This is a genomic window from Burkholderia sp. MSMB1835, assembly GCF_001526365.1.
GTDB lineage: Bacteria > Pseudomonadota > Gammaproteobacteria > Burkholderiales > Burkholderiaceae > Burkholderia.
Genome location: NZ_LOYP01000055.1, coordinates 1 through 208,281, shown reverse-complemented (window position 1 = coordinate 208,281; position 208,281 = coordinate 1). Strand labels below are relative to the sequence as shown.

Genomic DNA, 208,281 nt, shown 5'->3' with positions numbered 1-208,281 from the left:
ACATCAAGGACCCGACGCAGAACATCGTGTGGGTCACGCCCGAAGGCGGCGGCGGGCCGAATTACCCGAACATGTAAGCTGCCGGAGCGCACCGCCACGAGCGGCGCGTTTCGTTTGGTCACCACACACCGCCGCAAACGAAACGGGGCGCTGCATCACGCAGCGCCCCGCTTGCATTCATCGTTCGACGGTCGAGACGGCGCGTGCTGCGCCCCGCCCGCTCGTATCAGGTCGCGCTGCCGGCGATCTTCGGCGTCGGCGTCTCGACGTCGCCGCACTGCGCGCGGTGACGCAGCGCATGGTCGATCAGCACCAGCGCGAGCATCGATTCGGCGATCGGCGTCGCACGAATGCCAACGCACGGATCGTGGCGACCGAAGGTTTCGACCGTCGCCTCTTCACCGCTCTTCGTGATCGAGCGGCGCGGCGTGCGGATGCTCGACGTCGGCTTGATCGCGATCGACACGGTGATGTCCTGCCCCGTCGAAATCCCGCCGAGCACGCCGCCCGCGTGGTTGCCGACGAAGCCGGCCGGCGTCAGTTCGTCGCCGTGCACCGAGCCGCGCTGCGCGACGCTGTCGAAGCCCGCGCCGATCTCGACGCCCTTCACCGCGTTGATGCTCATCATCGCCTTCGCGATATCGGCATCGAGCCGGTCGAACACCGGTTCGCCCCAGCCGACCGGCACGCCCGACGCGACGACGTCGATGCGCGCGCCGATCGAATCGCCATCCTTGCGCAGCGCGTCCATGTACGCCTCGAGCTCCGGCACGACCGCCGCGTTCGGCGAGAAAAACGGGTTCTCGTGCACGTGCGACCAGTCGACGAACGGCACGTCGATTTCGCCGAGGCCGCTCATGTAGCCGCGCACCTCGACCCCGAAGCGCTCGCGCAGCCACTTCTTCGCGACCGCGCCGGCGCCGACGATCGGCGCGGTCAGGCGCGCGGACGAGCGGCCGCCGCCGCGGTAGTCGCGGATGCCGTATTTCTGCCAGTAGGTGTAGTCGGCGTGGCCGGGACGGAACGTCTCGACGATGTTGCCGTAATCCTTGCTGCGCTGGTCGGTGTTGCGGATCAGCAGCGCGATCGGCGTGCCGGTCGTCACGCCTTCGAACACGCCGGACAGGATCTCGACCTCGTCGGCCTCCTGCCGTTGCGTCACGTGCCGCGACGTGCCCGGCTTGCGGCGATCGAGCTCGACCTGGATGTCGGCTTCGGTCAGCCCCATCCCCGGCGGGCAGCCGTCGATCACGCAGCCGATCGCGGGACCGTGCGATTCGCCGAAGGTCGTGACAGTGAAAAGCGTGCCGAGGGTATTGCCGGACATGATGGAACCGCCCAAAGAGAAATGGGCAAACCGATGCGCTGCCGGGGCCGCAGGCAGGTCGATCGTTTGCCGGTCGAGAAAAGAGTAAACCGCTATTATGCCAGCCGTCCCGGACCCGCGGGCCGCCTGAGTGCCGGCCACGCGCAGGCTGCGTGCATGCGCGGCCCACGAAAGCGCGCCCGGACGCCCGCTCCAGCCTGGCCGCAGCCGAATGCCCGCGCGTTGCCGGTCGGGCGCCCGCCTACTTCCGCGCGCCGCGCAGCTCCGTCACCGCTGCCTGCAACGCCTCGGGCGTCGCCACCGACGCCGGGACCGGCTCGCCGACCGCCAGCGTCAGCCGGCTCATCACGCCGCGCTTGATGGGACGCGGCATCCGCGCATCGGTATGCCGCGAAAAATAGCTGCCCCACAGCCCGCGCAGTGCCATCGGGATCACCGGCGCCGGCGTGCGGTTCAGGATCTCGGTGATGCCGTGGTGGAACGTGTTGATGTCGCCCGTCTTCGTCAGCTTGCCCTCGGGGAAGATGCACACCAGTTCGCCGTCCTTCAGCGCGGCCTCGCACAGGTCGTACGCGCGCGCGAGCATCGCGGGGTCCTCGTGACGCGGCGCGATCGGGATCGCCTTCGCATGCCGGAATACCCAGCTCGCGAAACGCGTCTTGAAGATCCGGTGATCCATCACGAAACGAATCGGGCGCGGACTCGCGGCGGCCAGCACGAGCGCGTCGACGTAGCTGACGTGGTTGCACACGAGTACCGCAGCCCCTTCCGCCGGAATCCGCTCCGCGTGCACGAGGCGGATCCGGTAGAAGGTATGCACGAGCACCCACGCGACGAAGCGCAGCAGGAACTCGGGCACGAGCAGGTAGATATACGTCGCGACGACCACGTTCAGCAGCGCGGTGACGAGGAACAGTCCGGGAATGTCGACGCCCGCCTTGGTCAACCCCATCGCCATCACGGCCGACAGGATCATGAACAGCGCGTTCAGGATGTTGTTCGCGGCGATGATCCGCGCGCGGTGGGTCGGCGCGCTGCGGCTCTGGATCAGCGCGTACAGCGGCACGCTGTAGAAGCCGCCGAACATCGCCAGCAGGAACAGGTCGGCCAGGATGCGCCAGTGGCGCGCACCGGCCAGGAATTCGCCGACCGACAGCAGATGGCCGGGCGACGGCAGCGCGTGGCTCGCGAAATACAGCTCGATCGCGAACACGCTGATGCCGATCGAGCCGAGCGGCACGAGGCCGATCTCGACGCGCCGCTGCGACAGCCGCTCGCACAGCAGCGAACCGAGGCCGATGCCGACCGAGAACGTCGCGAGCAGGATCGTGACGACGTCGGGGCTCGCGGACAGCACGTCCTTCGCGAAATTGAAGAACGACGTGAGGAACGTCGCGCCGACGAACCACAGCCACGAGATGCCGAGCAGGCTCAGGAACACCGTGCGGTTCTGGCGCGCGAGGCCGAGGTTGCGCCAGGTCTCGCTGACCGGGTTCCAGTTGATCACGAGGTCGGGCTGTGGCGCGGGCGTCGACGGCACGCGCTGCGCGACGAGCCGTCCGGCCAGCGCGATGACGACGACGCTCACCGCGAGCACGCGCTCGCCGCTGCCTTCGATGCCGGCCGCCGCGCCGCCGATGATCGTGCCGATCAGGATCGCGATGAACGTGCCCATCTCGACGAGACCGTTGCCGCCGACCAGCTCGTGTTCGCCGAGATGCTGCGGCAGGTACGAATACTTGACGGGCCCGAACAGCGTCGAGTGCATCCCCATCATGAACGTGCACAGATACAGCAGCGTCGCGCTGTGCGTGACGAAGCCAGCCGCGCCGACCACCATCAGCACGATCTCGAAGGACTTCACGAAGCGCGTGAGGGTCGCCTTGTCGTATTTGTCGGCGATCTGGCCGGACGTCGCCGAGAACAGCACGAACGGCAAAATGAAGATCGCGGAAATCAGGAACGCGGCCGTCTTCGCATCGACGCCGGAGAACCGCGCGGTGTGATACGTGACGAGCGACGTGAAGCCGATCTTGAAGACGTTGTCGTTCAGCGCGCCGAGGAACTGGGTCGTGAAGAACGGCGCGAAACGACGCTCGCGCAGCAGGTCGAACTGCGATGCGTGCGCGCGCCGTTCGTCGCGCCGCCCGGAAGTGGCTTGCGTGTGATCGCTCATGCGGAATACGCGCGCATCGTCTGGGCGAAGCTGCGCGGGCCTCGTGTTGTTGTCGTTGAAAAAAAGGCGGCGCAGGACAAACCTGCGCCGCCGCATGCCGGATGGCGGCGCCCATGCATCGAGGTGCCGGGCGCGGCAGGGTTCACGGCTTGTGCGCTTCGGCTTCCGATTCCGGCCAGTCGCGGATGTACGCCTTCAGCATCCGGTTCTCGAAGCTCTGCGCCTCGACGACCGTCTTCGCGACGTCGTAGAACGAAATGACGCCCATCAGCACCTTCTTGTCGAGCACCGGCATGTAGCGTGCGTGACGCTCGAGCATCATCCGGCGCACTTCGTTGACGTCCGTTTCCGGCGTGCACGTGAGCGGCTCGTCCATCACCTTGCGCACCTGCACGTCGCCGATCGCGCCGCCGTTCACGTGCAGACGCAGGATAATCTCGCGAAACGTCAGCATCCCGACGAGATCGCCGTACTCCATCACGACGAGCGAACCGATGTCGTGTTCGGCCATCGTATCGACCGCTTCGCGCAGCGGCTTATCGGGCGTCACCGTAAACAGCGTGTTGCCCTTCACTTTCAGAATATCGCTGACGCGCATCGTAGTCCCCTCATGCTTGAATGCAAAATCTCTTTCGATCCTATCGGAAAGCCTGTCAAAAGGAAAGCACGGGCCGGCGCGGCGGGCCGCCGCCGCTTGCGGACCCGGGCCGCCGGCCGCACAATGACCTCATGAACGGCGGCCCGAGGAGACGGCCATGGCGCATACGCATACGGAGCAATTCGCCAGCTTCGCTGACTTCTACCCGTATTACCTGAATGAGCACCAGAACCTGACGTCGCGGCGGCTGCACTTCATCGGCTCGCTCGGCGTGATCGGCTGCGTCGCGATGGCGGTCGCGACCGGCTACTGGCTGTGGCTGCCCGCGGCGATCGTCTGCGGCTACGGGTTCGCGTGGGTCGGACACTTCTTCTTCGAGAAGAACCGCCCGGCCACGTTCCGGCACCCCGTCTACAGCCTGATGGGCGACTGGGTGATGTTCAAGGACATCTGCACCGGCAAGATCCCGCTGTAACCGCCGGGCCCCGCCGTCAGGCAGGCCGCGGCGGCCGCGCGTGCGGATCGGCCACGCCCGACGCCGCACCGGCGCCCCCGGCCGGCTCCGCGCCCGCGAGCCGGTGCGCGGCGATCAGCGACGCGAGCGTCACGTCGAACCGGTCGCTCGACAGCACCGCGAGCAGCGCCGCGCCGTCGACGTGGCTGCGGCGCCGCTGGAGCTGGTAGGTCAGCTCCGTGCGATCGATCACCAGCACGTCGAACAGCTGCGCGAGCGTCAACTGTTCCGGGTTCGCGAGCAGGATGTAGCGCGGCGTGGCCTCGCCGTCGCCGTCGAGCCGCGCCACCCATTCCCGCTCCTCCATCGTCGTCAGCAGCCGCTGCGCGGTTTCCATGTCGCAGCGCAGCATCGTCGCGAGCCGGATCGCCGTGTGGCCGCGCTTGCCGGCCGCACGCGCGTCGGCCAGCCGCGCGAGCAGCTCGAGCGCGTCGAGCAGGTCGCTGCCCGGATAGTGGATGCGGTGGAACTGGCCGACACGAATCGCGGGCAGCGCCGACGCGACCATCGCGCCGAGCAGCGCGATGAACCAGCTCAAATACACCCACAGCAGGAACACCGGCAGCGCCGCGAACGCGCCATAGACGGCCGTATAGGTCGGAATGCGCCGGACGTAGTAGCCGAAACCGCGCTTCGCGAGTTCGAACGCGATGGCCGCGAACAGGCCGCCGATCACCGCGTCGCGCCATGCGACCGCGCAGTTCGGCAGGTACACGTACAGCAGCGTGAACGCGAGCACCGTCAACGGCAGCGACGCAAGCGCGAGCAGCCACTCGACGATCGACGTGGACGGCCCCGCGCCGGTGAACGCGAGCGACTGCGTGAACAGGTACGACGAGATCGACAGGCTCACGCCGAACAGCAACGGCCCGAGCGTGATCAGCGCCCAATACGCGAGCACGCGCTGCGCGAACGGCCTGGGCTTGCGTACGCGCCAGATCAGGTTGAACGCCGATTCGATCGTCATCATGGTCATCACCGACGTGACGACGAGCACGATCAGGCCGGCCGTCGTCAGCCCCTTGGCCTTCGACGCGAACTGGTTCAGGTACTTGAAGATCTGGATGTTGAACTGCGCGGGCATCAGGTGATCCGCGAGGAACCCCTGCAGCGAGATCTGGAACGACGCGAACATCGGGAACGCGGTGAACAACGCGAACGCGACCGTCAGCAGCGGCACGAGCGACAGCATCGTCGTGAAGGTCAGGCTGCCCGCCACTTGCGGGATGCGATCCTCGGCGCTGCGCCGGGCCGCGAACTGCGCGAGGCGCTTGATGGTGACGAGATCGACGCTCAACTTCGGCAAACGGCTTCTCCTTCTTGATGCTGCGCGCGTCACGGCGCGCCGCCGCGCTGCGCGACGGCTTCAGCCCCTATAATAGCCGCTCGATTCCAGCAGGGGCCGACTGCACCGGGCACGCGCGCGGCCGCATGCGGCCCCGTCGCCCATGAAAGACATCCTCGTCCTCTATTACAGCCGTCACGGCGCCACGCGCGATCTCGCGCTCGCGATCGCGAACGGCATCGACAGCGTGCCGGGCATGCAGGCCCGCATCCGCACCGTGCCGCCCGTGTCGGCCGTCTGCGAAGCCACCGCCCCCGACATCCCGGCCGACGGCCCGCCGTACGCGGAACTGCGCGACCTCGAGGAATGCGCGGGCCTCGCGCTCGGCTCGCCCACCCGCTTCGGCAACATGGCCGCGTCCCTCAAGTATTTCCTCGACGGCACGACGCCGCAATGGCTGTCGGGCGCGCTGACCGGCAAGCCCGCGAGCGTGTTCACGTCGACGGGCAGCCTGCACGGCGGCCAGGAATCGACGCTGCTGTCGATGATGCTGCCGCTGCTGCATCACGGGATGATGATCGTCGGGATCCCGTACACCGAATCCGCCCTCAGCACGACGCGTACGGGCGGCACGCCGTACGGCGCGTCGCACGTCGCGCAGCACGACCGCGCGGCGTCCGGCGGGCTGTCGGCGGACGAGAAGGCGCTCGCGGCCGCGCTCGGCGTACGGCTCGCGCGCGCCGCCGCAGCGCTCGCCGGCGCCCGGGCCGCCGAGGCGGCATGAGCGCCCCCGCCCGCCCCGCCGTCGCGTCCCGGCCGCGCCATGCGCGGGCCGCCGCCGCGTGTCTCGTCGCGCTGATCGCGCTGTCGCTCGCGTGGGAGCTGTGGCTCGCGCCGTTGCGCCCCGGCGGCTCCGCGCTGATGCTCAAGGCCGTGCCGCTCGCGCTCGCGCTGCCCGGCGTCTGGCGGCGTAACATCTATACGATGCAGTGGGCGAGCATGCTGATCCTCGTCTATCTTGCAGAAGGCATCGTGCGCGGCATGTCCGATCGCGGGCTGTCCGCGACGCTCGGCTGGTGCGAGACCGCGCTTGCCGTCGGCTTCTTCGTGGCGGCGCTGGCTTACGTCGCGCCGTTCAAGCGCGCGGCGAAAAAGCCGCGCGCCACGTCCTGACCCTTACGCGACAAGGTGATGATGTCCTCCGAAGCTTTCGTTTCCGCGTGCCGCGACGCGATCGGCGCCGACCACGTGCTGACCGATCCGCACGATACCGATCCGTTCCTGACCGACTGGCGCCGCCGCTACAAGGGCGCGGCATGCGCGGTGCTGAAACCCGCGAACACGGCCGAAGTCGCCGCGCTCGTGAAGCTCGCCAACGCGCACGGCGTCGCGCTCGTGCCGCAAGGCGGCAATACGGGCCTCGCCGGCGGCGCGACGCCCGATGCGAGCGGCAGCCAGGCCGTGCTGAGCGTCGCGCGCCTGAACCGCGTGCGCGCACTCGATCCGCACAACAACACGATCACCGTCGAAGCCGGCGTGATCCTCGCCGACGTGCAGGCACGCGCCCGCGAAGGCGGCCGGCTGTTCGCGCTGAGCCTCGCGGCGGAAGGCAGCTGCACGATCGGCGGCAACCTGTCGACCAATGCGGGCGGCACCGCGGTGCTGCGCTACGGCAATGCGCGCGAGCTGTGCCTCGGGCTCGAGGTCGTGACGCCGCAGGGCGAGATCTGGGACGGGCTGCGCGGACTGCGCAAGGACAACACGGGCTACGACCTGCGCGACCTGTTCATCGGCGCCGAAGGCACGCTCGGCATCATCACGGCGGCGGTGATGAAGCTGCATCCGCTGCCGGCGGCCCAGGTCACGGCGCTGGCCGCGCTCGAATCGCCGCATGCGGCGCTCGATTTCCTCGCGCTGGCGCAGCGGGCGGCCGGGCCGCTGTTGACCGGCTTCGAGCTGATGTCGGATTTCTGCATGCAGCTGGTCGGCAAGCACTATCCGCAACTGCGTTACCCGTTCGCGCAGACCCATGCGCAAACGGTGCTGCTGGAGCTGTCCGACAACGAAAGCGAAGCGCATGCGCGCGCGCTGTTCGAGAAGCTGATGGAAGAAGCGTTCGAGGCCGGGCTCGTGGTCGACGCGGTGGTCGCGGAGAACCTCGCGCAATCGCGTGCGTTCTGGGACCTGCGCGAGCACATCCCGCTCGCGCAGGCCGACGAAGGGCTCAACATCAAGCACGACATCGCGGTGCCGATCTCGTCGATCGCCCGCTTCATCGACGAGACCGACGCGGCGATCCAGCAAGCCGCGCCGGGCGCGCGCATGGTGACGTTCGGCCACCTCGGCGACGGCAACCTGCACTACAACGTGCAGATGCCCGAAGGCGGCGATGCGAAGGCGTTCCTCGCCGCGTTCCAGGCGCCGATCAACCGGATCGTCTACGACAACGTGCACCGCCACCACGGCACGATCAGCGCGGAGCACGGCATCGGCCAGTTGAAGATCGACGACGCGCAGCGCTACAAGTCGCCGGTCGAAACGACGCTGATGCGCACGCTGAAGACCGCGCTCGATCCGCGCGGCCTGATGAATCCCGGCAAGGTCCTGCGCTGAAGCCGCCTGCTCCGGAGCGAATCCCGTGAAAGTCCGCGTCCTGTCCGACCTGCATCTCGAAAGCAACCTGCCCGACGCGATCCCGCATGCAGACGCCGATCTCGTCGTGCTGGCCGGCGACATCCACAATCACGCGGAGGGCCTGCGCTGGGCCGCCGAAACGTTCGATCCGGCGGTACCGGTGATCTACGTGCCGGGCAACCACGAGTACTACGACGGGGAATTCGGCGCGCTGGAGACGGCGATGCGCGACGCGGCGCACGCGCTCGACAACGTGCATTACCTGAACAATGGCGTCTACGTCGATCCTGCCCAACGCTTCCGCGTGCTGGGCACGACGCTCTGGACCGATTTTTCGCTGTTCGGCCGGGACGAAGCCAGCGTCGCGCGCGCGACCGACGCCGGCCTGCGCGTGATGCTCGATTTCAAGGGATTGATCCAGGTGACCTGGCCGCACGACGCGGCGGTGCATACGACGGCAGAGGCGCCGGAACGGGATTTCGCGCCGGCCGACGCGATCGCGCTGCACCGGCAAGGCCGTGCATGGCTGGAAGCGCAGCTGGCGGCGCCATTCGCGGGCAGGACGATCGTCGTCACCCATCATGCGCCGCACCGCCGCTCGCTGGCGGAACGCTATGCGGAAGATCTGGCGTCGGCGGGGTTCGTCACGGACATGGCCGAACTGGTGCGGCCGCCGGTGGATCTGTGGCTGCACGGCCACACGCATACGTCATTCGACTACGTTGCGGACGGCGGCACGCGCGTGGTGTGCAATCCGCGCGGCTACCTTCACCGGCGCACCGGCGAATGGGAAAACCCCGCGTTCGCGTGGGACAAGGTCGTCGAACTCGACTGAGCGCCGGCCGGGCGGCCGCATGGCGCGGCCTTCCCGACCTGAGGCGCGACGACAGGCTCGATCAGCGGCCGGGGCGGCGCGGCTGGCGCACGCGGACCGGCACGGGCTTCATCTGCGCCTTCGCCTTCATCGCACGCAGCAGGTCGCGGGTCGCCGCCGCGGCGGCAGCCGCGCCCAGCAGGACGCCAAGGCCGATCATCAGGTGCGTATCCATCGCTACTCCGGTGTGGTGTATCTCGTTAATTCCAACAGTATCAAACTGTCTGACACACGTTCGTAAAAAAATGTTGCGTGAAGGACAAATCTCGTCAGATTGCGGTCGACTGCGCGGTCATGTCGCACGTGTGTACTGTTCGAGCGCGGCTTCGTCGGCTTCGAGTGTGAGCGGCAATTCTTCGCGCAGGAAATCGACCCAGGTCCGGATTTTCGCGTCGAGGTACTGGCGCGACGGATACAGCGCGTAGATGTTCATCAAGTGCGACCGGTACTCGGGCATCACGCGCACGATGTGCCCGCTGCGCAACCAGCCGATCGCCGAATAGACCGGCAACCCGCCGACGCCCATCCCCTCCCCCACGGCCACCGCGAGCGCCTCGGCCACGTTCACGCGAAATGGCGGCGCCGCGATCGGCACGACCTCGTCGCCGTTCGGCCCCGTCAGCGCCCATTCGTCGAAGTGAAACCCCGTCGCGATCATCCCGAGGCACACGTGCCGGGCGAGATCGGCCGGCCGCTGCGGCACGCCGTGCGACTCGACGTAGCCCGGCGATGCACACACGACGCTATAGCTCTCGCCAAGCCGCTGCGACACGAGCCCCGAATCGGGCAGATCGCGGCCGACGACGATCGCGACGTCGTACCCCTCGTCGAGCAGGTCGGGCATGCGCTGCGCGAGCGTCAGCTCGACGTGCACGTCCGGGTAGCGCTCGCGGTAGCGCGCGATGGCCGGCACCAGATAGTGCTGGCCGAGGCTCGTGAAGCAATGGACCTTCAGCTTGCCGGACGGGCGCGCATGCGCGTCGCCCGCCTCGGCTTCGGCCTGGTCGACGTACGCGAGGATCTGTTCGCAGCGTTGCAGATAACGCTCGCCGGCTTCGGTCAGCGCGATCCGGCGCGTCGTGCGGTTCAGGAGACGCGTGCGCAGGTGTGCCTCGAGATCCGAGACCGCGCGCGACGCGTAGGCGGTGGTCGAATTCATCTGCTGGGCGGCCGCGGTAAAGCTGCCCGCGTCGACCACGCGGACGAATACCCGCATGTTTTGTAGCGTATCCATCCTGTTACCCCTGTGAATCCGGAGGGATTGTTGCACAGGGCCCAACAAATATTATCTCAAGATTCGTAAAAATGACTTGCACCGTTGTCCGTATATTCAGGAATCGCTGAAAAATATAATCGCTTCCGACTCATCTATATCCGAAAGGGAGAAAATCGTGCAGTCTCCGGCGACAAAAGGGACGCTCGCACTGGCGGTTCTTGCAGTCTCATTAATAATGGCCGGTTGCGCGAGCATGGGCGACAACACAACCCAGTCCACCCGTATCGACGCGAACGCGCTCGATGCCGGCGCGGCGATCCGCGCGGCCGACCGCGACGCGGGCTGGCCCGCCGCGGACTGGTGGCGCGCGTACCGCGATCCGCAGCTCGATGCGTGGATCGCCGCCGCCCAGGCCGGCAACCCGACCCTCGCGGCCGCCGAGGCCCGCGTGCGCGAAGCGCAGGCGATGGCGCGCGTCGCGCGTTCGGCCGAACTGCCGCAAATCAACGGCAACCTGTCGCTGATGCGCGAGCACTGGCCGGACAACGTGTACTACGGCCCGGGCCCGCTCGCGAACGCCGACACCTGGAACAACACCGGCACGCTCGGCCTGTCGTACCACCTCGATCTGTGGGGCAAGGACAAGAACGCGACCGAGCGCGCGCTCGACACCGCGCACGCGAGCGCCGCCGACGCACGGGCGGCGAAGCTCGAACTCGAGGTCAACGTCGTACGCGCGTATGTCGGCCTGTCGATGAACTACGCGCTGCTCGATCTCGCGCACGAAACCTTCGAACGCCAGCGCGCGCTCGCCGATCTCGCACGCAAGCGGCTGCAGGCCGGCCTCGGCACGCAGCTCGACGTGAGCCAGGCGGAATCGACGCTGCCCGACTACGAGCGCCAGATCGACAGCTACGAAGAAGCGATCCAGCTCGCGCGCCACCAGCTCGCCGCCCTTGCCGGCAAGGGCCCGGGCGCAGGCGACACCATCAAGCGGCCGCAGCTTGCGCTCGATGCGCCGGCCGGCCTGCCGTCGGCGCTGCCGGCCGACCTGCTCGGCCGCCGCCCCGACGTCGTCGCGGCGCGCTGGACGGTCGACGCGCAGGCGCGCGGCATCGACGTCGCGAAAGCGTCGTTCTACCCGAACATCGACCTGCTCGCGACGGTCGGCGGCTTCGGCGTGACCGCGCCGTTCACCGACTTCCTGCGCGCGATGAACGGCGGCTGGACGGCCGGCCCCGCGCTGTCGCTGCCGATCTTCGAAGGCGGCCGGCTGCGCGCGCAGCTCGGCGCCGCGAATGCCGGCTACGACCAGGCGGTCGAGCGCTACAACCAGACGATCGTCGGCGCGCTCAAGGACATCGCCGATCAGGTCGTGCGGATCCGCTCGCTCGATACGCAGAAGAAGGACGCCGCGCGGTCGGTGGCGGCCAACGATCGCAGCTATCGACTGTCGCGCGAAGGCTTCCGCCGCGGGCTGACCGATTACGTGAACGTGCTGGTCGCGCAGCAGCAACTGCTGCGCGCGCAGGAAACGGCCGCCCGCATCGACGCGGAACGCCTCGCCACGCACGCGCAGTTGATGGCCGCGCTCGGCGGCGGGATCGAGACGGGCAAGGACGTTCCGGCGGACGACCACCCCGCCGACGGCGCTAGCCCGTCGGGCACGGCGCCCGCGGCGGCGGTTGCCCGGCCCGCGGAAGTCGCCGCCGCCGGCACGTCCGGGACGCCCCGGACGTCCGCCGTGCCGGCCGCACGGTAACGCGGAGCGCGCGCCATGTCAGCCTCCTCTCCCGCTTCCACGCCCGCCGGCGGTCCGCTCGCGGCCTGGTACGCCGCGTTCGGCGACTGGGCCCGCACCGACGGCGCCGCCTGGCTCTATCTGTTCAAGGCGCTGCTCGCCGCGTTCATCGCGACCGGCGTGTCGATGCGGCTCGACCTGCCCGCGCCGAAAACGGCGATGACGACGGTGTTCATCGTGATGCAGCCGCAAAGCGGCGCGGTGCTCGCAAAAAGCTTCTACCGCGTCGCCGGCACGATCTTCGGACTGATCGCGACGCTCACCTTCGTCGGGCTGTTCCCGCAGCAGCCGCAACTGTTCCTGCTGGCGGTCGCGCTGTGGGTCGCGCTATGCACGGCCGGCGCCGCGCGCAACCGCAACTTCCGCAGCTACGGCTTCCTGCTGGCCGGCTACACGACCGCGCTGATCGGGCTGCCCGCGTCGCAGCACCCGGACGGCGCGTTCATGAGCGCGATGACACGGGTGGCCGAAATCATGGTCGGGATCGTGTCGGCCGGCGTGGTCAGCGCGCTCGTGTTTCCGCAGACCACCGGCGAGCAGATGCGCACGACGGTGCGCAAGCGCTTCGGCAGCTTCGTCGACTACGTCGCGGCGGCGCTGTCGGGCCAGCTCGACCGCGCGCATATCGAAACCATCCATACGCGCTTCGTCGCCGACGTGGTCGGGTTCGAGGCCGCGCGCAGCATGGCCGTGTTCGAGGATCCGGACACGCGGATGCGCAGCGGCCGCCTCGCGCGGCTGAACAGCGAGTTCATGAGCGCGTCGAGCCGGTTCCATGCGCTGCACCAGTTGATGAACCGGCTGCATGCGGCCGGCGCGCAGGCCGCGATCGACGCGATCGAGCCGTACTTCCGCGAGATCGCACCGCTGCTGCTGACGCCCGCCGGCGAACCGGTGCGCACGTCGGCGGATGCGGGCCACGCGGCCGCGCAACTGCTCGCGTGGCGCGACGCGCTGCCGCGCCGCATCCGCGCGACGCGCGCCGCGCTCGAAACGCAGCCGGACTTTCCGCTGCTCGACTTCGACACGGCCGCCGAACTGCTGTACCGCTTCATCACCGACCTGCACGAGTACGCGGCCACCTATGCGTCGCTGTCGACCGCGACGCACGAGCGCGAACGCTGGATCGAGCGCTACGAGCCGCGCACCAATGCGACGGCGATGGTGATCGCGGCGATTCGCACCGCGACCGTGATCCTCGTGCTCGGCTGGTTCTGGATCGAGACCGCGTGGCCGAGCGGCGTGACGATGACGCTGACGGCCGCGGCCACCTGCGCGCTCGCGTCGTCGACGCCGCGCCCGACCGCGATGTCCGCGCAGATGGGCATGGGCACGGCGCTCGCCGTCTGCACGGGCTTCCTGCTGACGTTCGGCATCTATCCGCACATCGACGGCTTTGCGCTGCTGTGCGTCGCGCTCGCGCCGCTGCTCGCGATCGGCATCTTCATGACGCTGAAGCCGAAGCTCGCCGGCTACGGAATGGGCTACCTGATCTTCTTCAGCTTCCTCGCCGGCCCGGACAACATCACGCACTACGATCCGACCGGTTTCATGAACGATTCGCTCGCGCTCGTGCTGTCGATGCTGGTGTCGGCGATCGCGTTCGCGGTGCTGTTCCCGCCCACCGCGCCGTGGCTCAAGAAGCGGCTGTTCGCGGACCTGCGCCACCAGGCCGTCGCGGCCGGCCACGCGCGGCTCGCGGGCTTGCGCACGCGCTTCGAGAGCGGCGCGCGCGACCTGATGTACCAGGCGCACACGCTGTCGGCCGACCAGCCCGACGTGCAGCGCGACGCGCTGCGCTGGATGTTCGCGGTGCTCGAAACCGGCAACGCGACGATCGACCTGCGTCACGAGCTCGCGACGCTGCCGTCCGAGCCGCGCTATGCACCCGCGATGCCGTGGCGGCGCGCGATCGAGACGATGCGCACCGCGCTGTCGGCGCTGTTCTCGAAGCCGAGCGCCGCGCGTTTCGATGCGACGCTCGCCGCGACCAACGCGGCGATCGACGCGACCCGGCAAACGCTCGATGCGTTCGAGCCGTCGCGTGACGAGCGCCACCGGCTGCAGCGCATCCTGAGCCATCTGCATTTCGTACGGACTGCGCTGCTCGACCCGGAATCGCCGCTCGAGCCGCTCAACCGCAACCGCCCCGTGCGTCCTCAACCCGGAGCCTCGTCATGATGCCGCGTGAAATCGCCATTCTCGATGCCTACATGCCCACGGTGGTGCTGATGTTCGCGCTCGGCGCGATCGCGACCTGGGCCGTCGATCGCTTGCTCGCCTATACGGGCCTCTACCGTCTCGTCTGGCACCCGTCGCTGTTCCGGGCCTGCCTTCTCGTCTGCATTTGCGGCGGACTGAGTCTTGCCGTTTACCGTTGATTCGAACCATCATGATGCTCAGAAAACTCCTCGGCTTCGTCGCGACCGCCGTCATCCTTCTCGTCGCGATCCTGATCGGGCGCTCGCTGTGGGTGCACTACATGGACGATCCCTGGACGCGCGACGGACGTGTGCGCGCCGAGATCGTCAACGTCGCGCCGGACGTGTCGGGCGCGATCGTCGAACTGCCGGTGCATGACAACCAGTTGGTGAAGAAAGGCGACCTGATCATGCAGATCGACCCGTCGCACTACCGGATCGCGGTCGAGCAGGCGCAGGCGGCGGTGGCCGCCCGTCGCGCGGAACTGCAGATGCGCCGCGACGACGCGGCCCGCCGCGCGGACCTCGACGCGCTCGTCGTGTCGAAGGAAAACCGCGAGAACGCGGTGCACAGCGCGTCGAGCGCCGATGCGCAGTACCAGCAGGCCGTCGCCGCGCTCGATGCCGCGAAGCTCAACCTCGAACGCACGCGCGTCGTCGCGCCGGTCGACGGCTACATCACGAACCTGCAGACGTTCAAGGGCAACTATGCGGTGGCCGGCCAGGCGAAGCTCGCGATCGTCGACAGCCACTCGTTCTGGGTCTACGGCTACTTCGAGGAAACCAAGCTGCCGCGCGTGAAGATCGGGGCGCCGGCCGAAATGCGGCTGATGAGCGGCGGCGTGATGAAGGGCCACGTCGAGAGCATCTCGCGCGGCATCTACGATCGCGACAACCCGCAAAGCCGCGACCTCGTCGCGGACGTGAATCCGACCTTCAACTGGGTGCGCCTCGCGCAGCGCGTGCCGGTGCGCATCCGGATCGACGAAGTGCCGGCCGACGTGGTGCTGTCGGCGGGCACGACCTGCACGGTCATCATCGATCCGGATCGGCGGAAGAAGTCGTAATCGCCCGGGCGCGCCGCGCGCTTACGCCGCGATACGGAAACGCCCGACCAACGCCTTCAACGCCTGCGCCTGCTCGTCGAGCGCGTTTGCGGCAGCGGCCGCCTGTTCGACGAGCGCCGCGTTCTGCTGGGTGCCGGCGTCCATCTGCGTGACCGCGCGGCCGATCTCGTCGATCCCCGCGCTCTGCTCGTCCGACGCCGCCGAGATCTCGCCGATGATGTCGGTCACGCGCTTGACCGCGCGTACCACGTCACCCATCGTGCGGCCCGCGTCGTGCGCGAGCGCCGCGCCGTTCGCCACGCGCTCGACCGACGCGCCGATCAGTTCCCGAATCTCCTTGGCCGCCATCGCCGAGCGCTGCGCGAGCAGCCGCACCTCGCCCGCGACCACCGAGAAGCCGCGCCCCTGCTCGCCGGCGCGTGCGGCCTCGACCGCCGCGTTCAACGCGAGAATGTTGGTCTGGAATGCGATCCCCTCGATCGTGCCGATGATGTCGCGAATGTTCTTCGCGCTGTCGTCGATCTCGCTCATCGTCGCGACCACGCGCCCGACCACCTCCCCGCCCGTCTCCGCGACCGCGGACGCATTGGCCGCGAGCGTGCTCGCCTGCCGCGCGTTCTCGGCGTTCTGCCGCACGGTCGACGTAAGCTGCTCCATGCTGGCCGCGGTGCGCTCGAGCGCGACGGCCTGCTGTTCGGTACGCCGCGACAGGTCGAGGTTGCCGGTCGAGATTTCGCCGGACGCGGCCGCGATCGCCTCGGCGCTCACCGCGATCTCGCCCACGGTGGCCGCGAGCCCCGTCTGCATCTCGGCCAGCGCGCGCACCATGCTGTCGCGGTCGTGGCGGCCGAGCGTGATCGGCCGCGTCAGGTCGCCGCGCGCGATGTCCGCGGCAATCTCCTTCGCGTGCGCGGGCTCGCCGCCGAGCTGCGACGCGAGGCGCCGCACGACGCGCTCGGCGATCGCGACGGCCAGCACGATCAGCGCGGCCGTCATCGCCGCGATCATCGCGAACGACGACGAAAAAATGGTCGCGGACGCATCGAGCGTCGCCTTCGACTTTTCGCCGCGCGTCTTCACGAGTTCGGCGACGAGCTTTTCGAGCTTGCCGGTTTCGACCAGCAGCGACACGTCCTGCGTGCCGACCTGCCAGTTCATCTGCGACAGGTCGAGCGGCTGCGCCCGCACGAGCGTGACGAAATCGCGCAGATGCGCGCTCCACGTGCCGACCGCCGTCGAGAATGCGTGCAGCCGCGCCGAATCGCCGGCATCGGCCGGATCCGCATAGCGCTGCAGCGTGCCGAGCGCCTGGCCGATCGACGCGAGCCCCGCACTCACGTCGGCGCCGAGTTCGTCGCGCTCCTTCGCGGTGGTCGCGGTCAGCAGCATCTTCTGCGCGCGGCTCGCGCGCAGCACCTCGGCGCGGACTTCCTCGGCCGCACGGCTCGCGACGTGCCCCTGCTCGTAGACCGACGCGATCGACGCGTTCAGGCGGCTGATCTGCCACAGCGAAAACATGCCGATCGCGAGCGTGCCGACCAGCAGGATCGCGAATGCGGCGCGCAACGTCGCCTTGACGGTCCACGGCCGGCGCGCGCGACGCGCCGCGTGTGCGCGCCGAGCGGCGCGACCGGCGGCGACGTCGGGTGCGGCGGCGGCTGCACCGGGCTGTGGATGCAAAGATGCTGCTTTCATCGATCTACCCCGTATTGATCACGCTGCCGGAAAGGTCGGTCCCGGCGTTCCCGCGACGGCTGGCCATGCCGCGCGTCCTGCCCCCTGCCCGGCGGGTAGCCGGCGCCGGGCGCGGCGCGCCTGTTGTCATTGGGTCGTTCTACGGCCGCCACCGCCGTTTCTTGAGTCCGGTAAAACACCACCCGGCCCCGGCGCGCCGCCGCTGACGGGCCGACACGCCGCCAGCGTTATACCCGTTCAAAAAAGTACGCACCGGCCGATCCGTCACATGAATGTCCGATTCGCGACAAAACTTGGCCTGACATTCTCGATACGCCACATTACACTTCTTTGACGCAGCAACGATCCAGAACGCGCCGATCCCCAACAGAGCGCGCCAGCCACCTCAACTCGTTCAGCTCTCATGGAAACCAGCCTCGACTCCGGCGCCACCGGCGCAGCCGCCGCCCAGCCGTCCGCCCCGCCCGTCGCCCGCACCGTCTATCCGGTGCTCGGCGCGATCAGCTTCTCGCACATGCTCAACGACATGATCCAGTCGTTGATCCTCGCGATCTACCCGATGCTCAAGAGCCAGTTCGCGCTGTCGTTCGCGCAGATCGGCCTGATCACGCTCACCTACCAGATCACCGCGTCGCTGCTGCAGCCGCTCGTCGGCCTCTATACCGACAAGCGTCCGAAGCCGTATTCGCTGCCGGTCGGCATGGGCTTCACGCTCGCGGGGCTGCTGCTGATGTCGGCGGCGTCGAATTTCCCGATGCTGCTGGTGGCCGCCGCGCTCGTCGGCTGCGGCTCGTCGGTGTTCCACCCCGAATCGTCGCGGGTCGCGCGGATGGCGTCGGGCGGCCAGCACGGGCTCGCGCAGTCGGTGTTCCAGGTGGGCGGCAATGCAGGCTCGGCGCTCGGGCCGCTGCTCGCCGCGCTCGTGATCATTCCGCACGGCCAGCACAGCATCGCGTGGTTCTCGGCGGCCGCGCTCGTCGCGATGATCGTGCTCACGCAGATCGGCCACTGGTACAAGAAGCATCCGTCGATGAAGAAGAAGGCCGCGTCGGCCGGCCACCCGACGCTGTCGCGCGGCCGCGTGATGGGCGCGATCGGCGTGCTGGTGCTGCTCGTGTTCTCGAAGTACTTCTACCTCGCGAGCATCAACAGTTATTTCACGTTCTATCTGATCGACAAGTTCCACCTGTCGGTGCAGGCCGCGCAGATCCACCTGTTCGTGTTCCTCGCGGCGGTGGCGGCCGGCACGCTGATCGGCGGGCCGGTCGGCGACCGGATCGGCCGCAAGTACGTGATCTGGGTGTCGATCCTCGGCGTCGCGCCGTTCACGATGCTGCTGCCGTACGCGAACCTGTTCTGGACGAGCGTGCTGACCGTGATCATCGGCGTCGTGCTGGCGTCGGCGTTCGCCGCGATCCTCGTCTATGCGACGGAGCTGATGCCCGGCAAGGTCGGGATGGTCGCGGGCCTGTTCTTCGGCTTCGCGTTCGGCCTGGGCGGCGTCGGCGCGGCCGTGCTCGGCCAGCTCGCGGACGCGACGAGCATCCCGTTCGTCTACAAGGTGTGCTCGTTCCTGCCGCTGATCGGCGTGCTGACGGTGTTCCTGCCGAACCTCGAAAGCAGCCGGCGCAAGAAGGCATGACGAACGACAGGCCGCGGCGTGCAAGCCGCGGCCTGTCGAATGGTACGAACGGCGGATTCGACGGCGGCTTCAGGCCGCCGTCGTCGCATGCAGCGTCAGGAAACGCTCGAGAATGCCGGACGAATAGCTGCTCGCGATCGCCGACAGGAAGTGCGAGAACGACTGCGTCGCGTGGTCGTCGGCCGTGTCGGAGATCGTGCGCACGAGCGCGAACGGCACGTCGTGTTCCGCGCATACCTGCGCGATCGCCGCGCCTTCCATCTCGACCGCGAGCGCGTCCGGCAGCGCGTCGCGCAGCGCGACGACTTCCCGCTCGCTCGACACGAAGCGGTCGCCGCTGATGATCAACCCGCCGTGTAGCGTCGCGCCGGCCAGCCCGAAGCGCTCGGCGAACTGCGCGCCCTCTTCTTCGACGAACAGCGCGCATGCGGCCTTCAGGCGCGCCGTCAGCGCCGCGTCGGTCGCGAAGCGCGTGATGCCGAGCAGCGGTACCTCGTAGCGCGGAAACAGCGGCGACGCGTCGAGATCGTGCTGCAGCAGCGTATCGGCCACGACGACGTCGCCGACCCGTACCGTGCGCGACACGCCGCCCGCGACGCCGGTGAACACGACGCCCGACACGCCGAACACGTGGATCAGCGCGCTGACCGTCGCGGCGGCCGCGACCTTGCCGACCCGCGCGAGCGTGACGACGCAGGCCGCACCGTGCACGGTGCCGACGTGATAATCGCGGCGGCCGAGCGTGACCGTCTTCATCGCGCCGTCGGCGCGCATCGCGGCGATCAGGTCGCCGAGTTCCTCGGGCAGCGCGGCCAGAATGCCGAGCGGCCGCGCGGCAGGCGTAACGGCCATGTCGACGCCCATCATTCCACCGCCTGCAGTTTCGCGACCGCGAGCGCGAGCCATTTCTCGCCGTGGCGCTTGAACTTCACCTGCGCCTTCGCATCGGTGCCGTTGCCTTCGAGCGCGGTCACCGTGCCTTCGCCGAATTTCGTATGGAACACCTGCTGGCCGACCCGGAAGCCGGCGTCGGCCGCGCGCTGCTTGTCCGCGAACGCCGGCAGCGGCGCGGACACGGCCGCATCGACGATCTGCTCGCGACTGCCGCCGCCCGGCCGCGCGAACCAGTCGCGCCCGTAACCGGCATTGTCCGACCGGCCGCCCCAACGCGACCCGGCCTCGACCTTCGGCGTCAACCACTTCAGCACGTGCTCCGGCAGTTCGTCGAAGAAGCGCGAGCGCACGTTGTAGCGGGTCTGGCCGTGCAGCATCCGGCTTTGCGCGAACGACAGGTAGAGCCGCTCCTTCGCGCGCGTGATCGCGACGTACATCAGCCGGCGCTCTTCCTCGAGGCCGTCCGATTCGAGCACGCTGTTCTCGTGCGGGAACAGCCCCTCCTCGAGCCCCGTGATGAACACGGCCGAGAACTCGAGCCCCTTCGCCGCGTGCACCGTCATCAGTTGCACGGCGTCCTGGCCGGCCTGCGCCTGGTTGTCGCCGGCCTCCAGCGACGCGTGCGACAGAAAGCCCGCGAGCGGCGTCATCGTATCGGGATTCTGCGCGGGGTCGGCGGGCGACGCCGGATCGAGCACGTCGAGCGCCGGATCGTCCGTCGCGGCGCTCAGCTCGGGCGCCGCGATCGCGCCCGCGCGCAGCGGGATCGAGCGGGCCGGCGTGTCGAGCCCGTAGCCTTCCTCGGCGATGAACGCGGTGGCCGCGTTCACGAGTTCCTGCAGGTTCTCGAGGCGATCCTGGCCTTCGCGCTCGCCTTGGTAGAAATCGGCGAGGCCGCTCGCGCGCACGATGTGCTCGACGGTGTCGGGCAGGTTCATGTGCTGCGTGTCGGCGCGCATCTTCGCGATCAGGTTCGCGAACCCGCCGAGGCTCGTGCCGGCCTTGCCGGTCACGTACGGAATCGCGGCGGCCATCGAGCAGCCGTACAGGCGCGCGGCGTCGGCCAGTTGCTCGACCGAGCGCGCGCCGATCCCGCGGGTCGGAAAATTGACGACGCGCGCGAATGCCGTGTCGTCGTTCGGGTTGTCGATCAGGCGCAGGTAGGCGAGCGCGTGCTTCACTTCCTGCCGCTCGAAAAAGCGCAGGCCGCCGTACACGCGGTACGGAATGCCCGACGACATCAGCGTGTGCTCGATCGAGCGCGACTGCGCGTTGCTGCGGTACAGGACGGCCACTTCGCTGCGCGCCATCCCGGTGTTGATCAGCGAACGGATCTCCTCGACGATCCAGCCGGCCTCCTGCGAATCGGTGCTGGCTTCGTACACGCGCACGGGCTCGCCGTGGCCGGCATCGGTGCGCAGGTTCTTGCCGAGGCGGTGCGCGTTGTTCGAGATCAGCTGGTTCGCCGCGTCGAGGATGTTGCCGTGCGACCGGTAGTTCTGCTCGAGCTTGATCAGGTTGCGCACGCGGAATTCGTCTTCGAAGTCGCGCATGTTGCCGACGTTCGCGCCGCGGAATGCGTAGATCGACTGGTCGTCGTCGCCGACCGCGAAGATCGCGTTCTCGCCGCCGGCGAGCATCTTGAGCCACGCGTACTGCAGCTTGTTGGTGTCCTGGAACTCGTCGACGAGGATGTGCCGGAAGCGCGCCTGATAGTGCGCGCGTAGCGGCGCGTTGTACGCGAGCAGCTCGTAGCAGCGCAGCAGCAGCTCGGGGAAATCGACGACGCCTTCGCGCTGGCACTGCTGGTCGTACGCCTGGTACAGCTCGACGAACTTGCGGTTGAAGTTGTCGGTCGCGTCGACCTTGTCCGGGCGCAGCCCCTGCTCCTTCGCGTTGTTGATGAAGTACTGGACGTTCTTCGGCGGGTACTTTTCGTCGTCGACGTTCGCCGCCTTCATCAGCCGCTTGATCGCGGACAGCTGGTCGGCCGTGTCGAGGATCTGGAAGGTCTGCGGCAGGCCGGCATCGCGCCAGTGCGTGCGCAGCATCCGGTTGCACAGGCCGTGGAACGTGCCGATCCACATCCCGCGCGTGTCGATCGGCATCATCGCCGACAGGCGCGCCATCATCTCGCGCGCGGCCTTGTTCGTGAAGGTGACGGCGAGCACGGTGGGCGGCGACGCATAGCCCTGCTGGATCAGCCAGGCGATACGCGTGATCAGCACGCGGGTCTTGCCGCTGCCCGCCCCTGCGAGGATCAGCGCCGGTTCGTTCGGCAACGTGACGGCGGCGAGTTGTTCGGGGTTCAGATTGGCGAGCAGATCGGGCATGGAGCGGCAGCTGACGGGCGAGAAAAATGCGGACCCGCCATTATAAGTCGGCCGCGCGATACCGTTTCCGATCCGTTCGGCCGCCCGTCGCACGCGCAGTGCGGGCACGTTGCGGCCGCGCCCCGACCGGCCCGCGCCGGCTGCGCGATGGCTGGCCGATGGGCATCCATTTATAATTGTCAGATTCGGCATCCAATTCACGCATTTTTCGGCAGATTTCCAACATGAGCGACAACACGCTTGCGAAGAGCTTCGAGCCCCATACCATCGAGTCCCAATGGGGGCCGGAGTGGGAAAAACGCGGCTATGCCGCCCCGGCATTCGATCCGTCCCGTCCCGATTTCGCGATCCAGTTGCCGCCGCCGAACGTGACGGGCACGCTGCACATGGGCCACGCGTTCAACCAGACGATCATGGACGGCCTCGCGCGCTACCACCGGATGCTCGGCGAGAACACGCTGTGGGTGCCCGGCACCGACCACGCGGGCATCGCCACCCAGATCGTCGTCGAACGCCAGCTCGACGCGCAGGGCGTGTCGCGCCACGACCTCGGCCGCGAGAAGTTCGTCGAGCGCGTGTGGGAATGGAAGCAGCAATCCGGTTCGACGATCACCGGCCAGGTCCGCCGCCTCGGCGCGTCGACCGACTGGTCGCGCGAATATTTCACGATGGACGACAAGATGTCGGCCGCCGTACGCGACGTGTTCGTCACGCTCTACGAACAGGGCCTGATCTACCGCGGCAAGCGCCTCGTCAACTGGGATCCGGTGCTGCTCACCGCGGTGTCGGATCTCGAAGTCGCGAGCGAAGAGGAAAACGGCCACCTGTGGCACATCCGCTACCCGCTCGTCGACGGTTCGGGCTCGCTCACGGTCGCCACCACGCGCCCCGAGACGATGCTCGGCGACGTCGCCGTGATGGTGCACCCGGAAGACGAGCGCTACGCGCACCTGATCGGCAAGCGCGTGACGCTGCCGCTGACGGGCCGCGAGATCCCGGTGATCGCCGACGACTACGTCGATCGCGAGTTCGGCACCGGCGTCGTGAAGGTCACGCCCGCGCACGATTTCAACGACTACCAGGTCGGCCTGCGCCATAATCTCGCGCCGATCGAGATCCTGACGCTCGACGCGAAGATCAACGACAACGGCCCCGAGCAGTATCGCGGCCTCGACCGCTTCGACGCGCGCAAGGCAATCGTGGCCGACCTCGACGCGCAGGGCTTCCTCGACTCCGTGAAGCCGCACAAGCTGATGGTGCCGCGCGGCGACCGCACGGGCGTCGTGATCGAGCCGATGCTGACCGACCAGTGGTTTGTCGCGATGACGAAGCCGGCGCCGGAAGGCACGTTCAATCCGGGCAAGTCGATCACCGAGACGTCGCTCGACGTGGTGCGCGACGGCCGGATCAAGTTCGTGCCGGAGAACTGGACGACCACCTACTACCAGTGGCTCGAGAACATCCAGGACTGGTGTATTTCGCGCCAGCTGTGGTGGGGCCACCAGATTCCGGCGTGGTACGGCGAGAACGGCGAGGTGTTCGTCGCGCGCAACGAGGAAGACGCGCGCGCGCAGGCCGCCGCAAAGGGCTACACCGGCGCGCTCAAGCGCGACGAGGACGTGCTCGACACGTGGTTCTCGTCGGCGCTCGTGCCGTTCTCGTCGCTCGGCTGGCCGAACGAAACGCCCGAACTGCAGCACTTCCTGCCATCGTCGGTGCTCGTCACCGGCTTCGACATCATCTTCTTCTGGGTCGCCCGGATGGTGATGATGACCACGCACTTCACGGGCAAGGTGCCGTTCCATACCGTCTACGTGCACGGCCTCGTGCGCGACGCGGAAGGCCAGAAGATGTCGAAGAGCAAGGGCAACACGCTCGACCCGATCGACATCGTCGACGGCATCGACCTCGAAACGCTGGTCGCGAAGCGCACGACGGGCCTGATGAACCCGAAGCAGGCGGCGACGATCGAGAAGAAGACGCGCAAGGAATTCCCGGACGGCATCCCCGCGTTCGGCACCGACGCGCTGCGCTTCACGATGGCGTCGATGGCGACGCTCGGCCGTAACGTGAACTTCGACCTCGCGCGCTGCGAAGGCTATCGCAACTTCTGCAACAAGCTGTGGAACGCGACGCGCTTCGTGCTGATGAACTGCGAAGGCCACGACTGCGGCAACGACAAGCCGGAAGTGTGCGGCGCGGGCGACTGCGGCCCCGGCGGCTATCTCGACTTCTCGGCGGCCGACCGCTGGATCGTGTCGCTGCTGCAGCGCACCGAAGCCGACATCGCGAAGGGTTTCGCCGACTACCGCTTCGACAACATCGCGACCAGCATCTACAAGTTCGTGTGGGACGAGTACTGCGACTGGTATCTCGAACTCGCGAAGGTCCAGATCCAGAACGGCACGCCGGAACAGCAGCGCGCGACGCGCCGCACGCTGCTGCGCGTGCTGGAAACGGTGCTGCGCCTCGCGCACCCGATCATCCCGTTCATCACCGAAGCGCTCTGGCAGAAGGTCGCGCCGCTCGCCGGCCGCTATCCGCAAGGCAAGGCCGAGGGCGAAGCGTCGCTGATGACGCAGGCGTATCCGGTCGCGAACCTGCAGAAGATCGACGAGGCGTCCGAGCAGTGGGCGGCCGACCTGAAGGCGATCGTCGACGCATGCCGCAACCTGCGCGGCGAGATGAACCTGTCGCCGGCCACCAAGGTGCCGCTGCTGGCCGCCGGCGACGCCGAGCGCCTGCGCTCGTTCGCGCCGTACGTGCAGGCGCTCGCGCGCCTGTCGGAAGTGCAGATCCTCGCGGACGAAGCGGCGCTCGACCAGCAAGCGCACGGCGCGCCGATCGCGATCGTCGGCCCGAACAAGCTGGTGCTGAAGGTGGAAATCGACGTCGCGGCCGAACGCGAGCGCCTGTCGAAGGAAATCACGCGCCTGACGGGCGAGATCGCGAAATGCAACGCGAAGCTCGGCAACGAGGCTTTCGTCGCGAAAGCGCCGCCGGCCGTGGTCGAACAGGAGCAGAAACGCGTCGCGGAATTCCAGAGCACGCTCGAAAAACTGCGCGCGCAACTCGATCGGTTGCCTGCGTAACAAACGGTAAGGTCGTTTGCGTTCACTATAATGCGAACGTGAACATAGACCGTCTGACAAGTCGATTACAGGAATAAAGGTTCGATCATGTTGAAAGTCACCAAGGCGGTATTCCCCGTTGCCGGTCTCGGCACGCGGTTCCTGCCGGCAACGAAGGCGAGCCCGAAGGAAATGCTGCCGGTCGTCGACAAGCCGCTGATCCAGTACGCGGTCGAGGAAGCGATCGCCGCGGGCATCACCGAGATGATCTTCGTGACCGGGCGCAGCAAGCGCGCGATCGAGGATCACTTCGACAAGTCGTACGAAGTCGAGGCCGAACTCGAGGCGCGCGGCAAGGAAAAGCTGCTCGAACTCGTGCGCAGCATCAAGCCGAGCCATGTCGACTGCTTCTACGTGCGCCAGCCGGAAGCGCTCGGCCTCGGCCACGCGGTGCTGTGCGCGGAAAAGCTCGTCGCCGACAATCCGTTCGCGGTGATCCTCGCCGACGACCTGCTCGACGGCAATCCGCCGGTGATGAAGCAGATGGTCGACGTGTTCGACCACTATCACAGCTCGGTGATCGGCGTCGAAGAGATCCCGCCGTCGGAGACGAAGTCGTACGGGATCGTCGACGGCAAGGAATGGGAAGAGTCGATCGTCAAGATGTCGGCGATCGTCGAGAAGCCGGCGCCGGAAGTCGCGCCGTCGAACCTCGGCGTGGTCGGCCGCTACATCCTGAAGCCGCGGATCTTCGAGCACCTGCGCGCGCTCAAGCCCGGCGCGGGCGGCGAACTGCAGCTCACCGACGCGATCCAGGCGCTGCTCGCCGACGAACAGGTGCTGGCCTACAAGTACCAGGGCACGCGCTACGACTGCGGCAGCAAGCTCGGCTACCTGAAGGCGACGGTCGAATTCGCGCTGCGCCACCCGGAAGTCGGTGCGGAATTCGATACGTACCTGCGCACGCGCGACGGCGCCCAACCCGCCGTCTGAACGCGGCAAGGGCGCGCCCCCGACGGACTCGCCCTTACCTCCCGGCCACCGCTCAGCGCGCGTCGGCCGGCTTCACCGAGACGACGCCCGGCATCCCGCCCGCGTCGTCTTTTTTCGTCTTGACCAGCCAGCCGCCGCCGTCACCGAACGGCAGCTTCGCCAGCGCGCTCCTGACGAGCGCCGGGGCGGCCTGCTGCGTACCCGGATCGCGGTCGCGCAGCGACGCCGACACGCGATAGACGTCGGCGCCCGATTGCGCATCGACGAAACGCAGCGTCAGCACGTGACGGTAAACCTTGCCCGCGAACGGCAGCGCGAACGGCGCCGGCCCGTCGACCGTCACGCATGCGCTGCTGGCCGCGCCGCACAGGTCGGCGCTCGCCGCGACCGCCGCCGGCTGCGTCGCATACGCGATCGACAGCCGGTAACGCGCGTCCTTGAGCGGCTGCGCATCGAAGCCGCGGCGCGCGAGTTCGTCGCGTACGAGCGACTCGATCTGCCGGTACTCGGCGTCGTCCCGCTGCGCGGCCGTCCGCACGAAATCGTAGCCGTGCGCGCCGGATGCAAATGCATTCGGCTGCCCGACCGCGCTCACGCCGCTCGTCACGCCGGCGCAACCCGTCAACAGCGACGCCGCCAGCGCGGTCGCTGCCCATTGCTTTCTCATGGCTTTCCCCAAATGCCTGCCGCCGCGCCCGGCCCTGTCAGGCGGACGGCTCGTCGATCGCGGGCAGCGACACCGTCACCGCGGTGCCGACACCCACTTCGCTGTCGACCGACACGCTGCCCCCATGGCGCGTGACGACCGTCTTCACGAACGCCATGCCGAGCCCGGAACCCGGGATGTCGGGCCGCTCGCCGGCATGGAATCGCTTGAAACGCTCGAACAGATGCCGCTGATCTTCCGGCGCAATGCCGTACCCCTGATCGCGAATCGTACAGAACATCCGCTTCGATGCGTGCTCGACCGTCAGCGTACACGTGATCACCGTGTCGGACGGACTGTATTTGACCGCATTGTTCAACAGGTTCACGAACGCGCGCGTGATCAGCGAGCGATCCGCGCGCACCCAGCACATGTCGGCGCCCACGTCGGACTCGACGCGAATGTGCTTGGCCTGCGCCTGCGGCCACACCTCGTCGCTCGCATCGATCAGCACGTCGACGAGGCTCGTCACCTCGAGCTGGTACGCCTGCGACTCGGCGCGCGCCAGTTGCACGAACTCGTCGGCGAGCGACAGCGCGCGGTGCGCATAGCGCTCGATCCGCGCGAGCAGGCCGCGCATCGCGTCGCTCTCGACGCGATCGCGCTCGATCTCGACCAGCGCCAGGATCGACGACTGCGGCGAACGCATGTCGTGCGACAGCAGGTGCAGCGCCTCCTCGCGATGCCGTTCGGCCGCATGCAGGTCGGTCACGTCGACGAGGCCGGCGATCCAGCCCGTCACGCGCCCTTGCGCGTTCGTACATGCCGCGTAGCGTAGCAGATGGTCGAGCCCGTCGCGATCGCGCACCTCGATGCCGCGCGCCATCGCGTCGTGCTCGGCCTCGAGCGTCGGGTCGAGCGCGGCCGGCCAGCGCTCGCGGATCGCCGCGTCGTGCTCGGCGTTGCCGTCGACGGTCTTCATGAACGTCAGCTCGCCGAGCGCGGTGCGCAGCGGCCGCCCTTCCGGCAACGGCAGCGAGAGCCGCGACCCGTAGCGTTTCGCCGCGTGGTTCGCGATCAGCACGGTGCCGGCGAGGTCGGTCACGAAGATCGGCTCGGGCATGCTGTCGAGGCTGTCCCACACGAAGCGCTTCATGTCCTGCACGCGCTGCGCGGCCTGCGCCATCAGCGCCATCTGCCGCTCGAGCACGTCGCCGCCGACGCTGCGCGTGCGCGGCGCCTCGGGCAACAGGTGCGGCTCGTCGGCAAGCCGCTGCAGCTCGCGGCGCAGGTACGACATCGTCATTTCCAGCCGCCGCCAGTTCCAGATCGGGTAGACGGCGATCAACCCGAAGATCGCGGGCGCCGGCGTCAGCCAGATGCGCGCCTCGAACAGCAGCGCCATGCTCGCGATCACGGCCAGCGCGGCAAGGCTCAGCGTCAGCAGCAGCGCGCGCCACGGCGACAGCATCAGGAAGCCGCCCAGCAACACGGCGAGCGGCAGCAGCGACGCGACGAACAATCCCGTGCGCGACGCGGGCGAGATCGCGCTGCCGGTCGCCAGCATGTCGAGCACGTTCGCATGGATATACACGCCGGCCAGCGGGCCGAACTCGCCGGACACCGGCGTCGCGAAGCGATCGTACAGCCCCGAGGCCGTCACGCCGACGACGACGATCTTGCCGCGCAGCGCGTCGGGCTTCACGCGCCCTTCGAGCACGTCGTCGAACGACAGCGTCGGATACGCGGGCGTATTGCGGCTGAACGGAATCAGGTAGCGGCCGTCGCCGGCCGCATCGCGCGACAGGTCGTGCGCGTTCGCGCCGGGCATGCCGCCGACCGGGTGCAGCCGGCCGGCCTGGATCGCGCGGTAGACGGGCACCATCAGTTGCGGCCAGCGCACGCGGCCGTCGCTTTCGAACAGCGCGACGCTGCGCACGATGCCGTCGCGATCGACTTCGAGATTGATATGGCCGAGCCCCGTCGCGCGCGCGGCGAGCGCGGCGACAGGCGGATCGACCGATCGCGTGCCGTCCGGCTGCTCGGGGCTCAACAGCACCGGCAGGAAGGTCGGCACGCGGCTCATCGCGTCCGCGAACGTGCGATCCTCGGACGACGGCTCGGTAAACAGCACGTCGTAGACGACGGCGGCCGGCTGCGCGCGCGCGAGCGTGTCGAGCAACCGCGCATGCACGTCGCGCGGCCACGGCCAGCGGCCGAGCGCGGACACGCTCTGGTTGTCGATGTCGACCACCACCACGTCGGGCGACAGCGGCAGGCTGCGCAGCATCAGCAGCCGGTCGTAGATCAACCCGTCGACGCTCGACGACAGGCGGCCGAGCGCGCACGCGAGGATCACCGCGATCCCGAGGCAGCCGATCGCGATCCACTCGATCAGGAAGCGGCGGCCGAGCCGCCGCCGCGGAGAAACGGAGTCGGGTTTCATGCGCCGCGGGTCAGCGCGACAACGTGAACGCGCTGACCGGACTGGTCTTCTCGTAGAACTTGCCGCCTTCGAATTCCTCGACGGTCACGGCCCAGAAGTAGTCGCCCGCCGGCAGGTGCGCGACGGTGATCTGGCGCGCGTGCAGGCCGACCTGGTCGACGACCGGCGCGCTCAGGTCCTTCGAACGCGACAGCACGAACCGGTAACGCGCATTCTTGCCCGACCCGTTCGGCGACCAGCGGAACTCGTAACCGCCCGCGCCCTGCGACGCGCTCGCGTCGAGCCCCATCACGCGGCGTTCGAACGCATAGGTGCGCGGCTGCCCCTCGAGGCCGTTCGCATCGATCGCGGCGATCCGCACGAAGTAATTCCCGTTCGGCACGTCGCGGAACACCGCGTGCGGCGAATCGGTACGCGTTTCGCGGAACAGGTCGAGCAGCCCCGCGTCGTGCGCGAGCTGCACGCGATACGCATGCGCCTGCGCGAGCGGCGTGACGTCGAAGGCGACGTCGGGCTCGTCCTGCACCTTGTCGGGATGCGCGAGCGTGGGCGCGCCCAGCAGTTCGACGGGTGCGCCGACCGCGCCGGACGACGTCGCGACGCTGCCGAAGTTCGCATGCACGAGCGTCGCGCCGGCCGGCTGCCGGCCGCCCGCGACGCCGACGGTGCCGTCGAGCACTTCGACGCGCGTCGACGCGGTGCCGGCCGCGTCGTAGTTCACGCGAAAGCGCGTGCCGCGCACGCCGGCGACGACCGACGGCGAGCGGATCTGGAAGCGATCGTCGCGCTTCTTCAGGTGGGTGACTTCGCTGTCGACCGAGCCGCGCGTGAGTTCGAACTCGCGATCGAGCGTGCCGGTCAGCACCGTGCGACGCAGCGACTTCAGCTCGAGCTGGCTGTCGGGCGGCAGGCTCATGTGCGTGCCGTCGGCCAGCTCGATCGTCACGAAGCCGTTCGGGCCGGTGCGCACGCGGTCGCCCTCGGCGAGCGTCGCATCGTTCGCGAGCGGCGCGAACGGGGTGCCGGACGTGGCGCCCGACGTGCGCTCGGCCGTGCCCTGCACCGCGATCACGCGGGCGGTGAGCTTTTCCTTGCGCAGCCGCGCGACCGGCAGCTTCAGCGCGACGCCGGGCTGCAGGCGCTTCGGCGCCGGCACGCCGTTGATCTGCTGGAGCAGTTGCCAGTCGTCCGCGCCCTGCAGGTAGCGCGTGGCGACGTCGTACAGCGTGTCGCCCGCCTGCGTGCGATAGACGACCATCTTGCCCGCGGCGGCGGGCGGCTGCGCCGCGGCCTGCTGCGCGGCGAACGCGAACGCGACCGCGCAGGCCGCGCGCAGTGCCGCCGTGCACAGACCCGCCGTACGCTGCGTGATTCGCGCGGTCACTCCGGTTCCCCCTGGCCGACCCGTTCGAGCCGGTAGCCGTACCCGTAGATCGGCGCGAGACGGTAGCCGTTTTCGGGCCGCAGGCCGAGCTTCGTGCGCAGCATCGAAATATGCGTATCCATCGTGCGCGACGGAATGTCGGTCGCCTGCTTCCACACGAGGTCGAGAATGTGCGCGCGCGACAGCGGCCGATCGAGATGCTGGAACAGCAGCAGCGCGAGCTCGAATTCCTTTTGCGTGAGGCTCACGGCCTTGTCGCCGACGTACGCCTGCTTCAGGTTCACGTCGAAACGGAACTGATCGAATTCGCGGACGGTCGCCTCGGCGTTGACCGGATACGCGCGGCGCAGCAGCGAGCCGATGCGCGCGCGCAGGATCGGGCCCGACACGGGCTTGACCACGTAATCGTCGGCGCCGGCGTTGAGGATCTGCGTGATCCCCGCCTCGTCGTCGCGGCTCGTCATGAAGATGATCGGCAGGCTGTGCTCGGTCTGGTTGGCGCGCACCCACTTGAGCACTTCCTCGCCGGACATGTCGGGCACGTTCCAGTCGAGCACCAGCAGATCGAACGTCTCGCGCTGCAGGCGCTTCTTCAGGGCCTTGCCTTCCTTGAACGCATAGCACGTGTGGCCGACGGCCGTCAGCGTTTGACTGACGAAATCCGTCTGGGCCGGATCGTCATCCAGTACAGCAATTCTCATAGCACCCCGCAAATCGAAGTCGATCCGTCCATTCGGCTCCCGCGCCTGCCCCGGCCGCGCAGCCTGCGCGCGACGCCGGATACCGGCCGGCGAGCCGTCGTTCGCCGCTCGCGCCTCCTGCGCAAATTGGCGACCCCGGCCAAATATCTCAAAAACGGGGCACGGACGAACCGGCGATTTCATCATAGTAGTATGAAATTCGCCAAGAAATTGCGCGGACTATCGCCCTTTCTTCGAATAATCCTTTCTGCTGCGCAACCGGACGCCTATTCGGCGCCCGCGATGCCGGCCACCGGCTCGGCAAAATCGTCTGTCGGCACGCGCGGCGACGGCCGTTGCGCGAGCATCCGCTGCAACTGGTCGCGCACGCGCTCCCATGCGCCGGCCGCATAGTCGGGCTGGCCTGCCGCCCATGCCTGCGCCAGATCGAACACGCGTTCGATCGTCGCACCGCAGTAGGTCGGGCCCGCGCCGTCGTCGCGCGCGGCATCGCGCAGCCGCTCGTCGAGCCACTCGGCCAGCCACGGCATCTCGGCCGCGGCCGAATCCGCGTAGGCTTCCAGCGCGGCACGCGCGTGGCGGTCCTGTTGCGGATCGAGCTCGATCCGGTTCAATTCCGAGGTGCGCACGGGCGCAATGCTTTCCGCTCCGGACGGACTTCGAAGGGTCCCTGGTCTGAAGGACATGTCCTCTCCCCGTTGTACGACGGTAGCGTCAGGCATGGCCCCCGAGCCCGCCGTGCGACGTACCGTGGCCGGCGCCTCCGCTGGGAGCGGACGACCGGCCGCGTCAGTATACGCAGCCGGTCACGCAACGAGGTTTAAGAATTGTCAGAGAGGCGCGGAACCGGCCGGTCAAGGGCGGCCGGCCAGGTGCGGCGGGCTAAGCGGGCCGGCTAGCGGGTCGGCAAAGCGCGGTCAGCCAGGCGCGGCGGCCGGGAGCATGGCGCGGCGGGACGTCCGATGCGCGCCTTCAGCGGCGACGCATCAGGAACACGAAGGTCTTGTCCTGGGTCGTCGATTCGACGATCTCGTTGCCCGTCTGCTTCGCGAACGCGGCGAAATCGCGCTGCGAGCCCGGATCGGTCGCGAGCACCTTGAGGATCTGCCCGCTTTCCATATCGGCAAGCGCTTTCTTGGCACGCAGGATCGGCAACGGGCAATTGAGCCCGCGCGCGTCCACTTCCTTGTGAATCTGCATCGGCTGTCGACCTTCGAATGACGCGCCCACACGGCGCGGAGGGAAGCCGCGATTTTACCGCAGCGCCGCCGCGCCTGCCCGGCCCGCCCACGGCCCGGCGCCCGCCGCCGCCCGGCTCACGCGCCGGAGAAGCCGCCCGCGAGCCGCTCGCGCAGGTGCCGCACGAGCGCGCGCACCGCGCTCGGCACGACCGGGCTGTACGGGCGGATCGCGAAAATGTGGTCGCCGAACGCGCCCGACGGCCGCCAGCCGTCGAGCAGCGCGACGAGCCGGCCGGCGTCGAGATCGCGCCGCGCGCTGAAATCGGGCAGCAGCGCGATGCCGAGCCCGCCGAGCGCGGCCTCGCGCATCGCCTCGCTGTTGTTCGCCGCGAAACTGCCGCGCACCGGCACGCTCACGCGCTGGCGCCGGCGGCCGTCCGGCTCGAAGCTCCACGCGGCCGGCTCGTGCTCGCGCAGGTAGCACAGGCAGCTGTGATCGACGAGTTCGCTCGGGTGGCGCGGCTCGCCGCGCGTGTCGAGATAGTCGCGGCTCGCGACCAGCAGCGAACGCGTGTCGCACAGCTTCCACGCGACATGGGTCTGCGGCGCCGTGGTCGTATGGCGGATCGCGAGATCGAAGCCCTCCTGCGTCAGCGAATGCAGCCGGTCGGACAGGTCGAGCTCGATCTGTACGCCCGGATGCTGGCGCAGAAAATCGGGCAGGTGCGGCACGATCTGCTGGCGCCCGAGCGCGACCGGCACCGTCAGGCGGAGCAGCCCGCGCGGCTCGCCGGCGAGATCCTTCACCCGTGCGAAATGCTGGCCGATCGACTCGAACGCGTCGCGCGTGCTGTCGACGAGCGTCTGGCCCGCATCGGTGAGCCGCACGCTGCGCGTGGTGCGCCGCACGAGCGGCACGCCGGCCGCCTTTTCGAGATCGGCGATGCGCTGGCTCATCGCGGCCTTGCTGATGCCGAGCCGCTGCGCGGCAGCCGTGAAACTGCCCGCCGCGGCCAGCACCGTCAGCGAATGGATGTGCGGCCAGAGCGCCTGGACATTTTGCTGATTCATCCGCCGATTATTCAGAATTCTGAACAGTGAATCAAGCTGCGCGGCCTTCTCCCGCCCCGCCGCTTTGCCTAGACTAGGTTCCGTTCACCCCCATTCCCATCCGCAGGAGACACGCATGACCACGGTTCCCGCCTATACGTCCGACGCCGACGTCGGCCACTACATCGACGGCGCGCCCGTCGCCGGCCGCAGCGGCCGTTTCCAGGACGTCTTCAATCCGGCGCTCGGCCGCGCGGTGCGCCGCGTCGCGCTCGCGGGCGACGACGAAGTGCAGCGCGCCGTCGCGTCCGCCCGTGCGGCGTTCCCGGCCTGGGCCGACACGCCGCCGATCCGCCGCGCGCGCGTGCTGCACCGCTTCCTGCAACTGATGAACGAGCACCGCGACACGCTCGCGGCGATCATCACGGCCGAGCACGGCAAGGTGTTCTCGGATGCGCAGGGCGAAGTCGCGCGCGGCATCGACATCATCGAATTCGCATGCGGCGTGCCGCAACTGCTGAAGGGCGATTTCACCGACCAGGTCAGCACCGGCATCGACAACTGGACGATGCGCCAGCCGCTCGGCGTCGTCGCGGGCATCACGCCGTTCAACTTCCCGTGCATGGTGCCGTGCTGGATGTTCCCGGTCGCGCTCGCGACGGGCAACACGTTCGTGCTGAAGCCGAGCGAGCGCGACCCGTCGGCCGCGCTGTTCATCGCCGATCTGCTCACGCAGGCCGGCCTGCCCGCCGGCGTGTTCAACGTCATCCAGGGCGACAAGGGCGCGGTCGATGCCCTCCTCGACCACCCGGACGTGCAGGCCGTCAGCTTCGTCGGCTCGACGCCGATCGCAGCCTACGTGCAGCAGCGCGCGGTGCAGTCGGGCAAGCGCGTACAAGCGCTCGGCGGCGCGAAGAACCACCTCGTCGTGATGCCCGACGCGAACATCGAGCAGGCCGTCGACGCGCTGATCGGCGCCGCATACGGCTCCGCGGGCGAGCGCTGCATGGCGATCAGCATCGCGGTGCTGGTCGGCGACGTGGCCGACAAGATCGTGCCGGCGGTCGCCGAGCGCGCACGCAAGCTGGTGATCGGCGACGGGATGTCGCCGGAAGTCGAGATGGGGCCGATCGTCACCGGCGACGCGCTCAAGCGCATCGAAGGCTATATCGAGCAAGGCGTGAGCGAAGGCGCGCAACTGGTGGTCGACGGTCGCGGGCTGCGCGTGCCGGGCCGCGAAGCCGGCTTCTTCACCGGCGGCACGCTGTTCGATCACGTGCGCCCGGACATGCGGATCTACAAGGAAGAGATCTTCGGGCCGGTGCTCGGCTGCGTGCGCGTGAAGGACTTCGGCGAAGCGGTCGACCTGATCAACGCGCACGAGTTCGGCAACGGCGTGTCGTGCTTCACGAGCGACGGCGGCATCGCGCGCGAATTCGCGCGGCGCATCCAGGTCGGCATGGTCGGCATCAACGTGCCGATTCCGGTGCCGATGGCCTGGCACGGCTTCGGCGGCTGGAAGAAGAGCCTGTTCGGCGACATGCACGCGTACGGCGAGGAAGGCGTGCGCTTCTACACGCGCCAGAAGTCGGTGATGCAGCGCTGGTCGTCGAGCATCGGCAAGGGCGCCGAATTCGCGATGCCGACCGCGAAGTAAGCCGGCCGGCGCGCCGTCCGCCGATCCGTTCGGCGGGTAGCGCACCGGCAGTCGCGATCAACCGGCTTTCGTGCCGTGCGCGCCGTCGGCGGTCGGCATATAGGACAACTCGAGCCGGTACGCGAGCGCGACGAACAGGCTCTGCGCGAGGCCCATCGTCGCGGTCAGCGCACGAAAGCCGAACGTCGCGCTGTCCTGCACCATCAGCGTCACTTCCGCCTCCCGCGCGAGCGGGCTCATCCGGCTGTCGGTGATCGCGATCAGCCGCGCGCCGCGCTGCGCGGCCTGCTGCGCGACCTGCACGGTCTCGTCCGCATACGGCATGAACGAAATCGCGATCATCACGTCGCCGTCGCGCACCGACCGGATCTGGCCGAGATGCATGCTGCCGAGCGCGCTGAACAGGCCGATCCGCTTGTCGGTGTGCTGCAGCGCATAGTCGAGATACACGGCGATCGGAAACGCGCGCCGCGACCCGGCGATCCAGATCGCCTGCGTATCGGCGAGCAAATCCACGGCCTGCGCGAGCGCCTGCGAATCAAGCGTCTGCCGCAACTGCTGCATCCCGGCAATGCTGCCCTTGATGAATTCGTCGGCGATCTGTTCGGGCTGCAGGCTCGACGAGCCGGCTTCGATCACGTCGCGCAGCCGCAGGTTGTACGCACGCCCCGGCGCGATCTGCTGCGCGAGCCCCTCGCGGAACAGCCGCTGCATCTCGGAGAACCCGGAGAAGCCGAAGTGCTTCGCGAAGCGCACGACGGCCGACGGCTGGACGCCGCATGCCTCCGCGAGCGACTGGATGCCTTCCAGCCCAAGCTGGTCCCGATGCGTTTCCACGTGACGCGCAATCACCTTCAGGCGATTGCTGAGACCGTCGTACTCCTGCGTCAGATGCTGCAGGAACTGCTCGACGGTGGCGGGAGGTTTCTCGGATGAACTCATCGGATAGCGCGAAGTTGACGGCCCCGATGCGCGCGCCGCCTGCGGGTGCGCCCGGGACTCACCTATGGACATGCATGAAGGGCGAATTTAATCACGTTTGCGGCACGGCCTGCGCCGCGCGCTCGCTCCCACGCGCTCGATCATCACCTGCACACGCTCCACGGCCGGAATGGAAACGATTGTCCAACGCCGTCGACGGGCCGTAAAGATTAGGGCGTCTACCGACGCCGATACACACGGCAACGCCAGGGGCCGCCGGTCGACGCCACGCGTCGGCCGCGGCTGGCTCAACGATAGTCGACCCACACGCCGCCCGCATCGGCCGAACGCACGCAATTCTCGACCCAGCGCACGCCTTCGACACCCGCATGGACGTCCGGAAAGCGGATCTGCTTCAACGTCTGCGCGTCGCCGCGATCGGCCGCGTCCATCGCGAGCGCGAAGCGCGCGTACAGGTTCGACCACGCGTCGAACAGCCCTTCCGGATGCCCGGCGCCGATGCGGTCTTCGCGCGTCGCGTTCGGGTGCAGGTACGGCATCCCGCGATCGAGCACCTGCGCGGGCTGCCCCTGGATCTCGTAGCGCAACTGGTTCGGATGTTCGTCCCACCATTCGACGCTCGCCTTCGACCCGATCACGCGCACCTTCTGCCCGTGCATCGAGCCGGCGTTCACCGCGCTCGACCACACGTAGCCGATCGCACCCGTGTCGTATTCCATGATCGTGAACGCGTTGTCCTCGAGCGGTGCGCGGCTCTTCACGAAGCTCTGCCGCGAACACATCAGCCGTTTGATCTTCAGGTCCGGCGCCATCACTTCGGAGATGTACAGCGGGTGCGTGCCGATATCGCCGAGCACGTAGCTCGGCCCCGCGAACTTCGGGTCGACGCGCCAGCGCGCGGCCGCGCTCGCGGCTTCGACGCCGTCGCTGTGAAAGCCGTGCGCGAACTGCATCTGCACGATGCGGATGTCGCCGAGATCGCCGCGCGCGATCATTTCGCGCGCCTGCTCGATCATCTGGTGTCCCGAATAGCCGTACGCGACGCCGACGATGCGGTTCTTCTCGACCGACAGCCGCTGCAGCGCCTCGGCCTCCTCGGTCGTGAAGCACAGCGGCTTCTCGCACACGACGTGCAGCCCCGCGTTCAGCGCCGCGCGGCAAATTTCGAAGTGCGTGTTGTTCGGCGTCGCGATCGACACCGCGCGGATGCCGTCGGCACGCTTCGCCTCGGCGTCGAACATCGTCCGGTAGTCGGGATAGCAGCGGTCCGCGGCGACGCCGAGCTTCACGCCGAACTGCCGCCCGCGCTCGGCATCGATGTCGAACGCGCCGGCAACCAGCTGGAAGCTGCCGTCACGCAACGCGGCCGACCGGTGGCTGTAGCCGATCTGGCTGCCGAGCCCGCCGCCGACCATGCCCCAGCGAATCGAATGTCCGAGCAGAATCTGTCCGTCGATCATGATTGTCGTGTTCCTGTCCGTGTTCAGTGTTCAGAGTGTGTGCAAAGGGTCGGGCCGACGGCCGATCACGCGAACCCGGCCGCTGCGAGAAACGCGCGGCTCGCCGCGACGTCGCGCAGGCTCGTGCCGGCATTGCGCGGATCGCGCTCCTGTTCGATCGTGATATAGCCCGCATAGCCGATGTCGTCGAGCGCGCGGCGAATCGCGCGGTAGTCGAGCACGCCGTTGCCGATCGGGCACATCACGCCGCGCGCGCACGCCGCGAAAAATGCGATGTGCTCGCGCATCACCGTGTCGTACACGGTGGCGTCGATATCCTTGAAATGCACGTAGTCGAGCCGGGCCGCGTGGCGGTGCAGCCAGGTCTCGGGATCCATCCCCGAGTAGTACAGGTGGCCCGTGTCGAGACAGAGGCCCGCCGTCTCGGCCGGAATATCGGCCACGATCCGGTCGATCTCGTCCGCGAACTCGATGTAGCCGCCCGCATGCGGATGGATCACCGCGCGCACGCCGAATTCGTCGCGCGCGAGCGTCGCGATCTGCCGGATATGGTCCACCATCCGCGCCCAGCGCTCGTCGGACAGCCGCGGCGCGCGATCGCCGTGACCGGCCGCATAGTCGCGCTCCTCGTGACCCCAGTCCATCACGACCAGGTACGGCGCCGCGTAGCGCTGGCCGTCCTGCGTCGGCAGCTTCGGCAGCCGCGTGATCAGCGCGCAGATGTCGCGCGTCTGGCGCAGCAGGTTCGGCAGGTTCTCCGGCGACACCAGGTCGTCGAAAATCGTGCCGGCGGTGATGCTCAGGCGCTGCCGTTCGAGCTCCGCGCTCACCACGTCGAGCTCGAGCGGGATATAGCCGTACGGGCCGAGTTCGATGCCCGAATAGCCGGCCTGTGCGGCTTCGGCGAGCACGTGCCGCCACGGCGGCAGGTGCGGATTCTTCACGTCGTCGACGCCCCAGCAGCACGGCGCGCAGCCAATCTTCATCGTCATGTCGGTCAGTCCATCAGGAAAGCGGCGCGCGGCCTCGAGCGCGGCCACGCGGCACGATGTCAACGTGTCCGGCACGTTCAGCCGCGATAGAACGCCGGGCGTTCGGCCATCGCGATCGGCTCGACCGCGCCGCTCTTCTGCGCGCGCACGCACGCATCGGCCGCGACCGCCGCCGCATAGCCGTCCCACGCGGACGGGCCGGTCAGCGCGCCCTGCCGCACGCCGTCGACGAACGCCTGCAGCTCGACGTCGTACGACGCGATGAAGCGCTCCTTCCAGTCGGTCATGATCTCGACCGACTGCCGCGCCGCATGCTTGAGCCCGACCGCAGGCGGATTGGGCAGCTTCGCGATGCCGTTCTCGCCGACCACCTCGCACTGGATGTCGTAGCCGTACTGGCAGTTCACGAAAATCTCGACGTCGATGCGCACGCCGGTCGCGGTTTCGAGCAGCACGATCTGCGGATCGGCGAGATGCGCGCTCGCGTGGCGCGTCTTCTTCGGGTAGACGACCTGCGCGCTCGTATAGTCCTCGCCGAGCAGCCAGCGCAGCACGTCGAGCTCGTGGATCAGCGTGTCGGTGATCGCCATGTCGGTCGTATAGCGCTCGCCGACCGACTGGTTGCGATGCGCGCAATGCAGCATCAGCGGCGCGCCGATCTCGCCGCTGTCGATCACGCGCTTGAGCGCACGATAGCCTTCGTCGTACGGACGCATGAAGCCGACCTGCACGAGCCGCTTGCCGTGCGCGATCTCGGCCTCGACGATGCGCATGCAGCCGTCGGCCGTCACCGCGAGCGGCTTCTCGCAGAACACCGGCTTGCCGTGCGCGATCGCGTCGAGCACGAACGCTTCGTGCGTCGGCCCCCACGACGTGACGAGCACGGCCTGCACGTCGGCGGCCGCGACCACGTCGTGGCCGTCGCCGTAGATTTCCGCGTCGAGCCCGTACTTCGTCACCGCATCGCGCGCCTGCTGCGGGTCGATGTCGTTGACGGCCACCACGCATGCGCCGGACAGCGTACGCGTCAGCCTGCGGATATGGTCCTGGCCGATCGCGCCGCAGCCAATCACGCCGATTTGCAAGGTCATGCAGGTGTCTCCAGTGGTTCGTTCATCAGCGGCGCGGCCCGTGCCGCGCCGGTCAGCAATGGTGCCCAAACAGCTCAGCGCGCGGCCGCCCGCTCGAAATGGCGATCGACGTAGCGCTGGATCGTGTCGCGCATGTAGCGCGACGACGCTTCCGCGCGGTCCTCCCACGCGAACACGCACGACGACATCACGCCGTCGAAGCCGGCCGCGCCGAGCGCGCCGAAAAACACGTCCCAGTCGATCTCGCCCTGCCCGATGTCGAGATGCTGGTGCACGCGGATCTGGTTCGAGCCCGGCGGGTTCACGATGTAGCGCAACTGACTGCTCTTGCGGTGATCGAACGTGTCGGCCACGCGCACGTGCGCGAGAATCGGTGCGGCGGCCGCGATCATCGCGGCCATGTCGTCGCCGTAGTAGAACGTGTGCGGCGCGATGTACGACAGCTTCAGCGACGGCGAGCCGATGTTCGTGACGATGTCGATCGCCGGCTGCAACTGCTCGATCCAGTCTTCCGGATGCGGCTCGACCGACAGCACGATGCGTTCGCGCTCGAGGATCGGCAGCAGCGCGTCCATCGAGCGAAACCACGCGGCTTCGCACAACTCCTTCGGGTTCGCGCCGGGCCGCTCGCCGACCGAACGCTCCGGCGACGCGCCGCGCCCGAACTCGGACACCATCAGCGGGCACTCCATCTCCACTGCGACCTCGATCGCCTTCTGCCAGCACCGCACGGCCCATTGCCGCTCGTCCTCGAACGGGCTCGCCCAGCGGTACATCGGCTGCAGCGACGCGAGACCGACGCCGCTCGCGCGCATCGCCTGTCGGAACGCGGACATGCGCTCGCGCGTCGCGCGCGGCATCACCCACCAGTCGAGAAAGTCGCTGCGCGGCGACAGCTCGATCTGGTCGTAGCCGAGCTCGGCGACCGCGTGCGGCAGCCGGTCGAGCGGCAGGTGGCGAATCATGTAGGGATCCAGAGCGATCTTCATCTTCTTCCCGGAAGGTTGCGTGGTGTCGGCCGCGTCGGAATCGGTCAGCGGCGCGACTTCTTGTTGCGGTACTGGTCGGCGATCACGGCCGCGACGATGATCGCGCCCTTGACCATCTCCTGGTAATACGCGTCGATGCGGATGAACGTGAAGCCCGACGTCATCACGCCGAGGATCAGCACGCCGATCACGGTGCCCGTCACGCGCCCGAGGCCGCCCGACAGCGACGTGCCGCCGATCACGACGGCCGCGATCGCATCGAGCTCGTACATCACGCCCATGCCGGACTGGCCGGAGATCGCGCGCGCGGCCGTCACGGTGCCGGCGATCCCGCTCAGGAGGCCCGCGATCGCATAGACGAAGATCAGGTGACGCGTCACGTTGATGCCCGATACGACGGCCGCGTGGCGGTTCGCGCCGATCGCATAGGTGTACTTGCCGAAGCGCGTGTAGCGCAGCACGACGTGGAAGATCGCGGCGATCACGAGAAAGACGATCACCGGGTTCGCGCCCGCGCCGATCGCCGCGAACGAGTCGGTCAGCATCGACACCGGCATCCCGTTGGTGAACCACTTCGCGAAGCCGCGCGCGGCAACCATCGTGCCGAGCGTCGCGATGAACGGCGGGATGCCCGTCATCGCGATCAGCGTGCCGTTCAGCAGGCCGACCAGCAGCCCGACGCACACGCCGGCCAGCACCGGCCAGATCACCGGCAGATCGGTGAGATGCGGAAACACCGCGCGCGGGAAGTCGGACACCTGCGCGAGGCTCGCCGACACGACGGCGGCCGCCGCGACCACCGACCCCGACGAGAGATCGATCCCGCTGGTGATGATCACGAGGTTCACGCCGACCGCGATGATGCCGATCACGGCCATCTGCAGCACGATGATCTCGAGCCGCTCGGCATTGAACAGAAAGCTCTGGCCGACGACGATCCAGCCGAGAATCTCGAAGAACAGGCTGATGCCGACCAGCACGAGGAAGATGCTCAGTTCGGGCGGCCACTTCGTATGCCGCGACTTGAGTGTCATGGTCTGCGCATCCGCGACCGGGTTCAGGTTGCCCATTTCAGTTGTCTCCAATCTTGTTTCGGCTCAGCGCGACGCGAGATCCATGATGCGGACCTGGTCGGCGTCCTTGCGATCGACGATTCCGGTCATGCGCCCTTCGTGCATCACCATCACGCGATCGCTCATCCCCAGCACTTCCGGCATTTCCGACGAGATCATCAGCACCGCGACGCCCTTGCCGGCCAGCGCGCTGACGAGCCGATGGATCTCGGCCTTCGCGCCGACGTCGATGCCGCGCGTCGGTTCGTCGAGGATCAGGATGCGCGGCTGCGTGAGCAGCCAGCGGCCGATCAGCACCTTCTGCTGGTTGCCGCCCGACAGGTTCTGGATTTCCTCGTGCAGCCCGGGCGACTTCACGCGCAGCATCCGGCTCATTTCCTCGCAGTCGCGCTTCAACTGCGCCTGCTGCACGAAATTGAACTTCACGTAGCGGCGGCTGAGCACCGCCGCTTCCATGTTCGCGAGCAGGTCGAGATTCAGGAAGCAGCCGGAGTCCTTGCGGTCCTCGGTGAGGAACGCCATCCCGTGCTTCATCGCCTGCGCGGGCGTCGAAATACGCACCGGCTTGCCGTCGATGCGGATCTCGCCCGACGTGGCCGGCACGACGCCGAACAGCGCCTCCGCGACGTTCGAGCGCCCCGAGCCGACGAGGCCCGCGACGCCGAGAATCTCGCCCGCGCGCAGCTCGAAGCTCACGTCGCGGAACACGCCGTCGACGCAGAGATCCTTCACCGACAGCACGACGTCGCCGATCGGCACCGCTTCCTTCGGAAACATCTGCGTGATCTCGCGCCCGACCATCATGCGGATGATGTCGTCGCGCGTGACGTCGCTCGACGCATGCGTGCCGATGTACTTGCCGTCGCGGAACACCGAGAACTCGTCGGCGATCTCGAACAGCTCGTTCATCTTGTGCGTGATGTAGACGATGCCCTTGCCCTGCTCGCGCAGCTGGCGAATGATCCGGAACAGGTGCGCGACTTCCTTTTCGGTCAGCGCGGAGGTCGGCTCGTCCATGATCAGCACGTCCGAGTCGAACGACACGGCCTTCGCGATCTCGACCATCTGGCGGCTCGCGACCGACAGCGTGCGCACGTCGGTTTCCGGATCGATGTCGATCGACAGCCGCTCGAACAGCGCGGCCGTGCGGCGGCGCAGCTCGGCGTGATCGATCAGGCCGAAGCGGTTCTTCGGTTCGCGGCGGATCCAGATGTTTTCCGCGACCGTCATGTACGGCATCAGGTTGAGCTCCTGATGGATCATCGCGATGCCGCGGTCGAGCGCATCGAGCGGGCCGTTCAGCACCACCGGTTCGCCGTTGATCAGGATTTCGCCCTGGTCGGGCGTGTAGACGCCGGCGATGATCTTCATCAGCGTGGACTTGCCGGCGCCGTTCTCGCCCATCAGCGCATGAACGGTGCCGCGGCGCACGCGGAACTGCACGCCGTCGAGCGCGACGACGCCGGGAAAGGACTTGCCGACGCCGCGCACCTCGAGCACGCAGTCGGCCGTGGAAGGAGGCGGCGAGCCGGACGAGCCGGCCGCCCCGGACGAAGCGGCCGGCGCGTCGCCGCCGGCCATCGGGCGCGCGATCCTGGCTGTAAACATGGACGTTCCTCGACAAGTCGCGCGCGAACCCGGCCGTGCCGGGCCCGCGCAGTTCAACGGGACAACCGGTCAGTGCTTCGCGTACTGGTTCATGTTGTCGGGCGTCACGAGTTCGAACGGCACGTTCACGTAGCGATCGACCGGCTGCTTCTTCGCAAGCTTGAGCGCCGCGGCCACCGCCTGCGCGCCCTGCCCGGTCGCGTTCTGGTAGACCGACACCTTCAACTCGCCGGCCTTCATCGCCGCGAGGCCGTCCGGCGTCGCGTCGATGCCCGCGACGACCGTTTTCGGCGTCAGCTTGCGCGCGGCCTTCAGTGCATTGATCGCGCCGATCGCCATTTCGTCGTTGTTCGACACGATCGCGTCGAACTTGGTCCCGGAGCTCAGCCAGTTCATCGTGATGTCCTGGCCCTGCGTGCGGCTCCACTTGCCTTCGCGCTTGTCGACGATCTTCATGCCCGCGCACTCCTTCGTCGCGATCACGTCCTCGATGTCCTTGGTGCGGGCGCGCGCCGATTCGTTGGACAGCTCGCCCATCAGCACGAGGATGTCGCCCTTGCCGCCGAGCAGCTTGCACACCTGGCGCGCCTGCAGCGTGCCCGACTGCTTCTCGTCGGAGGCGACGACCGCGACGCCGGCCGGCAGCTTGTCGAAATCGACCGGCTTGCGGTTCACGTAGACGAGCGGGATCTTCGCCGCGGTCACCATCTTCGTGATCTTCGGCGTCGCGTCGGTATCGACGGCGTTCACGATGATCGCGTCGACTTTCTGCGCGATCATGTTCTGGACCTGGCTCAACTGCTTGCCGACGTCATTGCCGCCGTCCTCGATCTGCACCGTCGCGCCGTCCTTCTTCGCCGAATCGGCGATGCTGTTGCGCAGGATGGTCAGGAACGTGTCGTCGAACGATGCCATCGTCACGCCGATCTTCTCGGCATGCGCGAGCGGCGCAGCCAGGATCGCGGCGGCCGCGACGGCCATCAGCTTGGTCTTCATGATCAATCTGTCTCCTCATCTCCGGGGGGCGGAAGACGGCGCATTGCGCGCCGCCGGGCCGAGTCCGATCGGATCCGATCGGGACTGAAGCATCCGGATGAAACTGTAGATCACTTCCTCGAAAATTTGGAAATTTATTTCTACGTGATTTCACCTAGGGAACTGGATTTCCAAAAAGTCTAGACTGCGTCCGTAGCCCGAATCCCGGCGGCAGGCAGTCTCGCGTCGTGCGGCACATGCCGCGGACAGCCGCCGCCGGATCGGTCCCCTAATCTGCCGGCAGCGCCGAACGCCGGCCGCGAGCGTGACACGTGATATGAGCCTGCTGAACTTTCCGAGTGACCGCCCCATCGATCTCGCCTGCCTCGGCCGCGTGGCCGTGGATCTCTATGCGCAGCAGTACGGCAGCCGCCTCGAAGACGCGCGCAGCTTCCAGATGTATCTCGGCGGCTCGTCGGGCAACGTCGCGTTCGGCGTCGCGCGGCTCGGGCTGAAGACCGCGATGATTTCGCGCGTCGGCGACGAGCAGATGGGCCGTTTCCTGCGCGAGACGCTCGAGCGCGAAGGCTGCGACACGAGCCAGTTGCAGACCGATCGCGAGCGCCTCACCGCGCTGGTGCTGCTCGGGCTGAAGGATCGCGATACGTTCCCGCTGCTGTTCGTGCGCGAGAACTGCGCGGACATGGCCGTGCGCGCCGACGAGATCAGCGAGGACTTCATCGCCGGTTGCCGCGCGCTGGCGATCACCGGCACGCATCTGTCGACGCCGGGCACGCGCGAGGCGTCGCTGACCGCGCTCGGTTACGCGCGCCGCCACGGCGCGGTGCGCATCCTCGACATCGACTACCGGCCGGTGCTGTGGGGGCTGACCGCGCGCGGCGCCGGCGAGAACCGTTACGTCCCCGACGCGCAGGTGACGCGGCAACTGCAGCAGGTGCTCGACGAATTCGATCTGCTGGTCGGCACCGAGGAGGAATTCCTGATCGCGGGCGGCGTGCCGCACGACCTGATCTCATCGTTGCGGGCGGTGCGCGCGATCACGAACGCGACGCTGGTCGTCAAGCGCGGCGCGCTCGGCTGCTGCGTGATCGAAGGCGACGTTCCTGCGCGCATCGACGCCGCGCCGACCTTCGTCGGCGAACGCGTCGAGGTGCTCAACGTGCTCGGCGCGGGCGACGCGTTCCTGTCGGGCCTGCTGTCGGGGCTGCTGCGCGGGCGCGACTGGGCCGAATCGACGCGCATCGCGAACGCATGCGGCGCGATCGTCGTGTCGCGCCACGCGTGCTCGGCCGCGATGCCGACGCCGGCCGAACTCGCGCACTGGTTCGGCGGCAGCCGCAATCCGGCGGTCGATGCCGACCGCACGCTCGCGCACCTGCATCGCGTGACGGTGCCGCGCCGCGAATGGGACGACCTGTGCGTGATGGCGTTCGACCATCGCAGCCAGTTCTACGAACTCGCGGTGCAGGCCGGCGCGGATGAGGCGCGAATCAGCACGTTGAAGCGCCTGCTCGTGCGCGCGGTCGAACAGGTCGAGCGCGACCGCGGCATCGCCGGCCACGTCGGCGTGCTGATCGACGGCGGCGCGTACGGTCGCGACGCGCTCGCGTCGGCCACCGGGCGCGGCTGGTGGGTCGGCCGGCCGGTCGAGCTGCCGGGCTCGCGGCCGCTGCGGTTCGACGAGACGCGTTCGGTCGGCTCGTCGCTCACGCACTGGCCGACCGAACAGGTCGTGAAGTGCCTCGTTCACTATCACCCCGACGACCCCGTCGACCTGCGCGTCGAGCAGGAGCAGCGCGTGCTCGAACTGTGGGAAGCCACGCGCGCGAGCGGCAACGAGCTGCTGCTGGAAATGATTCCGCCGCGCGCGGTCACGCCGGCCGGCACCGAGGACGACGCGGTGCTGCGCACGGTCGCGCGCTTCTACAACCTCGGCGTGAAGCCCGAATGGTGGAAGCTCACGCCGCTCACCGCCGACGGCTGGGCACGGCTCGCCGCGCTGATCGCCGAGCGCGACCCGCACTGCCGCGGCGCGGTGATTCTCGGGCTGAACCAGCCGCTGCAATACCTCGTCGACAGCTTCCGCTCGGCGACCGACCCGATCGTCAAGGGCTTCATGGTCGGGCGCACGCTGTGGGCCGATGCGTCGCTGAACTGGTTCGCGGGCCGGATCGACGATCAGGCGCTGATCGACGAAGTGGCCGGCAACTTCGCGCAACTGGTCGACGCGTGGCTGGGCCGCCGGGCCGCCGCGCGCGCCGCCGCAGCCTGATGCCCGTGTTCGCGACGACCACCCGACTTCTCTCTATCGACCGACGATGACCACCACCGTAAGACTGACCGTCAGCCAGGCGCTCGTGCGTTACCTGGCCGCCCTGCGCGCCGAAGTCGTCCAGCCCGACGGCCGCACCGAGATCCTGCCGTACTGCGGCGGCGTGTTCGCGATCTTCGGCCACGGCAACGTGGCCGGGCTCGGCGAAGCGCTGCATGCCGAGAAGGACCGGCTGCCGACGTTTCGCGCGCACAACGAGCAAGGGATGGCCAATGCGGCCGTCGCGTTCGCGAAAGCGAATTTCCGCCAGCGAATGATGGCCGCGACGTCGAGCATCGGCCCCGGCGCGACCAACATGCTCACGTCCGCCGCGCTCGCGCACGTCGGCCGCTTGCCGCTGCTGCTGCTGCCCGGCGACGTATTCGTGTCGCGGCTACCCGACCCGGTGCTGCAGCAGGTCGAGGATTTCGAACAGGGCGACGTCAGCGCGAACGACTGCTTCCGGCCCGTGACGCGCTACTTCGACCGCATCGTGTCGCCCGAGCAACTGCTCGTCGCGCTGCCGCGCGCGATCCAGGTGATGACCGATCCCGCGCAGTGCGGCCCCGTGTGCCTCGCGCTGCCGCAGGACGTCCAGACCTTCGCGTACGACTGGCCCGAGGATTTCTTCGCGCCGCCGGTGATCCGGATGCGCCGGCCGCCGGCCGACCCGCTCGAACTCGCCGACGCGCTCGACGTGCTGAAGGCCGCGAAGAAGCCGCTGATCGTCGCCGGCGGCGGCGTGCTGTACAGCCAGGCGTGGGACGCGCTGCGCACGTTCGCCGACACGCACGGCGTGCCGGTGGCCGAATCGCAGGCCGGCAAGGGCAGTCTCGCGTGGGACCACCCGCTGAACCTCGGATCGATCGGCGTGACGGGCTCCCCCGCCGCGAATCGCGCGGCCGCGCAGGCCGACGTCGTGTTCGCGGTCGGCACGCGGCTGCAGGACTTCACGACCGGCTCGCACGCGCTCTACGGCGACGCAACGTTGTTGAGCCTGAACGTGCAGCCGTTCGACGCGGGTAAGAAGCGCGGCCGGCAACTGGTTGCCGATGCGCGTACGGGCCTCGGCCAGTTGTCGGCCGCGCTGGCCGGCTGGCGCGCCGACGCGGCGTGGACGGCCGCGAACCGCGACCAGGCCGCCGCATGGAACGCGCGCGTGACGGCGCTGACCACCCAGATGCCGACCGACACGCTGCCGTACGACGCGGAAGTGATCGGCGCGGTGCGCGACTCCGCGGCCGACGCCGGGCGCGACAGCGCGCGCGACGACCTCGTCGTCTGCGCGGCCGGCACGCTGCCCGCCGAACTGCACAAGCTGTGGCGCAGCGGCGTGCCGGGCAACTACCACATGGACTATGCGTATTCGTGCATGGGCTACGAAGTCGCGGGCGGCCTCGGCGCGAAGCTTGCACGACCGGAGCGCGAAGTGATCGTGATCGTCGGCGACGGCTCGTACATGATGCTCAACGCGGAGCTCGCGACCTCCGTGATGCTCGGCCGCAAGATCATCGTCGTGATCCTCGACAACCGCGGCTACGGCTGCATCGAGCGGTTGCAGCTCAACTGCGGCGGCGCGAGCTTCAACAACATGCTCGACGACTGCGTGCCCGAAGGCGGCGAACGTTCGACGATCGACTTCGCGATGCATGCGCGCGCAATGGGCGCGCAAGCCGTGCACGTGCGCGACGTCGGCGAGCTGCGCCGCGAAATGAAACGCGCACGGGCGGCGACGAAGAGCCAGGTGCTCGTGATCGACACCACGCACCGTCGCACCACCGACGACGGCGGCGCGTGGTGGGAAGTCGCGGTGCCGCAGGTCTCCGCACGCGCCGATGTCGAACGCGCGCACCAGGCGTATCTCGACGCGAAAACCCGGCAGCGGCGCTGATCGCGCACGCTGCGCCACGAACACGCCCCGCCCCCATCATCCGAATCGAATCGAGGAAGCAAGACATGAGCTGGAACGTCCGCATCGGCATCAACCCCCTGTCGTGGATGAACGACGATCTGCCGTCGCTCGGCGGCGAGACGCCGCTCGAGACGGCGCTGAAGGAAGGCGCCGAAATCGGCTATGCGGGCTTCGAGCTCGGCAACAAGTTTCCGAAGACGGGCCCCGAACTGAAGGCGAAGCTCGCCGAATTCGGGCTCGTGTGCGTGTCGGGCTGGTATTCGGGCTTCCTCGCGGAAGTCGCGCCGGGCATGACCGACGCCGATGCCGTCGCGGCGGAGATCGCGCGCTGCCGCGCGCACATGACGAAGCTGCAATTCAACGACGTGACGGTCGTCGTGTACGGCGAATGCGCGGGCACGATCCAGGGCAGCATCGACACGCCGGTCGCGAAGCGCCCGCGTTTCGTCGACGACGAAGCGTGGCGGCGCTACGCGGCGCGCCTCGACGCGTTCGGCGCGCATCTGCTCGACACCTACGGGATCCGGCTCGCCTACCATCACCACATGGGCGCGTACGTCGAGTCGCCGGACGACGTCGACCGGCTGATGGCGCTGACCGATCCCGCGAAGGTGTTTCTGCTGTTCGACACCGGCCACGCGTATTTCGGCGGCGCGGCCGACCCGGTCGCGCTGCTGAAGAAGCACGTGTCGCGCGTGGCGCACGTGCATTGCAAGGACGTGCGGCCGCGGGTCGTCAACCAGGCGCGCAACGACGGCTGGAGCTTCCTGAACGGCGTGATCAACGGCACCTTCACGGTGCCGGGCGACGGCGCACTCGACTACGACGCGACGCTGCGCACGCTGAAGGATGCCGGCTACGAGGGCTGGCTCGTCGTCGAGGCCGAGCAGGATCCGGCCGTCGCGCCGAGCTATGCGTATGCGAAGAAGGGCTACGAATCGCTGCGCGCGATCGTCGACCGGTTGAGCGCGTGAGCCCGCGCGCAAGCGCCCGAGCATTCGCGTCCTACCCTATTGCGGAGACCCACTTCATGACGATTTCTCCCCTGCTGGTCAAGGCATCCGCCGACCGCGAAATCTGCAACGTCACGCCCGAATCGGCCGGCTGGAAGCACGTCGGCTTTCGCGCGCTGCGCCTGAAGGCCGGCGATACCGAAACGGTCGACACGGGTACGCGCGAGCTGTGCGTCGTCGTGCTGACGGGTACGGTGCGCGCCGAAGTCGACGGCGAAACCCACGATGCGCTCGGCAAGCGCGACAGCGTGTTCGAGGAAGTGTCTCCGGATGCACTGTACGTGCCGGGCGGCAAAACCGTCACGCTGGTCGCGACGCGCGATGCGGAAGTCGCGCTGTGCACCGCGCCGTACGCGAGCGGCGACAAGCCCGTGCGGCGCCTCGACGGCGAACGGATGCGCCGCTCGGTGCGCGGGCAAGGCACCAACACGCGCTACGTCTGCGACATCCTGATGGGCGACAACCCGGCCGCCGAGCGTCTCCTCGTCGTCGAAGTCGTCACGCCGGCCAGCCATTCGAGCAGCTATCCGCCGCACAAGCACGACCGCGACGCGGCGCCCGACGAAACCTCGCTCGAGGAAACCTACTATCACCGGATCGATCCGCCGCAGGGTTTCGCGTTCCAGCGCGTGTACACCGACGACCGCAGCCTCGACGAGGCGTGTGCGGTCGAGAACCACGACGTCGTGATGGTGCCGCGCGGCTACCACCCGGTCGTGGCTCCTCACGGCTACAACCTGTACTACCTGAACGTGATGGCCGGACCGAGCCGCGCGTGGGCGTTCAAGAACGACCCCGCGCACGAGTGGATGCTCGATGCGGCGCCGAAACGCTGACGTGCCGAAGCGCCGAAGCACTGAACGGAACACGGGCCCACGCGGCCCGTGACGATGCGACGCCCGGCACGCGTATCGAGCCGGCAACGCTACGGAGCCCGCCATGGTGACGTCCCCCTTTCGCCTCGAACCCCACGCCGTCGACGACGATGCGTCGACCCCGGCGCTGCCGCACTTCGATGCGGCCGTCGCGCGCCGCATGGGAGAAATCGCGGTCAACCTCGCGTCGCGACGCGGGCTGCCGATCGCGGTCGGCATCGTCGGCGAGCAGACGCTGCTGTTCTACTGTGCGCTCGACGGCAGCGGCGCGCACGACGGCGATGCGATCCGCCGCCGGCAGAACACGGTCCTGCGTTTCGGCCAGAGTTCGCTCGCGGTCGGCGCGCGCTTTCGGCGTGCCGGCTGGTCGCTGCGGTCGCAGGGCCTGTCGGACGACGACTACGCGCTCGACGGCGGCGGCGTGCCGTTGCGGGTCGCCGGCGCCGGCATCGTCGGCGCGATGGCGATCGCGGGCCTCGGCGCCGAACGCGATCACGCGCTCGTCGTCGAATGCTTGCGATGGCACGTCGGCGCGAATGCGCGGGCGATGAGCGCGTAGCGGCGCGAACGGCGCTCCTGCCCCGTTCGCGCGATACCGCCGACGCTCAGTTCAACCCGCCGCTCACGACGAGGTGCTCGCCGGTCATCCAGCGTGCATCGTCCGAGGCGAGGAACACGGCGACCGACGCGATGTCGTTCGGCTCGCCGAGGCGGCCGAGCGGCGTCTGGCCGCGCACCTGCGCTTCGAGATCGGAACCGATGATGCCCGCGCTGTGCGTGCCTTCGGTCACGATCATCCCCGGGTTGATCGCGTTCACGCGGATCTTGCGCGGGCCGAGTTCGAGCGCGAGCACGCCGGTGATCGCGTCGACCGCACCCTTCGTGCCGCTGTACACGGCGCTCGCGGGCGGCGTGATGCTGGTCACGACCGAGCTGATGTTGATGATGCTCGCGCCTTCGCCGAGATGCTTGACCGCCGCCTGCGTGGTCAGCAGCACGCCGAACACGTTCGTGTCGAACTGCCGGCGGTAGTGTTCCTCGGTGATCGCTTCGATCGGCGCGAATTCGTACACGCCGGAGTTGTTGACGAGCACGTCGAGACGGCCATACGTTTCGATCGCGGTATCGACGATGCGTTGCGCGTCGGCGGCCTTCGACACGTCGCCGCCGACCGCGACCGCGCGGCCGCCCGCTTCCGCGATCGCGCTCACGACCGCATCCGCGCCTGCCTTGCTGCTCGCGTAATTGACGACGACCGCTGCACCTTCGTCGGCCAGTGCCTTCGCGATTGCCGCGCCGATGCCCTTCGATGCGCCCGTGACGATCGCTACCTTGCCTGTGAGCTTGCTCATGATTTCATTCCTCAGTCCGAAGACGTTCGATGGATGGTGCCGGTTGCCGCGACGATGCGTCGATGCGTTGCGATGGCGACCGGCCTGACTGGCAATGTACGGTGCGGCACCGCGACGATAAAGCGGCTCGACGCGAATTGACTGGCGGAGTTTGCCGAACAATCGACTGGATGCCGTCAGCCGGCGCTCAGCCACGCGCGCGCGACCTCGCCGCCCAGCCCGTCGAGCCCGCCGTCGTAGACGATCCGTCCGCGCCCCATTACCGCCGCGCGCCGCGCGAGCCGCGGCGCGAGCTGCAGCCGCTGCTCGATCAGCACGATCGACACGCCGTCGGCCTGCAGCGCGGCGAGGCACGCGCCGACTTCGTCGACCGCGAGCGGCGCGAGCCCTTCGGCCGGCTCGTCGACGATCAGCACGCGCGGCCGGCCGGCGAGTGCGCGCACCAGCGCGAGCACCTGCTGCTCGCCGCCCGACAGCCGCCCGGCTTTCACGTCCGCGCGCGCGGCCAGCAGCGGAAACCGCTCGAACAGGCGGTCGAGCGCCGCGCGTTCGGCGGCGCCGCTCGCGCCGCGCAAACCGAGCCGCAGGTTGTCGCGCACGGTCAGCAGCGGAAATACGTCGCGGCTTTCGGCCACGTAAGCGACGCCGCGCCGCGCGATCTCGAACGTGCGCGCGCCCGCGCATTCGGCGCCGGCGATGCGCACCGAGCCGGCCGTGCGCACGAGCCCCATCACGGCCTTCGCGAGCGTCGAGCGCCCCGAGCCGTTGCGGCCGAGCAGCGCGAGCGTCTCGCCCGGCGCGAGCGCGAGATCGACGCCGTCGAGCACGGGCTGCACCCCGTACCACGCACGCAGGCCGCGAATCTCGAGCACGGCGCTCATGCCGCGCCCTCGCCCAGATAGGCGGCCCGCACGCGCGGATCGGCGCGGATCGCGTCGGGCGCGCCGGTCGCGACCACCGTGCCGCGCACGAGCACCGTGATGCGTTCGGCGAAACCGAACACCGCGTCCATGTCGTGCTCGATCATCAGCACGGTGCGGCCCTGCGTCGTCGCGCGGATCAGCGCGATCATCCGCGCCGCCTGCGCGCGGCTCATGCCGGCCGTGGGCTCGTCGAGCAGCAGCGTACGCGCGCCGCTCGCGAGCGCGATCCCGAGATCGAGCGCGCGCTGCTCCGCATAGCTCAGCTCGGCGGCCGGCATGTCGCGCCGCGCATCGAGGCCGATGTCGTGCAGCACGCGCGCCGCCGCGCGATCGATCGACGCCGATTCGCGCAGCCGGTTCCACCAGCGCCGCCGTTCGGCGGGCGCATGCAGCGCCGCGCAGCGCAGGTTGTCGAACACCGTCAGGCGCGCGAACGCGCTCGTCTGCTGGAAACTGCGGCCGATGCCGAGGCGGCTCGCGACGACCGGCCCGCGCCCGCGCAGCTCGACGCCGTGCAGCACGACGCGCCCGCGCGTGGGCCGCGTCGCCCCGGCGATCACGCCGAACAGCGTCGATTTGCCCGCGCCGTTCGGCCCGATCAGCGCGTGGCGCTCGCCGGCCGCGATGCTCAGGTCGACCCCGTCGAGCACGGTCTGCGCGCCGAAGCGCTGCACGACGCCGTGAAGCGCGATCGCGTTGCCGTTCATCGCCCGTCCTCCCGCGTGGCCACCGCCGCGTCATGCCCGAGCCGCGCGCGCCAGCGCCACAGCAGCGTGCCGATGCCGGCCGCCGAGCACGCGACGGCCCAGCCGGCCGGCGTATCGGCGTCGATGTTCCACGCGCCGAACGCGAAGCCCGTGCCGTCGTCCTGCGCGAAGCGCCATGCATAGCCGAGCTCGGCCGCGCAGACGATCGCGATGCCCCAGAACGCGCACGCACCGACGGCGCACAGCACGCGCCACCGCTCGACGGCCGGCGCGCCGCGCCGCAGCGCAGGCGCGAACGCCCGCGCAATGCCCGCGATCCCGCCGGGCGCGGCGACGACGATCGCGACGAACAGCACGCCGAGATACAGCGCCCACGCGCGCGACACGCCCGCGACGACGATACTCAGCGCGGTCAGCACGGCCGCGCCGGCCGCCGGCCCGAAGAAGGCGCCGGTGCCGCCGATCACCGCGGCGATCAACACGGTCGCCGAGCGCGCCATCGACACGCTGTCGGGCGTCGCGATCTCGACGTCGATCAGCGTCAGCGTGCCGGCGATGCCGGCGAAGAACGATGCGCAGGTGACCATCGCGAGCCGCACGCGGCGCGGATCGGTGCCGAGCGCGGCGACGCGCGCCGGGTTGTCGCGCACCGCGTTCGCGAGCCGCGCGAGCGGCGTGCGCGTCAGCGCATGCATCGCCCACGCCGACACGACGCACCACGCGGCGATCAACGCATACGCGTGCGCCGGCGCGCCGAAATGCGCGTTGCCCCACGGCGCACCGCTCGCACGGTCGATCGGCACCCCGCCGAGGCCGCCGAACCACGCGGGCACGCTCCACGCGGCGGCCGCCACGCATTCGCCGAGGCCGAGCGTGATCATCGCGAACGCGGTGCCGGAACGGCGCGTCGCCAGCAGCCCGGCGACGAACCCGAAGCCCGCGCCGGCCACGCCGCCGACGAGCGGCAACAGCGGCAGCGGGCCGCCGATATGGTTGAACCAGTGGGCGGCCGCGAACGCGCCGAGGCCCGCGAATGCCGCATGCCCGAACGACAGCAGCCCGGTCGTGCCGAGCTGCAGGTTGTACGACAGCGCGAGCACGACGAGCGCGGCCGTCTGCGCGAGATAGCCGAGCACCGCGCCATGCGGCCACAGCCATGCGGGCAGCGCGACGCACGCGGCGAACAGCGCCCAGCGCACGCATCCGGCCAGTGCGCGGCTACGCATCGGCACGCTCGCCGAACAGCCCGCGCGGCCGCGCGACCAGGACCGCGACGAGCAGCAGGTACGGCACCAGCGGCGCCAGTTGCGCGATCGACACGGTGGCCACGCTGTCGGGCAGCGCGATGCCCGTCCATGCCGCGAGGTCGCGCAGCGACGTGTCGCTCGCGGCCGCGAAGGTCTGCGCGAAGCCGACCGCGAGCGACGCGACGAACGCGCCGCCGAGCGAGCCGAGCCCGCCGATCACGACCACCGCGAACACGACCGATCCGACGGTTTCGGCCAGCGCGGGCTCGATCACCGCGAGCGGCGCGCCGATCACGCCGGCCAGCGCCGCGAGCGCGGTCCCCGCACCGAACAGCGCCGTCATCACGCGCGGCACGTCGTAGCCGAGCGCCTCGACGGCCGCGCGATGCGTGAGCGCCGCGCGCACGACGAGCCCGAGGCGCGACGCGCGCAGCAGCCCGCCGAGCGCGACCAGCATCGTCGCGGACATCGCCATCATGAACAGCCGGTAACGCGGCAACGCGAGACCGAACACGGTCACGGGCGCGCCGTCGAACAGCGGCGGCACGGGCGCCGGCAGCGGCGCGAGACCCCATGCGAGTTTCGTGCCCTCGCCGATCAGGTACGCGAGACCGAAGGTCAACAGCAGTTCGCTCGTATGGCCGCGCGCCTGCACGCGGCGCAGCAGCGCGCGTTCGCAGCCGGCGCCGAGCAGCCCGACGGCCAGCGGCGCGAACACGAGCGCGGGCCAGAAGCCCGCGGAGGCCGCGATGCCGTAGCCGACATACGCGCCGAGCATGTAGAAGCTCGCATGGGCGAAGTTGAGCACGCCCTGCACGCTGAAGATCAGCGTGAGGCCGGCCGACAGCATGAACAGCAGCAAGCCGTAGCTGAGGCCGTTGAAGGCCTGGAGCGCGAACGCGTGCACCGCGTATCGTCAGGCGGCGAGCGGTTCGAGCGCGGCGCGCAGTGCATCGGGCAGCGGCACCGGGCGACGCGTGCCGCGATCGACGTACACGTGCACGAAATGCCCCTGTGCGGCGGGCGCCGCATCGCCTCGGGCGAACAGCCCGACTTCATAGCGCACGCTCGACGTGCCGAGCTTCACGACGCGCAGGCCCGCGTCGACCGATTGCGGAAACACGAGCGGCGCGAAGTAGTTGCATTGCGTCTCGACGACGAGCCCGATCGTCTGCCCATGCTCGACGTCGAGCACGCCCGCGCGGATCAGGTACTCGTTCACGACGGTGTCGAAGTAGCTGTAGTAGACGACGTTGTTCACGTGCCCGTAGACGTCGTTGTCCATCCAGCGGGTCGTGATCGGCAGGAAGTGGCGATAGGCGTCGCGCGGACGCGGCTGCGGCTTGTCGGACATGGCGATGGCGGTCAGGGCGATGGAAGCGAAGGGAACGACGGGGACGACGCGTGACGGCCGCACGACGCGGCGCGCCGGCCGGCGACGAAGCGCCGCGACGCGCGCGCCACGGCGGACGGCATGCTGCGGGCAGGCCGGCGCGTCACTGCCCCGGCCGGTCGACGAATTCGAAATCGAGGCCGCGCGCGCGCATCCAGTCGGCGAGCGCGACGCCCGTGCCGGCGCGCCACGGGCGCAGCAGCGGCGGATCGACGAGCTTGTATTCGAGCAGTTCCGGCGACAGCGACACCGTGCCCGACGCCCGCACGTGGTACGCGATGATCAGCTCGTTCTTGCGCATGAATTCGTACACGCCGACGAGCGATACGTGCTCGGCCTTCAGCGCGGTTTCCTCGAATACCTCGCGCGCGATGCCGTCCTCGGGCGTCTCGCCGTTTTCGAGGAAGCCGGTGATCAGCGCGAACATCCCTTCGGGCCACGCCGCGTTGCGCGCGAGCAGGACCTTGCCGTCGAGTTCGACGATCGCGGCGACGACGGGCAGCGGGTTGTTCCAGTGCACGTAGCCGCAGGACTCGTCGGGGCAGGCCTGGCGGATGCGGCCGCCTTCATGGTCGGGATCGGCCCGCTCGGTCAGCGGGCTCGCGCAGCGCGGGCAAAAGCGATAGTCGGCGGTGGTCATCGATGGCAATCTGGCGAGCGCCGGACGGCCGTGTGCCGGCTGCCCGCGCACCCGCTCGGCGCGGGAAAGGCTTCATTCTAGCGAGTTTGCCCGCGCCCGAGACGATCCGGCCCCACCGGCGTCAGGACGACCGGCGCCCGCGGGCGGCGCTCGCCGCGAAGCCGGCGGCACCGATCAGCAGCGCGGCCGCCGCGACCCCCAGCGCGGGCATAAACGACCCGAAGCGCGCAGCGAGCGGCGCCGCGACGAGCGGCCCGAGTATCTGCCCGACGCCGTACGATGCGGTCGCATAGCCCATCAGCCCGGCCGCACGCTCGCCGTGCAGGCGCCGCGCCTCGCACATCGCGAACAGCGTGATCGCGGTGAACGGCAGGCCGAGCAGCGCGCTGCCGATCGAGAAGCCGGCCGCGTTCGGCCACACGATTCCGGCCGCGATGCCGAGCGCCTGCGTCGCGCAGCCGGCCGCGAGCAGCAGCCGGTTGTCCCAGTGCCCGGGCAGCCGCGCGGCGGTGATCGCGCCGACGATCAGCGCCGCGCCGAACATCGGCCAGAACAGGTCGGGCCACGGCGAACCGGCCGGCAGCGCGGCGCGCGCGATCACCGGCAGGAACGTCGCGGTGACGATGTAGCCGAAGCCCGGCGCGCCGTACAGCACGACGAGCCACGCGGCGTCCGCGCGACGGCTGCGCGTGGCCGCCCGTGCCGCCCGTGCCGCCAGGGCGGCGGGCGCCCCGGCGGCCGGCGGCCCTGCCTGCGCGTGCGCCGAGGCCGAAGCCGACGCCGGAGCCGAGGCCGAAGCCGGCGCCGCACCGAACGTGCGCCAGATCGCGACCGACAGGACGGCCGACAACGCCGCGAAACCGAGCCAGCCCACCGCCGCACGCTGGCCGGCCAGCGCACTGCCGATGAGCCCCGTCACGACGATGCCCACGCCCGGCCCCGCGTAGATCACCCCGCTCCATTCGGGCGCACTCAGCTCGGCCAGGCGCCGCAACCCCCATTGCGACATGAACACGAACGTCCATGCGCTGACGACGCCCGCGACGAAACGCACGACGAGCCACGCCGGCAGCCAGTGGCCGGCACCCATCGCGGCGGTCAGCAGCACGGTCGCGACGAGCCCGACACGCACCATCCGCGCGGGCGCGACGCGCAGCGCCGCGCAACTGAGCGCCCCGACGAAGTAGCCCGCGTAGTTCGCCGACGCGAGCCAACTGCCTGCTTTCAGGCCGATCGAGCCGTCCGCGAGCATCAGCGGCAACAGCGGCGTGAACGCGAAACGGCCGACGCCGAGCACGACGGCCAGACCGATCATGCAGGCGAGCGCGGCCGCGCGGGCGCGGCGGTCGGCGTGGTCGGACGAAAGCACGCGGGCGGCGGCGGTCGGGGCATCGAAGCGGGACATGGCGGCATGGGCCGACGCGTCGCGCGCCGGCCGGATCGGGAATCGGAACGTCTCCATCCTAGCTTGACCAAACGTTCTCTAAAAATGAATAATTGAGAATCAAGTCATCCCATGGAGAGAATCATGGACCTGGCGGCGCTGGCGATCTTCCGGGCGGTGGTGCGCGAGAACGGCGTGACGCGCGCGGCGGCCAAGCTCAATCGCGTGCAGTCGAACGTCACGACGCGCATCAAGCAGCTGGAGGAGGAGCTCGGCGCGGCGCTGTTCGTGCGCGACGGCCGCCGGCTCGTGCTGACGCCGGCCGGGCATACGCTGCTGCCGTATGCGGAACGCCTGCTCGCGCTCGCCGACGAGGCGCGCGACGCGGTGCGCGAGGACACGCCGCGCGGCCGGCTGCGGCTCGGCACGATGGAAAGCACGGCCGCGAGCCGGCTGCCGACCCTCCTCGCGCGCTACCACCATGCATGGCCCGACGTATCGCTCGAACTGCTGACGGGCACGACGGGCTGCCTGATCGACCGCGTGCGCGACTTCGAAATCGACGCCGCGCTGTTCGCGCGCCCGCCCGAGCCGGACACGCTGCCCGACACGTTCGAGACGGTGCCGATCTTCCGCGAGGATCTCGTGCTGCTCACCCCGCGCGGCCATCCGCCGGTGCGCACGCCGCGCGACGTGCTCCTGCCGACGCTGATCGCGTTCGAGCGCGGCTGCGCGTATCGCAAGTACGTCGAGCAATGGTACGCGGCGCACGGCGCGAAGCCGGCGCGCGTGCTCGAGCTCGGCTCGTATCACGCGATCGTCGCGTGCGTCGCGGCCGGCGCGGGCATCGCGGTCGCGCCGCGTTCGGTGCTGAATCTGCAGCCCGAGCCCGGCAACATCGCCGCGCACACGATTCCCGAACTGGAAGGCATCGACACGCTGCTCGCGTGGCGGCACGGTTATGCGTCGGCGGCGCTCGCCGCGCTGCGCGATGCGCTCACCGACGCCGCGCGACAGCCCGGCGACGCGGCGAAGCCGACCGCGACCGTGCCGGCCTGACCGGGCTCGCGCGTCGCCGCATCGAGCGACGCGCCGGTACGGCACAAACGAAACGACCCGACCGGCGCATCCGCCGATCGGGTCGTTTTCGCTTCACGCGACGCCGTCGGTACGACAACGTCGCATCGGTCGTGCAACGATCAGAGCCGCTCTTCGACCCAACCCTTCACGCCGGCCAGCGCGCCCGGCAGATTCGCCGGCTCGGTGCCGCCTGCCTGCGCCATGTCCGGACGGCCGCCGCCCTTGCCGCCGACCTGCTGCGCGACGAAGTTCACGAGCTCGCCGGCCTTGACCTTCTTGCTCGCATCCGGCGTGACGCCCGCGATCAGGCTGACCTTGCCGCCTTCGACGGCCGCCAGCACGATCGCCGCGTTCTTCAGCTTGTCCTTCAGCTTGTCGACCGTTTCGCGCAGCGTCTTCGCGTCGGCGCCGTCGAGCGTCGCGGCCAGCACGTACACGCCGCCGACTTCGACGGCCTGCTGCGCGAGCTCGTCGCCCTGGCTCGACGCGAGCTTCGACTTCAGCGCGCCCAGTTCCTTCTCGAGCGCCTTCACCTGGTCCTGCACCTGCGCGATGCGCTGCGTGAGTTCCGACGGCTGCGCCTTCAGCGCCGCCGCCGCTTCGTTCACGCGCGCGTCGAGCTCCTGCACGTAGCGCACCGCGTTGTCGCCGGTGATCGCCTCGACGCGGCGGATGCCGGCCGCGACGCCGCCTTCGACGACGATCTTGAACAGGCCGATGTCGCCGGTGCGGTGCACGTGCGTGCCGCCGCACAGTTCGCGCGAGAAACCGAGGTCGAGCACGCGCACTTCGTCGCCGTACTTCTCGCCGAACAGCGCCATCGCGCCGCCCTTCACCGCTTCGTCGTACGGCATCACGCGCACAATGCCCGGCGCGTTCGCGAGGATTTCGGCGTTGACGATCTGCTCGACGCGACGGATCTCGTCGTCGGTCATCGGCGCGTTGTGCGCGAAGTCGAAACGGGTTTTCTCCGCGTCGACGAGCGAACCCTTCTGCTGCACGTGCGCGCCGAGCACTTCGCGCAGCGCCTTGTGCATCAGGTGCGTGGCCGAGTGGTTGCGCTGCGTGCGTGCGCGGCGCTGCGCGTCGATTTCCGCGCGCAGCACGTCGCCGACCTTGAGCGTGCCCTGCTCCAGCGTGCCGTGGTGACCGATCACGTCGGCCTGCACCTTCAGCGTGTCGGCCACCGCGAAGCGCGTCGATGCATTCGCGAGCACGCCCTGGTCGCCGACCTGGCCGCCCGATTCCGCGTAGAACGGCGTGTGATCGAGCACGACGACCGCATCCTGGCCGGCCTTCACTTCGTTGACGGCCGAACCGTCGACGTACAGCGCGACGACCTTCGCGTCGTCGAACGCGATTTCCTCGTAACCGTGGAACGTGGTCTTCGCGCCCGTGTATTCGAGGCCCTGCGTCGCCTTGAACTTGCCGGCCGCGCGCGCCTGCTCGCGCTGGCGCGCCATCGCGTCGTCGAATGCCGGCTCGTCGACCGTCATCCCGCGCTCGCGGCACACGTCGGCCGTCAGATCCAGCGGGAAGCCGTAGGTGTCGTGCAGCTTGAACGCGAGCTCGCCGTCGAGCACCTTGCCGCCCTTCGCGTCGACGTCGGCGAGCGCGGCCTCGAGGATCGACATCCCGTGCTCGATCGTTTCGAAGAAGCGCTCCTCTTCCTGGCGCAGCACGTCGGTCACGCGCTGCTCGGCTTCCTTCAGCTCCGGATAGGCCGTGCCCATCTCGGCGACGAGGTCGGCCACCAGCTTGTGGAAGAACGCGCCCTTGCGGCCCAGCTTGTAGCCGTGGCGGATCGCGCGGCGCACGATCCGGCGCAGCACGTAGCCGCGGCCTTCGTTGCCGGGGATCACGCCGTCGACGATCAGGAACGAGCACGCGCGGATGTGATCGGCGATCACCTTCAGCGAGTTGTTCGTGAGGTCGCCGATCTCGGTCACGCGCGCGGCGGCCTTGATCAGGTTCTGGAACAGGTCGATCTCGTAGTTGCTGTGCACGTGCTGCAGCACCGCGGCGAGACGCTCGAGGCCCATGCCGGTGTCGACCGACTGCTTCGGCAGGCGCGTCATGTTGCCCTGCGCGTCGCGGTTGAACTGCATGAACACGAGGTTCCAGATCTCGATGTAGCGGTCGCCGTCTTCTTCCGGCGACCCCGGCGGCCCGCCCCACACGTCCGGGCCGTGGTCGTAGAAGATTTCGGTGCACGGGCCGCACGGGCCGGTGTCGCCCATCGTCCAGAAGTTGTCCGACGCGTAGCGCGCGCCCTTGTTGTCGCCGATCCGGATGATCCGCTCGGTCGGCACGCCGACTTCCTTCGCCCAGATGTCGTACGCTTCGTCGTCTTCCTGGTAGACGGTGACCCACAGTTTTTCCTTCGGCAGCTGATAGACCGTGGTCAACAGCTCCCACGCGAACTTGATCGCGTCGTGCTTGAAGTAGTCGCCGAACGAGAAGTTGCCGAGCATCTCGAAGAACGTGTGGTGGCGCGCCGTGTAGCCGACGTTCTCGAGGTCGTTGTGCTTGCCGCCCGCGCGCACGCTGCGCTGCGCGGTAGTGGCGCGCGAGTACGGGCGCGGGTCCGTGCCGAGGAAGACGTCCTTGAACTGGACCATGCCCGAGTTCGTGAACATCAGCGTGGGATCGTTACCGGGCACGAGGCTCGACGAGCGGACGATCGTGTGGCCCTTCGATTCGAAGAATTTGAGGAATTTCTCGCGGATTTCGGCAGCTTTCATGGCGTGCGGGGACAGTCTGGCAAAGACGGCTTCAAACGCCGGCGCCCCAGGCGGGGCGCGCGGCGGCATGGATTCGGAAACGATCGATTATACGATACAGACCGCCCGCCCAAGCGGCAGCGGCCCGCTGCGCCGGACGACCGGCCTGGGCCACCGGCGCGGCCGATTCGCCTTAAGATGCTCGGCATGCCAATCGGCCGTGCCCGGCAAGGCAGGCCAGCCATGAAAGGAGACGATTCGACGATGGGTGCCCTGAGCCATATCCGCGTGCTGGACCTGACCCGCGTGCTCGCGGGCCCGTGGTGCGCGCAGACCCTTGCCGATTTCGGCGCGGACGTGATCAAGGTCGAGCGCCCGGGCGCCGGCGACGACACGCGCCACTGGGGCCCGCCGTACCTGAAGGACGCGGACGGCGCGGATACTGCCGAGGCCGCGTACTACCTCGCGGCGAATCGCAACAAGCGCTCGGTGACGATCGACATCGCGACGCCGGAGGGCCAGCAGATCGTGCGCGAGCTCGCCGCGCAAAGCGACGTCGTGCTCGAGAACTACAAGGTCGGCCAGTTGAAGAAATACGGGCTCGACTACGACGCGCTGCGCGCGGTGAAGCCGGATCTCGTCTATTGCTCGGTCACCGGCTTCGGCCAGACCGGCCCGTATGCGCATCGCGCGGGCTACGACTTCATCGTACAGGGCATCGGCGGCTTCATGAGCATCACCGGCGAACGCGACGGCGAGCCGGGCGGCGGCCCGCAGAAGGCCGGCGTCGCGATCGCCGATCTCGCGACCGGCCTCTATTCGACGATCGCCGTGCTCGCCGCGCTCGCGCACCGCGACCGCACGGGCGAAGGCCAGTACATCGACATGGCGCTGCTCGACGTGCAGGTCGCGCTGCTCGCGAACATGAACACCAACTTCCTCGCGAGCGGCAAGCCGCCGGTGCGCTGGGGCAACGCGCATCCGAACATCGTGCCGTACCAGACGTTCCAGACGCGCGACGGCTGGATCATCGTCGCGGTCGGCAACGACGGGCAATTCCGCAAGTTCGTCGAGGCCGGCGGGCGGCCCGAGCTGGCCGACGACGAGCGCTTCGCGACGAATCCGTCGCGCGTGCGCCATCGCGACACGCTGGTGCCGATCCTCGCGGAGATGGTGAAGGCGCGCGACAAGGCCGACTGGATCGGCGCGCTCGAAGCGGCCGGCGTGCCGTGCGGGCCGATCAACGATCTCGACGAGGTGTTCGACAACGAGCAGGTGGTCGCGCGCGGGATGCAGGTGTCGCTGCCGCACCCGTGCGGCGCGGAGGTAAAGCTCGTGCGCAACCCGATCCGGATGAGCGCGACGCCGCCCGACGCGCGCACGGCCCCGCCGTTGCTCGGCGCGCAGACGGACGACGTGCTGCGCGACATGCTCGGCTACGACGACGAGCGGATCGCGGCGTTGAAGGCGAAACAGGCGATCTGACGCGGTTCGGGTGACGGCGTCGCGGCGGCGCACCCGATGACGACGATCGGATCAGACAGCCGCGACTCGCGCACGGCGAGCAGACGCACTAACGTGCGAGCGCATCGAGCCAGCCGCGCGCTTGCGGCCAGTCGCCGAGCCCGCTGTCGGCGTTGATGTGGCCGCGCGGGCCGAGCTCGTGGAACGTGCTGCCCCACGCGTTCGCGCAGCCGCGCGCGAAGGCGAGCGAACCGTACGGATCGTCGCTGCTTGCGACGACGCAGGTCGGAAACGGCAACCGTTCGTGCGGCACCGGGCCGAAGCCGTGCGCGTCGGCCGGAAACGCCGGCCCGGCGGGATCGGGCAGCGCGACCAGCAGCGCGCCGCGCACTTTCGCGAGCGCGGCCGGCCGCGCGTAGCGGGTCGCCCACCATGCGGCGGTCAGCGTGCCGAGACTGTGGCCGGCGATCAGCACCGGCCCGCGGGCGGCTTCGACCGCCCGGTCGAGCGCGAGACACCAGCCGTTGCGGAATGCCCGCTCCCAGTCGGGCATCGCGACGCGCACGAAACGCGCGTCGGCGCGCTCCCAGCGGCTTTGCCAGTGGAACGGGCCGGAGTTGCCGTAGCCCGGCAGCACGAATACGCGGGGGGTGCTCATGAAAGGATTCGTCGGCGCATGAAGTCGTTATGTGGCGTCGACGAAGTGTCGCACACCCGTTCCTCCCTGATGTTGCCTGTCGAAAAACGGACGGGGTGTGCGGGCGGGCCGTTACGCGTACGGAACGGCATCACGCCCGGCCGGCGAGCGCGCGAGCATGCCGAGGCCCGCGCACGCCGGCGTGGATCAGCGTACGCCGGCGCCGACCAGGCCGCCTGCCGCCGCCCCGGCGACCGTGCCGACCGGCCCGCCCGTGATCAGGTAGCCGAGCGCGCCGCCTGCGGCCGCGCCGATACCGGCATTGCGCTGCGTATGCGTCATCGCGCATGCGCCGAGTTGCGACAGGGCCGCGACGATCACCGCGGTACGAACGAGAAAAGTGGTCTTCTTCATCATGATTGTTGGCGTCCTCCCGCCACGCAAAAATCGCGAATGGCGGCATTGAATCGGTAACGCCATCATAGGAAAAGCCGAATGGCACCGGCAATCCGATTTACGTCGTGTTACAGCCGACACACACTCGATATATTGCGGTACGCATCGCGAACGCGCGTCGCCCGACCGGCAGGCCGCGCGGGACGGACCCCGGTCAGGTAGAATTACAGGATTAAACCGGCGCGACGCGCCGACACAACCCTGACGCCAACCGCATGAGCACCGAACGCAACGACGCCCCCGCGGCTTCCAATTTCATCCGCAACATCATCGACGACGACAACCGCACCGGCAAATGGGGCGGCCGCGTCGAGACGCGCTTCCCGCCCGAGCCGAACGGCTATCTGCACATCGGTCACGCGAAGAGCATCTGCCTGAACTTCAGCGTCGCGCGCGACTACGGCGGCGTGTGCCACCTGCGCTTCGACGACACGAACCCGGAAAAGGAAAGCGTCGAATACGTCGACTCGATCGTCGACGCGGTGCGCTGGCTCGGCTTCGACTGGCGCAAGGACGCGGTCGATCACCAGTATTTCGCGAGCGACTACTACGACAAGCTGTACGAATTCGCCGAGCTGCTGATCCAGCGCGGCAAGGCGTACGTCGACAGCCAGAGCGCCGACGAAATGCGCGCGAACCGCGGCTCGCTGACCGAAGGCGGCAAGCCGTCGCCGTTCCGCGACCGCTCGCCCGAGGAAAACCTCGACCTGTTCCGCCGGATGAAGGCCGGCGAGTTCAAGGAAGGCGAGCACGTGCTGCGCGCGAAGATCGACATGGCTTCGCCGAACATGAACATGCGCGACCCGGTGATCTACCGGATCCGCTACGCGCACCACTACCGCACCGGCGACGCATGGTGCGTGTATCCGATGTACGACTACACGCACTGCATCTCGGATGCGCTCGAAGGCATCACGCATTCGCTGTGCACGCTCGAGTTCGAGGATCACCGCCCGCTGTACGACTGGGTGCTGAACGAGCTCGCGGAAGCCGGCGTGTTCACGCGCCCGCTGCCGCAGCAGATCGAATTCTCGCGGCTGAACCTCACGTACGCGATCACCAGCAAGCGCAAGCTGCTGCAGCTCGTCACCGAAGGCCACGTCGACGGCTGGGACGACCCGCGCATGCCGACGATCGTCGGCATTCGCCGCCGCGGTTTCACGCCGGAGAGCATTCGCCTGTTCTGCGAGCGGATCGGCGTGACGAAGATCGACTCGTGGATCGACATGAGCATCTTCGAAGGCGCGCTGCGCGACGACCTCGACGAAAAGGCCGCGCGGACGGTCGCGGTGCTCGATCCGCTGAAGCTCGTGATCGACAACTATCCGGAAGACCTCGAGGAAGCCTGCACGGCGCCCGTGCATCCGCATCATCCGGACCGCGGCGTGCGCACGTTCCCGATCTCGCGCGAACTGTGGATCGAGCGCGAGGATTTCGTCGAGAATCCGCCGAAGGGCTATTTCCGCCTGTTCCCGGGCAACAAGGTGCGCCTGCGCTACGGCTACGTGATCGAATGCACGGGCTTCGACAAGGACGCCGACGGCAACGTGACGGCCGTGCACTGCAACTACTTCCCGGACAGCAAGTCGGGCACCGAAGGCGCGAACACGTACAAGGTCAAGGGCAACATCCACTGGGTCAGCGCGAAGCACGCGCAGCCGGCCGAAGTGCGGATCTACGATCGCCTGTTCAAGGAACCCCATCCGGACGCGGGCGGCGCGAACTTCCTCGACGCGCTGAACCCCGATTCGAAGAAGATCGTGCAGGCGTACCTCGAGCCGGGCAACGGCGACGTCGCGCCGGAAACGCGCCTGCAGTTCGAGCGTCACGGCTACTTCGTTGCAGACCGTGTCGATTCGAAGCCGGGCAAGCCGGTGTTCAACCGGATCGTCGGGCTGCGCGACAGCTGGGGCAAGCCGGCCTGACGGCCCTGCTCCGCGCGGCGAGCGTGCGGCTTCGCGAGCCGCCGCTGCCTGCCCATGAAAAAACCGGCTCGAGGGCCGGTTTTTTCATGGGCGTGCGCCGAACGACGGCAGGCGGCAGCGGATGCCGCGGCGCTCGTTCACGCGCCGGACAACCGCCGATGCAGCTCCGCCAGCGGCAGCTTCGTGCGAAACAGCCGCGCGAGACTGCGGCTCGCATAGGTGTCGATGTCGCCCGGCACGGTCCAGCGGTACGCATCCATCTCGGGGATCATCGAGCCGTCGCGGCGGCTCGGAAACAGCGACGTACACGTGCAGCGCTCGGGATCGATCTCGCCTTCGGCCACCCGCACCGCGAACAGGTGCAGGTCCTTGTCGTGCCGGTACGCGAAGCGGCCGAGATCGAGCAACCGTGCCGGCGCGAATTCGATGCCGGTTTCTTCCAGCAGTTCGCGCAGCGCGGCATCGGCCGGCGTCTCGCCCGGTTCGCCCTGTCCCTTCGGAATATCCCAGTGCGTGGTATCCGTCGCGTGCGCGAGAAACACGCGGCCGGCCGCATCGAGGATCACGACGCCGCACGACACCGTGCGCGGCGCGCCGCCCCGCTTCATCACGCGCGTGCTCAGCGCTTCTGCAACTGCCACTTGCCCGCGGCCGTCTTGCAGTAGACGGGCTTGAGCGTCATCGTCTGGCCCTTCGCGGTGATTTCGGTCGCGACTTCGCGGCAGGTCTTGCCGTCAGCCTCGGTCGTGCTCGGCGTGAGCTTCGCGTCGATCTGCGTGCCGCGGCCGCTGCTCTGCCACGTCGTGGTTTCGCCGTCCTTGCCTTCGTCGCGCGCCTGCACGACCGCCTTCGTGAGCGACGCACGGTCGGCCTTGCTGAAATAGCTGATCGGCGTGTCGTTCAGGAAGTTCAGGTTGTTCTGCGCATGGGCGGGCAGCATCGCGGCTGCGCACGCGGCGCCGGCCAGCACGCGCGTGACGACGGAAAGGGATGCACGCATCGACATGTTTTTTCTCCTTGGATGTTCGATCGAACGGCGCGGCGCATGCCGGCGAACCGGGGGCCGGCCCTCCGGCACGCGCTACGCCCGTCAGCGAGCGAGCATAGCATGCGTGCTGTAATGAATGCCTTCTAGGGCTTGGCCGGCGCGACCGTTTGCTGATATCCGTCAGTCAGCGTGCCGAGGAACGCGATCACGTCCTTGATCTCGGCCGCGTTCAGCGCCGGCTGCTCGCCGCGCTTGCGGTCGAACGGCGGCTCGCGGTTGATGTTCGGCCAGTAGCGCTTCGGCAAATCGTCGTAGATCTGCACCTTGCCGTGCACGACCGGGTAGAACTTCTCCGGATGGATGTCGCGTTCGACGTAGAAGCGCATCACCTCCTCGAGCGAGTGATACACGCCGTTGTGGAAGAACGTCTTGCGCAGCGCGACGTTGCGCAGCGACGGCGTGCGGAACAATCCGCAGAATTCGTCGCGGCCCTTCAGGTCGGTGCGTTCGGGGCCGCATGCGCCGAGATCATAAAAGCGCGGGTCGCGATTGACGGGCAGCGCGCGGTTGCGCGGCACCGCGATCGCGATCAGCCCGAAATCGCTGAACTGCGGCGGGCCGCCTTCGAGCGTGCGCTGGCTGACGTGGCAGCTCGCGCAGTTGCCCTTCTTCTCGTCGTTGAACAACTGCAGCCCGTGCAACTCGGCGGGCGTGAGCTTTGCGCGGCCGGCCAGATATGCGTCGTATTTGCTCGTGTACGGATCGAACAGCGCCGGCTGCTGCTGGAATGCGTCGAGCGCGCGCAGCACCGCATCGAACGTCGCCTGGTCGTCGCCGAGCACCCGGTCGCCGAACGCCTTGCGGAACGCGTCGGCATACGGTGCGGCGCGAACCGCCTTCGCGACCCGCGCGGGCGAACTGCTCATCTCGAACGGCGACGTGAGCGGAATGCGCGCCTGCGCATCGCGCGTATCGACGCGACCGTCCCAGGTCAACCCGCCGGTCGGGCCCGCGTCGATGCTTTCGTCGCCTTCGTCCGGCGAATCGTGGAAGTGCTCGCTGAACGGCGGGATGCCGCGCAGGTACTTCAGCGACGGTACCGCGCGAAAGCCGGTACGGTGCATGTCGTCGCCGCCGAGCTGCACCGACAGCGCGTTCGGCGGCCCGAACGCATGCTCGGCGCTATGGCACGACGCGCAAGCGAGCTTGCCCGAGCCGGACAGCGACGGATCGAAGAACAGCTGCTTGCCGAGTGCCGTCATCTGCTTCACGCCCTCGAACACCTGCGCGCGCGTCTGCGGCTGACCGGCCGGCGCGACCGCCGGGACGGCCGGGGCGGCCTGGGCCGCCGGGACGACGGACGCGGCCGACGCGTTCGTGCCGGGCCGTGCGTCGCAACCGGCGAGCGCCGCGAGCGTGCCGGCCACCGCGAGCGCCGCCGCGGCGGGGATCAGCGATCGCGCGGACGCGAAGGATTTCAGAAGGGTGTGCATCGTCGTTGTTCTAGTAGCGGTGGGCAATCGGCCGGAGCTTATGTCAGTTCCGTGACCGTTGAATGACGTTCGACCGACAGTCAATTGAAAGCGCCCCTACACCCGGCTGTCAAATCGGTTCCAGATAATGCGCGCAGCCGGGCGATACCGCGAGGTTCGTGCGCCGGCCCTCCCGCCACCCGGTTCCCACACGCGACCAACGACGAATGAGAGAGAACATCGCATGAAGAAGCACGCCTGGATTCGCTATACGCCGATCGCCCTTGCGGCCGCGCTCAGCCTGACCGCCTGCGGCGGCGACGACGTCACGCAGCAGGGCCTGTCGGCCGTCAAGAACGTCGTCGTGATCTACGCTGAAAACCGCAGCTTCGACAACCTGTACGGCAATTTCCCGGGCGCGAACGGTCTGCAGAACGTGACGGCCGCGAACTCGGTGCAGAAGGATCGCGACGGCTCGACGATGGCGACGCTGCCGAAGATCTGGGGCGGCCTGACCGCGACCGGCATCACGCCGGCGGTGACCGAGGCGATGACGGCGAACCTGCCGAACGCGCCGTTCGCGATCGACGATCCGAAAGGCTTCAACCAGTCGATGAGCATCGCGACGCGCGACATCGTGCATCGCTTCTACCAGGACCAGATGCAGATCAACGGCGGCAAGAACGACATGTACGCCGCCTGGACCGACGCCGGCGGCCTGACGATGGGCCACTACACGGCCGATCCGTCGAAGCTGCCGCTGTGGAAGATCGCGCAGCAGTACGTGCTCGCGGACAACTTCTTCATGGGCGCGTTCGGCGGGTCGTTCCTGAACCACCAGTACCTGATCTGCGCGTGCGCGCCGTACTACCCGAACGCCGACAAGAGCCCGGCGGCCGGCAAGATCGCCGTGCTGAACGCGGACGGCAAGTCGCTGAAGGTCGCGACGAACTCGCCGGCTTCCGCACTGAGCGGCCCGCCGAAGTTCGTCAACGACGGCGCGCTGACGCCGGACTTCTACGGCATCAACACGATGCAGCCGGCGTATCAGCCGAGCGGCAACAAGGCGGCCACGGGCGGCGACCCGCTGCTCGCCGATCCGGCCAATCCGTCGACGATGCCGCCGCAGACGGCGACCAACATCGGCGACCTGATGACCAATGCGGGCGTGTCGTGGGCCTGGTATGGCGGCGCATGGGGCCAGGCGCTGCAGGCGAGCCAGAACGGCACGTCGAACGTGATCTACGGCGCCGACCTGTCGACGCCGAACTTCCAGCCGCACCACCAGCCGTTCAACTACTTCGCGAACCAGGCGCCGGGCACCGCGAGCCGCGCGCAACACCTGCTCGACGGCGGCGCGAACGGGGCCGAGTTCATCAAGGCGATCGATGCGGGCACGCTGCCGCAGGTCGCGTTCTACAAGCCGCAAGGCAACCTGAACGAGCACCCGGGCTACACGGACGTCACCTCCGGCGACCAGCACATCGCCGACGTGATCGCGCACCTGCAGGCCAGCCCGCAGTGGAAGAACATGGTCGTGGTCGTCACGTACGACGAAAACGGCGGCTTCTGGGATCACGCCACGCCGCCGAATGCCGACCGCTGGGGCCCGGGCACCCGCATTCCGGCGCTGATCGTGTCGCCGTACGCGAAGAAGGGTTTCGTGGACCACACGCAGTACGACACGGGTTCGATCCTGCGCTTCATCACGCGCCGCTTCTCGCTGCCGCGCCTCGCGGGCCTGCAGCAGCGCGACGACGCGCTGAAGGCGAACGGCGCGCAGCCGATGGGCGACCTGACGAACGCGCTCACGCTGTCGCCGAACCTGTAATCGCATCGCGATCGCGAACGGGCCGGGCACGCCGCCGGCTCGCTCGAACGGAGAGCGGCCCCTCGGGGCCGCTCTTTTTTCATGGGCGCACGATGCCGCGCGGCGGCGTCACCAGCCGTACTTCAGCTCGACGCCGACGTAGTCGGCGTTGCGCCCGCCCGCCTGCCGGATCGCGTCGCCGACCTGGAAATGCACGGCCTCGACCGCGCCGATCAGGTTCGCGGCGATCGTCCAGTCCGCGCGCAACTGCACGTACATGCCCGTCCACGACCCGCCCTTGCCCGCCGTGCCCGGCACCGGGACGTTCGGCTGCTGATAGACGGCATCGCCGGTCGTCTCGCGCCACTGGAAACCCAGCGCGCCGAGCAGCGACAGGCTCGGCGACGGCTTCAGCGTCACGGACGGCTTCACGTGAATCAGGTTCGCGTAACTCGTATAGCCGGCCAGCGTGAAGTAATAGCCGTTCGGAAACAGCGGATTGAAGGTGCCGACGCGGCCGTCGTGCGGATGCCGGTCGCCCGATGCCGCGTCGACCTGCAGCGCGATGCGCGGCGACCACGGCGCGTCGAGCTTGTAGCCCGCAATCGAGCCGACGGCCCATGCGCCGATCGTCGCGTTGCCGACCGTGCCGGTCTGCAGCATCGTTTCGAGATCCCAGTCGAAGCGGCCCTGCGTGCCCGTGTAGCGCACGTCCCACACGTCGCGATGCTCGGGGCCGCTCGCATCGAGGAAGCGCGCGCCGCGGCGGTTGTAGCGCGACCAGTAGCCCGACAGATCGCCAGGCCCGACCGACTGCCGCTCGACGCGCACGCCGCTGAACGTGAGATCGCGATTCGACACGTCGTCGAAATCGGACGCGTTGCGGTTCTGCACCGGCTGCGTCGCATAGCCGATGAAGCGCCACTTTCCGTATTCGTAATCGGCCCAGACCGCATCGAACGCCAGCCGCACGTTCGGGCCGTCGCGCGCGGCGATGAAGCGCTGCAGGTCGAACGCCATCTCCTGACGGCCGACGCGGAACTTGACCGTGCCGCCGCCGAGCGCCCCCGTGTAGGTCGCGAACGCCTGTTCGAGATCGAGCGGGTTCCGGTCGACCGGCGACACCGTGTTCTTGCCGAACGCGCGTGCGTCCTGCAATTGCGCGAAGAACTGCCAGTGCCGGCCGAGGTGCGCATCGGCGTGCACTTCGACGCGCTGGATCAGGTACGTATCCGATTGCGCGGAGCCGATGCCGAACAGCGGCGCGTCGTTGGTCTCCAGACGCTCGCGCAGGTTCACGCCGAGCGACAGGTAGGAAGCCTGATCGTTGCCGAGCGGGATGTATTTCAATCCGTCGAGCGGCGCATGCGACACGCAGGGATTCGCGAGCACCGACCAGTCCTCCTGCCAGCGGTTGAACAGCACCGTCGGCCGCTTGGCGGTGCACGTCGATGCGGCGGCGGCTGCGGACGTCGACGCCGGCGCCGAAGCCGATGACGCGCTCGACGCCGGCGTCGGTTCTTGCGTCGAAGCCGGCGTGATGATCGAGGACGACGCGGCTGCCGTTTCCGCGAACGCAGCGTCGGTCCCCGCGAACAGTAGTCCCGCGACGACCGACACGCGCACGGCCCGCGCGAAGCGGCGGCCGCAGCGTCCCCTCCGCCGCTCGATCATGCGCGCGCCTGCGGAGTTGCACCGGCTGCGTGCGCCGCGCCCAGCGCCAGCGTCGCGAGCGCGCCGACGGGCACCAGCAGCGCCAGGAATCCGACGTAGCGGAACCCGAGCGCACCGCCCGCCGCGCCGAGCGCGAACGCGACGATCGCCGGCAGCATCTTCGCGAAGCGTGCGCGCGCGGTGGCGCGCACGCTGTCCGCCGTGCCGGGCGACAGCATGTCGACGGCATCCAGGATCGCCTGCGTGACGTTGCCGGTCATCACCGTATTCGGCACGCCGCCCGCGCGGGCGATCACGCGCGGATGCGCGTTCTGCACGCCCATCGCGAACGTGCCCACGATGCCGGCCACCAGCGCGGCGACGCTGTCGGGCTGCGTGACGGGCGTCGCCCACACGCCGGCCGCGCAGAAGCCGAGCAGCAGCACGGCCTGCACCGCATGCAGCACGCGCGTGCCCTGCCATGCCGGCCGCGCGGACATCGACCGCGCGATCAGGCTCGCCGCGATCACGCCGCACACGAACGCCGGAAACACGCTGAGCTTCAGCACGACGCCCTGGCCGAAGCCTGCGATGCCCGCACCGATCAGCACGAAGTTGCCGGTTACGTGCGCGGTGAACAGCCCGAACAGCGCGACGAAACTCAGCGTGTCGACGAAGCCGGCCACCGCGGCAAGGATCGTGTCCTCGTGCTTCATCGCGCCGCGCTCGCGTGGATTTCGGCGACGTAGCCGCCCGGGAACTGCACGAGCGCCGCATCGCGGCCGCCCGACTCGAACGGCGGCACGAGCACGGTCACGCCTGCGGCCTGCGCCTGCTTCAGCGTCGCGACGAGATCGGACACTTCATAGCCGGTCATCTCGCGGCCGAACGGGTAAGGCAGATGGCCGTCCGTCACCAGCACGGTCATCTTGCCGAAGCCCGATTCGATGCGAATGCGGCGGTAGGTATCGTCCGGCCGGCCGATCTCGATGCCCGGCGCCTTCGGGTCGTCGGACACCACCTTGCCTTTCGAGAACTTGACGAAGTCGTGCACGAACTTGCGCACGCTTTGCGGCGAGACGTACACGCGGTTTTCGGGGATGGTCTGCAGCGCGTCGTAATGCGGCGCCTGCGTGTGCCAGTACAGCTGCATGTTCACGCCGCCCGCCCACGTGACGATCGCGTCGCGGCCGATCGGATCGGCAAACGTGTCGACGATCACGTCGGCGCCGTGCTCGCGCGCCGACTTCACGGCGACGTCCATGTCGGTCACGAGATAGCCGGTGCGCTCCGCGCAGAACGGATACGGGATCGGCGTCTTGAAGCCGAACACCGAGATCGTGCCGACCGGCGTCAGCACGAGTTGCGACATCGTCTGGCTCGGCGTCGGCGTGACCTGGAACACGCCCTGCTTCGACTTCTTGCCGCCGAAGGTCGCGACGAAGCTGTCGGTGAAGCGGTCGAAGTCTTCGGGTGCGACGCATACGTGGGTCGTGTCGTACTGCGGGCCGACCGCCACCGTCGGCACTGCGGCGGGCGGCGTCGGCGGTTTCGCGAACGTCGTGGGGGCAACGGCGAGGCCGCCCGCGAGCATCGCGGCGAGCAGCACGGAACGAAGGGATTTCATCACGGGATGTCCTGGTTGTTGCATCGTCATCGAATGGAACGGCCATCATCGGCCGGTTGCCGCGCATCGTCGAGCACGGTCGCGAGCACGAGGGCCGCGATCAGCCCGAGATGCTCGAAAAAGCTGTTGAGCGCCATGAAATGCTCGGCGCCCGAACGGTTCCAGAAATCGTTCGCCACGCACATCGCGACCAGCGTCAGCATGCCGAGGCTGCCGGCGCCGAGCCACGTGAAGCGGCGAAACACCACGCACAGCGAGCCGACGATCTCGACGGCGATCGCGAGCGCCGCCCACAGCGCGGCCGGCTGCAGGCCGAAATGCGCCTGTTCCGCGACCGCGCCGTCGAAATCGAGCGCCTTCGCGACGCCGCCGAGCAGATAGGCGGACACCAGCGCGAGGCGAGCGAGCGGCAGGACCCACGGCTGCGACAGCAGCGCGCGGATCCACGCGGGGGTGCCGTAAGCGGTGCGCGTCGCCATGTCAGACCGCCCAGCACGAACAACCGAACGCGCCCCAGAAGCCCTTCGCGTCCGACGTCGGCAACGCGCTTGCCCATGCGCTCGCGTGCGCATGCTGGTGAACGGTGCATGCATTCGCGCAGCCACACGCCGCGGCCGCCGCCGCCGCGCGCTGCAACGGCGCGCCGTTGCGCTGCGTCGCGCCCCAGCCGCCGTAGCCGCCAAACTCGCGCACCGGCGACCAGTCCGGCATCGCCGGCGGAATCGGCGCGTCGTGCGATGCGAACGGCCCCGCCCCCCACACGATCTTGCCGTCGACCACCGTCAGCAACGCGGTCGTGGCGGCGATATCGTCCTCCGCGCACGCGAAGAAATCGCGATCCGGGACGATCAGGTCGGCAAGCTGCCCCACCGCGATGCGTCCTTTCTTGCCTTCCTCGTTCGAGAACCACGTCACGTACTCGGTCCACATCCGCAGCGCGGTTTCGCGATCGAGCAGGTTGCGCTGCGGATACAGGCGCATGCCGCCGACCGTCTTGCCCGTCACGAGCCACGCGAGCGATACCCACGGGTTGTACGACGCGACGCGCGTTGCATCCGTGCCGGCCGACACCTTGAGCCCCTTGCCGAGCATCTTCGCGACCGGCGGCGTCGCCTCCGCCGCTTGCGCGCCGTAGCGCTCGACGAAGTACTCGCCCTGGTACGCCATCCGGTGCTGCACCGCGACGCCGCCGCCGAGCGCGGCGATCCGGTCCATCGATTGTTCGGTGATCGTTTCCGCGTGATCGAAGAACCAGTTCAGCCCTTCGAGCGGGATGTCCTTGTCGACCTTCTCGAACACGTCGAGCGCGCGGCTGATGGTTTCGTCGTAGGTCGCATGCATGCGCCACGGCCAGCGGTTTTCCGCGAGCACGCGCACGACGCCTTCGAGATCGTCCTCCATCTGCTCGGGCAGGTCCGGACGCTCGACGCGGAAGTCTTCGAAATCGGCCGCGGAAAACGCCAGCATCTCGCCCGCGCCGTTATTGCGGAAGTAGTCGGTGCCATCGTGGTACTTGACGCTCTTCGTCCAGTTCACGAAGTCTTCCTTCTCCGCGTTCGGCTTCTGCGTGAACAGGTTGTACGCGATCCGGATCGTCATCTCGCCCGCGTCGTGCAGCTTGCGGATCACTTCGTAATCCTCCGGATAATTCTGCGACCCGCCGCCCGCGTCGATCACGCCCGTCACGCCCAGCCGGTTCAGCTCGCGCATGAAATGGCGCGTCGAGTTGTACTGATACTCGAACGGCAGCTTCGGCCCCTTCGCGAGCGTCGCGTAGAGGATCGTCGCGTTCGGGTTCGCGAGCAGCAGGCCGGTCGGGTTGCCGGCGGCATCGCGCAGGATGGTGCCGCCCGGCGGCTCCGGCGTGTCCTTCGTGTAGCCGACCACTCGCAGCGCCGCCGCGTTCAGCAACGCGCGGTCGTACAGGTGCAGGATGAACACCGGCGTGTCCGGCGCGACTGCATTGAGTTCGTCGATCGTCGGCAGCCGTTTCTCCACGAACTGATGTTCGGTGAAGCCGCCGACCACGCGCACCCACTGCGGCGCGGGCGTCACGGCGACCTGACGCTTGAGCATCTCCATCGCGACCGCGAGCGACGGCACGCCGTCCCAGCGCAGCTCCATGTTGTAGTTCAGGCCGCCGCGAATCACGTGGCAGTGGTTGTCGATCAGGCCCGGCAGCACGCCGCGGCCGCCGAGATCGATCGTCTTCGTCGCGCGGCCCGCGAGCGGCATGACGTCCGCGTCGCTGCCCACCGCGACGAAGCGGCCGTCCTTGATCGCGACGGCGGTCGCGAGCGGGTTCGCACGATCGAGCGTCGTGATGCGCCCGTTGTGCAGGATGAGATCGGGTTGGGTATCGGTTGCGCTCATGAAATGTCCTCGATGCGGTCAGAAGCCGAGCCAGTGACGAACCGGCGCGATGGCCTGCACGCCGACCAGCATGCCGGCGAGGCCCACCAGCGCGATCAGCGGCGGCGCCGGCGAACGTACCCCGATCACGCTGTACACGACGCCGATCAGCATGCCGGCGCCCAATGAAAGTAAATACGATTCCATAACGTTTTTTCTCCCGGCCGGATTAGAATCACCCGCATCGCGAGGCCGCGCGCGCGGCGCATCGCATCCGTTTCGCTTGCCTGCCATCCCTTCCGACCATGCAACACCTTCCTGATCTCGAAGCCTGGGCCATCTTTGCGCGCGTCGCCGAGACGGGTTCGTTCGCGAAAGCCGCCGACCTGCTCGGCGTGTCGCAGCCCACCGTGTCGAAAGCGATCGCGCGCCTCGAAAAGCGCCTCGGCGCGATGCTGCTGTACCGCACGTCGCGCAAGCTGTCGCTCACGCCGACCGGCGAACTGCTGCGCGACCGCGCGATCCGCCTGCTCGCCGATGCGGAGCTGATCGAAAACGAAGCGTCCGCGCAGGCGCTCGAACCGCATGGCCTCGTGCGCGTGAATGCGCCGATGTCGTTCGGGCTGCACCATCTGTCGCCGGTGCTGCCCGCGTTTCTCGAGCGCTATCCGCGCGTCGACATCGATCTCGTGCTGACCGACCACATCGTCGACATCGTGTCCGGCGGCTTCGACGTCGCGATCCGCATCGCCGAGCTGAGCGATTCGACGCTGCGCTCGCGCCGCCTCTGCGCGGTGCGCCGGCCGCTCGTCGCATCGCCCGCGTATCTCGACCGGCACGGCCGCCCCGCGCATCCGCGCGACATCGAACAGCACGTGTGCCTCACCTACACGAACCTGCCGACGCCCGAGTACTGGCGCTTTCGTCACACGGCATCGGGCGACGACTTCGGCGTGAACGTGCACGGACGCATTCGCTCCAACAACGCCGACGTGATCGTCCCCGCGCTCGTCGCCGGTCACGGCCTCGCGCTTCAGCCCGAATTCCTGGTGTGGGACGAGCTCCAGCGCGGCGCGCTCGAGGAAGTGATGAGCGACTGGAAGATCGCGGACATCAACGTGAACCTCGTCACGCCCCCCGGCATGCTGCGCGCCGCGCGCGTGACGGTGCTGCTCGCTTTCCTCGCCGAACATTTCTCGCGCGCGCCGTGGGCGCTGCCCGCCGCCTGAACGCGCGACCGCCGCCGGCACGCGCTCGCCGCGGCAGCCGTTGCGGCGAGCGCGGCCGACGGCCCGTTACTTCGCCGGTACGGCCGGGATCGACTCGTGCGGCGTCGCGGTGCGCTGCGGCGCCTTGTGGACCATCGTGTACGCGTAGTCGACGCCCATCCCGTATGCGCCCGAATGCTCCTTCGCGATCGCCATCACCGCGTCGTACGAGTCGCGGCGCGCCCAGTCGCGCTGCCATTCGAGCAGCACCTGCTGCCACGTGACCGGCACCACGCCGGCCTGCACCATGCGCTGCATCGCGAAGTCGTGCGCGGCTTGCGTCGTGCCGCCCGATGCGTCGGCGACCATGTAGATCTCGTAGTCGCCTTCGAGCATCGCGCACAGCGCGAACGTCGTATTGCAGACTTCGGTCCACAGGCCCGACACGACCACCTTCTTGCGGCCGTTCGCGGCGAGCGCGTCGCGCACCTTCTGGTCGTCCCACGAATTCATCGACGTGCGTTCGAGCGTCTTCTGGTTCGGGAACACGTCGAGCAGCTCGGGATACGTGTGGCCCGAGAAGCTGTCGCTTTCGACCGTCGTGATCGTGGTCGGGATGTTGAAGACCTTCGCGGCCTTCGCGAGCCCGACGACGTTGTTCTTCAGCGTCTGGCGATCGATCGACTGCACGCCGAACGCCATCTGCGGCTGCTGGTCGATGAAGATCAACTGGCTGTTCTGCGGCGTCAGTACTTCAAGCTTCGGGTTGCTCATGGCGAATGGAGTCCTGTGAACGAAAAAGGGGAGCCTGCCTCGACCGCGACAGCGGGAGGAGCCCGGAATGCGTCGGCGCCGGATCGTCATCCGCGCGGCAATATTTAAGCCGCAAACGCGCGGCGCGAACACCCAAGAAACGGAATCGATCCGATTCCCGAATGGATGCCCGTTCGGGGCCGCCCGCCCTTTTTTTCTTCACGCAAACCCGATACGCTTTCAAGACTTTGACGGTGCCCTTCCGGCGCCGCTCGGCCACCACGAGGCGCACCACCATGAAACCGTATGTCCTGTCGCTGCTCGCCGGCATCCTCGCCGGCGTCATCTACGGCGCGATCGGCGTGAACTCGCCCGCGCCGCCGATCATCGCGCTCGTCGGCCTGCTCGGCATGCTGGCCGGCGAACAGATCCTGCCGGTCGCGCGGCGCATGCTGTCCGGCCATCGGCTGAACACCGCATGGCGCGACGCCAAGTGCAGCCAGCACATGTTCGGCGCGCTGCCGGGCGGCGCCGCGAACGACCGCAAGCCTTCGTGATCCACCCCATCGCCGCCGGCCGCGCATGACCAACGTCGAGCTGTTCCATTACCTGCTGCTGTTGATCTGCGGCGCGGGCGCCCTCACGTGGCTCGCCGAGCGGATCTCGATTCCGCCGGCCGTCGCGTTGCTGCTCGGCGGCTGCGTGGTCGCCGTCGCCGGCAAGCGCGTGCCCGACATGGACCCGGCGCTGCTGCTCGCGGCGGTGCTGCCGCCGCTGTTGATGTCGAGCGGCTTCTATACCGCGTGGAAGGAATTCCGGCAGGCGCTCGCGTCGCTCGCGCTCGGGGCCGTGGCGTTCACGACCGTCGCGGTCGCGCTCGCCGTGCACGCGGCGAATCCCGCGCTGCCGTGGGCCGCGTGCTTCACGCTCGGCGCGATCGTGTCGCCGCCCGACGCGGTCGCCGCGAAGGCGATCCTGCAGCGCCACCCGCTGCCCGCGCGGCTCGTCGCGGTGCTCGAAGGCGAAAGCCTCGTCAACGATGCGTCGGGCCTGCTGCTGTACCAGATGGCCGTGTCGGCCGCGCTCGCCGCGTCGATCACGACGGCGAGCGCCACCGGCCTGTTCTTCTCGCTCACGCTGATCGGCATCGCGGTCGGCCTCGCATGCGGCCATGCGATGTGTTGGGTGCTGCAACGCCTGCGCGAGCCGATGCTCGGCATCGTCGTGACCTTCGCGATGGCATGGGGCAGCTACGGGATCGCGGAAGCCGTCGACGGCTCGGGCGTGCTGTCGGTCGTCACCTGCGGCCTCGTGCTCGGCGTGCGCCAGCATCGCGTGTTCGACGCCGACATGCGGATCAAGGCGAAGGCGACGTGGGAAGCGATCGTGTTCGTGCTCGACGCGCTCGTGTTCATCCTGATCGGCCTCGCGCTGCACGCGATCCTCGCGCGCGTGAACCACGAAGGCGCGGTGCTGATGGCCGGGCTGCGGGTCGCACTGCCGGCGACGGCCGCCGCGATCGGCGCACGCGTGGTGTGGGTGTTCGTCGCGATGTGGCTGCCGGGGCGCCTGCGCGAGCGGCGCGCGGGCCACGCGCCGTGGTCGTGGCGCGAGGCCGTCGTCCTCGGCTGGTCGGGCATGCGCGGCGTCGTGAGCCTCGCAGCCGCGATCGCGCTGCCCGCCAACTTCCCCGGCCGCGACCTGATCCTGTTCAGCACGTTCCTGCTGATCATCGCGACGCTCGTCGTGCAGGGTGGCACGCTCGCGCCGCTGATCCGCGTGCTGAAGCTGCGCCCGGCCGTGCGCCGCACGATGTCCGAGCACGCGGTGCGTGCGCACGCGTTCGGCGCGGCGCTCGCCGAACTCGACGCGCGCGGGGAGCGCGGCGCCGGCCTCGAACGCGCATCGCTCGACCGGCTGCTGACCGAATACCGCAACCGCGTCGCGTTCAACGAACGCGCGCACCGCGACGGAGCGGCGCCCGCGGACGTGCGCGCGCGGATGCTGCGCGTCGAGCTCGATCTGGTCGGCGTGTCGCGCGACGCATTGCTCGACCTGCATCGCGACGGCAAGGTCGACGACGCGGTGCTGCACCGCATAGAATCGGAGCTCGATTTCGAGGAGCTGCGGCTGCAGCGCCTGCTCGAACCGTAATGCCCGGTCTGCCCGGCCGGCCCCTCCCCTTTCCCCACCCGGAACTGCAATGAGCGAACTGTCCGTCGAAGCGAGCATCGGCCCGGTCGATTATCTCGTCCACTTCAGCGATGGCGTCCATCAGTGGCGCGCCGACGAACCCGCGTCGCTCGGCGGCGGCGATACGGCGCCGACGCCAATCGCGCTGCTGCTGTCGAGCCTCGGCGCGTGCACCGCGATCACGCTGAAGATGTATGCGCAACGAAAAGGCTGGCCGCTCGACGAAGTGCACGTGAAGCTCGCGCACGAAGCGGGCAGCGCGGGCAGCACGATCGTGCGCCGCATCACGCTCGACGGCGACCTGACCGGCGAGCAGCGCGAACGGCTGCTGCAGATCGCGAATGCCTGCCCGGTGCACAAGATCCTCACGCATCCGATCGCGATCGATACGGCGATCGCCTGACGCATTCCCCCTGACCACGACCCAGCCCACCATGTCCGCCTCGATCAAGACCCTGCTCACGCCGCGCGAAAGCGACATCGGCAACCTCGTCGTGCGGCGCGTGCTGCCCGCGCGCGCGGCGCGCCTCGTCGGCCCGTTCATCTTCTTCGACGAGATGGGGCCGGCCGTGTTGCCGGCCGGCCGCGGCATCGACGTGCTGCCGCATCCGCACATCGGGCTCGCGACCGTCACCTACCTGTTCGACGGCTCGCTGATGCATCACGACAGCCTCGGCTTCCGGCAGAAGATCGTGCCGGGCGACGTGAACTGGATGACGGCCGGCCGCGGCATCGTGCACTCGGAGCGCTCGCCCGACGAGGATCGCCCGCGCGAGCAGCCGGTGCACGGGATCCAGACCTGGGTCGCGCTGCCGGTCGAGCATGAAGACGCCGCGCCCGCGTTCGTTCACCACGCGGCCGACACGCTGCCGTCGTTCACGCGCGACGGCGTGACCGTGCGCGTGATCGCGGGTACCGCGTTCGGGCTCGCGTCGCCGGTCGCCGTGTTCTCGCCGACGCTCTATGCGGTCGCCGATTTCGCGTCGGGCGGGCAGCTCGCGCTCGATGCGGAGCACGACGAACGCGGCGTGTATCTCGTCGACGGCGATCTCGCCATCGACGGCACGCCGCTCGCCCCGGCGACGATGGCCGTGCTCGAACCGGGCGCGACCGTCGCGCTCGCGAGCACGCACGGCGCCCGCGTGATGCTGCTCGGCGGCGCGCACCTGCCGGGCGAGCGGTTCATCGAATGGAATTTCGTGTCGAGCCAACGCGCGAAGATCGACGCCGCGCGGGCCGCGTGGGCCGATCAGACGTTCGGCAAGGTGCCGGGCGAAGAAAGCGAATGGACGCGCCAGCCGGAACGCAAGCCGCAATGAGCGGTCTGGCGCGACGCATCGACGACGGCCGGCGGTCGTGCCGGCCGTCGTGCGTTCACCGCTTCAATCCCATCAGCTTCGCGAGCGTCGGCCAGCGTTCGAGCGACGCGTCGAACGCGCGGCGCGCCTGTTCGTCGACGTAGCGCCCGGGATCGAGCGCGGGCAGATGCCGCGCGAGGCCGATCACGTCGTTCGGTTGCGACAGGCGGTCTTCGTCGCCTTCGCCGGTCATCGTTACTGTTCGTCGATCCATACGCCGTCCGGAGTCTTGACCGCGTAACCCGCGGCCGTCTGCATCGTCACCGTGCCCTCGTTCTCGCCGATCATCCGCGTGCGCGGCAAATCGGCCGCGTATTGCGCGAGCGTCGCGCCGGGCTTGAACGGGCTGTTCGACACGAGGTTCGACAGCAATTGCGCGAGCGCGAGGAAGCTGGTCGGCTGCTCGATCACGGTCGTCGCGCCGTGATTGCCGGCGAAGCCGACGAGCCGCACGCCGACCGGCCCATGCACGATGCGCGGCGTCGGAATCTCGCGCAGCCCCGCGACCTGGTTCTTGTCGCCGCGCAACGCGGCGCCGTGCTCGGGCACGAACACGATCACCGCGCGGCGGCCCGATTGCGCGATCAGGTCGGCAAGACGATCGAAGTCGGTCATCAGCTTCGTCGCGCGCTGCGGATACGAGTCGATGCTCGTCAGCGCGCTGCCGACCACGCGGTTGCCGTCGTGCAGGCTGATCGTGTTGTAGTACAGCGCGACCGGCCCCGGCACCGCCGCGCGCTGCGCGTACCAGTTCGCGAGCGTCGCGTAGTCGTCCTTGATCGCCGACCCGTCGAACGCGTGCATCGCGACCGGCGCGGCCGCGTTCGAGATCATCGGCGCATCGGCCACGCCGATGTTGTCGTGGATCACCTGCAGGAAGTTGTCGAAATGGCCGTCGTGGTTCAGCAGCGACTGCACCGTGTAGCCGGCGCCCGCCAGTTGCGAGAACAGGTGGCACTGCTGCGGCGCGGGCTTGTACAGGTCCGCATGCGCTTCCTGCCCGCAGCTCGCGCGCAGCACGCGGATCGCCGCCGGGCCGCTGTAGCTCGCGGCCGTGCTGAAGTTCGTGAACAGGTAGTCGAAGTGGCTCAGCATCGGATGGTTGCGCACCTTCGCCGCATCGAGGTCGTCCCACGACAGCGAGCAGATGTGCAGCACGATCACGTCGAACTGCGCGGCCGGATCGCTGCCGAGATGGCCGAACGCGACCTGCCGCTGCGACTCCTGCGTGCGGAACGTCGCGAGCGCCGCGTTGTGATCCTCAGGCTGGTCGACGCGGGTGGCGCCCGCCGCGCTCGCCTGCGGCTGGGCCGGCGCGGCAACGCGCGCCATCAGCCCGCTGCCGGCCTGCCACAGCGGCATCGCGACCAGCGCGACCACCACGAACGTCGCGACGCGCAGCCAGCGGTTGACGACGAAATAGACGATCAGCGCGCCGACGATCGTCAGCGCCAGCGCGGGCGGCAACAGGCGCGGCAACAGCTCCATCCAGTAATCGACGCGGAACGTGCTGACCTCGCGCGCGGCCTCCGCGAGACGGGCGAGCGGCGGCGCATGCAGCTCGCGCGCGAGCAGCGGCACCGCGATCGCGATCGCCGCGACCTGCCGGACGATGCGCCACGCGCGCGAGCGCAGCGGCGCGCTCGCCGCCAGCGCCACCGCGAACGCGAGGTTCGCGAGCCAGAACGGCTGCAGGTGCCCGGTCGCGAACAGCGCGAACTTCAGGATGAAATACAGATTCCAGAACGTCATCTAACCCACTCCATGATGCGCGCCGCGTCAGTCGCGCGCGCGATCGAGTTTCGGTGCGAGCATGGCCTGCAGGCCGCGCGCCGCGCCCTTCCACATCCGTACGTAACCGTCCAGCCCGATCCGCAGCACTTCCTTGAGCCCGCCGAGCGGCGTGTCGGGCCGCGCGCTCTCGTGCCAATCGAGCCACGCATCCGCGCGGCCGAACGTGCATTGCACGAGCTGGCGCTCCTGCTCGAGCGTCAGTTCCTCGAAGCTCACGCCGACGTGGGTCGGCGTCGCGCGGGTCACGCGCACCGGGAACGGAAACGCGCGGTCGCCGCGCGTCACGCATACCGTCAGCGTGTCGCCGACGGCGAGCGGCAGCCCCGGCACCGCTTCGAGGCCGAGGCCGCCGGTCGAGTAGTCGCTCGTGAAGCATGCGGCGGTCGAGCCGTCGGCGAGCAGCAGCATCGCCGGCACGCGCATCGCGATCCGGTGCGTGACGCGCACCTGCTTGGTCTCGCGCGCGACGGCCAGCGCCGCGCCGAGCATCGCGAGGTTGTACACGGTCCAGCCGAGCGTGATCAGGATCGTCGACGCCTCGTCGCCCTGGTCGGCCACGAGCCGCCACAGGCCGGCGACGATCGCGAGCACGTTCAGCGCGAACAGCACGAGATACGGCTTCGACGTCGACCAGTCGACGTAGCCTTCGTCGATCTTGCCGCCCTTGTCGGTCACGTTGAACTTGCCGTGCTTCGGGCTGAAGAACGCGACGGTGGTCGGCAGCGCGATGTACCACGCGAGCACCGACTCGTAGACCTCGGCCCAGAACGAATGCCGGTAGCGCCCCTGCATCCGCGAATTCGCGATGTTCGCGAGCACGAGATACGGGATCACGTAGCTCGCGAGCGCGAGCGACGACGCGTTGATGAAGTACAGGTGGAAAAACAGGTACGCGAGCGGGATCGTCAGGAACACCAGCCGCGGAATCCCGTAGAAGAAATGCAGCATCGCGTTGCCGTAGCAGATCCGCTGGATCAGGCCGAGCCCGCGACCGAGGAACGGGTTGTCGATGCGGAAGATCTGCGCCATTCCGCGCGCCCAGCGCGTGCGCTGCTTCACGTGGCCGGCCAGGCTTTCGGTCGCGAGGCCGGCCGCCTGCACGGTCGGCAGATATGCCGACGTATAGCCGCGCCGATGCAGCTTGAGCGCCGTATGCGCATCCTCGGTCACGGTCTCGACCGCGACGCCGCCGACCTCTTCCAGCGCGCTGCGCTTGAGCACCGCGCACGATCCGCAGAAGAACGTCGCGTTCCACAGGTCGTTGCCCGACTGCACGAGGCCGTAGAACAGGTTGCCCTCGTTCGGCACCTCGCGGAACGTGCCGAGGTTGCGCTCGAACGGATCGGGCGAGAAGAAATGGTGCGGCGTCTGCACGAGCGCGCACTTCGGGTCGCGCAGGAACACGCCCATCGTCGTCTGCAGGAACGAGCGCGTCGGCACGTGATCGCAGTCGAAGATCGCGATGTACTCGCCGTGCGTTTTCGGCAGCGCACGGTTGATGTTGCCGGCCTTCGCGTGACGGTTGTCGTCGCGCGTCAGATAGTCGATGCCGGCCTCGGCCGCGAATGCCGCGAACTCCGGACGCCGGCCGTCGTCGAGCAGGTACACGCGCAGCTTCGCGCTCGGCCAGTCGATGCTCTGCGCGGCGAACACCGTCGGCTTCACGACCGACAGCGGCTCGTTGTAGGTCGGGATATAGACGTCGACGGTCGGCCAGGTGTCCGGATCGTCGGGCAGCGGCACGATCGGCCGGTCGAGCGGCCACGCGGTCTGCACGAAGCCGAGCAGCAGGATCATCCACGTATAGGCTTCGGCGCCGTACAGCAGGTAGCCGGCGACGGCTTCGACCGGGCTGCGGAAGTCGAGCGTCTGGGTCGTGCGCCACCACACGTAGCGCACGGCCGCGAGCAGCGCGAGCGACGCGAGCGCGAGGGTCGGCAGGTGGCCAGGCAGCCGGCGCAGCGCGAGCGCGAGCACCGCGACGATCGCGAAGAACGCGAACTGCGCGCCGGGCATCAGCGGCGACATCCCGGCCGCGGCCCACAGCACCGCGCCGGCCACGAGCAGCAGCGGCGCGAGCCAGCGGCGCCGGCCGACGCCGTTCGCGCGCGCATCGAGCCAGCCGCCCCAGCGCGCCCACGGCAGACGCGCGAGCATCGCGTCGATGCGCCGGCCGAGCGCGCGCCCGGCCACGTAGACGGGCACCACGAGCGTGTCGAACCATGCGAGCGGATCGTGCGCGGGACGGCCGTCGGCCGCACGCGGCGCGCGCACGATCGCGCGCCACAGCCATTCGCGCACGCTGAGCGGTTGCAGCACGCCCCAGTCTTGTGCGAGCCGCAGGAACGCGACGCGCACCCAGCGGCGCACGCGATCGGGCCGGCCGGGCGGCGGTGCGTGGAAGAACAGCCGCACGAGCCAGTCGACCCGCGTGCGTTGCGCCGGCAGCCCGATGCCGCGCGCGCACCAGTCGGCCGCGCGACGGCCGAACGCGCGCAGTCGCGACGCGAACGCGGCCTTCATCGCGCCGCTCCGACACGGCCTGCGACGGCCGCCGCGAGCCATGCATCGACCCAGTTCGCGACGCCGTTCAGGTCGTGCGACGCCTGCGAATACGGCGCGTCGTCGAAGATCCAGCTGCCGCGCGCGAGCGCTTCGGGCACCGCGGCGTCGACGTGGATGCGCTGCTCGAGCATCGAGGCCGGCCCCGCGACCGCGCGCAGCATCGCCAGCGCGTCGCGCTGCATGTCGCGCGCCGGGTTCAGCCGGTTCACGACGATCTGCAGTTCGCCGCGGCCGGCCCGCAACGCGCCGAGCCGCGCGGCCGTCGTCGCGCAGGCGGCCGGCTCCGGCGGCACGACGACGAGCGTCAGGTCCGCGCACCGGAGCGCCTGCCCGGCCTGCGGCGACGGATAGCGGGCGGTGTCGACCAGCACGACGCCGTCGGCCGGCAGCGCGATCTCGTCGAGCGCGCGCGACAGCCAAGCCGGATCGGCCGCGAGCCGCGCATCGCACGCGGCGGCGCCGGCCGCATCGACCTGCCCGTACGGCACGAACAGCACGCCGTCGGCGTTGCGCCACGTATGCGCATGCCACGGTTCGGCGCCGCCCAGCAGGCCGTGCGCGAGACCGCGTTCGGCCAGCGTGTCGAGGCCGAGCGTCGCGCCCATCAGGTTCTGTGCGTCGAATTCGACCGCGACGACCGGGCGGCCGCGGCGCGCGAGCAGCACCGCGAGCGCGGCGGCGAGCGTCGTGCGTCCCGCGCCGCCTGTCGTCGAAGTCACGGCGATCGTCTTCATCGTGCCTCCTCGCTGTCGTGCTTGCTGCGCTTGTCGAGCTTGTCACCTTCGTCGCCGCCGGCGCCCGGCAGCAGGCGGCCGCGCAGCACGACCGGCACGAGTTCGCACGGCACCGCGTCGCGCCGGTCGATACCTCTCGGCGCGTGAAAGCCGCGGCCGATGCCGAGGTGCTGCGCGACGATCCACACCGGCACCGCGATCGCGATACCGACGACGAAGCCGATGACGAGTTCGGCGATCATGCGTCCTCCTGCTTGCGCAGCGGCATCGCGCTGCGGACGGCGCCGCGCGCACGCGCGGCGGGAACGACGGGGTCCGGCGCCGACGGGGCGACGGCGGCGGGCGCGGACGCCTGCGGCACGCCGATCGCCTCGAGCGCGACGACGGTATCGATCGCCGCGATCGCGTCGCTCACTTCGCTCGCGTCGGGCAACGCCGCGCCGGGGTCGGCGGGCGCACTGCCCGCCGGCTGCGTCGCCGCGAACAGGTCGCTGTAGTCGGCGATCGGCGCGCGCCGGTTCTCGGCCGTCAGCACGTCGAGCTCGGTGTCGATGCTGCCCTGCCCGAGGCACACGACGCGGTCGGACAGCGTATCGACCGGCACGTGGAAGATCCGCGCGAGCGCGTCTTCGGCGTCGACCGGCTCGCACGCGAACAGGAACACGAACAGGTGTCCGGCATCGGCCGTCACGATGTCGCCCGTGCGGCGCGGCCGGCAGTGCCGCAGCGCGTCGACGTGCGACACGCCCGGCAACAGCGTGAGCTTCGCGAGCGTATGCGGCAGCGCGAGCACCGCGCCGCGGTCGAGCACCGCGCGAACCCGCTGGCAGAACGCGCCGACCGGCAGATAGCCGAGCACCGAATCGCCGAGCGCGGCCGCGAGCGCCGCACGATAGTCGGCCGCGACGGGCCGCGCGTAAAGCTGGCCGTGCAGCGCGTGCACGGCGGCCTGCATCCGCGAGGCGGGCAGATCGCGCGCGACGACCCGGTTCGCGCCGACACTCAGTACGAGCACCTCGAACTGCTGGCGCAGCACCTCGCCGCGCTCGACGACCGCGATCTTCAGCGCGCCGCCGCACTGCCGGCGCAGCGCGTGCACGTCCGCGCACAGCGCTTCGAGCTGCGCATGCGAACGGAACACGAGTACCGCGGTCGCGGCCTGCGCGTGCGCGCACGCGGCGACGACGGCCGCATTGTCGTCGACGATTTCCCAGCCGTCCGGCACGCGGCTTGCCCCGTCGACCACCGCGCGGCTCGCCACCACGCGATCCTCGTCGCGTGCGAGCTTCATCCGGCGCGCCGGTTCGGTCGCGCCGCCGTCGACGTTCGCCGACAGCCGGCCGCCCGGCGCAAAGCGCAGCGGCCGCACCTCGCCGGCCGCGAGCGTGTCGCCCGCGCGCCAGAAATCGACGACCCACAGCAACTCGCCGTGCGTGCGCTGCAACTGCGCGACGCCCGAGCAGATACCGTGGAAGTCGCCGCGCAGCGTGCGATCCGCGTCGCGCACGAGCGGCGCATCGTCGGCGCGGACGTCGCCGCCCGCACGGGTCGTTTCGGGGTCGAGCAGCAGCACGAGCGCGATCCGACGCGTGCGGCACCAGTCGGCCAGCGCGTGCGCTTCATCCGCGAGCGCGACCGGATCGTCCCAGCTGAACCAGCGCTGCGCGCCTTCGACGAAATACAGCGAACGCGCAGGCAGCCCGTAGCGCTTCATCGCGCGCAAGCCGCCGGTCAGCCGCGCGAACGGACCCGACGCCGCGCGGCGCGACGCGTGGCCGGCCGCGCCGGCGTCGGCACCGGCGTCGGCCGGCTGGGCCGCCGCCGGCATCGCCAGCACGTTCAGGTTGCGCGGCCAGCCGGCCGGCTGCGCGCCGCCCGCGAAGCCGAGCGACGCCATCTGCACAGCGACGCGCGCCGGATCGCGCGCCAACACGATCGTGACGTCGCGCGTGCGCGCCTGCCGTGCGCTTTCCCATACGAGCGCATCGCATGCCGGCGTGCCGCCGGCCGCGTAGATCGCATAAAGGCCGCCGGCTTCCAGTTGCGTCCAGGTATCGGGCAAACCGTCGATCGCGAGCCGGCTCAACGCGCCGGCGCGGCCGCCCGCCGACCCCACGCGCAGCAGCGTGCGCAAGCGGTCGGCCAGGCCGGTAGCGCCGGGCGCGAGGCGGTTGGCATCGAATTCCGTCATCACGGCGTTCCCCTCGTCCCTAGTAATCCGAATAAAGCCGCACGGGCGTCGGCGTCACGAGCCAGCTGCGCGGCGCGCGCGCATCGAACGCATAGCGCAGATAGACGAGCGCCGAGCTCGGCGCATAGTCGTGCGACCGGTCGATGTGCAACTGCGCGCCGACGCTCAGGTGCGGGTTCACGCGATACTCGACGATGCCGTTCACGCCGTACGAGAACGACACGCCGCGCGTCGAACTGCCCGCGTATACGAACCCGGCCGCCACCTGCGCGGCGCGCTGGTCGGAGAACGTCGGGTAATACAGCGAATCCTTCTCGTAGCTGTTCGATATCCCGCCGGTGACGGTCAGGTCCCACGACAGCGCATCGTGCCGCCCCGCCCATTCGATCGGCACGCCGAGCGACAGATAGCGCTGCGGGCTGTAGTACCCGCCCTGCCCGTACGTGTAGTAGCGCAGGTTCTGCGCGTAGTGCCACGCATTGCCGACGAGCCCGGTGCTGACCTTCATCGTCGCGCGCTCGTACACGGGCACCGTGAAGCCGGTGCGCAGCGTGACTTCCGCATTGCGTTCGACGTTGCGGCCGGACAGCACGCCCGCACCGAGTTCCGCGAACAGGTTCGTGCGGCCGACGTCGACCGATGCGCGCAGGTTCACGCCGTCGCGGCGCACGCCGCCCCACACCGCGCCCGTCCACGGGTCGCGCATCCCCGCGTACGACAGCACGCTGCTCGTTTCCGGCCGCCGCGACGCATTCACGGAGAAGCTCGCGGGGCCTGCGTCGAAGCGATAGCGCACGCCGCCGACGAGGTAATGCACCGGGAAGCCGAGCGGCGACGTGCCGAGATCGACGCGCCACGCGTCCGACAGATAGCCGGCGCCGAGTGCGACGCCCGTCGTCGACTGGTGCAGCGAGCCCGGCGGATTCGCGAGCAGCGCGGGGGCCGGCGAATTCGTCCGTGCCCTGAGCGCCGCATAGGTGCCGAACGTCTTCAGCGAATACGCGTCCGGATCGCTCATGTCGAGCGTGCCTGGGTCGAGGTGCACGGTGTCGATCTGCGCGAACGCGTGCCCGTCGTAGCGGATCGGCATCTGCAGGTAGATCGGCACCTGCTGCGCGCGATACGACGAGACGCCTTCGTCGCCCGACTTGTATGCGGGCATCCAGCCGGTTTCGATCTCGGGATTGCGCCGCTGTTCGAGTTCCGCGAACGCGGCCTGCGCGGGCGTGAGCCCGTCGCGGCCCGGGCTCACGCCCGCCGTGCGTTCCTGCGACCGCGACAGCCGGTACAGCGACGCCGCGTCGTCATAGCGGCCCTGCGCCTCGGCCACGCGCCCGGCCGCCACCGTCACGTCTGCGCGTGCCGGATATGCGGCCTGCAGCCGGCCGGTCACCTGCGCGGCGTCGTCCGGGCTGCGCAGCGCGTTCAGGCGGCGCACGGCCGACAGTTGCGTGTCGACGTCGTCGTCCGGCGTGCGCGCCAGCACCGCGAGCACGCGCGTGCGGGCGGCGGCGCGGTTGCCGCTGTCCTCGTCGATCCGCGCGAGCGCGAGCTGCGTATCGGCGTCGTCCGGCGTGCGCGCCACGACCGGCGCGAGCGCATCGCGTGCGGCGTCGTAATGACCCTGCGCGCGTTCGAGATCGGCGAGTTCGAGCGCGTAACGCTTGTCCGCGCGGCCGACCGGACTTGCGCGATCGAGCAGCATGCGCGCCCGTGCATAGTCCTGTCGCGCGATCGCATCGTCGGTCTGCCGCAGCACGAGCCGCAGCGACTGGTCCTCGAGCCGCGCCGTCTGCGCGGGCGTCAGCGCCGGGTCGCGGCGCAGCGTGTCGAGCCACGCGGCGAGCGCATCGTCGCGACCGGCGCTGCCGAGCAGGTCGCCGTAGCGCAGCCGCACATCCGCGTCGGCTTCGCGCGGGTGCGCGGCGATCCAGTCGTGCAGCGGCGCGAGGCCGCGCTCGGGTTCGCCCGCGTCGATCCACTGCGCGCCGATCGCGGCGAGCATGTCGGGATCGTCCGGCGCACTCGCCTGCGCGTGCGCGAGCGTGGCGGCGAATGCCGCGCGGTCGCCGCGGGCATGCGCGCCGCGCGCGTCGGCCAGCGCGCTTTCGGCATCGAGCTTGCGCGCCAGCGCGCGCATGCCGTCCGAACGGTGCGCATCGTCGACCGGCGCCAGCGCGGCCTGCGCGCCCGCGACATCGTCGAGCGAGTTGCGGTACAGCGCGCTCGCGTAGCGCATCTCGGGCGTGTCGCTGCGGGCGAGCCCGTCGTCCATCACCGTGCGGCCGAGCTGCGGCAGCCCCATGTCGCGATAGAGACGCGCGAGCGCAAAGCGCGTCCACGGCGCGTCGGGCGCCGCGCGCACGGCCGCCTCGTAGCGTTGCGCGGCCGGCCCGCGCGCCCCCTTGTCGGCCAGCGCGCGCGCCTCCTTCGCGAGCAGGTCGCCGCGCAGGCCGTCGAGCGCGCGGCGATCGTCGGCGCCCGTCACGCGCCCTTGCAGCGCGTCGAGCAGCGGGCCGATCCGGTCCGCACGGCCGGTGTTTTCATACAGCGTGGCCGTGTCGCGCACGGCCGACAGGCTCGGCGAGCGGGCGGCCAGCAAGCCGCGCAGCAGCGGCTCCGCCTGCGCCCAGTCGCGCTGCGCGAGCAGCGCATCGGCGAGCTGCAGCTTCGCGTCCGGGTTGTCCGGCTGCATCGCGAGCGCCGCGCGCGCGGCGCGTTCGGCATCCTGCGGGCGTCCCGCACCAGCCGCTTCGCGGCCCTGGGCGAGCAGCCCCCAGAACTGCGCGGTACGCGCGAGGCCCAGCCATTTGCCGCGTTGGTCGGTCGCACGCGTCGCGGCCCGCGCGAACAGCGCGCGCGCTTCGTCGTGCCGTCCCTCGCGCAGACGCAGCAGGCCGAGCCCGCCCAGCGCATCGGCGTCGTCCGCGCGCGCCCGCGCGGCGCGCGCGAGCAGCGGATCGGCGGCGGCCAGGTCACCGCGCGCGAGCGCCTGCAACCCGCGCTGTTGCGCGATGTAGTCGGGATCGCGTTCGAGCCGGCGCTGCGCATCGCGCTGCCGCTCGAGGCCGGCGACGCGATCGCGGAATTCGGTGTCGTCCGGCGCGAGCGCGAGATAGGCCTGCAGCGCATCGAGATACGCGGGATCGCTGCCGGCCGACTGCAGCACGCGCCGCCACAGCGCCATCGCTTCCGTATGGTCCGCGTCGGCGCGTTTCGCGAGCGACGCTGCGATCCGGTTCGCTTCCGCGCGCGTGTTGTCGCGCTGGTTCAACAGCCGCGCGAGCGCCATCGATGCGCTCGTGTCGCGCGGATCGGCGGCGACCGCGCGACGCAGCGCGGCGATCGCCGGCTCGCGCCCGCCCGGCGCATTCGACACGATCTGGTAATACTCGGCGCCGAGCGCCCCCGCCGGCGCGCCGTTCGGAAACAACGCGACGATCCGCCGGGCCGCCTCGTCGGCACGACCGCTGCGCGCGAGCAGCCGGATCTGCGCCATCTCGCCGCGCCCGCTCGTCGCGACGCGGTATTCGTCGGCCGCCCGCCGCGTGGCAGGCGCATTCGGCGCCTGCGCCTGCAGCCGCGCCAGCGACGCCTGCGCGCCTTTCGCGTCGCCGAGCCGCAGCAGCACGCGCACCTGTTCGGCCAGCAGCTCGGGATCGCCCGGCACGATCAGCAAGCCCTTGCGCAGCGCATCGCGGGCGAGATCGTCGCGATGCTTGACGCCCCACATCCGCGCGGTGTCGAGCTCGCGACGCGCATCGGCCGCAGCCGAGGCCGCCGGTGCCGCGGGGTTCGCCATCGCCGCGCCTGACGCCACGCCCGGCGCCGCCGCGCACACCGACGACGCGAGCCACGCGAATCCCGCGACGTGAGGCACGGCGCACTTCAGCGGGCGGCGCACGAACGGCCTCCCCAGCGGGTGTCGAGCGTGCCGTCCGCCCCGAACCGGTAGCGGCCGTCGCGCCAGCCGAGGCCGAACAGCGTCAGCACGCTCGTGTAATAGCCGGGCGCCGACTGGCGCGCGAGCGTGTCGACGCGGGCCGCCTGCGCATCCGCGAGCGCGTGCTGGCCGCGTGCGTCGAGAAACGGCACGGCCGCCGCGGAGAATCCGCCGTTGCCGTCGTTCGGCCCCGCGACGCCCGTCGTCGTATCGACCCGCTCCGGCGGCGCGCCGTGCGCGGCGATATGGTCGGCGAACGGCGCGAAGCGCGCGAGCAGCGGCGCGGCGAGCGGATCGGCGCGGTCCAGCATGCCGGCCCACAAGTACACGCGGATCGCGTTGTACGCGCTCTGCGCCTGCGTGTCCGGATCGGGCCCGAAACCCTTGCCCGCGCGATACAACGCCCAGTCGGGCGAGAAGCCCTTCGGCGCGGTGTCGAGCAGCACGCGCCCGGTGCTGGATGCCAGCGCGGCCCAGCGACGGTCGTCGGGCAGCCGCGCGCCGAGCGCGCGAATCACCTGCGGCGGCGAATAGCTCGGATTCACGCGCCATTGGCCGTTGGCCAGCTTGAACCCGGTCGGCCCCGGCAGCAGCGTGAGGCCGAGGCCCGGCACGGTCGCCGTCTCGGCGTCGAGCACGCGCTTCGCGAGCAGCGCGCCGCGCGCCGTATAGCTGCGCTCGTGCCACAGCCGGCCGGCCTCGACGAGCGCATACGCGATCCACAGGTCGGCGTCCGACGCCGCGTTCGCGTCGAGCACGCGCCACGCGCCGTCGGGCGCGCGGCCCCACAGCCACGCCGGCAGATGCGCGCTCAGGTCGCCCTGCGCGAGGTTGTTCTCGGTCCATGCGAGGATCGTGTCGAACATGCGCCGGTCGTCCGCGACGAGCGCGAAGAAAAGTCCATACGCCTGACCCTCCGATACCGTGCGCGCATCGGCCGAGCCGACGTCGATCACGCGGCCGTCCGCCGAGATGAAATCGCGCTTGAACGCCTCCCAGCGCGGCCACGCCGCGCCGCATCCCGCGCCCGCCGCGTCGGCTGCGCCGGCCCCGGCGGCGTACGCGCGCGCGGCCATGCCGGCCGCCGCGCACGTCACCGCAACCGCCAGCGCGAGCATCGCGCCGACACGCCGCGCCGGCTGCGTTGCCCGTCGCTTCGTCATTGCCCGCGCCATCCGTTACATCCCCCGTCGACGCGCGGCAATCCGCTGCAGCACGCTGAACACGCCGAGCGCGAGCAGCAGCCCCGCGACGACGCCGACCGCGCCGAGCACGACCGGATGCCGCGCCGCCTGCGTCCACACGCGCGCATACCACGGCACGAAGCCGACCACGTACGGCTCGCCAACCCGCAAGCTGTCGACCTGCCCCGGCCGCACCAGCGCGAGGTCGCCCTGCAACTGCGACACGAGTCCGGCGTTCTCGAACACGTCGAGCAGATCGCCGAGGCGTCGCTGGTCGGTCGCCGTCAGCGCGACGACGCTGCGGCCGCGGCTGCCCGGCAGCTCGAACCCGGCGAGCGCCGCGAGCGGGCCGGTCTGTTCAATGTGCGCGCCGCCGTCGGCGACGCCCACGCCGTTGCGCCAGCGCTCCTTCACCGTGAACGCGACGCGCGTCGCGCCCGCGCCGCCCTGCTCGCCGATCGCGAGCGGCAGCGCCGCGCGCCAGTGCGCGAGCAGCGGCGACGCCGGCGAACCGTCGATCACGAGCAGATCCTTGTGCCCCGACAGCGCGGCGACGTCGCCGGGCCGCGCAACCTGCACGCGCAGCGCCGGGAAGCCGGTCCATTCGCCCATGTGGCCGAGCATCGTCAGGTAGGCCTCGAGCTCCTGCGGCGACGGCCGGTCGGGCATCACGACGGCCGTCTGCGACAGGTCCGCGAAGCGCGTGAACGGGAAGCCGCTGTTCGCGAAGAACGCGAGGTTCGGCAATTGCGCGTAATGGACGAAGTGCGAGAAGTCGATCGTCGAATCGGGATCGATCGCCGCGCGCTGCGGCTCGGTGGCCGTGCTCGAACACAGCCCCGTCTTCTGCGAATCGAGCGTGAAGCGGAACTGCAGCTGGTTGCCGCTGCCGACGCGGAACGCGGGAATGTCGACGTCGCTCGTCACGCGCCCTTCCGGCACCGCCAGCAGCGGCAGCTGCATGCGACCGTGCGCGTCCTCCGCATGAGCCGGCCCGAGCCGGTACGACTTCACGAGCTGATCGTTGATCTCGACCGCGAGCGTCGAATTGTCCTGTACGGTCGGCGCCGTATAGCGGTAGCGCAGCGTGATCGGCACGCCCGCGCCGTTCCACGAATGCAGATCGGCCGGCACGCGCAGGTTCAGCCGGATCGCGTCGGGCGTCGTGCCGCGCACTTCCAGCTGGCGCGGGTCGTTCACGAGTTCGCGGAACGCGATCGGCCGATTCACCGGTAGCCAGCGCGGCGCGTCGTACGGCTTGCGCGGCGCGCCGAGATCGACGTGCGCGACCGTCGCCGCCGGTCCCGACAGCGCCGCGCGGCCGAGCACGAGCGTCGCGACCGCGTCGTCGACTTCGGCCGCCGTGCGGCCCGTGACGACCAGCAGCTTGCGGCCCGGCGCGGCCGGGTTGTCGGCGACCGCGAGCAGCGGGCCATCGACCGGCGGCAGCGCGAGACCGGCCGGCAGCGTTTTAGCCGTGCCGACCACGACGGCCTGATCGTCGGCCGGCAGCGCGACCGACACCGGGAAGCGCGCATGCCGGTAGTCGGCCAGCGCACCGAACCACGACGCGAGCACGCCCGCGCTGCGCAGCGTCGCCGAATCGGGCGCGGCCGGCAGCACGAACGGCAGCCGCACGCGGCCGTTGTCGCGCCGGTCGAAGAACGGCGCGGGCAGCAGCGCGAGATCGTTCGGCAAGCGCACCGGCGATTCGTCGAGGATCAGTTCGCTCGTCGGGCTCACGTCGGCCCACAGCGCCGAGTTCGCCGGATCCTCGCAGTGATCGAGCGTGTAGTGCGCGATCAGGCGCAGGCCGATCTGGTTGAAATCGGAAAAGTAGCGCGGATCGATCGGGATCTCTTGCGTCACCGTGCGGCCCGCGCGCGCGGCGTCGAACGGGACGGTCGCGATCACCTCGCCGTTCACCGATACCTTCAGGTGCGACAGCGGAAACACCAGCGACGGCGAATACGCGTAGGTCAGGCGCAACCGCGCGCCCGTGATCACGCGATCGAGCCGCACGCCGGCGTTGATCGTGCGTGCGTCGTCGGCGCCGCGCAGGCGCAGCGGATCGAACGCGCCGAGCGACGCGAACGGCACATGCACGGTCGTCGCCGGCAAGCCGGCGGCCGGCGCGCTGGCCGCCGTCGGCGCCGCCGCGGGCACCGCGGCCGGCGCGGCATCGGGGGCCGCCGCGTGACCGGCAGCGGCGGTCGAAGCGGCGGCCGGGGCGGCCGGGATCGGCGCGGCCGACAGCGCGGCCGCGTGGAAAGCGCCAGTCATCGCGGCCGCCAGAACGAACAGCGACACGGCCGGCTTCATGCGCCGCTCCGCGGAGTCACGATCGTCCGGTCATCCTGCGCGTCGGAACCGACGCGCGCAAAGCAGCTATGCCCGTGAGTGCGCATCCCCTCTGCTTCCCCTCATGTATGTTGCGCGTCGCGTAACGCGAATATGGCCTGATTGATTTATCGGAACGACGCGGCGGATTCTTCAATGATCCGTTCGTCGCGTGGCGAAGCGCCTGGCACCGGCGCCCGTCCATTCGTCACACTATCTCAAAAATAGAACGAAACTCACCGCGATTCGCGACTGAGAAGCGAAAAAACCTCAATTCGGTCGGAAATACTGCACGGAAAGCATGAATGGCAAGAATTTCGCCGTTGCCCGCCGGACGGCCGGAACGGCGAATTGCCGGCGCCGACGGCTCGCCGTGCCCCGGCCGCGATCCTTGCAGACCGCCCGGAACACGCTGCCGCAAGCGGCGCGTATGCTACCGCAAGCGCGCGCCGCGCGACGGATTTTCTTCGTGGAAAACTGACCTGGATCAAATCGTCGACCCCGCCACCCCGTCCTCCGCGCATGTGCGAAGCACGCGACTTGCGCGGCAGGCCGACAAATCGTTCGGATTCGACGGACATGCGCTGCGGCTCGGTGTCGGCATCGGGATCGCAACGCCGCCGGACGACGGCGCCGACATGAATGCGCCGATCGAGCGGGCGGATCAGGCGATGTACGAAGCCAAGCGAACGCGGGCGCGGCGCTCCGCGCCCGCATGACGCCTGGCACGCATCGCTAGCCGATCGGTCGCCCCGCGATCGCGATCCCGACGACGATCCACTGCACGACCGCGACGAGCACGGCGGCCCGGCACAGCCCGACCGCGCCGCGCACGCGCGCGTCGAGCGTGCGCCCGGCCTTCGCTGCGTCGATCCAGCCCAGATCGACGAGCGCGCGGTCGAGCGCCGCGAGCCCATCGTCGACCGATGCATGACCTCCCGCCGCCTGCGCCAACGCGGCGAACAGCCGCCGATCGATCTCGATGCGCACCGCGTACCACAGCGCCGCGATCCCCGCTCCCGTGCTGACGGCGGCCAGCAGCACGCGGGCGAGCGTCGGCGGCCAGCCCACCGCGATCCACCCGCCGGCGCCGGCCGCGGCCAGCGCGGCCGCGATCGCCCACGCACCCGCATCGAGCGCGCCGCGCGCGGCGGCGATCCTGAACGGGGCGGACGGATCGCGCATCACCCGTGCTCCCCATCGCGACGGCGATCGATCCACTGCTGCAGCACGGCCGCACCTTCCTCCGACCACACCGCGTGCGGCCGGACCGCGCGCACCGCGGCCAGTGCGTCGCGCGCATTCGTCAGCCCGCGCCGCGCCGCGAGCCAGGCGGCCGCGCACAGCACGCTGCGCCCGTAGCCGAGCGCGCAGCAGACCAGCACGTCGCGCCCCTCGCCATGCAGGCGTTCGAGCGCCGCGACGGCCTGCGCGAGCTGCGCCGCCGTCGGTGCGACGAGGTCGAGCTGCGGCACGCACACATACGCGAACGATGCATCGGCCGCGGCCCAGCGCGGCATCTCGGCGGTCAGGTCGACCAGCGCGGTGAAGCCGTGGCGCCGGATGTCGCGCGTCGTCGGCGTACGGCCGATCGACACGCGTTCGTCGATCCGCACCGGCGCCGGCTGCCGCAACGTCCACAACCGCGAATTGACGAACGCGCCGGCGATCGTCGGCGCGAGCAGCCAGCCGATGAAGACCGGCAGCCGCCCGTGCGCATCTTTCTGAAACGCGCCGGGCGCGCCGCGCCGGTAGGCCCAGGCGACGCAGGCGAGCGCCAGCGCGACCCACCCTGCCGCCAGCGCCCAGCCCGGCGCGCGCGGCACGCACGCCAGCGCCGCGAGTGTGGCCAGCGCGGCGCCGCATGCATAGCGGCGCGCGAGCGCGCGACTGGCCGCGCACGGCGACGCGTCGGCGCCCGGCAATCGGCCCGTCGCATCGCGCAACGGAAACAGGAACAGCGCGAGGCAGCCGACGGCCGCACCGGTCGGCACGTCTATCGCGTGATGCTGGTAGGTCGTCAGCACCGACACGCCGATCGCCGCGAACCACGGATGCAGCACGGCCCGCACGAACGTGCCGCGCAGATGCTTCGCATAGACGGCCCACAGCACGACGAGCAAGCCGATATGCAGCGACGGCGCCTGGTTGAACGGCTTGTCGAAGCCCATCAGCAGCGTGAACAGCGCACCGGCCATGCCGCCCGCGTCGGGCCGTTCGAAGCCGAAGCGCAACGGCCACGCGATGAAGCACGCGACCGACACCAGTTGCACGGTCAACAGCCGCTTCACGTGATCGAGCAGATCGTCGCGGCGCGTCCAGAAGAAGAACGACAGCGCATACAGCAGGTCGATCGACCAGTACGGCACGATCGTCCACGGCACGAACGGGATCGCATGCTCCCAGCCGAACGCGAACGTCGGCACCGCGGCGCGGCGGGCGGCGAGCCAGTTCGCGAAGCCGTACGTCGAGAAGAACACGGCGCCCATCGCCGCGAGCCAGCCGACGCGCAGCGCGAACGACGCGTCGCGCGCGCCGGCCGCCGCCGGCTCGACCAGCCCACCCCGCGCGCCCGCGCCGCCGCCGAGCGCGCTCATGACGCGTCGACCCGCTGCGCGAGGCTGACCGTGAAGATGCCCATCTCGTCGATCCGCTGGTCGAGCTTGCGGAAGCCCGCCCGCGCGACGAGCTCGTCCATTTCGGCCTGCGAACGGCGGCGCATCACCCAGGTCGACTCGCCGCGGTGATTGTTCAGCACGCGCGCGATGAATTCGAGCTGCGGATGCCACGGCTGCCCCGTATAGACGAGATAGCCGCCCGGCGGCACGGCCTGCGCGAGCCCGCGCAGCGAGCGCTCGATCAGCGCGTTCTCGCCGAACAGCTCGTACAGGCCCGACACGATCGCCAGCGTCGGCCGCGGCTCGAGCGTCGCGAGCGACGCCTCGTCGAATGCGTCGCCGCGCTCGAAGCGCGCGATCGGCTCGAGACCGCGCTGCGCGATCAGCACACGCCCGGCCTCGACGTTCGGCGGGCTGTAGTCGCGCAGCGTGATGTCGTCGGGCGCCGCGCCGTCGCGCTCGGCGGCCATCGCGATCGCGTCGAGCACGTAGCGCCCGTGGCCGGCCGCGATGTCGACGATCCGCACCGGCGAGCCGTGCCCGCGCAGGCGGCCGATCGCCGCGCCGATCAATTCCTGCAGATGCACCTTGCGCTGGCGGATGCCGACCCAGCCCGGCGAATCGAGATACGTGCGGTCGATCAGCGCGCCGACGCCGAGTCGCCCCTGCGCGCGATTGCGGTACACGTAGTCGAGCGTCGAGCCCGAATCGAAGCCGAGCCGCAGCCCGAGCGCGATGCCGTCCGACAGCGCGCCGCCGGCTTTCAGGCCGGCGCGCGCGAGTGCCCAGTACGCACGGGCGAACACGCTGGCCGGCGGCCGGCCGAGCGCCGCGTATTCGTCGTGGAACGCGCCGCGCCGGTCCGCATCGGCGAGCGACACGCGCGGGCTCGGCGCATCGAACTCGCGCAGCACGAACGCACGCAGCGGCGCGAGCGCCTGCGCACGGTCGCGCTCGCCGAGCGTGTCGTGATAGAAGCCCGGCAGCACGATGCGCTCCTTGCGCGCCGAGCCGAGCCGTTCGAAGAAGCGGTCCTGCGGGCCGCGATGCACGACCCAGTCGGCGCCCGAGATCAGCAATTGCGTCGGCACGGTGATCGCGGCCGCGTCGGCGACGATCCGTCGCGCGGTATCGTGCAGGTCGAGCAGCATGTTGACCGCGATCGGCCGCGTGATCAGCGGATCGGACGCGTAGCTCGCGATCCGCTCCGGATCGTGCGTGAGGAATTTCGGCTTCACGTAGCTGTTCACGTAGAACAGCCCGCGCAGCGTGTGCATCAGCCGCAGACCCGGCCGCGCGAACGGCACGTAGAGCTTGATGTGGAACGCCGGCGACGCGACGACGAGTGCGCGGATCGGCGGCGCATAGTCGTGCGCCCAGGTCGCCGCGAGCACCGCGCCGACGCTCTGGCCGACCACGGCCATCTCCTCGACCGCGATGCCGTACGTGTCGCGAATATGCTCGACGAAGGTCTGCAGGTCCCGCACCGACGCGGCCGCGCTCGGGCTGTAGCCGCGCGCGCCCGGCGAGCGCCCGTGGCCGCGTGCGTCCCACGCGAAAAAAGCGAAATCCGGCAGGTCGAGCTCGTCGACGAGGTGCGCGACGCGCGCCGAATGTTCGTGCCCGCGATGCAGCAGCACGATGGCGCCGCGGCAGCGGGCGCCCGTCGCGGGCCAGTGTCGATAGAACAGCGTTTGACCGTCGTGCGTGACGAAGTCGGCCTCACGGGCCGTGCGTGTGCTCATGCGATCTCTCTCGTTTCGTTGTTCGAATCATGTGGCGCCGCCCTCCGGCGCCCGTCCCGTCAACCGCCCGCTTCGGCAATGCCCGCCTGGACGCGCCGCACCGCCGTCACGATCGACAGCACGATCAGCAGCCGCCACAGCCATGCGGCGACACTGCCGACCGGCAAGCCCAAGCCAATCCATAGCGCGAACGCGCCGAGAGCCAGCGCCCGGTCGCTCTTGCCGAACGGGCCGTCGTAGCGGCGCGTCGCGCCGACGAGCGGGCCGATCAGCCCCGCGCATTCGACGATCACCGCCGTCAGCGCAAACAGCCACACGTCCGCCGGCGCGAACGCGGGAATGGCGAGGAACGGCAGCACGAGCGCGACGTCGGACACGATGTCGCCCAGCTCGTTCAGGTACGCGCCGAGCGTGCTCTTCTGCCCGTGCTCGCGGGCGAGCATGCCGTCGATCGCGTTGAGCGCCATCCGCGCGAACAGCCACAGCGGAATCAGCAGGAACAGCACGCGGGCGAACACGCCGAGCCCCGCGAGCGCGCCGACGACGATCGAGCCGCCGGCCGCGAACAGCGTGACCTGGTTGGCGGTGACGCCGCGTTCGGCGAGCGAATTCGCGAACGGGCGCAGACGGTCCTGGAATTTGGGTTTGAGTGCGTAGAGGCTCATCGTTTCGTATTCGTATTATTCGCGCGAGACGGTCGGCTACGTTTCCCGCCGCCATGCCCCGGGCGGCGAAACGGCCGTCGCCGGCCTGGATTGAACGGCCCTCATCGTCGCCGAGCGGCCTCGCTGCGTCAAGCATGCGGGCCGGCCCGCCCGTGCGGCGCCAATCTGGCGTTTTTCTTCGAAACTCGCGATAATCCGCTGGCCCGATCGCGGCGAGATCGATTCGAACTGCAGACGGGCACGCGTGCAACAGCCGATTATCACGCCGCCGTCCGACGCATTCGCCGCGACGCAACAGCGTGCGACGGCGAATCGTCCGATCATCGCGGACCTGCGACAGGCAGCCACGAACTTGAAAAAATGCAAACGAGAGCGATCCGGCGCGCATCCTGCCGCGCCGGCATTCCGGGGTTCCGTCCGCCGCGCGTGCGCAGCGGGCCGGGCATGCATGCAGGAGGCCACGCGCCGATGAACATCCTCAACGTCTGGCAGCGCGACTTCCTGCTGTCCATCGTGCGGCTCGTCGCCGGCGCGTATCCCGTCTGGCATCAGGCGCCGCCGTCGCCGACGCAGAAGATCTATTTCTCGAACCATACGAGCCACATCGACACGCTCGCGATCCTCGCCGCGCTGCCGCGCGACGTGCGCGCGGTCGTGCGGCCGGTCGCCGCGCGCGACTACTGGGACAGCAGCAACCTGAAGCGGCACATCGCGCAGAAACTGCTGAACGTCGTGCTGATCGACCGTCATCGCGAAAGCGGGGGCGACCCGCTCGACCCGGTGCGCGATGCGCTGCGCCAGGGTCACTCGATCATCATCTTCCCGGAAGGCACGCGCGGCGCCGACGTGCTGCCGCAGCCGTTCAAGAGCGGGCTGTTCCATCTCGCGACCGAGCTCCCGGACGTCGCGCTCGCGCCCGTCTATCTCGAGAACCTGCAGCGCATCATGCCGAAGGGCGCGATCTGGCCCGTGCCGCTGATCTGCAAGGTGCATTTCGGCGCAAACGAAGCGCTCGGCGCTCAGGAAGACAAGCCGACGTTCCTCGCCCGCATGCGCGACGCGGTCATCGCGCTCGCGCCGCCGCAGCGGCCGGCCGGCTGAACGCGGCGCCCCCTTCTCCCTTTTCCGGACATCAACCATGCGAACCCTCTTCTGGGAACTGGTCGCGGGCGTCACGGGCGTGCTCGTCGTCGCGACCGTGATCGGCGCGATCCTCGGCGCGCGCAGCGGCGGCACGAGCGCGACCATCGTCAACCTGAACCAGCGCATCCGCGCATGGTGGGCGATGATCGCGATCATGGCCGTCGCGATCGGCCTCGGCAACAACGTCACGTACCTGGTGTTCGCGCTGCTGTCGTACCTGACGCTGCGCGAATTCATCACGCTCACGCCGACCACCGCGAGCGACCATACGACGCTCTTCATCGCGTTCTTCATCGCGATCCCCGTGCAATACCTGCTGCTCGGGATCAACTGGTACGGGATGTATTCGATCTTCGTGCCCGTGCACCTGTTCTTCGCGATGTCGCTCGTATCGGCGCTCACGCAGGACACGCGCGAATTCCTGAGCCGCAACGCGAAGATCAACTGGGCGCTGATGGTGTGCGTGTACGGGCTGAGCCACGCGCCTGCCGTGCTGATCCTCGACATTCCGCGCTACGCCGGGCAGAACGCGCTGCTGCTGTTCTTCTTCCTGTTCGTCGTGCAGATCAGCGACGTGCTGCAGTACGTGGTCGGCAAACTGTTCGGACGCCGCAAGATCGCGCCGCAGTTGTCGCCGTCGAAGACGATCGAGGGTTTCGTCGGCGGCGGCCTGCTGGCCACGCTGTGCGGCGCGTCGCTGTATCGCGTGACGCCGTTCAGCTTCGGCGCGGCGTTCGGGATCTCGCTCGCGATCGTGATCGCGGGCTTCGTCGGCGGGCTCGTGCTGTCGGCCGTCAAGCGCTCGCTCGGCACGAAGGACTGGGGCTCGATGATCGCCGGCCACGGCGGCATGCTCGATCGCGTCGATTCGATCTGCTTCGCCGCGCCGGTGTTCTTCCACCTCGTGCGCTATCTGTACGTGTGATGGGTGGGCGGCGTAACGCCGCCCGTTCCGGCACACGACGACTCAGTATCCGCCGCGCAGCGCCTTCGGCACGACTTGACGCCCGCACGCGGCGTCGAACTTCACCGTGTCGTGCGTGTGAATGGTCTTGTCGTCACGCACGCCCGATTCCGTGAGCGCCCGGCCCCGTCCCGGCACTACGCCTGCGTCACACCGGATCCGGCACCTCGATCGCGAGCAGCGCCGAACTGATCGACTTGCCGTGCGCATCGAGCGCGAGCGAGCGCGTCACGCCGCCGCCGAGCGCATCGCGCAGCACGAAGTTGAACGCGCCGAGCGCCGGCAACTCGTAGCGCACGACGTCGCCGTGCACGATGCCCGCCAGCCATCCCTTGACCGCTTCCGCATCGAGATGCGTGCGCAGATGATCGTAATGACGCGGATCGCGGCAGATGACCGACACGTTCAGCGTATTGCCCTTGTCGCCGGTGCGCGCATGCGCGAGTTCACGCAGTTGCATCAGGCCTCCACGAATGAAAACGACGGCGTCACGGCCGCGCGCGGCAGCAGCACCGACTGCACGGCGATCACCTCGCGTGTCGACTTGAACGCGCCGCCGCCGCCGGCCGGCCCGTTCGTATAGAGCGTCTCGACTTCGTTGCCGATCCGCGCGGCTTCGGCGGCGGTGGCCACCCGGCCGGCCACCCGCACGCGCACCTCGGCCGGCTCGCCGCGCGCGGCCGGCGTCGCGTCGCCGTACAGCGCATCGACGCCGATCAGGTCGAAGCGCAGCTCGCTCACCGCGACGCCGGTCAGCGCGAGCCGCTCGCGAACGATGTCGAGCGCAAGACGTGCACGCGCGAGCGCGCCCGGGCCGCCGTACGAGATCTGGCCTTCGCCGATCCAGCCGTCGACATACGCGACCGACACCTTCAGCGTATCGGGCCGCGCGGTGCCGCGCCCGCCCGTCACGCGCACGCGATCGGCCGCTTCCTCGGCGACCGCCACGCGCGTGAAATCGGCCACGACGTCGGGCTGCAGATAGCGCGACGGGTCGTGAATCTCGTAGAGCAGTTGTTCCTTGCAGGTCGCCGCGCTCACGCGGCCGCCCGCATGCGGCACCTTCGTGATCACGACCGAGCCGTCGGCGGCGACCTCGCCGATCGGAAAGCCGAGCCGCGCGAGATTCGGCACGTCCTTGTAGCCGGGATCGGCGAAATAGCCGCCCGTCACCTGCCCCGCGCATTCGAGCAGATGGCCGACGACGGTCGCCTGGCCGAGCGTGTCCCAGTCGTCCATCCGCCAGCCGAACGCGTGGATCAGCGGCGCGGCGAACAGCGACGGGTCGGCGACGCGGCCGGTCAGCACGACGTCCGCGCCGGCCGCGAGCGCATCGACGATCGGCGCGGCGCCGAGATACGCGTTCGCGGACACGATGCGCTCGCGATACGCGGCGACTTCATCGCCCGATTCCTCGAAGCGGAACGCGCCGCGCAGCACGACGTCGAGCACGTCGTCGCCTTCGACCGCCGCGACTTTCAGCCCCGCGATGCCGAGCGACTGCGCGATTCGCGCGGTACGCCGGGCGGCCGCGCGCGGGTTCGCCGCGCCCATGTTCGACACGATCCGCACGCGCCTGGCCGCCGCGACCGGCAGCACCGCCTGCATCCGCGCGTCGAGCAGCGGATCGTAGCCGAGCGCCGGATCGTTGCGGCGCGCCTGCTGCGCGATCGCGATCGTGCGCTCGGCCAGGCATTCGAACACCAGATAGTCGAGCTGCCCGTGTTCGGCGAGTTCGACCGCGGGCTCGATCCGGTCGCCCGAGTAGCCGGCGCCCGCGCCGATGCGCACGCGTCGTTCAGTTTGCATGGCTGTCATGTCCGTACCGTCGTCCGGCGACACGCGCCGCCGGGAAGAATCAAAAGATGCCGAGCGCGACGCTGGCGATCGTCATCACGATCGACGCGCCGAACAGCAGCGGAAACGTGAATTTCTGGTGCTCGGCCAACTCGATCCCGCACAGGCCCACGACGAGAAACGTCGCGGGTGTGAGCGGGCTGACCGGAAACCCCGTCGTCATCTGGCCGAGCAGCGCCGCCTGCCCGACCTGCACGGCCGGCACGCCGAGCTGGCCGGCCACTTCCGCGATCACCGGCAGCACGCCGAAGTAGAACGAATCGGGATCGAACAACATGCTGAGCGGCATCGACGCGAGACCGAGCGCCACCGGGATATGGCCCGCCATCGACGGCGGCACGAAGCCGACCGCTGCCTGCGCCATCGCCTTCAGCATCCCGCTGCCCTGCATGATCCCGGTGAACACGCCGGCCGCGAGCAGGATGCCGGCCATCATCAGCGCGGCGCGCGCGTGCGCGTCGATGCGCTTTCGCTGCATGTCGACGTCGGGGTAATTCACCATCAGCGCGACGCACAGTCCGACCATGAACATGATCGCGGGCGGAATCTTCTCGCCCATCACGACCATCGTGCCGAGCACGACGAGCGTCAGCACGAGGTTGAACCAGAACAGGTGCGGCCGGCGCAGCGCCTGCTCGTCGGCCGTCAGTTCGCGTCGGGGCAACGGAATCGACGCATCGTCGCGCGACAGGCCGAGCCGCTTCTCCTCGCGCCGCCCGAGCCAGTAGGCGACGCCGAACACGAACACGAGCCCGATCGCCTGCACCGGGATCAGCGGATTGAACAGCGCCGACACCGGCAGGTGCAGCGACGCGGACGCGCGGATCATCGGCCCGGTCCACGGCAGGAAGTTGATGCCCGCGGCCATCGACACGGCAGCGGCCAGCACGCGGCGGTCCATCTTCAATCGGTCGTACAGCGGCAGCACGGCCGGAATCGTCACGAGAAAGCAGACGGCGCCCGAGCCGTCGAGGTGGATCAGCAGCGCGAGCAGCGTCGTGCCCATCACGATGCGCGTCGGCCGCGTGCCGACCGCGCCGAGGATCCGGTCGATGATCGGATCGAGCGTGCCGGCGTCGGTGATCGTCCCGAAATACAGGATCGCGAACACGAACATCCCGACGACGGGCGCGAGCCCTTTCAGCCCGTCGATGACGAACTTGCTGGTGTGCAGCCCGAATCCGCCGAGCAACGACGCGGCGATCGGCACGACGATCAGCGCGACGAGCGGCGACATCCGCTTCGACAGAATCGCGGCCAGCAGCACGACGATCGTGCCCAGCCCGAGTAACGGCAGCATCGGTGTCTCCTACCTTGTCTTTTGTTGGAGACGAGCGTAAGGTCGGCGCAGCGATAGCACAATTGAAATGATTTGATCGCAGCAATCACGAAGCGTTATGGATCTGAATCTTCGCGACATTCGCGCGTTCGTCACCGTCGCGCACGCCGGCAACTTCACGCGCGCCGCCGCGCGGCTGCATCTGTCGCAGCCGGCGCTGACCGTGCAGATCCGCCGGCTCGAGGACATCGTCGGCGCGCGCCTGTTCGACCGCAACAGCCGCAGCGTCGCGCTCACGCAGACCGGGCGCGAGTTGCTGCCGCTGTTGCAGCGCTCGCTCGACGACATGGAGCGCGTGCTGCGCGATGCGCGCGCGCTCGGCGAAGGCACGAGCGGCACGGTGCGGCTCGCGTGCCTGCCGACCTTCGCGTCCAGCGTGCTGCCGGAGCTGATCCAGTCGTTCCGGCGCGACGTGCCGCGCGCGGGCTTCGAGATCCGCGACGGCGTCGCGAGCCTCGTCACCGCGCTGGTGCGCAACGAGGAAGCCGATCTCGGGCTGACCGGCGGCGACACGTTCGATGCGTCGCTGGAGGTGCTGTACGCGGGCGCCGACCGGCTCGTCGCCGTATGCCCGAAGGATCATCCGCTCGCGCGCAAGCGCCGCGTGAGCACCGCCGACGTCGCCGGCGTGCCGCTCGTGCTCACCGCGCAGGGCACGAGCGTGCGCAGCGTCGTCGATGCCGCGTTGAAAGCGGCCGGCTGCACGCCCGACATCGCGTGCGAGCCCACCTACATGATGACGGCCGTCGCGATGGTGCGCGGCGGCCTCGGCGTGACGATCCTGCCCGCGACCGCACGCGAGGTGCGCGCCGAGCCCGACCTGGTCGCGAAGCCGATCGACGATCGCGCGTTCGTACGGCCGATCGCGCTCGTCGCGAAGCGCGGGCGCACGCTGCCGCGCGTCGCGCAGGCGTTCGCCGACCTCATGCTCGCCGAACTGAAAAAGCGCGCATGAAGCGCGCCCGATCGGTGACAGTCCGTCCGACGCTTACTGCGCGTCCGGATCGACGTGCAGCGATTCGCCGATCGCATAGAAATTGCCGCCCGCGATGTAGTGCAGGCTGCGCAGCGCGGGGTCGGCCGATTCGAAATACCAGTGGCCGTCGCGGAACACGCGCGTGTCGGACCACGCGGCGACCACCTCGCCGATGAACAGATCGTAGGCCTGCTGGTTGTGCGGCTCCGGAATCAACCGGCACGCGAGCCAGCCCGAGCAGCCGGCGACGAACGGCAGGTCGTGACCGGCGACGTCGAACAGCGTGACGCCCGCTTCGCGCAGCTTGTCGGGCCGCTCCGCGAGGCTGTGGCTGCCGACCGCATGCGTGAGCTGCAGTTGCGCGGCCGTCGGCACCTGGATCACGAACGTGCCGCTGCGCTCGACGAGCTCGCGCGTCTTCGCGGATTTGTCGAGCACGACGGTCAGCTTCGGCGGCAGGAAATCCAGCGCGCACGCCCAGGCGGCGGCCATCACGTTGTCGACGCCGTCGTGGCGGGCCGACACGAGCACGGTCGGGCCGTGATTGAGGAGGCGGTAGGCTTTCTTCAGCTCCACCGGAGCGATGTGGTTGTCCATACGGGTTCCTTGGCGAACGACGCGCACGGACGGATGCCGTGCGGCGCGGCGCCGGCCGTCGCAGCTGCGCGCGGCCGGGCCGCAGGCCGCATTCTCGCACCCAATTTCAATCGGCGCCGCGCCGCTGCCGGTTACTTCGCGAACAATTGGCCGATGTCGCGGAACGCCTTGAATTCGAGCGCATTGCCGCACGGATCGAACAGGAACATCGTCGCTTGTTCGCCGACCTGCCCCTGGAACCGCACGTACGGCTCGATCGCGAAAGTCACGCCGAACGCGCGCAAGCGTTCGGCCAGCGCTTCCCAGCTCGCCCAGTCGAGCACGATCCCGAAATGCGGCACCGGCACGTCGTGACCGTCGACCGCATTCGTATGTGCGCCTTCCTGCGATGCGGTTTTCGGATGCTCGTGGATCACGAGCTGATGCCCGTAAAAGTCGAAGTCGACCCACTGTGCACTCGAGCGGCCCTCCTCGAGCCCGAATACGCGGCCGTAGAAATCGCGCGCGGCCGGCAGGTCGTAGACCGGAATCGCCAGGTGAAACGGGGAAAGACTCATGATGGCCTCGTGAAAGAAATGCTCGCGTGGCGCGAGGACGGCATCATGGTAGACAAGGCCGAGCAAAAATTAAATCAATATATAATTTCGCGATTCATAAACGGAATCGATGAATGATCCGCGAGCTGAAAACCCTCGTCGCCGTCGCCCGCGAAGGCACCTTTGCCGCGGCCGGCAATCGTATCGGGCTCACGCAAGCGGCCGTGAGCGCGCAGATGCAACGTCTCGAAGCCGAACTCGGCTTCGCGCTGTTCGATCGGCAAGGGCGATCGGCGCGGCTCAACGAGCGGGGCCATCACGTGCTCGACCAGGCGCAGGCGCTGATCGGCCTGTACGAGAACCTGAGTTCGACCGCGCCCGGCTCTCCGGCCGCCGTGCGCGTGACGATCGGCGCGATCGCCTCGGTGCAGAGCGCGCTGCTGCCTGCCGCGCTGGCCGATTTCCATCGCCTGCACCCCGCGTGCCGGACGCGCGTGATACCCGGGCTGTCGATCGAGCTGGTCAACCGGGTCGACGCGGGCGAAATCGACATGGCCGCGATCATCCGCCCGCCGTTCGCGCTGCAGAGCGACCTGCACTGGACGACACTCGCGCAGGAACCGTTCCGGCTGATCGTGCCGCGCGGCGTGAAGGGCAAGGACTGGGCCGCGCTGCTCGCGCGCGAGCCGTTCGTGCGCTACGACCGCGGGTCGTTCGGCGGCCGCCAGGTCGACCGCTTTCTGCGCAAGATGCACATCGCGGTGCGCGACACCTGCGAACTCGACGAGCTCGACGCGATCGTCAAGCTGGTCGAGAACGGCGTCGGCGTCGCGATCGTGCCGCAAACCGCCGGGTATCGCCGCTGGCCGGCCGGCGTGCGCGCGATCGATCTCGGGCATCACACGTTTCACCGCGACATCGGGCTCGTGCATCGCGCACGGCGCACGATGTCGGAACCCGCGCAGACGCTCGCGCAACTGATCGACGCCGCGTCGCGTCGGCGCCCGCCGCCGCGGGCCGCGTGATCGACGCGTGGCGGCTCAGCGCCGCCCGGCCGCCCAATCCACCGCCGCGTCGAACAGCGCGACACCGGCCGGCGACAGGTTCGTGAACGTGTCGTTGTCGAGGAAGAACATCACGCGGCGCGCCGGCGCGAGCGTTTCGTAGTCCATCGTCGCGCCCTTCTCGTATGCAAAGATCGCGGCCTTGTCGGGTTGCCCGTACACGGTCGCGATCGTGATCGCGCCGAGCCCCGGCTTGCCCCAGCTCATCGGCGCCTGCTTGCCGTACGCGTTCGTCGCGCCGGCCGGCAGCCCGGCCGCCATCGGATGCGGCGCATTGACGAGCCACAGGTAGCGCTCCTTGCCCGTTTCGCCGAAGTCGACGTCGTGCCGCTTGCCCGTCATCGCGAGATCGTCGAGCAGGTCGTTTTCCCACGTCACGAGCGGCTTGTCGAGCGTGCGCCAGCCGGGCCGCACGTTCTTCGACGATACCGTCGACGAGATCACCACCAGATCGGCGTCGCGCGCCGCATCGGGCGCGGCCGCCTCGTCGATCAGGCGCACCGCGTAGCCGCGTTCGCCGAGATGCTGGCCGATGCGTTCGTCGACCTTCAGGTTCGGGCCGTGCAACTGCACGAGCATCGCGACGCGCGTAACGGGCTGCGACGCATCGGCGGCGAATGCGGGTGCCGACACGCCGGCGCCGACACCGACGCCCGCGGACAGCGCGAGCACCGCACCGGCGATCGTGCGCAACAGGCGGCGGCGCGCACCGGTCTTCGTCTTCAGATTCATCTGGATTCCTCTCCGAGGCCGCGCGCCGGCGTAACGGCCGCGCAGCGATTGCATGGTCAGAACTGCAGCGTGGTCAGCAGCGACACCTGCCGCGCGTCGCCGATCGCGACGAAGTAGCGGTTCGCGCTCGACGGGTAGTACGTGCGATTGAACAGATTCTTCACGTTGAACTGGAACGACAGTTTCTGCTTGCCGATCCGCGTGTCGTAGGTCGCGAATGCATCGGCGAGCACGTACGACGGCAGCGTGAAGCTGTTCGCCGAATCGCCGGGCCGCGCGCCCACGTAGCGCGCGGCCGCGCCGATGCGCAGGTCGTCGCCGCCCGCCACCGTGCCGAAGTCGTAGACGGCCGCGAGCGATGCGGTGTGACGCGCGACGTTCCACAGCTGGTTGCCCGTGTACAGCGGATCCTCGGTCGTCTTCGCGTCGATGTACGCGTAGCTCGCGATCACGTTCACGCGTTCGCCGATCTTGCCGGACACGTCGAGCTCGATGCCGCGCGAGCGCGCCCTGCCCGACGTGCGCCAGTCGGTCAGCTTCGTCGCGTCGTTGTATTGCGACACGAGCACGTTCTTCTTGTCGATGTCGAACAGCGCGAGCGTGCCGGTCATCCCGCCCGGCAGGTCGAGCTTGCCGCCCACTTCCCACGCGGTCGCTTCCTCGGGCGGCGTCGCGCCGTCGATCACGTAGCCCGTCATCGGCGCGATCGACGACGACGGCTTCAGCGACTGCGAATAGCTGCCGTACAGCGAGAACGCATCGGTCCACTTGTAGACGACACCCGCGCGCGGCAGCCACTTCGAGCCGCTGAGATCGGTGTTCGCGGTGAACGGACGACCGCGTCCCGCGACCTGGTTGTAGGTGATGTAGCGGAGGCCGCCCGACACGATCCACTTGTCGGTCAGGTGGACCGTGTCCTGGAAGAACGCGGACGCATCGTGCAGCGTGTCGGTCTGGTCGCTGTCGCTCGCGGACACCGTGCTCGACGGCGGCAGCAGCCCGTACACCGGATCGACGTAGCTGAACGGCGTCTTCACGGCCTGGCGCAGCATGTCCTTGCGATAGATGCGGCGGTATTCGGTATCGAAGCCGACCTGCACGTCGTGCCGCATCCCCGCGAGCGTCAGCTTGCCGGTCACGTAGCCGATCCCGTAGCTGTCGGTGCTGAGCGACCCGTGCGTCGCATCGTTGCTGCGCGTCAGCGTGCCCTTCACCGGATCGACGCCGGTCGTGCGCAACTGGTTCGCGTCGTAAGTTTCGCGGTTGTAGCTGTAGCCGACATGCGCGCTCCAGTCCGCGTTGAACTGATGATCGACGCTCAGTTGCGCGAGATGCGATTCGCCGTCCATGTCGTTGAACGGCTCGTCGATGCGCCGCCGTGCGGGAATGTCGAGCGGCGCATTGGTGCGCGGGTCGAGCGCGGTGCCGCGATCGAACGGCGAGTGGAACTTGCGGTACTGATATGACACCACGACCTGCGTATCGCGGCCGTACCACGCGAGCGACGGCGCGACGAAGGTCTGCCGGTACTCGCCGAAGTTGCGCCAGTACTGCTCGTTCGACTGATCGACGATCAGCCGGTACGCGAGCCGCGAATCGCCGACCGGCCCGGTCGAGTCGAAGGTCGCGCTGCCGCCGTTCTTGCCGTGCCCGAACGTCGACGCGCCGAGCGAGATCGCGTTGTAGCGCGTGAGCTGCGGCTGCTTGCTGACGACGTTGACGACGCCGCCCGGGTCCATCAGCCCGTACAGCAGCGACGTCGGCCCCTTCAGCACCTCGACGCTGTCGGTCGCCGCGTTGAACGCCCGGCCCTGCACGAGCGGCATGCCGTTCTGCATGATCGAGCCGTCGCGGTTGCCGCCGAAGCCGCGCTTCATGATCGTGTCCTGCGTGCCCGCGAGCGTGTTGCCCTGCGTGATGCCGCTCACGTTGCCGAGCGCGTCGTCGAGATTGCGCGGCCGCTGGTCGCGCAGCACCTGCGCGGGCACGATGTTGACGGCCTGCGCGGTATCGAGCAGCGGCACGTCGGTGCGCAGCACGCCCGCTTCCTTCGACGCACGATAGCTTTCGGCGCGCAATGCGCTGGACCGCACGTCGATCGTCGGCAACTCGGCGGCCGGCGCGGCGCCGGCCGCCACGGGCGCGGCCGCCGAACCGTCCGCGCGCATCAGCGTGTAGCCGCCGCCCGGCTGGCGCAGCGCGACGAGCCCCGTGCCGGCGAGCAGGCGGTCGAACCCGCCGTCGACGTCGAACCGGCCGTGCACGCCGCCGCTCGTCAGGCCGGCCGTCAGGTCGGCCGGGAACGCGAGCAGGATGCCCGCGTCGCGGCCGAACCGGTTCAGCACCGCTTCGAGCGGGCCGGCCGGAATGTCGAACGCGCGACGCGACGCCCGCTGCGCGGCGGGCGCCGCATCGGCATCGGTGTCGGCCAGCGCCGGCAGCGGCAGCAGTGCCGACAGCAGGACGGCGCCGGCCAGCCGGCGGGCAAACGGGGCCGGCGTGGCCGGGCGCGACGCGCACGGCAGACGACGGGCGGGCGCCGGACGGCGCCGATACGTGAGACGGATGGAAGCCATGATCGGGGAGTCGGTGGACGATGGGCCAGTGCTGTGTTCATGACCCATGTCACGCGAACATCGAGAAACAGCTCAGGTCGACGAAAAAATTTTTCGGCGCGCTCACGAACGGGCCGGCACGACGGTCGCCCAGTAACGCGTCAGGTAGTGGACGTCGATCGGCAGCGTCGCCGTCAGCGTATCGAGCACGCGTGCGGGATCGTCGAGCGGATAGGTGCCCGACACGCGCAGATCGGCCACGGCCGGATCGCAGCGCAGGCTGCCGCGCCGATAGCGGTCGAGTTCGGCGACGAGATCGGCCAGCCGCATACGCGACGCGACGAGCATGCCGCCCGTCCACGCGGACGCGTACGGATCGAGCGGCGCCGGCGCCCCGATCGCAGCGCGCGTGAAATCCGCGCCCTCTCCGGCCGCGATCACGCGCGTGCCGGCCGACGCATCGACCGGTTGCACCCGGACGGCGCCGCCAAACACCTCGCAGCGCGTCGCACCGTCGCGCCGCCGCACCGCGAAGCGCGTGCCGAGCGGCCACAACTCGCCCTGCGCGGTCGCGACCACGAGCGGCCGAGCAGGCACACGCCCGTCGTGACCGCTGGTGACCATGATCGTGCCGCGCAGCAGGTGCAGGCGCCGCGCCGCGTCGTCGAAGCGCACGTCGAGCGCCGTGTCGGTATCGAGCACGACGACCGTGCGATCCGCGAGCGTCACCGTGCGCCGCTCGCCGACCGCCGTGCGCAGGTCGGCCGGCCAGATCGCCGCGCGCCGTGCGGGCTCGGCCATCCATGCGGCGCCGCCCGCGAACAGCAGCACGGCCAGCGCCTTCACGGCCGCGCGGCGGCCCGCCCGCTTCGGCAGCAACGCCGCATGCGCGGCCTGCGCGTCGAGCCCGCCCGCCAGCCGATCGAACCGGCCCTGCATCGCTTCGATGTGACGCCACGCCGCGTCGTGCGCCGGATCCTCCGCGCGCCAGCGCGCGAGCGCGGCGACGAACGCATCGTCCGTCCGGCCGGACTGCCGGTCGACCCACCATTCGACCGCGCGACGTGCGACGTGCGGCGGCACCGCCGGCGCTCCCGGGGCGGCCATCGGTCAGGCTGCCATCGCGAAAAAGCACTGCGTGCCGGCCTTCACGAGATAGCGCTTCACCGTCGCGAGCGACACGCCGAGTTCGCGCGCGATTTCGGTCTGCGTGAGCCCGTCGAGCTGCGCGAGCAGGAACGCGCGCTTCGCCGCGAGCGGCAAGCCGTCGAGCAGCCGGTCGATGTCGAGCAGCGTCTCGACGACGACGGCCCGCTCCTCCGGCGACGGCGCAACCGCTTCCGGGCGCTGCGCGAGCACGTCGAGATACGCGCGCTCGATCTGCTCGCGCCGCCAGTGGTTGCTCAGCACACGCTGGGCGACCGTCGTCAGGAACGCGCGCGGCTCGGCGGCGCCGATCGGCTCGTCGCGTGCGAGCAGGCGCACGAACGTGTCGTGCGCGAGGTCGGCCGCGCGGTGCGCGCAACCGAGCTTCCGGCTCAGCCAGCCGCGCAGCCACGCGTGGTGGCCGGCATAGAGGGCGTCGATTTCTCGATGGAGGGACAGCTTGTCAGCGGACATGGCCGGGTTCCGGGGTGCGCAGGCGTCAACCATTCTGTAAATGAGAATGATTATTATATACAAAAGCGAGATGGTGACCGCGGTTTCGGTACGCGAGCGACGCTGACGCAGCGACGGATGGCGAAGTCGATACCGCCGTCGGATGCGAATCGCGCGCGTTTATCACATTCGTTCCGGGCCGGCCAATTCGATTCGTTAAATAATGATTTGACGGATCGATAACAATATTGCGCTTGCGGGCATTCACTCGAATATCGCGCCGCATTATCACGCCCCGCGCAAAACGCAATGGAAAAATCGAGAAACGGCAATCCATTGATGCATAGCGCTCAATAATCCAAATCCCTCAAAAATGAATTTCCGGGAATGCGCCTGTCGGCATCAGGCCACAACGGAGAATTTCATTTTTGCCGTTTTATTGCGGCTCTGTAGTCTCCTGCCATTCCGGATCACGAACCCACATCCATGCGCAAGGAGATGACAATGAAACGCACGACCCTCTCGCTGATTTCGCTCGCGTCGCTCGCGGCGATGCCCGTCGCGCATGCGCAGTCGAGCGTCACGCTGTATGGCGTGATCGACACGTCGCTCACTTATGTGAACCATGCTCAAGGCAAGGACAACGCATGGATGCTCGGCAACAGCAGCGCGGGCAATCTGGCCGGCAGCCGCTGGGGTGTGAAAGGCACCGAGGATCTCGGCGGCGGGCTGAAGGCGCTGTTCCAGTTGGAGAACGGCTTCGACCCGAGCAACGGCCGGCAGGGCCAGGGCGGCCGCCTCTTCGGCCGGCAAGCCTTCGTCGGCCTGACGAGCGACCGCTACGGCACGCTCACGTTCGGCCGCCAGTACGATCCGCTCGTCGATCTCGTGCAGGGCATCACCGCCGACAACTACCTCGGCAGCGTGTTCGCGACGCCGGGCGACGTCGACAACTACGACAACAGCTTCCGCGTCGACAACGCGGTGAAGTACACGTCGGCCGTCTATGCGGGCCTGCAGTTCTCGGCGATGTATTCGTTCGGCGGCATCGCCGGCAGCACCGGCGCCGCGCAGTCGTACTCGGCCGCCGTGTCGTACAACAACGGGCCGTTCAGCGTCGCGGGCGGCTACTTCCACGCGACCAACAGCCCCGCGTCGAACGGCTTGCGCAACGGCTGGACCAGCTCGTCGGACGGCACGTTCGACGGCCCGATCAACAGCGGCTATGCCAGCGCGCACTCGCTCGGCATCGCCCGCATCGCGGGCCAGTACGTCGCCGGCCCGTTCACGTTCGGCCTCGGCTACAGCAACGCGCAGTACCGCCGCGACGCAAGTTCGGTATTCGGCTCGAACGAGCACTACAACACGGGGCAAGGTTTCGTGAACTACCAGGCGACGAATGCGCTGCTCGTCGGCGTCGGCTACAGCTACACGCGCTCGGGCGGCGACACGTCGGCGACCTATCACCAGGTATCGGCCGGCGCCGACTACAGCCTGTCGAAGCGCACCGACGTCTACCTGACCGCCGCGTACCAGCACGCAAGCGGCCAGACCGGCGACGGCAATGGCGGATCGATGGCCGCGCAGGCATCGATCGGATCGTACGGTTATGCGGGCACGAGCTCGCAGACGATGGTCAACCTCGGCCTGCGTCACCGCTTCTGACGGCATGCTCGAGACGGCCGGCTACGCGCGGCGTGGCCGGCGCCTTCGCATCGCGCGCACGGCGGCTTCGGCCGCCGTTTTTTATGCCGCTTTCCTTCGCCCCGGCAACGGCCGTTGGATGATTTTCCCTTTTCGCTCCGGTCATCGCCGGTTTCATCGCGCAACTGACGTAATACGTCAGGGTCCGGTCGCTGCCGTTGCAATTGCATGCGTGCAAATGCCGGCCATTTTTACCGACCGACCATCGGCTCGACCCGTGATCCGGCGCGATAAAAATGCGCGGCGCATGCGCGCGCAAATGCAAAGGAAAGTTTGACGCGAGCCATTTGCCCGCTTGCTATGGCACACTTCGCGTCTGCGTAATTTCCTTGCACCGGGCGGCCGGATTCCGCCCCATCCTGCCATGCCGCGTCATATCACTCGCCCGCTCAGCCGCGACACGCTGACAATCGCCTCGACGATCGCGCTCTCGTGCGCGCTCTGCGGCGTCGCGCGCGCCGATTGCCTGGACGACGCGGCCGCGTTCCAGCACGTGAGCGTCAGCCTGATGCGCGGCATCGCGCAGGTCGAATCGGGGATGAATCCGAACGCGGTGAACACGAATACCAACGGCACGGTCGACATCGGGCTGATGCAGATCAACAGCACGTGGCTGCCGACGCTCGCGCGCGAAGGCATCACGCGGGAAAGCCTGTTCGATGCGTGCACCAACGCGTACGTCGGCGCGTGGATCCTGTCGCAGAACATCCGCCAGCTCGGCCCCAACTGGAACGCGATCGGCGCGTACAACTCCGCGTCGCCCGACAAGCGCCTCGCGTACGCGCGCAAGGTCTATGATGCAATCCGGACCATGCCGGATTCGCCGGATACTCCCATGCCCATCCTTCCACCGTCCTTCACGCCGCCGCAACAGGCGCAGACGTACAACCCGTTCGCGAGCCTGAGCGTGTCGGCGCCGCCCGTCACGCGTGCACGGTCGATATCGCCGGCCGCGCCGCCTCCGCCGACGCAGGGCGGCCCCGCCGGCCCGGCCGGTACGTACAACTTCGGATGGACGGTGACCGGCGCCGACCAGGCCAAGCCGACCCAGGTGTTCGACGACGGCGCGCGGATCTACGTGCAGTTCAGCGACATGAAGCACGTGCCGGCGATCTTCACCGAAACGTCGTCGGGACGCGTGCTGATGTCGTGGGAGCTGCAATTCCCGTATGCCGTTCTGACGCGTCCCGCGCAAACGTTGATCTTCCAGCTCGGGCCGTTCGAAGCGCGCGCGCAGCGGGGTGCGGCAGGGATGACCGCTCAGGGCGGGGCTGGAACGGGAACGCAGCGTTCGGGCGCGACGGCGGCAACGGCTGCCACTACGCCGGCGGCGAAACAGCCGGCCGCGAATGCATCGACCAAGCGCACGGCGTCGGCCGACGCACTCTGGTATCTGAACACGCCGTCGACGTCGGGATCGGCATCGACCGCGAGCACGGCGAATGGCGCGCCCGCGTCGGCTCCATCGAACATGCCGGCCACGTGGCCCACCGCGGTCACATCGAATACGCCGCCGCCGGCAATGCCCCAGGCACCGGCTGCGGCAACGCCGGCTACGCGCGTCAGCACCGACGCGCTCTGGTATATCTCGAAGTAACGCACACGCCGGTTGCGTCTCGGCAATCGGCGTGAATCGGCAAGCGGCAGGCTACCGGACTATCGAACGACCGTCGTGCCGGACGGTGCCGATACGGTCGACACCAGCGATTGGTACACGTCCGCGACGCGGTCCAGGAACGACTTGTCGGGTGCGGTCGCGATTTTCTGCATTGCCCGCGTGTTCATGTAGTTCTTGATCGACACGAGGTGGCTCCACACCGCCTCGACATCGCTCTCGGCCATGCTGTCGTGCACGTGCTTCACGAACAGCGGATACATCGCCTCGACCTGAGGCAGGCGCTCGCCCGGATTATTCCAGAGCCAGAACAACGCTTGCGCCTGCGGATCGGTGTTGAATATCGACGGCGGCAGCTCGCCGCCGAGCTGCTTCATTGCCTGCTTGCCATCGAACCCGTATCCCGGGCGCGTACCGTGCTGCTTCTGGTAATCGATCTCGCGCACCAGCTTCTCGTAACGTCCGTACGCCAGCGGATTGGCCGCACCGCCGAGCCAGCCCGGCTTGCGCTGTGTCGCGGCCGCGCGATTCTCGGCCTGGTCGTACCACATGCGCAGCCACTGGATATATACGACCATGTGGCCCTTGAGCTCGCCCTGGATGTCCTTCGGCAGATCGGTCACGACGATCGGGCGCGGCGGCGCGGGATCGGGCACGCGGCAACCGTCCGTCATGTCGGGTACGGGTTTCGGATTGAGGAAATCGAGCGGCCCGATCGACGGCTCGAGCGCCGCCGACGGATAGCCGATGCCCGTGCCCAGCGGCGTCAGCGGCGGAATCTCGCGCGTCGTCGCCACGAGCTTCTTGACTGCCAGCCGGTAGTCGAGCTGGAAATTCTGGATCTCGGGCGGCGCGACGATCTGCTGATACAGCGCACCGTCCTCGTTCGCCAGCGCGGTGAGGCTCGGCATCGGAATGCCCGCGCCGTACGCGCGGTGGTACATCATCTCGAGCGGCACGCGCGCCAGCTTGTCGGAAATACCGTCCTCGCCTTCGATCGCGCCGCCGCCCACGTCCACCTGCGCGCCGGGAAACAGGCGTTCCTGCCGCCGACCGCGCATGTCGGACGGGTCGACACCGAGCATCGTCAGCGGCTTGTACACGCGCAGTTCGTGGGCGGCCGCGTAGTGCACGCATTTCTCGATGTCCGGCGACAGGATCAGATCCGACGACACCGCGTTGCTCAACGGGATGTAGCCCGTCAGCAGGTTGTCGTCGAAGCGGTTCGTCACGCAATCGAACAGCCCCATGAACTTGATCTTGACCGGTACGCCGTCGTATTTTCCGCCCTTGGCCACCTCGTCGAGCAATTGCTTGGCAAAGGCCAGTGCAAGGCCGCCGCCCATGTCGTAGCCGAAGATCGCGACATGGATCCTGTTCACCGTGCCGACCTGCTTCGCGCCGGCCACCGCCGCCTTGAAATCCTCTTCGGCCGCCTTCAGGCGCGTATCCACGCCCGTATTGAACAGTGCGGCGCCCACCTTCGTATCGCGCGTGAGCCGGAACGACTCGGCCGCCGCGCCCAGTGTTTCCTTGCCGACCTCCTTCAGCACGGCCTTCGGAATCCGGTACGGATACTTGACGACGTCGCGCCAGAAACCCTTCCATTCGTGACTCAGATAGCGCAGCGCGCGATTCTTTTCCGATCCGGGCCGCTCGATCGCGCGCTCGATCCGCTTGCGCGCGTCGCCCCAGCCGTCCTTTGCCTTGCCGACCAGCGTATCGAACGTGTCGTTCACACGATTTCCGAACGTAGGATTGCTGATCTTGCCGCTCTGCTTCCACGCATCCTCGACCGCCTTCTGCGCCTTTTCCTTGGCCTTGTCGACCGTCTGCTCCTTGAGCTTGTCGCTGGCCTTCTCGCTGGCCGTATCCGTCGCCTTGTCCTTCAGGACCTCGCGCAGCACACCGGCCTCCGGGTCGAAATTCGCGCCGAGTCCCGGGTAGTAGAAGCGCCGCATGTTCTTGTTCTTCTTGTCGTACGCGGCGTTGAACAGCTTCAGGATATTGGTTCGCGGCCCGTCCTTCTCGCCGAAGCCGAATCCGTCGAAATAGAAACTGACCCACAGCATGTGTTCGCATGCGGGACACATCTGCTCGGCCTCCGCCTTGACGCGGTCCGTCTCTGCGGAGACGGCGTCCTTCTTCAGGTTGATTTCGGCCATGGCAGTTACTTCTCCTGCGTCGGTTTGAGCTCGGGTGCATTCATGTCGTCGACCCACTGCAGCTCGGCCGTGCCGTTCTTGCGGAAATACACACGCAAATAGCGCGACGTCGGCGATTCCGGCTGAGGAATGGTCACATCGATCGTCTTGCGCTCGGGCTGGATGCCGCGCTGAATCTCGTCCAGCGGCTGCGCGAATTCCCAGAACAGCTTCACCTTCTGCCCCGGCGTCACCTTGCAGCCGCAGGCGAAGCCGCCGCCGCCGCCGAATGCCTCGCCGTCCTCGCGTGCCGACGGATTGCCGAAGCATCCTGACTTGTGCTCGTTGTCGAGCCAGAATTCGTGGAGCTTGCGGCCGTACTCGTTGTATCCGGTGACGCACACGTTATGCGGCTCCGCCGATGCGTCGACGCCGTGCTTGCCGCATGCGGCAAGCACACCGAGCCCGACCAGCGCCAAAGCGTGCATCCCTGCTCTGAATTTCATCGATACCCTCACACACTTCTGTCGTTGTTGGCTGCGTCCGGCGATGGCGGACCGAACCGGTTGCGCGCGTCGTCCCCGCGATAGAAGCCGTTCATCGCAACGGCGATGAATGCGCCTCCGACCGGGATCGCATGAAGCAACGTCCACCATCCGGACTTGCCGATGTCGTGCCATCGCCGGACCGACACTGCCACGAGCATCCAGATCATCACGATCGCGAATGCCCAGCCGACGACATCGACGAACGTCCTGGCCCGCTGTGCGGCGGGCAGATCGGCTAGCGCATCGAGCGCGGAGCCGGCGAGCAACAACGGCACGGTCACGCACCACCATTGCAAGCGCCCGGCCCGGCCGCGCAGTGAAAACAACGCCGCCACGCTCATCGCTGCGCCCCCTGTTTCGTGTCGGCATCCACGGGGTCGCTCCGATCGATCAGGCGATCGAGCAATGCGTCGCACAACGCGTCGTGATCATGCCGATACGCGGCGATGCACTCGGCGACGACGCTCTCGTCGCCGAGCTCCATGTGGCCGACCATCGCCAGCGTCGCACCGATCCGGTAAGCGAGTCGGTCGTCACTCAACCCCTGCGCGTCCAGCACGCCGATCAGACGGCGCATGCGCGCGTAAGTGTCGAACGGATCCGCGTCGACGGGGATCCGGCCGTTGCGTCGCAATTCGGCGAGTACGGCGTCGGGCCGGCTCTCGTGCCGCAAAGCGGCGAGTTCGCGGGCATCCACGCACGCGTAGAAGATTCGTTCGTGCCGGCGCGGATGCCGCACCGTACCGACGGCGCCATCGCGACGCACCCAGGTCCACGACACGCACGGCGACAGGAGCGCCTGATAGCGCGACTCGGACAGCGCGCCCGCCAGTGTCTGAAACACCGCCGCGTCGTAGAACCGCAGCAGCCCGTCGCGATCGTCGGGCAGGGTCACGCGCGTCCTGACGCCGAGTTTCGGCACGAGTTCATCGAGCGGATACACGCTGACCAGCGACAGAAACGCGAACGGCCGCCGCGCGAGCTGCCGTTCGAGCAACGCCGGCACGTGCGGCGCACGATAGTCGCACACCAGCGCGCAGACCTCCGGGTGGCTCGCCTCGGGCTGGCCAGCGAGCACGTTGTGAACCTGTCCTTGCGCAATCAACTCGCGCCAGGGCGCCGCGTTGATCGGCAACTGCGACGCATCGACCAACAGATAGCGATAGGCATCCGGAAACGCCGCATGCTCGGCCGCCGCCGTCGTTTCCCATGTCTGGAGCAGCGCGGTCATCGTCGTCATCCGCGCGTGGCAATCGCTTCGTGGCGATGCGCGAGATCCCGCATGCATTCGACGCATGCGGGCTTGTTCATCGACGGCAACTGGACGTTCGCGGACCGCGGGCCGGTCAGCGTATGCTGGGCCGCATGGAACGTCGCCTTGCCCGGCGCGCCGATCACGATGTCGTTGCCTTCCATCTTCAGGAACGCGTTGGCCGCCGTGAGCAGCAGCCGCTTCGGCGACTGCAGCGCGACACTTGCCTGCGCGCTCGATACAGTCACCGCACGCTGCGCACTGGCGTCGAGCGTCCCGGCGTTCTGCGCCTGCACGGTGACGGCGCCCGTCGCAGCGTGAAGCGCAATCCCGGCGGCCGACCCCGGGCGGCTGCCGCCCGGGGTCCCGTGCGTGTACAGCGCGATGCCTTCCTTCGCGACGATGCTCGACTTGCCCTCGACCGTGATCTGCACGTCGCGTCCGGCGCTCAGCACGGTTTGCGTGCCCGACGTCCACACGTGGCTTTGCGCCGTCAGCGCGGCGACGCCGGCCGCGCCGTGCGCGACGAGATGCGGATGCTGCCACGCCACCGCACCGCCGCCGCCGGCACCGCCCGCGCCTCCGCCGCCTTCGCACGTTGCGCCGATCGACACCTGGCTTTGCCGCAGGCCCTCGATCGCCGCGAGCTGCGATGTCGTGCCGCCGACAGTCGCGACGCCACGTGGCTGCGCCGTGCCCGTGCCCGGCTCCGCACCCTGCTTGCGCGCGAAATTCGCGAGCCCTTGCAGCATCTCGCGTTGCTGCGCGAGCAACTGGCTCGCGGCACTCGCGTCCATCTGATTCACGCCGGGCGCCGTGCTGATCAGCAAGCCGGCGCCGGCGCGCAGCGCAGCGGCCGCCTGCGTCGACAGTTCGGCGCCGTAGCCGCGATCGGCCAGACGCCGGTTGTCCTCCACCTGCTTGATGTGCCCGAGCGTCAGGCCGCTGCCATGATCGGTCGTATAAAGGCGCGCACTCGACTGGCCGGCCGTATCGTCCAGCATGAATTGCCGCGAGCCGCCCGTGCCGGTCTGGCTCGCGCTCAGGTCCTGCGTCTTGAAGCCGGTCAGCACGGCCGCGTGGTCGTTGCCGGCAAACCAGGATGCCGCATTGGCTGTGCTGCCGCTCGGGCCGCCCGCCAGCGCATTGTGCTGCGCATCCGTGTTGCCTTGCCCGTTGTACAGCGCGGCGACCGCGACCGGCCGGTCGGGCTGGCCTTCCAGCCATTCGGTCCAGACTTCCTGACCGACGCGCGGCACGCTCACCCCACCCCAATTGTCGCCGCCGACCGGTGTCACCATGCGCGTCCAGGTGCCCGCGCCGCGGTCGGCCGGTGCGTTCGCCGCGCGCGGGTGTTCCTCGCGACTCGCGGAATTCTGCCCGCGCTGCGCATGATGCTGAATCCGGATCCGGTGATCGCGTTCGGTATGAATCGGATCCCCCGCGCCGACAACGATGCTCGTCTGGGCGCCCGGCATCACCGCGACCGGATGCACGCGTGCACCGTGCCCGCTCGGCGCCAACGGCCGGTAAGCCTGGTCGAACGGCAGCGCGGCGAAGCGGTTCCGGTACACCTCGTCGCCGTCGACCAGCGCGCCGCCAGCATGCGTCGTGGCATCGAATGCCGCGTGCAGCGCCGGCGCGCCGCCCTCCTCGCCAGGCGCGGCATCGAGCATCGGCGGAATCGCGCCGAGCCGTTGCGCGATCGCGCCGTGCACGTCGGCGCTCACGTTCGCACGCGCGTCGTGCTCGACGCGCAAGCACACGAACGCATGCGATGGATCGAGCGACGGATGCTGCGACATCGCAAAGTGCAGCCCCGGCCGCAAATCGCGACGCGTGCCGCTGCCTTCGGTCTGCAGCGCCGCCACGTGCTGCGCGTCGAGTTGCTGCTGCGCGCGCTGGTCGCCGATTGCGGCGGTCTGGAACGCGTACGGGCCTGCGACGTCGCGATCCTCGCCCGGCGCGACCGCGCCGCTCGCACGCACGCTGGACGGGCGGGTCGACAGGCTTCGATGATCCCAGCTGGCGCGCGCCACGCTGCCGATGCGCCAGCGGCGCGCGTTCAGGAATTGCCGGATGCCGCCGCGTGGGTCGCCGTCGCTCGTCTGGTGGAAACCGATGACTTCGGGTTCAGCGGGTGCAAAGCGCTGGTTCGTATCGGCCAGCACAAGCGTGTGTTTGCCCAGGTCCGTCGACTGCGCGTCGCCTTCGTGTTCGAACCAGTAGAAGATGCCCTCTTCCGCCCACAGTCGTTCGAGAAACGCGAAGTCCGATTCGCCGGCTTGTGCAGTCAGGCTGCGGTTCGCATATTTCGTCGGATCGGCGAGCGCCCAGCGCCATGCCGGCGCGATCGCGCCACGCGCGTAGTGCGCGAAGATCTGCTCGCTGATCTCGACCACGCTCGCGTTCAGGAAGTTGTAGCTGTCGACCCGCTGATGCAGCAGCGCGAGCCACGGTTCGACGACGAGCCGCACGCGCGCGAGCCCGCCGTTGTAGCCGACGAGTTCCGCGGCCGTCACATGGCCGTGGAACGGGCGCCGCGTGTCCTGCCCGTCCGCGCCCTGCCACTCGACGAGGATCGGCGCACCGATCAGCTTGTCGAGCGGCACGTCGGGCCGCTCGGTCAGCGCGGTGACCTGAAACCGGAAGCCGCCGCGATCGAGCGACTCCCATCCGCGCAGGCTCTCGGCGACGAGTTTGTCCACGCCGAGGGGCGTGGTCAGCCACAGGAACCGGTCGTGCTGCGACCAGCCGCGGAAGAATGTCTGGATGAGATCGGATTGGGTCGACATGGTGTGTGGTTCGGGGTTCGCTGGGAGTAGTGTTTCCGATCAAGGCTTTCGGGATACCGAAGTCCGCATTGATCCTCGGTCAATTCGACGACCGGCAGCAGTCCGGTTTCCGGCTTTTCCGCCTGGTAGTTGAACGCACCTTCGTAGTGGTGTCCATCCATGTCGAACGAATAGGACAGAACCGGTCCCGCATTGACCGCGTCCCGGACCGCCGCATCGCGTTTGCTCAGCACGTGCCGGATTTCCGCGAGCTGCCCGGCATAGGCGTTGCTCGATTCGACCGTATATTTGCCGATGCCCAGATAGCGGCCCTGCGAGCTGTGATCGAGATCCCTTCCGCGCGAATAGTAGGAAAGCGTATTGCCGTCATCCTTGATCACCATCTTTGGCGCGGGATTGGTCTGTCCGGACCCGCTGCGGATTTCGAAATAGCCGCGTCCGTCGTGCGCAGACGCCACGCCTGTCACGCCCAAGGTCAATGTCGTCACAGCCAGGATTCGTGTCACGAGCATCACGTCAGGATCACTTCCCCGTCAGTTTCACGTTTTCCAGCCGGTCCATCGGCGTAAAGAACCGCCCGTCCATTTCCTGCGGACGAAGGATGTCGAGGTTCACCGTGCCGACGAAGAGGTAGTTGCCCGCATCGACACGCCGCATTGCCGAATGATCGGTAAAGGTCAGCGCTGCGTACGGCACGACAAATTCCACCCGCTCGGGCTGGCCCGGCTTGACGACGATTTCGTGGCGGTAACGGCGGGACGTGTCGCTCAGATATTGGCTGACGAGCCTGACGTCGAATTCCACATTGTCGCTGCCGCCACCGATCTGCACATATTGCAAATCGGGACGCGCCAAATCCGCCGACCAACGATCCGGACCGTCGACCGTCACGTCCTGCTTGCCATTGTTCGAAAACGTTACCTCGATCACAAGATGCTCTTGCGCGGGCCGCACCGAGAATGTCGGATGCAGATTGATTTCCGGGGTGCCGCGCGCCAGCAAATCATGGGCAAGATCGTAAAGTACCGAGAGCTTGTCGTTGAATTGATCGTCGAACTGGTAGTTGTACGTGCCTTCGTAATGGTGGCCGTCCTTGTCAAACGAATAGACGAGCACGGCCCCCTTATTGACTGCATGGATCTGGGGAATCGCCCTGCTGCTCAACGTCGCCTTCACCAGATCGACATGCTGGCGATAGGTTCCTGTGAGACTCGCCGTATATTTTCCGATTCCAAAGTAACTCGATGGCGGCATCGGGTCGATATCCCGACCCCGCGAAAAATACGACACCTTGTGGCCATCGGCTGTGAAGACCATCGACGGCGACGGATTCATCTGCCCCTGTCCACTACGAATCTCGAAATAATCCGCGCGATCTTGTGCAAGCGCCATGTCCAACACTCCGAAAGAAATCATCGACATCACAACGACGAGAAAAGAGCGCTTCATTTCAGCACTTCCCAGTCAATTCCGGTCTTTTCGTTGAACCAGTCACGGAAGCCGTACATGTAGTACTTCGGAATTTCCGGCTTTTGCTGGAACATTCCGCGGCCCATCAGGTTCGTTTCGGTGGAACGCTGCCAGTTGTCGTCAAGCTGCGCCATCGTCACATCGACCAGATGTCGCGAGTTGATGTACTTCCCGAACACGGCGCCACCGTCGATAAAGTACTCATCCGGCCAGCCGAACAGATGCCCGCTCTCATGCGCGATCGCATTCTGGGTCGATACCGGGACATACCGTTGCTGCCGCGGGTTCCACTCGACTTGCACTTCCCCCCAATTCGCCGAGTTCGCCCGCGTCACCTTGGGAAAGAGATTGATCTCGGCATGGCATCTCCCGGTTTGAACGAGTTCGACTTCAAGTTTCACCTTGACCTTGCATGTACACGCCTTGCCGAGCGGACACGCCTTCGGCTGCATCGAGTAATTCCCCCGGTTCAGTCCTTCCTCGATACGCTTCTTGAAGCCCGACACGGCAGCAAGACCACCGGGTCGATCCACTACCTTGATGACCAAGCCTTCCCGTATGCCGTCGCTGTTGTACGGCACCGAAAACGGCTTGCCCGTCGACGGATCCATATGGACGCGCCCCTGGTTGATCCAGTATTGATCTTTCAAATGAACCTTGATACGGACGGTGGCCGTCAACGTCGCCGTCGCAGGTGCATAGCCGATATCGTACGTCCCGGTCGATGCCGCATATTCAAGCCAGTTGGGTTTCCCGTCCTTCAACTTCGGATTGCCACCCTCGTCCGTCTCATAGTAGTCCGCGGACCCCATACTGACGGTGTGCTCTTCCTTCTTGATCGCGGGAACGTGAAGGTTGCACGGTCCACTGTGCGCAGCCGCACCTTTTTTCGGCATGCCCTCCAGTTCACCGGACACAGGTGGCGGCGTCGAATAACCGAGCGAGGGGCCCGATCCCCCGTCCGCCACCGTGGGTGCGGCCGCGGAAGGCGCGGGCAGCGGTTGACCGGGCGCACGGGAAAATGCCTGCGCCGCGCCGACGGCACCGCCCGTCGGTAGCGCCGCACCGGCAATCGAACTCGCCGCACCCGCCGCACTTCCCCCCGCCACCGCCCCTCTCCCCGCCGGACTCGCCGCCAGCGCCTGCACGAGAAAGTCGCACGGATCGCCCTGCGGCAACACCGGCAGCGCCGGCAGCTTCACGCTCGTCGCGCGCGGCCCCGGGAACGGATGGCCGCCCGCCTTCACCGCGAACTGCCCCGGCGTCTCGACGACGATGTCGCCGCCTTTCAGCGTGATCCGGTTCGGCCCCTGCTGCAGCACGATCGCTTCCTGCGCGAGCACGTCGACGCGCTCGTCGGTCGACGTCACACGCACGGTCTGGTCGGCGAGAATCTCCATCGTCGACGCATGCGCCTCGACGCTCACCGGCCCTTCTCCCGCGATCGCCTTGAGCCCGCCCACCACGCTGTACAGGCTCATCGCATCGCCCGTCGCCGCGGCCACGGTGGCGCCGGCGCCCACGTGCGCGTCGCCTTGCGACGTCAGATGAACGTGCTGCGCCGCATACGACACAGCGCTGTCCGGCGTCGTCACCACGATGTTCTCCGGCGACTCCATCAGCACCGCGGGCGTCGCGAAACGCTCGACGGGGTCGCCGCCGTCGCGCTGCGTGCCGGTCGGCTTGGTCGCGCTCTGACCGCCCACGCTACCCGCATACTTGCCGTCCTGCGCAGGATCGATCGCCTTGAGGAAATCGGTCTGCGCCTTGTTCGCACTCAGGCCGACCGCCTGCGCACCGGTCGCCGCCGTGTCGAGTTCCTGCGCCGTTTTCGCCGCGTCCTTCAATTGCTCCACGCGCTCGGCGACATCCATCTGCGTCGACGCGCCGAGCCGGCGCGCGGTACTCGACAGCAGCACGCCCGCGCCGGCCCGCACGACGCCCCAGCCCTGCGTCGCCAGCTCGAAGCCTTCACCGCGATAGGCGCCGCGCATCGTACCCTGCTGGTCGATCAGATAGCCCTGCGCGAGGCGCGTGTCGGCAGTCGAATTGCTCAACTCGTGACGCAGTTGTCCGGCCGCATCGTCCATCACCCAGCGACTGCCGGGTTGCCCGTCGAGGGTTTGCGTCTGCAGGCCCGTCAGCGTTCCCGAATGGTTCGCGTCGCTGCCCTCGCCGGCCGAGAACGGCGGACGCACACGCCCGCCGTACACCTGGCCGAGCACGACCGGCGCATCGATGTTGCCCGACTCGAAGCCGACCACCACTTCCGCCCCCACACGCGGCGCAAACACATGCCCGAAATTCGGCCCGGCCGCCTGTTCGGCGACACGAGCCAGGATGCCCGAACGGTGATCGCCCGGCGCGTGGCCGGCCGGATTGGACCGGCTTGCCGTATCCGTCAAGCCGCCCGGCAGCGGCGCGACACCGCGCATCCACGGAAACTGGATGCGGACCTGGTGATCGCGCGTGCTGCTGACGCGCCCACCCGGCTCGCCGACCACGATCGCGGTCTGCACCCCGTACACAGTCGGCCGGTCGCGGAACGGCGGCACGATCGGCGTGCCTTCCGGCACCGCGACGAAGCGGTTGCGATACAGCCCCTTGTCGAGCTCGCCGCGTCCGAACAACTGCCCGATTTGCGCGCCGAGGTTGTTCACGGCCTCGTGCTCGATCGACAGCGGCACGAATCGCACGGTGCCGCCCAGATAGTCGTTCAGCGTATGGACCTTGCCGGTCTCGAGCGTGCGCGACGAGCCGCCGCCACGGTAGATCCGCTTCGCGAGCTGCAGCGCGTCGAGACGCTGTTCGGCGTAACGCTGCGCATCGCCGCTCGTGTCGAAGCGGCCGGCGCGCTGGCCGTCGTAGATCTCCCGCACCGGCAGTAGCGGCACGCCGGCATCGGCGGGCTGCTGAGCATGGCCGGCAAGCGCATGAAGCTCCCTGGCTTTCCAGCTCGTCGCCACCACGCGATCCGGCACGAGCTGACGCCGATCGGAGAATTGCGTCATCACGCCGTCCGGATCGCCGACGTCCTGCGCATTGAATGCGATCGCGCTGCCGTCGGGCAGCCGTGCATGGCGGTCGAACACAACGACGGTATGGTCGCCCGACGGCGCCTTCCCCGCGTCCTGCCCGTGCTCGATGCGAAACGACAACCCGGCCTCGGACAACTGCCGCAACACGAAATCGAGATCGGTTTCGCGATACTGGCCGCGCAAGCGATACGATCGCAGCGGCTCAACGCGTTCATGGCGCCAGTGCGCTTCCGGATAGTCGCCGAACACGCGCTCGCAGATCCCCACGGCATCGAGGTCGACGAAATACAGGCAATTGCGGCGCAGTTGCAGCAACGCGAGCCACGATTCCATCGTGAGCCGATAGCGCGTGAACTCGCCGTCACTCTCCGCATAAGCGGCATGCGTGACGTAGCCGTTCCAGCATCGTTCGCCCGCCGCCGTCGCGAGACGCAGCCGCACGGCGCTGCCGATCAGCGGCGCGAGATCGAGAAACGGCTCGCTCGACAGCACGTCGATCTCGAACCGGAACGATTCGCTGATCCCCTCACGACCGTGAAAGCGCTCGACCACGAAGGCGCCCGGCATCGCGGTATCGATCTGGATATGACGGGTCGTCTGCCCGTACCCCGTTAATGCGGCAACTAGATCCATGTCGTTTCTCGGCAATCGCGCGCGAATGCGTGTCGCGCCGGCTGGTTCGTATCCAATCGGTTCATCGGAACAGCTTGCTCATGTCGACGTTGCGCTGCATCTGCTGACGCATCGCCTCCATGTCTTCCTGCACGCTCGGCACATGGGGCGCGTCCCAGCGTACGCCGTTCACGTAGACGGTGCGCCAGCGCAGATACCCCCAGACGAACGAAAACTCGCGTCCCGAATCCTGCAGCGCGAGACCGCCGGTGACTTTCGGGTCCGTCAACACGGCGCTGTCGGTCGGCGCGGTGGCATCCCGGGCCGCACGGGCTTTCCGTGCAGCCTGCTGCGCGGCGTCGTAACGTTTCAGGATGTCGGCCTGCTGCGCGGTCAGCGGCGAACGCGGTTCGGGCTCCGGCGCGACGTTGGCGGCCGGCCCGAGCCCGAGCGCACCCGCCCCCATCATCTGCATGATCTGCGACGGTCCCGGCGCGCCGAGTTGCTGGCGCTTCTTCCATTCGGCGTGCTGGCGCTCGAACTCGGCCTGACGGGCTTTCAGCGCCGTGATCTGCTTGTGGTTCCACACGTCGTCGTCGTCGCCCAGCGGCTTGAACCACGCGCGCGAGTCGTGCATGAAGTTGTCGTACAGCGCGCTGATCGGCGCTTGCGGCGGCCCCATGTTCCAGTCGCCTCGCACCTCGAGCCACTGCTTCCATTTCTCTTCAAGCTGCAACTGGAAGAAATCCTCCGCGCGCTTGGCGCTCGCGCGCACCAGCGGGCCGACGAACGGAATCGCGGACTGCAGGCCCGCGGCGATCGGCAGGACGGCCGGCGAAATGACGGCCGCCGCCTTCGGGTTCTGCGTGATCTTCCGGCTGACCGTGTTGCCTGCGTACCGGCTCACGGTCGGTCCGCCTTCCTTCTCGCATTCGAGCAGGTCGCGCCATTCGAGCCGCAGCTCTTCGTTCGCGCTGTCGAGATCGACGGCATCCTGCGGATAGGCAGCCTTGGCGGCGAGAAACGACGGTTGCGAACGCAAATTGTCGAGCCGCATCCTGCGCCAGCGCAGGTACAGCCCGTAGTGCGCACGCATCAGGCCCGGCGTGCCGTGCTCCTTCGCGTAGTAATAGTCGGCGCTCGTGCTCACATAGGCGGAAAACGCGCGCTTGAGCGCGGGAGAAATTGCGAACGCCGCCGCCGCTTCGGCAGCGACACCGGGCCCCTTGATATCGAGTGGCACACCGGCCTTGCGCGCTTCGCGATACATGTCGAGCAGCGGCACCTGCGACAGCTTGTCCGCATCGCCGGTGCCGCGCCCCTGCTCACCTGGCCCGTAACCGCCGCCGACGTCCGAATGCACGCCCGGATAGACGATCTCCTCATGCCCGTCCCGCGACGCATCGATCAGGTCGAGCGGGAACGATCCGCGCGGCTCGTGGGCCGCGACCATATGGACGCAGCGGCGCACGTAGTGCGGCACGCTCATCAGTTCCTTGCGCCCCCAGCCGCCGTGCCCGTCGAACAGCGTCGCGGCCGTGCTTTGCGCGATGCCGACCGACGCGACTGTATCGAAGATGCCGAGGAAGTCGTACGACACGGGCACGCCGCACAGGCTGAAATCGGGGTCCAGCGCATCGGCCAGCCAGTTCGAGAACGTGCGGGCCTCGGCCGCTCCGCGCGAAAAACCGAACACGTACAGGCGAATGCGCTGCAGTTTCGGCTTGCCCTTCACCAGCAGATCTCCGACGCGCGCCTTCAGCTGCGCGCACCGGGCCCGCAATGCGACGCGGCGTTTCTCATCCCACGCGCGCATCGTCGCGGTCCAGTTCGCCGTATCGACTTCGCCCTTGAGCTGCGCCCAGATCGTGTCGCGATCCCACGTCAGTTCGATCCCGTTCTGCTCGGCGGCCATCAGCTTGAGCGCACCGACGCTCGAACTGCCGCGCGCGTTGATGTCGCCGAGACTGCCCGGCTTGGGTGGGTTGCCGCCGAGATCGATGCCCTTGAAATTCAGGTCGACGCTGACGGCCTTCGCGAGCTCCTTGTCGCTCTTGCCGAGCGCCGCGGACAGCGAATTGCCGAACGCGTGCGCATGCACGACGTTGTGGATCTGCAGCAGTGCCCAGTTAATGCGCCCCTCGCCGGCCCATCCCGTCGCGGCGCCGGCGGCGGCCTGCAGCCCGACGCCCTGGTCGCCGATCTCGTCGACGAACGGCGTGCCGACGCCGGCCACGTAAATGGCACTGTGATACTTGTCGCGCGGAAACACGTCGAACAGCCGCGCGACGTTGCTGTGCTTGCCGCCCGCGCGATCGCGATCGGCGTTGTTGCGCGTGCCGTCGAAGAAGATGCCGACATGCAGCGTCTTGCAGCAGCTCATCCCGTCGTCGTCGTGCAGCCGACGCATGATCGCGTCCTGCTCCTCGCGGGTGACGACGCCGACGTCAGGTCGGTCGGCGCTGGCGAAGCGGAAACTCATCGCGTGATCCTCTTGTCGGGATTCCGGCACTGCGGGTCGCTGTTGCGCAACGTGAAGTTCCCCGGGCACGCTTCGTCGGGCGCCTGGAGATTTTCAGGGAAGCCGCGGTAGCCAGGCATCCACTGAGACGCATAGACCTTGATTCGATCGTGCGGAAAGAACAGGACCCACAGGAAGCCGTCCGAGAATGTGTCGTAGCGCTCGACCGGTACGACCCGGCTCGCAAGCGCCTTCGGATCCTTCCTGTACAGGTCGTCGTCCCGCCACTGCAGGTTGACGGTCAGCCCCGGATGCCATTGTTTCGGCAACGCGACACAGCAGACGATCGCGCCGCCGCCGCTGCCGATACGCGCCGGTACCGTCCCGCCCCAGGTGCCGTCGACGTAGAACGTGCCGATCGGCACGTCGGTGTAGTTGAGGGCATTCAGCTTCAGCCCCAGGGTGCCGGATGCGGCCGCCGCACTCGCGGCGCTCGACGCCCCGGCTGCACTCGACGCGGCAGGCGACGCGGCAGGCGATACGTCGGTCGCGCGCGAGCATCCGGCCGTCCCGAGCAAGATGGCCGCGAACATCAGCAGCCGAGCGGCAAACGTCGTGGAACCGGCATTCAAACTCATCTTTTCATCCTCTTCTCCGACGCCGTTCGGCGTGGATCGCTATCAACCCCGTGCGCTGTCGCATGCACGCGAACCCGCATCGTTCTATGCCGACGACGTCGCCGGCGCGAGCTCCGTCACCAGATACCCGGCCGCCACAAGCGCATCGAGCGCGACTCGCGACGCCGCCGCGGGCGGACCGTCGTGCCGCGCCCATGCCGCACTCACACACGCATGGACTTGCGAGGGCGCAGCCACCAGACGGCCGAAACTCTCCGGACGCTGGCGAACATGAAAAATCAGCGTGTCGATCTTCGCAGCCTGTCGAAGCCGTTCGATCTGTTCGTCGTCAAGCAAGTATGGCTCGCCGTCGCGCCCGGCATCCGCATCGCCGCCCGCCGCGTCGCCCACGGTGTCGAAATCGAGCGCAACGAGCGCGCCGGTGCGATCGAATACGTGCCACGCGTCGATGCCGTCCGTGAAGCGGCGGCGCTGTGCGGGCGTCAGCGCCGCGAGCCACGCGGGCAGGCAACGCGTATCGGCGAGACGCACCAGAAACGCTTCGCCGTCGGCCGCCGCACTCGCCTCCATCTGTCCGCGCAGATGCGCGGCGAGTGCGGCCGTATCGCGCGCGCCGCGCAGCAGGCTCACCATCGGTCGTCCGGACGTCTCGCGCAGCACGGTGTCCAGCATCGCCCGGCGCGCGGCCGCGTCGACCGGCAACGGCACGAGGCACGGCGACATCGCCAGCAGGTCGTCGCCGTCGTACACACCTTCGTACAACACGACGACGGCATCGTCGCGCTCGACCGCGGGCATCCGGTCACGCAACGCCGGCGCGAAACCCATGTCGAGCAGCAGGTGCCAGCGCCGGTCGGCCGGCACGCGCTCGAACAGCGCATTCAGCCGGTCCGGCGTGTCGTCGGGATAGCGGTCAATCCAGTCGGTCGTCTCGATCGTCATGCTCAGATCGCCTTGCCTGCGAGTGCGCTGCCCGACTGCATCGCGTGCAGCAGGCATTCGACACACACCTTTTCGGGAAACTGCGGCAACGGCGTATTCAGTTGCTCAGGGCCCACGAATGCATGCTGCGCGGCATACACGACGAATTTGCCGGGGCAGCCGAACGTGACGTCGCCACCTTCGATCGTCACGTGCGCCCCCCCACTCACCGCGAGATGCACGGTCTTCTTCGCGGCGATCTCGACGTCCGCGCTCGCGGAAGCGAGCTTCAGATCGTCGCGCGCGCGCAGGCCCAGCACATCGCGCTGCGCCTGCAGCGTCAGTCCATCCTTGCCGGCGATCATGCCGATGCCGACACCCTGTGCATGGCTCGCGCCGGCCAGCCAGCCGATGCCCTGCCCGCTGTGAATGCGCAGCTGCTGCGCAGCGGCGAGATTGAAGTCGCCACCGCTGCCGAGCGACAGCGTTTCGGCGGCCGCCCATTGCAGCGCCTGCCCGGCAACCAGCCCGTGCCCGCCCCGTGCCTCGATGCCGAGCACAGCGTCACCCGTGTGCGGCAATGCGTTGCCCGTCGACCGCTGGGCGGCATCGGCCGACGCCTGCGTGTAACCGTTCGCGCCGACCGTCGTCGCGAAGCTCTGCGCAAGCGCATCGAGCGGCGCGGCGCTGCCGTTCAGCGACGACTGGCCCGCCTGCTCCACGCCGCGCTGCGCGGCGAACGGCAGCGTCCCATGCGTATCGGCCGTCTGGTCGAATCGCCGAACCAATGCGGTGTGCCGCGCGAGCAGCCCCTGCAGCGCGGACGCATCGCCCACCGGCTGCGCGGCGCCAGCAGGCGCATAGCTCGACACCAGCAGGCCGCGCGTCGCACGCATCGCACCGTATGCGTCCGAGCGCAATTCGACGCCCTGGCCACGGAAACTGCCGAGATAGTTGTCCGCCTGATGGCGCAGATGACCGAGGTTCAATTGCGTGGCCGCGTGCGTGGTCGCCATCTGCAGGCGTCCCATGCCGTCGGAATCGTCGGCGACGAGCTGGTTGTGGCCTTGCCCGTCGAAACCCTGACTCTTGAAACCCGACAGCGCGCCGGCGTGATTGTGGCGATCCGTGCCGCCGCCGGCGCCATGCCACGCGGGGCTCAGCCCGCTTGCCAGATTGCCCTGCGCGCTCGGCGCATGATCGCCTGCTTGCGTGTAGATCGACGCGTCGAGCGGCTTGCCGGCCGCTCCGCCCGGCGAAGGCGACTCGCCGCCTTCGCCGCGGCCATTGAACAGGCCGCCGAGCACGATCGGCCGGTGGATCAGCCCGTGGTGAAACTGCACGAGGACTTCATGGCCGATGCGCGGTACCTGCTGAAGGCCGTGCCCGTCGCTCGCGAGTCGTTGCATGGCGCGTGTCGGATACGTACCCGCATCGTCTTGCGCCTGCCAGTGAAAGCGAACGCGCAACCGCCCCTGCGCATCGGTGTGCACCGGTCCCGTCGAACCGGGCCGCGCGTCGCCTGCCGGCCCGACGACGATCGCCGTCTGCGCGCCCAGCGCCGTCGGAACCGGATTGAGTCGCTGCCCGGTTCCGTCGGCCAGCGTGGGCCGCCAGACCTGCGTTCGCGGCACCGCATCGAACCGGTTCGCATAACCGCCGGCCTGCGCTTGCCGAACCACGCGCGGATCGAGCGCCGTCGCCGGCAACGGCCCGAGTTTCCGTTCGATGGCTTCCATGACGGTCGACGGCAGATTGTTGATCCCGACATGCTCGACGCGCGTCAGCAGAAAATCATCGGGCGCCGCGACGCCGCGCACGGATTGCCAGCCAGCATCGACGAGTTTCAGCGCGCGTCCTGCGCGCGCCGTGCGCAGCGTGCCGTAGCCGGTCCAGAAACTGGCGCGCGACACGATCGCATCGGCCTGGCGCCGTACCGTATCTTCCGCTTGGCGCAAGCTGTCGAACGCCTCCGGCCCGACGTCGTCGTAGAGTTCGCGCGCGCCGCCCGGCCGGCCGAGCGTCGTACTCGCGGTCGTCGCCCGGTTCACACGGTAATCGCTGCTGATCAGCGTGATGCGATCGGCCGTCAGCGACAACGACTGCCCGATCCCGAGGATCACGTCGTCGGTGCCGGTCGCCGTCCCGCTCGAGCGGCGCGGCACCCCGCCGCGTCGTGCGGACGTATCGTCCTCGGCCAGTTGCGCGCTGTCGTCGAAGACCAGCATCGTGTGCCCGCCAGGCGCGTCCTCGTCTTCGACGAAACAGAATCCGAGGCCGGCCTCGGCCAGCAGATGCTGCACGAATTCGTAGTGCGTATGGGTTCGGTACTGCACGCGATACGCAATGGGTTCCAGCGCATCGAGACGCCGGCTGGCATCCGGCGTGAGGCGCCACCGCGCGATCCCGGCGTACGGCGCGAACACCGTGTCGAGCACGTCGGCAAGCGTCTGGTTCACGAAGGTTCGCTCGTCGCGCGCATGCGTGAGTGCGGCGAGCCACGGCACGATCTGCAGATGGTAGCGAGCGAGGCCTGCGTCGTACCCCGTGCACTCGGCCTCGGCGACGAGACCGCTGCGCAGCGTCGTCGTGCCGTTCGCGAGCGTGGTACGAATCGCGACACGTTGCCCGAGCATCGCGTCGAGATCCAGTGCGGGATCCGTCGACAGCGCATCGACATTCCATTCGAATAGATCGGAGAGCGATTCGCGGCCGGTCCAGCGCTCGATTTGAAATGCGGCAAGCGCGCCGGATCCGTCCAGCGAATACAGGCGATTGAATGCGCCGAAAAGAGACGCAAATTCCGTGATGACGCTCATGCGGTCCCGCTCTCTCAGGATTTTGACGTTTTTAAATTAGATATTGCTGCGACGAACACGGGATGATGCACGCTTGCCGGCATCGCGATCGCCACGCCGAACCGGCAGGACACGCGCGGGAGCCCCCCGCAACACCGCCCGCTGTCTGGCTGAACGCACGCCAGCCGGACCAGGTGATGCGCCCCCTATTTGAAGCTTACTATTTTAGATTACGTCGGCGGGCTTCACCATAGGCAAACGGACCTAGATTTAAAAAGCAGGCCTTGACGTGCGGGCATCACGCCCGATAATGACGGCCTTCGGTTCGCAAGCTATATTACGGCTCAATCGGAAACAGGCAATTATTACCGAAAGGTAATAAATACCCGATTTAGCCGAAATCGATTCGAAAAACGTTGCCGATGACAGACGCGCTCCCGTACCCGGCGGCGAAGTCGCGATGCATCGTCGATGATTCCAGCCAGGAGGCCGATCCGGATGACCCAACCCTTCATCGTCCTTGGGGACAAGCACAGCCATGGCGGCACCGTGACCAGTGCGTCGACGCTGTCGTCGGTCGACGGCCGGGGCATTGCGCGCCGCAACGACACGGTGACGTGTCCGATCCACGGCCCGAATTACATCGTCGACGGCGACGACACGATGATCGTGCAGGGCGAAGGCGTCGCGCGCGACGGCTACAAGACGGCCTGCGGCGCCGTACTGGTCGCAAGCCGGACGGCGGGCAGCGACGGCAATTGATACACGACGCCGCACGTCACGGGAAGAATCGATGGAAATGATCACGCGCTTGCGCAAGACAGCATTCGTCGCCGCGCTGTTCATCGCAGTGTGGATCGCCGTATTGGTCTGGTGGAAAACGACCCGGCATGCACCCACCACCCGGGAACTGCTGCTGTGCGGGCTCGTGCTGCCGGCGGCCCTCGCCGTCTGCGTGGCATGGCTGCGCCGGGGGCTCGGCCAGCATCCGGCGCTCGCGGCCGCCGCACCGCCGAGTTCGTCCGCATCGACGGACGCCTCTGCCCCGCAGGATTCGACGTCGCACACATGGTCGGCCCTGCTGCTCGACAGCAGCGTGAGGCTGCCGACGGGGGCGACGACCGCAGACATCGATGCGGCGGCCCGTGAAGAGCGCTCCGTCGCGCTTCATCCCGAACTGCAACGCCCGGACGGAACCGGCGTATTCGCGAGCACCGTCGAATCGGTGTCGCTCGACCGGTTCGATACGAGCCTGCTTGCGCCCGACGCGCGGGAAACGCTGCAGGACGAGCACTGGCGCGGGCTGCTGCTAGCCGCCGACGCACTCGACGAATTGCGCGAGCGTCATGCCGTGTTGTCCGGCGCGGCCGCCGACGCGCCGCCGCTCAGGCTCCATCTGCTGATGCCGGAGCGCTGGCAATCGGTCGCCACCATGCTCGCCGCATGGCTCGATGCACACGCGGCGCGGGAAGCCGTCGCGCCTGGCATCGTCCGTGCGCAATTGCGCACGGTCGCTGATCCCGTGCAAGCATGGGCAGTCGTCGACGAACTGATCCAGGCGTTGCACCTGCAATCGTCCGGCGAGCTGCACGTCGTCCTCGCGTTCGACTCCACCGCAAGCCAGGACGCAGTCGACGCGCTGGATCGCGCAGGCCGGCTCTACGGCCGCGATCGGCCGAACGGCATGATGCCCGGCGAAGGCGCATGTGCGTTGCTGCTCGGCCATCCCGACACACCGCATGCGATGCCCGCCCCGTCGATCCACCGGCTCGCGGTCGCGCGCCGCGCGGGTTCCGCCGATCACGGCAAGGCGGAAGCGACGACGCTCGAACAGTTGCTTACGGCGGCGGGTACGCGCTTGTCGACGTTACGCCCCGACCTGTCGGCACCCGGATTCGTCACCGACGCCGATCAACGCAGCAGCCGCCGCACCGAAGTCATGACGGTCGGCGAGCAGATCTGGGGCGACGATGCCGCCGAGCGCAGCCGCCACCTCGGGCTCGCCAACGGGGCAAGCGGCGCGGCGCTCGCGCTCGCTGTGCTGGCCGTCGCCGCCGATCGCGCGACAGAGGAAGGACAAGCGGTATTGGCGGCATCGGTCGGCGACCCGCTCGCACGGGGCGTGATGCTCGTCACGCCGGCGACGACTGTCGACACCACTGCATCGGTGCCGCAATCCGGAACGGTCGCGGCGTGACGGGACGCGTCGCATGAGCCCCGGTCTACAACGGTATCGCGGCGACCGACCGCCGCGGCCACCGATACCACGCCTGCAGCGATGAATCGCAACGCGTGCTGCCGACCGATCGGCCGCGATGTGCATGCCCGCAATAGCTGCACTCACGCAAGCGACATCAACCGCAACTGATTTTCGTTGGCGGCCGAATGCCTCACCCGCGCCGCACCCAGATCACCTTCCCGTCGCGAATGCCGAGATTGCGGCGCTCCTCCCGGTAATCCATCGTGCCCGGCAGCGACTTCCCGTCACGCTCGAGCACGCGCCACAGGCAGCCGTCGAGCAACGCGGTCGCATCGGCCTCGGTCTTGCCGACCAGCGCATCGTCCGGCGCGGCATTCGCCTTGCATACCTGTGCGGCGCCCGGCTCCAGAGGGGGTCTGGCCGCGCCGCCGGCGGTGGCGTTGGGGTGCTTCGTGTCCATGTCCGCACATCCTGCAAAGGTTGCGCTCGCAACGAGTGCAACGAGCATCGCGATCGTGTCCTTCATCGGTTTCTCCCTGTCGCGGCCCGGCAGTCCGTGTGCGGCATTCGCGCACGACCGGGCATCGCATGCGTGATCGGTTCCGCACGCTGCCGGCCGTTTCCCGATGGAGCCGGTCGGCGAACGGCGGCTTTTCGCGACCCGGCCGAGCCGCCTCGGCGCACCGGCGTCGCTGGGCCGGCCTGACGCCGAACCCGCCCGCATGTTACCGCACGCGGCTCGCAGCGACGGCGCGACGCAGCTGGATCCTGTGCACCTGCGCGCCGGCCCGCGCAATGCGCTCAGAACTTGTACGTCACGCCCGCGATGCCGTAGTAGTTGTTGCGCGACTGCACGATCGGGCTGTCGCCGGCGCGGCCGAGCAGCCGCGTCACGCCGCCGGTCGCGAGCACCGACCAGTGCCGCGACAGCGTCCAGTTCCACGCCACCGCCATCGCCGCGCTGTCGATCCCGCCGCTGACCGAATACGGACGGAACCGGCTCGTCATCGACTGCGCGTCGGTCACGCCGTAGAAGGTCTGCAGGTAGCGTCCCGAGCCCGCATGCACGGTGCCCGTCACGACGATCTCGTGCTGCGACGTCTTGAGTACCGGCACCGCGAGATCGACGTGCCCCGACACGCCGCGCGACGTGTGAGTCACCGGCGTGTCGACCGTGATGCTCAGTTCCGCCGCGTCGAAGAGCGACACGCCGGCGCGCACGCCGACGAGCACCGAGCCGGGAATCCGGCCCATCCCCTTCAGGTAGTCGGAGCCCGGCAGGTCGAAGCGGTTCTCGTCCGCGCGGCCCGCGTCGTAGCTCACCGCCGCCGACACGAACGCACCGTGCGGCAGGTTCAGCCGGTAGCCGGCGCCCTGCGTACCGTCGACGAAGAAGCCGTTGCCGAACGTGGCGGAAAACGACGGCGCGACGACGCCGCGATACTGGTTGCTGCCCTGATAGCGCGGTGCGAATCCGCCGCCGAGCGACAGCGAATACTGGTTTTCCGCGTGAGCGGCGGCGGCAAGGGTCAGGCCGGCGAGCGGCATGCAATAGCGGTAGCGGCGAAGGGATGGGCGCACAATATCGAGATCCGAGTGACGAAGCCCGCAGTCTAGGGGCCGCCCCGCGCCGAGACTGTCCTGAATGTGCGGCGAATCTGTGCGCAATTGTGTTCGATTGTTCGAGATTGTCGCCCCGCTGCCCCGGCATCCGGTCCGCCGGATAGAATTCGCGTGCCGCCGCGCATCGGTCTGCCGGAAACGAGATGGCGCGTGCATCCTGAGGAGACCATGAACGAAGTTCCGCTCAAATACCGTGTGCTGCTGATCGAGGACGACGATCGCCTCGCGCAGCTCGTCCGCGAATACCTCGACGGTTATGAATTCGCGGTGACGGTCGTGCGGCGCGGCGATCTCGCCGTCGCTGCGGTGCGCGAGCACCAGCCGGCCCTCGTGATACTCGACCTGATGCTGCCGAATCTCGACGGCATGGAAGTCTGCCGGCGCATCCGCGCGTTCACCAACGTTCCCGTGCTGATCCTGACCGCGCGCGCGGACGTGTACGACCAGGTCGCCGGGCTCGAGACCGGCGCCGACGACTACGTGACGAAACCGATCGAGCCGCGCGTGCTCGTCGCCCGCGCTCGCGCGCTGTTGCGCCGCGCGCAGCCGGCCGCGTCGGACGTGAGCGCCGTCGCGCCCGACGCGCTCGTATTCGGCGAACTGACGATCTCGCCGCCGAACCGCACCGTCACGTGGCGCGGCGAGCCGGTCGAGCTGAAGACCGCCGAATTCAACCTGCTGCTGATCCTCGCGCGCGCGGCCGGCACCGTGCTGAGCCGCGACGACATCCTCAAGCAGTTGCGCGGCATCGAATTCGACGGGCTCGACCGCTCGGTCGATTCCGGCATCTCGAAGCTGCGCCGCCGCTTCGAGGATGCGTCATCGGAGCCGCACAAGATCAAGACGATCTGGGGCCGCGGCTACCTGTTCAGCCCTTCTGCGTGGGACGAGTAAATGCTGCGCCCGTTGCTCCGGTTGTACCTCGTCGTGATCCTGTGCGTCGGCGCGTCGATCGTCTTTATCCAGCTGTCGTTCGACCGGATCTTCTACGAGCGCGTCGCGCAGGCGCAGCGCGACTCGCTGACGACCTACGCGTTCGTGCTGAACGATTACCTCGAGCGCCATCCGGGCGCGCAGCGCGAGCTCGCGTTGCGCGAATTGGCGCTGCACGGCCGCGAAGGGTTCGGGTTCATGTCGATGGCCGATGCGCGTGCGCGACTGAGCGGCGCGCCGCTGCGCGATCTCGATGCCGGCAGGATCGCGATCAGCTACGACGGCAAGGACTACTACATGCCGCTCGCGGACGGCTCGGTGCTGCATGCGCGGCCGATCGAGGCGGCGGACCTCGACATCCGCATCTATGCGTACATGCTGCTCGCGCTCGCGACGCTGTTCGCGGTGGTGCTGTGGATTCACTATCACTGGCGCGACATTCGCCGGCTGCAGGACGCCGCGCGCGCATTCGGCGCCGGGATGCTGTCGACACGCGTGAAACTGTCGGGCAAGTCGAACATCTACGAGCTGTCGCAGCAGTTCAACGACATGGCCGCGCGCATCGAGGCATCGATCAAGCAGCAGCGCGAAATGATGCACGGCATCTCGCATGAACTGAAAACGCCGCTCGCCCGGCTCGAATTCGGGCTCGCGCTGCTCGCCGATCCCGACGAAACCGGCCGGATGCGCGAGCGCCGCGACGCGCTGCGGCGCGACGTGCGCGAACTCGACGAGCTCGTCACCGAACTGCTGACGATCGGCCGGCTCGAACAGGGCGCGAGCGAACTCGCGCCGATGGAGGTCGTCGTCGACGCGCTGCTCGACAGCGTCGCCGGCAACGTCGCGGACGACATCGCCGATCGCGGCATCGCGCTCGACGTGTCGACGCTCGACGCGCCCGCGACCCACGTATGCGATCCGAAGCTCGTCGCCCGTGCCCTGCTGAACCTGATCCGCAACGGCGCCCGCTATGCGTCGCGCAAGGTCGTGCTGGCCGCCACGCGAGATCGGTCCGGTGCGCTCGTGCTGAGCGTCGACGACGACGGGCCGGGCATCCCGGCCGCCGAGCGCGCCCGCGTGTTCGAACCGTTCCAGCGGCTCGACTCGAGCCGCGACCGGCAGACCGGCGGCTTCGGGCTCGGGCTTGCGATCGTGCGACGCGTCGCGCAGGTGCACGGCGGCGACGTGCGGCTCGAGGATTCGCCGCTCGGCGGCGCACGCTTCGTGATCACGTTGCCCGTGCGGGCGCTGCCGGACAGCCTGTTCGACGTTGCGAACCCGCACGCCGATAGGCGCGGCCGCCACGGCACGGGTACGGTCATCCCGCTTCGATGAAGACGAACCACGGAACTCGGCCCGCCCTCGCCTGACAGCGCCCGCGCTCAGCGCCGCCGCAGCAGCGCGACGAAGAACAGGCTGCCGAACAGCGCGGTCACGATGCCGATCGGCAGATCCTCCGGCGCCGCGAGCGTGCGCGCGGCGACATCGGCCCACACGAGCAGGATCGCGCCGGCTAGCGCGGCGACCGGCAGCAGCCGGCCGTGCTCGGCCCCGACGACGCGACGGCACAGATGCGGCGTCACGAGCCCGACGAAGCCGATCGCGCCGCTCACCGCGACCATCGCGCCCGTCGCGAACGACGCGACGACGAACACTTCGCGCCGCATCCGCGCGCTCGGCACGCCGAGCGACGCGGCGGCGACATCGCCCGACATCAGCGCGTTCAGTTCGCGCCGACGCGCATGGAGCGCGCCGCCGGCGAGCACCGCGCACACGGCCGGCACCGGCAGCAAGTCCCAGCGCGCGAGCCCGACCCCGCCGAGCATCCAGAACAGCACCGACGACGCGGCCCGTTGATCGCCGAGGTACAGCAGCAGGTTGCCGAACGCGGCCATCATGAACGACACCGATACGCCCGCGAGCAGCAGCCGGTCCGATTCGAGCCGGCCGCCCCGGTAAGCGAGCGCGACCACGCAGGCGGTGGCCCCGAGCGCGCCCGCGAAAGCGGCGGCCGACAGCGTGAACGGGCCGAACGCCGCGCCGGCCACCACCGTGACCGCGATCGCGCCGAGCATCGCGCCCGCGCTCACGCCGAGCAGGTGCGGATCGGCCAGGCGGTTCGCGGTCGCCGCCTGCAACGCGACGCCGACCGCCGCCAGCGTCGCGCCGACGATCGCGGCCAGCAGCGCACGCGGCATCCGGATCAGCCAGACGATGCTGTCGTCGCCCGCGCCCGCCGCGAACGCGTCGGCGCCGCCGAACGCCGACGCGACGTGCGCGGCGACGATCCGCACCGCGGCCGGCATCGCGATCGGCGCGGGGCCGAACGCGGCCGACACGACGATCGACACGATCAGCAGCACGGCCAGCACCGGCAGCACCACCCGCATGCCGGGCCGCGCCGCCTGCCCGCGCACGCTCACCGTGCCACTCCGGCAAATGCGGCCGGATACAGCGCGCGGGCGAGCGTCTCGACGGCCGCGACGTTCTCGGGGCCCGGCGTCGCGGCATCGTACGGAATCACGACGAAGCGCCGATCGCGAATCGCGGCCACGCGTGCAAGCGCCGGCTGGCTCGTCAGGAACTGCTGCTTCTGCGCGGCCGTGATCGCCGAATAGTCGACGATCACGATCACCTGCGGGTCGCGCGCGACCACGCTTTCCCAACTCACCTGCGTCCAGCTGCGCGGCACGTCGGCCATCACGTTGCGCGCGCCCGCCGCCGCGAGCAACGCGGTCGGCATCGCGAGCCCGCCCGCCGTCATCGGCTTGTCGGTGCCGCTGTCGTAGACGAACACGCGCAGCGGCGCCGGGCGACCGATCGTGCGCGACACCGCCGCGAGCCGCGCGCGCATCGCGGCGACGACCTGCGCGGCGCGCGCCTCGACGCCGAAGATCCGGCCGAGATTGTTCAGGTCGCGGAACACGTCGTCGAACGATGCGGCCGACTGCTTCATCACGTGCGAACACGATTCGGTCAGTTCGTACGTGCGGATGCCGAACGGCGCGAGCGTCGCCGGCGTCACCGCCCCGCCGACATGCATTCCGTAGTTCCAGCCCGCGAGATAGAAATCGGCACGCGCGGCGGCCAGCACTTCCAGCGACGGATACTGGCTCGCCAGTTCGGGCACGCCGCGCAATGCGTCGCGCACGCGCGCGGTGCCCGTCTTCCAGCCTCCGATGCCCGTATAGCCGACGAGCCGGTCCTTCAGGCCGAGCACGAGCATCATCTCGGTGAGGTTCACGTCGTTGCTCACCGCGCGCGTCGGCGCGCGCTCGAACGTCACGTCGCGATCGCAACTGCGTACGGTGACGGGATAGGCCGCCGCGTGAACGGCCGCGCAGCCGAGCACGGCAGCGGCGACGAGCCGGCGGGAAACGAAGGACGGAACAGGAAACGGCATGGCGGTCATTCCGGGTGAAGCGGCGTGATGCGCGGGCGGCCCGTGACGGGATGGCGATCGACGAGCGCGGCAACGCCGAACACGTCGCGCAGCAGCGCTGCGGTCAACACCTCGTCCGGCACGCCGGACGCGACGACGCGGCCGTGCGCGAGTACATGGAGCCGGTCGCAATACGCGGCCGCGAGATTGAGGTCGTGAATCGTCGCGAGCGTCGCGATGCCGAGGCGGCGCACGCGCGCGAGCAGTTCGAGCTGGTGACGCAGGTCGAGATGGTTGGTCGGTTCGTCGAGCAACAGCAGGTCGGGCTGCTGCGCGAGCGCGCGGGCCAGCAGCGCGCGCTGCTTCTCGCCGCCCGACAGCGACGCGAAGCGCTGTGCGCGGCGCTCGACGAGACCGACATCGTGCAGCGACGCTTCGACGATCCGGCGATCGTCGGCCGACTCCGCATCGAACGGCCGCTTGTGCGGCGTGCGGCCCATGCCGACCAGTTCGTCGACCGTCAGCCCGAAATCGTCCGGCGTTTCCTGCTGCAGCACCGCGATGCGCTGCGCGAGCGCACGCGGCCGCATGCGCCACACGTCCTGCGCGTCGAGCGAGACACGGCCCGCGTCGGGCCGCGCGTAGCGGAACACGCAGCGCAGCAGGCTCGTCTTGCCGCTGCCGTTCGGGCCGACCAGCCCGACAAATTCGCCTTCGGCGACCGTCAGCGTCACCGAATCGAGCACGTCGACCGCGCCGCCGGGAGACCAGCGCACGCGTTCGATGTCGAGCATGTGAGTGACGGGGCGCATGTCGTGCCGCTTCAGAAGCGCATCGTCGCGACGAGCTCCGCCGAGCGCGACGGACCGAGCAGCCATTGCTCGCCGCCATTCGACGTCGTCACCGCGTACGTGCGGTTCGCGAGATTGCGCAGATACAGCGCGAGCTCGGTGCGCGACGTCGGCTGCCAGCGCAGCGACGCATCGAACACGGTGTACGACGGCACCTGCACGCGATTCGCGTCGTCGCCGTAGGTCGCACCGACGTAACGCACGCCCGCATTCGCGTGCCAGCGCTCGGCGAACGCCCAGCCGAGCCACAGGTTCGCGGTCTGCTGCGGCACGCCGGACGGCACGTTGCCGGCCCGCGACACCGTCGCGCCGCCGACGGTCTGGTTGAATGCGTCGTAGCGCGCATGCAGCAGCGCGACGTTCGCATCGATCGTCCAGCCGTGCGGCAGCCGCGCGCCGCCGGTCAGCTCGACGCCGCGCGACGACTGCCGGCCGACCTGCTGGCGCAGCGCCGGATTGAACGGATCGGTGCTGAGCAGATTGCGCTTCGTGATGTCGTACACCGCGACCGTCCAGTACGCGCGACCGTCGAGCAGCGTCTGCTTGAGCCCGACTTCCCACTGCTCGCCGGTCGCGAGCCGGTAATGCATCTGCGACGCGGACAGCGTCACGAGCGAGCCGACACCCTCCGCACCCGTCGTGTACTGCGCATACGCGCTGAACGTCGGCGCGATGTCGAACACGAAACCGGTACGCCAGCCGACGTTCGCGAACCGCTTGTCGAAGCCCGCGCCGGTTGCCGCCTGTTCGCGGCTGAACGCGATGTGGTCGTAGCGCAGGCCGCTCACCCACGCGAGCCGCGGCAGCACTTCGAGCCGGTTCTCCGCGAATACCGCCGCCTGCCGCGCGCGCGTGCTGAACTGCGGCACGGTCGGGTCGGGGCTCGTGAAGACGCCGGGATCGAAGCCGTGCGCCGGCACGGTCGTTTCGCCGCCGTACGGTGAATTGTTGGTACCGCTGAACGTGATCTGGCTGAATTCCGTGCCGACGACGAAGCGGTTCGCGCGACCGAACAGCATCCCGTCGACGCGCGCGCTCAGCCGGTCGCCGATCTGCCGCTGATGGTGCCCGATGTCGAGATAGTCGCCACGCGTGACGCGCCCGGACGCTGGGTCGAGCACGTACGATTCGGCGTTGCGCCAATGGCGGTTGGACGTCAGATAGTAAAGCTGGTTGTCGATCGTCACGCCAACCGCCGGCCGGTAGCGGGCCGACAGGCGCGTCCACTGGTCGTAGTACGAAATCGTCGCGTCGCCGACCGTGTAGTTCAGCTTGCGCAGCGACGGATCGAGCACGCCGTTCGGCGCCGGCACGCCATAGTACGTCGCCGGCATCTGCCTTCCGTAGTCGTAGTCGAGCGTCACCGCGAGCCGCGGGCTCACGTCGAGCGTCAGCGCGCCGCCGACGGCCGTCGTATGCGTATCGGCCCGCTCGGCGAGACCGTTCGCGCGCGCATCGCTCGCGTAGAAGCGGTACGACAGCCGCGGGCCGAGCGCGCCCGTCGTATCGAATGCGAAGCGCTTCGCGCCGTCGGGGCCGACGCCGGCCTGCAGCGTCGTCTCGCGCGTGCGCTGCGGCCGCTTCGGCACCACGTTGACGACGCCGCCGATCGCCCCTTCGCCGTACAGTACCGATGCCGGGCCGCGCAGCACCTCGATGCGCGCGACCGACCACGTGTCGAACGGAAACGTGATCGTGCCGGCCGCCGGCATCAGCCGCACGCCGTCGAGCAGCATCATTACCGACTCCTGCCCGCTGAAGCCGCGCACGCTCGACGCGGTGCCGCCGGTGCCCGGCGCGATCGCGCTCGAAAAGCCGGCCGTGCGCGTGAGCGCGTCGAGCACCGTGCGATCGCCGCGTGCTTCGATCGTGTCGGCCGTGACGGTTTCGACGCTCGCGGGCGTGTCGAGGCTGGCAAGCCCGAGCCGCGAGCCCGTTTCGAGCGGTTGCGTCAGCGGGTCGGACGGCGCGGACGACGCGGTGACGCTGATCGCCGGCAGCGCATGCCGGTCGTCCGGCGCCACTGCGGCGGCTTCGGCGGCCAACGCGCCGGTGGCGGCCATCGCGCAGCCCAGCAAGGTCGTGCAACTGCGTGCCGCGCGTGCGCGCGAGGCGCCCGTGTGCCGGCGCGTCGCGGCATGGCGCCGCTCCATGTGCGCCGCAGTGTGTCCGGTTCTCGTCACGTCGTATCGATCTTCGTAGCTGTCGTCGCACGCGGCCGACCCGGACAACCCGGCCGGCCGGCGACGAAAACGTCAGATGATACAATATATCATTCGATCCGTCAGGGTTTTGACAGCTTGGGTTCTCGCCCTGTGGCCGGTTGCGCATCGCGCACTCGTGCGGGTACGTCACGACCGCGCCCGACGCCGGCCCTCTGTCGCGCAACTGCGGACCGATCGCGACCGTCTGCCCGCGAAAGCCGCCTGCTCCGCGCTTCACTTCGGCCTGCGTATCGTTCGCGAACTGCTGCAGGCACGGTTCTCCGGTACACGGGGAAATACGCGACGGCGCGACGCCGGCGCATACTCAGCGGCCGACTTCCTTCCATTTGCGCGCGAGCCCGAGCCGCTCGAAACGCTCGATCAGGAACTCGGTGAACACGCGGATCTTCGCCGGCTGGTGTCGGCGGCTCTGGTACGCGATGTTGACGGTGAGCGCCGGCAGTTGCCAGTCGGTCAGTACCGGCACCAGCTTTCCCGCGACGATATCGTCGTGAATGATGTAAAGCGGCTGGATCAGGATGCCGAGCCCCGCGAGCGCCGCGGCGCGGATCACCTGCCCTTCGTTCGCATCGAGCACGCTCTTGATCGTGACCGACTGCTTCCTCGCCCCGTGGCGTAAATGCAGCACGTACGGGTCGTGCGCGAGGTTGTAGACCAGCAGCCGATGATCGCCCAGCGCGTCGGGCGTCGCCGGTGCGCCGTACTTCGCCAGATACCCGGGCGACGCGGCCAGCACGCGCCGCGTCTCGGCGAGCTTGCGCACGGTGATGCCCGAATCCGCTTCGTGTTCGCGCGTGCGGATCGCCACGTCGATGCCGGCCTCGATGAAATCCGGATAACGGTTCGCCGCGACGATCTGCACGTTCAGGTTCGGGTAGCGCCGGTGAAATTCGGGCAGCGCGGGCGCGATGTAGATCGACGCGAACGACACCGATGCGGTCACGCGCAGCGTGCCGGCCGGATTGACGCTCGCTTCGTTGACGGCCGCGTCGGCTTCCGACAGTTCGGTCAGGATCGCGACGCAACGCCGGTGGTACTCGTGTCCGGCGTCGGTCAGCCACAGCCGGCGCGTGGTCCGCTCGACGAGCCGCGCGCCCAGCCGCTCTTCCAGCGCGTTCAGGCAGCGACTCGCCGCCGCGCTCGACATGCCGAGCCGCTCGGCGGCCTTCGACAGGCTGCCGCGCTCCGCCACCTGTACGAAAAACTCGATCTGCGCCCACTTGTCCATGCGTTCGATTCTTCCACCTGGCGGAGAACAAAACTCCTCCAAACCCGCTTTCTTACGATTCGGGGAAGAATTAATGTTACGTCAACGCGCCATCGAACGACATCAGGAGACAACCCCCATGCGCAATCTCGACGAAGACACCATCACGCAGGCCGTGATCGCGTCGCTCTCCGGCTGTCGCGACGAGCGGCTGCGCACGGTGATGACGAGCCTCGTCCAGCACCTGCATGCGTTCGCCCGCGAAACGAAGCTCACCGAGGCCGAGTGGCAAGCCGCGATCGGCTTCCTGACGGCCGTCGGTCGCATCACCGACGACAAGCGCCAGGAGTTCATCCTGCTGTCCGACGTGCTCGGGCTGTCGACGCTCGTGACCGCGCAGAACCACGCGAAGTCGGCCGGCTGCACCGAGGCGACCGTGTTCGGGCCGTTCTACGTCGACGGCAGCCCCGAATTCGCGATGTTCGACGACATCGCGAACGGCGCATGCGGCGAGCCGTGCTTCGTGTCGGGCCAGGTACGCGACATCGACGGCACGCCGGTCGCGTACGCGTCGCTGGACGTGTGGCAGGCCGACGAGGACGGCCACTACGACGTGCAGTTGCCGGATGACGACGGGTCGGTCACGCATCGCGCGCGCGGCCGGCTGCGCAGCGACGCCGACGGCCGCTACGCGTTCCGCTCGATCCTCGCCGAGCCATATCCGATTCCGCACGACGGCCCGGTCGGCGCGATGCTCGATGCGCTCGGCCGCCATCCGTGGCGCCCCGCCCACCTGCATTTCATGATCGAAGCGCACGGCTACGAAACGCTGATCACGCACGTGTTCCGCGACGGCGACCGTTACCTCGACTCCGATGCGGTCTTCGGCGTGCGGTCGACGCTCGTCGCCGACTGGGTTCGGCATGCGCCCGGCATCGCGCCCGACGGTTCGCGGATGGACACGCCGTTCTACACGCTCGACTACGACTTCGTGCTGAATCGCGCGCAGGGTGCCGCATGATCCGGCACGGCGTGACGAGGAAGGTTGCTCGCGCAACCGATCGCGAACGCACGAGGGCGGGCACCACCGTGAAGACCGCCGTCGACAGCCTGCGCGGCCACCATCGCGCCGCTCAGCCGCCGGTCTTGAACGCCGGCAACTGCTGCCCGAGCCGCGCGCCCATTGCCGCGCCGAGCGCCTGCAGCGCATTGAACGGCCGGATCATGACCTCGAACTCGACGATCCGGCCGTCGTCGTCGAAGCGGATCATGTCGATTCCCCTCAACGCCTTGTCGCCGACGGTCGCGCCGAACTCCAGCACGACGCTCTTGCCGTCGTCGGTCGCGAACTGGCGGTGATACGTGAAGTTCTCGAGGATCGTGATCACCGTGCGCAGCGCCATCAGCAGCGCAGGCGCCGGCCCGTACGGCTTGAACGCCATCGGCGAACGGAACACGGCGTCCGGATGGACGATCGATTCGAGCGCGCCGAAATCCTTGCGTTCGACCATCGCATGCCATGTATCGAGCGATTTCGCGACGGCGGGATGAAGATGCAGCGGGGAGGATGTCATCGAAGTCTCCAGCATCGAGGTTGGACGGAACGTAAAACGAATCGGCATCAAAGGGTCGCGGCCAGCGTCGTACCCTGATGAATCGCACGCTTCGCATCGAGTTCGGCGGCCTCGCATGCGCCGCCGATCAGATGCACGCGGCATCCGGCGGCCTGCAGTTGCTCGGCCAGTTCGCGCGACGGCTTCTGCCCCGCGCAGATCACCACGTTGTCCACCGGCAGCGTCTGCTCGACGCCGTCGATCGTCACGTGCAAGCCGTCGTCGTCGATGCGCCGGTACGTGACCGCCGACGACATCCCGACGCCGCGCGCCTTCAGCGCCGTGCGGTGAATCCATCCGGTGGTCTTGCCGAGCCCGTCGCCGACCTTCGACGCCTTGCGTTGCAGCAGATGCACGTGCCGCGCCGCCGGCTCGGGCCGCGCGCGGGCGAGGCCGCCGGCATTCGCATACGACCTGTCGACGCCCCATTCGCCGAAGAACCGGTCTGCGTCGGACCGCTCGGCGCCATCGCGATGGACGAGATACTCGGCGACGTCGAAGCCGATGCCGCCCGCGCCGACGATCGCGACGCGGCGGCCGACGGCCTTGTCGTCGCGCAGCACGTCGAGATAGCCGAGCGCCTTCGGATGCCCGATGCCGTCGATCGGCGGCGTGCGCGGCACGATGCCCGTCGCGATCACCACTTCGTCGAATTCGCCCTGCAACAGCATCTCGGCGGTCGCACGCGTATCGACGTGCAGCGCGATGCCGCGCAGTTCGATCTGCCGGCGGAAATAGCGCAGCGTTTCGTCGAACTCCTCCTTGCCGGGCACCTTCTTCGCGAGGTTGAACTGGCCGCCGATCTCGGCGCCGGCTTCGTACAGCGTCACCGCGTGACCGCGTTCGGCCGCCGTGACCGCGAAGCCGAGGCCCGCCGGCCCGGCGCCGACCACCGCGATCCGCTTGGGCCGCGGCGCGGGTCGGATCACGAGCTCGGTTTCATGGCACGCACGCGGATTCACGAGGCACGACGTGATCCTGCCGCTGAACGTATGGTCGAGGCACGCCTGGTTGCAGCCGATGCACGTGTTGATTTCGTCCGCGCGCCCTTCCCGCGCCTTGCGGACGAATTCGGCATCGGCCAGGAACGGTCGCGCCATCGACACCATGTCGCAATAGCCGTCGGCGAGCAGTTGCTCGGCGACTTCCGGCGTATTGATCCGGTTGGTCGCGACGAGCGGAATGCCGACCTTGCCCATCAGTTGCCGCGTCACCCACGCGTAGGCGGCGCGCGGCACCTTGGCCGCGATGGTCGGGATGCGCGCCTCGTGCCAGCCGATGCCGGTATTGAGGATCGTCGCGCCGGCCGCCTCGATCGCCTGCGCGAGCCGGATCACCTCGTCGAGCGTCGAGCCGCCTTCGACGAGATCGAGCATCGACAGCCGGTAGATGACGATGAAGTTCGCGCCGACGCGCTCGCGTACGCGCCGCACGATCTCGACCGCGAAGCGGATGCGGTTGTCGTACGCGCCGCCCCACGCATCGTCGCGATGGTTCGTGCGAGCGGCAATGAATTCGTTGATCAGGTAGCCCTCGGATCCCATGATCTCGACCCCGTCGTAGCCCGCGTACTGCGCGAGCGCCGCGCAGCGCACGAAATCGGCGATCGTCTCGTCGACCTCGTCGCTGCTCAATGCATGCGGCGTGAACGGGTTGATCGGCGCCTTCAGCGCGCTCGGCGCCGCGAGCGCCGGGTGATACGCGTAGCGGCCGAAATGCAGGATCTGCAACGCGATCCTGCCGCCTTCCGCATGCACCGCGCGCGTCACGACGCGATGGCGTTCGGCTTGCGCTTCGGTCGTCAGCACCGCACCGCCCGGCGCCGGACGGCCGCGTTCGTTCGGCGCGAAGCCGCCCGTGACGATCAGGCCGGCCTCGCCTCGCGCCCGCTCCGCATAGAACGCGGCCATCCGCTCGAAGCCGTTCGGCGCTTCCTCGAGACCGACATGCATCGACCCCATCAACACACGGTTCCTGAGCGACGTGAAACCGAGCTCGAGCGGGGTCGTCAAATGCGGATAACGGGATGTCATCGGGCGTCTCCATTTTTATGCAACAAGTTGCACGGATGGTAGCGCGTCGATTCCGTTTATGCAACATGTTGCATAAACGTGCGTTGCCGTTTGTGCTGCGTCCCCGATATGGCAAGATGCGGTTCATTGCGCAGCCTCCTTCGATCCGACATGTCCCTGCCTCACGCGCTTCTCACCGCCCTCGCCGAACGCCCCGGTTCGGGGTCCGAGCTCGCCGACCGTTTCGACCGCTCGATCGGCTATTTCTGGCAGGCGACGCACCAGCAGATCTATCGCGAACTCGGGCGCCTCGAGGAAATGGGCTGGATCGAATCGCTGCCCGCCGAGTCCGGCCGCGGCCGCAAGCGCGCGTACCGGATCCTGCCGGCCGGCAAGAAGGAATTGCGGCGCTGGATCGCCGAACCGGAAGATCCGACGCCGCTGCGCGAGGCGCTGATGGTGCGCCTGCGCGCGGAAGCCGTGCTCGGGCCGGCCGGCCTCGAGAACGAGATCCGGCGGCGCATCGCGCTTCATCAGGAAAAGCTGGACGTGTATCTGCAGATCGAGGCGCGCGATTTCTCGGCGGCCGGCGGTCCGGCGGCCGGCGCTTCACGCACGAAGCGCCTGCAGCATCTGGTGCTGCAGGCCGGCATCGCGAACGAGCGGTTCTGGGTCGAGTTTTCGCAGCATGCGCTCGACACGCTGCGCCTGCCGAAGGATTGAAGGCACCGGCGAAGGACGGGCGGCATTCGTTTCGGCACCGCGCGGCATCGTGCGCCCGACTGCCGGGTCGCGACGCCTTTACCGCGGGTCGCACGGCGCCCGCTTTCGTGAAGCACCCGCCGCACGGCCCGCGTTGAATCGCCGCGCGGCGAAACCGGATCACGCGTCCGGGAAAATCACCACCTTGCCCTTCACCTGCCGGTTCGCCATCCGCGCGATCGCGTCGGCCGCGCCGGCCAGCGACACGCGCTCGGTGATCGCGGGCCGCACCTTGCCGGCCGCGAACCATTCGGCGAGCAGCCGCATGTTCGCGGCATGCTGCGCCGGATCGCGCCGCACCGCATCGCCCCAGAACACGCCGAGAATGTCGCGCTCCTTCAGCAGCGCGAGGTTCAGCGCGATCTTCGGGATCTCGCCGGCCGCGAAGCCGACCACGAGGAACCGGCCGCGCCACGCGGTCGCGCGCAGCGCCGCTTCGCTGCTCGCGCCGCCCACCGGATCGTAGACGACGTCGGCGCCGCGCCCGCCGGTCAGTTCGTCGACGCGGCGGCGCAGGTCCTCGGTCGCATAGTCGATCGTCTCGTCGGCGCCCGCTTCGCGGCACAGCGCGAGTTTGTCCGCGCTCGACGCGGCCGCGATCACGCGCGCGCCGAGCGCTTTCGCGATCTCGATCGCGGCGATCCCGACGCCGCCGGCCGCGCCCAGCACGAGCAGCGTCTCGCCCGCCTGCAGGCGCGCGCGCTGCTGCAATGCGTGCAGCGACGTGCCGTAGGCGAGCACGAGCGCCGCGCCCTGCTCGAACGTCATGCCCGGCGGCAGCGCGGCGAGCTGGTGCGCATCGGCCACGCACTGCTCCGCGAACCCGCCGTGTCCGGTAAACGCCATCACCGAATCGCCGGGTCGCCACGCGGTGACGCCCTCGCCGACCGCGTCGACCACGCCGGCAAACTCGGCGCCCGGCGAAAACGGCAGCGCCGGTTTCACCTGATACAGCCCCTGGACGATCAGCGCGTCGGGAAAATTGAGCGATGCCGCCTTCACCCGGATCCGGACCTGCCCGGCAGCCGGTTCGGGAATCGCGACGTCCTCGATGCGCAAGCGATCGATCGGGCCGAATGCGGTACACAACAGGGCTTTCATGCGCTTCTGTCTCCTTGCGCGGCGTGGCCGCGCATCGGTGCGGTGGGCGGGATACCCCCGCGCGGCCGGTTCACGACGCGCATGCGATGGCCATCGGCATCGGCAAGATCGTCGGTATTCCGGAATATCGTTGAAACCACGTTCAGAACCACGCGTCGCGCATGTCGAGCGTCGTCGTGTCGACGCTCGACAGCAGGTCGAGCTGCGCATCCACCTTCGGCAGTTCCCAGCGGAAAAAGTAACGGGCCGCCGCACGCTTGCCGTCGTGGAAATCGCCGTCGTACCCGTGCGCGGCGAGCGTCACGTCGAGCCACAGCCATGCGACGACGAGATGGCCGAACGCTTCGAGATACACGCTCGCGTTCGCCAGCCGCGTCTGCGGATCGCCGATCGCGCTCAACTGGCGCGTCACGTCGCACAGCCTCGTCCAACGCCGGGCCAATGCATCGGCCTGCTCGCGCGTGCCGGCAGCCAGCGCTCGCGCGCGCTCGACGGTCGCGCCGATCCGCACATCGAGCGCGCGCAGCGACGCGCCGTCGTCCTGACTCACCTTGCGGCCCAGCAGGTCGAGCGCCTGGATCCCGTGCGTGCCTTCGTGAATCGGATTCAGACGATTGTCGCGATAGAGCCGCTCGACCGCGTAGTCGCGCGTGTAGCCATAACCGCCATGCACCTGGATCGCGAGATCGTTCGCGGCAAGACACCACTGCGACGGCCAGCTCTTCGCGATCGGCGTCAGGATGTCGAGCAGGCGCGCGGCATCGGCGCGCACCGCCGCATCGTCGTGCGCGCGCGCTTCGTCGACCTGCCTCGCGCAATACAGGATCAGCGCGAGACCGCCTTCGACGTAAGCCTTCTGCGCGAGCAGCATGCGCCGCACGTCCGGATGGTCGACGATCGGCGTCTGCGGCGCGGCCGCATCCTTGCCGCGAGGCCCGAGCGGGCGCCCTTGCGGACGGTTGCGCGCGTAGTCGAGCGCGTGCAGATAACCGGTATAGCCGAGCGCCACCGCGCCCGCGCCGACCCCGATGCGCGCTTCGTTCATCATGTGGAACATGTACGCCAGCCCTTGATTCGGCTGGCCGACCAGGTAGCCGATCGCGCCCGCACGCCCTTGCGGCCGATAACGCGTCCCTTCGCCGAAATTCAACAGGCAATTGGTCGTGCCGCGATAGCCCATCTTGTGGTTCAGCCCCGCGAGCACGACGTCGTTGCGCTCGCCGTTCGCGTCGGCATCGGCGCCGGTCAGGAACTTCGGCACGATGAACAGCGAGATGCCGCGCGTGCCGGGCGGCAGCCGGCCGTGTTCGTCGGGAATCTTCGCGAGCACGAGGTGGACGATGTTCTCCGCGAGCTCGTGCTCGCCGCCGGAAATCCACATCTTGTTGCCGGTCAGCCGATAGCGTGCGCCGAGCGGCGAATCGCGTTCGAAATCGGCGCGCGTCGCAATGTCGGACAGCGACGAACCGGCTTGCGGTTCGGATAGACACATCGTGCCGAGGAAACGCCCTTCCAGCTCCGGGCGGGCGAATGCGTCGATCTGCGCGGCGCTGCCGTGCGCGACGAGCAGGTTCGCATTGGCGACGGTCAGAAACGGATACGCGGCCGTCGCGATGTTCGCGGCCTGGAAGAACAGGAACGACGCGGCTTCGACCAGTTTCGGCAAGCGCATGCCGCCGAGCGCTTCGTCGTGACCCGCGGCGATCAGCCCGGCGTCCGCGAACGCGCGCACGGCCGGTTCGACCTCCGGGATCAGCGTCACGCGTTCGCCGTCGAACCGCGGCTCCTCGCGGTCGCCGCGCGCCGCGTGCGGCGCGAACAGGTCTTCGGCAATCCGCTCGCTGGTGTCGAGCACCGCATCGAAAGTCTCGCGACCGTGCTCCGCGTAGCGCGGCAGCGCGGCGAGCGCCTCGGCGTCGAGCCAGTCATACAGCAGGAACGCGAGATCGCGTCGCGACATCAACAGGCTCATCGTGCTGCCTCCCGGGGTGCCGGCCATGTCAGCCGAATGTAGGGTTGCGTGACTGCAAGTGCTGGCAGGAATTTAGCACGGTCGTTCGCAAACGACAACGCCGTGCATCAGGGCCGGTTCACACGAATCATGGGTCCGGTGTTCAGGGCGTCGAGAGGGGGCCGAGCCGCACGATGCGGCCCGGCGCGGGACGGATACCGCGTCAACCCGCCTGCGGTTTCGCGAGCTGATCGGCAATCGGCAGGCTGCGGATGCGCGTGCCGGTCGCCGCGAAGATCGCGTTGGTCAGCGCCGGCGCAACGGGCGGCAGGCCCGGCTCGCCGACCCCGCCGAGCGGCGTCGCGAAATCGTCCGGCGCGACGAGATGCACGCGGATGTCGCGCGGCGCCTCGTTCATTCTCAGCACCTGGAAGCCGTTGAAGTTGCTCTGCTCCGGACGGCCGTCCTTGAACGTGATCTCGCCGTGCAGCGCGATGCCGAGCCCCATCACCACCGCGCCCTCGAGCTGCGAGCGTACCCGCTCCGGATTGACCTGCGGCCCGCAGTCGATCGCGATGTCGACGCGCGGCACCGCAATCCTGCCGTCCGCACCGACCTGCACCTCGCACACCGCGGCCGTATACGACACGAAGCTGCGATGCGCGGCGATCCCGAGCCCGTGCCCCTTCGGAAGCTTGCGCCCCCACCCGGCTTCGCGCGCGACCGTCTCGACCACGCGCCGCAGGCGCCCGGTGTCGACCGGATACAGCGCGGGATCCTCGCCGTAGTTCACGTTCTTCACCGTGATGTGCGGCTCGAAACGCCGCGCAGGCCCGATCAGTTCGAGCAGGAAATCCTTCGGATCGCGACCGGCGGCATGCGCGAGCTCCGACACGAAACTCTGGATGCCGAACGCATGCGGGATGTTGTACACCGAGCGGAACCAGCCGATCCGCGTGTGCGCTTCCGCGGCCGGATTCTCGATCCGCACGTTCGGAATCGCGAACGGCAGATCCGCGATGCCTTGCGCGAGCTCGCCCGGCTGCTCGTGCACGACGCCGGCGCGAAACGTCGACTGGATCGACGGCGCGACCGTGCGATGCCGCCACGCGATCACCTTGCCCGACGCATCGATCCCGCCGTCGAACGCTTCGAGCGACACCGCGTGAAAGTAGTCGTGCGCGATGTCGTCCTCGCGCGTGAACGTCAGCTTCACGGGCGCGCCGGCCGCCTTCGACAGCAGCGCGGCTTCCACCACGTAATCGGGCTTCGACTTGCGGCCGAAGCCGCCGCCGAGCAGCGTCACGTTGACCGTCACGCGCTCGGTCGGCAACGCGAGCGCCTTCGCGACCTCGTCGCGCGTGGTCTGCGGCGCCTGCGTGCAGGTCCACACTTCGCAGCGGCCGTCGGCCACCCGCGCGACGGCAGCGGGCGGCTCCATCGTCGCGTGGGCGAGATGCGGAACGTAGTACGTCGCACGCACGCGTTTCGCGGCGCCGGCGAGTGCGGCGGCCGCGTCGCCGTCGTTGCGGATCACGTCGCCCGGCTGCGCGGCGGCCGCTTCGAGCGTCTTGCGATACGCAGCCGAGTCGTAGTCCGCATGCTGCCCGCGCTTCCAGTCGATCTTCAACTGCGCGCGCGCCTGGATGGCCGTCCACGTATCGCGCGCAATGACGGCCACCCCGCCGAGCGGCTGGAAGCCGGACGGCAGCGGCGCCGACGCCAGCTGCACGACCTTGACGACACCCGGCAGCTTCTCGGCGGCCGATGCGTCGAACGACCCGACCGTGTCGCCGTAGGCCGGCGGTCGCGCGACGACCGCATACAGCATGCCGTCGAGCCGCGTATCGATCCCGTACCGCGCACGGCCGCCGACGATGTCGCGTCCGTCGATCAACGCCGTCTTGCCCTTGCCGATATAGCGGAACTCGGCCGGCGCCTTCAACGCGAGCGTCTTCGTATCCGGCACCGGCAGCGCGGCCGCTTTCGCCGACAGCTCGCCGAAGCCGAGCTTGCGCCCGCTCCCGGTATCGACGACCTCGTGCACCGTCACCTTCACCCGACCCACGTCGACGCCCCACACGGCAGCCGCCGCCTGCGCGAGCATCGTGCGTGCGGCCGCGCCCGCGCGGCGCAGCGCGGCGAAGCTCTGGCGCAGGCTGCGCGATCCATCGGTGTTCTGGTTGCCGTAGCGCGGCTCGTCGCCGACCGCTTGCGCGACCTTCACGCGCGCCCAGTCCGCGCCCAGCTCGTCGGCCACCACGAGCGCGACGCTCGTGCGCACGCCCTGCCCCATCTCGGAGCGGATGCAGGTCACGGTAACGGTGCCGTCCGTTGCGATCGCAACGAACAGGTTCGGATCGTCGCGCAATCCGTGCGGCATCCCTGCGCCGCCATACTGCGGATTCGCGCTGACAGGCGGCTGCACCGGGGCAGCCGCGTGGGCGAGCGACGGCACGCCGAACGCGAGCAACAGCCCGCCGGACGCGAAACCGAGCAGCAGCGCGCGACGGCTTTCGTTGCGAACGGAGAGTTCGGGCGCGCTCATGCGTCACCTCCTCGGCGCACGGCAAGCCTGATCGCCGCGCGAATGCGCGTATAGGTGCCGCAGCGGCAGATGTTGCCGGACATCGCGTCGTCGATGTCGGCGTCGGTCGGATGAGGATTCGTCTTCAGCAGCGACGCGGCCTGCATGATCTGCCCGGACTGGCAGTAGCCGCATTGCGCGACGTTCAACTCCTGCCACGCCTGCTGCAGCGGATGCGTGAGGTCCGTCGACAGCCCCTCGATCGTCGTCACGCGCTTGCCCGACGCCGCCGCGACCGGCGTGATGCACGACCGGATCGCCACGCCGTCGAGATGCACGGTGCACGCACCGCACAGCGCCATCCCGCAGCCGAACTTGGTGCCGGTGTGGCCGAGCACATCGCGCAGATACCAGAGCAACGGCATGTCGGGATTGCCGTCGAAGTGCTGCTCGCTACCGTTGACGGTCAGCGTGATCATCGTTCACCTCCTGGTTGCGATGCCCGCCGGGCAGGCATCGGGTGGGGATTCGAACGGCGCGGCTCACGTTCCGGACGAGCAGGCAGGCGTGGCGCCGTTTCGTCGACCGTGTCGCGTGCAGGCACGGTCGGGCAGATGCCGCGAACGCCGCTGTCGGCCGGTTGCCTGCGCAACCTTTCAATCTCGCTTCGGCCAGCCGCTCGTCCGCATGGATCACCGTCCGCATTATCGAACCATTTCGGATTCGGCGTCGGATCGGCGCGATTCGGGCGTTTCGGGCAAACGGGGAGAAAGCACGCCCCGGAACGGGACGTGTCGGTGGCATGACTTTGAATGCGTCGGGGAAATGCGCTTCGGGTCGTCACGTGCGAGCATCGGCCCGACCTAGCGGCCGGACCGGATGCCCGACGTCCACGCCGAACGCGCCGGAGCAGGCTACCGCGCGCTCCGCGTCACGGCGACCGCAACGCCTGCAGCCCGAGCGTGAGCGCGTTGAACGGCATCTCCGTGGCGCCCATCGAGAAACTCGTCGTCTTCGTCGGCACCCCGGGCGTACGCATCAGCGCATGAACGATCCGCTCGCTCGCATGGCCGTCGCCGTATGGATTGCTCGCACGCGACATTTCCTCGTATGCGCTCTCGCTGTCGAACAGCCGCGACGCCTCCCAGACGATCCTGTCCCGATCGGTGCCGACGAGCCGCGCGGTGCCGGCCTGAATCGCCTCGGGCCGCTCCGTCGTCTCGCGCGTGACGAGCACCGGCTTGCCGAGCGCCGGCCCTTCTTCCTGAATGCCGCCCGAATCCGTGATGATGAAATGCGCTCTCGACATCAGGAATACGAACGAAAGATATTCTTGCGGCTCGATCAGGTAGATATTGGGAATATCGCCGAGCCGCGCGCGCGCCGGCTCCCGCACGTTCGGGTTCGGATGCAGCGGATAGACGAACTGCGCATCGCGATAGCGGCCCGCCAGCGTGCACAGCGCATCGCAGAAATGCCGGAACGGTTCGCCGAAACTTTCCCGGCGGTGGCCGGTGACCAGCACGACGCGCCGCGACGGTTCGAGAAACGGGAAGTACGCGGCGATCCTGTCCGACAGCGCGGCGGTGCGATCGAGCATGCGCTTGACCTCGTGCAACGCATCGATCACGGTATTGCCGGTCAGCGACACCGCGCCGCCCGGTACGCCCTCGCTCAGCAGGTTGTCGCGCGCCAGCCCGGTCGGCGCGAAATGCCATGACGACACCGCATCGGTCACGCGGCGATTCAGCTCCTCCGGCCACGGCGACCAGATGTCGCCGCTGCGCAAGCCGGCCTCCACGTGACCGACCGGCAGATAGCGATAGAACGCCGCCAGGCTCACCGCGAGCGTGGTCGTCGTGTCGCCGTGTACCAGCACGACGTCCGGCCGAAATTCGTCGAAGACGATGCCGATCGCCTGAAGAATGCCGGTCGTCACGTCGGTCAGCGTCTGGCCTTGCCGCATCAGGTTGAGATCGTAGTCGGGCTTGATGTCGAACAGCGTCAGCACCTGGTCGAGCATTTCCCGATGCTGCGCGGTCACGCATACCCGGGCGTCGACGTCCGCTTGCGCCTTCAGCGCGCGTACCAGCGGTGCCATCTTGATGGCCTCCGGCCGAGTCCCGAACACAAGCAAGATCTTCTTCATCGTTATCCTCGTTTTAGCCGCTTCGTACCCGGCGATCCTGCACGCGGCGCGAAGCATGTATTCGGGCGGCGCATCCCGCACCCGCGTGCGATCGGCACGCGGCGGTGTTGCGGGGCGAGCGCGCTGCCTCGTCCGCGCGGTCCGGGCCGCGCGAATCGTCGTGCTACCGGCGTCCCGTTGCATTGAATCGATCACGTCATGAGCCGTTCCTCGCGGTGTCGAGCGTCACGTCCTCCCACTACAGCAATATTCAAACCAGCCGGCCCGCATCCCGGCCTGCATCGTTGCACGGCCATCGCGTACGGACGGCGCGTTACGGAATGTTTCACAACTGCTACGGACACTCGCATCGCCGCTTCGACACGACGACGACAAACGGCCGGACGCTCGCGCGGTCCGTCCGACGACGTCGTCCGATGAATCGCACGGGCATGGCGAGCGCCCGTGACGAAGCCGATCGCGTATTCCTTTCGACGCGCTTTGCGTCGCCTCGATTCGCCACTTTCGTCTGTGCAGTGCACGGCACGCAACCGAGCGTCGACTACCGTCGCGCGCACCGGATTTCCCGCCACCCGACGGGGCTTGCGTCACACGAATCGCGGCGGCGGGAAATGTTGCGAATGTGTAACACTGAGCCGAAGGCCGAAAATACATCGGAGTCCCGTCTATTCGTCTCATGTGACGGCGGTGCCCGTTTCGATCGCTCGACTGACGCGCACACGCTGCACGACACACGGCGGTCAGTCGCACCAAGCCGCACCCGGCACGGCGACGTCCACGGGCACGACGACCCGGTCGCCGCGCGACCTGCTCGCTGCGTGCGATCGACCGCCAGCGGCTGATGCCACGCGCGCACGCTGATTCGTCGGTGAATCAAAACGCGTCGACTGCACGTCCGCCGCATCCGCTCCCCGTGCGTGGCCCCTTGCTGCGCGGGGCATCGCGGCCGATGGCTCACGCCTTGCTTAACGTCAGACGGGTGCGTCCCGAAGCACTCGCATCGCAGCAGACAGATGGGGACGCCACAGCAACGAAGCCGGGAGGCGACGCCACGCGTCCGTCCGGGGGCAACCGATCACCGCCCCAGTGCGACGAATGCGCGACCGCTTCCCATTGACGTCCGCGCGATCCACGGAGCGCCTTCAGCTCTCATCGGTCGTCGTTGCGGGCACGGGGACCAGAACATGAAGCAAACGCGGATGGCGTCACGCTGCGAGCAAGGCATCCTGCTGCTGATCGTGCTTGCCTGCTCGCTGATCGTGCGCGACACCGCATCGCAGGCGATCGCCGAACCGGTCCGGTTCGACTTGCCCGCCGCACACGCCACCCACGCCGCAACCGCCCGGATCGCGATGGAGCGCACTGCGCTCGACAGCGCGACGCTCCCGCCCGCCGCACCGGCCTCGCCCGATCCCGGTGCGTCACTCGCGTCGCCGCCCGCCGCCACGCCCGACATCACGTTCGACCCCGAACTGCTGCTGATGCCGTGCGTCGCGTATCTGTGGCTGTTCACGCTGTTGACGTGCGGGTATGCCGCACGGCATTACGTATTCAGCCTCGACCGCCTGTTCAAGCCGCAGCACGCGCCCTACCGGACGATGACCCACGGCGATTGGCCGCGGCTCACGGTCTTCGTCGCCGCCCACAACGAGGAAACCGTCATCGTCGACTGCCTGATGGCGCTGCTGGCCACGACCTATCCGCGCGACCGGCTGACGATCGTCCCGGTCAACGACCGCTCGACCGACAACACGCGCGCATTGATCGACGAAGTCCGGGCACTCGCGCCCGAGCTGATCCGGCCGTTTCACCGCGATACCGGCAAGCCGGGCAAGGCAGCCGCGCTGAAGGACGCGCTGCGCTTCATCCGCGGCGACATCATGGTGGTATTCGACGCCGACTACCTGCCGCGTCCGGGGCTGCTGAAGGAACTGGTCGCGCCGTTCTTCGATCCGGAAGTCGGCGCGGTGATGGGCCGCGTCGTGCCGCAGAACGCCGACAGCAACCTGCTCGCGCGGCTGCTCGATCTCGAGCGCGCGGGCGGCTACCAGGTCAATCAGCAAGCGCGCAACAATCTCAACCTGGTGCCGCAGTACGGCGGCACGGTCGGCGGCATCCGCAAGGGCGCGCTCGACGCCGTGGGCGGCTGGTGCGACGACACGCTCGCCGAAGATACCGACATGACCTACCGGCTGCTGCTGAGCGACTGGCGCACGGTCTACCTGAACCACGCCGAATGCTACGAGGAAGTGCCGGAGCGCTGGGCCGTCCGCGCCCGGCAACTGACGCGCTGGGCGAAGGGCCACAACCAGACGATGCTGCGCCATCTGGTCCCGGTGCTGCGCAATCCGCTGATCTCGCGGCGCTGCCGGCTCGACGGCGCGCTGCTGCTCGGCGTGTTCGCGATGCCGGCGCTGCTCGCGCTCGCATGGAGCGCCGCGCTCGCGCTCTACCTGTTCAACGGCGTCAACTCGACCACCCTCGGCCTGCTGCTGTCGCTGTTCGCGCTGTTCTCGTTCAGCACCTTCGGCAACTTCGGCGTGTTCTTCGAGATCGTCGTCGCCGCGCGGCTCGACGGCCGCGCGACGCGCCTGCGGCTCGTGCCGGTCAACGTCGTCGGCTTTTGCGTGACGATTGCGGCGGTCGTCTCCGCACTCTGGGGACTCGCGCTCGACGCCGCGTTCCGCCGCGAACTGAAATGGGACAAGACCGAGCGTTTTCGCCGACAGTTGAAACCGGAGCGATGAGCGATGACGACCTTCAACGTGATGGTGCCGGTGGCCGGCGTGCTCACCCTGCCGTTCCTGCCGATGCTGCATGAACTGATCCGGCGCAGCGACGTCGCGGCGCTGCCGATCGGCGACGGGCCGTTCGTCGATCAGGCGCTCCTCGCCGCGCGCTGGCACGACGCGCTGCGCGCGGACGTGGCCGGCACGCCGTCGGCGGATGCGTCCGTCGCGCCGCCGTGGCAGGCGCTCGGGCTGGCCGTCCAGCATGACGAGGCGATCCATGTCGCGCGCGACGCGCATCGCGACGACGTGCTCTACGCCAGCCGCGCGATCACGCTCGACGATGGCGCGCGAGCGGCCTACGCGTTCGCCGACGAGCACATCGACATCCGCGCCGGCGCGACGATCGGCACGCTCGCGCATGCGCCGCTGATCGACGTCGACGACGCGGTGCTCCGTGGCGCCGTGGTCGGCGGCACGCTGCGCCTGCGCGGCGCCGGCGGCTTCGCGTGCCTGTATGGCGAGCCGATCGTCTTCGGCGCGGCGCCCCGCGCGCGCCCCGCGGACACACCGGCCGCCCCGCGCCGCGCGGTCTCGCTCACCCGCCACTTCGCATCGCTGCCGCATCGCTTCCTGCACGGTCGTTACCTGCTGCCGTGCGACGTTCGCCTGCCCGCGCACACGGTCGTGCAAGGCAACCTGATCGTCGAAGGGACGCTCGTCCTCGGCGAAGGCTGCGTGCTGCGCGGCAGCGTCAAGGCGCATCGCGTCGAACTCGAGCGTCACGCGTTGCTGCACGGCGCGGTATTCGCGCGCGACGACGTGTTGCTCGCCAACGCAAGCTGCATCGACGGCGTCGTGTCGGCCGGCGGCCTGCTTCGGTTGACGGGTGCGCGCATCGGCGTCGCCGGACATCCGGTCAGTGCGTGCGCGCGCGACGTCTCGGTCGTCGATCATGCGTGCGTGCATGGCGATCTCGTTGCGTGGCGCAGCGGCTGGTTCCACACGTCCCGTTAAGGAGCGCCTCATGTCCGATCGCCCCAGCCATCGCGGCCCGCGCGTGCCGGTTGCCACCCTCGCGATGCTGTGCGGCGTCGCCTTCGGCGCGCCCGCGGCGCTGGCGGAGCAGCCGGACGATGCCGCCGCCATGCCGGCCGTACCCGCCGAACCAGCCGTGCCGCCTCCGGCCCCCGCCACCGTCATCACGCCACGGCCGCGCGACGAATCGATGTTCGTACGCGTCGACGCCGAAGGCCTGCCGGACGGCGTGCCGCTCGCCGAGTTCACACCCGAGGATACGAACCGGCCGCCGCTGCCCGATGCCATCGTCACACATGTGCAGGCGCCGCAGGAATCGCACACCGAACTGTCGCTCGGCTATTCGAGCGCACACCTGACGCACGGCTACGGCGACTGGTACGGCGTCCATCTGCGCGGCGTCTATCAGGATGGCGGGCGCACCGTGCTCGGCGAACTGGCGCAATTGCACCGCTTCGGCGAGAACACGCAGCTCGGCGCGCTGACCTACGTGCAGGACCTCGGCCCCGACTGGTTCGGCGGAATCGGCTTGTCCGGCACCACGTCGGGCACGATCCTGCCGAGTGCGCGCGTCGACGTATCGATCAATCGCAAGCTATTGTCCGATCGTTCGCTGGTCGTGTCGCTCGGCGCCGGCTACGCGTGGAACCGCAGCGGCCACCGCGATCAGCTCTATCACGCCGGCGTGATCTGGTATGCATTGCCGAAGTGGATTTTCGAGGCGGGCGTGAACTATACGGTCGATTCGCCCGGATCGGTGAAGGCGCCCGCCTACTACGGCGCTGTCACCTACGGCGAAGTCGGCAAGAGCGTGATCGTACTGCGCGGCGGCGTCGGCCGCGAAGCGTACCAGGTCACCGGTTCCGGCACACAGATCGCCGATTTCCGCAGCCACGAGATCACCGCGAAATGGCGCTACTGGTTCACGCGCAAGTGGGGAACGCAACTCGAATTCGCCTACTACCACAACCCGTACTACTCACGAATCGGCGGCGAGCTCAGCGTCTTCTATCGCTGGTAACCGGGCGGGCGCCATGCACACGCATCCGGTCCGTCCCCCCGTCGATCGTTCGCTGCGCACCCACGCGTACCCGCAACGCTGGCTTTCGTCGATCGCGCTGCTGACGCCCGCGCTGTACGCGTCGCTGTGGTTCGGATTGCCGCTCGCGTGGCGCTACTGGCGCGCGGTCATGGCGTGGGGCGCGCAGCAGATCGATCCGGCGCTTCATGTGATCGTGATCGGCTATCCGCCCGATGCGCCGCGCGTGCCGCTGCTGTCGATCGACGTCGCCGCCCGCATGCCGGGCGACACACTGCTGGCCGCCACCGCCGCGCTCTGTGCGACCGGCTTCGCCGCCTCTTTCATCCGGCGGACGAACTGGTTGCCTGTTGCATATCTGTTACGTATCGCGAGCTTCGCCCAACTGCTGATTTGCGCGTACTTCTGGCTCGCGCCCGGCACGTTCCCGTATGTCCCGCAACTGCATCTGCGCGACATGTTCGTGCTGCACGGCGCGGCGATCGCGCTGGTCCCGCTGGTCATGGCCGCGCTGTACTACCCGCTCGATTTCTCGCTGCCGCAAAAGACCGTCGCGTCGCTGCTGGTGCTCGGCTACTTCGTGTTCGCGCTGCCGTTCGTGATGCTGCTGCACGCGACCATCATCCATCACGGCTCGCTGCTGTTCCTGCCGTTCTGCTATTTCCTGCTCGGCGGCCCGCTGCTCATCGGCCTGCTGGTGACGCTCTATACCTACTGCGCAAGCTGGCCCGGCGCGCTGACGCGCGATCGCGATTCCGTCTGCCGATAGCGCGTCCAAACGCGCCGTATCAGCGATGAAACGATTCCGCCGTGTTTCCGAACGCGCCGCGCGACCCGTATCGCAGGAAGCCAGCAGGACCGGGCTTCCTGCGCCAATGGCACGTTGTTCGCTTCGTTGGATACGTCGCATCGAGTCCTCTCACCGGCGAAGGCAGCGCGGCAGGGCGGCGCATGGGCGCAATCCGGCCGCCGTCTACACGCACTGCTCGATACCCGACGAACCGGACAGCCGCACACACCTACGGGGCTGGATTGGTCGACCTGGCGACACCGCATTCCGGCTGCCGTACGCCCCCATTCCTTGAGCGAGGAGCACACCATGTTGGCAAAGTCAGGCAAGTTCTTGCGGATCCTGCTCGCGCTGTTCGCGCTCGCGTTCGCATTCAGTCCGGGCGGCGCTCGGGCAGCCAGCAACCAGCTTCTCCTGTTGGTGCCCGACACGCTGACGCTGCCCGATTCGCGCGTGTCGGCATGGCTCGACAGTGCCCAGGAGGAAGGGCTGCAGATCAAGGTGATGACCGACAGCCAGTTCATGGCGGCCGGCGCGTCGCTGTCGCAGTATCCGGGCCTGATCCTGCCCGACCAGGTGCATACGACGGCCGACGACACGCTCGTGACGGCGATCCAGAACTATGCGCTGAACGGCGGCAAGGTGATGCTCGTCTACGATTTCGGCGTGCTGAATGCGGCCGGCTTCTACGTCAGCCCGAAATCGCGCTTCAGCAGCATGGTCGGTGTGGACTACGTGCTGTATGACCAATACGGCGGCAACATGATCGGCCTCGGCAACGTGACCGGCATGAGCAGCTGGCTGCGCACGCTCCAGGTGCCCCCCGGCAAGTCGATGGCGTGGACCACCGCTTCGTCGTCGCCCACGACGGCGAGCGCGCTCGCATCGACGAGCACCGCGGGCACGTCGACGAATTCGACGTCGGGCAGCGCACAGTTCCTGACCGCCAGCCGGTCGAACCCAGGGGGCCTCGCCAACTACAACCACGGGGCATGGTTCCAGTACACGACGCCGCCCACCGGCAGCGGCGTGCTGAACCAGACGGCCCCGAAGCTGACCGGCACCGTCACCGGCAAACTGAAGAAGACCACGACGTATACCGCCAACTCGCTCCTGAGCACATCGACCGGCAAGACGGCCAGCACGCTCGCGTCGACGCTGTCGACGACCACCGACACGCTCGAAGGCATCTCCGGCTACGTATACGGCTTTCTCACTTATCCGAGCTTCGTCACGCAGGGGACGTATACCGGCACGACGATCCTGACCTCGCCGACCTTCGGGCTGGTGTCCGGCTACAACACGTACGGCAACGGCGGCGTGCTGTTCGTCAACCTGCCGCTCGCCTACCTCGACGGCCAAACCGACGGCATGCTGATTCACGGCTACCTCCATTATTTCGGCACGCAGATGCTGAACCTGGCGTCGCTGTCGCCGCTGCCGAAGGCCATGCCGGGTCTCGTATTCAACTGGCACTTCTGCGCGGGCGACCAAATCCAGCCGGCGCTTTACCTGAAGAACCTCGGCGTCTGGAACAACGGGCCGTTCTCGCTCGTCATCACGGCCGGCCCCGATGAAGCGACATTCGGCGACGGCAACGGCATCAACCTCGCCAACAACCCCACCGCGCAGAATCTCGTCAAGTATTTCGTGAGCAAGGGCCAGCACGTCGGCAGCCACGGCGGCTGGATCCACGATTACTGGGGGGCGAATGCGAGCGAAACGAACGCGAGCACGTTCACGCAGTATCTGGTGATGAATCACCAGGCCGTTCAGGCCGCGACCGGCTTGCCCGATGTCGAGTATGCGGCGCCGGAAGGCAACACGCCGACCTGGTCGGTCAACTGGCTCGAAAGCAACGGCTTCAACGGCTACTACTTCACCGGCCACACCGGCTCGCCGCCGACCCGCGCATACCGCAACGGCGCACTGCTGAACCCGGGCCTGTGGGCGTACCCGGTGATGCCGTTCGGCAAGTACGCGACGTTCGAGGAGTTCCAGCAGTACGCAGTGCCGACGAGCGACGTGAACAACTGGTACGCATCCCTGATGAACTTCGTCGTCGCGAACCGCACGAGCCGGCTGATCTACGCGCACCCGCTCGGTGCGTCGTCCTACACGTCGACGTTGTCCGCGATCTTCTCGCAAGCCAATACGCTGAAACTGACGGGTCAGTTCAAGTGGTACACGATGAGTGACATCACGGTCTTCGACCGCGCACGCCTGAACGTCACATGGTCGGCCACCGACACGGGCAGCGGCTGGACGTTCGCCGCCAGCCACCCGACCAGCCTCGCGAACATGACGTGGCTGCTGCCGAAGAAGGGCTTCGCACTGCCGTCGATCACGCAAGGCAGCGGCAGCATCGTCATCACCGACGCGACCTACTGGCTCGTGACCGCGAACGGCGGCACCAGTCTCACGTTCACCAGCGCCAAGGTGCACTGAGCCGCAACCTCGACACACCCGCCGGCGCGCGACGCGGCCAACGCCGCACCCGGCGGGATTTGCGCAGGACCACCGCGCAGGAGCCCCCAGATCATGAACCGGCCCGCGCTTTTCCCGGCCGCACGCGCACGCGCGGCGGCCACCGCCCGGCTATGCCGCCGGTGGTGCGTCGCCTGCTGTGTCGCCGCATGCGGCGTCGCGCTGCATGCGGACGCCGCCGAACTCCAGCTCAACGGACTCTACCAGCGCCCCGACGGCGCGATCACCGTACGCCTGAACGGTTCCGGCATCGATCCTTACTTCGCGGCGAAAGCGCTGCTCGGCGCCGCCGATGCCGGGCTCGACGCCCGTCAGGCCGCGCTTGCATGGATCGCGTGGCTGTTGCCGCGCCAGCGTCCGGACGGCGGGTTCGACCGCTACTGCGTGAAGAACGGCCAGTACAGCGCCTGTGCCGAGGCCGACGCCGACGACGCGATGATGGCGACCTGGATCGAACTCCTCGCCCGCTTCGCGCCGCCCGACGGCCTGCCTGCCGCATGGGAACTCAGCCTCAATCGCGCAGGTGCGCATCTCGATACGCTGCTCGGCAAGCCCACCGGCGTTTACCAGATCTCGTCGACGCTGCACGTCGCGCTGCTGATGGACAACGTCGAGGTACACAGCGCGTTCCAGGCGCTCGCGGCGTATTACGTCCGGCATGCCGACTACGCGCGCGCCGGCCCGTGGAGCCAGCGCGCCGACCGGCTCGCATCCGCGATCCTGAAGGTGTTCTGGCGCGGCATGCAGACCGGATTTCGCGCGAGCACGCAGCGCATCAGCGACACGACGTTCTATCCAGCGAAAGTCGCGCAAATCTTTCCGCTCCTGTCCGGCATTCAGGTTCCCGAACAATCGAACGAGACGATCTACGCGCAGTGGATGCAGAAGTACGGCAAGACCTGGCTTCAACTCGCCGGCTCCGATTATCCATGGGGCTTGATCGCACTGGTCGCCTTCAAGATGAACGACAGGAACACGGTCGCGTGCTGGCATGCGCGATCGGGCCCGTACCGGCACGGCGCGCACTGGAACGTACTGGAGGAGGCGCTTTACCTGGCATTCGAAAGCCGGATGGCCGACCCGGTCGCGCCCGCTCAATGCGGCTTCACGACGGCGGCGGCGACGGAGACCGCGTCGCGCTGATCCACGCACGCGCACGGTCCGGGGACATCTACAGGGAAGGAGACGGGTCATGTGTGGCATCGTCGGCGCGGTCGCGCAACGGGATATCGTCCCGATTCTGATCGAAGGTCTGCGCCGCCTCGAATATCGCGGCTACGATTCATGCGGGGTCGCGACGGTCGTCGACGGCCAGGCACGCCGCGAGCGCAGCATGTCGCGCGTCGCCGATCTCGACGCCCACGTGCGCAGCGCCGGCCTGACCGGCAGCACCGGCATCGCGCACACGCGCTGGGCTACCCACGGCGCGCCCGCCACCTGCAACGCGCATCCGATCTTCTCGTGCGACGAAATCGCACTGGTTCACAACGGCATCATCGAGAACCACGAAACGTTGCGCAAGCAACTTTCCGACGCACACTACGCGTTCGACGGGCAGACCGACACCGAAGTGGTCGCGCATCTGATCCACAGCAAGTATCGCGGCGACCTCCTCGCCGCCGTACGCGATGCGACCTCGCAACTGCACGGCGCCTATGCGATCGCGGTGTTCAGCAAGCACGAGCCGCAGCGTCTGATCGGCGCGCGCGCCGGCTCGCCGCTCGTCGTCGGCGTGAAGGACGGCGAATGTTTTCTCGCGTCCGACGCGCTCGCGCTCGCCGGCATCACCGACCGCTTCATCTTTCTCGAGGAAGGCGACATCGTCGAACTGACGCCGGGTGGCGTGCGGGTGCTGGATCGCACCGGCGCGCCGGTCGAACGCGCGATACAAACCGTTTCGTCCGCGCACGGCGCGGTCGAACTCGGGCCATACCGGCACTTCATGCAGAAGGAAATCTTCGAGCAGCCGCAAGCCGTGGCCGCGACCATCCCCGATGCAGGGCTGTTCGATCCCGCGGTATTCGGCCCGGACGCCGCGCGCGCGTTCGAGCAGATCGACAACGTGCTGATCCTCGCGTGCGGCACGAGCCACTATTCCGGCCTGACTGCCCGCCGTTGGCTCGAGACGATCGCGCGCATCCCCGCGCAGGTCGAGATCGCGAGTGAATACCGCTACAGCGACGCGCTCGCGATGCCGAATACGCTGGTGGTCAGCGTGTCGCAATCCGGCGAGACCGCCGACACGCTCGCCGCGCTCAAGTATGCGCAGGCGCTCGGCCACATCGACACGCTGGCGATCTGCAACGTGCCGACCAGCGCGATGATGCGTCAGACCGGCTTGCGTTTCCTGACACGGGCCGGCCCGGAAATCGGTGTCGCGTCGACCAAGGCGTTCACGACGCAGCTCGTCGCGCTGTTCATTCTCGCCGTCACGCTCGGGCGGCTGCGCGGCTACGTCGACGACGCGCAGCTCGCGCGCTACACGATGCAGTTGCGGCGCCTGCCTGGCGCGCTCGAAGACGTGCTGGGGCTGGAGCCGCAGGTCGCGCGCTGGGCCGCGGAATTCTCGCGACATGAAAACGCGCTGTTTCTCGGGCGCGGGCTGCACTACCCGATCGCGCTCGAAGGTGCGCTGAAGCTGAAGGAGATCTCGTATATCCATGCGGAAGCGTATCCGGCCGGCGAGCTGAAACACGGGCCGCTCGCGCTCGTCACGCATACGATGCCCGTCGCCACGATCGCGCCGAACGACGCGTTGCTCGAAAAACTCAAGTCGAACATGCAGGAAGTGCGGGCCCGCGGCGGGCAGCTTTATGTGTTCGCGGATGCCGATACGCGAATCGACAACGGCGAAGGCGTGTCGGTGCTGCGGATGCCGGACTACTACGGGTTGCTGTCGCCGATTCTGCACGTCGTGCCGTTGCAACTGCTCGCGTATCACGCGGCGTGCTTGCGGGGTGCGGATATCGACAAGCCGAGGAATCTGGCGAAATCGGTGACGGTGGAGTGATGGGCGGTTTGCCTCTCGCATTCGCTTCAACTGATCGAGTGACAACGTTGCTGCTCCGCTAAATTCTTTTCATTGGCCTACCCGCGCATAGAGGCCAAGAAGTCGACCACCCCCAACGTCTGATTCTCGCAACTTATTCTCGTGAGATCGAAGCCGCCTGCACCAAGTTCGGATCAATCACACGGAGTTGCAAAATCCTATTTGTCAGACCGCCAAATAATCTCGCCAAAATCGAATCCTTTTAGTTTATTTTGCTCCACAAGATCTCTAAAACGCTCGGATACGAATACTGTAGCAGGACTTTCTTTTAGGCGAAATATATCAACCCCTTCAATTTGACTCTTCAGAAGAAATATTTTATTAAAAACCGTCGCCTGAGGATAGACTTTGAATTTTGATGCATCCATATCGACAGCATTCTCTATCACCCGGGTTACATGAAATCCGGACATGTCTTTTATCGGGGCATCGACCTGCAATATCTCCCCGCTGTCACGAAGTACCGGCGCCAATACATCCAGCGCCCTCTCACTAAACACGAGAAACGGAGATAGCATCGTATGAACGTCGCTAGTCTTTTTTCTGCGCGAAGTGCCCCACGTAAGCTTAACGGGGTCATAGTCTCGGCCAAACCCTCGCCCACATAGAGCGGTTGCTCGTATAGCTACGCTCTTGTCATATGCGATTTCACAGTCATCATCGACTTGAACGAGAGGCTGAAATGCTTCATCCTGCCTCAAACCGTAAACGTCACTCACGCATTGCCTCACATCCAAATCATAGCGCCCAGATAAATAGCGGCCTACGGTGCCTCACCCCAAGGGTCATAGGAATAGCTTTCATCGATCGGCGAAAAATCAATACCTTTCAATGCGCATCGCTCCACTTCCGACTTAAACCCCTGACTACATACCAACTCCATTGTTTCGGTACATCTAAAAAGATTGCTAGCACAGTCGTCGCGCGGAATGAAGGTTTTGATCCAACTATACATTGGAGTCCCTGGAAACAACTTATTCTCGGCGACCTCTTTTGTTTCCAGATCCCGGTCCTCGGAATAGTCCGACTTTTGTCGATCAAGCAGAGACTCATGATCTGCCGGCAAGAAAATTGAATACACCTTATTACCCGCTGGCTTTCCACCCGCAACGATGCCAATGGGGACTGCCCTATATCTAACTCCCAATTTTTCACACGCAGCCAAAAACTCTTTTGACACGTAATTCGTTTGCGTTCCATAGAAATCGAAATCAATCGAAATCGATGGATCTGATAGCGTGAAAATATATTCATGCTTTACATCGACGCCAAACGGATCAGCCACATACATCGGCCACTCCCATTCATCACGGTTCAATTCTCCCGATAGGTATGGAGGGCAGCCTGGGTCTCCAGCGCGGTATTTAACAACAAAGAAACGTGCATTCATCAAAGTAACCTTCCCGTTATTGCATCAACCAAATATTTACCGGACTCCAATCCTTCTCTCGCCATATTTTGAATGCGCCCGACACCGAGCACAAGTTGCGTATCACTGAGACGGCCCGCCAGGAATTGTTGGTTAAGTTTCGTTAGCTCAGTTTCAATGGCCGCAGTGTATTGCCCGTGGTTCGACCAATGCCCAGGGAGCTCCAGCGTTTGGGCAAGCTTGGAGCTACCGGGCAGGAATATGCCATTAGACGCACCATCGCCATCGAATCCCATCCCGCGCAACCGGCTGAACATAGCCGCAAAGTCAGGGTGCTTCATGAGTTCTTCAGGAATCAGATGGTGGTTCGCCATACCATCATGCGGGCGAGCCCCCATATTTTCCCCGAGCTTTGTGGAACACCACCCCATCGGATCGATTCGGGTCAATGGGTTTAATGCGTACGCGTACAAATTGTCGCCGCCCACCAACCCAATCGGATCCTGATTGATGAACCGTCCCACGTCCGGATCATAGAACCGGAACGTGTTGTAGTGTAGCCCCGTACTTTCGTCGGCATACTGACCGGCATAGCGCAGCGGCTGATCTGTCCGCGCGGTCGCGAGTTGCCGCTTGCTCGGCTCGACTTTGCCCCACGCCGTGTATTGCCCCGCCCAGGCGAGCTCGCCAGCCTCGTCGGTGACCTCTTGCGGCGCCCCTGCCAGATCCGTATGGAAGTGGTAGATCCGCGACGCGCGCTTCGCCGTATCGATCGCGGCCGCGGCCAGGGCCTCCGCGATCACCGCATCGACGCGGGCAGCCGGTGAGTACGCATCATCAGGGCTGTACACATAGCTGCTCACGCCTGTCTCGCGCACTTCCTGCGCGAGGCGCAAGCCTTCCCATACGAACCGTTTCGTCTCGCTACGCAGTTTCACGCCACGCAGGTCGAAAGTGGTATCGGTCTTCGAAATACGCCGACCCAGCGAATCGTACTGGAAGCGCGTTTCGACCACGCCACGCGCGTCTTGCGTACGCACCGCGATCAGTCGATCCTGCCCATCGTAAGTGAAGCGCTGCTGCTGGTTGGCTCCGCGTAACTTCGTCGCCAGATTGCCGAACGGATCGTATTCGAAGCGCAGGTCCTGCCACATTCGCAGACGGTTGCCTTCGACGTATCCGCGACTCTTGCCCTGTGCGCCGTCGAGCATATTGCCCGCGGCATCCCAGGCAAATTCCTCGAGCTCACGATCCATGGTGTTCACACGACGTGTCAGCTGTCCGACCGGATCGTAGCTGTACTGCGTGCTGCCACGCAGGCTGTCGCTGGTCTCGATCAGTTCGCCCGTCGCGTCGTACCCGTAGTTACGCCACAACTGGCCGCGTCCTCGGCCGAGTGCGTCCGGTTGGAAGCCGGCGGACTGCCAGACTCTTCGGCCAAGCGGATCGTAGGCAAAACGCTGAGTCAGCCTTCCCTGCGTTCTCGCGATCTCACGATGCAAGTCGTCACGCTCGAAGTCGCTCACCACCTGATCACCACAGCGGATCTGGTGAACGTGACCGGAGCCATAGCGCAGCATCTGTAGCGTCTGGTCGTTCGGTAGCTCGAGCGATATCACGTTGCCCAGTTCATCAAGGTTGTATTCGACGTCGCCATTCGCACCGTGCTCGGCGACAAGACGACCAACCTTGTCGTACTCGAAACGCACCACGTCCGCCGTGATGCCGAGTGCTGCACCGGCGGCCGTCGGTGTACGTTCGACTCTCACCAGTTGGTCATTCTTGTTACGCTCGTAACGTGTAACGTCGGTCGGCGTATGCTGGACCTTCAGGTTACCCATCCGGTCGCGTTCGAATCGGATCGTACGGATCGGGCGATCCGCCGTCGCATGACCGTCCGGCGAGCCCACGATGTCCAGCCCCAGCAATTCACCGCCTTCGCCATACTCGAATCGCCGCTGGACACCGTCGGGCCTCGTTTCGGTCAACAGACGGCCGCCGGCGCTGTACGTGAACACGTAGCGTGCGTGGCCCTGCTGGAGTTCGCGCAGGCGCCCCGCTACATCATAGTGATAGCGGGTCCGTCGTCCGGCAGGATCGATCGCTTCGACAAGTTGACCGCGGGCATTGCGCAGTGACTGTTGCATCCGGCCTCCGAGGCCGACATGCCGCACGACGAGCCCAGCCGCGTCGTATTCGAAAGTCTCCGTGCTGCCATCGGGATACGTGATGCGACGTGGCTCGCCGGTCGGACGTATGTCATATGCGACGCGCTGCCCCAGGGCATTCTCCCGTGCAAGCGGCAGTCCGAACGCGTCGAAACTGCTGCGCGTGGTTTTACCAGAGCAGTCCGTATAGGCAACCAACTCTCCGAGACGATTCCACTCGAGCGTCTTGCGTCCGCCACGCGCGTCGATATGTGCGATCGGCAACGCAGTCAATCCCTTCGGATACTCGTAGCGATTCTCGTGGCCAAGCGGATCCTTGGTCGACAGCAACCGGCCTTGCGGATCGTATTCCGCCCGCCAAGCGCCGCCGTCGGCCCCGACGACTTCCACGGGCCGCATGCTGTTGCCGTCGTAACGAGTCCGAGTCGTACGGCCCAGCGGATCAGTCTCGGCGACGATCCTGCCTGCGTCGTCATACTCGAACTCGGCCGTGCGCTCACCCGGCAGCATCAGCATCACCGGCATACCGGCGTCGTTGTACTTGATCCGGTAGAGTCCGCCATCGAAGTCGGTGTACTCGACAATCTGAAACTGTGCGTCGAAGCGCCAGTGCGCGGTGCGGCCATCGGCGTGCCGGACGCGCGTCTGCCGGCCGTCGACGTCGTATTCGAACGACCAGTCCTCGCCTTCGCTGGTGCGCGTCGCAACCACGCGCGGCTGCCCTTCGATCACCGACCATGCGTAGCTCGACGTAAAGCCCAATGCGTTCGTATGGCTGGTCATCAGGCCATTGGTATACATGAACTGGCGCACGACGGCCCCGTTTGCGTCCGTCACCGACGCCAGTTGGCCGTTCTCATCGTATCCGTAGGCGACGGCCAGTCGGCGCTCATCGCCATGAACGAGCGTGACCGCGCCAAGCCGCCCGTGCTCCTGCTCGTAATCGAGAACGGCATTCAATCCGCCGCACGTCAGAATCTCGATAACGCGGCCGCGGCTATCGCGCTCAAACTGGCACCACTGCCCAGCCTGATCCTCGATGCGGCGCACCCAAGCGATGCGGCCGGAGTCCGGCTCGTATCGGCCGAAGTCGTAATACGTCTCGCCAATGTCATGCAGGATGTAGCGCCCGTCGGGCGTACAGGTAAGATACCGTTGCTCCGCCTCGCTGAATGCGGCTTGCCCGGCACGCAGCAACGGAAATCCGCTCTCGCGCCCTTGCGCGTCGGTGTACCAGAGGCGCCCGTCGCGGGCATGCAGACGAAGCTCCCACGGCGCCACCCAGCCGCGGCCAAGCGTCCCTGCATAGTCGATACTGCTCGAATAGAAACGCTTGATCGCGACCGGCATCGGGCTCGGGATCACGAAGTCCGTTTCCGATTCGGCCAACAGGATCTTTCTTCCGGTCGTGACGTCGACCGGGTTGCCGAACATCCCGCCCAGCGCCTTGTTAATTGCTGGCCCGGCAACGTACCGCCCGAATGCTTCACCGAGCACGTACCCGCCGATGAACTTCGCAGCGCACGGCAGGACCGCACGCGATAGCCCGCCCGCCTGCTTCAACAACCCGCCTAGCCCGCCGACCAGCCCCGCCAACACGAACGCCCATTCCGTCGCCGTTCGCAGCCACGGCGGCACCTCGTCGTCGACCGGCAGGTATGTCTGGGTGCCACCGTGAAAGAACGTGTCGTGCGAACCGTCACCGATCGTCGCGCCGCAGGTAATCTTGTCGTCCTTCCGCGCCGCTGGCCGCCCATTGATGAAAATGTTCGTCGATCCTTGTGCGACAAGCGGGATGGGATTGTGCTTGCTGCAAGCCACGCCGCTCAACGTCGCATAGGCCGCCGAGAGGGAGTTGACGTAGACGTCCGGCGAACCAGTAATGATGTTGCCGGATTGCGAGCTGAACATCTTGCCGATCGACTCGCCTATTGATAGGAGAGCCTGCGCTCCGATCCCCGCCATCATGCCCGCCAGCAACGCCACGCCGAATCCGCATGTGAAAGTGGCGAAGGCGACTGCGGCGATCAGGGCAATGCCCAGTACGGCGCCGACCAGAAAGCCCGCGAGCGCGCTGGTGTGATCGATCGGGTCAGTGACTCGTGCGGCTTCGTACACGATGATGGTCCTTTGCTGTTGTTATGCCGACTCTTGTTCTGCAGGACGGTAGCCGTCGAGCCAGTTGCGCCACAATACATCGAGCGTTTCGCCGAAGCTCTTCGCGCTCGATGCGGTAAAGATCAACACGCGTCCTGGGGCAACGATGAATGCGCCTTGCCGTTGAAAAACGGTCTTCGGACCGTTCCGATAGGCGGCGTCGATGCGCTCCCCAGGCATTCCATCAGTTTCAGGCCCAAGCCGTTCAGCCTGGCGCGAAAGCACCCGATGTCCCTGCAACCTCGATTGGAGCAGCGCGATCTGCCGATCGATATACGGCGCAAGGGTCTCTCCGTCCTTCAGCCAGTCGCGTGCGACACTGAGGTTCGGCTGTGCGGCCGTATCGGCCGGCACGAATAGGTTGGTCGTGCGATCCTCGAAACCGTTCGGCAGAACGATGCTGCCTTCGTGAATCCGGATACGGTTTTCGGAATCCGTCATGCTGGTTCTCTCGTGATGTGTAGTTGTTGGATGGGTCTAAATCAGCGTCCACATGCGCCGACACTCATTTTCCCTGCAACGCGACGTTGCTTTCCCGGCGCAAGCGCAAGCAACCCGCGAGCAATACGACATGCGCGCCGAGCCACATGTAAAACGCGACCCCGTAGCCGGATATCGGCGTCGGGTCTGCTTCGTTGAAGTACCACTCTGTCGTGAACAGTGAACAGAGCGCACACGCGAGCGCAGCGGCCGAAAACTGACTCGCGCGCGTATATCGGTTCCGGACGAGCTGGACGGCCGCAACGACGTAGAGCGGATTGGCGAGCCATGCTGGATTGAGCATGAACAGCCCCCACCAGCCCTGAGCGAGGACCGACAGCCCGCTGAGCGACGCTTCCTTTTCGAAATGCATCGCCGGCATCGTCAGCGAGAGGACATACAGCACCCCGGATACGCCGAGGACCGTCTCTCGCCTGACACGTGGCGTCGAATCAAAAACGTTCGTCATTCCCCGAATCCATTGCACGACACTTCAGCGGTCGCGCGTGCGTTCAATCCGTCTGGCCGGCCGGCGTCACAACCTTCTCGCCGCGCGCGCGCATCGCTGCGCGTTGCGCCTTCGGATCGAGCGGCGGCCACGGCGCGCCGGCCGTTACGATCTTGCGGCGAATCTCTTCGATGCGCGCACGCGCCGGCGAATCAGCAGTCGTATGGTTCTTCAACTCGTTCTGCAGCACCCACCCGTATGACACGCCGAGCTGGCTGGCAATCTTCGGATCCGCGCCGTGCGAAAGCAGGTAGTCGACGACGTCCCATTGCTGAATCATCGTCGCCTCGAAGAGTGCCGTCTTTCCGAGCGAATCGCGAGCATTCACGTTCGCCTTGTGCTCGAGCAGCAGCTTCAGCTGAGGCAGCAGCCGGTTCTCTGCAACCGCGAAGATCATCGGCGTGTCGCCGTTGTACTGCCAGTTGGGATCGAGCCCGCTGTTCAACAACACGCGCAGAAGGTTAGGCGTATCGGCCCGTAATGCGACGTCGACCACCGATCCGCCGCTGGCACCGACCTGCGCCTTGGGGTCCGCGCCGTTCTTCACGAGCACCGAGATGATCTGATAGCGCGGATTGGACGCGTCATTCTTGACCGGAACGATTTCCTGCACGGCATACGACAGCAGCGTCGTGTTCTTCGCGCCCGGCGCATTCAGATCTGTCTTCGGCGCGAGCTGCTGGACGCGGCTGAGATCGCCGTCATGAATGGCCTGCGCCAACGTGAGTTGCTGCCCCGAAAAGAAATCTTCAGGTGCGTATCGCTTGAAGCCAGTCATGTTCGTCCCTTGGGCTTGAGTGGGCCACCAGAGCGGCGAGGACACTCCAACGAGTGCAGCAATCGCGCCGGCGGTTATCGCTTTTTTATATCGCATCAGTGAGATGAATTCAGTTGGGAGACCAGGTCGAGTTGATCTTTCGCGACCTGCTGGTTGATCCCGTTCGTCACGTCACCCATCAGGTGACGGCCGACCGTGGTCACACTCTCACCGTCGAGCGTGACGGGGCTGCCAACCGCCTTGGGCATCAGCGCCGCCGTACCGTCGCTGATCGGCCCGAGCCGGCCCTCCTGCAGGCCGGTCAGGATATCGCCGTCGACGCGGTAGGCCGTGATGTTGGCCGGCTGGGCGGTCCCGCCGTATTGCGCGACGGTCTCCGGATTGAGACCGGCCGCATTGAAGGTCACAGCCGAACCGCCGCTGGCCTCGGCTGCAGCGGACGCCAGGCCACCGCCGAGCGAATGCCCGGTGAAATCGACGCCGGCCGACGCGCCCGTGGTCTCGATGTTCTTGCCGATCGTGACCGCATTGCGATAATACGGCGCATCGGCGCCGAGCCCCTGCGCCATGTTGTTGCTCATGTCTTCGCCGAAGAGCTGCTGCGTGCCCTTGAACGCGACCGTCGGCTTCATGCTGTCGCCGAAGACATTCGGATCCGGGATGTACATCTGCGATCCGAAGTTGCTACCGCTTTTCTCGAAGTCGCTCGGCTTGAGCCCGAAAGCCTTCAACGCTTCCGGATCGTTGGTCGCCATCTTCCACCCGGTCGGCGGCGGATCGTTCGGGTGATACACGTGATCCGCGAGTTTCGCCAGTTGCTGCGCCTTCAGCGAGCTCGCCAGCTTGGCCGCCGCGGCGCGCGTCGCCGGATCGGGGCTCGCCAATCCCTTCGCGATCGTCGCCTGCTCTGCCGCCCACTCGAGCGCGAGCGCCTGTTCCGCGGATTGCGCACTACCGCGATTCAAATGGATGACCGGCCCGTCGAGATAAATGCCGTTCGCGTTGATGACGATCGTTGACGGACCGAAGGTCAGCTTGATGCTGTCCGGCGTCATCGTCACGACGCCATCGCCGACACGATGCTCGATGCCGTCGCTCGCCTGATGGCTTTGCATGCCAGGCCCGGCCTTGCTTGCGATGGCCTTCGTATTGATCACGTTCGCTGTGGTGTCGCGCGTCAGCGCGATGGTTTCCTTCAATCCGCCCTGCGCGATCTGCTTCGTCTCGCTGCCCTTGAGCAGCGAGACCGTGCGCCCGCCGGCTTCGACCGTGTGCGTTTCCGAATCCTTGATGACCGTGTTCATGTCCTTCTGCGCGTGCAGAAAGACCTCTTGCGCGCCGTTCACGTCGGAGAACCGCAGTTCGTTCGAACCGGCGCCCTTGTGCGTCTGGCTCTTGATCCCCATTGTCTGCCCGGCAGCCCCGTGATAAGGATTGCCTTGCTCGCCGTTGTAGACGCGGCCCACGATGACCGGATTGTCGGGGTCCCCTTGATTAAACGCGACCAAGACCTCCTGATTGATCCGTGGGATGGCGGCCGCCCCCCACCCGTCGCCCGCCCAAGGTTGGGACACACGGATCCACATCGAATCCGATCCGTCCAACTTGCCGCGGCGATCCCACAGGAAGTGCACCTTCACGGCACTGCCGTTCGTGTGAATTTCTTCGCCCTTTGGGCCGACCACGATTGCCGACTGAGTGCCGTGAATGACGGGCTTTGGTGTATGCCTGGGTGAACGATACGGAAACTTCTTCGGGAGCAGGGAAAATGTATTGCGGTACGGCAGTTTCGCGTTGTGTTCCGTGTAATCGTTCACAGCCTCATGACGAACGTGCAGGACTGCGTATTCCTGATTGTTGGCCATGACTGGATGGTTGGTCACGGTCACGCTGCCCGCGGTTGTCATCCGCCACGCATAGCCGCTACCCGTATAGCGATGTGCACTCGCCTCTTCGGCCTGCATCGCGATGCGGGCGTAACGGTCGCCGTCATCGCCGTGGTCGAACAACGACTGGTGTTCGAACCGCTCCGTCGTCTCGAGACCCGCATGGCGGAGATTCTCCGGTTCGGCCTGCGCCAGCATCAGCGGCGACGAGGGGTTCTGGTGATTGAAGTCGCGAAAAGCGATCTTGCCGACACCGAAACGCCGGCCTTCATGCAACTGGTCGATACCGTTGTCTTCACTCGCCGCGCTGGCGGCATATGGCAAGTTGGCCAGCCCGTCGATCGGGCGGAAAACGAAATTCGTATCGCCGATGACGAGGAAGTGCTTTTCCTTCTCGTAGCGGTGCGTCCAGATCAGGCCTTCCTGCTCCATCAGACGCGCACAGAAATTGTAATAGGACTCCTGGTACATCACGATGTATTCGAGCGGCTTCTGCGCGGTCCGAATGTCGAACTCGAAATCGGTGAACCCGTGATCCTGGAAAATCTCGGTGAGGATGTCCTGAGCGGTCTTGTTCTGGAAAATCCGGCAGTCGGTCGAGCGCGTCAGAAACCAGAACCACGGCGCCACCGTCATTTGATATTGCGTCACCTTGCCCGGGTTGCCCGCCCGGTCGAACGACGTGACGTATCCGTCGAAGTAGCGAATACTGTCGGCCCCGCCTGACGAGACGATGCGCTCGAGCGTGGATTGCCGGGCGCTTTGGTCGAATCGAATCTTGATCGGTTGCCCGATCAGCTGATCGGGCACCAGATCATGTTGGTGCGACAGCAAATCGAGGTGGATTTCCGGCAATCGATTGACGTGTTCATCAATGACCGCCGTGCTGACCAGGAGCACGTCCGGACCGAGCGGCGAGTCAATGGTCACGTATCGATTTAGCTGAGTCAGTCGAGCAACGCCGCCAGCCGCATTGTTGAGCGCGTCCGCAATCGCAGCCGGTGTTTTGTTCATCAGCGAAAAACCGGTCTGCGCAAGCTGAACCGCGCGTTGCACGGTGTCGATATGACTCGCGACGCCGGCGAGCGGGCCAATCTGGCCTGCCACCGTGGATGCGACCGGCCCGGCAAGGCCGCCAAGCGCACTCAGCGAGCCCAACAGATTCCCGCCGGAACCGGCCGGAATACCGCCATTCGGGGCGAAACTCATTTGAATTCCCTTTATTTTCGTCTCAGGTTCTGTCCCCAATTGGCTCACCAGCTTGAGGCCCCGCTACTGTAGGACAAAACGTTTGCCAGCGAAAGATACCTGAGATTCATTTGCAATTTCCCTGCTGATACCCTTTCCACCCGCTAATCAAATAAGCGGTTGGGAACCGGCGCAGGGTTCACCGCGTCGCAGTACCGCACCGGTCTCTGCCGAGACCAATACGATTTGCACGAAGCTGGTGACTGGAACGTACGGGGAAAATAGTCGATCCATCACGCGCCCCAATCCGGCGAGACTGAATTGGACGAAACGCTGCTCGTCGATCACGAGGCTGACTTCCAATCCTTGGACGAACACTGAAGCCGGCTTGCCCGGCATCCAGCGCCGCACCCGTTCAGTCGAGAGCGACACGAGCGCGTCGAATCTCCGGCCGGCGTCGGGCGCGGACATGCCGAAGCGGGTGCACAAGCGCTTGAACTCATTGAGACCTTCGGCGTTCAGCCGTGCTGCCTGCGGAACCAGCCACGACAGCAGTTCCCACTGGTGACCGCGGCGAAGAATCGGCGCGGGACTTGCACAGGGCTGAGCCAACAACTCGATCTCGTCACCAGAGTCCCCGTCGCGCACGGCTAACTGGCGCTCGCGCATGTCCGCCAGGTTGCCATTTGTGCAAGACAGCACGATGTCGAGCTGGTGCTGCGCGGCCGGATCAACGGGCTCGCCGCGAGCGTTCACAAGCGCGAGTTCCAAGCCACGCAATCCGTCGGCGCGCGCTCCAGTTGCCTGTCCGCGCAGCGCTTCCTGTCCCGGCTTGCCGGGCTCGGAAGGCGGCTTCGGCGCACGCCTGGCTTCGTCGCGCAAAACAACCCAATACATGCCTGGCGCTGCGCCAAGCGCATGCTGCAAGGATTCGAATGGCGGCAGAAGCGCGGCACCCTGGACGGTCGTTATACGGACCTGATCAACTGACCAGATCTCGGTCGTGGCTGCGGTCTTCAGCGAAAACGGTTTCAGCGCATAGTACGCTTGCCCTACCTTCGTTTCGATTGGCTCCGCATTGCTCGAGAACAAGTTGACGACTGGTGTGCAAAACAGCCGGAGATTGTCGGCCGACGCTGCAATCAGTCGTTGGGCGCGACGTGAGTCAGGGTGGACGCCGGCAAGGGCCAAATGCAACGTGATCCGGCGCGCACTGCCCGCCAACCGTTTCAACCGCGCCAAATCCAGATTGAGGTTTTCAAATCGAGCGGGAAACGCGCCGTACTCCATCAGCAGATGAAACGGCGTAATCGAATTGTCACGAGGCGTCGGAAGCAGCGCGTCAGCATCGTCGAAACCTGCAGCCGCCAGCGGCATGTCCACCCGACGCCAGCGCCCGTTGCCGTCCAGTTCAACGAAGGCCCGCGTGGCGTGGATCAGCACGCCGTCGGCGAGCGCAGCCACTACCTCCCTCTCCCCCGCCAAGTGCAACCGCAGCATATCTGGAGCGATGGAGAACTGGGCTGACGGTGCAGTGAGCTCAAGGGTGAAAGACAAAATCCCCGTGGTGTCGGACGGCAGTGTCGTTTGCATCGGCGCGACGGTCGACGTCGCGTAACGTACAGCGGAAACGGTCAACGGCACCAACGTGACGTCGGCGGCGGTGCGGAACACCAGGCGGCTATTCGGCGCCACCAATTGGGTGCCGCGTGGAACTATTCGCGGCTCGGTCTGCTTGCTGTCTCGATCCATGCGAAATTGGGCCATCGCACAAGATGGAAACGGCCGTGCCAACGGTCCGTGGATTGCGGCAATCAACGCGTGAGTAAACTCCGGCACCTCATCTTCGAGTCGGATGTCGTGCCGAGCGCACATCAACGCGAACGATTGCAGCAGCCGTTCGACGTGTGGATCATCCGAGTGCTCACCGGACATCGCGAGACGAGCCGCGATTTTGGGGTAAAGCTCGGCGAATGCACGCGTCGAGCGGCGCAGCAGACCCAACTCACGCTCAAAATGCGGTAGAAGATCCTCGGGTTCGATGGCCATACGCGTTTCAGATGGTCACGCCGATCTTTTCAATCGGGACCGTGCTCATGGGGAGGCGCAGCGATTCTAACCGGGCGTCGCGCATGCCTCCGAAACACTAACACTCATTTGTGTCCAGGATTTCTAGAACAGATCAGCCTATACCGACGATGAAAATCGGCAATGCCGGCCAAGCGTACCACCAGTAGCCGGCAAACCTTGCTCCCTCAGGCTGAACCCACCATATCAGGGCAGCAACCCCTATTGCAGAGCACCACCACTTGAGCGCGCGCTTGATTCGCTGCGCTCCCGTGAACAGGACGTGAATGGTGGAAAATCGCCGAATGGTCGCTTTTTTATAGGCTCGCCGTGCATACGCGAATCCGACTGCGATGGGCACAATACCGAACCAGCCGCGCGTCCAGTCCAGCACGCCATTGCTGTACTGAAGTCCCCACAGGCCAAAGGCAATCGCGAACCCGATGCCGGCCCGCCAAGCGAAAGCCCTTCGCCGGTCTCGCTCGGGCATTACCTGAAGCCAAGTCGCAGGAGTGCCGTCCTCGTTGGTAAATATGGCTTCACGGCCGTTCTGGCTCCCCGCCCCGTCTAGCGATTGTTGTTCGAGCATCATCTCGCCACCCAGTTATCGTGATGATTGGAGTGGAGTCGAAGTGAAACACTGGCTCGTGGTTAGCCACGCATCGGTCCCTCGCCAGTTCGAGCCGTCAACTCCGTGTCGCGCGGACGAAATCCAGTTACACCATGGTTACATGGACGGCAGATTGATGGTTGACCCAGTGGGACAGCGGACGTAAGTGCTTGATTTCATTGGCCCGCCCTACACGATTCGAACGTGTGACCTACGGCTTAGAAGGCCGTTGCTCTATCCAACTGAGCTAAGGGCGGTCGGGGAGAAAAGACACGGGCCTGCCACGGACCGCATTCGGCATCGGGCTTTCGAGCAACGAGCAGCAACACCGCCCGCAACCACAGTTACTCAAACCCCGAAACAAAACGGGCCCGACACGAAGCCGAGCCCGAAATTATACCCGATCATCGCGCCGGATCACGCGAGACCGGCGCCCGCGGCATCAAACCGGCTGCGGATGCAGCATGAACCAGCCGAGGCAGAACACGCCGGCGATCACGCAATACACGCCGAACGACGCGAGCCGGCCGCGCCCTTCGAAATAGCGCATCAGGAACCGCACGCTCAGGTATGCGGCAATCGCCGTCAGCACGCCTCCGAGCAGCGCATCGGCGAGCTGGTCGCGCGCATGGAACAGCTTCGGCAATTCGAGCACGCCCGCGGCGAAGATGATCGGCGTGCCGAGCAGGAACGAGAATTCCGCCGCCTTCTCCGCCGTCAGCCCCGCCGCGTTGCCGGCGATCATCGTCAACCCGCTGCGCGAGAAGCCCGGAATCAGCGCGCCGATCTGCGCAAGGCCCACGAAGAATGCCTGCTTGAACGTCATCTTTTCGGGCGGTCGATGCGCGCGGCTACGCTGAATGCGATCGCCGAGCCACAGCAACACGCCGTTGACGATCAGCGCGATCGCGACGATCCGCAGATCGTGAAACACGCGTTCGATGCGCTTCTCGAGCAGCAGTCCGACGATGCCGGTCGGGATCGTGCCGATGATCAACGCCCACATCAGATGCCCGTCGTCGTTCTTGCGGCCGCCGAGCTGCGCGAAGAAGCCGCCGATCAGCGCGATCCAGCGCGCGCGAAAGTACCACAGCAGCGCCAGCGCGGTGCCGAGATGGAGCGCGACGAGAAAGGGCAGCAGTTGCGGCGCGTGCTTGTCGATGTGCATGCCGAACAGCGCCGGCACGAGCAGCGTATGGCCAAGACTGCTGACGGGGAAGAGTTCGGTAACGCCCTGCAGGACGCTCAGGAATACCAGAAACCAGAGGCTCACGCGTCGGTCCTTTTAGTGAAGATTAAGCGGGAAGGAAGGCGGACGACGCGATGCGCGTCCTGAAAACGCGCCCCGATTATGCCGAGCCAGGATTACTGCGCCAAGGCATTTGGCAGGATATTGCGGCAATGCACACAAACGCTTGCAATTTGTAAGCATTAAGAAAGCAAAAAGCCCGCCATTTGCATGGCGGGCCTGCAGGCGCCGGCAGAAATTGCCGTCAGCGACCGAGCTGATAGAAAAATAATACCGTGCTACCGGTAAACATGCCGAACAGTGCGATTCCCATTGCCATTGCCAGATCCATGGCCCCCTCCGCGAAGTGTCATGACCCGGCAACATCACCGGTTTAGACGCATTATCCAGACCACCGACAGTGTTAAAAACTCGCAATTTCCCGAGAAGGGTTTTCCCCGACCGCCCGCGGCCCGATAATGGAACGCACGCTGCTCCAGTCACTTCCAACCCGATTCGCCATGCCGATCTTTCAGCAACACGACATTCACGAACTTCACGCCGGCCCGTCGCTCGTCCGGGTCGCTCCGCAATTCGGCGGCCGTCTGCTGTCCTGGCACGTCGACGGCGAACCGGTGATCTTCTGGCCGGAAACCGCCGATTGGAGCAACCTCGCCCGCGTGCGCGGCGGCAATCCGCTGCTGTTCCCGTTCCTCGGCCGCCACCGCGTCGACGGTGAAATCGGCCGCTGGCGCGACGCCGCCGGCGTGGTTCGCGATCTGCCGATGCACGGTTTTGCGCGCGATCTGCCGTTCGACGCGCACCCGTCGGCCGACGGCGCCGCGCTGACGATGACGCTCGACGCGAACGACACGCTGCGCGCGAGCTACCCGTTCGATTTCCGGTTCGAAACGACCTACCGGCTGGCCGACGCGCACACGCTGGAAGCCGCGTTGACGACGACCAATCGCGGCGATACGCCGCTGCCCTATTACGCCGGCCACCATTTCTATTTCGCGCTGCCGCATGGCGAGCGGGCCGACACCCTCCTCGAGCTGCCGCCGACCCACCGTTGCCAACAGCGCGCGGACGGCTCGATCAGCCCGCTCGAACCGGGCGAAGCCCGTTACCGCCTCGACAATCCGGACATCCTCGATCGCTTCCACTGTCTCGACGGCGAGCCGTCCGCGCCGGTGCGCATCGTGATGCCGGGCCGCGGTCGCACGATCGAGATCGCGCTGGACGTGCCGGGCTCGATCCCGTGGTACGCGGTCACGACGTGGACCGAAAAGCCGGATTCGGACTTCTACTGCGTCGAGCCGTGGCTCGGCCTGCCCGATGCGATCCACAACGGCCTCGGGCTGCGCATGCTCGCACCGGGCGCGACCGAAACGGCCACGCTGCGGATCCACGTCGCCCCGCTCGCCGGCTGATTCGGCACGCATCGAACCGGGGGCGGCGGCCCGCCTGCGACCGAAACTGCGGTGCGCGGGTCGAACCCGTTAAAATCGGACGTTTTGTGTTGCCTGCCGCGTCACGCGCGGCAGGGTTTTGCGAGGTTCAATGTTCGAAACAACAACGAAGCGACTCTTCGCAGCCGCCTGCGCCGCCCTGCTCGTCGCGTGCGGCTCCGCGCCCGTCGGCCCCGGGTTCTATCGCGTCGAGCGTGGCGACACGCTCTACAAGATCGCGCGCGAAAACCGCACGTCGGTACAGAGCATCGTGCGCTGGAACCAGATGACGAACCCCGATGCGATCGAAGTCGGCCAGGTGCTGCGCGTCGCACCGCCGCCCGGCACGGCCACCGCATCGACGCCATCGAGCACCGGCACCGGCAGCGCGGGCCGCGCGCGCCCGGCCCCTTCCGCGCCGGTCGAATCGGCCGTGAAACCGGCCACGAGCATTGCGCTGATCTGGCCGGCGGCCGGCAACGTGGTGCGCACGTTCGACGGCTCGAAATCGAAGGGCATCGACATCGCGAATTCGCCGGGCACGCCGGTGGTCGCGGCCGCGCCGGGTGTCGTGGTCTATGCCGGTAACGGGTTGCGCGGCTACGGCAACCTGATCATCCTGAAGCACAACGCCGATTACCTGACGGCCTACGCGCACAACCGCGCGTTGCTGGTGAAGGAAGGTCAGTCGGTCACGCAAGGGCAATCGATCGCCGAGATGGGCAACAGCGACAGCGATCGCGTCGCGCTGCATTTCGAGTTGCGCTATGGCGGCCGCTCGATCGATCCGTCACGCTACCTGCCGGCGCGCTGAGCGCGCGACGGACGACACGCGACGCCGGCGCGCATCGCGTGCCGTCGCGGCGAAAACGGAAAAAATCGAGTCAGCGCTTGCGCAGACGTCCGGTGAAACGGCCGGACAACGGATCGACATGACGAGCAAACGCCACCAGCACACCGATTCCGATCAGGCTGAACCCCGCAGCTATCAGAAGCAAATCCATGGTCACACCACTGTTTTGTCTTGATCTTATGCGTCATTGTGGAATCGTGCACTGAGCCGTAACGGTTGGACGAGTCAGAACATTCCCTATCAGCGAACACCATTGTGAATTCGTCTGCGTGAAATCCTGATGTAAGCCGTTCACCCGACGCCACGCCGACGCCCAGGAGACCATGCGATGCTGCCCGCCGCCGACCGCTACGACCACCTCCTCTCCCGCTTCCACTGGGACATTCCGACGCATTACAACATCGGCGTGGACGTGTGCGACAAATGGGCCGACGGCAGCGGACGCCTCGCGCTGATCCACGAAACCGCGCAAGGCGACGTCTCCCGCATCACGTTCGACGACCTGAAGAATGCTTCTAACCGGCTCGCGAACAGCTTTGCGCGCGCCGGCCTGCGACGCGGCGACCGAATCGGCATCTTTCTCGCGCAGGGCCCCGAAACGGCGATCGCCCATCTCGCCGCGTACAAGTCCGGCGCGATCGCCGTGCCGCTCTTCACGCTGTTCGGCGTCGATGCGCTCGAGTACCGGCTCGCGAACAGCGAAGCCGCCGCGCTCGTCACCGACGCGGCCGGCTACGCGAAGATCGCGCCGCTGCGCGCACGGCTGCCGGCACTGCATACCGTCTACTGCATCGGCGACGATGCGCCCGATGCGCCGGGCGTGCTGCGCTATGACGCGGCGCTCGCCGCCGAATCGCCGGATTTCGTGCCGGCCGATACGGCCGCCGACGATCCGGCCGTGATCATCTATACGTCCGGCACGACGGGCAAGCCGAAAGGCGCGCTCCACGCGCATCGCGTGCTGCTCGGCCACCTGCCGGGCGTCGAGATGTCGCAGCAGTGCTTCCCGCGCGACGCACGCCTGTTCTGGACGCCCGCCGACTGGGCATGGATCGGCGGGCTGCTCGACGTGCTGCTGCCGTCATGGCATCACGGCGTGCCGGTGCTCGCGCGCCGCTTCGAGAAATTCGACGGCGACGCGGCGTTCGCGCTGATGGCGCGGCACGGCGTCACCCACGCGTTTCTGCCGCCCACCGCGCTGAAGCTGATGCGCGCCGTCGCGGCGCCGCGTGAACGCTACGCACTGTCGCTGAAATCGGTCGCAAGCGGCGGCGAATCGCTCGGCACCGAATTGACGGCGTGGGGCCGCGACGCGCTCGGCGTGACGATCAACGAGTTCTACGGGCAGACCGAATGCAACATGGTGCTGTCGTCGTGCGCGGCGCTGTTCGATGCGCAGCCCGGCGCGATCGGCAAGGCGGTGCCCGGCCATGCGGTCGCGATCGTCGACGCGGACGGCGCACCGCTGCCGCCCGGCGTCGAAGGTCGCATCGCGGTGCGCCGCCCCGATCCGGTGATGTTTCTCGAATACTGGCGCAACCCCGGCGCGACGCGCGACAAGTTCGCGGGCGACTACCTGCTCACCGGCGATACGGGCATGATCGACGCCGACGGTTTCGTGCGCTTCGTCGGCCGCGACGACGACGTGATCACGAGCGCCGGTTACCGGATCGGCCCGGGCCCGATCGAGGATTGCCTGCTCACGCATCCGGCGGTGCGGATGGCCGCCGTCGTCGGCGTGCCCGACGCGACGCGCACCGAAATCGTCAAGGCGTTCGTCGTGCTGAACCCCGGCCACGCCGGCGACGCTGCGCTCGTCCGCGCGCTGCAGGAACACGTACGCACGCGGCTCGCCGCGCACGAGTATCCGCGCGCGATCGCGTTCGTCGACAGCCTGCCGATGACCGCCACCGGCAAGATCGTGCGCCGCGCGCTGCGCGACGCGTGAGCGGCCCGCTCGCTCGGCCCGCCCGGCCGGATGGTTTATAGTGGCGCCACGCAGCTATTCCTAGAACTCGATGTCCTCTGATCAACACTCCGCCACGGGCGCGTCGCACAGCCCGCTCTACGCCAAACTCCTCGGCGAGACCGCCAAGATCGACTGGTGCGATCTCGAGCGCTTCTTCGCACAAGGCAAGCTGTTGTCGGTTGCGCGCGACCTCGATCTCGTCAGCGTCGCGGAAGCGGTCGCCAGCGACGACACCGAACAGGTCACGCGCTGGCTGTCGTCCGGCCTCGTCGCGCGCATGCCGGCCGAGACCGCCGCCGACTACGCGGCACGCAATCCGGAATTGTGGGCGGTCGTCGTCTCGCCGTGGGTCTGCGTGCAGGAACGCGCCTGACGCATCCGCCATGTCCGAATCCGCGTTACCGCACGGGGCCGGCGGCGCTGCGGCCGTCGTCACGCATCGGCGCGTCCTCGCGCTCGCGTTTCCGATCGTCGTCGCGAACCTGACCCAGCCGATCCTCGGCGCCGTCGACACGGCCGTCGCCGGCCACCTCGACGGGGCGCAATATCTCGGCGGCGTCGCGCTCGGCGGCCTGTTCTTCAATTTCGTGTTCTGGGGCTTCGGCTTCCTGCGGATGGGAACGACCGGGCTCGTCGCGCAAGCGCATGGCGCCGGCGACGCCGCCGGGATCCGCCTGAATCTGCTGCGCGCACTGATCGTCGCGTTCGCGCTCGGCGCCGCGGTGCTGGCGCTGCAGGCGCCGCTGCTGTCGTTCGCACTGTCCGCGCTCGGCGGCAGCGACGCCGTCCACGCGACGGCGCTCGCATACAGCCACGCACGGATCTGGAGTGCGCCGTTCGCGCTCGCGAACTACGTGGTGCTCGGCTATCTGCTCGGCGTGCAGCGCGTTCGACTCGCACTCGTCGCACAGGTGTTCATCAATGCGGTGAACATCGGCGCCGTGCTGCTCTACGTGTACGGCTTCGGTTGGGGCATCGCCGGTATCGGCGCCGCGACCGCCACCGCGGACGCGTGCGGGTTCGCGCTCGGCGCGTGGATGCTGTGGCGGCTGCGGCCGCGCGGCCTTGCACCGCTCGCGGTACGCGCGCTGGCCGATCGGGTCGCGCTCAAGCGGCTGATCGTGCTCAATCGCGACATCTTCCTGCGCACGCTGTGCCTGCTCGGCGCATTCGGATGGTTCGCGCATCTCGGCGCAAAACAAGGCGACGCGACACTCGCCGCGAATGCGCTGCTGCTGAATTTTCAGACCTTCATGGCGTACGGCCTCGACGGCTTCGCGCATGCGGCCGAGGCGCTCGTCGGCGCGGCGGCCGGCGCGCGCGATCGCCACGCTTTCCGGCGAGCCGTGCACGTCACGCTGTTCTGGTCGGCGCTCGGCGCGCTGCTGTTCGCGCTCGTTTACTGGGCGGCGGGCGGCTGGATCGTCGCGCGTCTGACCGACCAGGCCGAGATCCGCGCCGTCGCGCTGCGCTACCTGCCGTGGGCCGCGATCTCGCCGATCGTGTCGGTCTGGGGTTTCCTGCTCGACGGCGTGTTCATCGGCGCGACGCAGACGCAATCGCTGATGCGCGCGATGGTCGTGTCGCTGTCGATCTTCATCGTGGCCACGCTCGCCGCCGTCGACACGTTCGGCAATCACGGCCTCTGGTTCGCGCTGCTGGTGTTCATGGCGGCGCGCGGCGCGACGCTCGCACGCTACCTGCCGGCGCTGTTGCGGCGCATTGGTGCCGACCCGCAGGCCGCGCCCGCGGCCCGCGCGTGACGGCGGGCCGAGCGACCGTTATTGCACGGGTTTCGGCGACGGCGCGTCGAGCATCGACGGCGGCGTCATGTCGGTAGGCACGCCGCGATAGTCGGCCGGATCCTCGGGCGGGTGGCCGCGGCGCGCCTGGCGGGGATCGCTGCTGCAGGCGGCAAGAAGGGATGCGACCAGCACGGCCAGCATGAAACGGGTCATCAGGTAGGGCTCCAGAAAACGGCGCGCCCATCGCACGCCGGGACCGCGCCGAGTCTAGCGGAAATCCGGTTTCAGGGTTGCGCCGCGCATGTCCTACTATGTACGCATGGCGCTGTGCCGTTGATAGGAGGCTGCCATGTCGTCTGAGGAAATTGCGGGCCTGATCGGCCTGTTCATCGGTGTGATGGTGCTGGTCGCGCTGTCGTACTTCGAGTCGCGCGAATACAAGCGCAGCCACGAAGGCGAAGGGATGATCCACCACTGGATGGCGGAACACCACCTGCTCGACTGGCGGCGCAAGCACTGAGCGCGCCGCCGCCGTACGGCCCTCCTCCGGCCGTCGCGAACGTGCCGCCCTGCGGCACGGTGGTCGTCGCGTATCGCTGAAATTATCAGGGCCCGATACGCTCACATTGATCGGATACACGAACGCCGTCGCGCGGCACAGGCCACGCGACGGCGTTCGCTTGCGCGCGCCGCGCCTCGGAAGGTGCGACGCGGTTCGATCCGCTCAGCCCAGGAAGTGGCGGGCGTAGCGCGCGTTGATGTCCGACAGGCGGAACAGCGTCAGGAAATCCGCACAGTTGAAGTCGGGATCCCAGGCCGGTGCGCCGCAAATCTTTGCACCGAGACGCAGGTAACCCTTGATCAGCGGCGGCGGCGCGACGACGGTGCCCGTCTGCAGTTCGTCGACCGGCAGCGCCGTGTGCGGGAACGCGCGATACTCGGGCGCCGTCAGCGAGCCTGCCGACAGCGACTGGTACAGGTTCGCCGCGTAGTGACCGCCATCGGCCATCGACACGCTCGCGCAGCCGAGCATCGTCTCGTAGCCGTTCTGCATCATGTACGCGCCGAGGCCGCCCCACAGCGCCATGATGACGGCGCCGCTGCGGTAGTCGCTGTGCACGCACGAGCGGCCGACCTCGACCATCTTGCCGCGCAGGTGCGTGAGCCGCGACAGGTCGAATTCGCCTTCGGCGTACAGGCGGCCGACACGCGCCGCCTGGTGCGGCGGCAGCACGCGATACGTGCCGACGACTTTCAACGTGTCGAGATCGCGGACCAGGAGGTGATCGCAATACGCGTCGAACGGATCGACGTCGAGCCCGGAAGGGCCGCTGACCTGCGCGCCCATCTCTTCGGCGAACACGCTGTAGCGCAGGCGCTGGGCTTCGCGCAATTCGTCTTCCGTACGCGCCCATGCGGCGCGCAGGCGATACTCCGATGTGACGGTTTCACTGGCGCGCGGCAGGTGGCGCCGCGACGTGTCGAGGGGCAGCGAGGCAAAAGGGAGCGTAGGCGTCGGCAGTTCTCGCATTAGGCTTTCCTGGTCGTAAGGAATAGGACGACATGCCCGCCAATGTAGTAATCGGCCGTGACCGTTATGTGGCACGACCGTGTCCTTTCAATGACGTGTCGCCGAATTGACTTTAGCAGAAAGCTCGCAAAACCGTATGATCAATCCCTTCAAACCCATTCGGGCGGGCCTCACGCCAGTTCGGGCGTCAGGACGGCCCGCAGCACGGCCTGCCGGCTGCCGTCGCGCGTGCGGCTCGCCAGCCACACGATTCCGCCCTTCTTGACGCTCCAGCTGTCGTCGCCGCCGGCGATCAATTGCGCGGCGACGCTGCCGAGCGTCGGCTGGTGGCCGACGATCACGACCGTCGGGGCGATGCCTTCCGGCCAGCCGGCCGCTGCCAGCACGTCGTCGACGCTGCCGCCCGGGGCGAGCGCGTCGACGGTGCGGTACTGGTCGGTCAGTGCCTCGACGGTCTGTACGGTGCGCGCCGCCGGGCTCGCCAGGATCACGGTATTCGTCTCGAGCCGGCCGCGCAGCCATTTGGCCATCGCCTGCGCGTCCTTGCGGCCGCGCACGGTCAACTGGCGCGCGAGATCGCTCGTCGCGTAGTCTTCGGCCTCGGCGTGGCGCCACAGGATCAGGTTCATCATGATGTTCTCCTTGCTTCGGCGAGCGAACGCGCGCGCATGCGCGCGGGGCGGTCGATCTCACGAGAATTGTCGCAAATCGCGGCCGATTCGCGGCCGGGGCATTTACCCGCATATCGTGATTGACCGAATCGGTCATTCGACGTTATTATCTTTGGCTCGTCGGAGCGTAGCGCAGCCTGGTAGCGCATCTGATTTGGGATCAGAGGGTCGAAGGTTCGAATCCTTTCGCTCCGACCAAAGGAATCAAGGGGTTAGCTGATGCTAACCCCTTTTTCTTTGGCGCAATATCAAGCCGTTGCTACTATTTTGCTACCATCTGGGGCGACTTCCATAAGGAACCGCGCCCGATGGCAGCCCGTCTTATCCCCGTCCAGCACCGTCTTTTCATCTCCCGCGCTGACTGGCGCGACGCCGCACAATATCTTCCAGCGTCCCTCCGCGCCCTCTCCATCTGGTCTTGGGAACTCCTTCGACGCAATAACGAGTACGCACAAGATTACGTCCGGCATTGACCTGCCGCGATGCGGCTTGTGGATCGGCGCTCCGTTCTCCTTTGCCTCGTCCGGTTGCTCATTACTCACCGCTGGCGACGCTTCCGAGGATGCGGAAGCTGGCGCATTTGCGACGGGGGCACTCGCGGCCGTTGGCGTGTCTGTCTGTGACGATTCGCGAGCTTTGCTTCGACCGCATCGAACATGCGGTCGAGTACACCGGGCATAGCATCCAGTGCCTCGCCATACTTGCCGCCCCTCGATATGGGTACAAAACGTGGGACATGGCTTGATCCCGGTTTAGGGTCGAGCTGCCGGTACTATGTTCGCAACCGGAATCGATACGTCGCCTTTCGGCCGTCATAGACCATTGACAGGCACGCTCGCACTACATCGCCGCGGGGCATCATACGTCAACCGACATGACCTGTTGTGAAGCAACGAGTTTCGGTGGCGGGGCGCACTTGCAAATACACAGGTCATCGCTCAGCGCGACGCGCCGTCCGTCCGGCCCTGTCATTGGAAGTCGCGGACCGGCGCATTGAATCTTGCCGACTGAATTGCAAGCAGGGCAAATTACGTCGTCGTCTTCATGCGCAATATGCCTGCCGTCCAATTCAACCGGTGTCGCCTTCACGCGAACGGTTCCCGCTACGGTCGTATGATCGCCATCGAGAATCAGGTATCGGGTCATTTGCCTGCCTCAGTCACATTCCCAAACGGACGAATACAGGTGTGCGATCTTCGCCATGCAATCAGCCATGCGGAGCCAAGCCTCCGATTACAAAGACCAATCTCGCCATCCCAACGTCCACGCCCCCCCACTAGAAGAGGACCAATTTCACCCGTGTACTCGCGGTCGTATTTCCAAGCTGCGACGAATAGCAACGGCACTGGTACAGCGATTATCCCGATCATCTTGGGCCAATCGGCATACGGAGCGAATGCCTGAAGCGCGCAGCTCACAAGAGCCCAGCACGGCAGCCCAAGGACGAACAGCAACCAGCCGAACCCTATCAACGTCACGGGGTGTGCACGTCTCTTCGCTTCATTCGATTGGTTCACGTCGAGCGATCTTCCTTATCGAGTACAAAAGAGGCCATCCGCGTGTAGTCTTCCAACGAGGAACCGGGTCAAGACTGTTCAAGATATGCAATCAGTTCCCACGCAACAGGCGCCATGCGCTGCCGTGTACCCAGCATGCTGTCGAGGACCGCTAGCCGTCGAGGCTCGTGCACGACGACGGATGGCAATGCGTCACCTTTAAGAAATCTGCGTTTCGCATCACCTACCTGACTGGCATCCAGTTTCGCGCACCATACACCGTCTTCAGGGCATTGCTGACCTGTGTGGGCGACGGTGCCTAATGGCAGACGTGCCGGAACGGTCCGCTGCTGATCTTGTTGCGAAGTCGTCTCGGTTTTCCCTTCCAGCGGTAAGCCGGTTTTCGGATCAAGATTTTGGGCCTTCGCCATCTCATTGATCATCTCTTCCGAAGGCTTTGGTGGCGGGACAGCGGCGTCCTGTTCCTTCTGCCATTGGAATGTGCCATCCCACGACGGAAGCTTCGCGGGAGGAAGGGGCACGATCTTATCGATGTCTGGAACCTTAGGATTGCGGCCTTCGTTACCGTCGATAAACTTGCCGATCAACGCGTAGCGGCGTGATCGCTCCGCATCACTTGGGAGCGACAGATATGAAAGTCGATCAGACGGAGCGGGTCCCTTGAACCCGTTTTCGAGCGCCAAAGCCGCTTGGGTGTTGCCTGCTGCTACCCCTTTTTGAAAAGCATCGACCGCTTCGCTATACGATGCGTTGTTCTTCAAATTAATTCCCAATGCATTGGCCGCCTCACCGTACCCTTGGTCAGTCGCACACCGACGCATCTGACGAGCAATATCCGGGGCCCTGTCATGAGGGGCCAGCAGCTCGGCAACATACGTCTGCGCTTCCGGGTTGCCGAGATCGGCGGCCTTTCGGAAATAACGCAGTGCCAGCTCGGCATCTTGTCCCAATCCATATCCTGTTTCGAGATAGTGTCCGATGTCGTAATAGCCCGATGGAACGCCTTGTTGGATCAGTCGCACGGCAAGCGCCACCGTTTCCTTCGGTGCGTCGGGTGAATCGGCCAACCCGTCAGAAATCAGCGATTGAAGATTCTGGTTAGCCTTGTAGTGACCGTATGCCGCCGCAATCCGGTAATAGCGCGCAACCTCGTTAAAGTCCTTTGGACCATCCCGCTTTTCCAAAAAGCGTGCGTAGCGGAACAGATTGTCTGCCTGCGGATCCAGCGACGGCAAATGATCGGCCTGGTGCGTGCAGGTAAAGGCGAGATTCGCACGCACGGCGCTCATGTCGGGCAATGAGGTCACTGACACTTCCTTCTTAGTGCAAGCGCTCGCTACCAGAGCAAGCGCAATGATGGTGGCGTATCGGTTCATGAATCAGTCGGAACGGGTAATCTTGTTCGAAGTACGCATAAAGCCGATTAGCGAGGCAGCAGGGGACTGGTTACCAGCCCTCTGAAAATCGGCGTTGTTGTTGATCAGAAGCTCCCAGTTCTTAAACGCCTCTTGAGGATCATCCTGTGCCCCCTTCCCACCAGTGTGCAGATTCCACAACTGTTGCCGCAACCGCTTCGTCACATCGCCGTGTTCGTGGCAGATGTTCAGTTCGCTGTCCGCTTCCATGCTACGCGTGTTGATGTTTGCCGAACCGATGGTTGTGAACGTATCGTCAACCGTCATCAGCTTGGCATGTACGTACACCGGCTCCCATTTTCCCGGCGGCGAATCCGGCGCAACCAGCGTACAGACATGCACTTTGAGCCCCGGATATTCACGATTCATCACCGGGTGCGCCGGCCCCTTCATTTGCGATTCGATCCCGGCGCGCTGCGCCTTCAGTTGATCGACCTTCTGCTTAGCCTGCGCGAGGGCCTGCGTGGTCGCTGGCGTATTCGCCATGCCCTGCATCTGAAGCGCGCCCATATATTCCTGCCCCGCATCCTGCTGTTTGCTCACCACGTCGGCAAATTGCTTTCTCAGGTCGGATTGGCGATCGCTTTCCTGCAGGATCGCTCCCACGCCAGGCATCGATTTCGCCTGTCCCAACGCATCAAGCATTCGATACGTGTTGAGCGTTCCCGTACTCACCGCTGCGTCGGTGGAGTTCGTGATGACAAACAGATACACCATGCCGTGCTTGCCGGAATCTCGCCCCCACTTCAGTTGCTGCGCCGCCGCTGCCTTGATCTTCTCCGCGAGCGGCACCCAGCGGAAGTACTGGTTTTCGATGAAGACGTGCTGCGTCACGTTATTGACAGCTTGAAGATACAGCTTCTCAATGTCGCGCTTACCCTTCTGCGATTGCGTGCGCAGTATCTGCGACATGACTGGCGTGTCGCCACCGGGGTCGACTCTGACCTTCAGCCGCGTGTGCAGCCCCTTGCGTTTCTCCGCCAGCCCCTGACCAGTCGCATCGTCCCATGCCTGACAGAAATTGTCGTTCAAGTAGCGCAACGTTGGCCCCGTGACCCACGCCGAAATATCCTGCCACGGCGAAAGCCCATTTCGGCCCGTCGTCGGCGTCTTGCGCACATAGCTATGGTCGTTCGTGTCCCAGTACTGGTCGAGCATGTTATGCCCCATGACGAAGCCACGCGCGTTCTCCGGGTCTTCGTAATCGACGAGTACCATCTTCTGATGATGCGTCGGCTCGGCCAACCCCATTGATGCACTGTTCTGCGCGCGCGTCATCACATCGCGGTCCCGATCCTTGCCATGCCAGAACGTATGCCACGCGATTTCGGCGCGATTGACTGCGCTGAAACCGCGTGTCGCAAAGTCGATGTTTTTGAATGCTTCCTTTTGGTACAACGCGCCCTTGGCCGCAATATACACATCGCGCGGCCCTGCCGGTAAGTTAAGCGTAACGTTGTGCAGGTTCGCGCGCCGGTACCATTCCTCATCAATCTTGCGCTGCTGATCGGTTTGGTAGTCACGCGACATCATCGAGAACTTTTCATAGGCAGAATCCGGCAACCGTCGCTTAACATCCGTAGCAATGTCGTTGCCGGGCATGTTGTTCTCGCTGAGCTCCGACACGAACGCGGGATCACGCCAGACCAACAATCGCACCTTGACGCCAGCTTCACCCTTCTGGCGCAGCAGTTCCCCAATGCCGACCCCTTGGCCGTCACGCTTGAACATCATTGAGGGCTGGAAACCCCAGCAGATGATATCGATGGAGTGTCGCGCCTTGGCGATCTGCTCGTATACGTGACCAAATGCTTCCTCCCCATTCACGAGGGGGCGAAAGGTCGCGGCGGCGGGGCTGTATTCGGTCTTTTGCACGAACCAGCGGAAGGTGACGGTTCCGCTGTTCGTGTGGTTCAGCGCGATGGGCGTCGTTGCGACAAAGACATCCGAAGCGGGTGAAGTGTTTGCCATGAACTATGCTTCCGAAGAGGGATTGAGCAGATCGGCATACACCTTCCGGTGCGCTGCACGGTCTGCTGCTGAGGCATCGCCGTCCGGTTGCCCCTGGTGGAACTGGATGCCCCGGTTCGCGAGTGCCCCGTTCTCCGCGTCGCGGTATTCGCCAGGCACGGGGATATCGTGCCGATCACCGTTTGCCAGTTCAAGCGTGTATTTTTGCGTCGCAACGTGATGGTCGATAGGCAACTGTCCTGACTGATCGAACACACCTTGCTTGACCAATGCTCCATCGGCGTACAGCTTATAAGGCATGCCGGCCGGGACGGTGCCAGTTGAGGAGGGCGACGCGAACGTGTTCAGTGACAGCTTCTGGGTCGGCGAATCCTTGAACGCCGGGTTCGTTATATCGACCCGTGCGGGGCCAGCGAACGAATAGCTTGCGGCCTTGAAGTCGATCTTGCCCGGTGAGTGGATATTGATGCTGCCGTCCTGACTGATCTGGATGATCGCGCCGCCGCACAGAATCCGGATTTCCTTACCGGAGGCGACTTCGATAACATCCGTTACGGACCTGATGTGCAATGCAAGTTGGGCTGCCAAATCGATGACGCCGGCATGCGCCTGAATATCGATATCGCCCTTACCGGCGATTGCCTTCATCCCGCCGTTCTGCGCAAAGATGCTGATCAAGTTGAGCGCCGCGACGATCAACGACTGTCCCGACGCGACGGTCGTGGTCTGACCGCTGACGAGGTTGATGAGCTGGTCCGCCGCGAGATGCACCGACTGCTGCGTCGACGCGGCAATTCCGGCCGGGCTGTCCAGCAGCATCACGGGTTCCTTGAAGGCGTTCGCGGTGCCCGTGCCGCCACCTGCCGTGCGACCGCCCTTGGCCTCCGGTGTCTGCGGCAATTCGAGTGCATCCGTGAAATGCTTCAACGCATCTTGACCGGTCTTGAGGTCCGCCGCCTGATGCCCCTTGCTGGCTTCCGACAACGAATCGACCAAATTCCCCGCACGGGCCAGTTGCTGGCGTGCTTCCCGCACGTCCAGTTGTTCGGCGTCCGGGGACTTGTGCTGCGTGCTGATCGCCATCCCCTGATTAGCGCGCATGGCACCGAATGCGTCGGTATGAAGCTTGTAGCCAATCCCGCGATACCCGCCTCGCGTGTTGCCCGTCTGATCGATCAAGTACCCTTGATGAAATAGATGGTAGGTTCCCCCGGTATAGCTCGTCAGGCGCTGCCCGCCCTGATGCGTGGAATCGTCGTGGATCAGGGCGTTGTAGGCACCGGTATTGCCGAAGCCGCGCGACTGTTGACCCGATTTCAGTACGTCCGAATGCCACGGCTGCTGAGTCGTCCCCCCAGGCAATCTACCCATCACGAAGGGGCGATCACAATCCCCTTGCCAGTAACCGACCGCGACCCATTCGCCCTTGCGCGGCACGTGAACTGCACCATAGCCGTCACCCGTATCGCCCTGCATGACCCGCAACCACGGCGATGTGTTGTAGTCGTCCGGCTTGCTCTGCCGGTCCCATGCGAACCGGCCACGTATCTCGTTGTTCTTGTTCGTCCACGCTTCTTCGCCGTCCGGTGCGCCGACCAGCAGGTGTTCAACCTGCATTGCCGGCTTCTTATGCTCGAGCGGACTGCGGTACACAACATCCGTGCGCTGGGCTTCCAGCTTCATCAAGAAGAAGCCCACCGAACCATCGTTGGCACGAGGCCGGGATACCGACGCCTGCTCGTATTCCGTCTGAACGCGGTCGAACTCCGATTGCAGGCTGAACGGAAACGCTTCCGACTGCCGGGCGAACGGCACGTTGTTCAGGATGAACCAGTGCATATCGACCGCCAGAAACTCTCGGTTCTTCGAATCGGGGCTGTCGTGACGAGGATGGTCATTCAGAACGAACCGCGAACCTGCATCAAGCCAGCGCACCCCACCGACGCCGATAAAACGACGGGCCATCGCATCCCATGCCTGCGTCCGAATCTGTGCACGGCGAACACCGCTGTCGGAGTCGGGGTAGCCCAACGTCGTCGGTTCGTACACTGTCGCCGGGACGCCCGGAACACTGAGAATTTCTTTGTCGCGGTAATGCTGGACCGTGTATGTCGTCGTTTCCATCAAGCTCCCGGCCGCGAAGCTCGAACCCGGTCGATCCTGATCAAAAGAGGTAGACCTGAACTCCATAGGCTGAGCAGTCTGTTGCATCACCCACTGCGTCAAGCCATTGAGTTCATCGCCTGTATTGGTTCGGGAATACGCGACGTCATGAGCCTCCGGTAGCGCCGAGATGCTGTCCACGATGACAAGCGTTGTCTTTGGCGGTTCGCTATCCTTAACCGGCGCATGCTCCCAATAGAAGTACCAGCCTTCATCTTCCAAAAGCCGATGGACCAAGTTCAGGTCCGATTCGCTTTGCCGCGTATACGTGCGGGTAGTTGGCTGACTACCGAGATTGAATCGATAGCGCCCGCGCAGTTGAGGGTATTTGTCGAAGACAGTGCTAATGCTCTGGACTGCGTCGGAATCGAGCCAGTAATAATCGTCGCGACCTTCACCTAAGAAAAACAGGGCGGACGCGAATTCGATCTGGTAAAGCGAAAGCGCGCCATCGGCTCCCAATCGCCTGATCTGATAGACAAAGCCGTGAATCGGCCGATACTCCGCGTCGGAATTGGGAACTGCGGGTTGCTGGATGAACAACGACACCTGCTGATGCATGAGTGCAAGCAATTCGATGTCGTCACGCGTGGAAACTGCATCCACGCTCCAGCGGTAGTCACGACCGATCTTCGCCCCCCCCTTCGCGCGAACGGGCGTAAGCGCGTTATCGCCCAACGGGGTGCGCAGCGTCAGCAAACGGCCGTGCTGCATGAGGCCTCGGTTAATCGCGTCGAAGACGTCGCTGTATCTCAAACTCCCCGAATCTATCGGTCCGAGTGCCATCGGTTCTTGTCCTTGTCTCTCAGGTTCGACCGTCGCAAGGATGCAAGGCAAGGACGGTCTGCGGTCGCGAATATTGCCGCTCGCGCGATTTTATCCGGAATAAGGCAGTTTCGTGACGCGGACAGAACTTGTGGGGCGATTGTTTGACAATTATTTGCGGAGATATCCGCAAATAATTCACAAAATAACAAGAGATCGCACCATTTCTTTCGTTTTGCTTTCGCTCGAGCCTTGAGGTTCACTAACCTACTACGTGGGGGTACGCAGGCGCGTTGTTTGCCATGTCTCGTTCGCTGGGATGCTCCCTGTTTCGGGACTCGCCCCGGTACGGCCCGGCCCCGGCTCAACCACCCCATCGACCCACCCGCCCATACACCGCCAAGCCCGCGCACGGAACTTGCTGGAACACGCGATAATACGTGTCAACAACCCGCAACCGCGCATGAAAAACAACGTTCTCAAGCCAGCCCTCTGCGCGTCGCTGCTCGTGCTCGCCACCGCCGGCTCCGCATCGGCGAAAGCGCTCGACGACGCGCTCGACTGCCATTCGACCGGCCACAAGTTCGTCGCGCCGCTGCTGGCCGCCGGCGACATCCAGTCGGAGCCGATGCACGTCGAATCGAACTCGGTCAATGCGTTCCGCACGAGCCGCCCGCTGACGGCCTACGGCTTCGGCGTCTATGTCGTGCTCGGCTACCAGGCGAATGACCCGATCTTCCGTCCGGGCGACGGCACGCCGATCGGCGACTGGGCTTACGGGGTCGTCGTGCGCGGCACGAAGAGTTCGGTCGAGGAAGCCGTGCGCAAGGCCGGCAGCGACGCGACCGTCAAGCAGGCGTTCCCGTTCCTGACCGCGATCGTCTGCTCGTCGGACTGAGCGGACCGCCGGCACGCCGGTACGGTCGCGCCTGAGGGGGCGCGCCGCCGGCATCGCTCCACCCGGAGCCCGAGCGCCTTCCGGCCCGCTATCGCCCCGTCACGCGCCGGTATACACCACGCGATACGGAATACCGACCTTCTCCCACTCCGCCGCCTCCTGGCTGAGGCTGTAGTCGGTCAACGGGTTCTGCTCGACCCAGGCGTTCGGCAGACGCACCTCATACCCGCCCTTTTTCATCTGCGAAACGGAAATGTCGGGCAGCCCCGCGTCGGTCCGGCGCCGGCACAGCAGTGCCGCGAGCCGCAGGCAGAACAGCAGCGGCCACTCGACCTCGCGCGCCTGCGACAATTTCCCGAGCTTGCCCGCATGACCGAGCACGAGCGCCGCGAGCCGCGCCTGGTCGGTGCGCGAAAAACCGGGCATGTCCGCGTTGCTCGCGATATAGGCCGAATGCTTGTGATATGCGCTGTGAGAAATCGACAGGCCGATCTCGTGCAGCGCGGCCGCCCAGCCGAGGAACATCCGCCCTTCCTCGCGCGCTTCCTCGTCGTCTTCCTCGAGCTCGTCGTAGAAGCGCCCGGCGAGCGCGCCGATCCGCTCGGCCTGCGCACGATCGACGCCGTAGCGGCGCATGAAACCCTCGACGGTCACCGCACGCATGTCCTCGTGCTGCGTCCGGCCGAGCAGGTCGTACAGCACGCCGAGGCGCAGCGCGCCGTCGGTCGTATCGACGTAGTCGACGCCCAGCTCCTCGAACACCGCCAGCATGATCGCCAGGCCCCCCGCGAGCACCGGCACGCGGTCGGGCTTCAGCGCGATCAGCTTCAGCCGGTTGACGTTCTCCGACTTGATCAGCGCACGCTTGAGCCGCTCGAGGCCGCCGCGCGAAATGCCGTGCGTGATGCCCGGATCGTTGAAGCCGTTGGCCTCGACGAGTTCCGCGAGCGCGCGTGCGGTACCGGACGACCCGATCGCCTGATCCCAGCCGGCCTTCTTGTATTCGCTCGAAATGATCTGGATCTCGCGCTTGGCCGCGAGTTCGGCCTGCCGCATCGTGTATTCGTCGACGTTGCCGGCCGGAAAGAAGGTGCGGCTATGGCTTACACAACCGATGTAGAGGCTCTCCATCACGATCGGCGTGTAGTGCGAACCGATGATGAATTCGGTCGAGCCGCCGCCGATGTCGACGACGAGCCGCTTGCCGGCGCTCGCCGGCACCGAGTGCGCGGCGCCCGCATAGATGAGGCGCGCCTCTTCGCGGCCCGCGATCACTTCGATCGGGAACCCGAGCGCCGCCTCGGCCTCGCCGAGGAATTCGGCGGCGTTCTTCGCGACGCGCAGCGTGTTGGTCGCCACCGCGCGCACATGATCGGGATGAAAATCGCGCAGGCGCTCGCCGAATCGCTTGAGCGCCTCCCAGCCACGTTCCTGCGACGCGCGATCGAGCATCTTGTCGCTCGACAGGCCGGCGGCCAGCCGAACCGGCTCGCGCAGCGCGTCGACGGGGTAGATCTGGCTGCCCGCCGGCGTTTCCTCGACGCGCCCGACGATCAGCCGGAAGCTGTTCGAGCCGAGATCCACGGCAGCCAGCAAGTGGGGAGTTGTAACCATCAGAAGGGGGCTCCGTGCGCGTTCTTCCGCGGCCGCCGTTCCGGCAACCGCGGGCGATCAATCAAAGGCGACATTTTAAGCGTGGAACGCTTGCCGTTGCCACGCTTCACGGGCATGCACACTGCTCGATTCCATATAGCCGAAACATTTATGCGACGAAACGGTTACGGCGTAGAATTTCCCGATATAAAAACCATTGCTGTCATCAGCACGTCATCGTACCGTGAGAGTTTCCGAGCGTCCTTTCGATTCATCGCCTGAATTCCCCCCTACTCTGCCGATGTCCGTCCGTTACCCGCTTCTCAATCGTGAACTCGGCATCCTCGGTTTCAACGAGCGCGTGCTGGCCCAGGCGGCCGACCCGCAAGTGCCGTTGCTCGAGCGCCTGCGCTTCATCTGCATCACCAGCAGCAACCTCGACGAATTCTTCGAAGTCCGGATGGCCGGCCTGCAGGAACAAATCCGCGACAACCCCGGCGCGCTGACGCCCGACGGCATGTCGTTACAGCACGCTTACGACCTCGTCGTCGAACGCGCGCAGCGGCTCGTTCATCGACAGTACACGATGCTGCACGAAACCGTGCTGCCGGCGCTCGAACAGGAAGGCATCTACTTCCACGCGAGCGACTCGTGGAACGACGAGCAGCTCGAATGGGCGCGCCGCTATTTCCTCGACGAGCTGCTGCCCGTGCTGACGCCGATCGGCCTCGATCCCGCCCACCCGTTCCCGCGCGTACTGAACAAGAGCCTGAACTTCGTCGTCGAGCTCGAAGGCCGCGACGCGTTCGGTCGCCAGGCCGTGATGGGCATCGTGCAGGCGCCGCGCGCGCTGCCGCGCGTGGTGCGCATGCCGCATGCGCTGTCGGGTTTCGAGCACGGCTTCGTGCTGTTGAGCTCGTTCATGCAGCGCTTCGTCGGCGAACTCTTCCCGCAACTCGTCGTGAAGAGCTGCAACCAGTTCCGCATCACGCGCAACAGCGAGCTGTTCGTCGACGAAGACGAAATCACGAACCTGCGTGTCGCGCTGCAGGGCGAACTGCCCGCGCGCCACCTCGGCAACGCGGTACGCCTCGAAGTGTCGGCCGACACGCCGCTGCACATCGTGCGACGCCTGCTCGAGGAAAGCGAGCTCGGCGACAAGGACTGCTATCGCGTGGCCGGGTCCGTGAACCTCGTGCGCCTGATGCAGATTCCCGATCTCGTCGACCGCCCCGACCTGAAGTTCACGCCGTTTACCGCATCGACGCCTGCCGCCATCACCAACGCGCCGACGATGTTCGACGCGATCGACGCCGGCGACATCCTGCTGCACCACCCGTACGAAAGCTTCCAGCCGGTGCTCGAACTGCTGCAGCAGGCCGCGAGAGACCCGAGCGTCGTCGCGATCAAGCAGACGATCTACCGCACCGGCACCGACTCGCCGCTGATGGACGCACTGATGGAAGCCGCGCGCAACGGCAAGGAAGTGACCGTCGTCGTCGAGCTGCTCGCACGCTTCGACGAGGAAACCAACATCAACTGGGCGTCGCAGCTCGAAGCCGTCGGCGCGCATGTGGTGTACGGCGTGGTCGGCCACAAGTGCCACGCGAAGATGATGCTGATCGTGCGACGTGTCGTGCAGGCCGGCAAGGCGTCGCTGCGCCGCTACGTGCACCTCGGCACCGGCAACTACCATCCGCGCACCGCGCGCCTCTACACCGACTTCGGGTTGATGACGGCCGATCAGAAGATCTGCGAGGACGTTCATCACGTATTCCAGCAACTGACCGGAATCGGCGGCGAACTGACGCTGCACGAGCTGTGGCAGTCGCCGTTCACGCTGCATCCGCGCATCATCGATTCGATCCGCGCGGAGATCGTCAATGCGCAGGCCGGCAAGCGCGCGCGCATCGTCGCGAAAATGAACGCGCTGCTGGAGCCGTCGGTGATCGCCGCGCTGTACGAAGCGTCGCAGGCCGGCGTCAAGGTCGACCTGATCGTGCGCGGCGTCTGCGCGCTGAAGCCCGGTGTGCCGGGGCTGTCGGAAAACATCACGGTGCGCTCGATCGTCGGCCGCTTCCTCGAACACCACCGCATCTACTATTTCCACGCGGGCGGCGCCGAGGACGTCTATCTGTCGAGCGCCGACTGGATGGACCGCAACCTGTTCCGCCGTGTCGAAGTCGCGTTCCCGATCCGCGAGCGCAAGCTCAAGCGGCGCGTGATCGCCGAAGGACTGTCGGTGTGCCTCGGCGACAATCAGTCGGCCTGGCAGATGCACAGCGACGGCCACTATCGCCGCCGCCGCACCGGCAAGACGATCCGCAACGCACAGCTCGGGCTACTCGCGAAGTTCTGCTCGTGAGCCGCCGGCGCGATGCGGGTCGAGCGCCGCTTCGCCCCCAAAAAAAGCAGCCCGCGGGCTTAATGCCGTTCAGTTAAGCGACTGAACGGCATTTTTGTTTGCGCCAACTTGTTGTAAACGGGGCGTGGCGATGTTAA

168 protein-coding genes and 2 tRNA genes are annotated in these 208,281 nt (G+C 67.5%); 57 read left to right on the top strand and 113 right to left on the bottom strand.

Annotated elements, in window-relative coordinates; genetic code table 11:
* The coding region (locus WS96_RS34940) for a 4Fe-4S dicluster domain-containing protein (RefSeq protein ID WP_133168007.1) at window positions 1-77 on the top strand (77 nt) is incomplete at its 5' end.
* 149 nt (window positions 78-226) lie between these two features.
* Here the strand turns inward: WS96_RS34940 and aroC are convergent.
* From aroC to WS96_RS28960, 3 genes are all read right to left on the bottom strand, one after another.
* On the bottom strand, window positions 227-1,327 hold the full coding sequence (gene aroC, locus WS96_RS28970) for a chorismate synthase (protein WP_034207095.1): 1,101 nt from the start codon (window positions 1,325-1,327) through the stop codon (window positions 227-229).
* 241 nt (window positions 1,328-1,568) lie between these two features.
* Window positions 1,569-3,503 (bottom strand): MFS transporter, encoded by a 1,935-nt coding sequence (locus tag WS96_RS28965; RefSeq protein WP_059780262.1) that lies wholly within the window; start codon window positions 3,501-3,503, stop codon window positions 1,569-1,571.
* A 142-nt stretch (window positions 3,504-3,645) separates the two neighbouring features.
* Complete coding sequence (locus WS96_RS28960) at window positions 3,646-4,101, bottom strand: CBS domain-containing protein (protein WP_006488504.1); 456 nt, start codon at window positions 4,099-4,101, stop codon at window positions 3,646-3,648.
* A gap of 157 nt (window positions 4,102-4,258) precedes the next feature.
* On the opposite strand from WS96_RS28960, the gene WS96_RS28955 reads away from it, so the two are divergent.
* A complete protein-coding gene (locus WS96_RS28955; protein ID WP_059780261.1) occupies window positions 4,259-4,576 on the top strand; it encodes an Mpo1-like protein in 318 nt (105 codons plus the stop codon).
* A gap of 16 nt (window positions 4,577-4,592) precedes the next feature.
* Here WS96_RS28955 and WS96_RS28950 read toward each other — a convergent pair whose 3' ends face one another.
* A complete protein-coding gene (locus tag WS96_RS28950; protein WP_059837220.1) occupies window positions 4,593-5,921 on the bottom strand; it encodes a YihY family inner membrane protein in 1,329 nt (442 codons plus the stop codon).
* Window positions 5,922-6,063: 142 nt separating this feature from the next.
* On the opposite strand from WS96_RS28950, the gene wrbA reads away from it, so the two are divergent.
* The 4 genes from wrbA to WS96_RS28930 are packed head-to-tail and all read left to right on the top strand — an operon-like array spanning window position 6,064 to window position 9,369.
* Entirely contained in the window at window positions 6,064-6,684 is a 621-nt protein-coding gene (gene wrbA, locus WS96_RS28945; RefSeq protein WP_034207090.1) for an NAD(P)H:quinone oxidoreductase, read from the top strand.
* Complete coding sequence (locus WS96_RS28940; protein ID WP_059826397.1) at window positions 6,681-7,073, top strand: DUF2069 domain-containing protein; 393 nt, start codon at window positions 6,681-6,683, stop codon at window positions 7,071-7,073. The genes wrbA and WS96_RS28940 overlap by 4 nt, the downstream gene beginning before the upstream one ends.
* Before the next feature lie 18 nt (window positions 7,074-7,091).
* Window positions 7,092-8,513, top strand: a complete 1,422-nt coding sequence (locus tag WS96_RS28935; protein WP_059837218.1) for an FAD-binding oxidoreductase — start codon at window positions 7,092-7,094, stop codon at window positions 8,511-8,513.
* Between the two features lie 25 nt (window positions 8,514-8,538).
* On the top strand, window positions 8,539-9,369 hold the full coding sequence (locus WS96_RS28930; protein WP_059837216.1) for a metallophosphoesterase: 831 nt from the start codon (window positions 8,539-8,541) through the stop codon (window positions 9,367-9,369).
* Window positions 9,370-9,430: 61 nt separating this feature from the next.
* Here the strand turns inward: WS96_RS28930 and WS96_RS34180 are convergent, their stop codons facing one another.
* Entirely contained in the window at window positions 9,431-9,583 is a 153-nt protein-coding gene (locus tag WS96_RS34180) for a hypothetical protein (RefSeq protein ID WP_179949992.1), read from the bottom strand.
* A 117-nt stretch (window positions 9,584-9,700) separates the two neighbouring features.
* On the bottom strand, window positions 9,701-10,642 hold the full coding sequence (locus tag WS96_RS28925) for a LysR family transcriptional regulator (RefSeq protein WP_059837214.1): 942 nt from the start codon (window positions 10,640-10,642) through the stop codon (window positions 9,701-9,703).
* 157 nt (window positions 10,643-10,799) lie between these two features.
* Between WS96_RS28925 and WS96_RS28920 the strand changes: the two genes are divergently transcribed.
* Genes WS96_RS28920 through WS96_RS28905 form a run of 4 tightly spaced genes read left to right on the top strand, consistent with a single transcriptional unit; the run spans window position 10,800 to window position 15,693 of the window.
* Entirely contained in the window at window positions 10,800-12,386 is a 1,587-nt protein-coding gene (locus WS96_RS28920; RefSeq protein WP_059837213.1) for an efflux transporter outer membrane subunit, read from the top strand.
* 15 nt (window positions 12,387-12,401) lie between these two features.
* Window positions 12,402-14,606, top strand: coding sequence for an FUSC family protein (locus WS96_RS28915; RefSeq protein ID WP_059837211.1), 2,205 nt, complete (start codon window positions 12,402-12,404; stop codon window positions 14,604-14,606).
* On the top strand, window positions 14,603-14,806 hold the full coding sequence (locus WS96_RS28910; RefSeq protein WP_034207084.1) for a DUF1656 domain-containing protein: 204 nt from the start codon (window positions 14,603-14,605) through the stop codon (window positions 14,804-14,806). Before WS96_RS28915 ends, WS96_RS28910 begins: the two co-directional genes overlap by 4 nt.
* 11 nt (window positions 14,807-14,817) lie before the next feature.
* Window positions 14,818-15,693: an efflux RND transporter periplasmic adaptor subunit gene (locus WS96_RS28905; RefSeq protein ID WP_059837209.1), complete on the top strand. Its 876-nt coding sequence runs from the start codon at window positions 14,818-14,820 to the stop codon at window positions 15,691-15,693.
* Between the two features lie 21 nt (window positions 15,694-15,714).
* Here the strand turns inward: WS96_RS28905 and WS96_RS28900 are convergent, their stop codons facing one another.
* Window positions 15,715-17,388 carry a methyl-accepting chemotaxis protein gene (locus WS96_RS28900; RefSeq protein WP_059837207.1) on the bottom strand — a complete coding sequence of 558 codons (1,674 nt, stop codon included), beginning with the start codon at window positions 17,386-17,388 and terminating at the stop codon, window positions 15,715-15,717.
* Window positions 17,389-17,791: 403 nt separating this feature from the next.
* Between WS96_RS28900 and WS96_RS28895 the strand changes: the two genes are divergently transcribed.
* Window positions 17,792-19,030 carry an MFS transporter gene (locus tag WS96_RS28895; RefSeq protein WP_059837205.1) on the top strand — a complete coding sequence of 413 codons (1,239 nt, stop codon included), beginning with the start codon at window positions 17,792-17,794 and terminating at the stop codon, window positions 19,028-19,030.
* 69 nt (window positions 19,031-19,099) lie between these two features.
* On the opposite strand, the gene WS96_RS28890 is transcribed toward WS96_RS28895, so the two are convergent.
* The gene (locus WS96_RS28890) at window positions 19,100-19,894 is read right to left on the bottom strand and encodes a 5'-methylthioadenosine/adenosylhomocysteine nucleosidase (RefSeq protein ID WP_373557922.1); all 795 of its coding nucleotides are present in this window, start codon (window positions 19,892-19,894) and stop codon (window positions 19,100-19,102) included.
* Window positions 19,894-22,257, bottom strand: a complete 2,364-nt coding sequence (locus WS96_RS28885) for a UvrD-helicase domain-containing protein (protein ID WP_034207079.1) — start codon at window positions 22,255-22,257, stop codon at window positions 19,894-19,896. Before WS96_RS28885 ends, WS96_RS28890 begins: the two co-directional genes overlap by 1 nt.
* A 224-nt stretch (window positions 22,258-22,481) precedes the next feature.
* Between WS96_RS28885 and WS96_RS28880 the strand changes: the two genes are divergently transcribed.
* Window positions 22,482-25,349 (top strand): valine--tRNA ligase, encoded by a 2,868-nt coding sequence (locus WS96_RS28880; RefSeq protein WP_059837201.1) that lies wholly within the window; start codon window positions 22,482-22,484, stop codon window positions 25,347-25,349.
* A gap of 87 nt (window positions 25,350-25,436) precedes the next feature.
* A complete protein-coding gene (gene galU / locus WS96_RS28875; protein ID WP_034207077.1) occupies window positions 25,437-26,321 on the top strand; it encodes a UTP--glucose-1-phosphate uridylyltransferase GalU in 885 nt (294 codons plus the stop codon).
* Between the two features lie 52 nt (window positions 26,322-26,373).
* On the opposite strand, the gene WS96_RS28870 is transcribed toward galU, so the two are convergent.
* The 7 genes from WS96_RS28870 to WS96_RS28840 all read right to left on the bottom strand — a co-directional run bounded on the left by WS96_RS28870 (window position 26,374) and on the right by WS96_RS28840 (window position 33,750).
* Complete coding sequence (locus WS96_RS28870; RefSeq protein ID WP_059837200.1) at window positions 26,374-26,988, bottom strand: DUF4136 domain-containing protein; 615 nt, start codon at window positions 26,986-26,988, stop codon at window positions 26,374-26,376.
* 37 nt (window positions 26,989-27,025) lie between these two features.
* Entirely contained in the window at window positions 27,026-29,413 is a 2,388-nt protein-coding gene (locus WS96_RS28865) for a CHASE2 domain-containing protein (RefSeq protein ID WP_059837198.1), read from the bottom strand.
* Window positions 29,414-29,423: 10 nt separating this feature from the next.
* Entirely contained in the window at window positions 29,424-30,797 is a 1,374-nt protein-coding gene (locus WS96_RS28860; RefSeq protein WP_059837196.1) for a FecR family protein, read from the bottom strand.
* Entirely contained in the window at window positions 30,794-31,498 is a 705-nt protein-coding gene (locus WS96_RS28855) for a response regulator transcription factor (RefSeq protein ID WP_006490421.1), read from the bottom strand. The genes WS96_RS28860 and WS96_RS28855 overlap by 4 nt, the downstream gene beginning before the upstream one ends.
* A gap of 266 nt (window positions 31,499-31,764) precedes the next feature.
* Window positions 31,765-32,184, bottom strand: coding sequence for a hypothetical protein (locus tag WS96_RS28850; RefSeq protein ID WP_034207074.1), 420 nt, complete (start codon window positions 32,182-32,184; stop codon window positions 31,765-31,767).
* A 286-nt stretch (window positions 32,185-32,470) separates the two neighbouring features.
* A complete protein-coding gene (locus tag WS96_RS28845) occupies window positions 32,471-32,698 on the bottom strand; it encodes a sulfurtransferase TusA family protein (RefSeq protein ID WP_006402122.1) in 228 nt (75 codons plus the stop codon).
* 116 nt (window positions 32,699-32,814) lie between these two features.
* Window positions 32,815-33,750 (bottom strand): LysR family transcriptional regulator, encoded by a 936-nt coding sequence (locus WS96_RS28840; protein ID WP_059837194.1) that lies wholly within the window; start codon window positions 33,748-33,750, stop codon window positions 32,815-32,817.
* Between the two features lie 115 nt (window positions 33,751-33,865).
* Here WS96_RS28840 and WS96_RS28835 point away from each other — a divergent pair, with 115 nt between their 5' ends.
* Window positions 33,866-35,386, top strand: a complete 1,521-nt coding sequence (locus tag WS96_RS28835; protein WP_059837192.1) for a CoA-acylating methylmalonate-semialdehyde dehydrogenase — start codon at window positions 33,866-33,868, stop codon at window positions 35,384-35,386.
* A gap of 57 nt (window positions 35,387-35,443) precedes the next feature.
* Here WS96_RS28835 and WS96_RS28830 read toward each other — a convergent pair whose 3' ends face one another.
* From WS96_RS28830 to WS96_RS28795, 8 genes are all read right to left on the bottom strand, one after another.
* Window positions 35,444-36,328: a MurR/RpiR family transcriptional regulator gene (locus WS96_RS28830; protein ID WP_034207071.1), complete on the bottom strand. Its 885-nt coding sequence runs from the start codon at window positions 36,326-36,328 to the stop codon at window positions 35,444-35,446.
* Window positions 36,329-36,615: 287 nt separating this feature from the next.
* The gene (locus WS96_RS28825; RefSeq protein WP_059837190.1) at window positions 36,616-37,788 is read right to left on the bottom strand and encodes a Gfo/Idh/MocA family protein; all 1,173 of its coding nucleotides are present in this window, start codon (window positions 37,786-37,788) and stop codon (window positions 36,616-36,618) included.
* 65 nt (window positions 37,789-37,853) lie between these two features.
* Complete coding sequence (locus WS96_RS28820; protein WP_059837235.1) at window positions 37,854-38,780, bottom strand: TIM barrel protein; 927 nt, start codon at window positions 38,778-38,780, stop codon at window positions 37,854-37,856.
* Between the two features lie 77 nt (window positions 38,781-38,857).
* Window positions 38,858-39,871: a Gfo/Idh/MocA family oxidoreductase gene (locus tag WS96_RS28815; RefSeq protein WP_059837189.1), complete on the bottom strand. Its 1,014-nt coding sequence runs from the start codon at window positions 39,869-39,871 to the stop codon at window positions 38,858-38,860.
* A gap of 74 nt (window positions 39,872-39,945) precedes the next feature.
* Entirely contained in the window at window positions 39,946-40,860 is a 915-nt protein-coding gene (locus WS96_RS28810) for a sugar phosphate isomerase/epimerase family protein (RefSeq protein ID WP_059837187.1), read from the bottom strand.
* Window positions 40,861-40,904: 44 nt separating this feature from the next.
* Entirely contained in the window at window positions 40,905-41,930 is a 1,026-nt protein-coding gene (locus tag WS96_RS28805) for an ABC transporter permease (RefSeq protein WP_034207066.1), read from the bottom strand.
* Window positions 41,931-41,957: 27 nt separating this feature from the next.
* Window positions 41,958-43,541: a sugar ABC transporter ATP-binding protein gene (locus tag WS96_RS28800; protein ID WP_059837184.1), complete on the bottom strand. Its 1,584-nt coding sequence runs from the start codon at window positions 43,539-43,541 to the stop codon at window positions 41,958-41,960.
* A 69-nt stretch (window positions 43,542-43,610) separates the two neighbouring features.
* Window positions 43,611-44,537, bottom strand: a complete 927-nt coding sequence (locus tag WS96_RS28795) for a sugar ABC transporter substrate-binding protein (protein WP_059837182.1) — start codon at window positions 44,535-44,537, stop codon at window positions 43,611-43,613.
* Window positions 44,538-44,853: 316 nt separating this feature from the next.
* Between WS96_RS28795 and WS96_RS28790 the strand changes: the two genes are divergently transcribed.
* The 5 genes from WS96_RS28790 (at window position 44,854) to WS96_RS28770 (ending at window position 51,207) form a co-directional block, all read left to right on the top strand.
* Window positions 44,854-46,809, top strand: coding sequence for a bifunctional 5-dehydro-2-deoxygluconokinase/5-dehydro-2-deoxyphosphogluconate aldolase (locus WS96_RS28790; RefSeq protein ID WP_059837181.1), 1,956 nt, complete (start codon window positions 44,854-44,856; stop codon window positions 46,807-46,809).
* A gap of 46 nt (window positions 46,810-46,855) precedes the next feature.
* The gene (iolD, locus tag WS96_RS28785) at window positions 46,856-48,739 is read left to right on the top strand and encodes a 3D-(3,5/4)-trihydroxycyclohexane-1,2-dione acylhydrolase (decyclizing) (protein ID WP_059837180.1); all 1,884 of its coding nucleotides are present in this window, start codon (window positions 46,856-46,858) and stop codon (window positions 48,737-48,739) included.
* 65 nt (window positions 48,740-48,804) lie between these two features.
* A complete protein-coding gene (iolE, locus tag WS96_RS28780; RefSeq protein WP_059837179.1) occupies window positions 48,805-49,734 on the top strand; it encodes a myo-inosose-2 dehydratase in 930 nt (309 codons plus the stop codon).
* A 56-nt stretch (window positions 49,735-49,790) separates the two neighbouring features.
* Window positions 49,791-50,609, top strand: coding sequence for a 5-deoxy-glucuronate isomerase (iolB, locus tag WS96_RS28775; protein WP_059837178.1), 819 nt, complete (start codon window positions 49,791-49,793; stop codon window positions 50,607-50,609).
* Window positions 50,610-50,712: 103 nt separating this feature from the next.
* Window positions 50,713-51,207 carry a heme-degrading domain-containing protein gene (locus WS96_RS28770; RefSeq protein WP_059837177.1) on the top strand — a complete coding sequence of 165 codons (495 nt, stop codon included), beginning with the start codon at window positions 50,713-50,715 and terminating at the stop codon, window positions 51,205-51,207.
* Between the two features lie 46 nt (window positions 51,208-51,253).
* On the opposite strand, the gene WS96_RS28765 is transcribed toward WS96_RS28770, so the two are convergent.
* The 8 genes from WS96_RS28765 to WS96_RS28730 all read right to left on the bottom strand — a co-directional run bounded on the left by WS96_RS28765 (window position 51,254) and on the right by WS96_RS28730 (window position 58,315).
* The gene (locus tag WS96_RS28765; protein WP_059837175.1) at window positions 51,254-52,000 is read right to left on the bottom strand and encodes an SDR family NAD(P)-dependent oxidoreductase; all 747 of its coding nucleotides are present in this window, start codon (window positions 51,998-52,000) and stop codon (window positions 51,254-51,256) included.
* A 176-nt stretch (window positions 52,001-52,176) separates the two neighbouring features.
* Entirely contained in the window at window positions 52,177-52,881 is a 705-nt protein-coding gene (locus WS96_RS28760; RefSeq protein ID WP_059837174.1) for an ABC transporter ATP-binding protein, read from the bottom strand.
* A complete protein-coding gene (locus WS96_RS28755; protein WP_059837171.1) occupies window positions 52,878-53,630 on the bottom strand; it encodes an ABC transporter ATP-binding protein in 753 nt (250 codons plus the stop codon). Before WS96_RS28755 ends, WS96_RS28760 begins: the two co-directional genes overlap by 4 nt.
* Window positions 53,627-54,856: a branched-chain amino acid ABC transporter permease gene (locus tag WS96_RS28750; RefSeq protein WP_059837169.1), complete on the bottom strand. Its 1,230-nt coding sequence runs from the start codon at window positions 54,854-54,856 to the stop codon at window positions 53,627-53,629. The genes WS96_RS28755 and WS96_RS28750 overlap by 4 nt, the downstream gene beginning before the upstream one ends.
* Entirely contained in the window at window positions 54,849-55,784 is a 936-nt protein-coding gene (locus WS96_RS28745; protein WP_059837167.1) for a branched-chain amino acid ABC transporter permease, read from the bottom strand. Before WS96_RS28745 ends, WS96_RS28750 begins: the two co-directional genes overlap by 8 nt.
* Before the next feature lie 9 nt (window positions 55,785-55,793).
* A complete protein-coding gene (locus tag WS96_RS28740) occupies window positions 55,794-56,231 on the bottom strand; it encodes an acyl-CoA thioesterase (protein ID WP_059826447.1) in 438 nt (145 codons plus the stop codon).
* 142 nt (window positions 56,232-56,373) lie between these two features.
* Window positions 56,374-56,910: an NUDIX domain-containing protein gene (locus WS96_RS28735; RefSeq protein WP_059780231.1), complete on the bottom strand. Its 537-nt coding sequence runs from the start codon at window positions 56,908-56,910 to the stop codon at window positions 56,374-56,376.
* Window positions 56,911-57,031: 121 nt separating this feature from the next.
* Complete coding sequence (locus tag WS96_RS28730; RefSeq protein WP_059837233.1) at window positions 57,032-58,315, bottom strand: YbfB/YjiJ family MFS transporter; 1,284 nt, start codon at window positions 58,313-58,315, stop codon at window positions 57,032-57,034.
* Window positions 58,316-58,438: 123 nt separating this feature from the next.
* On the opposite strand from WS96_RS28730, the gene WS96_RS28725 reads away from it, so the two are divergent.
* Window positions 58,439-59,353: a LysR family transcriptional regulator gene (locus WS96_RS28725; RefSeq protein ID WP_059837165.1), complete on the top strand. Its 915-nt coding sequence runs from the start codon at window positions 58,439-58,441 to the stop codon at window positions 59,351-59,353.
* 140 nt (window positions 59,354-59,493) lie between these two features.
* Here the strand turns inward: WS96_RS28725 and alaS are convergent, their stop codons facing one another.
* Window positions 59,494-62,118: an alanine--tRNA ligase gene (gene alaS, locus WS96_RS28720; protein ID WP_059837163.1), complete on the bottom strand. Its 2,625-nt coding sequence runs from the start codon at window positions 62,116-62,118 to the stop codon at window positions 59,494-59,496.
* A 243-nt stretch (window positions 62,119-62,361) separates the two neighbouring features.
* Between alaS and WS96_RS28715 the strand changes: the two genes are divergently transcribed.
* Window positions 62,362-63,582 carry a CaiB/BaiF CoA transferase family protein gene (locus WS96_RS28715; protein WP_059837161.1) on the top strand — a complete coding sequence of 407 codons (1,221 nt, stop codon included), beginning with the start codon at window positions 62,362-62,364 and terminating at the stop codon, window positions 63,580-63,582.
* Window positions 63,583-63,670: 88 nt separating this feature from the next.
* On the opposite strand, the gene WS96_RS28710 is transcribed toward WS96_RS28715, so the two are convergent.
* Complete coding sequence (locus WS96_RS28710) at window positions 63,671-64,219, bottom strand: RBBP9/YdeN family alpha/beta hydrolase (protein WP_059837158.1); 549 nt, start codon at window positions 64,217-64,219, stop codon at window positions 63,671-63,673.
* 186 nt (window positions 64,220-64,405) lie between these two features.
* Entirely contained in the window at window positions 64,406-64,615 is a 210-nt protein-coding gene (locus WS96_RS28705) for an ornithine acetyltransferase (RefSeq protein ID WP_006497729.1), read from the bottom strand.
* A gap of 254 nt (window positions 64,616-64,869) precedes the next feature.
* On the opposite strand from WS96_RS28705, the gene WS96_RS28700 reads away from it, so the two are divergent.
* A complete protein-coding gene (locus tag WS96_RS28700; RefSeq protein WP_034207046.1) occupies window positions 64,870-66,579 on the top strand; it encodes a glutamine--tRNA ligase/YqeY domain fusion protein in 1,710 nt (569 codons plus the stop codon).
* Window positions 66,580-66,716: 137 nt separating this feature from the next.
* On the opposite strand, the gene WS96_RS28695 is transcribed toward WS96_RS28700, so the two are convergent.
* From WS96_RS28695 to WS96_RS28685, 3 genes are all read right to left on the bottom strand, one after another.
* Complete coding sequence (locus WS96_RS28695; protein ID WP_059837157.1) at window positions 66,717-67,187, bottom strand: NUDIX hydrolase; 471 nt, start codon at window positions 67,185-67,187, stop codon at window positions 66,717-66,719.
* A gap of 11 nt (window positions 67,188-67,198) precedes the next feature.
* A complete protein-coding gene (locus tag WS96_RS28690) occupies window positions 67,199-67,585 on the bottom strand; it encodes a hypothetical protein (RefSeq protein ID WP_059505606.1) in 387 nt (128 codons plus the stop codon).
* A 125-nt stretch (window positions 67,586-67,710) separates the two neighbouring features.
* Window positions 67,711-69,060, bottom strand: coding sequence for a cytochrome-c peroxidase (locus WS96_RS28685; protein WP_059837155.1), 1,350 nt, complete (start codon window positions 69,058-69,060; stop codon window positions 67,711-67,713).
* Between the two features lie 223 nt (window positions 69,061-69,283).
* On the opposite strand from WS96_RS28685, the gene WS96_RS28680 reads away from it, so the two are divergent.
* Window positions 69,284-70,870 (top strand): acid phosphatase, encoded by a 1,587-nt coding sequence (locus WS96_RS28680; protein ID WP_059837153.1) that lies wholly within the window; start codon window positions 69,284-69,286, stop codon window positions 70,868-70,870.
* A 108-nt stretch (window positions 70,871-70,978) separates the two neighbouring features.
* Here the strand turns inward: WS96_RS28680 and WS96_RS28675 are convergent, their stop codons facing one another.
* From WS96_RS28675 to WS96_RS28650, 6 genes are read right to left on the bottom strand one after another with little or no spacing between them, the layout of a single operon-like run.
* On the bottom strand, window positions 70,979-72,523 hold the full coding sequence (locus tag WS96_RS28675) for an alginate export family protein (RefSeq protein ID WP_059837151.1): 1,545 nt from the start codon (window positions 72,521-72,523) through the stop codon (window positions 70,979-70,981).
* A complete protein-coding gene (locus WS96_RS28670) occupies window positions 72,520-73,218 on the bottom strand; it encodes a YoaK family protein (RefSeq protein WP_059837149.1) in 699 nt (232 codons plus the stop codon). Before WS96_RS28670 ends, WS96_RS28675 begins: the two co-directional genes overlap by 4 nt.
* Complete coding sequence (locus tag WS96_RS28665) at window positions 73,215-74,129, bottom strand: VOC family protein (RefSeq protein WP_059837147.1); 915 nt, start codon at window positions 74,127-74,129, stop codon at window positions 73,215-73,217. Before WS96_RS28665 ends, WS96_RS28670 begins: the two co-directional genes overlap by 4 nt.
* A gap of 26 nt (window positions 74,130-74,155) precedes the next feature.
* Window positions 74,156-74,608 (bottom strand): DoxX family protein, encoded by a 453-nt coding sequence (locus WS96_RS28660; protein ID WP_059837145.1) that lies wholly within the window; start codon window positions 74,606-74,608, stop codon window positions 74,156-74,158.
* Between the two features lies 1 nt (window position 74,609).
* The gene (locus tag WS96_RS28655) at window positions 74,610-76,502 is read right to left on the bottom strand and encodes an amidohydrolase (RefSeq protein ID WP_059837143.1); all 1,893 of its coding nucleotides are present in this window, start codon (window positions 76,500-76,502) and stop codon (window positions 74,610-74,612) included.
* An 18-nt stretch (window positions 76,503-76,520) separates the two neighbouring features.
* Window positions 76,521-76,688 carry a DUF1427 family protein gene (locus tag WS96_RS28650; protein WP_059782752.1) on the bottom strand — a complete coding sequence of 56 codons (168 nt, stop codon included), beginning with the start codon at window positions 76,686-76,688 and terminating at the stop codon, window positions 76,521-76,523.
* Window positions 76,689-76,786: 98 nt separating this feature from the next.
* On the opposite strand from WS96_RS28650, the gene WS96_RS28645 reads away from it, so the two are divergent.
* Window positions 76,787-77,710, top strand: a complete 924-nt coding sequence (locus WS96_RS28645) for a LysR family transcriptional regulator (protein ID WP_059837141.1) — start codon at window positions 76,787-76,789, stop codon at window positions 77,708-77,710.
* A gap of 66 nt (window positions 77,711-77,776) precedes the next feature.
* Here the strand turns inward: WS96_RS28645 and WS96_RS28640 are convergent, their stop codons facing one another.
* Together WS96_RS28640 and WS96_RS33930 are read right to left on the bottom strand one after the other, a co-directional pair.
* On the bottom strand, window positions 77,777-78,463 hold the full coding sequence (locus WS96_RS28640; RefSeq protein ID WP_059837139.1) for a hydrolase: 687 nt from the start codon (window positions 78,461-78,463) through the stop codon (window positions 77,777-77,779).
* Window positions 78,444-78,740 carry a hypothetical protein gene (locus tag WS96_RS33930; protein WP_156443704.1) on the bottom strand — a complete coding sequence of 99 codons (297 nt, stop codon included), beginning with the start codon at window positions 78,738-78,740 and terminating at the stop codon, window positions 78,444-78,446. The genes WS96_RS28640 and WS96_RS33930 overlap by 20 nt, the downstream gene beginning before the upstream one ends.
* Between WS96_RS33930 and WS96_RS28635 the strand changes: the two genes are divergently transcribed.
* From WS96_RS28635 to WS96_RS28620, 4 genes are read left to right on the top strand one after another with little or no spacing between them, the layout of a single operon-like run.
* The gene (locus WS96_RS28635) at window positions 78,739-78,999 is read left to right on the top strand and encodes a XapX domain-containing protein (RefSeq protein WP_059837137.1); all 261 of its coding nucleotides are present in this window, start codon (window positions 78,739-78,741) and stop codon (window positions 78,997-78,999) included. The two genes, WS96_RS33930 and WS96_RS28635, sit on opposite strands and share 2 nt — an antisense overlap.
* Window positions 79,000-79,024: 25 nt before the next feature.
* Window positions 79,025-80,596, top strand: a complete 1,572-nt coding sequence (locus WS96_RS28630; protein ID WP_059837135.1) for a cation:proton antiporter — start codon at window positions 79,025-79,027, stop codon at window positions 80,594-80,596.
* A 49-nt stretch (window positions 80,597-80,645) separates the two neighbouring features.
* Complete coding sequence (locus WS96_RS28625) at window positions 80,646-81,038, top strand: OsmC family protein (RefSeq protein WP_059837133.1); 393 nt, start codon at window positions 80,646-80,648, stop codon at window positions 81,036-81,038.
* 31 nt (window positions 81,039-81,069) lie between these two features.
* Entirely contained in the window at window positions 81,070-81,954 is an 885-nt protein-coding gene (locus WS96_RS28620; RefSeq protein ID WP_059837131.1) for a pirin family protein, read from the top strand.
* 55 nt (window positions 81,955-82,009) lie between these two features.
* Here WS96_RS28620 and WS96_RS28615 read toward each other — a convergent pair whose 3' ends face one another.
* Genes WS96_RS28615 through bcsB form a run of 9 tightly spaced genes read right to left on the bottom strand, consistent with a single transcriptional unit; the run spans window position 82,010 to window position 96,726 of the window.
* Window positions 82,010-82,207 carry a hypothetical protein gene (locus WS96_RS28615; protein ID WP_034207030.1) on the bottom strand — a complete coding sequence of 66 codons (198 nt, stop codon included), beginning with the start codon at window positions 82,205-82,207 and terminating at the stop codon, window positions 82,010-82,012.
* A complete protein-coding gene (gene bcsG, locus WS96_RS28610; RefSeq protein WP_059837129.1) occupies window positions 82,189-83,745 on the bottom strand; it encodes a cellulose biosynthesis protein BcsG in 1,557 nt (518 codons plus the stop codon). The genes WS96_RS28615 and bcsG overlap by 19 nt, the downstream gene beginning before the upstream one ends.
* 27 nt (window positions 83,746-83,772) lie before the next feature.
* Entirely contained in the window at window positions 83,773-86,310 is a 2,538-nt protein-coding gene (bcsA, locus tag WS96_RS28605) for a UDP-forming cellulose synthase catalytic subunit (RefSeq protein ID WP_059837127.1), read from the bottom strand.
* A complete protein-coding gene (gene bcsQ, locus WS96_RS28600) occupies window positions 86,307-87,086 on the bottom strand; it encodes a cellulose biosynthesis protein BcsQ (protein ID WP_059837125.1) in 780 nt (259 codons plus the stop codon). The genes bcsA and bcsQ overlap by 4 nt, the downstream gene beginning before the upstream one ends.
* A complete protein-coding gene (locus WS96_RS28595; RefSeq protein WP_059837123.1) occupies window positions 87,083-87,328 on the bottom strand; it encodes a hypothetical protein in 246 nt (81 codons plus the stop codon). Before WS96_RS28595 ends, bcsQ begins: the two co-directional genes overlap by 4 nt.
* The gene (gene bcsE, locus WS96_RS28590; RefSeq protein ID WP_059837122.1) at window positions 87,325-89,280 is read right to left on the bottom strand and encodes a cellulose biosynthesis protein BcsE; all 1,956 of its coding nucleotides are present in this window, start codon (window positions 89,278-89,280) and stop codon (window positions 87,325-87,327) included. Before bcsE ends, WS96_RS28595 begins: the two co-directional genes overlap by 4 nt.
* A gap of 16 nt (window positions 89,281-89,296) precedes the next feature.
* Window positions 89,297-93,181, bottom strand: a complete 3,885-nt coding sequence (locus tag WS96_RS28585) for a cellulose synthase subunit BcsC-related outer membrane protein (protein WP_059837120.1) — start codon at window positions 93,179-93,181, stop codon at window positions 89,297-89,299.
* Window positions 93,166-94,395: a cellulose synthase complex periplasmic endoglucanase BcsZ gene (bcsZ, locus tag WS96_RS28580; protein ID WP_059837118.1), complete on the bottom strand. Its 1,230-nt coding sequence runs from the start codon at window positions 94,393-94,395 to the stop codon at window positions 93,166-93,168. The genes WS96_RS28585 and bcsZ overlap by 16 nt, the downstream gene beginning before the upstream one ends.
* A 3-nt stretch (window positions 94,396-94,398) precedes the next feature.
* Window positions 94,399-96,726, bottom strand: a complete 2,328-nt coding sequence (bcsB, locus tag WS96_RS28575) for a cellulose biosynthesis cyclic di-GMP-binding regulatory protein BcsB (RefSeq protein WP_059837116.1) — start codon at window positions 96,724-96,726, stop codon at window positions 94,399-94,401.
* Between the two features lie 323 nt (window positions 96,727-97,049).
* Here bcsB and WS96_RS33235 point away from each other — a divergent pair, with 323 nt between their 5' ends.
* Window positions 97,050-97,463: a diguanylate cyclase domain-containing protein gene (locus WS96_RS33235; protein ID WP_082720386.1), complete on the top strand. Its 414-nt coding sequence runs from the start codon at window positions 97,050-97,052 to the stop codon at window positions 97,461-97,463.
* 16 nt (window positions 97,464-97,479) lie between these two features.
* Here the strand turns inward: WS96_RS33235 and WS96_RS28565 are convergent, their stop codons facing one another.
* The 4 genes from WS96_RS28565 to WS96_RS28550 are packed head-to-tail and all read right to left on the bottom strand — an operon-like array spanning window position 97,480 to window position 101,772.
* Complete coding sequence (locus tag WS96_RS28565; protein ID WP_059837112.1) at window positions 97,480-97,929, bottom strand: hypothetical protein; 450 nt, start codon at window positions 97,927-97,929, stop codon at window positions 97,480-97,482.
* Complete coding sequence (locus WS96_RS28560; RefSeq protein WP_059837110.1) at window positions 97,929-99,341, bottom strand: phosphatase PAP2/dual specificity phosphatase family protein; 1,413 nt, start codon at window positions 99,339-99,341, stop codon at window positions 97,929-97,931. Before WS96_RS28560 ends, WS96_RS28565 begins: the two co-directional genes overlap by 1 nt.
* Complete coding sequence (locus WS96_RS28555; protein ID WP_059837109.1) at window positions 99,338-101,107, bottom strand: bifunctional alpha/beta hydrolase/class I SAM-dependent methyltransferase; 1,770 nt, start codon at window positions 101,105-101,107, stop codon at window positions 99,338-99,340. The genes WS96_RS28560 and WS96_RS28555 overlap by 4 nt, the downstream gene beginning before the upstream one ends.
* A 59-nt stretch (window positions 101,108-101,166) precedes the next feature.
* The gene (locus WS96_RS28550) at window positions 101,167-101,772 is read right to left on the bottom strand and encodes a CDP-alcohol phosphatidyltransferase family protein (RefSeq protein WP_059837107.1); all 606 of its coding nucleotides are present in this window, start codon (window positions 101,770-101,772) and stop codon (window positions 101,167-101,169) included.
* Window positions 101,773-102,240: 468 nt separating this feature from the next.
* Here WS96_RS28550 and WS96_RS28545 point away from each other — a divergent pair, with 468 nt between their 5' ends.
* Complete coding sequence (locus WS96_RS28545; protein WP_059837231.1) at window positions 102,241-102,873, top strand: lysophospholipid acyltransferase family protein; 633 nt, start codon at window positions 102,241-102,243, stop codon at window positions 102,871-102,873.
* A 37-nt stretch (window positions 102,874-102,910) separates the two neighbouring features.
* A complete protein-coding gene (locus WS96_RS28540; RefSeq protein ID WP_059837105.1) occupies window positions 102,911-103,840 on the top strand; it encodes a phosphatidate cytidylyltransferase in 930 nt (309 codons plus the stop codon).
* Window positions 103,841-104,027: 187 nt separating this feature from the next.
* On the opposite strand, the gene WS96_RS28535 is transcribed toward WS96_RS28540, so the two are convergent.
* Genes WS96_RS28535 through WS96_RS28525 form a run of 3 tightly spaced genes read right to left on the bottom strand, consistent with a single transcriptional unit; the run spans window position 104,028 to window position 107,036 of the window.
* Window positions 104,028-104,339 carry an AtuA-related protein gene (locus WS96_RS28535; protein WP_059837103.1) on the bottom strand — a complete coding sequence of 104 codons (312 nt, stop codon included), beginning with the start codon at window positions 104,337-104,339 and terminating at the stop codon, window positions 104,028-104,030.
* Window positions 104,339-105,697, bottom strand: coding sequence for an acyclic terpene utilization AtuA family protein (locus WS96_RS28530; protein WP_059837229.1), 1,359 nt, complete (start codon window positions 105,695-105,697; stop codon window positions 104,339-104,341). The genes WS96_RS28535 and WS96_RS28530 overlap by 1 nt, the downstream gene beginning before the upstream one ends.
* Before the next feature lie 40 nt (window positions 105,698-105,737).
* A complete protein-coding gene (locus WS96_RS28525) occupies window positions 105,738-107,036 on the bottom strand; it encodes a CitMHS family transporter (RefSeq protein ID WP_059782711.1) in 1,299 nt (432 codons plus the stop codon).
* A 97-nt stretch (window positions 107,037-107,133) separates the two neighbouring features.
* Between WS96_RS28525 and WS96_RS28520 the strand changes: the two genes are divergently transcribed.
* Complete coding sequence (locus WS96_RS28520) at window positions 107,134-108,030, top strand: LysR family transcriptional regulator (protein WP_059837101.1); 897 nt, start codon at window positions 107,134-107,136, stop codon at window positions 108,028-108,030.
* A 33-nt stretch (window positions 108,031-108,063) separates the two neighbouring features.
* On the opposite strand, the gene WS96_RS28515 is transcribed toward WS96_RS28520, so the two are convergent.
* On the bottom strand, window positions 108,064-108,648 hold the full coding sequence (locus WS96_RS28515) for a flavin reductase family protein (RefSeq protein WP_059837099.1): 585 nt from the start codon (window positions 108,646-108,648) through the stop codon (window positions 108,064-108,066).
* 131 nt (window positions 108,649-108,779) lie between these two features.
* Window positions 108,780-109,205, bottom strand: coding sequence for a VOC family protein (locus WS96_RS28510; RefSeq protein WP_059824063.1), 426 nt, complete (start codon window positions 109,203-109,205; stop codon window positions 108,780-108,782).
* 113 nt (window positions 109,206-109,318) lie between these two features.
* Between WS96_RS28510 and WS96_RS28505 the strand changes: the two genes are divergently transcribed.
* Window positions 109,319-110,209 (top strand): LysR family transcriptional regulator, encoded by an 891-nt coding sequence (locus WS96_RS28505; RefSeq protein WP_059837097.1) that lies wholly within the window; start codon window positions 109,319-109,321, stop codon window positions 110,207-110,209.
* Between the two features lie 15 nt (window positions 110,210-110,224).
* Here WS96_RS28505 and WS96_RS28500 read toward each other — a convergent pair whose 3' ends face one another.
* The 4 genes from WS96_RS28500 to WS96_RS28485 are packed head-to-tail and all read right to left on the bottom strand — an operon-like array spanning window position 110,225 to window position 115,155.
* On the bottom strand, window positions 110,225-110,980 hold the full coding sequence (locus tag WS96_RS28500; RefSeq protein WP_059837095.1) for a hypothetical protein: 756 nt from the start codon (window positions 110,978-110,980) through the stop codon (window positions 110,225-110,227).
* Between the two features lie 56 nt (window positions 110,981-111,036).
* Window positions 111,037-113,604: a TonB-dependent siderophore receptor gene (locus WS96_RS28495; RefSeq protein ID WP_059837093.1), complete on the bottom strand. Its 2,568-nt coding sequence runs from the start codon at window positions 113,602-113,604 to the stop codon at window positions 111,037-111,039.
* Between the two features lie 54 nt (window positions 113,605-113,658).
* Complete coding sequence (locus WS96_RS28490) at window positions 113,659-114,642, bottom strand: FecR domain-containing protein (RefSeq protein WP_059837091.1); 984 nt, start codon at window positions 114,640-114,642, stop codon at window positions 113,659-113,661.
* Window positions 114,643-114,645: 3 nt separating this feature from the next.
* A complete protein-coding gene (locus WS96_RS28485; protein ID WP_059837089.1) occupies window positions 114,646-115,155 on the bottom strand; it encodes a sigma-70 family RNA polymerase sigma factor in 510 nt (169 codons plus the stop codon).
* Between the two features lie 483 nt (window positions 115,156-115,638).
* Here WS96_RS28485 and WS96_RS28480 point away from each other — a divergent pair, with 483 nt between their 5' ends.
* Window positions 115,639-116,799, top strand: coding sequence for a porin (locus WS96_RS28480; protein WP_059837227.1), 1,161 nt, complete (start codon window positions 115,639-115,641; stop codon window positions 116,797-116,799).
* A 403-nt stretch (window positions 116,800-117,202) separates the two neighbouring features.
* Window positions 117,203-118,435: a transglycosylase SLT domain-containing protein gene (locus WS96_RS28475; protein WP_059837088.1), complete on the top strand. Its 1,233-nt coding sequence runs from the start codon at window positions 117,203-117,205 to the stop codon at window positions 118,433-118,435.
* Window positions 118,436-118,494: 59 nt separating this feature from the next.
* Here WS96_RS28475 and WS96_RS28470 read toward each other — a convergent pair whose 3' ends face one another.
* The 12 genes from WS96_RS28470 to WS96_RS28420 all read right to left on the bottom strand — a co-directional run bounded on the left by WS96_RS28470 (window position 118,495) and on the right by WS96_RS28420 (window position 137,151).
* Window positions 118,495-120,618, bottom strand: a complete 2,124-nt coding sequence (locus WS96_RS28470) for a phospholipase effector Tle1 domain-containing protein (protein ID WP_059837086.1) — start codon at window positions 120,616-120,618, stop codon at window positions 118,495-118,497.
* A 5-nt stretch (window positions 120,619-120,623) separates the two neighbouring features.
* Entirely contained in the window at window positions 120,624-121,103 is a 480-nt protein-coding gene (locus WS96_RS28465) for a DUF3304 domain-containing protein (RefSeq protein ID WP_059837084.1), read from the bottom strand.
* Window positions 121,104-121,111: 8 nt separating this feature from the next.
* Window positions 121,112-121,486, bottom strand: coding sequence for a DUF805 domain-containing protein (locus WS96_RS28460; RefSeq protein ID WP_059837082.1), 375 nt, complete (start codon window positions 121,484-121,486; stop codon window positions 121,112-121,114).
* Window positions 121,483-122,376 (bottom strand): DUF4123 domain-containing protein, encoded by an 894-nt coding sequence (locus WS96_RS28455; protein ID WP_257128075.1) that lies wholly within the window; start codon window positions 122,374-122,376, stop codon window positions 121,483-121,485. The genes WS96_RS28460 and WS96_RS28455 overlap by 4 nt, the downstream gene beginning before the upstream one ends.
* Window positions 122,377-122,381: 5 nt before the next feature.
* Window positions 122,382-125,192 (bottom strand): type VI secretion system Vgr family protein, encoded by a 2,811-nt coding sequence (locus tag WS96_RS28450; protein ID WP_059837078.1) that lies wholly within the window; start codon window positions 125,190-125,192, stop codon window positions 122,382-122,384.
* Entirely contained in the window at window positions 125,120-125,698 is a 579-nt protein-coding gene (locus tag WS96_RS33920) for a hypothetical protein (RefSeq protein ID WP_156443703.1), read from the bottom strand. The genes WS96_RS28450 and WS96_RS33920 overlap by 73 nt, the downstream gene beginning before the upstream one ends.
* Before the next feature lie 16 nt (window positions 125,699-125,714).
* Window positions 125,715-126,641, bottom strand: a complete 927-nt coding sequence (locus tag WS96_RS28445) for a hypothetical protein (protein ID WP_059837077.1) — start codon at window positions 126,639-126,641, stop codon at window positions 125,715-125,717.
* A complete protein-coding gene (locus WS96_RS28440; RefSeq protein WP_059837075.1) occupies window positions 126,638-130,333 on the bottom strand; it encodes a type VI secretion system Vgr family protein in 3,696 nt (1,231 codons plus the stop codon). The genes WS96_RS28445 and WS96_RS28440 overlap by 4 nt, the downstream gene beginning before the upstream one ends.
* Window positions 130,334-130,394: 61 nt before the next feature.
* Window positions 130,395-132,794, bottom strand: coding sequence for a T6SS phospholipase effector Tle1-like catalytic domain-containing protein (locus WS96_RS28435; RefSeq protein ID WP_059837073.1), 2,400 nt, complete (start codon window positions 132,792-132,794; stop codon window positions 130,395-130,397).
* The gene (locus WS96_RS28430) at window positions 132,791-133,411 is read right to left on the bottom strand and encodes a DUF3304 domain-containing protein (protein ID WP_059837071.1); all 621 of its coding nucleotides are present in this window, start codon (window positions 133,409-133,411) and stop codon (window positions 132,791-132,793) included. The genes WS96_RS28435 and WS96_RS28430 overlap by 4 nt, the downstream gene beginning before the upstream one ends.
* A gap of 84 nt (window positions 133,412-133,495) precedes the next feature.
* Entirely contained in the window at window positions 133,496-134,353 is an 858-nt protein-coding gene (locus WS96_RS28425; RefSeq protein WP_059837069.1) for a DUF4123 domain-containing protein, read from the bottom strand.
* Between the two features lie 2 nt (window positions 134,354-134,355).
* Window positions 134,356-137,151 (bottom strand): type VI secretion system Vgr family protein, encoded by a 2,796-nt coding sequence (locus tag WS96_RS28420; RefSeq protein WP_059837066.1) that lies wholly within the window; start codon window positions 137,149-137,151, stop codon window positions 134,356-134,358.
* 477 nt (window positions 137,152-137,628) lie between these two features.
* Here WS96_RS28420 and WS96_RS28415 point away from each other — a divergent pair, with 477 nt between their 5' ends.
* Together WS96_RS28415 and WS96_RS28410 are read left to right on the top strand one after the other, a co-directional pair.
* The gene (locus WS96_RS28415) at window positions 137,629-137,892 is read left to right on the top strand and encodes a PAAR domain-containing protein (RefSeq protein ID WP_006497567.1); all 264 of its coding nucleotides are present in this window, start codon (window positions 137,629-137,631) and stop codon (window positions 137,890-137,892) included.
* Between the two features lie 31 nt (window positions 137,893-137,923).
* Entirely contained in the window at window positions 137,924-139,327 is a 1,404-nt protein-coding gene (locus WS96_RS28410) for a hypothetical protein (protein WP_059837064.1), read from the top strand.
* Between the two features lie 193 nt (window positions 139,328-139,520).
* Here WS96_RS28410 and WS96_RS28405 read toward each other — a convergent pair whose 3' ends face one another.
* Window positions 139,521-139,856: a hypothetical protein gene (locus WS96_RS28405; protein ID WP_059837062.1), complete on the bottom strand. Its 336-nt coding sequence runs from the start codon at window positions 139,854-139,856 to the stop codon at window positions 139,521-139,523.
* Window positions 139,857-140,131: 275 nt separating this feature from the next.
* A complete protein-coding gene (locus tag WS96_RS28400) occupies window positions 140,132-140,878 on the bottom strand; it encodes a MipA/OmpV family protein (RefSeq protein WP_034207004.1) in 747 nt (248 codons plus the stop codon).
* 243 nt (window positions 140,879-141,121) lie between these two features.
* Between WS96_RS28400 and WS96_RS28395 the strand changes: the two genes are divergently transcribed.
* Window positions 141,122-141,847, top strand: a complete 726-nt coding sequence (locus WS96_RS28395) for a response regulator (RefSeq protein ID WP_059837060.1) — start codon at window positions 141,122-141,124, stop codon at window positions 141,845-141,847.
* A complete protein-coding gene (locus WS96_RS28390) occupies window positions 141,848-143,221 on the top strand; it encodes an ATP-binding protein (protein WP_059837058.1) in 1,374 nt (457 codons plus the stop codon).
* Between the two features lie 47 nt (window positions 143,222-143,268).
* On the opposite strand, the gene WS96_RS28385 is transcribed toward WS96_RS28390, so the two are convergent.
* The 5 genes from WS96_RS28385 to WS96_RS28365 all read right to left on the bottom strand — a co-directional run bounded on the left by WS96_RS28385 (window position 143,269) and on the right by WS96_RS28365 (window position 149,572).
* Window positions 143,269-144,309 (bottom strand): FecCD family ABC transporter permease, encoded by a 1,041-nt coding sequence (locus WS96_RS28385; RefSeq protein WP_059837057.1) that lies wholly within the window; start codon window positions 144,307-144,309, stop codon window positions 143,269-143,271.
* Complete coding sequence (locus WS96_RS28380) at window positions 144,306-145,298, bottom strand: ABC transporter substrate-binding protein (protein WP_059837055.1); 993 nt, start codon at window positions 145,296-145,298, stop codon at window positions 144,306-144,308. The genes WS96_RS28385 and WS96_RS28380 overlap by 4 nt, the downstream gene beginning before the upstream one ends.
* Window positions 145,295-146,080: an ABC transporter ATP-binding protein gene (locus WS96_RS28375; RefSeq protein WP_059837224.1), complete on the bottom strand. Its 786-nt coding sequence runs from the start codon at window positions 146,078-146,080 to the stop codon at window positions 145,295-145,297. Before WS96_RS28375 ends, WS96_RS28380 begins: the two co-directional genes overlap by 4 nt.
* 11 nt (window positions 146,081-146,091) lie before the next feature.
* Window positions 146,092-148,272 carry a TonB-dependent receptor gene (locus WS96_RS28370; protein WP_373557921.1) on the bottom strand — a complete coding sequence of 727 codons (2,181 nt, stop codon included), beginning with the start codon at window positions 148,270-148,272 and terminating at the stop codon, window positions 146,092-146,094.
* Window positions 148,273-148,648: 376 nt separating this feature from the next.
* Complete coding sequence (locus WS96_RS28365; protein ID WP_059837053.1) at window positions 148,649-149,572, bottom strand: LysR family transcriptional regulator; 924 nt, start codon at window positions 149,570-149,572, stop codon at window positions 148,649-148,651.
* A gap of 118 nt (window positions 149,573-149,690) precedes the next feature.
* Here WS96_RS28365 and WS96_RS28360 point away from each other — a divergent pair, with 118 nt between their 5' ends.
* Window positions 149,691-150,572 (top strand): intradiol ring-cleavage dioxygenase, encoded by an 882-nt coding sequence (locus tag WS96_RS28360; RefSeq protein ID WP_059837051.1) that lies wholly within the window; start codon window positions 149,691-149,693, stop codon window positions 150,570-150,572.
* A gap of 112 nt (window positions 150,573-150,684) precedes the next feature.
* Here WS96_RS28360 and WS96_RS28355 read toward each other — a convergent pair whose 3' ends face one another.
* Together WS96_RS28355 and WS96_RS28350 are read right to left on the bottom strand one after the other, a co-directional pair.
* A complete protein-coding gene (locus WS96_RS28355) occupies window positions 150,685-151,125 on the bottom strand; it encodes a nuclear transport factor 2 family protein (RefSeq protein WP_059837222.1) in 441 nt (146 codons plus the stop codon).
* Between the two features lie 47 nt (window positions 151,126-151,172).
* Window positions 151,173-153,197: an oxidoreductase gene (locus tag WS96_RS28350; protein WP_059837049.1), complete on the bottom strand. Its 2,025-nt coding sequence runs from the start codon at window positions 153,195-153,197 to the stop codon at window positions 151,173-151,175.
* A 150-nt stretch (window positions 153,198-153,347) separates the two neighbouring features.
* On the opposite strand from WS96_RS28350, the gene WS96_RS28345 reads away from it, so the two are divergent.
* Window positions 153,348-153,899, top strand: coding sequence for a PadR family transcriptional regulator (locus WS96_RS28345; RefSeq protein ID WP_179949991.1), 552 nt, complete (start codon window positions 153,348-153,350; stop codon window positions 153,897-153,899).
* A 159-nt stretch (window positions 153,900-154,058) separates the two neighbouring features.
* On the opposite strand, the gene WS96_RS28340 is transcribed toward WS96_RS28345, so the two are convergent.
* The 5 genes from WS96_RS28340 to wecB form a co-directional block, all read right to left on the bottom strand.
* Window positions 154,059-155,039: an NADPH:quinone oxidoreductase family protein gene (locus WS96_RS28340; protein WP_059837045.1), complete on the bottom strand. Its 981-nt coding sequence runs from the start codon at window positions 155,037-155,039 to the stop codon at window positions 154,059-154,061.
* A 142-nt stretch (window positions 155,040-155,181) separates the two neighbouring features.
* Window positions 155,182-157,011: an acyl-CoA dehydrogenase gene (locus tag WS96_RS28335; RefSeq protein ID WP_059837043.1), complete on the bottom strand. Its 1,830-nt coding sequence runs from the start codon at window positions 157,009-157,011 to the stop codon at window positions 155,182-155,184.
* 202 nt (window positions 157,012-157,213) lie between these two features.
* Window positions 157,214-159,538, bottom strand: coding sequence for a xanthine dehydrogenase family protein molybdopterin-binding subunit (locus WS96_RS28330; RefSeq protein WP_059837041.1), 2,325 nt, complete (start codon window positions 159,536-159,538; stop codon window positions 157,214-157,216).
* On the bottom strand, window positions 159,535-159,996 hold the full coding sequence (locus WS96_RS28325; protein ID WP_034206991.1) for a (2Fe-2S)-binding protein: 462 nt from the start codon (window positions 159,994-159,996) through the stop codon (window positions 159,535-159,537). The genes WS96_RS28330 and WS96_RS28325 overlap by 4 nt, the downstream gene beginning before the upstream one ends.
* Window positions 159,997-160,448: 452 nt before the next feature.
* Complete coding sequence (gene wecB / locus WS96_RS28320; RefSeq protein ID WP_059837039.1) at window positions 160,449-161,666, bottom strand: non-hydrolyzing UDP-N-acetylglucosamine 2-epimerase; 1,218 nt, start codon at window positions 161,664-161,666, stop codon at window positions 160,449-160,451.
* A gap of 1,184 nt (window positions 161,667-162,850) precedes the next feature.
* Between wecB and WS96_RS28315 the strand changes: the two genes are divergently transcribed.
* The 7 genes from WS96_RS28315 (at window position 162,851) to glmS (ending at window position 172,759) form a co-directional block, all read left to right on the top strand.
* A complete protein-coding gene (locus WS96_RS28315) occupies window positions 162,851-164,413 on the top strand; it encodes a glycosyltransferase family 2 protein (RefSeq protein WP_059837037.1) in 1,563 nt (520 codons plus the stop codon).
* A gap of 3 nt (window positions 164,414-164,416) precedes the next feature.
* Window positions 164,417-165,412 (top strand): polymer-forming cytoskeletal protein, encoded by a 996-nt coding sequence (locus WS96_RS28310; RefSeq protein ID WP_059837035.1) that lies wholly within the window; start codon window positions 164,417-164,419, stop codon window positions 165,410-165,412.
* A 10-nt stretch (window positions 165,413-165,422) separates the two neighbouring features.
* The gene (locus WS96_RS28305) at window positions 165,423-166,454 is read left to right on the top strand and encodes a YaiO family outer membrane beta-barrel protein (RefSeq protein WP_059837034.1); all 1,032 of its coding nucleotides are present in this window, start codon (window positions 165,423-165,425) and stop codon (window positions 166,452-166,454) included.
* A gap of 13 nt (window positions 166,455-166,467) precedes the next feature.
* Complete coding sequence (locus tag WS96_RS28300; protein WP_059824054.1) at window positions 166,468-167,241, top strand: hypothetical protein; 774 nt, start codon at window positions 166,468-166,470, stop codon at window positions 167,239-167,241.
* 330 nt (window positions 167,242-167,571) lie between these two features.
* Window positions 167,572-169,710, top strand: a complete 2,139-nt coding sequence (locus tag WS96_RS28295) for a polysaccharide deacetylase family protein (RefSeq protein ID WP_059837032.1) — start codon at window positions 167,572-167,574, stop codon at window positions 169,708-169,710.
* Window positions 169,711-169,803: 93 nt separating this feature from the next.
* Window positions 169,804-170,892: a hypothetical protein gene (locus WS96_RS28290; RefSeq protein WP_059837030.1), complete on the top strand. Its 1,089-nt coding sequence runs from the start codon at window positions 169,804-169,806 to the stop codon at window positions 170,890-170,892.
* A gap of 49 nt (window positions 170,893-170,941) precedes the next feature.
* Window positions 170,942-172,759 carry a glutamine--fructose-6-phosphate transaminase (isomerizing) gene (glmS, locus tag WS96_RS28285; protein ID WP_059837028.1) on the top strand — a complete coding sequence of 606 codons (1,818 nt, stop codon included), beginning with the start codon at window positions 170,942-170,944 and terminating at the stop codon, window positions 172,757-172,759.
* Between the two features lie 197 nt (window positions 172,760-172,956).
* Here glmS and WS96_RS33220 read toward each other — a convergent pair whose 3' ends face one another.
* From WS96_RS33220 to WS96_RS28240, 11 genes are all read right to left on the bottom strand, one after another.
* Window positions 172,957-173,517, bottom strand: coding sequence for an imm11 family protein (locus WS96_RS33220; protein ID WP_082720388.1), 561 nt, complete (start codon window positions 173,515-173,517; stop codon window positions 172,957-172,959).
* Window positions 173,518-173,561: 44 nt separating this feature from the next.
* Window positions 173,562-174,188 (bottom strand): hypothetical protein, encoded by a 627-nt coding sequence (locus WS96_RS33915; protein ID WP_156443702.1) that lies wholly within the window; start codon window positions 174,186-174,188, stop codon window positions 173,562-173,564.
* On the bottom strand, window positions 174,188-178,453 hold the full coding sequence (locus tag WS96_RS28280; protein ID WP_059837027.1) for an RHS repeat-associated core domain-containing protein: 4,266 nt from the start codon (window positions 178,451-178,453) through the stop codon (window positions 174,188-174,190). Before WS96_RS28280 ends, WS96_RS33915 begins: the two co-directional genes overlap by 1 nt.
* Window positions 178,454-178,474: 21 nt before the next feature.
* Window positions 178,475-178,933 (bottom strand): DUF1795 domain-containing protein, encoded by a 459-nt coding sequence (locus WS96_RS28275; protein WP_059837025.1) that lies wholly within the window; start codon window positions 178,931-178,933, stop codon window positions 178,475-178,477.
* Window positions 178,934-178,997: 64 nt separating this feature from the next.
* Entirely contained in the window at window positions 178,998-179,441 is a 444-nt protein-coding gene (locus WS96_RS28270; RefSeq protein WP_059837023.1) for a hypothetical protein, read from the bottom strand.
* 43 nt (window positions 179,442-179,484) lie between these two features.
* On the bottom strand, window positions 179,485-180,354 hold the full coding sequence (locus WS96_RS28265) for an ankyrin repeat domain-containing protein (protein WP_059837021.1): 870 nt from the start codon (window positions 180,352-180,354) through the stop codon (window positions 179,485-179,487).
* Window positions 180,354-183,353 carry a type VI secretion system Vgr family protein gene (locus tag WS96_RS28260; RefSeq protein WP_059837019.1) on the bottom strand — a complete coding sequence of 1,000 codons (3,000 nt, stop codon included), beginning with the start codon at window positions 183,351-183,353 and terminating at the stop codon, window positions 180,354-180,356. Before WS96_RS28260 ends, WS96_RS28265 begins: the two co-directional genes overlap by 1 nt.
* A 147-nt stretch (window positions 183,354-183,500) precedes the next feature.
* Window positions 183,501-185,381, bottom strand: coding sequence for a type VI secretion system baseplate subunit TssF (tssF, locus tag WS96_RS28255; protein WP_059837016.1), 1,881 nt, complete (start codon window positions 185,379-185,381; stop codon window positions 183,501-183,503).
* A 133-nt stretch (window positions 185,382-185,514) separates the two neighbouring features.
* Entirely contained in the window at window positions 185,515-185,991 is a 477-nt protein-coding gene (locus tag WS96_RS28250) for a hypothetical protein (RefSeq protein WP_059837015.1), read from the bottom strand.
* Window positions 185,992-186,189: 198 nt separating this feature from the next.
* A tRNA-Arg gene (locus WS96_RS28245) sits at window positions 186,190-186,266 on the bottom strand.
* Window positions 186,267-186,451: 185 nt separating this feature from the next.
* Window positions 186,452-187,282, bottom strand: coding sequence for an undecaprenyl-diphosphate phosphatase (locus tag WS96_RS28240; RefSeq protein WP_034206973.1), 831 nt, complete (start codon window positions 187,280-187,282; stop codon window positions 186,452-186,454).
* Between the two features lie 476 nt (window positions 187,283-187,758).
* Here WS96_RS28240 and WS96_RS28235 point away from each other — a divergent pair, with 476 nt between their 5' ends.
* The 5 genes from WS96_RS28235 to WS96_RS28215 all read left to right on the top strand — a co-directional run bounded on the left by WS96_RS28235 (window position 187,759) and on the right by WS96_RS28215 (window position 193,273).
* Complete coding sequence (locus WS96_RS28235; protein ID WP_059837013.1) at window positions 187,759-188,670, top strand: aldose epimerase family protein; 912 nt, start codon at window positions 187,759-187,761, stop codon at window positions 188,668-188,670.
* A gap of 130 nt (window positions 188,671-188,800) precedes the next feature.
* The gene (locus WS96_RS28230; protein ID WP_059837011.1) at window positions 188,801-189,502 is read left to right on the top strand and encodes a peptidoglycan DD-metalloendopeptidase family protein; all 702 of its coding nucleotides are present in this window, start codon (window positions 188,801-188,803) and stop codon (window positions 189,500-189,502) included.
* A 367-nt stretch (window positions 189,503-189,869) separates the two neighbouring features.
* Window positions 189,870-191,489, top strand: a complete 1,620-nt coding sequence (locus tag WS96_RS28225) for an acyl-CoA synthetase (protein ID WP_059837009.1) — start codon at window positions 189,870-189,872, stop codon at window positions 191,487-191,489.
* A 70-nt stretch (window positions 191,490-191,559) separates the two neighbouring features.
* Window positions 191,560-191,883, top strand: a complete 324-nt coding sequence (locus tag WS96_RS28220) for a DUF2288 domain-containing protein (protein WP_034207875.1) — start codon at window positions 191,560-191,562, stop codon at window positions 191,881-191,883.
* A gap of 10 nt (window positions 191,884-191,893) precedes the next feature.
* Complete coding sequence (locus WS96_RS28215) at window positions 191,894-193,273, top strand: MATE family efflux transporter (protein ID WP_059837007.1); 1,380 nt, start codon at window positions 191,894-191,896, stop codon at window positions 193,271-193,273.
* 18 nt (window positions 193,274-193,291) lie between these two features.
* Here the strand turns inward: WS96_RS28215 and WS96_RS34175 are convergent, their stop codons facing one another.
* Window positions 193,292-193,468 carry a hypothetical protein gene (locus WS96_RS34175; RefSeq protein ID WP_179949990.1) on the bottom strand — a complete coding sequence of 59 codons (177 nt, stop codon included), beginning with the start codon at window positions 193,466-193,468 and terminating at the stop codon, window positions 193,292-193,294.
* 136 nt (window positions 193,469-193,604) lie between these two features.
* On the opposite strand from WS96_RS34175, the gene WS96_RS34170 reads away from it, so the two are divergent.
* Window positions 193,605-193,775 (top strand): hypothetical protein, encoded by a 171-nt coding sequence (locus WS96_RS34170; RefSeq protein ID WP_175888554.1) that lies wholly within the window; start codon window positions 193,605-193,607, stop codon window positions 193,773-193,775.
* A 204-nt stretch (window positions 193,776-193,979) separates the two neighbouring features.
* On the opposite strand, the gene WS96_RS28210 is transcribed toward WS96_RS34170, so the two are convergent.
* A complete protein-coding gene (locus tag WS96_RS28210) occupies window positions 193,980-194,786 on the bottom strand; it encodes a GNAT family N-acetyltransferase (RefSeq protein WP_034206968.1) in 807 nt (268 codons plus the stop codon).
* A gap of 170 nt (window positions 194,787-194,956) precedes the next feature.
* A complete protein-coding gene (gene sixA, locus WS96_RS28205; RefSeq protein WP_034206967.1) occupies window positions 194,957-195,418 on the bottom strand; it encodes a phosphohistidine phosphatase SixA in 462 nt (153 codons plus the stop codon).
* Between the two features lie 160 nt (window positions 195,419-195,578).
* Here sixA and WS96_RS28200 point away from each other — a divergent pair.
* Window positions 195,579-195,655 (top strand) — tRNA-Pro (locus WS96_RS28200).
* 660 nt (window positions 195,656-196,315) lie between these two features.
* Here the strand turns inward: WS96_RS28200 and WS96_RS33215 are convergent.
* The 4 genes from WS96_RS33215 to WS96_RS28185 form a co-directional block, all read right to left on the bottom strand.
* Complete coding sequence (locus tag WS96_RS33215) at window positions 196,316-196,603, bottom strand: PAAR domain-containing protein (protein ID WP_082720384.1); 288 nt, start codon at window positions 196,601-196,603, stop codon at window positions 196,316-196,318.
* Window positions 196,604-197,042: 439 nt separating this feature from the next.
* Complete coding sequence (locus WS96_RS33210) at window positions 197,043-198,350, bottom strand: SEL1-like repeat protein (RefSeq protein ID WP_257128074.1); 1,308 nt, start codon at window positions 198,348-198,350, stop codon at window positions 197,043-197,045.
* A gap of 3 nt (window positions 198,351-198,353) precedes the next feature.
* On the bottom strand, window positions 198,354-200,360 hold the full coding sequence (locus tag WS96_RS28190; RefSeq protein WP_059837004.1) for a phospholipase D-like domain-containing protein: 2,007 nt from the start codon (window positions 200,358-200,360) through the stop codon (window positions 198,354-198,356).
* 3 nt (window positions 200,361-200,363) lie between these two features.
* The gene (locus tag WS96_RS28185; protein WP_059837002.1) at window positions 200,364-203,309 is read right to left on the bottom strand and encodes a type VI secretion system Vgr family protein; all 2,946 of its coding nucleotides are present in this window, start codon (window positions 203,307-203,309) and stop codon (window positions 200,364-200,366) included.
* A gap of 442 nt (window positions 203,310-203,751) precedes the next feature.
* Here WS96_RS28185 and WS96_RS28180 point away from each other — a divergent pair, with 442 nt between their 5' ends.
* The gene (locus tag WS96_RS28180) at window positions 203,752-204,186 is read left to right on the top strand and encodes a hypothetical protein (RefSeq protein ID WP_034207874.1); all 435 of its coding nucleotides are present in this window, start codon (window positions 203,752-203,754) and stop codon (window positions 204,184-204,186) included.
* A 99-nt stretch (window positions 204,187-204,285) separates the two neighbouring features.
* Here WS96_RS28180 and ppx read toward each other — a convergent pair whose 3' ends face one another.
* Window positions 204,286-205,800: an exopolyphosphatase gene (gene ppx / locus WS96_RS28175; RefSeq protein ID WP_034206962.1), complete on the bottom strand. Its 1,515-nt coding sequence runs from the start codon at window positions 205,798-205,800 to the stop codon at window positions 204,286-204,288.
* Window positions 205,801-206,080: 280 nt separating this feature from the next.
* Here ppx and ppk1 point away from each other — a divergent pair, with 280 nt between their 5' ends.
* Complete coding sequence (gene ppk1 / locus WS96_RS28170) at window positions 206,081-208,144, top strand: polyphosphate kinase 1 (RefSeq protein ID WP_034206961.1); 2,064 nt, start codon at window positions 206,081-206,083, stop codon at window positions 208,142-208,144.
* The last annotated feature ends 137 nt before the right edge of the window (window positions 208,145-208,281 follow it).

What these genes read in the sequence shown, in the direction of transcription:
- aroC (WP_034207095.1), bottom strand. Translation starts at nt 1,327, where the DNA reads ATGTCCGGCAATACCCTCGGCACGCTTTTCACTGTCACGACCTTCGGC.
- WS96_RS28965 (WP_059780262.1), bottom strand. Translation starts at nt 3,503, where the DNA reads ATGAGCGATCACACGCAAGCCACTTCCGGGCGGCGCGACGAACGGCGC.
- WS96_RS28960 (WP_006488504.1), bottom strand. Translation starts at nt 4,101, where the DNA reads ATGCGCGTCAGCGATATTCTGAAAGTGAAGGGCAACACGCTGTTTACG.
- WS96_RS28955 (WP_059780261.1), top strand. Translation starts at nt 4,259, where the DNA reads ATGGCGCATACGCATACGGAGCAATTCGCCAGCTTCGCTGACTTCTAC.
- wrbA (WP_034207090.1), top strand. Translation starts at nt 6,064, where the DNA reads ATGAAAGACATCCTCGTCCTCTATTACAGCCGTCACGGCGCCACGCGC.
- WS96_RS28940 (WP_059826397.1), top strand. Translation starts at nt 6,681, where the DNA reads ATGAGCGCCCCCGCCCGCCCCGCCGTCGCGTCCCGGCCGCGCCATGCG.
- WS96_RS28935 (WP_059837218.1), top strand. Translation starts at nt 7,092, where the DNA reads ATGATGTCCTCCGAAGCTTTCGTTTCCGCGTGCCGCGACGCGATCGGC.
- WS96_RS34180 (WP_179949992.1), bottom strand. Translation starts at nt 9,583, where the DNA reads ATGGATACGCACCTGATGATCGGCCTTGGCGTCCTGCTGGGCGCGGCT.
- WS96_RS28925 (WP_059837214.1), bottom strand. Translation starts at nt 10,642, where the DNA reads ATGGATACGCTACAAAACATGCGGGTATTCGTCCGCGTGGTCGACGCG.
- WS96_RS28915 (WP_059837211.1), top strand. Translation starts at nt 12,402, where the DNA reads ATGTCAGCCTCCTCTCCCGCTTCCACGCCCGCCGGCGGTCCGCTCGCG.
- WS96_RS28910 (WP_034207084.1), top strand. Translation starts at nt 14,603, where the DNA reads ATGATGCCGCGTGAAATCGCCATTCTCGATGCCTACATGCCCACGGTG.
- WS96_RS28905 (WP_059837209.1), top strand. Translation starts at nt 14,818, where the DNA reads ATGATGCTCAGAAAACTCCTCGGCTTCGTCGCGACCGCCGTCATCCTT.
- WS96_RS28900 (WP_059837207.1), bottom strand. Translation starts at nt 17,388, where the DNA reads ATGAAAGCAGCATCTTTGCATCCACAGCCCGGTGCAGCCGCCGCCGCA.
- WS96_RS28895 (WP_059837205.1), top strand. Translation starts at nt 17,792, where the DNA reads ATGGAAACCAGCCTCGACTCCGGCGCCACCGGCGCAGCCGCCGCCCAG.
- WS96_RS28890 (WP_373557922.1), bottom strand. Translation starts at nt 19,894, where the DNA reads ATGGGCGTCGACATGGCCGTTACGCCTGCCGCGCGGCCGCTCGGCATT.
- WS96_RS28885 (WP_034207079.1), bottom strand. Translation starts at nt 22,257, where the DNA reads ATGCCCGATCTGCTCGCCAATCTGAACCCCGAACAACTCGCCGCCGTC.
- WS96_RS28880 (WP_059837201.1), top strand. Translation starts at nt 22,482, where the DNA reads ATGAGCGACAACACGCTTGCGAAGAGCTTCGAGCCCCATACCATCGAG.
- galU (WP_034207077.1), top strand. Translation starts at nt 25,437, where the DNA reads ATGTTGAAAGTCACCAAGGCGGTATTCCCCGTTGCCGGTCTCGGCACG.
- WS96_RS28870 (WP_059837200.1), bottom strand. Translation starts at nt 26,988, where the DNA reads ATGAGAAAGCAATGGGCAGCGACCGCGCTGGCGGCGTCGCTGTTGACG.
- WS96_RS28865 (WP_059837198.1), bottom strand. Translation starts at nt 29,413, where the DNA reads ATGAAACCCGACTCCGTTTCTCCGCGGCGGCGGCTCGGCCGCCGCTTC.
- WS96_RS28855 (WP_006490421.1), bottom strand. Translation starts at nt 31,498, where the DNA reads ATGAGAATTGCTGTACTGGATGACGATCCGGCCCAGACGGATTTCGTC.
- WS96_RS28850 (WP_034207074.1), bottom strand. Translation starts at nt 32,184, where the DNA reads ATGTCCTTCAGACCAGGGACCCTTCGAAGTCCGTCCGGAGCGGAAAGC.
- WS96_RS28845 (WP_006402122.1), bottom strand. Translation starts at nt 32,698, where the DNA reads ATGCAGATTCACAAGGAAGTGGACGCGCGCGGGCTCAATTGCCCGTTG.
- WS96_RS28840 (WP_059837194.1), bottom strand. Translation starts at nt 33,750, where the DNA reads ATGAATCAGCAAAATGTCCAGGCGCTCTGGCCGCACATCCATTCGCTG.
- WS96_RS28835 (WP_059837192.1), top strand. Translation starts at nt 33,866, where the DNA reads ATGACCACGGTTCCCGCCTATACGTCCGACGCCGACGTCGGCCACTAC.
- WS96_RS28830 (WP_034207071.1), bottom strand. Translation starts at nt 36,328, where the DNA reads ATGAGTTCATCCGAGAAACCTCCCGCCACCGTCGAGCAGTTCCTGCAG.
- WS96_RS28825 (WP_059837190.1), bottom strand. Translation starts at nt 37,788, where the DNA reads ATGATCGACGGACAGATTCTGCTCGGACATTCGATTCGCTGGGGCATG.
- WS96_RS28820 (WP_059837235.1), bottom strand. Translation starts at nt 38,780, where the DNA reads ATGACGATGAAGATTGGCTGCGCGCCGTGCTGCTGGGGCGTCGACGAC.
- WS96_RS28815 (WP_059837189.1), bottom strand. Translation starts at nt 39,871, where the DNA reads ATGACCTTGCAAATCGGCGTGATTGGCTGCGGCGCGATCGGCCAGGAC.
- WS96_RS28810 (WP_059837187.1), bottom strand. Translation starts at nt 40,860, where the DNA reads ATGAAGATCGCTCTGGATCCCTACATGATTCGCCACCTGCCGCTCGAC.
- WS96_RS28805 (WP_034207066.1), bottom strand. Translation starts at nt 41,930, where the DNA reads ATGGGCAACCTGAACCCGGTCGCGGATGCGCAGACCATGACACTCAAG.
- WS96_RS28800 (WP_059837184.1), bottom strand. Translation starts at nt 43,541, where the DNA reads ATGTTTACAGCCAGGATCGCGCGCCCGATGGCCGGCGGCGACGCGCCG.
- WS96_RS28795 (WP_059837182.1), bottom strand. Translation starts at nt 44,537, where the DNA reads ATGAAGACCAAGCTGATGGCCGTCGCGGCCGCCGCGATCCTGGCTGCG.
- WS96_RS28790 (WP_059837181.1), top strand. Translation starts at nt 44,854, where the DNA reads ATGAGCCTGCTGAACTTTCCGAGTGACCGCCCCATCGATCTCGCCTGC.
- iolD (WP_059837180.1), top strand. Translation starts at nt 46,856, where the DNA reads ATGACCACCACCGTAAGACTGACCGTCAGCCAGGCGCTCGTGCGTTAC.
- iolE (WP_059837179.1), top strand. Translation starts at nt 48,805, where the DNA reads ATGAGCTGGAACGTCCGCATCGGCATCAACCCCCTGTCGTGGATGAAC.
- iolB (WP_059837178.1), top strand. Translation starts at nt 49,791, where the DNA reads ATGACGATTTCTCCCCTGCTGGTCAAGGCATCCGCCGACCGCGAAATC.
- WS96_RS28770 (WP_059837177.1), top strand. Translation starts at nt 50,713, where the DNA reads ATGGTGACGTCCCCCTTTCGCCTCGAACCCCACGCCGTCGACGACGAT.
- WS96_RS28765 (WP_059837175.1), bottom strand. Translation starts at nt 52,000, where the DNA reads ATGAGCAAGCTCACAGGCAAGGTAGCGATCGTCACGGGCGCATCGAAG.
- WS96_RS28760 (WP_059837174.1), bottom strand. Translation starts at nt 52,881, where the DNA reads ATGAGCGCCGTGCTCGAGATTCGCGGCCTGCGTGCGTGGTACGGGGTG.
- WS96_RS28755 (WP_059837171.1), bottom strand. Translation starts at nt 53,630, where the DNA reads ATGAACGGCAACGCGATCGCGCTTCACGGCGTCGTGCAGCGCTTCGGC.
- WS96_RS28750 (WP_059837169.1), bottom strand. Translation starts at nt 54,856, where the DNA reads ATGCGTAGCCGCGCACTGGCCGGATGCGTGCGCTGGGCGCTGTTCGCC.
- WS96_RS28740 (WP_059826447.1), bottom strand. Translation starts at nt 56,231, where the DNA reads ATGTCCGACAAGCCGCAGCCGCGTCCGCGCGACGCCTATCGCCACTTC.
- WS96_RS28735 (WP_059780231.1), bottom strand. Translation starts at nt 56,910, where the DNA reads ATGACCACCGCCGACTATCGCTTTTGCCCGCGCTGCGCGAGCCCGCTG.
- WS96_RS28730 (WP_059837233.1), bottom strand. Translation starts at nt 58,315, where the DNA reads ATGTCCCGCTTCGATGCCCCGACCGCCGCCGCCCGCGTGCTTTCGTCC.
- WS96_RS28725 (WP_059837165.1), top strand. Translation starts at nt 58,439, where the DNA reads ATGGACCTGGCGGCGCTGGCGATCTTCCGGGCGGTGGTGCGCGAGAAC.
- alaS (WP_059837163.1), bottom strand. Translation starts at nt 62,118, where the DNA reads ATGAAAGCTGCCGAAATCCGCGAGAAATTCCTCAAATTCTTCGAATCG.
- WS96_RS28715 (WP_059837161.1), top strand. Translation starts at nt 62,362, where the DNA reads ATGGGTGCCCTGAGCCATATCCGCGTGCTGGACCTGACCCGCGTGCTC.
- WS96_RS28710 (WP_059837158.1), bottom strand. Translation starts at nt 64,219, where the DNA reads ATGAGCACCCCCCGCGTATTCGTGCTGCCGGGCTACGGCAACTCCGGC.
- WS96_RS28705 (WP_006497729.1), bottom strand. Translation starts at nt 64,615, where the DNA reads ATGATGAAGAAGACCACTTTTCTCGTTCGTACCGCGGTGATCGTCGCG.
- WS96_RS28700 (WP_034207046.1), top strand. Translation starts at nt 64,870, where the DNA reads ATGAGCACCGAACGCAACGACGCCCCCGCGGCTTCCAATTTCATCCGC.
- WS96_RS28695 (WP_059837157.1), bottom strand. Translation starts at nt 67,187, where the DNA reads ATGAAGCGGGGCGGCGCGCCGCGCACGGTGTCGTGCGGCGTCGTGATC.
- WS96_RS28690 (WP_059505606.1), bottom strand. Translation starts at nt 67,585, where the DNA reads ATGTCGATGCGTGCATCCCTTTCCGTCGTCACGCGCGTGCTGGCCGGC.
- WS96_RS28685 (WP_059837155.1), bottom strand. Translation starts at nt 69,060, where the DNA reads ATGCACACCCTTCTGAAATCCTTCGCGTCCGCGCGATCGCTGATCCCC.
- WS96_RS28680 (WP_059837153.1), top strand. Translation starts at nt 69,284, where the DNA reads ATGAAGAAGCACGCCTGGATTCGCTATACGCCGATCGCCCTTGCGGCC.
- WS96_RS28675 (WP_059837151.1), bottom strand. Translation starts at nt 72,523, where the DNA reads ATGATCGAGCGGCGGAGGGGACGCTGCGGCCGCCGCTTCGCGCGGGCC.
- WS96_RS28670 (WP_059837149.1), bottom strand. Translation starts at nt 73,218, where the DNA reads ATGAAGCACGAGGACACGATCCTTGCCGCGGTGGCCGGCTTCGTCGAC.
- WS96_RS28665 (WP_059837147.1), bottom strand. Translation starts at nt 74,129, where the DNA reads ATGAAATCCCTTCGTTCCGTGCTGCTCGCCGCGATGCTCGCGGGCGGC.
- WS96_RS28660 (WP_059837145.1), bottom strand. Translation starts at nt 74,608, where the DNA reads ATGGCGACGCGCACCGCTTACGGCACCCCCGCGTGGATCCGCGCGCTG.
- WS96_RS28655 (WP_059837143.1), bottom strand. Translation starts at nt 76,502, where the DNA reads ATGAGCGCAACCGATACCCAACCCGATCTCATCCTGCACAACGGGCGC.
- WS96_RS28650 (WP_059782752.1), bottom strand. Translation starts at nt 76,688, where the DNA reads ATGGAATCGTATTTACTTTCATTGGGCGCCGGCATGCTGATCGGCGTC.
- WS96_RS28645 (WP_059837141.1), top strand. Translation starts at nt 76,787, where the DNA reads ATGCAACACCTTCCTGATCTCGAAGCCTGGGCCATCTTTGCGCGCGTC.
- WS96_RS28640 (WP_059837139.1), bottom strand. Translation starts at nt 78,463, where the DNA reads ATGAGCAACCCGAAGCTTGAAGTACTGACGCCGCAGAACAGCCAGTTG.
- WS96_RS28635 (WP_059837137.1), top strand. Translation starts at nt 78,739, where the DNA reads ATGAAACCGTATGTCCTGTCGCTGCTCGCCGGCATCCTCGCCGGCGTC.
- WS96_RS33930 (WP_156443704.1), bottom strand. Translation starts at nt 78,740, where the DNA reads ATGGTGGTGCGCCTCGTGGTGGCCGAGCGGCGCCGGAAGGGCACCGTC.
- WS96_RS28630 (WP_059837135.1), top strand. Translation starts at nt 79,025, where the DNA reads ATGACCAACGTCGAGCTGTTCCATTACCTGCTGCTGTTGATCTGCGGC.
- WS96_RS28625 (WP_059837133.1), top strand. Translation starts at nt 80,646, where the DNA reads ATGAGCGAACTGTCCGTCGAAGCGAGCATCGGCCCGGTCGATTATCTC.
- WS96_RS28620 (WP_059837131.1), top strand. Translation starts at nt 81,070, where the DNA reads ATGTCCGCCTCGATCAAGACCCTGCTCACGCCGCGCGAAAGCGACATC.
- WS96_RS28615 (WP_034207030.1), bottom strand. Translation starts at nt 82,207, where the DNA reads ATGGATCGACGAACAGTAACGATGACCGGCGAAGGCGACGAAGACCGC.
- bcsG (WP_059837129.1), bottom strand. Translation starts at nt 83,745, where the DNA reads ATGACGTTCTGGAATCTGTATTTCATCCTGAAGTTCGCGCTGTTCGCG.
- bcsA (WP_059837127.1), bottom strand. Translation starts at nt 86,310, where the DNA reads ATGAAGGCCGCGTTCGCGTCGCGACTGCGCGCGTTCGGCCGTCGCGCG.
- bcsQ (WP_059837125.1), bottom strand. Translation starts at nt 87,086, where the DNA reads ATGAAGACGATCGCCGTGACTTCGACGACAGGCGGCGCGGGACGCACG.
- WS96_RS28595 (WP_059837123.1), bottom strand. Translation starts at nt 87,328, where the DNA reads ATGATCGCCGAACTCGTCATCGGCTTCGTCGTCGGTATCGCGATCGCG.
- bcsZ (WP_059837118.1), bottom strand. Translation starts at nt 94,395, where the DNA reads ATGGCGCGGGCAATGACGAAGCGACGGGCAACGCAGCCGGCGCGGCGT.
- bcsB (WP_059837116.1), bottom strand. Translation starts at nt 96,726, where the DNA reads ATGAAGCCGGCCGTGTCGCTGTTCGTTCTGGCGGCCGCGATGACTGGC.
- WS96_RS33235 (WP_082720386.1), top strand. Translation starts at nt 97,050, where the DNA reads ATGGCAAGAATTTCGCCGTTGCCCGCCGGACGGCCGGAACGGCGAATT.
- WS96_RS28565 (WP_059837112.1), bottom strand. Translation starts at nt 97,929, where the DNA reads ATGCGCGATCCGTCCGCCCCGTTCAGGATCGCCGCCGCGCGCGGCGCG.
- WS96_RS28560 (WP_059837110.1), bottom strand. Translation starts at nt 99,341, where the DNA reads ATGAGCGCGCTCGGCGGCGGCGCGGGCGCGCGGGGTGGGCTGGTCGAG.
- WS96_RS28555 (WP_059837109.1), bottom strand. Translation starts at nt 101,107, where the DNA reads ATGAGCACACGCACGGCCCGTGAGGCCGACTTCGTCACGCACGACGGT.
- WS96_RS28550 (WP_059837107.1), bottom strand. Translation starts at nt 101,772, where the DNA reads ATGAGCCTCTACGCACTCAAACCCAAATTCCAGGACCGTCTGCGCCCG.
- WS96_RS28545 (WP_059837231.1), top strand. Translation starts at nt 102,241, where the DNA reads ATGAACATCCTCAACGTCTGGCAGCGCGACTTCCTGCTGTCCATCGTG.
- WS96_RS28540 (WP_059837105.1), top strand. Translation starts at nt 102,911, where the DNA reads ATGCGAACCCTCTTCTGGGAACTGGTCGCGGGCGTCACGGGCGTGCTC.
- WS96_RS28535 (WP_059837103.1), bottom strand. Translation starts at nt 104,339, where the DNA reads ATGCAACTGCGTGAACTCGCGCATGCGCGCACCGGCGACAAGGGCAAT.
- WS96_RS28530 (WP_059837229.1), bottom strand. Translation starts at nt 105,697, where the DNA reads ATGACAGCCATGCAAACTGAACGACGCGTGCGCATCGGCGCGGGCGCC.
- WS96_RS28525 (WP_059782711.1), bottom strand. Translation starts at nt 107,036, where the DNA reads ATGCTGCCGTTACTCGGGCTGGGCACGATCGTCGTGCTGCTGGCCGCG.
- WS96_RS28520 (WP_059837101.1), top strand. Translation starts at nt 107,134, where the DNA reads ATGGATCTGAATCTTCGCGACATTCGCGCGTTCGTCACCGTCGCGCAC.
- WS96_RS28515 (WP_059837099.1), bottom strand. Translation starts at nt 108,648, where the DNA reads ATGGACAACCACATCGCTCCGGTGGAGCTGAAGAAAGCCTACCGCCTC.
- WS96_RS28510 (WP_059824063.1), bottom strand. Translation starts at nt 109,205, where the DNA reads ATGAGTCTTTCCCCGTTTCACCTGGCGATTCCGGTCTACGACCTGCCG.
- WS96_RS28505 (WP_059837097.1), top strand. Translation starts at nt 109,319, where the DNA reads ATGATCCGCGAGCTGAAAACCCTCGTCGCCGTCGCCCGCGAAGGCACC.
- WS96_RS28500 (WP_059837095.1), bottom strand. Translation starts at nt 110,980, where the DNA reads ATGAATCTGAAGACGAAGACCGGTGCGCGCCGCCGCCTGTTGCGCACG.
- WS96_RS28495 (WP_059837093.1), bottom strand. Translation starts at nt 113,604, where the DNA reads ATGGGTCATGAACACAGCACTGGCCCATCGTCCACCGACTCCCCGATC.
- WS96_RS28490 (WP_059837091.1), bottom strand. Translation starts at nt 114,642, where the DNA reads ATGGCCGCCCCGGGAGCGCCGGCGGTGCCGCCGCACGTCGCACGTCGC.
- WS96_RS28485 (WP_059837089.1), bottom strand. Translation starts at nt 115,155, where the DNA reads ATGTCCGCTGACAAGCTGTCCCTCCATCGAGAAATCGACGCCCTCTAT.
- WS96_RS28480 (WP_059837227.1), top strand. Translation starts at nt 115,639, where the DNA reads ATGAAACGCACGACCCTCTCGCTGATTTCGCTCGCGTCGCTCGCGGCG.
- WS96_RS28475 (WP_059837088.1), top strand. Translation starts at nt 117,203, where the DNA reads ATGCCGCGTCATATCACTCGCCCGCTCAGCCGCGACACGCTGACAATC.
- WS96_RS28470 (WP_059837086.1), bottom strand. Translation starts at nt 120,618, where the DNA reads ATGGCCGAAATCAACCTGAAGAAGGACGCCGTCTCCGCAGAGACGGAC.
- WS96_RS28465 (WP_059837084.1), bottom strand. Translation starts at nt 121,103, where the DNA reads ATGAAATTCAGAGCAGGGATGCACGCTTTGGCGCTGGTCGGGCTCGGT.
- WS96_RS28460 (WP_059837082.1), bottom strand. Translation starts at nt 121,486, where the DNA reads ATGAGCGTGGCGGCGTTGTTTTCACTGCGCGGCCGGGCCGGGCGCTTG.
- WS96_RS28455 (WP_257128075.1), bottom strand. Translation starts at nt 122,376, where the DNA reads ATGACCGCGCTGCTCCAGACATGGGAAACGACGGCGGCGGCCGAGCAT.
- WS96_RS28450 (WP_059837078.1), bottom strand. Translation starts at nt 125,192, where the DNA reads ATGTCGACCCAATCCGATCTCATCCAGACATTCTTCCGCGGCTGGTCG.
- WS96_RS28445 (WP_059837077.1), bottom strand. Translation starts at nt 126,641, where the DNA reads ATGAAGCGCTCTTTTCTCGTCGTTGTGATGTCGATGATTTCTTTCGGA.
- WS96_RS28440 (WP_059837075.1), bottom strand. Translation starts at nt 130,333, where the DNA reads ATGGATCTAGTTGCCGCATTAACGGGGTACGGGCAGACGACCCGTCAT.
- WS96_RS28435 (WP_059837073.1), bottom strand. Translation starts at nt 132,794, where the DNA reads ATGAGTTTCCGCTTCGCCAGCGCCGACCGACCTGACGTCGGCGTCGTC.
- WS96_RS28430 (WP_059837071.1), bottom strand. Translation starts at nt 133,411, where the DNA reads ATGAGTTTGAATGCCGGTTCCACGACGTTTGCCGCTCGGCTGCTGATG.
- WS96_RS28425 (WP_059837069.1), bottom strand. Translation starts at nt 134,353, where the DNA reads ATGACGATCGAGACGACCGACTGGATTGACCGCTATCCCGACGACACG.
- WS96_RS28420 (WP_059837066.1), bottom strand. Translation starts at nt 137,151, where the DNA reads ATGAGCGTCATCACGGAATTTGCGTCTCTTTTCGGCGCATTCAATCGC.
- WS96_RS28415 (WP_006497567.1), top strand. Translation starts at nt 137,629, where the DNA reads ATGACCCAACCCTTCATCGTCCTTGGGGACAAGCACAGCCATGGCGGC.
- WS96_RS28410 (WP_059837064.1), top strand. Translation starts at nt 137,924, where the DNA reads ATGGAAATGATCACGCGCTTGCGCAAGACAGCATTCGTCGCCGCGCTG.
- WS96_RS28405 (WP_059837062.1), bottom strand. Translation starts at nt 139,856, where the DNA reads ATGAAGGACACGATCGCGATGCTCGTTGCACTCGTTGCGAGCGCAACC.
- WS96_RS28400 (WP_034207004.1), bottom strand. Translation starts at nt 140,878, where the DNA reads ATGCCGCTCGCCGGCCTGACCCTTGCCGCCGCCGCTCACGCGGAAAAC.
- WS96_RS28395 (WP_059837060.1), top strand. Translation starts at nt 141,122, where the DNA reads ATGAACGAAGTTCCGCTCAAATACCGTGTGCTGCTGATCGAGGACGAC.
- WS96_RS28390 (WP_059837058.1), top strand. Translation starts at nt 141,848, where the DNA reads ATGCTGCGCCCGTTGCTCCGGTTGTACCTCGTCGTGATCCTGTGCGTC.
- WS96_RS28380 (WP_059837055.1), bottom strand. Translation starts at nt 145,298, where the DNA reads ATGACCGCCATGCCGTTTCCTGTTCCGTCCTTCGTTTCCCGCCGGCTC.
- WS96_RS28375 (WP_059837224.1), bottom strand. Translation starts at nt 146,080, where the DNA reads ATGCGCCCCGTCACTCACATGCTCGACATCGAACGCGTGCGCTGGTCT.
- WS96_RS28370 (WP_373557921.1), bottom strand. Translation starts at nt 148,272, where the DNA reads ATGGAGCGGCGCCATGCCGCGACGCGCCGGCACACGGGCGCCTCGCGC.
- WS96_RS28365 (WP_059837053.1), bottom strand. Translation starts at nt 149,572, where the DNA reads ATGGACAAGTGGGCGCAGATCGAGTTTTTCGTACAGGTGGCGGAGCGC.
- WS96_RS28360 (WP_059837051.1), top strand. Translation starts at nt 149,691, where the DNA reads ATGCGCAATCTCGACGAAGACACCATCACGCAGGCCGTGATCGCGTCG.
- WS96_RS28355 (WP_059837222.1), bottom strand. Translation starts at nt 151,125, where the DNA reads ATGACATCCTCCCCGCTGCATCTTCATCCCGCCGTCGCGAAATCGCTC.
- WS96_RS28350 (WP_059837049.1), bottom strand. Translation starts at nt 153,197, where the DNA reads ATGACATCCCGTTATCCGCATTTGACGACCCCGCTCGAGCTCGGTTTC.
- WS96_RS28345 (WP_179949991.1), top strand. Translation starts at nt 153,348, where the DNA reads ATGTCCCTGCCTCACGCGCTTCTCACCGCCCTCGCCGAACGCCCCGGT.
- WS96_RS28340 (WP_059837045.1), bottom strand. Translation starts at nt 155,039, where the DNA reads ATGAAAGCCCTGTTGTGTACCGCATTCGGCCCGATCGATCGCTTGCGC.
- WS96_RS28335 (WP_059837043.1), bottom strand. Translation starts at nt 157,011, where the DNA reads ATGAGCCTGTTGATGTCGCGACGCGATCTCGCGTTCCTGCTGTATGAC.
- WS96_RS28330 (WP_059837041.1), bottom strand. Translation starts at nt 159,538, where the DNA reads ATGAGCGCGCCCGAACTCTCCGTTCGCAACGAAAGCCGTCGCGCGCTG.
- WS96_RS28325 (WP_034206991.1), bottom strand. Translation starts at nt 159,996, where the DNA reads ATGATCACGCTGACCGTCAACGGTAGCGAGCAGCACTTCGACGGCAAT.
- wecB (WP_059837039.1), bottom strand. Translation starts at nt 161,666, where the DNA reads ATGAAGAAGATCTTGCTTGTGTTCGGGACTCGGCCGGAGGCCATCAAG.
- WS96_RS28315 (WP_059837037.1), top strand. Translation starts at nt 162,851, where the DNA reads ATGAAGCAAACGCGGATGGCGTCACGCTGCGAGCAAGGCATCCTGCTG.
- WS96_RS28310 (WP_059837035.1), top strand. Translation starts at nt 164,417, where the DNA reads ATGACGACCTTCAACGTGATGGTGCCGGTGGCCGGCGTGCTCACCCTG.
- WS96_RS28305 (WP_059837034.1), top strand. Translation starts at nt 165,423, where the DNA reads ATGTCCGATCGCCCCAGCCATCGCGGCCCGCGCGTGCCGGTTGCCACC.
- WS96_RS28300 (WP_059824054.1), top strand. Translation starts at nt 166,468, where the DNA reads ATGCACACGCATCCGGTCCGTCCCCCCGTCGATCGTTCGCTGCGCACC.
- WS96_RS28295 (WP_059837032.1), top strand. Translation starts at nt 167,572, where the DNA reads ATGTTGGCAAAGTCAGGCAAGTTCTTGCGGATCCTGCTCGCGCTGTTC.
- WS96_RS28290 (WP_059837030.1), top strand. Translation starts at nt 169,804, where the DNA reads ATGAACCGGCCCGCGCTTTTCCCGGCCGCACGCGCACGCGCGGCGGCC.
- glmS (WP_059837028.1), top strand. Translation starts at nt 170,942, where the DNA reads ATGTGTGGCATCGTCGGCGCGGTCGCGCAACGGGATATCGTCCCGATT.
- WS96_RS33915 (WP_156443702.1), bottom strand. Translation starts at nt 174,188, where the DNA reads ATGAATGCACGTTTCTTTGTTGTTAAATACCGCGCTGGAGACCCAGGC.
- WS96_RS28275 (WP_059837025.1), bottom strand. Translation starts at nt 178,933, where the DNA reads ATGACGGATTCCGAAAACCGTATCCGGATTCACGAAGGCAGCATCGTT.
- WS96_RS28270 (WP_059837023.1), bottom strand. Translation starts at nt 179,441, where the DNA reads ATGACGAACGTTTTTGATTCGACGCCACGTGTCAGGCGAGAGACGGTC.
- WS96_RS28265 (WP_059837021.1), bottom strand. Translation starts at nt 180,354, where the DNA reads ATGCGATATAAAAAAGCGATAACCGCCGGCGCGATTGCTGCACTCGTT.
- WS96_RS28260 (WP_059837019.1), bottom strand. Translation starts at nt 183,353, where the DNA reads ATGAGTTTCGCCCCGAATGGCGGTATTCCGGCCGGTTCCGGCGGGAAT.
- tssF (WP_059837016.1), bottom strand. Translation starts at nt 185,381, where the DNA reads ATGGCCATCGAACCCGAGGATCTTCTACCGCATTTTGAGCGTGAGTTG.
- WS96_RS28250 (WP_059837015.1), bottom strand. Translation starts at nt 185,991, where the DNA reads ATGATGCTCGAACAACAATCGCTAGACGGGGCGGGGAGCCAGAACGGC.
- WS96_RS28235 (WP_059837013.1), top strand. Translation starts at nt 187,759, where the DNA reads ATGCCGATCTTTCAGCAACACGACATTCACGAACTTCACGCCGGCCCG.
- WS96_RS28230 (WP_059837011.1), top strand. Translation starts at nt 188,801, where the DNA reads ATGTTCGAAACAACAACGAAGCGACTCTTCGCAGCCGCCTGCGCCGCC.
- WS96_RS28225 (WP_059837009.1), top strand. Translation starts at nt 189,870, where the DNA reads ATGCTGCCCGCCGCCGACCGCTACGACCACCTCCTCTCCCGCTTCCAC.
- WS96_RS28220 (WP_034207875.1), top strand. Translation starts at nt 191,560, where the DNA reads ATGTCCTCTGATCAACACTCCGCCACGGGCGCGTCGCACAGCCCGCTC.
- WS96_RS28215 (WP_059837007.1), top strand. Translation starts at nt 191,894, where the DNA reads ATGTCCGAATCCGCGTTACCGCACGGGGCCGGCGGCGCTGCGGCCGTC.
- WS96_RS34175 (WP_179949990.1), bottom strand. Translation starts at nt 193,468, where the DNA reads ATGACCCGTTTCATGCTGGCCGTGCTGGTCGCATCCCTTCTTGCCGCC.
- WS96_RS34170 (WP_175888554.1), top strand. Translation starts at nt 193,605, where the DNA reads ATGTCGTCTGAGGAAATTGCGGGCCTGATCGGCCTGTTCATCGGTGTG.
- WS96_RS28210 (WP_034206968.1), bottom strand. Translation starts at nt 194,786, where the DNA reads ATGCGAGAACTGCCGACGCCTACGCTCCCTTTTGCCTCGCTGCCCCTC.
- sixA (WP_034206967.1), bottom strand. Translation starts at nt 195,418, where the DNA reads ATGATGAACCTGATCCTGTGGCGCCACGCCGAGGCCGAAGACTACGCG.
- WS96_RS33215 (WP_082720384.1), bottom strand. Translation starts at nt 196,603, where the DNA reads ATGACCCGATACCTGATTCTCGATGGCGATCATACGACCGTAGCGGGA.
- WS96_RS33210 (WP_257128074.1), bottom strand. Translation starts at nt 198,350, where the DNA reads ATGAACCGATACGCCACCATCATTGCGCTTGCTCTGGTAGCGAGCGCT.
- WS96_RS28190 (WP_059837004.1), bottom strand. Translation starts at nt 200,360, where the DNA reads ATGGCAAACACTTCACCCGCTTCGGATGTCTTTGTCGCAACGACGCCC.
- WS96_RS28185 (WP_059837002.1), bottom strand. Translation starts at nt 203,309, where the DNA reads ATGGCACTCGGACCGATAGATTCGGGGAGTTTGAGATACAGCGACGTC.
- WS96_RS28180 (WP_034207874.1), top strand. Translation starts at nt 203,752, where the DNA reads ATGAAAAACAACGTTCTCAAGCCAGCCCTCTGCGCGTCGCTGCTCGTG.
- ppx (WP_034206962.1), bottom strand. Translation starts at nt 205,800, where the DNA reads ATGGTTACAACTCCCCACTTGCTGGCTGCCGTGGATCTCGGCTCGAAC.
- ppk1 (WP_034206961.1), top strand. Translation starts at nt 206,081, where the DNA reads ATGTCCGTCCGTTACCCGCTTCTCAATCGTGAACTCGGCATCCTCGGT.